The following is a 177793-nucleotide window of genomic DNA, read 5'->3' as shown; positions in this document are numbered from 1 at the left end:
ATTTAGAGAAAAAGGGCTAAAGAAAAAGGCGGCTTTCACCGCCTGATTATACGCAATTGCAAGGCAGTAGCAAGAGCAAAATCATTTCTTTATGAGAGCAATTGGCCAGCAATAATTTCCAGACAAAGTTGGATTCGTCCAGCCAGTAGCTGTGGTGATTCTTGGGTTTCTGTTTCTGGTAAAATATTATTGCTCATGGACTTATACATCAATTACTAAATCAAAATTGGCGACCAATACTTCTGTTTTGGTACTGGAAACTTTGCCGTTTACCTTAGAACCCGCCTGCAAAGCCTTGGTTTCACTTCGGGTTTTTCGGCCATTGGCTTGCACGTGTTTGTCCAACAAATCGGAGGGGTAATTGGAGAGGATAAACTTGCCTTTGAGGGTTCAGAGCAAGGTGAGTAAATTGTCATAATCTTGGACGGTATAACCCGAATAATGGCCTTGATCCACTTTGTTTTTGCCTGTTTTGCTGCCCATGCGCTCGGAAATATACGGTGGGTCGATGTAGAAAAAGGCGTTTTCGGTGTCGCGGGCGGCTATCAAATCCAGTGCGCAGATGTTTTCGATACAGGTTTGCGAAAGGCGTTCCCTGATTCGTTCACCGAAATTTTTCTTTTTGTTGCAAAAGCGTTTGGCGACGGTATTGCTGTTTCTGTCGAAGGCGAATCAGCTCCCGATACTGGAACTAAAACACATGGCACTTAATACCCGAAACGCCCACGCCTTTTTCAGGTCAGAGAAGCAATCGGCATTGCGCCAAACGTTGCGGGCTTCTGCCCATTCGCGGCGGGCGTAGGGGGTGGCCACCACCAGTTTTTGCAAAAGTGGAAACAAGTCTTCGTCTTGGGCGACTTGATAGAAGTTGGCGACCACTTCGTTTTTATCCCCAATGACCTCTATTTCAGAGGGTTCTTTGGCAAAGTACACGGCACCGCCCCCAAAAAAGGGTTCGCAATAGAGTTGGTGGGCGGGAATGGCTTTGGCGATTTTGGAGGCCATTTGTTGTTTTCCGCCATAGTAACTAATCGGGGTTTTTCTTTTCAACCATTGTAGCATTTTTTACTTGTTTAGAAAATAAACAAGGTGGGTGTAGTCATCGCTTCTCTTTTTTCTGGGTAAAGGTTAATTGAGTTTTGCCAACAGTTGGTCTTGGTATTTTTGAATCACAGCCAACTGGCCTACATAGTTATGTTTTTCGTTAAATGCCTGAACAGAAGTTAAATACCGCAAGGCATTTTCTTTGTTTTCGGTCACGGCATAACGAATGGTATTGGCTCTCAAATAAATGGACTGATGCGACAAAGGCAAGGAAAGCAATAAGTCAGGGCGATGTTCCAACCCGTCCAAAAACGCCCCTGCTTTGTCTTTATTTCCTACCAATAATTGTATTTCTGACTCTCTGATGTGGGTAAATAATGCCCATTTTTCATCAGCAAAATCATCAAAATAGCGGTTACTTTCGGCCAAAAGTTGTAACGCGAGGGTGGCGGTGTCTGGTTGTTTTAACAGGTTTTGGTCATGAGCTAAAGTGATGGCCAATTGATGTTGCATCATGGCTTTCCAATGTTCTTTTTGATTGCCCAACGAAAAAGAATCTATTTCATGGGCGATTGCTTGATAATATTTAATGGCTTCGGGGGTGGGTGAATGTTGGCGGTGAATATGCCCTTTCAGATTGCGCATTCGCATCAACAAAAGAGGGTCTTTTGGCACATAGCGATTGATTTCTAAGGCATTGTTGATGCTTTCCATTGGCTTTAAATGAAGGAAAGCCCTGCCGTGTTGCATGAGATTTTTGGCAATGCCAAAATGCAAATCACGATAGAGCAGAGGATTCTGAGCAGACAATTTTTCCATGTTCATGGTTTTGGTCAGTATCCCGTAACATTTGAGCGTAGCATCCACGTTGCCTTTCTCAAATTCCACATCCGAGACCGCTATAAATTCTTCCACATCTTTCATCGTCATGGAGATAATGGGTTCATTTTCTTTTTGTTTGCGGTATTTGGCCAGCAGTTCATCGGCCAATTGCATGGCTTCAGGAACATAGGAAGCCAAGTGTTTTTCAAAAATAGCAGGGTTTTCAACCGCATGACCAAACCAACCTTTGGCAAAAGACTTGCCTTGTACTTTCAGGCCAAACTTCAGGCTAAATTCTTGACCTGCCCTATGAAATTCACGTAGGCTTTTGAGCTTAAAACATAATTCTTCCGTCAGGTGCTGCATAAGTAAAAAAAGATTGAGTGGAACACATTTTCAACTTTAAAAAAAAGGTTGAAAATCAAAAAGAGCATTTGATTTTCTGCGGACTTTTGTCCTGTCATTACAGCAAGATACTGAGTCTTTTGTTACCAATCAATGACTTATGTGTTTTTTTGTGAGATGAGTGAGTACTCAAAATAGTATCATTTCGTACGGATTGGAGTAGCTAGCCATGAAGTAGAAAACAAAAAAATGGTACTGACAAATAATGTCAGCACCACACTGAAAACTTCCGCGCGGATACATTGGAAGTTGAACGGTTTGTTCGTTTACCTCTATACGGATTTTTCGAGCAATTGCAAGACTATTTTCAATATTAATTCAGTGTTGGTGAAAGGCGATGCTTGCCATCTTTTTTAGTGCTTCTTGATATAATTAATTGTTAAAACTAAAAATAATACAAAAATGGGCAAGTTTTTAGAGTATGCCTCCTTTACGGATGAGGGACTGCTATCCCAATGCACGAATCATTCTCGCATGATGCAACGGGCGGTGGGGTTATGTGTTTGGCTGGTGATTTTGTTGTCGGCCACGAATATGGCTTATTTGGGTTGGACGGTGTCCAATAGCTATCTTGTGGCGGCCTTTCTGTTCTTTATTTATGGGGGCATTATGCTGCAAATCGAACGCGTTATGTACGGGAGTGCAAGCAATAAAGGGGCATTGTTTCGATTGATGTTCCTGTTGGGCGTTACTTTTATGCTGCATACCGTGAACGAATACGTTGTCTATGACAAGGAAATCACGCAGACTATTGAGGAAAATTACCAGCAAAAGCGACTGGCCACCATCGAACCGATGACCAACGCGGTGGGTAATTATTTGGCCAGCAAAAAGGAGCTGCAAGACCAGCTCACAGGCTTGAGACAGCAAAAAGCGGATTTGGAAAGCAAATTGGCGCAAGAAATAGGTGGCGTGTCTTTCAGCCAAAAGGTAAGCGGCAATGCGGGTGACGGTCAGTTGGCGGGTATCATTAAGAATGATATTGCCTTGTGTGAGCAGAAAATCCAAGACCTCGAAGGGCGAATTTCTTCCACTGAAACAGGATTTAAGCGGGACAGTGTGGCAGCGGCGACCAAACAGGATATTCTGGGGCTAAGTTCCACGCCTCATTACTCCCCTGTGGAACGCAGTGCGGCCTTGGGAAAAGCCAAAGACAAGGCCGACGAATATCACCAAACGGCATTTGAGCTGTGGAGTAAGATAGTGATTGCCTTCTCGGTGTTCTTTGAAAGTTGTGTGTTAATCCTTAAACAAATGGTAAAAACAGACTACACCGATTTGGCCAAGAGCAATCAATTATTGGCGCAGAAGAATATCGCGATTCGCACGGAGATAGCGAATGCGTTTTTGGACGAAATGGTGAATCCAAGCCCTAATAGTGGAGTCATTCGACAAGACTTGGGTTATCGTCTGGTTGAGTCGAATATTGTTCGGGAGCAGATTAACGGAGACTTTGTGAATTTGGGTAAACCGAAAGAACCTGAATATGCTTGACGAATTGTTGGGTGAAAATACGGTGATGTGGTTGTTGGTAGGCGGTGTTCTGATGCTGATTGTTTCGATGAGCATGTTTAAAAGCACGGCTTACCTTCCACCCATCAACAAAGAAGCAAGGTTTGGCGAGGAGTCTGTGGCCGATGTGGTGGCAGATTTCCCGCCCCCCGCCCAAGAAGCCGAAGCGGCGCATCCAAGAGCGGAGTTTGACGAGTTGCAAAAAGCCCGAAAGGAGGTGGAAGTCAATCAACAATTGCTCAAATTGAACAAGGCTTCGATGGAGGCGCAGGCAGCAGCGGACAAGGAAGAGGCGCAACGGCGCATGAATGAATTTTTGAAACGAAACACCCCAAATTAAGATGGAAAATCCTTTTATTTCGATAATGCAAGAGTTGCAGGAACTCAAACAGATGGTCAAGTTGCTGCACGAGTCCCAAGCGGAAACGGTTGTGGGTTCTTCTGATAGTGATTTTATGCAGTTGAGTGAGGCCGCGAATTTGCTGGGCATTGCCAAAAGCACTTTGTATAAGTATTCGTGTAGTCGGAAGTCTCCGTTTACGTTTTACAAGGTAGGCAAGCGGCTGTTTTGTAAGCGTGGCGAACTGCTGCAATACATGAACGAAAGCAAGCTGTTGAGCATGGAAGACTATGCGAATCAGAAACTTGCCACACGCAGGCGTTAGGTAAATCACCCCGTCCCCGTTTTATTCCTGCTCGGAATGAGGTGGGGACGGGGTTTTTCGGGGATAATCTGTGCTACAGATTATTTGTTTTATCATTGAGTATTTGTCGCAATATTTCTATGTATCCTTTGTGAGCTATTAAATTTTTTCTAATTTCAATACATTTGTTTTCGTCAAATTCTATATCTTCTTTCCCCTTTAATTTCAACACTCCATTTTCCTCTACAGCTTTAACGTGAGCAAACTGATTACGAATTGTAATAACTTGGTCTTGGTATGTTTTGTTGTTTTCTAAAAATGTGTTGATTTCTTGCTTTTTAGATTTCAATGGCTTCAATAAATATCGCAAAATTTCCCATTTTTTTACAGCATCAATTTTTGGAAAATAGTCTTGAAAATTACTGTAATTACCCCAAAAAGTATTGACAGTTCTTTCCATTTTAGTAAACACTTTATCTGTAACGATTTGTCTCAAATCCTTATCACTTTTATTTTGCATAGAAACTAATTGCATTACAATTTCTTCTATTTCTACATCTAATTCACTTGTGGCTGCTGTAATTAAACCTCGTGTTGCATTTAATTCAAGAAGTTTTTTGAGAGTTAGATCAATGACTTTTTCAATTTTTTGAAACAATCCATCTCTTCCAACTTTAAAAGTTAATCGTTCTTTAAAAGCAAGATTTTTTATTACTTGATCGTTGTTCATATAGCTGTCTTGCGCTGTATAAAAAAGAATTTCTGTGTCTAAATGCTTTTCATCTCGGATTTGTTTAATAACAACATCTCCTGTCGTATTATTCAGATTGTAATCCGAAATAATTAAATCATAGGTGTGTTTTGTAATGAATTGGTCAAGGTTAGCTTCGTCAAACACTTTTTCAATTATTGGTTCAAAGCCTTTTTCCAATAAAAATTCTTCAATGCCTCTCACAGAGTCGTTATCAATATAACTCTGTAAATCATTGTCAATCCACAATATTTTGTATTCAAATTTCATATACTTTCAATTTTTAAAGGAAATGATAAATTCAACACCTTTACTTGTTTTGTTGTTTACAGTTATTGTTCCGTTTAGTTTTTCAATTATTTCTCTTACGTGGTAAAGTCCGATGCCCGAGCCATGTCTTGATGTTGTAAAACCAAAATCAAAGATATCATCTAAAATATCGTCTTTAATTCCTTTGCCATCATCTTTGAATAATAACTGAAAGCCTTTGGGCGTGTTACTCCAAGTTAATTCAACTTTTAATGCTCCGTGTTTTGATGAATTGCTAATCAAATTATCTAACACAATTACCATATCAATTGGATTAAATTTGATTTTATGTTCAAAATCATTTGGGGTGTTTATTGTTACATTCAGTAATTCTCGATTTATCCGCAAATCATCTCGTTTTTTGTAAACATTTTCAATGTATTCATTTGTAAATCCAACAATGTCTGTTGCCAAATTTGTGTCGTGAATACTGAAGTTAACTTTCTTGAAATACTTAGAGAATGAGGTTATTTTTTCATTGTGTCGGCTCAATCTTTTTAAGATTATTTCCAATTCACCTTTTGAGGCGTTATTGTTTACAGCCTTTACAAGTTTCTCAATTTCTGTTTTAATCAATGGTGTTGTTAAACCAATGTGGTGTAAAATACTTTCTAAATTTTTTGTATCATCGCCAATCTCAGACTGCAAAAAATTTTTTTGACTTGTAACAGCTTCAAGTTTTTGTTCAACCTGTTTTACTTTATTTTCTGCAATAGTAGCTTTTTCCTCAGCCTTTTTAGTGTCACTTCTTGAAGCCATGACCGCCTGCTCAATTTTCTTTGCCTCTCTAATTACCTCAGGGTTACCAGACTTTGTTGCAGCTTGGCGAATGTTTTTTACAATCTTATCAACACTCTGTTCCTGTTTACTTTCAATTATTCTTAGAAAGTCCTTGTTATATTGAACATCTATATAATTTTTAAGATTAATAAATCCTGATATCAGTTCAAGTATTTGAACCTTGACGTCTTTAGCCCAAAGTTCTGGTCTTTCCACTTCTCCTGTCTCTTTATTAATTCGTTCATCGCCCCATTGAATAATATTTACAACATAATTCTCTAAGCGTTTTAAAGCATATTCATGGAAAAACTCAACTAAATGAGAGTAAGTATCTGTTTTGACCAGACCACCATCTCGACTTGTAGTTTCATTTAAACCAGACTGTTCGCCGTTTATTTCAATTCTTCCTATTAATTCCCTTGTGCCAAGGTATCTACTATAACCCTGTTGCTTCCGCCTATCTATTAGTAGTAAATCTTCACCCTCTTCTCCATAGGGATAAACACGAAACCCATTCTTATACACAAAAACAGAGCCATACTCAACAGAGTGAACCCCCATCATTCTTTTGAAATTTAGTTTAGCTGTCCTATTAAGTTGAAAGAGATAAACAGAAATGTTTTTTAAATCTGGATATGGATTTTTTTCCTTTAGATGATAAATAAGGTCGCCCCTATCTTGTAAAATAGTTTCTATAACATCATTTTTTATCTGAACAAGTATGTTTGATGTTTTAATTTCAAGTGTTTCAAAAATCAGGTTTTTAACAAAACCATTTACAATATCGAAGCGATTTTGTTCTGTTTTGTCTTTAAGTTCTTCATCTTTTGCGATTATTTGAATGTCAAATTCATCGCTATCATTTTCTTGTCCAGGGTTGATGAGTTTGGCTAACGATTTTTTTAACTTTAAAATTCTGTTTCTATCCCAATTATCACGAAGTCCCGAAATTTCTAAAACAGTTCCATGTGTTAGATTATATGAAGTTGTTGCTAGTTCGCTGTGAGAAACCTTAATATTGATAAATTCCTCCTCATCAGCATTTTCAAAATCTTCCCAATTAACAATAAGATTTTCAATCTTTGTATTAATTTCGTTTTTTATTGAGACTAAATTTAAGTTTTTCCCTAATCTGTCACACGAAAAACGCCCAACACCTTTGGCTCCCGCAAAAATTCTTTGTGATTTTATTTTATCCCTGTAATCATCATTTTCTTTTCCTGTTCTTTTGGCAGAATAAGCAACAAACAACCATTTGTTTTTTAGGTCGCTATAGTTCATTCCCTTCCCGTTATCTTTGATGATGATTCGAGCCTTCGTTGGATCATTATTGTTTTCAAAAATGACGTCCACTTTTGTTGCATTTGCATCAAAAGAGTTTTTGACTAGTTCAAATACAGCAACTAACTCATCGGTAATTAACTCTTTTCCGATAAGATCTTTTAAGGCTGCACTTATTTTAAAATTTTCCGAATTAACCATTAAATAAGTTGTTTTAATATAGCCCCTGCTTGTTCGCTAAATAAAGGAGGGATTGCGTTACCTACTTGTGTATATCTTGGTACTTCTATTTTTCGTAACTCACCACCTGTTGTATATTTTCCTGTAAAGGTATACCAGTCAGGAAAACTTTGGAGCCTTGCACATTCTCGTACTGTTAAAATACGAGGTTCACAATAATGTATCATATCGTCAGGATGCGAAGTAACTGTTGGGGCCTGTTCTTTTGCTTGTAATGGCACTAGTACTTGCGTATTTAACCCAAGTTGCCGTTTTAGTTTTTCAGGGATATTTTTACATTCTGTTGAAATGGATTGTATATAACGAAAACGTTCCGTTACTATTTGAGAGTGCTTAGCAAAGCTATGACTATTTGGTATCTCAATGTTACCATTTCCTTTACGAATGTATCGCTGGTAATCCGATTTTACTTTTTGATAGATGCCACTTTTAAATCCTTTTCTGTCGGGAGTATCAATAGTATTATTACTCAATAAATCAGAAAGGGCATCTTCAATAGTTGGGCTTACAGACAATTTTTTTTCTGCTAAAAATGAGAATTTATTTTCCTCTATTAGCTTGAAAAAGCTCTTTGCTTTTTCAATGTTAGAATTGTTAATGTCTTTTCTAATACCAACAAGAATGAAGCGTGTTCGTTTTTGAGGAACACCATAATCACCAAAATTAATTAGCTGTCCATAAACGTGATAACCTACTTTCGTCAATTTATCAGCTACTATTTGTGAATATTTTTTACCCTTTTGCTTGTTGTTTTTAAATTCCATTGTAAACCCTTTTACATTTTCAAAGAAAATGAGTTTGGGTCTTACTAATGAAACAAATTTTATGTAGGAATTAATCAGTGTATTTCGTTCATCATCTTCATTTCTGCGGCCTGCGATGGAGAACCCTTGGCAAGGAGGCCCCCCTGCAATTAAGGTTACCTCTCCCTGTAGCTTGTTTAGATTATAAGAATAGTTTTTGATTACAGTATCAATATCATGTGCCTGTTGCGGCAACCATTCTGGCCATTCAAAGTGATTTATTTTTTTAATTAAATTATGTTCTAAGGTCTGAAAAGCTTGAGGGTTTTTTTCAATAGCAAATAATCCTTTCCATTCAGAAAGATTAAGTCCAAGGGAAAGCCCACCACATCCAGCAAATAAATCTATGTATGTATATATTTTTTTGTTTTTCATTGTTGCATTTAACCGTTTTTCTAATACCAACGTTTAGTACATTAGAAGTTACCTCAATAATTTTCTAAATAATTATTCTGATGCGCTTGTGTTGTTGCATAAGAAAGAAACTGTTGCCATAAATTTTACTACGTCCTAGGCAAAAATATATCTTTTTTAATAAAAAGAATGTTTGTGGTGTAAATTTGTTTATTGGGCTAATCATTTTGCATATTACTGCTCTTGTTTGTAATTGGGCAGTAGTTTTCATTTTTAAATGAATCTGTTACTATTAGGGTTAATTTGCTGTGTAAAGCAGTAGCTTAGTATTTTTGTAAAGTACAAAATCTGTGAATTTTCGGTTTAAACAAATCATTACAAATACAAGACGTTTCTCGGAGCAAAAAAGGGTGACACGGTTTGAAAAAAAGTTTTCCACATAACATGATACTATCTGATACCCATGTTATATAGTTAGGATTATTTTCTATCAAAGCAATTTTTTCTTTTTTATACTTTTGTATGTTACTGATATATAAAAGTAATTAGTTTTATTTTTATGTACCAATATATTAAGTGTAGCAAATGATGTGGCAGTGGAATTGAATATGCGAATCAATTTATTGATAATCAATGAATTGATTCGCATTTATTGAAATGAACCTCTGCTAAAGAATAAATCTCACTCATCGTATAGACGTTACTTTTATTAAGCAAATGGCACTTTAATCCAAAAAGTTCGGGACTTGAAAGTTTATTTGTCCAGTGGTTCGTGTTTTTATTCCGTATTTTTCTTTATTACTTCTTTTACGCCAGCTTTTGTAAAAATTATAGCATTGTATTTACCCGATTTGTCTTGTATAAATTCAATTGTTCTGTCGTGATTGTCGGCCCTAAAAAACTTTGTTTTAGATTCAGGAATGAGTTCAATTTCTTTACTATTATAATATAATTTTCCGTCTTTTTGTAGTATTTCAACTTGCCCATATTTTCCTACATATTTATTACAAATAGCAGTATCTATTTTTATTTGAGAGTGCTTGTATGGAATCTCAACGTCTTTTCCAAATGCAATTGCCGAAAGTCCATAGGCAATCATATAGGAGGAAGATTGGTTATTAGACAAAACAGTTACCAAAAGTTTATCGTCTGTAAATCGGTTAAAAGAAGTCTGTGCACCGAAAAAACCACCATCATGCGCAATTAGCTGATGTCCTTGATTATAAAATGGATTAATCATAAATCCATATCCAAAATGTTGGTCGTTATAGGACGTAAACATTCGTTTTTTCATGTCAGTTGCCAGAATATTTGTGCCATAAAGTGCTTTGTCCCAAATAGCCAAATCATCAACGGTAGAATAAATTCCGTCATGTCCGATGTTATATTCCCAATTGATATAGGGATTATGTATGTATTTATTGTCAATAAATATATAGTTTTTTGCTCGTTTATTTATCAGTTCATCGTTGGTAATTACTCCTGTATTATTCATTTTTACTTTCTCAAATATATTCGTTTTTAGGTATTTGGCATAGCTTTGACCAGATATTTTTTCGATGATACGAGCAAGTAAATAGTAACCGATATTGCTATAAGCAGTATTAGTTTTAGGCGAAAATAAGAGATTTTTTTGTGCAATATATTTTAATACCGAATCTTGTGTAATTGATACATTATTCAAATATAATTCATCAAAATCCATTTGTAAACCAGACATGTGGCAAAGTAATGTATGAATTGTAATGCTATCGCCTTTCGGAAAAGTTGGGAAAAATTTACTTAATTTATCGTCAAGTGATAATTGGTTGTTGTTTACTAATTGCAAAATGGCTACTGCGGTAAATTGCTTACTTACAGAAGCTAAACTATATTTTGTATCGGTAGTATTTTTTATATTCCATTCGTAGTCGGCCAAACCATACGATTTTTTCAACAAAACCGAACCTTTTTTTGTAACAAGCACTGTTCCACTAAAATTATTTATGTCCACTTGTGCTTGCATATATTTTTCAAGATTATCGGATACGTTTTTTTGTGCAAAAATTACTGTCGGTAAAAGCAGAAATATGAAGAATATTCTCATGGATTGTGTTTGATTATTTGCTGTTAAAATCTTGTCTTTAATTTCATTTTTTTAGCTTTTACAATTCGTAATTATTTTCTGGAGCATTTTGTCTAATAATGCTATTTCTTCCAAGGAAAAGCCATGCAAAGCAGTTTCCCTGTTTAGTGCAATAACAGGACTTATCAATTCAAGCGTTGCGGCTCCTTTTTGAGTTATTTCAAGATTGAATTTTCGTCTGTCTTCCGTGTGAATAGTCCTGATTAGATATTCTTTTTTGACCATCAGCTCTATCATTCTTGTGATAGAAGCCTCATCTTTAAATACAAGACGGGCCAATTCCTTTTGAGAAATAGTGGCATCCTTGTCCAGTATTATCAAAACCAAACATTGGTCTATCGTAATGTCCTTTACAATCTTAGAAATATTCTTCTGTGCGATTTTTCGATACTCTTTAATCGCTTGTTCAATGGAATAAAGGACTGTTCCTGTTGGGTTTTTAATATCCATGCGAATTTGTTTGATATAAATATAGTTGATATATCAATTACGTGACAACTTTTTGAGCATATTTATTTTTGCAAAAAAAATAATCGTAGAAAAAAAAGGTATTTTTGGGGTAGATTTTTAGGTGTAACTATATGACTACTAATCATTTATTACTACCAAATGAAGTCAATGTCTGCAAATATTTGGCTTGGACTAAAGTCCTTGTGTCGTCTTTTACACGTACTTGTAATTGTAAAGGCGGGGATTTTTTAGCACAAAGTTCCAATTTTGCACATTAGCCCGCCTTCGCAAAAACCGTGTTGGTGGCAGGTGTTTTTATTGTCTTGTAGTGTTAAGTGCTTCATTTTATTTCTTTTTGTACTTTACTTCAACACTTGGATTTAGTTCTTTAATGTCATTGATAAATTCAGACTTTTGTTTTGGTGAAATTAAAACTGATTCAAATTTTCCATAATTAATTTCAAGTCGGTCAAGCGAGGCGGCGGGTGAACTGAGTGGATTATTTGTTTCCATAATCTTTGTTATTGTTTTAATGTCAATGCTTTTATTGTACAAAAAACCACACTTTATTGTCAGTTTGTCGCTGTCTATTGTATAGTCTGTTGTCATAAGCATCTGAACAACAAAAAGAATGACAGGTAAAAGAATTACAATTCCTATCCAACTTGGTTTTTGGCTTACGGTTATCGCTAAAACTGTCCCAAATACGGACACAAGAAAAATTACTAATTCAAGTCCGATTTTTGATTTATATATTTTCTTCATTTCAAACTGTCTTTATTTTAGTGATATTTTGTTTTTCAATACCGCCTAACGGTTGGCGGCTTGGCGAAGGCGGGGTTTCGGAGCACAAAGTTCCAATTTTGCACATTAGCCCACCTTACGCAAAAACCGTGTTATCGCACGTTTATTTTTCCTCTCCTAAATATTTTTCTATTCTGTCGATTTGCGAGTATAAAAAACCTTTGCTGTCTTCTTCTTTGTCAACCTTTGCTCTCTCATAAACTATTGCCTTTATTCGTTGTCCGATTTCATTATTAAAACCAGTTATTGTCCAAGTCTCGGAATAGTCTACACGTGAGAATACGCCAAATGAAGATGCTGATGTTAAAAATCCCCTTGTATATTCCAATACAAGTAAGTCGCTAACTTCGTTGAGTGCTTTTAAAGTAAAGGTCTTTTTGTTTTTGTAATTAAGATATACTGCATACAAAGCATAAAGTCCCATTGTCGAGCTGTAAGTAAAAAAATTGTCAATAAAGGTTTGTGGCAAATTTTCATCTGGTTGAGCGTTCGGAGCTGTATTATTTCTTTCGTATTGGTTGGCAAGAAAAGCATTAGTCATGTCAACTTTTTCTTCAATTGCTTTTATTAACTGAGGTAGTTTTTCAAATTTAAGGTCAAGTTGTTTTGTGATTTCTTCTAAATTTTTTGAATTGGAAGCAATGTCATTACTTGATTTGTTTAAGGTTGAAATGGTGTCAGAAAAGGAACTGTTTGAATAATATGCATAAATAATTGCCAATAATGACAGGAACAATGATGTTACCGTCAAGGCGAATGATAGATAAGCGAGTAGGTTTTGGTTATTACCAAAGTCAAATGTTAGTAAGCATATAATAATTGCAATTAAAATGCCCACGATGTAAAAAAAATGTAGTCTGTTTATTCCGTTTTCTTTCATTGTCTATGTCTTTATAAATATGCCTGTAACATCCGCATAAACGAACATCATAGTACCAAGCAAGCACCTTGCCTGCCATTCCTTTGCAAAATCCTACATTTGCTGCGTTTTTGCAAATATTATTTCTTGCGCAAAGAAGGCACGGTGCTGCTGTTGCCGTCGCGGAAGGCCGTGTAGTGCGGCGACATGATTTCTACACCTGCCTCGTCGAAGGTGTCGTGTATGTGTTGGTGCAGTGCCGAATACACCAAATCCAGCCGAACGCTATTGTCCGAGTAGGCGTTTAGTTCGTAGCTCACATAAAAATCGTTCAGGGCTGTTTGCAAAACAAAAGGTTCGGGACTGGCCGAAATGCCTTGGGTGCGCAAGGCGGCGGCGGTGAGTAGTTCGTGTATGGTGCGCCACGATGTGTCGTAGCCAATGGTTATGCTGGTGTTGAACACATAGTTGCCCGACGACGTGTAGTTGGTGGAATTGCTGGACAAAATCGTAGAATTGGGAATGGTAATATCCTCGTTTTTGAACGAACGAATGCGTGTAACCAGCAAATCTTTGCCCATTACCACGCCGCTCACGTCCCCGACTTTGATGTAGTCGCCTATTTTGAAAGGCCGCATATACGTTATCAAAATGCCCGAAACAATATTGGAAATAGACGAAGACGAACCCACCGAAATCAGTACGCCCAAAAACACAGAAACGCCCTGGAAAACCCGCGAGTCCGACCCTGGCAAATACGGGAAAATCGCCACGAACGTAAACATAAAAATCAAGGCTCTAACCAGTTTGTACGTTGGAACTGCCCATTCGGGATAAAATCCCTGAATCTTGATGCGTTGGGAACTGATGCGTTCGCTGATGCTGCGCAGTATTTTGAGCAAATACCTTACAAAAACAAAAATAATAGTGATAGTAAAGGCATTCGGAATATAGTCCAGTACGGCGTGCGCTATGTTGCGGATGGGTTTAAGTAAATATTCTAACAACAAATCGGCGTAGGGCTGCGTGGCAGGAAACAAACTGAGCAGCACGGAAAAAACCAAGTACAAACCAATCGCCAAAATGCTTAAATTCAGGATATTGAGCAGTAGGAGCAGGGCTTCGGCCACTTGGTGCGCGTCCAGAATCTGATGTTTGCCCAAGCGCACACCTTTAGAAATTTCATAGCGATTGCTAATGACTTTTTTACGCAGCAGATTAAACAACCAATTGATAAAAAAAATAACAATGGCCGCAACGGCCAACACGCCCAACACCCAAGCCGCTTGGGTGAGCTTTTGTAAAAGTTCTTGCTGATTCATAGAAGGCCAAATTTAAAAAAACCTATCAGCATGCAAAAGTCTGATAGGTTTTGGGAGGTGATAGGATAATGCTTGAATTACGGTTGTATGTTCAGTGTGGCGGCTACGCCTTGCGCCTTGTCGTCTGCCGAATGCAAATACAAAAGCGGTTTGAGTGTGCCTTTTGCCCAAATGTCTATCATGTTGTCGTAGAATGGACTACCCACATTTCCCGACTGTCCACCGGGGTAAATGCCGAAGGCTTGCGGCTCTTTGCCCAGAGCTACCACCATGCGCCACGACGCGCCGTTGCGGGGGCCTGTGGCGTTCACGATGCCCGAACCGCCGCCAATATTCAAATCATTTCTATTAAACCCTGGTATTTTGGCAATATGCAAAATGTCAGTGCTTTTGAATTTGACCCACTGCCAATTTTCGCCAAATGCACCTTGTTTTTCGGTAATATTGGCCACAGCCTTGCGGAAAGCGGCTTGTACTTGGGTGTTCATGGTTTCGCGGGCTTTGGTGCGGCGATCGTCGAACCAGTGCGAATGGCTTTGTTCGCGCATCATAAAAAGCGTTTGGTCGCGGGACGGGTAGCGCATATTTCCGCCAAAATCATCCGCCCAAACCATGTCCATGAGTACGGTTAGCCATTCATGGAACACTGTCGCCCCGATTTCGTTGGTATTGTTCCACATATTCCAAGTGCTAACGGCCTCAAGTGCTTGTTTTTCTGTGCCTTTCGCCTGAAAATTTTTCATGTTTTCGGTAAAAATAGGCATGAAATTACGCGCTGCCACATTGAAATTGTCGTTTTGTAAATTGCGCAAACTATCGGGCGTAATGTTGCTCATGGCCGCGAGGCGTTCGTTAATACGTTTGCCGCGTTCGTAGTTGGAATATTCCCATTGCAAATAATACGGGTAAGTGCTGTCTGCCGAAACCTGATTGGCCGAGCTTACAAACTGACGTGGTGGGTTTTTGACGTGCGGAATGTGGTCGTGTGGTAAAAAGGCTTGCCATTCGTGCGCTGGATTGCTGCCATCAAGCAAAAATTTGCCTTGTTCGCGCCATTTCAGCGGATATTTGCCATTACACCAAAGCCCAATGTCATTTTGATTGGAAGCAAAAACAAAGTTTTGGGCTGGGCAACCATAAAACGAAAGTGCCGTTACATATTCATCATAGTTTTTGGCCTGATTCAATCCCAAAAAGGTTTTGAGTTCGTTGGCCTTATCGTGGGCAATCCAGCGCAAAGCATGGCCGCGCGGCGCGTAATCCTTGAATGCCTTGTCGGATTGGTGCGTGTAAGTGATTGGCCCGTGATGTGTGTAAAATACTGTATCGTAAAGCGTTGGCTTGCCTTTAATCTTAATTTCTTCAATTTTGACGGTTACTTTTTGCCAAGCGTTGTTGTACCAATATTCGCGGCGCGAATTGTCCTTAAATCGAATGTCGTACCAGTCCATCACGTCGGCGTAAACGTTGGTTACGCCCCACGCCACATCCTGATTAAAACCGCTAATCACGCAAGGCGCACCAGGAAGAGCCGCGCCGTACACGTTTACTTGCGGGCTAACTAACTGTACCTGAAACCAAATCGAAGGTAAATTTAGTTGCAAATGCGGGTCGTTGGCGAGCATGGGCAAACCTGTTGCCGTTTTTTGGCCACTTACCGCCCAGTTGTTACTGCCCAGTTCGTGGTCTGGGTTTTGTTTGCGGAAAGGCGTGGCTTCGGCTTGCCAAGCAGGATTGGGCGTGGCAGGCACTGGCAGCGGCTCAAAATCCCATTTCGTACCGCGCGGAACAATTGGCTCAGCCACGTGCGGATAATTCGGGAACAATGAATCTACAACGGCTTTTCCGTATTGGCGCACGGCGTTGGTCATGTACATATCATCCGAATAGCCCGCCAAATCGTAGGCCATGAGCTTGAGCAAAAGCGCGGTTTTGAGTGGCGTCCAAGTTTCGGGTTTATAATCCAAAATTTTGTACTCCACAGGCAACTCACCAATCGACAGGCTATTGATGTAAGCGTTCACGCCGTCGGCGTAAGCGTTGAGCACTTCGCGCGTGCTGGCTTCGGCCATCATGGCTTCGAGTGAGGCTTCCGCGCCTTTTACCATGCCGATACGTCGTTGGAAACGGTCGTATTCGAGGGCTTTGTCGCCGACTACTTCACTGATACGGCCTGCGGCTACACGCGTTAGGAACTCCATTTGCCACAAACGATTTTTAGCCGTAACATAGCCTTGTGCCCAATATAAATCATGGGTATTTTGGGCGAAAATATGCGGCACTGCATTGCTATCGAGCAGAATGCGCACAGGTTGCTGGCAACCTGTAAGGGTAATTTCTTCGCTGGAAATGGCTTGTGTTGGTGTTTCGGCATTTTGCCAAAAACCCGTAAACGGATTGAGCAATTTGCCCATAGGTGGCACCGTCCCGAACTGGGTGTTAAGTGCCACGACCAGCCCCACACAGAGGGCTGTTACTAAAAAAGCTATAATTTTTCTTTTCATTGGTTAATTGGAATATTCTGAGCGATAAGTTAGTAAAAAACAAATCAGCAGCCAAGAATACAGTGTTTTTGGAAGAATTGTAACATTGTCAGATTATTAATTTAATAAAAAAATAATCAACTATTTGTTATTATTTATAATAATAATTTTAAATTGCATCAAATTTTTAATGGAGGTAGTTGAAAATATTAAAAAAATCGGCTTCCTACTGTTTACCTTACATCTTTTAAAGGTATAAAATAATAAAATTTTAATACAATATTGTAGCTATGGAAAAGAAACACTATTATGACTTGCCTTTTGGAGCAAAAGCAGCCATGTTATTTTTGCTTTTGGGTGTCTATAAATTAAATAGCCCACAGTCTCATGTATGGCAAAAAACGGCAGAAGTCGGACGTGCAGTGCGCGTGCAACCCCTTCACAATCACGCAGAACCAATCACAGCCTCTTTGAAAAATAAACACACTGAAACTATCACAAAAGACTAAGTATCATAGCAATTGGCTTGTTGTGGATAAAAAGTAGCCTCAAATAAAGGATATTTCAATTCTTATTATAATATTGCACTCAATTTTCTGTTTTTTCAAACAGATATATTTTGATTTAAAATTGGAAGGGCTACACTCAACTATCACTTATACAACCAATGAACATACTACTGAATTTGTTTTCTCAAGTATTTGGCAATGATGCTGAAGCGGCGGGCTTTATTGTTCTGAACCTGTTTTTTATTGAAAGTCTGCTTTCCATTGATAATGCGGCTGTTTTGGCTACAATGGTCATGGATTTGCCTGAGAAAGACAGAGGGCGTGCGTTAAAATACGGTATCATTGGCGCGTATGCGTTTCGGGGTGTTTGCCTGTTTTTCGCCTCTTATATCATCCAAATTGTATGGTTAAAGGCTGTGGGCGGGATTTACTTACTGTACCTTACATACGATTATTTCCGTACCAAATCCACTCCCGAACCCGAAGACGATACCTTGAATAAAACAGAAAATCGTTTGTATAAGTCCACGATGGGGCGTTTGGGGCCGTTTTGGTCAACGGTTTTGATGGTCGAAATTATGGATTTGGCTTTTTCGATTGATAACGTACTGGCCGCCGTAGCCTATACCGATAACTTATATTTGATTTGGGCTGGCGTGTTTATTGGTATTTTGGCCATGCGTTTTGTTTCCCAAATTTTTGTAAAATTATTAGGACGCTTCCCCTTTCTGGAATCCATCGCTTTTATAGTAATTGCAGTGTTAGGTCTCAAATTGTTACTTTCATTTGCCTTTGATTTCTTAGATCCAACGCCAGTAGTGAAGTTTATCAATGGCCATGAAGCGGATTTGTATATTTCGATAGCCACCGTAACTATATTTGTAGTTCCTGTACTTTCGTCTATTTTACTTAATTTTCCCAAAAGAAAAGAAGCATAATTCTAAGAAATAAAAATATTGAATAAAATAATAAAGCCCTGATAATTAGATTTATCGGGGCTTTGTTTTTGTTAGCATTGATTAAGAATTTTTATCCCAGTTGGGAGGCGTAAGGCCATTGAGTTGTAGTTTGGCATGGGTAATAATCCAGCGCAAAGGCAAGTCGCCATGCGTGGCCTCCAAATACTCCGAGTAGCTGCACGGCAACAAATACAATTGCTCTTCCTGCGTGTCGGAAAGGTTGTAGGGCACGCCCATCCACCATTTGTCTGTGCGTGTGCATTTGTAAAACGTCAGGTGGTTGGGTGCGCTGTCGATTTGTACCAAATACCTGTAAAAAGTACTGGGTTTGTTCATCTCAAAATCTGGCTGACGGTTGTAAAACCCTTCGATAAAATACCAAATCATAGTAGCAATGATGCCAGCCGTTTGGCCGCGCATGTCCAACGACGGATTATATTCGTAAATACCCAAACTGGTTAGTTTGTTGCTTTGGCCTGCGTACCAACACAGTTGGCAAGCCTCTTCGCCCGAAAAACCAAAAGGCTGGGATTGTGCGCAACCTGGTGCATCGGCCATCCGAATCGCCGAAACATCAATAGTCATCATGTCAGCATCGCGGATAAGTGGCTCATTTTTAATTATATCCTCTCTCGCTACGCCCAAACGACGCGCCTCAAAGTGGAGCTTTTCCAGTGCCTCTAAGGTATGGCGATCGGCCAAATACGTTTGGTAGCCCAAATGAATATAATCGAGCAAATGCGTGTCCGAATGCGTCAGGATTTTGTACAGATGATGTTGACTAAAGCTCTCGCCCTCAAATTCTTCCATGTCAATAAATGCATCAATATTGACGATGCTCATACGTCTGCCGAGTACCTGATAGCCCATGTATTGCCCAAAACAAAGGTCATGCGAGCCGCCCAACACAATCGGAAAAACATTGTGTTCCAGTAACATGGCGCACACTTCCCGCAAACGAGAATGTGTATCTTCCAGCGTTTCGCCGAGACGCAAATTTCCCAAATCCACGATTTTGTAAGCTCCTGTGCCACGCTTGAGCTTGTATAATTTCTGTCGAATTACGTCTGCGGCCTGTGCTGTTCCCTCGTTGGTTTTTGTGCCGCGCTCTTCGGGTACGCCAATAATGGCAATGTGTGCGCCGCCCCAATCAGGAAACGAATTCCAATTGATTTCGATGGCTTTTTTGAACGAACAAGAATCTTTAATGCTTTCAAAATCAGATTCTTGCAGGCTATCTAAAAAAATATTCAGACTCATGGTAACGTACAGATAATTAGCGTAATGATGGCAACTACAAATGTTATGCAATGGTTTTGTAGCAAGTTGAAATTAAAATGCTAAAAAAACAAATGCAATATTATTGCATCAGGATGCGCCATTCTTTGGGGTAATAATTATTGAATCGGTTGGGCAAAGCTTTTACCCAGCCCAACGGTACATTTTCATAACAAACCACAGCCCAGCCGCGCACATTGGTATCCAGTTCGAAATTGTCGCGGCGCAAATAGGCGATGGCTTGCTCTTTGGTTAGGTCTATACGCGTACAATCTTCTGCAAGACATGTACTTACGGCCAACTCATGCGCAGGTATTAGCTCTTTGGCTGTTAGTTCGCCGAGTCGCACGCCTGCTTTACGCAAATAGAAATTATCGGCCAAACATTTAATATCCGCTTCCAAATCCGCAGGTACAGCTAAAACGGCCTCTTGCAATGGCATGAAGCTAAGTTGTTCATCACTAAGCCATTTACGCAACAATTTGGTATCCAATTTGGCGGGTTTCTGGCGGCTGCGGTGTTGTGCTTCGTCTTCGGGTTGGGTTTTGCGCAAACAAGCCACAAAAAGCCCTTCGCCGCGCACCAAATGCGGGAAAAACCGATACACGCCCGCTTGATTTTTGGGGGTTTGGGTAAAAACAATGCCCCATTCAGACGGAATCGGGACGGTTACGGGCTGCATTTCAAACTCGTCGATGAGCCAATCTACGATTTGTTCGTTTTCGGCTTCGCTGTACGAGCAAGTGGCATAAATCAGCAAGCCATTTTCTTTGAGCGTGGGCAGCACATCGGCCAAAATGCGTTGTTGGCGTTGGCTGCAAAGCGTTACGTTTTCCTCCGACCATTCGGCGATAGCATCGGTATCTTTTCGGAACATTCCAGACCCCGAACAAGGCGCGTCCACGAGCAACAAATCAAACCAACCTGTCAGCCGCCCAAAGTCTGATGGGTCGTTGCTGGTTACTACCGTGTTGCTCGCGCCCCATTTGCTGAGGTTTTCGGCCAAAATCCCTGACCGTGCTTTGATTACTTCGTTGCTGACGAGCAAACTCCCTTCGGGTAAGGCTGCTTGCAACAGCGTACTTTTGCCCCCTGGCGCGGCGCAAAGGTCTAAGGCGCGTATCGGTGTCTCTGTTTCCAGTAGATTTTTAAGCAAAAAATCTATAAACATAGAACTGGCTTCTTGCACATAATAGCAACCCGCATGAAAAAGCGGGTCGAGCGTAAAAACAGGTCGTGAAGGCAAATAAAAGCCGTTTTCGCACCATGCCACAGGCTGCGCCGCGTCTGGAAGCAGGTAGTTTTTATGGGGATTGAGGCGAATGGAAACGGGAGCTTGCGCTTGCGCATGAACCGCCAAAAAAGGTTCGGTTTCAAAATAAGGCAAATGCGCCAACGACTCAAGCAGTGCGGCAGGAACTTGTATAGAATTTTGCATCAAAAACAAAGGAAATTAAAAACAGCCCTTGCAGGCCAATTATATCATGTGCCAAAATTCAGGAAAAATACTTTCCCAATGAAATGAGAGAGGAGGAAATGAAAAATGTATGTATCGATTTTGGCAAAAATAATTTCATCTACACAAAAAAATCCTGCTCCAAACACGGGCAGGATTTTTTGTACTAAAATCTTTATGAATAAATACTTTGTTATTCTTTCACGATTTGGTGGGTAGCAAATTGCCCGTCTGCGAAATAAACCGCGAACAAATACATTCCTTTGCCCAAGCCTGAAAGATTTACTTTCGCTTCGCTGCTTTCCAGCACACGGCGACCGTCTGCGGCATATACCCATACTTTTTCGATGGCCGTAGGAGCTGAAATATACACTACGTCTTTGGTTGGGCTTGGATACACGCTTACATTTGGGTTTTGGTTGGGCTTGGCAGCCACGATTTTAGCCGAAAATACAGGGCCAACCCATTCGCTATTGGAGCCGCCATCGCATTTGGAACGTACATACATTTCGTAAAACCATGTTTTTTTGAGGCTATCACGCGAAATAACGGGTGTTCCGTTGACTGGCTGATAAAAGTCGTTGCTGGTGCTGTAAACGCCTTTGCGTCCCCAGAGCACTTCCCATTGTGTACTTTGGCCGTTTTCTGTCCAAGACAAAGAAACAGAGTCCGCCGCTTGACCAGTAATGGCTAAGTTGTAAGGTGCACGGCAAATTTCCTGACCGCTTGGGCGGTTTTGAATATACATCGAAACAGGGAAATAACCTTGCCCACCCGTGAAAACGGCAGTCGGTACGTCTAGTTTGATGCTATGCGAACCCGCCGCCAAATTGCCTAACTGAATTTCACGGTTCGGAACGGCATCACCTGGACACCAGTTGTTAAACGAAAGCCAACTTCTTACTGGTTGGACTGCAGAACCATAAATGCCATTGCCTTGCGTGTTGTATTGGCGATAAGGCTCGCAGGATTTGCCGCCAGGTTTGTAATGAAACTTTAGTTCATTGTCGAGATATACATAATGTTCGCGGCGGTTGTATTCTTCGCCGCCACTGTTCGAGCCATGATTGGAGGTAATCAGGTACAAAACGGCGTTTTCTACGGGTTGGTCGAGCGTGAAATTAACGATTCGGGTCGTTTGGCCTGCTACATCAGTGGCGTTGTAGTTGTTGAGATTTTGGCGATAGGAAATAGGCAAGAAAAATTTGTTGCTGGTCGTGTCGGGTGCGCCATCGGATACGAAGGTAAGTGTTCCGCGAAACACGTCCGTGCGATTGGCGCAGCCTGCTACCTCAGTGTTGGCGGCGGCGGAATAACCATCTGCCCGAAACTCAATCCAAGCGTCATAATTGGCCATCAGTGTGGAGTCGTGTAACAAACTGGCGATGTTGTCCACGCGGTACGTGTAAGGCACTTGCTTAATGGTGGCATTTTTGTTCATAAATGGCGTGATAAAACGGCCAATTTCGATCCGCTTGATGTTGGCTTGATCCCAAGTGTAAGTCGTGTCGCCTTTGGGGGCAAGCACTAAATTGACACCCGCTAAGCGGTCGTAGTTGTCGCAGGCTGCAATAAGCGTAACATTGACCGTCAGGCTGCTGCCCAAGGCGGAGATTTCGTTGACGGTTAGCTTGCGCGAAATCACATCAAGTTCGTAGGCGTGAATCCTAATTGCGTCTTGCGGTATTTGGGAATAAGCCTCAACAGGAAGCGTTTGGCCTGCACCCAAATAATGGTACATGCTGTAAAATGGCACATTGTTGAACACGGTTAGCGTGTCTTGGGCAAGCAGCTTAGGGCTGAACAAAAGTCCCAAGAGTGCAAAAAGTAGATTTTTTTTCATAAGGTAAATAAAAGGAAGTTATTTTGCTTTCAAAGTTAAATGAAAATCCGAAACATGAGTACACATGATTTTTTTTCTGCTAACAATAAAAAAATACGCATAATTGTACTTGACTATCAAAAGGATACAATTATGCGTATTTCATCGCCCACGGTTTAAACCGTGGGCGATGAAGATTTATTTTTTATCACTCATTATTGAGCCCATACCCATACAATTTTAAAAAATCATCATATTCCTGCTGAAATGGCTTTTGGGTATGATGTGATTTTTGGTTTTTAATGTAGTGAAACACTTTCTCCACAACTGATTCTGATACCGAAAAAGCAGCATAGCCAGTTTGCCAAGCAAACTTGTCGGCAATAAGATTATTTTGATTGATAAAATGCGAGCTGCTCCCTTTTACTTGTTTGATTACTTCTGCAATGGATTTTTGGGAACTCAACAAAAATAAACAATGAACATGGTCTGGCATTCCGTTGATAATTCTTACAGGACACCCTTGTTCACGCAACTGCTCTGACATATATTGATGTATTTGATGTTCAACCGATGAATGAATCAAAGGCATTCGTTCTTTGGTTGCCCAAACGGCATGTATCCATATTTTGTTGAATGAATGTGGCATAATTAATTTTTTTAAATTGTGGTTTTAAAATCATTCAAACGGTTTTTATGCTATTGCCCACGGTTTAAACCGTGGGCGGTTAAATTCGCATCAATGGCAAAACGGCTCACCAACGAGTTTCCGCATTTGATGTTGATGTCAATATTCGGAAGCGTTTCCAATTCCCATAATTCACGGTTCAAGCCATGAGCATTCGCATCGGTTTTGTAATAAGCGTTTTTTAAAAGCTCAATCCACAAGCGCAAACGACAAATTTTGACCGAATTGGTATTAATATCCACCCCGAAAAGGCAGTTTTCGATAATGGTTTGTTTCTCGTGAAAAAGCGTTTCTTGTATGCGTTGGCTTTCTTTGTTAGTGGGGTTGTATTCAAACAGTTCGCCTTCATCGTCTGTTACGATTAGTTCGTCATTGACCACTTCCACCTGATATTCTTTGAGTCGCTTGCCCGTGCGGTCTTGTAGAATTTTCAGGTCGTTTTTTACGGCAATCATTTCATTGAGAGCCGACACCAAAAAGTGCCCCGAACCAACGGCAGGGTCACAAATATTGAGGCTATTTACAATTTGGTTGGCTTGTTTTCGGTCTTCGATTTGGTCATAAAGTTCTTCAAGCGTTGTGCAGTTCCAGTTTTTGGTTTAGGTTATTTCTGTGTTCAGCTTCCAATCATTAATTCCCATTAAATTTAAAATAAGTATTCCACTAATTCTGTAAAGTAAAATATTTGCTTGCCTAAGTTGCTCCGCATTTACTTTGTCAATGCTTCCGTGTGTAATGTTGTCTCGAAGATTTTTTAAATCATTCAGTTTTATTGGAAATGTATTTGGGTCTAAGTTTTGACTTTCTAAAAATGATGTCAACTGATTTTTCATTGGTTTGTTTTGTAACAGTCCCTGCACGTTATTCCAACGCTTTTTAAATTCTTCATGTTCCTCCGTTTTGATTGTTTCTAGTAATATGCTTAATGCTTCATTTTGTTTTATTTTTATCTGATTTTTATTCAAAATAACTGTAAATTTTACATTGTTTTGCTTTTGTTTATCGCAAATTTCAATGATGTTATAGCGAATTAAAAACCTAGAATAGTCATCAACTATATGTGATTGGTTAAATAAATTAACTGCTTTTGAAAGTAATTCGAAGTTTTGTAAAGTACCTTTTTGCCAACTTTTTTGTAAAAACTCATTGAAATCCCAGTAAATATCGAACTCTCTAAGATTTCCACTTGTGTCAATAAAATTTTTCTGCTCAAGATTTTTTATCGTGATTGTATTTGCAGGTAAATGTATCCTACGCAGTATGTAATCAATCTTTATGTGATGATAAAATGAAATCAATATTAAAACTATATCACCATAAAAAATCGCTTTTTCTTTGGTAATTATATTGTTATATTTAAATTGAATTTTAGGCTCTTTAGTTATAGTAGCAACTCTATTTTTGCGGCTATCATTGGAAATGAAATTGAATTCTGGACGAAATTCTGAAGATTCAAGTTTGTAAAACTCGCTTGAATTGTCCATTCGTTCAATATTGAAGCTCTCTTCGTTTTTAGGCCATAAAAAAGAATAAAATGGTTCTATAACTCTAAAACCTTTGTCGTCTAAGTAAAACTCTGCTGTGTTTTTCTTTTGTTCGTTTGGTGGCCAATAAAATTTTACAGTGTTAATTTTTACACTAATGTATTTCTTGTTTTGTTCGTAGAAATTGGTATGACTTCTAACACTAATTAATTTAGATTCAGATAAATTAACTTTTTGTAACCGTTCATTTATCTTACTATTGGTTACTTTGACTTTCAAAAAAGAACCAAATTTGTTCCAATTAATTTTATTTGACCAATTCATAAAGGCCTCATCAAAATAAGTTTCTTCGTCAAATAAGATTCTCAATTCTATTTCATTCTGCTCTATGTATAAATGAGCATGATGAACCACACTGATTTTTACTCTTTTGTGAGGATAATAACTATAATTATCAAAATCAACATTATCAAATTCTACATCTAAACAATAAAAGTCGCTCATTTTTTAGTGTTATTAAATGAAATTACTGTGTTTTTTGTGAAATGTAATCTGCTTACCATTTCCTCAGCAAAATCCTACACAAAAGGACAAAATACAACTATTTTCTCTTGTAATTATACAAAATTTGGTTCAAATAAAAAACAGGGTTACAGATTCAAAATATAGTGCGTACTTCTGCCGTCGCCTTGCGGTAAAAGAATGTGAAGTTTGGCTAAGTAGTGTACTGCCAATTGTACATATTTCGTTTGTTTTGAGCCGATTAAAACCACGTAATCGGCTCAAATATACCTAAAAATGCACCTCTCACCAAGCAAAAAAGGGACTCTCTAAGCTATACAAAGAGAATCCCTTTTTGAGTAAAATGTACTTATAATTAAGCCTTTAGCGATGCCATATCCACTACGAAACGGTAGCGAACATCACTTTTTAGCATTCTTTCGTAGGCTTCATTGATGTCTTGCATCTTGATAAGCTCAATGTCGGATACGATATTGTGTTTGCCGCAGAAGTCCAAAAGTTCCTGCGTCTCGGCGATGCCACCGATAAGCGAACCCGCCACCGACTTGCGTCCCATAATCATCGGTACGGTATGCAAACTTGGTTCTAATGGCCCCAAATAGCCTACCAAAACCAATGTGCCGTTGATGCCCAACGTGGCCGTGTAAGGGTTCAGGTCGTGCGCGTAAGGTACTGTGTCGATAATCACATCAAATTTGCCGCGCACCGCCTGCATTTGCTCTTCTTTCGTAGAAATAACCACGTGGTCTGCGCCCAATAGTTTCGCATCTTCGGTTTTGCTTTCTGTGCGTGAGAATAGCGTTACTTCTGCGCCCAAGCCTTTGGCCAATTTGATGGCCATGTGCCCTAAGCCGCCCAAGCCCACTACGGCTACTTTGCTGCCTTCGCGCACGTTCCAGTGGCGCAATGGCGACCAAGTCGTAATGCCCGCGCAAAGCAATGGAGCTACTGCCGCCAAATCCAAATTTTCGGGTACTTTTAATACAAAACGCTCATCTACCACTACTTTTTCGGAATAACCGCCAAATGTCTGTGTGCCAGAATGTCTGTCTTTGCCGTTGTAAGTGCCCGTGAAACCGTTTTTGCAATATTGTTCCAAATCCTGTTGGCAACTTTCGCAAGTGCCGCAAGAGTCCACCATACAGCCGACGGCGGCCAAATCGCCAACTTTAAATTTGCTGACGGCTGCGCCGACTTTCGTTACGCGACCCACGATTTCGTGGCCCGGTACGGCGGGGTATTTCGTGCCGCCCCAATCGTTGCGAGCCGTGTGTAAGTCCGAATGGCAAACGCCGCAGTACAAAATGTCTATCTCAACATCTTGCGGCGTAGTTTCGCGGCGGTCAACGGTCATGAGTTTTAGGTCTGCATCGCGGGCAGGCGTGCCAAAGGCTTTTACTGAAAATGTTGCCATAAAATGTTGTGAAGGAAATCGTGAATATTATTCTCGTTCAACAAAAATTAGACTAAAAAGTTTTGTTTTGATAAAGTTACATATAATAGTAAGAGTTTTGTAAGAGGTGGTAAACTTTTTATAACCATAACATTAGACTAATATTTAGTTAGTGTAAAGAGCGCATTTTTGCCCATGCGTTATTTATGGCTTTTTTTTCTTTGGTGGTTTTGTGCTTGTAGCCAAAATCACCGCACTATCAAAATAAAGGGTTCGGACACGGAAGTGAATTTGGCTGTGTTATTGGCCGAAAAATATCATTTACATGACCCCGATTTGCTTATTTCGGTTTCTGGTGGCGGTTCTGGATTGGGGATTGCCTCTTTGCTCAATGGTACAGCAGATATTGCCAATTCTTCACGCGACATTAATCCCAGTGAATTGCATTTGTTTTCACAAAAAAAGATGGCGGTAAGCTCCTTTGTTTTTGCGCAAGATGCCATTGCTTTTGTGGTGTCGGACAAACTCACGCTTGATTCGATTAGCACCCAAAACTTGGGCTTATTGCTGAGTGGGGAAGTGGATAATTGGGAGATTTTTAGCCGACAAAAAATAAGCGTGAATATTTATGGCCGTCAGAGCAATTCGGGGACATATGAGTACGTGAAACATCGTTTAGGGATTCGTTTTTCGGCTTATGCCAAGCAAATGAACGGCAATGCCCAAATCTTAGAGGCCGTCAAAGCGGACAGCTCGGGGCTTGGTTATGTGGGCGCAGGCTATGTGATGAATCAGGCGCACAAGGGATTAAAAATTTTGAAAATTTATACCGAAAAAGCACCCATTGCCGTCTCGCCTTTAGATGAAAAGCGCATCATGGCAGGCCAATATTTTTTTCAAAGACCCTTGTTTCAGTTTTATAAAACAAGTGATAAGCAAAAAGTAAAGCCATTTTTGGATTATGAGCAAACCTCGGAGGGGTTGGCACTGATTCGAGCGTCTGGTTATTATCCTGTCCGATGATTTTCCCAACCCTAACGTAATGAAAGCGAATAGACGAGAACAAATAGACTGGTTGTTGAAGCAACTTTTTAAAGCAACGGGGCTTGCAACTATATTGTTGTTGGCGGGCATTTTTCTGATGCTGTTGGGCAATAGCATTTCTTTTTTTCTACAAATAAAACCCATTGACTTCCTGACAGGCTCGCAGTGGAACCCCGATACGAATTACTGTATTTGGCCGTTGGTGATTAGTACCACGTTTGTTGCTTTTGGGTCGATGTTGTTGGCCGTGCCTTTGGGGATTCTGACGGCGGCTTTTCTGTCGGAATTTGCGCCGCGCCGCCTCCATATGTTGCTCAAACCGTTGATAGAAATGTTGGCTTCCATTCCGTCGGTGGCGATTGGTTTTTTAGGAATTGTATTGGTGGGGCCAAACTTGTCCAAACTGTTTGGTATTGCCAATGGCCTGAATGCCTTGAATGGGTCTATTCTGTTGGCTATCATGTCTTTACCCACAATTATTACGATAAGTGAAGAAGCCATTAGTGCCGTGCCGCAAAGCCATCGGGAAGCCTCGTTGGCGTTGGGAGCGACGCGCTGGCAAACGCTTTATCAGGTAACGTTGCCTGCCGCGTTGCCTGGACTTATTGCCGCTGTGATGTTGGGTCTGGGGCGTGCCTTAGGCGAGACGATGACCGTGTTGATGGCGACTGGCAATGTGTCGGCTACTCCCAAAAATTTTCTGGATTCGGTGCGAACCATTACGGCAACTATCGCCATAGAAATGGGAGAAGTGCCGTACCAAACCACCCACTATTTCGCCTTGTTTGCCATTGCTATTATACTTTTTGGAATGACGCTAACCGCAAATTTGGTGGGCGAATATTTTGCTAACCGACTTAGAAAATTTCAATCATGAGGGATTCCGTTCGTTCGATATTGAATTGGCTATTGCTGTTGAGTAGTACGGCCTTAGTCTGCTTGTTTTTGGGAATAATTCTATACGATATTTTTAGTAAAGGCCTTCCCGCACTTTCTTGGGAATTTGTGAGTAGCTACCCGACGCAAGGCATGACGAAGGGAGGGATTTTGCCGACGATTGTGGGTACGGTGATGCTGACGTTTATCACGACGCTGTTTGCAGTTCCTTTCGGGATCACGTGCGCAGTTTATCTGAACGAATACGCCAAACCAAGTTTGCTGACCAATATCATTCGGGCATCTATTCGGAATTTGGCGGGTATTCCTTCGATTATTTATGGCTTGTTTGGCTTGGCCTTGTTCGTGCAGGGCTTGGGTTTGGGTACGTCGGTATTGTCGGCGGGACTAACGTTGGGTTTGTTGTCGTTGCCTTATATCATTACCACCACCGAAGAAGCACTCAAGACCATTCCCAATAGCATGCGCGAGGCAACACTGGCTTTGGGCGTAACACAGTTCGAAACGATCCGAGATGTGGTATTGCCTCAAGCCCTTTCAGGCATTTTGACGGGTGTAATCCTGACGCTTTCCAGAGCAGCAGGGGAGACGGCACCGATTCTTTTTACGGGTGTAGCGTTTTATATTAACGGAATTTCTTTTGCGCTAAATCAGGAGTTTATGTCTTTGCCCTATCACTTGTATATGCTATCTACCCAACACAGTGCCATCGAACAAGTCAGGCCATTGGCTTATGCTACCGCCGTGGTGCTCATTGTGTTAGTGTTTTTGCTCAATGCGGTGGCTTTTATTATTCGATTCAAACACAGAAATAAAAACTAAAGCCAATGCTTACGCCCGATGTTCCTAAACTTTCTTGCCAGCACCTGAATTTATATTTTGGTACAAAGCAAATTTTAAAAGATGTTTCTATCGAATTTCCCAAAAATCAAGTTGTATCCTTGATTGGGCCTTCGGGTTGTGGGAAATCTACTTTATTGCGTTCGTTTAATCGTATGCACGATTTGGTGGCAGATGCGCGTATCGAAGGCAAATTGTTTTTGGATAATCAGGATTTGTACGCGCCGCAAGTGTCGGTTACGCAGATTCGTAAGCGCGTGGGAATGGTTTTCCAAAAGCCCAATCCGTTGCCCAAAAGTATTTATGATAATTTGGCGTATGCACTTCGTATTCACCAATTTCCTAAAAATGAAATACCACAACTTATCGAAAATGCCTTGCGGGAAAGTTATCTTTGGGAAGAGGTGAAAAACGAGCTTAAAAAACCTGCGGTTAAATTGTCGGGAGGGCAACAACAACGCCTTTGCATTGCTCGAACCGTCGTGTTGCGGCCAGAAGTGATTCTGATGGACGAACCATGCTCTGCCCTCGACCCGATTAGTACCAACAAAATAGAAGAATTGATCCTGAAGTTAAAAGAACACTATACGATTGTGATCGTAACGCACAATATGCAGCAAGCGCAACGAATTTCGGATAAAGTGGCTTTTATGTATTTGGGAGAACTAATTGAGTACGATACTTGTGAGCATATTTTTCACCGTCCGCAAAAGGAGCTGACCAAAAACTATATCAGCGGTCATTTTGGATAAGCTAAAGGTTAATTGTCTTGCGAGAAACGGCGAATCATGTCGCACACATACGCGATTTGTTCGGGCGTAATTCCCGCGAACATCGGCAAACTCAGGCTTGTAGCAGCCATTTGTTCGGCTATCGGAAAAGCACCTTTGCCGAAGCCTAAATCTTTGTAAGCGGCTTGCAAATGCGGCGGTGTGGGGTAATGAATGGCTGTTTGTATGCCTTTTTGTTGTAAAAAATGTTGCAACTCATCGCGGCGCGGATGGCGCACCACGTACAAATGAAATACGTGTGTGGCTTGTGGCGCACATACTGGCAACTGCAATTCGGGTAGGCCAGCCAACTGCTCGGCGTATTGCGCGGCGGCTTGCTGCCTTAGTTGCGTCCAGTGGTCTAAATGCTTTATTTTCAGTGATAAAAAAGCCGCTTGCAAGCTGTCCAGCCGTGAGTTAAGGCCTTGCACTTCGTTTACGAAACGCTCCCGCGAACCATAATTTCGGTACAAACGCGCCTGTTCTGCCCATTGCGCCGAGCCGGTGGTGAGTGCGCCTGCATCGCCGAACGCTCCCAGATTTTTGGTCGGATAAAAACTCGTAGCGTTGAGATGTCCCCAAGAACCCGTACGCCGCTCCGCCCATGTGGCACCGTGCGCTTGTGCGTTGTCTTCTATCACCCAAAGTTGGTGTAGGGTGGCTATGTCCGTGAGCGGCTGCATGGCAGCACTTTGCCCGAACAAATGCACGGGAATAATAGCACGTGTTTGGGGTGTTATTTTCTCCTCAATACGCTGATAATCAATATTAAAAGTGTCTGAAAATGGTTCTACCAGCACAGGCCGCGCCCCAACCGCCGACACCGCCAGCAAGGCCGCGATATAGGCATTGGACGGCAAAATTACTTCGTGGCCACGCCCCACGCCCAGCACCTTGAGGGCGATAGTCAGCGCGTCGAGACCATTGCCAACGCCCACACAATGCGCCGCACCCGTGTACTGCGCAAAGGCTTGCTCAAAGTCTGCCACGCGCTGCCCCAAAACAAATACGTTTTCGTCGTAAAATTCTGAGAACAAACGCATTGCTTCTTGTTTGAGTGGCGCATGACTTGGCGCAAAATCGATAAAGGGAATGTGCATTTTTGGTAAGTAATATTATTTGTATCCGTAGATGATAAAAACGCCCTTGTCTTCTTCGTAAGGGATATGCAATTCTTGTAAAAGTTGTTCAAATGCGGCTGTCTCATCTATGATTGTTGGAGCAACCAAACGGCCATTATGCTCTGCATAACAAGGCCTTACTTTTATGTACTCAATGGCGAAAAATAAAAACATTCCCTCTTGATAAAATGGACTCCAATCGCCAAACCATCGTGGTTTATCTGAGATTTGTACTTCTTCAAAGGATTTTTCTTCGAGTACTAATTTTTCGATGTATGGAGGTGGAAATGGTAGGCTTTGAACGCCGTGTTGTAATTTCAGCCATTTGGTGTCATTCATTATAGATACTAACCCTTTTTGGTTGATGGTTTGCCTAACTTTTTCTTTTAGTTTTAATACATACTCGTCATTCTGTGTATAATACTTATATTTTTCTCTTTCAGAAATATTGGGGTCTTCAAAAATATCAATCCATGTCTTTTGCCTTTCAATATTATTCATTGTTCAATTGCATTTATGTTTTGTAATATGTCATTCTTAGCCAGTTACTAATGAGTAAATAAATGAAGTGTGTTTTGTTTTTGATAAAAAAGACTAAATGGTCATTGCCAATGTCAAATATAAACCTAATTGATGGGATATAAAACACCCACCTTGCGGCGGTTGGCAGTTTTTTTATTTACGAAAGTCATTCGATTATTAAATTCCAAAATATATCTTTGTCCCCCAAAGTTATATTTCGTAATACCTATTTAAAACATATGAACGACCAAAAACTATTGGATGCAATCCCTTCGTTGGATTTGGCAGATTTCACTTCAGGCGACGCCGCCCGCAAAGCACAATTCGTAGCAGATTTGGGCGAAGCCTACAATAATATCGGTTTCGTAGCCATTAAAAATCACGGACTTAGCGACGAGTTAGTCGAAAAATTATATGCCGCAGTAAAAGAATTTTTTGCACTTTCGGAAGACGTAAAACGCAAATACGAAGTTCCCGAATTGGCTGGCCAACGCGGATACATCAGCAAAGGCCGCGAAACGGCCAAAGGTTTTAAGGCTGCCGACCTCAAGGAATTTTACCATGTAGGCCAGTTCGTGGAAGATGGCGACCCTATCAAAAACGAATATCCTGACAATATTTTCCCTGCCGAGTTGCCAGCGTTTGCGCAACTTACCGAAGAGGCTTACAAAACCTTGGAAAAGGCTGGTGTTCAGATGCTTCGCGCCATTGCCTTGTATTTGGGCTTAGACGAATTTTATTTTGATTCGCGCGTGAAAAATGGCAACAGTATTTTGCGCCAAATCCATTATTTCCCTATAGAAAACCCTGACGCTATCGACCCGAACGCAGTGAGAGCAGCCGCACACGGCGACATTAACCTCATTACGTTGTTGATGGGGGCAAGTGCCGACGGTTTGCAAGTGTTGCGCCGCGACGGTGTTTGGATTCCGATTACGGCTTTGCCAAACCAGTTGGTTGTAAACGTGGGCGATATGCTCGACCGCCTCACCAACCACAAACTCAAATCCACGATTCACCGCGTAGTAAATCCGCCGCGCGAGCTAATGGGAACGTCTCGTTTCTCGATTCCGTTCTTTATGCACCCACGTTCGGAAATGGATTTGACTTGCTTGGACTCGTGCATTGATGCCGAAAATCCAAAACTTTACGAAGACATGACCGCAGGCGAGTTCCTCGAAGAGCGTTTGCGCGAATTGGGTTTGAAAAAATAAATTGAATTAATTTTCTGAAAAATATTGCCCCAAGCCCACAAGGTAGCTTTTGCCTTGTGGGTTTTTTGGCTCAAATCAAGACACAAAAAACAGATGGTCAGACTTCACAGCAATCTGGTGGAAGCGGTGGTTCAATCGCTTCTCAAAATATTTGCCGAACACCAATACGCCGACAAAGTAGTAGAGCAAACGCTCAAATCCGATAGCCGTTGGGGCGCACGTGACCGCGCTTTTGTGGCCGAAAATATTTACGAAATGGTGCGTTGGTGGCGGTTGCTGTGGGCTGTGTATGGCCAAGCTCCCGACCTGACCGCCGAGCAGTTGCACCAACTTTTTGGGGTGCATTGGTTGCTCAAAGGCCACACTTTGCCCGACAAACCCATTTACCAAAGCCTTAGCCAAACCGACTGGAACGCCCGCCGCGCCGCCATTACGCGCCGTGCGGATTTGGTGTCTATTCCTGATTGGCTCGACGAGTTGGGGCAAGCGGAAATCGGCCAGACGTGGGGGCAAGAAATCGCGGCCATGAACTCGGAAGCTCCTGTGGTGTTGCGTGCCAACAGCCTCAAAATTTCTTTGGAAAAATTAAAACAAGAACTTGAAAATCAAGGGATTTTGACAGAAAAAACAACGCTTGCGCCTGACGCACTGCTACTGACCAAACGCCAAAACATTGCCAATTCGCAAGCGTATCGCGACGGTTTTTTTGAAGTGCAGGATTTGGCTTCGCAGCAAGTAGCACCGTTTTTGCGCCTCAAAGCAGGCATGACCGTGATAGACGCGTGTGCGGGGGCAGGCGGCAAAACATTGCACATCGGGGCTTTGATGCAAAACAAAGGCAAAATCACGGCTTTAGACGTAGAGCCGCGCAAACTCGACGAGTTAAAACGTCGCGCACGCCGTGCGGGGCTGGACAATATCCATACTTTCCCGATAGGTAAAGGCCAGATAATCCAGCAGTTACGCGGCACTGCCGACCGTCTTTTGTTGGACGTGCCGTGTTCGGGCTTGGGCGTGCTGCGCCGCAATCCTGATGCCAAATGGAAACTTTCGCCTGATTTTCTGGACAATATTCGCCGCACGCAACAGCACATTATCCAAGAATACGCCACGATGCTCAAACCCAATGGCATGATGGTTTATGCCACGTGTAGCATTTTGCCTTCCGAAAACGAACGACAAGTTCAGACGTTTTTGGAAAATAATCCGCAGTTTGAACTGTTGGAAAGTCGCCGCCTTTCGCCTGCTTTTGATAGCACAGACGGATTTTTTATGGCCGCTTTGCAGAGAAAGAAGAAATAGTAATGAATTGATTGACTCAAAAGGACAAGAAACCGCCACCAACTTAGTGGGTTGGTGGCAGTTTCTTTCTTCAGTCAAATATCTTCCAATGAAAATAATATAAGTATCTATTGTTTAGCAAGTTGTCGTTGAACAGATTCAACAAAGTCCACTGAAACCCCTGCCAGTGTTGCAATTTTATTTATGTCAAAGTTCGTTTGCTGTAAAAGTCCAGTTACAAACTCTAATGATTTTCTCTGTTCGGCTTCTTTTATTTTTCTACTCTCCGCTTTTACTGATTCTGCATTACGAGCAATCAAAATCTCCAATGAAGCCTTTTCGTCAGGTGTCATTTTACGACTGTCCAACTCGTCAATGGCTATTTTGAGCCACTCTTCATCCCAAAATTTTGGAAATTGTGTCGGTTGAGTAACTGTATGTATCGTTTTCATTGTATAAATCAGTTTTTGTAAATCAGTCTGACAATCAAATTCTTGTAATGTAAATTTATCTAACTCTACCGTAATAAACGTCATTTGGTCATCAAAAATTTCACCTTGTTCGTTTCGCAGGTTTGCGACAGTATGAAATGGAGGATAAGGTAGAATGTCGTTAACTAAGATAGCTACACAATAGATTTTTGTCAGCGTGCCATAGTCGAATTTACCACGCTTTACCATTGCGTTAAACTTGTGCAAAGCATAAAATTTCATGCGTTGTACAAAATAGGGAGCATCGCCATACTGCATTTCAACGATGAAATGATTATTTTTTTCATCCATACAAGATAAATCGAAAATGCCACTTCTGCCGTCTTGTGTGATGCCTTCAAAGGTATTTTTGTCAAACTTGACTTCTTTTATTGGCACATCCGACTTGATAAGAGCCTGCAAAGCCCTACGCAAGAAAAGCGTATTTGCTTCATTGCCAAAAGTGGCTTTGAAACCATAGTCCGAAATTATCGGAATAAATATTTGGTCATCTGTGTATAAGGCTTCCATTAAGCAAAGTTACTCAAAATCAATATGCTTATCAAATACGCCTTGCTCGTAAATGGATTCTTTCTGCGGTTGCCGCTAACGGTTTTGGGATTGCGTTCAAGTAGAAAATCGAAAAAATTCCAAGTTTGCACGTCAGCCGCTATATTACCAAACCGATGTTAGCGGTTCAGCTTTTTATTTATTTTTTGTCAGTTCGTAAATTACTCCTTGTTGTCCTTCAAAATCAAAGTTTTCTTTAAATCTCATACCTATTTTTTCAAGAACTTTGATTGAACCAATATTTTCTTTCATTGCTCGTCCAACTACTTTTTCAATTCCAAGTTCTGTAAAACCAAAGTCAATACATTTTTTTGCAGTTTCAGTAGCAAAACCTTTATTCCAATAGTTTTTCTTAAATCTAAATCCAATATCATATTCGTTTTTATCTTGGCTATATTTTAGTCCGCACCAACCAATAAATTTTGTAGTTGCTTTGTCAATAACAGCAAGTCGTCCAACCCCATATTTTTCATATTGGTCGTAGTTGGTTAAAAAGTCAATTGAAGCCTGTATGTTTTCAAAAGGTTTGTCTCCTGTGTATTTTAATACTTCTTCGTCAAGATTTAAGTTATAGAAATCGGATGCGTCTTCTTTTGTCAGTTTACGCATTATCGTTCTTTCAGTTTCTATATTTTGAATTTCGTTCATTTCTTTCTGTATCGCTTGCTTTTAAGCTTGTCGCCAACGGTTTGCGGCTTGCGGAAGGCGGGTTGATGTGGAGCACGAAACCGCCACTTTTGCCAATACGATGTTATATGCCGTTTTTCTATTGGATGTCATATGCGAATACTTTAATCCATGTAGATATATTGCCTTTAAATTGTTTGTATCCCTCTGAAATGGAGTTGCCTTGTCCAAAACCAAATTCGGTTAACTTTTTATCTAAGGCCTCAATAGAAGGTATATCATGTAACATCATTTCTATTATCATTCTTGAAGCCAAAATTTGAGCATATTCAAAAAACAATTCGAATTTAGCGAAATCTTTACTGTTCATACCTGAATGGACCAATTTTGATCTGTAATTATAAAGTAAATTGGCATTCTTATAAATCTTCTTACCTCTTTCATCAGATTCTGCACATAGGACTGCAAGATTCCTTCTAAATCTGTATGATAGTTGCTCATTGCCAGGAACAATTGTCTCTAGACAAATACATAAACAGATAAAAGACATTTCAGCACTATTTATGTTGAATGAATCCAAATAATATCTTATTGCATTTTTAATATAACTGTGCTTTTTATAGTTATTCTTGTAAAAATTCAAAAAATTATTTGTTTCCTGAATATGTTCTTTTGGGCAAACAAAATAGTGGTCTTGAGGTTTTTTGTATTTATACCAATGATTGTAGGTGCTCCATTCGCTAAAATAAATTCCTTTTCCTTCAGAGTATTGAGCACTTAAAATGTTCTGTATATACAACTCTGAAGGATGAATTACTTTAATTGCTCCTATTGCTTCAAAATAGTCTTCTTCTGTTGGTGGGTTGTTAAAGTCTACAGGCCATAATAAATTCATATATTCCCAATCTCCATGCCTACCTGAACCTCCTAACCCGTCAGAACTTTGAGAAACATTTTTTACATGCTTCCAATTTCTTTCAGACATGTCAGACATAGAACTGGCTCGAATAAACTCTTCTGTGTCCTTGCTTTCTACAAGTCCTCCTCGGATTCCCCAAGGAGTCAAGTCTAGGTGTTTAAAGTCAATGTATGTCCCACCGATAGTTGCGAAATTTATCCACGATTCTTTTGTTTCCATGTAAGTCTTTTATAAAATGGCATATAATATCCGTATAAACAAACCTTATTGCGTTTATTACTCACTAAACGAGTAACCGCAATTTTATCAATCCAAATTGTACTTGCAAGTGTTTTTGTGTTTTATTTTAAAATAGTTGTATGAAATTGCAAAAAGGCTGTTTTGCAGAAGAAAAAGGCTTAATTCGGAACAGAATGTCTATATTGCTTACCAAATATTAGAACGTATGAACACATCGGCTTTAATCATGGCTTTGGCCACACAACTCACCATCACGGGACTGACGGCGTATTTCTTTTGGCGCGTACTGACGGCCAAGCCAAAACCCGAACCAGATTCGTATTCGGAAAACGACAACGAATTGAGATAAATCATTTATTTTCAATAAAATAGCGTATGGCACTGTTTGGATTGTTTGGTTATACAGACGAACAAATTTTGTCGGGGTTGGCTGCACAAGACAACGCTGTGGTACGCTATGTTTATAAAAAATACTTTGGCTACGTGGCCAATATGGTTCGCAAAAATTCGGGGACGGAGCAAGACGCGCAAGACGTGTTTCAGGAAGGTATTATTTTGTTGATAAAATCGGCGCAAAATCCTGATTTTAAGTTAGTTGATACCGCCGTAAAAACCTATCTTTACAGGGTTTGCCAAAATATGTGGCTCAAGCGTTTGCAGCGCACCGACCGCCAAAAGTCGCGCGAGTCCGTGTACGCGTATTGGCTCGAAACTGACGAGACGCAAGAGACCGACCCGCAACAACGCGAAATGTTGGAAGGTGTGATGGAACAAATCCCCGACTTGCTCGCGGGACTTGGTTCGCCTTGCCAAAACATTCTGTCGGATTATTATTTTGCCCAAAAATCCATGAACGACATTGCGCAGGCCTACGGTTACAAAGATGCCAGCAGCGCGAAAAATCAGAAATATAAGTGCCTGAACAGGCTCAAAACGAAGGTGGCTCACTTGCTGCCGCAGCTACAAAATACACTAACAAAAGGCGTTTAAGCGATTGGTTATGCAGAATTTAGAACTTACCGAGCAAATAGAAGCATACTTGGAAGGGCAACTTTCTCAGGCCGAACGCCATGCCTTCGAGCTGGAAATGGCGCAAAACGCCGACCTCAAAAATGAAGTGCATTTGCAAGAGCAAGCCGCGCGGTTGGTGCGTGCGGGTGCGGCCATGCAGCTCAAAACGGAGTTGGGGCAGATGCACGAGGCACTTTTTGGACAGGCCGCCATGCAAAAAGCGCGTCAGCAGTTTTGGGCTAAAATCGTGGGTGGAGGTTTGTTGTTGTCGGCGGTAGCAATTTGGTATTTTTGGCCAAAATCAGAACCAAACATTCTCCCAGAGCCACTAAAAAAGCCTGTGCCTGTGGTGGTGCAGCCGCCAAAAACGGAGTTGCCTTTGGTGGCCGAAACGCCGGTAAAAAATACTGAAAATGAAATAGTTACAGAAAATAAAAAGCCTGTAACCATCCCGAATATTCATAAAAAATCAGAAAGAAAAACTGCTAAACGCAAGCCGATGGCGGTGGTGAACGACAATGCGAAATATGCGTTTCATTATCGTTTCCACGAAGGACAACTCACGTTGTTTGGGAAATTTGACCAACAGCAAGCCGATTTCCGTTACGACCGACAAGGTCAGCAATATTTGGCGCATGGGCATGAGTTTTATAAACTCTCGGAAACGGGCGGCAAAGTGCTGCCACTCAAACCCGTAACCGACGCGAGCATTTTGGCGCAACTGCTGCCACAACAAAACACCGAAACACAGCACATCGACAAAGGATTTTTGGGTACCACCTCACAATTGGGCGAAGGCTTGGAAGAGCGTTTTGTAAACAAAAACACTGCAAATAATGCGTTGAAATTGGCCAGTGGAGTAGTGGAAGTTACGCCGCAAACATTGCTGAACACGCACAACCCGAACTACGATTTTCATTATCAGTTTGATGATACGTTCCTGACGCTTTACGGAGCTTTTGGCGGGGTAAATAAGAAGGTTGTGCGCAATGCCGAAGACCAGTATTTTTTGATTCTAACAGATAGAAATGAAATTTACGAACTGGAGAAAACCGATAGCGTGCGGCCATTGCGCAAGCTCAAGAAAAAGTATTGGAAAAAAGTGGTGCTTGTGCCCGAAGAAGAAGAGTTGTGATGAGATAAAATAAAAAAAATCCCCTTACGAATGTAAAGGGATTTTTTTTATTAATAAACGGTCAGAGACGTGTCTATTTGTTGCGCGTAAGCTGTAATGCCTCCCGCCAAGCTATACACATTGTCAAAGCCTTGTGCCATGAGCCAACGGACAATGTTACCGCTGCGTCCGCCACTTTTACAATGGATAATTACTTGTTTGTTGCGGGCAATTTCGGCGAGACGGTCGGGCACTTCTGCCAGCGGAATGAGCACCGCGTAACTAATGTTGGCGATGTCGTGTTCCAATGGTTCTCTTACGTCAATTAGCTGAAAATCTGCGCCATTTTGGTGTAGTTCGTGCAATTGCACAACGCTTATTTCTTTCATTTTTATAGAAAATTAAATCAATGATTCGCCAGTCATTTCGGCAGGCTTGCCCACTTGCAACAAACTCAAAATAGTAGGGGCTATATCGCCCAACTTTCCGTCTTTGATGGTGTGGTGTTTGCCCAATTCAAAATCAGAATCCACCAAAATACAAGGCACAAGATTAGTAGTGTGTGCTGTGTTTGGCGTGCCGTCTTCGTTTATCATGCAATCCGAATTGCCGTGATCGGCGATAACAATGGTGCTGTATCCGTGTGCTAAAGCCGTCGTGATTACTTGCTGTGCGCAAGCGTCCACCGTTTCGCAGGCTTTGACGGCAGCTTCAAATACGCCCGTGTGCCCAACCATGTCGGGGTTGGCAAAATTCAAACAAACAAAATCGGCTTGCTCTTTTTCCAATTCGGGTACGATGGCGTTGGTAATGTCCCACGCGCTCATTTCGGGTTGCAAATCGTAAGTAGCCACCTTCGGCGACGGGCAAAGCAAACGGCTTTCGCCTTCGAAAGGCACTTCGCGACCGCCATTAAAGAAGAATGTTACGTGCGGATATTTTTCGGTTTCAGCAATACGAATTTGTTTCTTGCCTGCGCCTTCTAACACTTCGCCCAACGTATTGTTAAGGTTGTCTTTGTCATAAACTACTTTCACATGACGGAACGTGTCGTCGTAGTTGGTAAGCGTAACGTAATACAGCGGCAAAGGACGCATTTCTTGCTCAGGGAAAGCCTCTTGCGTGAGTGCCATCGTGATTTCGCGGCCTCTGTCGGTGCGGAAATTGAAGCAAATTACTACGTCGTTGGCCTCGATGTGATGCGCACCTTCCACAAAAATAGGTTTCACAAACTCATCTGTTACGCCTGCGTCATAGCTTTTTTGTAGGGCTTCAATGGCGTTTTTGGTGTGCTCGCCTTTGCCGTGAATAAGCAAATCGTACGCGAGTTTTACACGTTCCCAACGTTTATCTCTGTCCATGGCGTAGTAACGACCAACCACCGACGCAATTTTGCCTGTTGTTTTATTGATATGTTCCTGTAATTCTGTGAGATAAGCTACGCCGCCTTTGGGGTCAGTGTCGCGGCCATCGGTGAACGCATGCACATATACCTCTTTGAGATGTTGTGCCGCCGCCGCCGAAAGCAAACCTTTCAGGTGATTGATGTGCGAGTGAACGCCGCCATCAGACACCAAACCAATGAGGTGTACGCGTTTGTCGTTGGCTTTGGCGTACAAAAATGCGTCTTGCAATACTTGTTCTTTAGCCAAAGAACCATCTTCTACCGCCAAATTGATTTTTACTAAATCTTGGTACACGATGCGGCCTGCGCCTAAGTTCATGTGTCCCACTTCCGAATTTCCCATCTGGCCATCTGGCAGACCTACGGCTAACCCGCTGGCTTGCAGTTTGCTATGGCTATATTTTTTGTACAAAGAATCAATAAAAGGTGTTTTGGCGGCATCTATGGCCGAAACTTTCGGGTTGGTGGCAATGCCCCAGCCGTCCAAAATCATTAAAATAGCTTTTTTCATTGTATATAAAAGAAAAACAAAAATGGCTGTTGTAAGGGACTTCCCTCAAGGGCGAAGGTACAAATATTTTTGGAAGCAATAGCCTAAAAAATACACAATTGGGAAGGCATTCGATTGCACGTATAAACATGAAAATACATGCGTTTTACGTAAATAATCCTTATTTGTGTATTGTTATTACATGAATTATTTTTATCTAATATGAATTATTTGAACTCCCGAACATAAAATATTAACTTGTTTGCCATTAGGGTATAATTTCTACTGTTATAAACTCAATGCTATGCGTAAGACCACTTTGATTTTGATGATATTGTTGCTCGTACAGACAGTGTATGGGGCAGAAAACTACATAAAAGGCGTGATTTGGCTCAAAGTAAAATCCGAATATCGAGGCGCAGAAACAGACAAAAACTCCGCTTTGTTTGTAAGCCTGAGCGGGTTAAAAGTCAAATCGTTTGGGCGGAAATTTCCTAAACACGAGCCGCCCCGCGAAAAACTGTCGGCAGACGGGCAGCCGCTCGCAGACCTTTCGCTAATGTTTGAATTGGTGTTGGAAGAGGGCGCAGACGAAAACGAGGCAATTACCAAACTTTTGCGTACGCAACAACTTGAATACGCCGAACGCAAGCGGTATTATAGCCCGTTGTATATGCCCAACGACCCAGCGGCTCAAACGTCAGGGGATTTATATACGATTTTAAATCTTATTAAAGCCTATCAGGCTTGGGACGTACATCAGGGCGATTCTACGGTAAGTGTGGCTGTGCTGGATACTGGAGTGGAGTGGGCCATTCCCGAATTAGGAAAAAATATTAAATATAATTTGGCTGACCCTATCAATGGAATAGATGACGATGGAAATGGCTATGCCGATGATTATAGGGGTTGGGACATGGCCAATAATGACAACGACCCTACACCTACCAATCCGCACGGAACGAATGTATCGGGTATTTCATCTGCCAGAGGTAATAACGGCATTGGAGTAGTAGGTACGGGGCTTAGGTGCAAACTGTTGCCGATTAAAGTATATGCCAACGATAATACGGGTTCGTTTGGTGGCTTTGAAGGAATTGTTTATGCGGCAGATATGGGCTGTAAAGCCATTAATATGTCGTGGGGAAATCCATATGTTCCGTTGCTCTCCGAACAAGAAATTATCAATTACGCAACCTTAAATAAAAATGTAGTAGTGGTGGCAGCGGGAGGAAACACGCCCGCCGAACTTGATTTTTATCCTGCTTCGTATCGAAATATTTTGTCGGTGGTGCACACAGACGTGGCCGACCAACGTAATTATTATGCCACTTATAGCCGATACATAGACATGACGGCTCCAGGCGCGAGTGTGTACGGAGTTACGGCGGGTGGAGCTTTTGGAAATATTGGTGGCGGTTCGTCGTTTGCAGCTCCTATGGTGGCGGGAGCGGCGGCTTTGGTATATTCCGCGTATCCGAGCCTTACTGCCCAACAAGTAACTGAACTGTTGCGCGTTAATTCGGATAATATTGACCAAATTCCTGCCAATGTGCCGTATGCGGGCAAAATGGGAACAGGGCGACTCAATATGCAAAAGGCGATGAATAAAACATTTAATACAGCCGTAAGAGTTACCAATCAAAAATTGACGGGAAAAAATGGAGCAGTTATTCTTAGCCCTGACACGGCCAAATTGGTGCTTACTTTTACTAATTATTTAAGCCCTGTCGCTAATCTCAATGTATCTATTAGCACAGAATCTTCTTATATATCGCTATTGAATAATAGCTGTACCGTCAATTCATTAGCTACACTCGCCAGCTACTCGAACACGGCTACTCCTTTCAAATTTTTGGTCGTAAATGATACGCTCACAAACTTAGATGTGTGGTTTACGGTTAAATTTCAGGGGGCTAATTACAGCGATTATCAACATGTTAAAGTAACCATAAATAATGGATATGCGAATCTTGACCTCAACCAAATTGCTACAAGCGTTGGCGCAAATGGCCGATTGGGATATGTTGATGATAATTCCCAAAAAGGAAAAGGAATGAAGTGGGGCAATTTTAATTTTATTTATGAATCGGGCTTGGTGCTGGGCTACTCACAAACAAGGGTTTCTGATTGTTTGCGCGGGGTGCTCTCCGAACAAGAAAAGGATTTTGTACCCCTCAAACCCGTACGATATGATATTAATACTTCCAGTAAACAACAAGTTTCGGCGGTGATGGCCGATTCTGCGGCGGTATTGCCACTTCGTATTCGTATCAAACAAACTGCCTACGAATACAAGCAAGCTCCTCAGGATAAGAACTTTGTTGTAGAATATGAGTTGCAGAACCTTTCGGGGCAAACCTATGATAGTTTGCACGTTGGCGTATTTACGGATTTTGATATTATGATTCCGACGCATAACCGTACAGAGTGGAACAGTGAGTTGAATTTGGGGTATAGCTATGCGTTGGCGGCGAACACGCCTTACGTGGGCGTGCAATTGCTCTCGCCACAAGAGCCTTCTTTTTATGCCATCGACAATGCCAATGCGGTAGATAGCAATAATATTTATATGGTAGATGGATTCTCTGACCAAGAAAAATACATTACACTTTCGCGCGGCGTGTATCGCCAGCACGCAGGTTTTTTGAAACCGACTGGCTCTGATGTGCTGCAAGTTAATGGCGCAAAACTTCGTAACTTTTTGCCAAACGAAAAACGAAAAGTAGCGTTTTCTTTTGTGGTTGGAAATAATTATAATGATTTGAAAAGTAGTGCGTTACAAATAAAAGCCAATTTTAAAATACGCAATATGAGTCCTGTGCCGTCGGTGGCTAATATGGCAGTTTGTCAGCCGTATAATGTAACGGTGCTGCCCACGAATGGTTCTAAATTTCGATTTTATTCGGATGCTTCACTCAATACGCTTATACACGAAGGCTCGTTTTATAACATCGCATTTACGGGAGATAGCACCAAGCTGTACATTACTTGCGCCGATTCGTTGTTTGAGAGCTATGCGCAGCCGATTACCGTGCGCTGGGACAAAGCCAACGGCCAAATTGGAACAAACCCGTCCACACTAAATTTGGCTTTTCATACTACGGCTACTTTCACAGACCTAACCGCACAAACTAATTCGCGTACTTGGGATTTGGGGACGGGTTTTGCGCAAACTCAAACGCAAGTAACGCGCACTTTCACCCAAACGGGGACTTACCCAATTCGTTTGGCTGTCCAAAATACAACGGGTTGTATAGATACGGTAACGCTGAATTATCAAGTAATTAACGACATTACAGCGACCGATTCACCTTTTGAAAATTCTCTTAAAATTTATCCAAATCCCAATACGGGCATTTTTACATTGGTGCTTCCGCCCAATGTGATGCCGTTCCGCTGGACAATTTACGATTTGCAGGGCAAAGAACTGGCTGTTGGGGCAACCAAACAGGAGCAAGAACAAATTATATTGCCTGCTTTGCCTGATGGCTGTTATTATATGCGGGTTTGGGGAGACAAAACCCAAAAAACACTGCCGCTTTACATTCAACACTAAACTAAAACGCAAATATTTTTTTGGTTAAAATCAAATTGGTAAGTTGCTGAAAAATAGATTTTTAGTGGACAATAACATTTGAAATATGCTTTCTTTTGGGGCGAATTTTGTACAAAATCTTTCGTTATTAGTTGAAGGTTTTGTTTTTTTGAGCCAATTTTAGAGGTTTAAAAAAGTAAAATTAGCTTCTTAGAGAAAGCATATTTTTATTGGATAAAAGTATTACGAGAAAAAGTATTGTTATGCAATTGTGGGACAAATTTGTGGCTTACCGAAAAAGTAAGCGTGAAAAATATAAGCAGATGTCTAAACCTCAACGTAACGCAAGACGTTTGTGGAAAGCAGCAATATTTTTAATGATTGGAGTAGTGGGCTATATCAAGGCTGTCGAACATAATTTTTTGTGGTTGTTTGGAGGCTCGCCGAGCATGGAGAGTTTGCAACGCCCCAAATTTGACATTCCTTCAGAAGTTTATACCGCCGACGGCAAGTTGGTAGGCAAATATTTCAAAGAAAACCGCACACCTGTCGAATACAACAAAATTTCTCCATTTGTCGTAAAAGCATTGTTAGCTACCGAAGATATTCGTTTCTACGAACATACGGGCATAGACCCCGAAGCTTTAGTTTCTGTGCTGTATTCGGCTCTCAGAGGCGACAATCGCGGAGGAAGTACCATTACGCAACAGTTAGCCAAAAACTTGTATAAAATTCGTACGGAAGCCTCGCAAGGTATGCTGGCCAATATCAAAGGTTTGAGTACAATTATTGCCAAAACAAAAGAGTGGATTACGTCCGTAAAGCTCGAAAATACCTACACGAAAGAAGAAGTAATGACCATGTACCTTAATACGGTGGACTTCGGAAGTAATTCGTTTGGGATAAAAGCTGCCGCCAAAACTTTTTTCAATACATCGCCCGACAGCTTGCGCGTGGAAGAAGCCGCCATGCTCGTGGGTATGCTCAAAGCCACCACTTCTTACAACCCACGCAAAAACTATGAAAATGCCATGCGCCGCCGCAATACCGTATTGGGGCAAATGCTCAAATACAATTTTGTAAGCCAGAAAAGTTATGATTCGCTGACCAAATTGCCGATTACGCTCAAAATCACGGAGTCTGGCCACTTTGACGGTCCTCTTGACTATTATGGCAACTATCTGACGGGTGTTTTGAAAACTTGGGGCGAAGGTAATAACGCGGATATTTATACCGATGGCCTCAAAATTTACTTAACAGTGGATTCGCGTATGCAACAGCACGCTCAAGAAGCCATTGCCGAACACATGAAGGACTTGCAAAAGAAGTTTGACCGCCATTGGAAAGGCCGCAACCCGTGGGTAAGTCCGAAAGGTAATTCTTGGGAAGAAATCCCGCACTTTATAGAAGACCAAATGGCCAAAACGCCGTATTACAAAATGTTGGTCAAACGCTATGATAACAATTTAGATTCGGTCAATGCTGTACTGAATCGCCCGCATAAAATGGTGGTATTCAATTGGTCTAAGCCCGAAGGCGATACCGTAGAAATGAGTGCTATGGATTCTTTGCGCTATTACAAACGGATTTTGCACGCAGGTCTGATGACCATCGACCCATTCACGGGACATATTAAAGCGTGGCAAGGTGGCATTGACTACCATTTTTTCAAATATGACCACGTGAAGCAATCGCGCCGCCAACCTGGTTCTACTTTTAAACCATTTGTGTATGCTGCTGCCATTGACCAAGGCCAGTCGCCTTGTTTTAAGATTCAGGACGTAAGACGTTCGTATCAATACCGCGAAAAGAGCCACAAAACAGGCGCAGATACAACCATAGACTGGTCGCCACAAAACGCAGCGCGTAGTAATTCGGGAGGAATGATGACCTTGCGCTATGCGATGGGGCGTTCGATTAACTCTATTGCCGTACAACTGACCGAAATGTTAGGGGCTAAATTCCCAACAGATTTGAACCATGACACCATTACGAAGGAGCTACATAAATTAGAATATTTAGAGCCATTCCCTGAGATTTTGTACGGTGCGTCAGTGGTGCGCCATTATGCCCAAAAGCTAGGTATTAGTAGCCCATTGCGTATTACGCCTTCTATTGGCTTGGGCTCTAATGACGTAACTTTGTACGAAATGGTAGGGGCTTACGCTTCGTTTGTGAACAATGGCATGTGGACGCGCCCAATGATGGTGAGCCGCATCGAAGACCGCAACGGTAACGTAATCAAGCAGTTTAACGCCTATACCAAGCAAGCAGTTTCGCCCGAAACGGCCTTTTTGATGGTGTATATGCTCAAAGGTACTTTGCAAGAACCGGGCGGCACTGCACAAGGTTTGTGGGGCTATCACATCACGCGCGGCAACGAGTTGGCAGGCAAAACGGGTACTTCTTCCAATCAGTCTGATGGTTGGTTTATGGGTGTAACGCACAATTTGGTTACGGGCGTGTGGGTAGGAGCGGACGAGCGCAGTATTCACTTCCGTGAGTTGCGCCAAGGCGAAGGCTCAAAAACAGCTTTGCCGATTTATGGGCTTTTCATGGAAAGAATTTATGAAGATAAATCGTTGGGTATCAAGCCAGGCTTTTTCCCGACAGAGAAAAAAGCAGGCATTGTAATCAGACAGAAATATAAATGCCCGACACCATATCCTAAAAAAGTAGTGGATACGACAAGCACGGATTCTGCGACTACTCCTGCGGTTACCACCGAAATCGCAGTACCCTAAAAGATGTCGCAAGTATCAAAAGAAAACGGCAATCTCTCGTGAGAAAGATTGCCGTTTTTGGTTAGCGAAGGGACTCACTAACGCGGTAAAATTATTTTGCTTCAGTAGCTTTTTCGGCTGGCTTAGCTTCAGTAGCTTTAGCTTCGCCTTCTTTTTTAGCGTGGCAAGCTTTTGATTTTTCACCAGAGCAAGCTTTAGCTTCTTTAGAAGCACAACAAGCTTTTTTAGTTTCTTTTTTCTTGTCGTCACCGCCAAGTGCATAAGCAGAAGCTACAGTAGCAACCAAAGCAAGCATTAAAACAACTTTTTTCATGGTTCTCAGAAATTTTAGATATTGAAAATTAGTTTGTAGTGGCCACCAACATTCTGATGTCCGCCTCAAATATAACGGATTTTAGTATGAAATAGTGCCCGCGTAGTAGTTTTATTCCAAAATCGTGCCATAAAACAAAATTCAGAAGCAATTCAAATAGGAGAGAAGTGGTCTGTATGATTTTTTTATTTGTATGCTATAAAACAACGACATGAGTCCATTATAATGGACTCATGTCGTTGTTTTATAGCTTTATATTGATTGTAATAGATTGAGCGGATTAGTTGGCCTCTGTAGATTCAGCAGGCTTTTGCTCTCCATCTTTTGGTTTTTCACCATCTTTTTTGCTTGGACGTTTGCTGTCTTTCGGTTTCTCGCCATTTTTAGGGGCTTTACCGTCTTTTGGTTTCTCTCCGTCTTTGGGGGCTTTGCCATCTTTCGGTTTTTCGCCATCTTTTTTAGCGTGTTCTTTTTTCGGACGGTCTTCTTGTTTTTTTTCGTCGTTTTGTGCGTAAGCGATAGAAGAAGAGCAAGCCACAGCAAGGGCAAGCATTAAAACAAATTTTTTCATTGTTTCTTTAAATTTTAAGGTTGAAAATTGCTTTATTAAAAATATCATACGCAGTAAACTATCTCTAGAACGTGTCTTGTATGCTGAAAGTATTTTGGTAGGTTTGTTTTTTTCAAAATAAGTCGTGGCTCAAATACTTTCTACAAAAATTTTTTCTCAAAAAATCGCGATTTAATGAGATTAGTCATTTCAGGCCAAACAATTTATTTGGAAAATTTGTGAAGCAAACACACAAATATATTTTATATAAATTCCTTATCTTTCCCAACCCGACAAGGAGGTTTGCATTTGAGAGAGCGTGTCTCTTTTTTGTCTTGGGATATGGTAGCGTTGGCGTGTAATGTAGTTTGTGTGTGGCATAGATTTCAACTTATAGCACTAAATTACAACGTACAGTAAATAATTTTTATCTTACCAAACAACAATATAAATGTCAGATAAACGTAAAATTACGGTGGCCTATGGTGATGGCATTGGCCCCGAAATCATGGAGGCAACTCTTAGAATCTTAGAAGCGGCAGGCGCACGTATTGAAACAGAAGTAATCGAAATTGGTGAAAAAGTTTATAAAAGTGGTGTTTCCTCTGGTATCAGACCTGAAGCTTGGGATTCACTCCGCACCAACAAAGTGTTTTTGAAAGCTCCGATTACAACGCCACAAGGCGGCGGTTATAAAAGTTTGAACGTTACGGCTCGCAAAGCACTTGGTCTTTATGCCAACGTTCGCCCAGTACAGACCCTTACGCCTTACGTTGCTTCTAAGCACCACATGGACTTGGTAATTGTCCGCGAAAACGAAGAAGACCTTTACGCTGGTATCGAACACCAACAAACACCAGATGTAGTACAATGTCTTAAATTGATTAGCCGCCCAGGCTGCGAACGCATCGTACGCTACGCTTTTGAATACGCTCGCGCTTATGGCCGCAAAAAAGTAACTTGCTTCTCCAAAGACAATATTATGAAAATGACCGATGGTCTTTTCCATAGAGTGTTCAACGAAATTGGCGAAGAATATCCAGAAATCGAAAAAGACCACCGCATTATTGATATTGGCTCGGCTCTTTTGGCAGATACTCCCGAAAAATTTGACGTAATCGTAACGCTTAACCTATACGGCGACATTATTTCTGACATTGCAGCGCAAGTGGCTGGCTCTGTTGGTTTGTGTGGCTCATCAAACATCGGCGATCAATGCGCTATGTTTGAAGCGATTCACGGTTCTGCGCCAGACATCGCGGGTAAAGGCATCGCTAACCCTTCGGGCTTGCTTAACGGCGCGATTATGATGCTTGTGCATATCAATCAGCCAGACGTTGCCGAAAAAATTCAAAATGCGTGGCTTAAAACCCTTGAAGACGGTATCCATACAGGCGACGTTTACACAGAAGGTTTTAGCAAAGAAAAAGTGGGTTGTGCTGCTTTCGCCGATGCAGTTATCGCACGCTTAGGCCAACGCCCAACTACCCTTAAAGCTGCTGATTACTCGGCTTCTGTGGAGGCGGAACACGCTTTTAAACTTACACCTCCGAAAGAAGTGGATGCGAAAAAAGAATTGATGGGTGTGGACGTGTTCTTGGACTATAAAGGTTCTCCTAACGATTTGGGTAACGCTTTATCTAAATTGAATGGCGACGGCATTACGCTTACGCTTGTGAGCAACAGAGGTGTGAAGGTATGGCCTGACGGCTTGCCAGAAACATTCTGTACTCGCCACTGGCGCGCACGCTACAAAGCAGAAGTAAATCCTGGTGTTGCACCTGTGAAACATTCTGAAATTGTGGCTTTGCTCGACAGAATCCAAAAAGCTGGTTTCGATTTTATCAAAACGGAAAACTTGTATATGTTCGATGGCGTAAAAGGCTATTCACTCGGACAAGGTGAGTAATTGAGAATTTGTTTTTAGTGAAAATAAAACAGGCGAGGCGAAAAACTTAAAAAATTTTTCGCCTCGCCTGTTTTATCGAAATAAACTTTATTTTTTTGAGAAAAAAAACTTTTAAAGCCTTTGTGATATTGTCCTGAAAATTAAATCCGTTAGGATTGTAATCTTTGTGGGTAAAGGCGATATCAGCTATTTCCAACGCCTGTGGGCGTGGCATCTTTATAAATTTTAGAAAAGAGTAGATAACTACCAATGTCGGCGGCATCTACTCTCTCAATACAATAATTATTTTACGGCGTAAATATGGCCATCATTTGAGCCAAAGAACACCACGCCATTAGATACCATTGGCGAAGACCAAACTTGTCCGCCTACTTTTACGCGGCCTTTTTCTTGGCCAGAAGTTGCGTCCAGTGCATACACAAACGACGGCTCATCAGCTAAGTTATAAGCATTGCCTTCCCCGAAATAAATCACACCTTCGCTGTAAACCATCGAAGAGAATACATTTTTCTCGGTTTTGAACATCCATTTCTCTTTGCCTGATGCCGCATCAATGGCTACCACTTTGCTGGCATCTGCTGAGCCTACGATTACCAAGTCGTGGTTGATGATAGGCGTGGAAACAATCCAAGATTCTGGGCTGCTGTAAATCCAAACGAATTTGCCTGTTTCGGCTTCGAGGGCATAAACGTTGTGGTCGCGGCTACCGAAATATACGTTACCGCCATGGAATGCCGCCGACGATTGGATTTCGCCTTTGGTCTTGAATTTCCATTTTTCTTTACCTGTTTTGGCATCTACGGCGTAGAATGTGCCATCAAACCCACCAAAGAAAATGGCGTTGTTGTGCAATTTTGGAGACGAACGCACTACGCTACCTGTTTTGAATTTCCATTTTTCCTTGCCTGTGGTGGCCTCAAATGCGTACAAATGGCCATCGCCACTGCCCACATATACTAAGCCGTCGTGTACGAGCGGTGAAGAATGATAAAAGTCCCAATAGTCATAATAATGCAAATGGCCTTTTTCGCCGATACGCGATTTCCATTTTTGTTTTCCCGCTTTGTCGAGGGCATACAAATACCCGTCGTTGCTTTCTACGAAAACAACGCCATTTAAAACAGCTGGTTTAGAGTAAATCGCGCCAGCTGTGCGGAATTTGAACACTTCGCGGCCTGCTGTATCCACAGCATACAAAGTGCTATCCAAGCCGCCGACATATACCACTCCTTCAGCCACCAATGGCGAAGCGTGAATAGCGGCTTTGGTTTTGTATTTCCACAAAACTCTACTAAGGTTGGAAGGTGGTGTAGCCATGGCCGTGCCTGCCAATACTACCGAGCAAGCCAACGACAACAAGGACTTATAGGTCTTTTTCATAAGTATTTATATATGGTTTGGTAATTTTGCTGTAATTATATAAAAAATACCAAACCTATACTATGATACAGCCCATTTTTTTATGAAAGCTAAATCATTTTTATCAAAAACAATACTCACAAAAAATAACATTCTTTACAATCGTAACTTTCCTAAATACAAAAGCCGCATTACCCAACGGCAACGCGGCTTTTGTGGTGGCTTCTGGTGTAGTCCATATTTTATTGCTAATACGTCTTTATTTTTAATATTGCCTTACCAGCGTTGGTCGTATCGCCGAACTGAATCGCACCAAATACCATGAGTACCTGTACAAGTGCTTTGGTTGTATCGGTTCCCGAAACCGAAACAACCTCCAAAACAAACGAGCCATTTCCCGAGGATAGAAGTGTCTGATGTTTGTCTTGCGATGGTTTTAACTTGCGGAGATAATTGGTCGAAACGTTATTAAACTGCTTAGCGGTGAGTTTGCTTAAGTTGAAGTATGTGGCTGTATTGTTATTAAATCGTGAATCAAGCGAAACAAAATACGGGAATCCATAACCATCAGTATCAAAGCATAAATTTACTTTATTCTCAACGAAACTGGTCGAATCGGCTGCTTTATAAGCAATCCCGTTCTTAATAGACAAAAAATTCCCTGTTTGGGGTGCTTTTTTACCCAAAGTGATGTCGTAACTAATCCTTCCTAAAGTATCAGCAGGATTGAGTGTTGGTTCGGGAGTAGCATCATCACCGCAGGAGGTGGCAGCCAAGCCCATCGTACAGAAAAGGGCGTACAGTAATGTTTTTTTCATTGTTTTATATTAGGATTAAACATTGCAATTATAATAAAAAAAGCCGCGCTACCCAACGGCAACGCGGCTTTTTTATATGTCATAACTGAAATTTAATTCAGATTATTTTACAGTCTTAACATCAACAGTAACAGAACCTGTAGTGTTAGAACTTGTTGTAGTCAAGTTAGATACATAAAGCAATGCTTTTGTAGTAGTACCACCTACACTAGAAACTACTTCATATACTTTACCTTGTGCTACTGACTGAGTTTTAGAAGCAGATGAAGTAATGCCTTTGATATAAGCAGCAGCTGTATCAAATTGAGCTTTAGTCAAAGTACTTTCACGGAAATAAGTAGTAGCTGTGTTAGTTACAACTTTAGTCAAGCCTTTTCCTGCTCTTGAATCAAGAGAAATAAAAGTAGGAGTAAAGTCTCCGCCGATTTGTGCAAAGCTAACATCTACTTTGTTTGCAGTGAAGTTTGCCGAATCGCTTGTCAAATATACTTCTCCTTTTGATGTAGAAAGGAATGAGCCTGCTGTTGCTGTTTGTGCACCTACGATTTTAGCTGTGTAAAGGTTGGTAGCTACTTTTGGTGTAGTTTCATCGTCATCGCCGCAGCTTGTAAGAGTTGTTGCAGAAGCGAAAAGAGCGAAGGCATAAATTGCGAACTTTTTCATTGTTTTTTTAACGTTTTTAGTGTGAAAGAAAAATTTTCTAAATGCTTGGCAAAGATATGAAAACTATTGAATAAGCAAGTTTTTTTTGCTTTATTGGTAATATAACTCATGTACCAGTACAAATGTTGTGTAATGTTTTATTCTTTCCTTTGTACACTGCAACTTCTACATAATAAATTGTATGATTTTCAATGCGTTGTGTTTGGTTGAAAGATAAAATATTTTTGCTTAACAATACATTGTTTCTATGTATTGCAGGCGTATTTTTGGGTCGCTACACGTAATTTTAATATTGAATTTTATTGGTTTTCTCTGTCCATTGCCTGAACACATCCATAGCAAATTCCCTGCCAATTTGTGCAAACGGAATGCGGCGGCCACTCATCGGCACATTGAGTTCTTCATAAATCATGTTGTCATCAAAACCAATGTCGGCGGCGTCTTCGCGCGTGTTGGCGTAATATACTTTGTCGGGTCTGGCCCAATAAATCGCGCCCAAACACATGGGGCAAGGTTCGCAGGACGTATAAAGTACACAGCCGTCGAGCTGAAAGGTGTTGAGGTTACGGCATGCGTCCCGAATCGCCTCTACTTCAGCGTGTGCGGTGGGGTCGTTGCTGGAGGTTACGCGGTTGTTGCCACGCCCCACGATTTGGCCATCTTTTACCACCACTGCCCCAAACGGGCCGCCTTCGCCTGCCAACATTCCCTTCAGGGATTGGGCGACGGCTTCATTCATAAATGCTAAGTCTTTTTTCATTCTAAATTATTGATAATTAGAAGTTTATTTCAATAAAATTAAACCTTAGAGATGAGGTTTGGTCATTTGCCCAACCGATGTTTCAGATGTCACGCCTAACAGCGTTCCAAACGCATCGTATCGGGCTTGCTGCTACCAATATTTCAATCCTAAAGGATTTTTTATAGCTCAAAATCTTTTTGCCTCGTTAGTGTTGCTAATATTCCGATACTGGCGGTTTTGCGCAACTCAAAGCCTTTAGCCTTTTTGTTACGTTAATTTTTGCCAATATTTCAATCCTAACGGATTTTTATAGCTCAAAATCTTTTTGCCTCGTTAGTGTTGCTAATATTCCGATACTGGCGGTTTTGCGCAACTCAAAGCCTTTAGCCTTTTTGTTACGTTAATTTTTGCCAATATTTCAATCCTAACGGATTTTTATAGCTCAAAATCTTTTTGCCTCGTTAGTGTTGCTAATATTCCGATACTGGCGGTTTTGCGCAACTCAAAGCCTTTAGCCTTTTTGTTACGTTAATTTTTGCCAATATTCCAATCCTAATGGATTTTTTATAGCTCAAAAATATTTCCGCCGTTAATTTTTGCCAAAATTTCAATACTGGCAGTTTTGTGCAACTCAAAGCCTTTAGGCTTGTCATCTTTGTAGAATGTTATTTTAGCATCAAGAAGAACGCCGTAGGCGTGATATCTCTTTTTCACTAACATAATGCCTCTTTCAGATTCAATTTATTACAAAACTATAATCCTTTTATTTCTTTTACAAAAGTCTTGATAGCCTCGGCAGATGCGCCATGTTTTTGCAAAAGTTTGATAAACGCACTCCCAATAATCGCGCCGTTGGCATGGCGGCTGGCTGTCGCGAAAGTTTCGTGATTAGAAATCCCGAAACCAATCAAACGCGGGTTGCGCAACTGCATGACCTCAATACGTTCAAAATAATGTTCTTGTTCGTGGCTAATGCCTGTTTTTGTGCCTGTTACGCTCGCCGACGAAACCATATAGACGAACGAATCAGACAATTGGTCGATGAGCTGAATACGCTGCTCGGAGGTTTGGGGCGTAATCAAAAACACATTGCAAAGGCCGTATTTTTCAAAAATAGCCTTGTATTCTTCTTCGTACACCTGCAACGGCAAATCGGGCAAAATGAGTCCGTCCACCCCGACGGCTTGGCATTGCGCACAAAATTTTTCTATCCCAAATTGCAATACAGGATTGATATAACCCATCAGCAACACGGGCAGCGTCACAGTTTGGCGCATGGCGGCCAATTGCTCAAAAAGCAAGGCTACACTCATGCCGTTGTCTAAAGCCGTGCCGTTGCTTTGCTGAATGGTTTCGCCGTCTGCTACGGGGTCAGAATAAGGCATTCCTATTTCCACGATGTCTGCGCCTGCCGCTTCCAGTGCTTCCAAAATGGGCAGTGTGTCAGTGAGTTGTGGGAACCCAGCCGTAAAATATACGGAAAGGAGATTGTTTTTTTTATCGGAAAAAAGCGATTTTAATCGTGTCGTTGTGAGCATGGCAAAGGGTTAGTCTTGATTGGGTAAATGAGCCGAATAAGTCGCCAAATCTTTGTCGCCGCGCCCCGAAAGATTCACGACAACGGTTTGGTTGGCTGTCGCGCCGAGCATCGGCAAAGCGGCCAGCGCGTGCGCCGATTCTAACGCTGGAATAATGCCTTCGAGTTTGCAAAGCTCAAAGCCTGCGGCCAAGGCCTGCGCATCGGTTGCCGACAAAAACGTTCCGCGCCCAGAGGCGAACAAATGCGCGTGCATGGGGCCAATGCCGGGGTAGTCGAGGCCTGCCGAAATAGAATAAGGCTCAATTACTTGTCCGTCAGCTGTTTGCATCAAAATGGATTTGCTGCCATGCAACACGCCCACTTTGCCCAGTGCCGTGGTAGCGGCAGAATGGCCAGAGCTTACGCCTTGTCCTGCGGCTTCTACGGCCACTAATTTTACGCTGACATCGTCCACGAAATGATAAAACGCACCTGCCGCATTGCTACCGCCGCCCACACAAGCGACTACGTAGTCGGGGAGGGGCGAACCTGTTTTTTCGGAGAGTTGCTGGCGTATTTCGGCAGAAATAACCGACTGAAAACGCGCCACCATGTCGGGGTACGGGTGCGGCCCGACCACCGACCCAATAATATAATGCGTGTCTGTGGGGTTGTTAATCCAATGGCGCATGGCCTCGTTGGTGGCATCTTTGAGCGTGCGGCTGCCCGATGTAGCGGGTACAACTTTCGCGCCTAACATCTTCATTCTGTCCACATTAGGCTTTTGGCGTGCAATATCCAACTCACCCATATACACAATACATTCCATACCCATCAGTGCGCAGACGGTGGCCGTTGCCACGCCGTGTTGTCCTGCGCCTGTTTCGGCTACGATGCGTTGTTTGCCCAGTTTGCGAGCTACCAATATTTGCCCAATCGTGTTGTTTACTTTATGTGCGCCTGTGTGGCAAAGGTCTTCGCGCTTGAGATAAATCTGTGCGCCATATTTTTCGGAAAGACGTTTGGCAAAATACAAAGGCGTAGGCCGGCCCACGTAGTCGGTAAGTAACGCCTCAAATTCGGCTTTAAAACTCGGCTCAGCGATGATGCTCAGGTAGTTTTGGCGCAACTCTTCCACGTTAGGGAAAAGCATTTCGGGAATAAATGCGCCGCCAAACTCGCCGTAATAGCCTCTTTTATCTACCAAATAATCAGATGATGGGTTCATAATACTTGTATGTAAATGACGTAAATAAAAGTTTTAGTATTTCAATTGAAAATATAACAAACAAAGCTCTGTTGAGCCATTAGGTTTTGAAAATATTGGTCAATGTTTTGGCAATATGGCTAAAGCTGCCGCAAAAATCAATGTGCAGGGCAAAAATAAAAGCCGCTTGATGGGCGGCTAAAAGTTTATGATGAAAAAGATTTCTAACCACTACACTGTTTTCCCAAACGAAAATATCGCAGGAATTTTGTCAATGTTTAGCGTTGTTTTGCGCCATTGCGCTACGGTTTTGGTCTGAATAATTTCTTGTTCGGACGTAATGCCCGCCGCCACCGACAACAACGTATTCGGGCTGGCCTGCTGTAACACGTCTTCCAACAATTTTTTGTTGCGGTAAGGCGTTTCCATAAACAATTGCGTGCGGCCTGTCTGTACCATTTCTTTTTCCATTTGCTTAATGAATTTGGCGCGCGCCTGCGCTTCGATGGGTAAATAGCCATGAAAACAAAACGATTGGCCATTAAAACCCGAACCCATCAAAGCTAACAAAATAGACGAAGGCCCCACCAAAGGCACTACGCGCAGGCCGTTGCGATGCGCCCACGCCACCGCCTTCGCGCCTGGGTCGGCCACACCGGGGCAACCAGCTTCGGAAATTATGCCAATATTTTGGCCTTCTTGCAACATTTTTTGGTGTGCAAAGGGTTGCCAATCTTCGTCGGGCGTGTCTTTATGTAGCTCCTGAAAATGCAGGCTGTCAATTACTTTTCCCAGCTTGAGGCCTGAAATAAAGCGACGCGCCGTGCGCAAATTTTCCACCAAAAAACAATCGGTATTGGCCACTACGTCCAGCACCTGCGGGGAAAGTACTTGCGCGGCGGTTTGGTCGGCCAGCGTGGTGGGAATCAGATATAAAATAGCTTCAGACATTTCGGTTTATCAAATCAAAGAAATAAAATTAATGTGGCAGACGGTCGCGAAAATAACCGTACGTCCAAGTGCCCAGTATCGCGCTAAGCAGTGTTACAATCGTAGCCACCGAACCCGCGCCAATTTGTGCGTACAAAGGGCCAGGGCACGCTCCCGTAATAGCCCAGCCGCAACCAAAAAACAAGCCGCCATACACTTGGCCAATGCTCCATTCTTTGGGCGCAACCGTGATTTTTTCGCCGCTCATGCTCCGAATATCAAATTTACGAATCAGCCACAGCGAAAGCATCGCAACGGCCACCGCACTACCAATCACGCCGTACATGTGAAACGATTGGAAACGAAACATTTCTTGGATTCTGTACCAAGAGGCGATTTCGGCTTTAATGAAAACAATCCCGAATAGCATCCCGACCACCACATAACGCAATTGGCCAAGCCAAATGGAAGAAGATTTAGTTTTTTGAGTTTCAGACATCAGTGTCTTGTTGAATTAAAAAATACAAAGATAAGGAGGATGCAAAATTATTTATAGTGCTATAGGAAATTAAGATTTCACGCCTATGGCGTTTTTGGGAAAGAAGCCGTTCTAAAAACTACCAAGATGCCAAGCCGAATGGCTTTGTGTAGTGAAAAATCCGTTAGGATTGAAATATTAGTAGTATAAGACGGTGCCACAAAAATTGCAACACCGTAGGTGTGGTATCTTAGGTAAACTTTTTCTAATAGCCTTTAAATAATATCACTTGTATAATGTTTTGTAAATCAATTATTTGGCTCTTAATAGTCGGCTGCGCATGGTGCTGAAAAATTCGGGCGTAACGCCAATATAAGCCGCAATATATTTTTGGGGCAAATGGTCGATGAGCATCGGGTAACGCTGACAAAAACGCGCATAACGCTCTTCGGCGTTCAGGCTGAGGCTGTCCAACAAACGTTGCTGATGTGCCGCCAACGATTTTTCGGCGATAATTCTAAAAAAACGCTCAAATGCGGGCACTTTCAGGTACAAATGTTCTTTGTCTTGAATGCTCAAAAGCAACACTTGCGTTTCCTCGATGGCCTCAATGTACAAAGAGGCTGGTTGGTGCATAATGTTACTGTAAAGGTCGGCAATCCACCAATTAGGCGGAGCAAAAGCCAGAATATGTTCAAAACCATTTTTGTTGGCACTGAACCCCCGCAAACAACCGCTACAAACGAAAATAGAATCGTTGGACATTTCGCCAGCTTCCAGAATAAACTGCTTTTTACGCACCTTTTTTTCGCGAAGCAACGACACAAAAAACTGCTTTTCGTCTTCGCTCAGCAAGATGTGTCGCATCACGTTGTCAAGAATTATTTGCTGGTTTGGGGTAAACATACAACAATAATTAGTGGCTAATAATCAATTTATTACAAAGATAACTGTAAGCCGTCGTAAGCTAATTTGATAAACGAAGGCAAGTGTTTTTCTACGTCGGCATGGCGGCCTAATCGGTGGCTAATGTGTGTGAGATAGGCCACTTTGGGCTGAAGTTCTTCCAGTACCTCGATGGCCTGCGCCAACGTAAAATGCGAAATATGTGGCTCGGCCTGCAAACCATTGAGCACGACCACTTCCGAACCCCTGATTTTGTCCATTTCGGCAGGGGCGATATAGTTCGCGTCGGTGATGTAAGTAAAATTCTCGACCCGAAACCCAAACACAGGCAAACGGTAGTGCATTACTTGTATGGGCATAAACGGCACGCCTTCCGCCAAAAATGGCTGATTGTCAATTTCTTGAACAGTAATTTTAGGAATACCAGGGTATTTTTCTTCCGCAAAAATGTAGGCAAATTCGCGTTTGAGCTGCGCCACTACGCGCGGGTGCGCATAAACGGGCATGTCCATTTGTTGTTTGAAATTATAGGCACGCACCTCGTCGAGGCCTGCGGTATGGTCTTTGTGTTCGTGCGTAAAAAGCACGGCATCAAGCTGCCCGACACGTTCGCGCAACATTTGTTGGCGAAAATCTGGGCCGGTATCTATCACAAAATTTTTGCCTTGCGTCTCTATCATGACCGACGTGCGAAGGCGTTTATCTCTGAAATCCAGCGAAGTACAAACAGGACAGTGGCAAGCAATCACGGGTACGCCTTGCGAAGTGCCTGTTCCTAAAAAAGTAATTTTCATGGCGCATTACATGGCAGCTTTATGACGGCTACCGCAACAAAGATGAATAAAAGCGTTTTTACAAAAAAATAGAATTTCAATATTTAGGTTCTTATGGATTGATTAATTCACCAAGATTGAATATTTGATTGATTTATTGTTAAAATTCAATACTCTGACAAAACACTAAACACACATAGAATAATTCCCGCAACTTTCTTTGACCTGATTTTTACCACAATTTGTTTAATATTGAGGTCTGGAACGGAAATAGTGATTTTGCAGGGCTAATATTTTTGATAAAAATCAATGTTTTTGTTTGATTAACTAATTGATAATTACATTATTTGAAAGTAAATTATCTTGTTTCTGTTCTTTTATTTTTGTACTGTTTTCTCAAACGATATTTTAAATATTCTATTATTTCAGCTATGAATCAATCGCAACGTATCGCCGTCATTACGGGAGCAACTTCGGGCATTGGCTTGGCTACGGCGCAAGCATTTGCCGCGCAGGGCATCAACCTTATTTTGTGTGGCCGTCGCGCCAACCGTCTGCAAAGCATCAAACAAGAGCTTTCGCAGCAAGTGCAAGTACAAACGCTTTGTTTTGATGTGCGCGACCGTGCCGAAGTAACAAAAGCCTTTGAATCGCTTCCAGAGGCTTGGCAAAACATTGATATTCTGATAAATAATGCAGGAAATGCACACGGACTTTCGCCTATTCAGGACGGCGACTTGGACGACTGGGACGCGATGTTAGATATTAACGTGCGAGGATTGTTATACGTGAGCAAATCCATCATTCCGACAATGGTAAACCGCCAAAGCGGACATATTGTCAATATTGGTTCGATTGCGGGGCGTGCAGCCTACCCGAACGGCAACGTGTATTGTGCTTCCAAAAGTGCGGTAGCTTCGCTTACGGAAGGAATGCGCCAAGACCTCAACCCTTACGGCATCAAAGTAACGGCCATAGACCCTGGTATGGTCGAAACGGAATTTTCGTTGGTGCGCTTCAAAGGCGATGAGGCACGCGCCGACGCTGTTTATAAAGGACTTACGCCGCTTTCGGCTGCCGATGTAGCCGACGCGATTTTGTATGCCGTAACCAGACCCGCGCACGTGGTGGTTGCCGATATGTTGCTGTTGCCGACGGCGCAAGCCAGTGCGACCATCGTGAAGCGTCAGTAAATAACAATTCCTTTTTGGGGTAAATGATTGATACTGAATCTAAATTATAAGATTAATTCTAAAAAAAATGCCGCTAAAAATACTCCACACTGCCGACTGGCACATAGGCCAGATGTTTTACGATTATGACCGTACCGCCGAACACGCACATTTTTTGCAATGGCTCACGGCAACCATTGAGGCGCAGGGCGTGGACGTGCTCTTGGTCAGTGGCGATGTGTTCGACGTGGCCAATCCGTCGGCGGTGGCGATGGGGCTTTTTTATGATTTTCTGGATAAATGTACGCTTCAAAATCCTGATTTACAGATAGTCATCACGGCAGGAAATCACGATTCGGCTTCACGATTGCAAGCTCCGCACGCGCTTTTGTCGCGCTTCCGCACAAGTATTGTGGGGCACGTGGTGCGCGATGCTGACGGCCATATTGATTTTGATAAACTCCTGATTCCTTTGCAAGACCGCAGCCGCCGCACGCAGGCTTGGTGTTTGGCTGTGCCGTATTTGCGTGTGGGCGACTATCCGAGCCATTCCACCAAATCCACTGACTACGCCGCCGACGTGGCCGACGTATATACGCAAGCCTATCAATTTGCGCTTTCGCGCCGCGCGTCTGGGCAGGCCATTGTGGCGATGGGACATTTGCATACGGCTGACGCGCAGGTACTTACCGACGACAAAAGCGAACGGCTCATCATGGGAGGCGTGGAATGTGTTTCCGCCGCCGCCTTTGATACGGGACTGGCTTACACGGCATTAGGCCATATCCACAAAGCCCAAAAAGTGGCTGGCCGCGACAATGTACGTTATTCGGGAAGCCCTTTGCCTATGTCTTTTTCCGAAATAAATTACAAACATCAGGTCGTAATACTGGAGCTGGACGGGGAAAAATGCACGCGCATTGAGCCGCTCGAAATACCTGTGTTGGTGGAACTAAAACGCGTGCCGCAGCAATATGAGCCACTGGCCGATGTGTTGGAAAAATTGGCCGATTTGCCCGAAAAAACAGACGAAAATACGGCGTTGCCGTACTTGGAAATACGCGTGCGTTTGGATGCGCCAGAACCTGCTTTACGCCACAAAATAGAAACCGTTTTGGAAAATAAAGCCGTGCGATTGGCGCGAATTGATGCCCGTACTCAAAGTATTTCCGAACAAAACAATCTGGCAATCAGTAGTTTTGATGAGCTAAAGAATTTGCAACCGCACATCCTTTTTGAAAAAGTGTATCAGAAACAATACGACCAGTTGCCGCCTGCCGAAATCGCCGAACTTTTTGAGCAAGTTTGCAGAGAAATTAACGAAACCCAAGCCTAACACACCATGAAAATACTCGCCATTCGCCTCCACAATTTGGCCTCTTTGGAAGGCACAACCACCATAGATTTTACGCAAGAACCGCTACAATCAGCGGGCATTTTTGCCATTACGGGACAGACGGGCGCGGGCAAATCCACGATATTGGATGCGCTGTGCCTGGCACTGTTCGGCAAAACGCCGCGCCACGACAAAGCCCGCGAAACAGGCGTAACATTGCCTGACGGCACTGGGCAAGGCGACGCACGCAATATTTTGCGCAAAGGCACAAGCGAATGTTTTGCGGAAGTGGATTTTGTGGGCGTAGAAGGCGGCCAATACAGGGCGCGTTGGGCGGCTCGCCGTGCCAAAACGGGGACGTTGCAAGCCGATACCATGTTGCTTACCAACTTGGCCGATGGCGTGCATTTTCCCGAAAAAAAGAAAGAAACACAAAAGCGAATCGAACAACTGGTAGGCCTTAGTTTTGAGCAATTTACGCGCTCGGTACTGTTGGCGCAGGGCGATTTTACGGCTTTCCTGAAGGCGGACAAAGACGAGAAATCCGCGTTGCTCGAAAAGCTCACGGGTACGGATATTTATTCGCAGGTTTCTATCAAAATATATAAACATCATACGCAACATAGTGACCAATTAGACCTACTTAAAGCCCGCAGCCAAGAAATCCAGTTGCTGGATTCGGAGCAAAAACAGGTGTTGGAGGCGCAAAAAACGCAGCTTTTGGCGCAAATAAAAGAACTGGAACAGCAAAAAACACAGCTTGAAAGCCAACAAATTTGGTACAAAACCGCCCACGAACTCGAAAACGGTTTGACGCAAGCCACCCAAAAACTCGAATTGGCGCAGGCGCAATGGCAGGCGATGGCCTCCGAAACGCAACTTTTGGCGTTGGTGGAATCGGTACAAACGGCCAAGCCGCTTTTGGATAATCGCCTGAAAGCCAACCAACAAGCCGAACGAATCGGCCAAGCGTTAAGTCAAGCGCAAAGCAAAGCCGCGACGTTGGCCGCGCAAGCGCAAGCCCTCCAAACACAGCAGCAAGCCGCGCAAGCGCATTATACCCAAGCGCAAAAGGAACAGCAGGCTGCCGCCGAGCCACTTGGCGAAGCACGCGCTTTGGATGCGCTGCTCACCGAACACGAAAATACGCTTTCGCAAGCCAAAGCAGCCCAAGAAACATTGCTTACGGAGCAAGAAAATAACGCAAAAACCATTGCGGCAGCAGAAGAAAAAGTAAAAATGATGCTGCAAAAAATAGAAGAAAAAAATGCGTGGATTGTGGGGAATAAAAACCGCGAAAATGTAGCCGATAACGACGGACTTATTACGTCCAAATTGGAACAGGTGGGCAAACTACACCAGCAACAAATCACGCAAAATAATGAATTATTAAGGCTGAAAAAAAACTTAGAAAATGTACCTAATTTATCACAATTACAAGCAGAAATACAAAAATATGAATCCGAAATTAAGGAAAAACAAAAAGAAATAAATGCGTTAGAAAAACAGGTTAAAAATATTGATTTTCAGCAATTAAAAGCGGAAGAGAAAGCCAAAAATCAAACCAAAGAATTGTTGATTAAGGCGGAAAATATTTGGCAAAAACGTTATTCTTTCCAGAAAAATAAACAAGAAATAGCCGACAAAGTAGCCGAAAATGCGCAGGCAATTGCCCAAGCACAAAAGCAGTTGGCCGCCACGATGCCAGCCTACGAGCAAGCGCAAGCCGCCGAAGCGCAAGCCCAAAAGATTTTGGAAGCGGCACGCCTTGCCGCCAGCCCCACCACTGAGCAGTTACGCGCACACCTGACCGACGGCACGCCTTGCCTTGTGTGCGGAAGCGTGCATCATCCTTACGCGGAAAGTAGTCCCGTAGTTTTGCAAATATTTGATACATTGGAAGTTGAGTTGAAAAAATGCAAAACGGCTGTGCTGAATTTGCAACAACAAAAGGCCGATTGCGAAGCACGACTCAAAACCCTTGTCCCCGAACAAGAAAGCCTACAAACGCGTCTTGCGACATTGGAACAAGAAGCGGTACAACTTCAAACGCAGTGGCTGCCGCTGGCGCAAGCCTTGGCCGTGCAAGAAGCTGACCTTTCGGAAAACTACTGGCAAACCCAAACACTTGTCGTCAGTTCAGATTTGGAAAAAATAGAAAATCAGCTACAATTTTTCTTAGAAAAACAAGAAAAATTAACGCAAGCAAAAGAGGATTTGAGGCAAACCGAAAAGCAATTACAAACCACACAATTAAGAGCGCAAAACGTAGAGAGTGAAATCGAAAATTTGAATCTACAAATCAATAATGCAACCGAAAAAATTGCGGGTTTTGAGGAAGAAATAGAAGGCATACAAAGAGCTTTATCAAAATATTTTGTGTCGGAAACTTGGTTTGATAATTTTATTCAAAATCCTACAAATTTTATTGAGCAAATAAAACAATTTGCCAAAAAATGGAAAGATGCCAAGCGAGAAGTAGAAGACTTGGAAAAACAACTTGAACAGCAAGAATTTGAGCTAACGCAATACAAACTCAACACCGAAAGCATAGCCAAAAAATACAACGAGGCCGTAACGCATACGTTTAAGTGCCAGAAAAAACTATCTGATGCACTAGAACAACGCCAAAATTTGTTTGGTGGGCAGCCTGTGGCACAAGTGGAAGCCGATTTGCGGCAGCGCGTGAGCCAAGCCAAAACCGCTTGGGAGCAAGCCCAAAACCGCTACGATGCGGCGCATTTGGAGCAGGTGCAAGCCGACCAAAATACGCACAATTGGCAGCAGCAACAGGCGCAAATCGTGGCCGAAATTGCCGACCTCGAAACTCAAATTACGGGCTGGTGCGCTGATTATCAGTCCAAAAATACAACTGAAATGAATGCCGAAAAATTGGCCGAGTTGCTGGGACATTCCGAGCAATGGCAGCAGCAGACGCGCCAACGCCAGCAGCAGGCCAGTGAGCAGTTGCGCGATGCCCAAACCGTCCTGACCGAACGCCAGCAGCAACAGGAAAAGCATTTGCAAGCCAAAAACACCGCATACACAGAAGAAGAACTCCAAGTGTTACATGCGGAAAAAGTGGCAGAAATCGGGCAAGTACAGACCCAACGCACAGAAACCGAATTGCTTTTGCGCCAAAACGAAGAAGCCGAAAAACGCGCAGGTGATTTGAGGCAAAAAATTGATAACCAGATGATTGTATCCGAAAAATGGGCAAAACTTAACAGCTTGTTGGGGAGTGCAGACGGTAAACGCTTCCGACAAATTGCCCAAGAATATACACTGGATATTTTGCTGGGCTACGCCAATGTGCACCTGAATGAACTGACGAGCCGTTACAGACTTTCGCGCACGAAAGAGGCTTTGGGCTTGCAGGTACACGACCAAGACATGGGCGACGAGGTGCGTTCGGTGCATTCGTTGTCGGGTGGCGAGTCGTTTTTGGTGTCGTTGGCTTTGGCGTTGGGGCTGGCTTCGCTCTCGTCCAATCGCATGAAAGTGGAGTCGTTGTTTATAGACGAGGGTTTTGGTTCGCTCGACCCCGTTACGTTGGCTGTGGCGGTGGACGCGCTGGAACGTTTGCACAATCAGGGGCGAAAAGTGGGTATTATTTCGCACGTGCAGGAGCTTACCGAACGCTTCCCCACGCGCATACACGTCTCCAAGCAGCGCAACGGCAGAAGCCGCGTAGAGGTGCTTTCGTACTAAAATACGGCCTTAACATTGCAAATTGCGGGCTTTTATCAAGAATTTAGCGCAATGGCAGCGTTTTTCCCTTAGCTTTGCCCATTGATTCGCAGAAAAAATATGATGTCAAAAGATAGAGCGTATTGGATAAGTCAGGCAGGCGGCTGGGGCGCGTATGGCCTGATTGTGGCCACTTATTATATGTATGTTTTGGGCGATAGCCTCCATTTTGGATTGCGCGAATTGGTGTCTATTTTGCTAATGTGCGTTTTTGGATTTGTGATTACGCACTTGTTTCGGGCGGTGGTCAAATATTGGAATTGGGTAAAATTGCCGTTAATACGCCTCATTCCGCAAGTGCTGATAGCCAATATCGTGATGGGGGCGGCGTATGTTACACTGTCTTCAATTTCTGAACGCGTTATCGGGATTAGTGAGCAATTAGACTTTCAATGGAATATTATTTTTGTGGCCATGTCCAATGCTTCACTGATATTTTTGCTGTGGTCGTTGGCGTATTTTTCTATGTATTTTTTTAGAAATTATAAACAAGAAGAAATAGAACGCTTGAAATGGGAAGGTGCTATTAAAGACTTTGAACTCAATAAGTTACGCTCACAACTTAATCCGCATTTTATGTTTAATGCGCTCAATGGAATTCGGTCTTTGGTGGACGAAGACCCCAATCGTGCCAAAACCGCCATTACCCAAATGTCTAATATTTTGCGTAATTCGTTGCTGGCCGACCGCGCCAAAACTGTTACGCTGGGCGAAGAATTACGCACCGTAAACGACTACCTAAATCTTGAAAAATTGCGCTATGAGGAGCGTATGTGCGTGGCCACACACATCGACGAGGGCACGTTGGGCGTGCAAGTACCGCCCATGATGATACAAACCATCGTAGAAAATGCCATTAAACATGGCGTTTCCAAGCAAGTAAGCGACGGTTTCATTGACCTGACCACTTACACGGATAAAAATATGTTGGTGATAGAGATACGCAATTCGGGGAATTTGGGGCAACCCGACTCCAACTCGACGGGCTTCGGGATACTGAACACGCGCCAACGTTTGGAGCTTATTTACGGCGTGCGTCAGGCAACGTTTGATATTTTGCAAGAAAAAGAAGGCGTAGTATTGGCAAAACTGCAAATCCCGACAAAATTGCAATAAACCGCACATTTTCAATTTTTTAGCAAAAAAAATTTATCTGTAAAAAATATGCTTTTTGAGCAAATAACAGGTTTTGAGGATTTGAAACAAACGCTTACGCAAGCCATTTCGCGTGGGCAAGTGGCGCATGCGCAGTTGTTTGTGGGAGCAGAAGGAACGCCCGTTTTGCCGTTGGCGTTGGCTTATGCCACGTACCTGAATTGCCAAAACCGCCAGCCGCAGGACGCTTGCGGCGTGTGTGCTTCGTGCCAGAAATACGCCAAACTCGTACACCCAGACTTGCATTTGGTGTTTCCAGTGGCGGGCACAGCCAAAATAACCAAAGACGTAACTTCCGAGAAATTCTTGGCCGATTTTCGCCGCTTCGTGGCCGAGCAGCCTTACGGCAATATGCAGGACTGGGCGAGCTTTTTTGGGGCAGAAAATAAGCAATTAAATATTGGGGTAGAAGAAAGTCGCAACATTGTACGCGTGCTCTCGCTGAAGGCTTACGAGTCGCCATATAAAGTCCTAATCATTTGGTTACCAGAACTAATGAATATGCAGGCTTCTAATGCCATTCTGAAGATTTTGGAAGAACCACCCGAAAAAACCTTGTTTTTGTTGGCCAGCAACAGCCGCGAAAAACTCATGGCCACGATTTTGTCGCGCACCCAAATTGTGGGCGTGCGGCCTTTCGACAACGACGAAATTGCCGTGTATTTGGAACAAAAAGCAGGTGCAAGCCATACGCAAGCCCAGCAGTTGGCCGCGCTGTCGGAAGGCAGTATGCAAAGGGCTTTGCGGCTGCTCAACGAACCGACTTCCGACCATTTTGTGGCGTTTCGGGACTGGGTAAGGCTGTGTTATGGTCGTCGTATTCAGCAGGTAGTCGAGCAAACCGACGAGTTTCAGAAGTTGGGGCGCGAAGGCCAAAAATCATTTTTCTTGTACGCGTTGCATTTGGTGCGCGAAGCGTTGGTTTGGCGTTTGGCAGGCGATGCGCTGATACGTTTGCCCGAAGCGGAAGCTGAATTTATCCGTAATTTTTCGCCTTTCGTGGCCGACGACAACGTACAAGAAATGGTGCGTTTGCTTTCCGATGCTTGTTTTCATATAGAGCGCAACGCCGCCGCCAAAATCGTGTACTTGGACACTTCTCTGAAAATGATGGGCTGTTTGGAGGCCGTCAAGCAGCGAAAAGAATAGCGTTTTTAGGTGGTATTGTGTTTGTGGTCTGTGTCTTCACAGACCACAATAATATTCCTTTGCGTTTCTGTGCCAGAAATGATATATTGCTTTTTGTATCTCATTCTATTTTTATGAAAAACCTACTACAACGCTACGGCCTACTTTTGGGCGCGGTGGCCGCCGCCATTATTTTTCACCTTTTTTGGGAAAAACAAATCAATAACATACTGGTAAACAATGTATTGATGTTAGTGCAGTCGTCTGCAACCAACGATTTTATTTTTATCGGGGTAATCTTGCTGGCTACTGGTGTGTTGGTATCGCGGGTTGTTCGCCGCTATGTTCCTTCCGACCGTCAGAGCTTTGTGGCTTTGGTGTTGCTGTGTTTTTATGTGTATTATCGCTTGGACGGAACAGTTTGGAAATTTCAACATTTTACTTTTGCCGAAAACATTAAATACGCTGATGCGCTGGCTGGCGTGTTGTGGTTACAAGTGCTTTTATGGATATTGTCGTATAATTATCAATCATTTTTGGGTGTAAAAATAATTTTACTGTTTAAAAATATAAAAACATTTTTAAACAAATCTTTACATGTAATTTATGTCTATTATAGATTTATACGCCGTAAAATAAATAAAAAAATTAGAAGAAATCATATTCCTACATTACCTAATCAGTTTCCGAATGTCGCGCCGATTTTAGATGATTTGCCGCTGGAAGATGGAGGCGATACGTTGGGCTATGGTACTTATGCTCAGCAAATTGCCCAGAAAATACACGTTACGACGGCCTCCAAACGCGCCATTGCCATCGGCGTACATGGGCAATGGGGTTCGGGCAAAACCTCGTTTATGAATTTGCTCAGAACCGAGCTTAAAAAAGAGAATTATATACTCTTGGATTTTGCGGCTTGGAACAGCCAAACACCGCAAGCCATTGTGCAGGATTTTTTCCAGACTTTGCAGGCCGAAATGAGCCAATACCACGACCAAACAGCCTCTTTGCTGACCAATTACGCCAACCAATTGGTAAAGCTCAAAGACAATCCCACCACCCAAATCATACAAAGTGTGTCGGCGGCTTTTACGGGCTTTGAGTCCACGCAACAGCTACACGAGCGCATCAACGATTCCATAGCGCGTATTGGCCGCAAAATCATGATTTTTATAGACGATTTGGACAGGCTCGACAAAGCCGAAATCGTGGAAGTATTGCGCCTGATTCGCAATACCGCCAACTTCCAAAATACCTTTTTTGTGGTGGCCTACGACCGCGATTATATCGTCAATGCTTTAGAAAAAAGTGATTTTCATGGTGCCGCTCAATACCTCGAAAAAATATTTCAATTAGAAATTAATTTGCCCGCGTATGAGAGAGATGTGTTGGTAAATGTTTTTTTTGAAAAATTAAAACATAGTTTTAGTTATAATGAATATTATATTGAGAATGATTTATTGATTTTATCTAAAAATATAAATATTAGAAGTAAGCTTAAGCAATATCTAAATTCACTTAGAGATGTTACAAGAGTTGTCAATAGTATATCATTAAATATAGCGAATATTTACAATGATGTTAATTTAAAAGAATTTATATTTATTGAATTTTTGCGTATGAAAGATATTGTTTTATATAAAAGTATTTTTTGGAATATATCAGAGCATTTAAAAGAAGATAATGATAGTAATGGCCGTCCATATTATTCAATTAAATTACAAGAAAATAATAGATATGATATTGTTGCGTATGCAATATTTAAAGAATTATTCAGTAAAAATGAAACGCACATAATATTTAACTATAATCCTAATTCTATTATATATCCAAGTAAATTTCATAGATACTTTGGGTATCGAGTATTAAAAGGAGAATCAATATTTGAAGTAAATAAAATGAGAGATTTTTCTGTTGATATTTATTTGCAGAATATAGAAGATTTATTAAATAAGTATGGACGTATAGCTCACAATACTCTTTGTGAATATTTTGAAATTATAGATAATATCCAAAACATTGATGATTTAGAAAAGATAATTCGTGCTGTTTTATTAATTGCACGAAAAAATAACGATGGTTTTAGTAAAATATGGGAGTATGATAATATAAATAATATACTCTACAAATACGCAAAAAGTAATAATATTGATAAATTAAAAGATTTATTTTTAGAAATATTTAGTAATACAGAATATGATGGTATTGTAGAATCTGGTTATATTCGGCATATTTTTAAATATAAATATTTTTTACTTATTGAAAAAGATATTTTTTCTAAAGAAGAATTGTTAAATATAATAGTCAAACATCTGCAAAGATACTTAGAAAGTGTAGCAGAGCATAAGCGTCATGATGATACAATTGTATCGTTGTTTTATTCTTGTTTTTATTATAATGAAACTAACACGAAAGTTATTTATGAGCCTGCCAAGAAAATCTTACAGGATTATATTATCAATAAAAATCTTGACAATTTTATCTTAGATTCTATTGAAAAAAATAGAAAACATGCTGGTACTATTTTTTATAATTATGGGAATTGTGGATATGATGGAGTAATACATGAAGAAGAATTCTTATCAAGGATTTTTGCTCAAAAAGATAAAGGGTGGAAATATATAGAAGAGTTTGAAAAATTTTATAATGCGATAAAAGCAAATAATTTTGAACCTATTGCATTTAGATTTGATACTATTCCTACTAATCAAATTCTCAAAAATCACGCGACTTATTTAGATACAGAATAATTCCTATTTTATTAAGCAATAATTTATCCGAATGAATAAAAAAAGGTCTGCATGATTTTAAACCTTATAGGTTTTCAAAACCTATAAGGTTTGGCTAAAAAAGATAGTTGTAAATAATAAAAACAGCTATTTACACCGACAAACGTATCAGGTTGAGCATAGACATGGCCGTCAGGTGGCGGTTAAGGCCGCGCTCGGCAGTGAGTTGCAATTTTTTGGTAATGGTGCGGTGCTGGTCGGCGTAGGCAATCCAGATAGTCCCGACGGGGGCTTCGTCGTGGGGCGTGGCAGGTCCCGCAATCCCCGTACAGGCTACACCAATATCCGTTTGGGCAAGGCGACGTGCATTTTCGGCCATTTCTTTTACTACCTGCTCGCTCACTACGCCGTGCGCCTGTATTACTTCGGGTTTTATTCCCAAAACACTGCTTTTCAGCTCTGTGACATAGCACACAAAACTCCCTTTGAAATAACTGCTACTGCCCGCCACATTCGTAATCATGGTGGCAAACTGTCCGCCTGTGCAGCTTTCGGCGGCGGCCAGCGTCAGGCCTTTTTGTTTGAGCAAACGCCCTACGGCTTCTTCTATTTCCACATCGTCGGCGGCGTAGGCGTGCTGTTCGAGTAGCGGCAAAAGCGCGTCTATTTGCGCCTGCATTTCCGTTTCTAAAACTTGCGCATCTGCTCCCGTACCCGTTAGGCGGAGTTTTACTGCGCCCGCCGATGGCAAATAGGCCAGTTTCAGGTAGGGCGGCAGGGCATCTTCCCACGTTTCTATTTTCTGGGCGATGGCCGACTCCGCGTAGGCGATCGTCCGAACTATTTTGTGTTGAATGGCAGGGAGTTGGAAGGTTTCTTTGAGCTTCGGCAACACGCCCGTATTCATGATTTGTTTCATCTCGTAAGGCACGCCCGGCATCGAAACAAACACTTTTCCGTGTTCGGCAAACCACATGGCTGGGGCTGTTCCTACGGGATTTTTGACGTAAATCACCCGCGACGGCAACATAGATTGTAGGCGTGTCAGTTCGTTGAGGGTGCGGCCTCTGCTGGCCATGAGTGCGGCCAAATCGGCTTCGGCTTGTGGGTTGAGCAGGAGTGTATCGCCAAAATATTCGGCCAGTGTTTTCTTGGTAATATCGTCTTTGGTGGGGCCGAGTCCGCCCGTAATCAGGATTACATCGGCGCGTTGCTCTGCAAGGCGCAAGGCTTGGACAATGTGTTGGGCATCGTCTCCGACGGCAGTCCGGTGTACCACACGCACGCCAATAGCCGCCAAGCTGGCACTCATCCATTGCGAATTGGTATCGGTGATTTGTCCGAGAAGAATCTCGTCGCCGATGGTGATTATTTCTGCAAAGATACTTTTCATGTAGCTTGATGTTTGGTAATCAATATGTTGTTTTTGATTTGCGTGCCAAATGCCAATGTTATGACATTTGGCACGCCCAAACCTACAAATATTTTATGGCTTTGCAAGCACTTCTTGCGGCTTGAAATTGGGTTGCTGCTGTAGCCACCAGTTCAGGTGTACGGCTGGCCAAAACGCCCACGCTTCCGCCCAAGATTGGTTGTCGGTGGCCACGAAATCTTCAAAACGTTGCTTTAGGTCTTTGCCATCAAAATACGGATTGGCAAGGAAAGACGACGTACTCATTTGCGAGAGCATCCAATCTTTAAGGCCGCCTCTGAACCAATCCACGATAGGGGCATTAAACCCGATTTTAGTACGATTCAGGCGAATGAAGTCAGGCAAAATGCCGTTCATGGCTTCGCGCAGTACGAGTTTTGTATAACCTTTGCCGATTTTGGATTGAGCAGGAAGCGAAAAGATAAATTCCACAATTCTATAATCCATAAACGGCATACGGCATTCGATACCGTGCGCCATAGAGCAGCGGTCGTATTGCTGCAAAATAGCAGGCAACGGATTGAAAAAAAATTGGTTAAAAAGTGATTTGTCTATGGGTGTGCTAATAAACGCAGGTCGGTCTATGGCAGGTTTTAGTACGTTAGATAAATTATTTTCGGCCAGATCTTGTACTTTCAAAATGCCCATATTGCGCAGAATCTTGCCTGCTTGTAGGCGCGGCCAAAGCAGTATTTGTCGGAAATGCTGGCGCAAAATGCGTTGTTTCGCTTTCTTGACGTTGCGCTTTGAGCTAACTTGCTTGCTTTCGCCCTGATGCTGATAGGCCTCGATTATTTCATCAAACCAATGCCAATCATGTTGGGCAAGGGCAGTGCTAAGAGCTTCGTGTATAGGCTGATAGCCACCAAGCATTTCGTCGGGGCCTTGCCCATCGAGGGTTACGGTAATGCCTTTGCTACGAATATGTTTGTAGAGTTTCCAGATAGGGAAAAAGGCCAGTGCATGCATGGGACCATCGCAAGAGTGCATGGCTTCTTCTAACTCGGCAATAGTAGGTTCGGTAACATTGCATACTTCTAAGCTCAAATCGAGTGTTTCGGTCAGGCGCAAGGCTTGGTCTTTTTCATCTAACGGCGTGCCTTCAAAACTGGCACAAAAACCGATGTGCTTGTAATTTTGGGCGTATTGTGCATCTAAAGTCCCGCTGGCGGTATTGAGTTGATTGATGACTGCCGTAATACTGCCACTGTCCACGCCCCCCGAAAGGCACGTAGCTACGGGTACATCGCTGCGCAAGCGCAATTTGCAGGCATCAAAAATAAGTTCGCGTAAGTGCAGTGCTTGCGCCTCCAAAGTGGCAGGTACGTGAACCTGACGCAAAAAATACCATTGTTCGATGGTCATTTGGCCTTGTGGATCAAGCTTGATGCAATGGCCTGCGGGTAAGGTATAGATTTTTTCTAAATATGTCTTGCCTGAGCCATGCGCATCAAAACCACCTTTGGCCAAATTTTCTACGGCCTCTTTGCAAGGGCTGATGCTTGGTTGAAGTTTGGCGATGGCTTGTACTTCTGATGCCCAGATAAATTCTTGATTTTCAAAGCTATAATACAAAGGTTTGATGCCGAAGCGGTCGCGTGCCAAGAAAAGCTCGTCGGTGTGTGTGTCGTAAATAGCCAAAGCCCACATACCGTTGAAGCGGTGTAGCATTTCTTTGCCCCACACCTCATAGGCACGAAGTATTACCTCTGTGTCCGAGTCTGTTACAAATTCAAGATTATATTTTTTATTAAGCTCTTCTCTTATTTCTATGAAATTAAAAACTTCGCCATTGAATACAATATGAAAACGTTGCTCCGCTGTGGTCATGGGCTGTGAGCCAGCCTCACTAAGGTCTAAAATAGCTAATCGTCTGTGCCCTAAAGCAATAGTGTTGTTGTTGTTAAACCAAATGCCTTGTCCGTTCGGCCCGCGATGAGCAATGGCATTTGTAAGTGTTTGTATTGCTTCTGTTGGGACAGCCAGTCCGTTATAATGGGCAATACCTGAAATTCCGCACATAAAGAAGTATTGGTAGTGTAAATGTGTGTGATGTAATTAATTACAAATTTGGAGAGCTTGTTTTCAAAAAAAGAACCACAGCCTTGAGATATATTAACTGTGGTTCTTTTGGGGAGTTTGTATTATTTTTTAACTTTTAGTTTGTCATTAATTTTGGCTAATAATGCCTCTGTTTCAGCTGTGTCTTCGCCTGCTTTTTTGCCTTTAGCGATGGCTTCTTGTGCTGTTTTCTTTGCTAGTGCAGATTTACCATTTTTGAATAGAATGCAAGCATAAGTGTCCAAATTGGCATATTCTGGTGAAATTTTGCAAGAAGATGCTGCCCATTGTTCGGCTTTCGCCATTACTTTCGCATCACTAATGTGTTCGTATGCGTCCCAAGCGATACTATTGAGTGCATAAGCATTTTTAGAAATGTATTTACTTACCAAATTGCTCGCTACTTCGTCGTATTTAGCCCAATTCTGTTTGTGTTTTAGCACTACTAATTCGAGCTGAATTAGGGTCATATCTGTTTCTTTATCTTTGGCAAGATTCAGCGCAGAATATTCAGCAAATAATTTGTCGTAAGCTTCGGGAGTGCGTTCTACGGTACGCTCCAAAGCTTGCAAATACACTTGATTGATGCGTTTTTCTACTGATTCTTTGCCGTACAAGCTGGCGTATTTATCTCTGTTTTTGATAAAATACTGGAATACTTTTGAATTTAAATTTTCTTCCAAGTTCTTGATAATCTCCCAGTTGCTTGGTGTCGTGAATTCTGTTTCGGTAATGCTATTAAAGTAGTTTTCCGAAACTTTTTCGTAAGGAAGAGCAGCATCTGCCAAAGCCAACATATAAGCACTTGCTTTGGCGGCTTCGTTAGAAGCGGCCTCATATTGCTTCTTAATGGCTTCAAAACGCGCATCTGGATTCAGTGCCGTTTGGCCGAGTTTTACAAAATCTGAGGCATTACGAAAACCTGCCACACGGTGCAAAATATTTCCTTCTGCGCTGATGTACAGTAAGTTCGGGTATGCGCGTACTTCGTACTTTTTAGCAAGATCAAGGCCTTCGCCTTTTTCCATGTCCGATTTATAGCACACAAAGTTTTTGTTGTAATAAGCGGCCACCGTGTCATTGGTAAATACGCTTCTGGCCATGGCTTTGCACGGGCCGCACCAAGTCGTATAAGCGTCCATGAAAATGGGCTTGCCTGTTTGCTTAGACTTTTCTAGCACTTGTGCAAACGTACCTGTTTCAAACGCAATGCCTTTTTGAGCAAAACTGCTGATACTCAGCAATAAACCTGCTCCTAATACAAAACCTTTTCTTAATGTTTCTTGAATCATCTTGAGTGCAATTTGTAATAAAAATAAACTCAAATATATGTACGATAATCGCAAAAACAAATAGCCAATATTACACTTTTGCAAATAAAAAAGCTGTGATTACATTTTTGGTAGTAAGCACAGCTTTTTTATAGAAAATTTAATCCGAATTAGCGATAATCGTCGCTGAGCTTAAAGCGCAACAAACGGCCATTGCCCGCGTCGGCTACGTATAAAGTTCTGTTAAAATACGCCACCGACTTGGCATGACGGAACTGTAACACGCTGTTGCCCGTCCCACCAAATGACACTTTTTGCAACTTAGTGTAAGTACCAAACGGTACACCTTCGTAACCCGTGTTCGTGAATTGGTACAAGCTGTCGCGGTCTATTACAAAAATATAGTTTTTGCTGTCGCCGCTATAGGTTACGCCATACGGTTTGCTAAAGCGTTTGGGCATATAGAAGAATCCACTTGCTTTGGTCGTATCGCCATAATCGAAGTATTTAACCGAATAATCCGTTCCGTTTTCGGTGGCATTTACCTCAATGTATTGCACTTGTAGCGTGCGGCTCGTGTCCAGAGACGTAACGATAAAATCTTCTTTCGTACCGCTCGGCAGTGAGTAAGACTGTGGCGGTTTGGCCAGCGTCGTGATGTCGAAAGGCGAAGTAAAGAAGTTGGTTACACTCGAACCGCCCAATCCTTGCATCGAAATTGGCGAAACGAAATTATCATTTTTGTCAAACAACAAAACGGCATCGTCTGGCCCTCCGATTTTTTGCGGATTGTTATCCGAACCCGTGCGCGTAACGTAATAACGATTGTCGTACAAAACCGCAATGCCATTCAAGCTAACACCATTCAAATACGTTGGGTTGGTAGGAGAGCTTTTGTTATAGTAAAACGGGTGACGAATTTGGCGCGTAATACGAGCCGTATTCAGGTCTAAAACCGTATTATTATTCTCTCCGCTTTTCTTCATATCAATACGATAGATGGAGCTAAGCGAATAGCTTTGCCCGTTAATCACGGTATCGAATCGGCCAATAGCCAACAAATCCAAACGGCGGTCTTGGGTTACATAAGTAACGTTAGGCACGCCCGTAAAACGGCCTACTTGGTTGCCTGCCTCATCGAAAGCCACGATAGCCTGCGCCGAATCGACCACATAAATCAGGTTGTCGAAACCCGTAGCCACTTGCACAGGACGCGTAAAGCCTTTTATTTCAGGCAAAACAGGCACATACGCCACGCGGCTGGCACTTTGGTCGGGAATGTCAATGAACGAAAGGTCTGTTTTTTTGCCAAAAAAGCCATCACAAGCCGAAAGCGCAGCCATCGAACCGCCCATTAGCAAAGCCAAATATTTATTTTTTATAAAATTCATCTTCTTCTAAATCAAAATTGTTTGGTCAAATTATTGTGCTGCTGGGGCAGGAGTGGGGTCGGTGGCTGGTTTGCCAAGCGTAAACGAAACACCCACGCTGTGCATAAAGCCCAAGTAATCCGTAGGGTTGGCACCGTAATCAATGCGCAACAAATGATAACCCACACGCTGACGGTAACCTACGCCAAAACTAGGCCATTTTTCGCCTTTTACGTTGATTTTCGCGCCAGTGCGTGCAAAAAATAGATCATTCCACGAATATTCTACGCCCAAACGGATGTTTTCGGCGTTGTCGTTCGGGTGATTGAGTTGCACAGATGTAAGCAAAGAATGCGCACCATCTTGGTAAGGACGCATCGAAACTCCCATCTTGAAAAGCGTTGGTGCTGGGTACGATTCCAACGAAACACCGTTGCGGTTGTAGCTGTTGGGCAAGGTACTTCCTGCCAATTTAGAATCAGAACCAAAGTGTTGTAATACTGCTGAGAAGCGCAAGTCCTTGTAGTCGGTGCGATACATGAAACCCATGTCCACGGCGATGGTATTGGCTTTGTATTCGGCCAATTGCTCATGAATATATTTTCCGTAAATCCCGAAGCTAAACATCTGGGAAAGCGCACGCGCATAACCAAAACCTAACGCAGTGTTGGTGGCATAAAATTTCTCGCCAGTTCCGTCGGGTTGAAATTCGGTGCGCACGTCCATTGCTCCCGAACTCAGTACATTAGCCGACACCAAAAAGGCGTTGTATTCATTTTGAGCAATAATACCTGAAGCCAGCGAATGCGTAATGCCCGCGCCATAGCGCAAGCCCGACACGGCAAACGAAGTTGCTTTCAAATCGACGGCTGCGGCAGGGTTGTTGTAAATGCTGTATGCGTCGCCGTTGATGGCTGCACTTGCCCCCGACATACCCACAGAACGCGGATTTAAGTCGTTTTTCAGAAACGTAAGCCCCGAAATACCAGCACGTTGGCCACCCAAATTTGGAAAAATTTGTGCCTGACTTGCCGCTATTGTTCCCAGCGACAAACAAACCGAAAGTGTTAAAATTTTATAGTTCATTTCGTGTAAAATCTTCTGTTAAATCAATGAATCAGCCCTTAGAATGAGAAGCTCACACCGTACAAAATTTGGCGAGGCTGCATATAACGCGCAGGGTTGGTTGGAGGCAAACCGCTGCTTTGTGGGTTGGCATAAACTGGGTCGCGTTGCGTGTATGGCAATGCGTCGCCGTAGCTGTATGCTGTGCCTGTTACTGGGTTGATAATCTGTGCGTTTTTGTTATTGAAAATGTTATTAATTTCCACAGAAAGCGAAATAAATTGTTTTTTGCCAAAACGGAAATCACGTGTAATTTTCAAATCACTCCAGAACCATGCGCTACCAATTTTGCTATAAGGGTCTGTGTCAATAGATTCATATTTCGGACGACCTTGCAAATCGTAGCCAGCAAAACGTTGAGGCGTGTAGCGCAAACCAGATTTGTAAGTTGCACTCAAGAAGAAACGGAAACCTTTGAGCGGCACACCGAAAAATATTGCTGAAGTATCTGGCGTATAAATCAATGAACCTTTGAGGTCGAAAGGTCTGTCCCAAGCCAAATATTGTTCTTTGGTCGTGTTTACCGAACCGTTTTTCTCGATTTGTAAACGAGATTCTGCTGCCGTGTTCGATTTGCCCGTGGCCACTTGATAAGCCGCGTTGAAAGTAGCACGCAAGTTTTTGTTCAAACGGTAGTTTAACATTACTTCTAAACCTCTGATACGCGCGTAATCTTGGTTGATGGCAAAGGCGCGGCGCGTAGGGTCGCCCGTGAAAGTAAGGGTTCTATTTACGATAAAATCGAAATAATCTTTGTAGAAGGCCGTAAACGTAACGCCAAAATCGCGTGTGATTTGTGATTTGATACCCAATTCGTAAGACACGGCTACTTCTGGGTTCAGGTTCGGGTTACCCAAATCCGAGAGAGCCGAACGCGATTGGTATTTAGGATCAAGACCCGCATACACGAAGCGAGGGTGCGGCAAACGCATTGAGTGACCGTAATTGAAATACAATACATTGTTTTCGGTTACAGGGAACGAAACGCGCAATTTTGGTAGCAAACGCGCTTTCCAACGCAAGCCGAAAAGTTTAGTCGTTTGCTTTTTGTAATCATCTCTAACCGACTGAAGTACAAGGGCATCTGGATTATCTACGGCATCATCTGCAAATTTGCCAGGTGCCCAATATTCCAAACGCGTACCGATTACTGCCGAAATACCTTTGTAACGAATTTCGTCTTGTACGAAGAAACCGCCCGACGATGGTTTTACGTGCCACAAATCGCTGCTCGTACCGATGCTGCGCGAAGCAATGTAAGTACCATCAGGCAATTTGATAGGCGCACCCACCCAAGGGCTGCTCACGTCTGCCCATTGCAAATCTTGGTGTTTGTGCTCTTGGCCGAAGGTTACGAAATGGCGTTTGTTTGGCGAAAAATAATTGAATTTGTATTTAAGTGTAAGCTCATTTACATAGTGATCGTGCCACACGGTAGAAATACCGCCGTTGTTGTAAAGCCCGTCGCCAGGAAGAACGAATGAAGTATCTGAACCTGGGTTATAAACTACCACAGGGTTTGTAACGATAGAGGCAGGGTCATAAATTTTGTTGATTGTTTCGTCGCGGAACGCACGGCCATTGGCATCGGCGCGAAGGTTAGTAAACAAACGACCTACGGCCACATCAAGCGTTAAATTTTTATTGAGCAATTGTTGAAAATTCAAAACGCTCAAATTGCTGCGGTGCGTGTAAGTAGTGGCGTTGTCGAGGCTATTGGCAAAGCCGTATTGCAAACCTGGAGCCATGATATTACTAAAACCAACTACTTGCAGGGTGCGTGAGTTTTGGTTTACCAAAATACTGTGTTGGTTGGTAAACGAGATTTTAGAACCTCTGGCAATCTCGTAGCTCAACTTGAGTGTATGCGACCATTTGTTGTCTTGGCGCGGCGAGAATAATGTACTATCTGGCAGGATAGAACTTTTTAACTGATTGGCTGTAAGGCGATAATATTGGTCGCTTAGGCCTACGTTAAGGCTGGTAAAGAATTTAAGCTTTTTGTTGGTGAAAGGCACTGGACCACCAATCGCTAATTCCGCAATGTCAGTATTCCAAGCACTGCCTTTCATTTTATTGAAACCTAAATTGTCGCGTTGCCAGTTGCCATATACTTTGAGTTGGTCGCCGCCTTCTTTGATTTTGGTAACGATAATACCTGAAGTGCCGTTGTATTCGGCATCCGAACCGCCCGTAATCACGGCCAAATCTTGTACCGAACCGCTGGAAACTTCCGTACCGAAACCCGTACCCGCCAATGGATCTTGCGCGTTTACGCCGTCCACTACGAATTGGGTTTCATAGACACGACCGCCGCGAATTTGCAGACCGTCTGGCGACTGCGAAACACCCGCTTGCATGGCCACAACGCCTTGCACGTTGCGCACGTTCATTTCTTTGATGTCGGCAGAAGTGATACGAACTTCGCTTTTGCCACTTTCCAAATCTACGACGTTTTTCTCGCCCACAACTTCCACAGCGTCAAGCGTTTTGCCTTGTTCGCTTAGCTCAATGTTGAGTTGCGTCGTTTGGTCTTTGGTAATACGAATACCGTTGTAGAGCTTTTCGGTATAGCCCACAAACGAAACTTTTACCGTATAGTCGCCGTGTTTGATGTCTTTTATTTCATAATTACCGTCGAAGTCGGTGGCTGCACCTTTGTACGTGCCGACGATAAAAATGGTTGCCCCGATAAGAGGCTCTTTGGTTGTTTTGTCTTTAACTGTCCCTTTGAGCGTGCCATTCTGTGCCAATCCCCAAACAGGCGCACACAACAACAACAGTAAGTAGGTGAAGTAATGTAGGTATTTTGTCATAAAATCATTGATAAAAATAACAAACGCATCTTTCATTATTCCTTTCAAAAATGGCGAAAGAGAACGATTGCGCTAAACTCGACAAAATTAGTGCTTTCCATCGGATTCTAAGTTAAGCCAACTTTATTTTTTTTGGTAATGAATCCTAATAAGTTGATTTCAAATAAAAATGCCTTTAAATATCTTTTCAGATACCTAAAGGCAAAAAGGATGGAATTTTTAATTAAATTATTTCCAACGCCATTGTCCGTGTATTTCAAGCTTTTCGCGGAGTTTATTTTTTGTAAGAAATGCTCCGATTTCGGCTTCTGTTTGGCGCGAGGCTGGCAAATCTTTTGCATTGGCCAACGCGTACAACATCATGGACGCAAACTTTGCCGTATTGTTGATGTGTTTTTTTTCTACCAATTTAAAGTCATCACAATCAGCATGATAGCAATTATAAATGCTGCGCGGAAGATTGGCAATCGGCGAGGCGGTCGGGATACCTTCGAGCATAAAGGCTTGGTGGTCGCTGTGCAGCCCTGCGCCACTGCTCACGCGATTCTGGAACGCCGTATCCGTTGCGGCAATGAGTTTGCCTGTCGTTTCAAAGAATTTTAGGGCTTCGTCGCGGCCTCCCGCATCAAAACCAATGGCGTTGCCTGCCATGTCGATATTCATCATGTATTTGATTTTGGCTAATTTTTTTGGGCGTTTGTGTAAGGCGGCTACATAGCTTTCTGAGCCGTGCAAACCTTGTTCTTCTCCCATAAAAAATACAAATTCAATGCTGCGTTTTGGTTTTATTTTCAGGGCTTTGAGCGTGCGAGCAATTTCCAACACCGAAAAACTGCCGATGCCGTTGTCTATCGCACCCGTTGCTAAGTCCCAGCAGTCGAGGTGGCCGCCCACTACGATTTTTTCGCGCGTTTCGCCTTTGAGTGTCGCCACTACGTTGCGTGCGGTTACGGTCTGGAAATGGTTGGTCATTTGCACGGACGCAATTAGCTTTTCTTCTTTCATCCACTGACGAATGGCTTTGCCGCTGTTGGCCGACACGCACACGGCGGGAATCGGGATAAGTTCGCCCGTAACCGAAGCCGTTCCCGTAAGTAAAATATCGCCAGGTGCTTGATTGACCATAATGACGGCTATCGCGCCGCTTTTAATCGCCAACGCCACTTTTTCGGAACGATGCAAATTGACAGCACCCGCTGCCGCACTGGCATCTAAACCAATGTTACACAAAGCGGTTTTGCCTTTTACTTTTGTTCCAACTTTCTCAAAATCAACGGCAAGTCCATTGCCAACGTCCACGATAGCCGCACTCACATCGGCACTAATGGGCGAATGGGCAAGGGCTACGGCCTTGAATGGCTCAAAATTGTCGCTGTCTTCAGGCACAATTTCCAAGTCCATTGTGTCGCGTTGCCACGTTTTCATTTGGAACGATTCAAAATGTACGTTGCTCAGGCCATAACTTTTGAGAAGGTCGTACACGAATTGTTCGGCTTTTGCGCCATTTTCTGTGCCGCTCAGGCGGTGGCCAATGGTGCTCGTTGCTTTTTGGAGTTGCTCGTAACCTTCGGCATGTGTATTGATTTCTGTGTTAATTCTTTGAAATACAGCTTCTAAATTTTTGGCGTTTTGGGCTTGCAGTGCCACACTCGAAAAAGTGGTAGCCGCCAAGCAAGCACAAGCCAGCGTGAAATTGCGTAGTGGAAGCATAAACGGTTAGGGAATTGAAGTTGAATAGCGCACAATCGTTGTTAAAAACTAAATCATGGCCATATAGACCACTTTTTTCGTTTCAAAAAATTCTTCTTCAAAAAAAGAATTAAGCGGAAATACACGAGATTTTTTGCCCGTAGCGGCCAACTCTTCGGCAAGGTCGCCACCTTTCAAACAAATAATGCCGTTTTTGAGCTTATTATTGTAATGTTTGTTGAATTTATTGTGCGTCCAGCGTTGCAAATCCGTCATGGGAGCTACGGCACGGCTCACCACAAAGTCATAATGATCGCGCAAACTTTCCACACGTGCTTGCTCTGCTTTTACGTTGGGCAGGGCGAGGGCTTCGGCTATGGCTTGCACCACCGTAATTTTTTTGCCAATAGAATCTACCAAATGAAATTGTACTTTCGGATACATAATCGCGAGCGGAATACCTGGAAAGCCGCCGCCCGTGCCTAAGTCTAATACGTGGGTATCTTCTTTAAAGTCCATTACTTTGGCTATGCCCAACGAATGCAATACGTGGCGTTCGTAAAAATGCTCCATGTCTTTGCGAGAAATAACATTGATTTTGCTATTCCATTCTTCGTAAAGAGGCTGCAAACGAGCAAATTGCGCTTGCTGCGCTGCCGTTAGCTCAGGAAAATATTTGAGTAGAATTTCCAAGTGTTATATTGTGTTTTGTTATTTTTAAATACTAAAGAATTAAAAGCCTTTGTCGTGGAGTGTTTTCATGCTGCGCATCATTTTGCTGGCAAAAATAAAGTCTTGCAGCGAAGTAACATCACTGTTCAGAATAGACTGATTATCGCCTTCCCACACTTTGCGGCCTTGATACAAGAACATGATGTATTCGCCGATGCCTACCACCGAGTTCATGTCGTGGGTTACGACGATGGTCGTCATTTTGTATTCGTCCGTAATTTCAGAAATTAGTTCGTCGATTTTGATGGAAGTTTGCGGGTCGAGGCCAGAGTTCGGTTCGTCGCAAAACAAATACTTGGGATTCAGGACGATAGCCCGCGCAATGCCCACACGTTTTTGCATACCACCACTAATTTCTGATGGTTTTTTGGTGGCGGCAGCTTCCAAGCCTACACGTTTGAGACAAAAATGTACGCGGTCGGCTTTTTCTTCTGGTGTCATTTCCGTCATCATGTCCAGCGGAAAACGTACGTTTTCTTCTACGGTTTTGGAGTCGAAAAGCGCACTTCCTTGAAATAACATTCCGATTTCGCGGCGAATGGCTTTGCGTTCCTGAATCGTGCCGTTGATAAGGTCGCGGCCATCGTACAGAATTTGGCCTTCGTCGGGTTTGATAAGCCCCACGATACATTTGAGCAAAACGCTTTTGCCCGTACCGCTCGAACCAATGATAAGGCTATTGTTTCCGTTCTCGAAACGGCCAGAAATGCCATCAAGTACGGTTTTGCCGTTGAACGACTTTTTTATATTTTTTATTTCAATCATTTTTCTAACTCTAATTAAAGGCTTACAGTAGCAGTTGAGCCAATGCGTAGTCGGCTAATAACACAGCAATACAGCTATTTGTTACAGCTTCCGTACTGGCACGTCCTACTTCCAAAGCTCCACCGCGCGTAAAATAACCTTTATAGGCTGATATAGAGGAAATTAGGAAGGCAAAAACAAAACTTTTGATAAGTGCAAAAGTAATGTTGTAGGGATCGAACGTGGAGCGAATACCATAAATATACTCGGTTTCGGTAAGCAAACCCGATAACGTACCCGCCAAATAACCGCCCATCAGGGACAAAAATCCAGCCATTACCACCAACATCGGGAAAGTAATCAAAGCCGCAATTACTTTTGGCAAAACCAAATAAGAAGCTGAATTTACGCCCATAACTTCCAGTGCGTCAATTTGTTCTGTAATGCGCATCGTGCCCAAACCGCCCGCAATGCTCGAACCCACTTTGCCCGAAAGAATCACGCAAGTAAAGGTCGTGGCCAGTTCCAACAAAGTCATGTCGCGCACGATAGTGCCAATCACGTAGTTAGGAATAAGCGGACTCACCATATTATGTGCCGTTTGGACGGCAGTAACCGCCCCGATAAAACTCGATACGATGGCTACCAACACAAAAGATTCTGTGCCAATGGTTACCATCTCGTCGAGGATGAGTTTGGGATACACGCGCAACGGCTCACGGTTGCGAAAAAGACTTCCCAAAAAAATAAAATAATGCCCTAAGCTGGTCATGTTTTTGAAGGTACAATAAACAAAATATCAAGCCGCTAAATTAGTACAAAATCTTACGACTTACAGCATTTTTATATTGCTAACAAAGCGAATCGCTCAAAAGTAAAATGTTTGATACCGCATTAGAGCCGCATCAAACATTTTATAATTCACTGAAAATAAATCTATTATTCTGCTTTTTTTCGCTTAAAGCCTCGCCAAATGCCCCAAGCGATAAGACCAAGAATCACCCAAACCCACCATGTAGTTACAAAGCCAATAATAAAGTTAAGTAAGCTATCAATACTTTCTCCCAAGGCATCGCTCACGCGCGAGAAGAAACTTGGCTGATAAGCCTTGATATTATTTTCATTGGCTTTGAGGTAGCGTTGTATGCTTTGTTCTTGGTACAAATTCAGGTTAATGGTGGCCAATTCGATTTGATTTTTGAGACGCAAGGCATTGATCTGATTTTGGTCTTGGCTTTGGCCTGCACTAAGGTTACTTTCTTCGGCTGCTGTAATGTCTGCTACGTTCGTCCTGTCTTTTTGGTTGGCCTTGTCCACTGCGCTACTGATGCGCTTGGAATATTTCGCTAATCGTTTGCTGCTCAATTGGGTAGCTAACAAATCCAAACTGGCATCGTCGGCGGTGATGTTGCGGCTATCAATGAAAAAATACAGCTTGTCGAGGCTTGCCATGATTGTATCGAAATGCTGGACGGGCACGCGAATCGTAATGTTTAGTTCGGATTGGAAATGCTTGGTAACCAGCAAAGAATCAGCACTTACGGGCGTTTCGTCCTGATACAGTACATTGCTGGTCAGGTTAGAAACCGTGAGGTAGCCGCCAAGCTGATGCGTTAGGCGTTCGATTTGTGTGTTGGTTTGGCGCAGGTTTTTGACTTGTGCGCGGGTATTCGACTGCAAAATAAAAGGCTTTCCTTTAATGCCTTCTTGACCTGCTATACCAGAGGCTTCTGGCTGATTGGCTGCTACTGCACTGGCGGAATCGGTGGCACTGGCGGCGGATTCTGCACGTTGTTCGTCAAGAGCCGGTGCCCCTGATTTGTGAGCTTGGCCGCAAGAGGTTACCAAAAAGAGCATAGTTATCCATGCGAAAAAATGTATTTTTTTCATTGTAATTGTGATTTTAGTAATTCGTTGTGCTTAATAATTTATTTGGCCTAAAGTAACCTTTGCCCTGAAAAATTTTGATGTGTGGAGTGTTAAGTAAAAGAATGGTGTGTGGGATTTGCTGGCTGTAATAAAAAGACATAACTACTAACCGAATTATTTTATTGGAATTTTAATATTTGTGGCCTTTTAAGTTAAACAATTAGTTTAGTAAGATAAAAACGTATTTTGATAAAGTTGAAATGGCTTTTGGTTAAGACGCTATAATATACGGTGTGCATGTAAGATACTTTTGTGAAAATCAATGAAGTGATATTTCATATACTATTCAATTTTCTTACAACAAAAGTCAAATACTCCATGAAAAAGAAAACTTTATCGTTCTGGCTTGTTGCTCTGGCTGTTACTTCGATTGCCTACGCTAGGCCATTAAGTAATTCTACGGGCTCTAAGCAAAATAACAATGCTAGCGGAAATGGACATACAAAGCCAAACGCAAGTAGTTTGAATACTGTTGCGCAAACCGCCGCTATTAATATTGTGGACATTGGACAACCTATTCCTATGCCTTCTAATGATAGTTTGACACTTTATTTGCCATTTGATGGTAACGTAACAGATGCAAGCGGTAATGGTCGAAATGGAATGACCTTTGGCGATCCTGTCTATACAACGAACCGTTTGGGACAGGCAAATAAAGCCATCAATTTTGATGGAGGAGATGATTATGTTTCTGTGCCTGTGGCTGGTAACTATTTCGGTACAGGATTTACGATTAATGGCTGGGTGAAATTAGCCAAACGCCGTCCTTATGCTCGTTTCATGCAATTTGGGGCTGGCTCAACTTCCGAAACCATTATTTTGGCTCTAAACAATGGAGCTGGCACACTAAACACCCCTAATGGTACGATTGTGAATGGTACAACTACTACGGCGAACATGGCATCTTCTACCGTAGGTTTTGCCCTAAACGAATGGGCCATGCTTACTATGCAGGTAGATGGCAATGTGGATGGCATCGGTCGTGTGTACCTGAATGGCGTACAAGTGGCATTCGACGAAAGCGTTACTTACGCCAATGTGGTTCGTAATTTTAACCTTATTGGTAAAAGTACCTATGGCGATTCTATCGCAAAAGGAGCGTTTGATGATATTCGTATTTACCGTCGCGTATTGAGCATAAGTGAAATCAATGCGCTGCACAAAGAAGGAAAAGTATTGTCTGCTTATGTGCAATCTTCCTTGCTTTGTGGAGGAGGCTCGACTAATATCATCGTTAAAAACCCACAAAATCAAGTAACGTATCAGTTGCGCAATGGCTCTACGATTGTGGCAAGTGCCACTGCTGCCGTTGAGGATAGTTTGGTGTTGAATACTGGTAACGTAACGGCAAACACTACTTTTACGCTGTATGCGGTACAGGGCACTACAACGCAACAATTGACGGGTTCTTACAGTGTGAGCATGGCTCCTGCCGCTGCATTACCAACAATCGCTGTATCTTCATCTAATTGTGCAAAGAGTACGTTGGTTGCTTCTGCGGCAAATGCTGTAAGTTATGTTTGGTATAAAGATGGTGTGTTACAGTCGGGTAATGGAGCTACTTTTGCTGCCAATTATTCAGGTAGTTATACGGTAAAAGCGGTTACTTCGGCGGGTTGTACCTCGGCAGTATCGCAGGCAGTACCTGTTACGGTAGAAGGCATTGTGGATATTGGTCAGCCTATTCCCATGCCTGCTACTGACAGTTTGGCTCTTTACTTGCCTTTTGATGGCGATGTAACAGACGCAAGCGGAAATGGTCGCAATGGTACGGCCTTCGGTAATCCGATTTATACTACCAATCGTTTGGGACAAGCGAATAAAGCCATCAATTTTGATGGAGGAGATGATTATGTATCCCTTCCTTCGGCTAATTATTTCGGTAAAGCCTTTACCGTAAATGCTTGGGTGAAGTTGAGCGAAAGACGTAATTATTCACGTTTGATTGATTTTGGAGTTGGCCCATCTAATGGAATTATTTTTGCATTGAACAATGGAGCTGGCACACTCAACACCCCTAATGGTACGATTGTGAATGGCAATGTTACTACTGGTGCGATGGCTTCTACTGCCACAGGTTTTGCCCTGAATGAATGGGCAATGCTTACGCTACAAGTAGATAATAACTCCAATGGAATGGGTAAAGTGTATTTGAATGGAGTACAAGTGGCATTTGATGAAAGTGTTACTTATGCTGATATTGCTCGTACAAGCAATTATATCGCCAAGAGTAATTATTCAGACCCATTGTCTAAAGGAGTATTTGACGATATTCGTATTTATCGCAGAGCTTTGAATATCAGTGAAATTAATGCGCTACTCAAAGAAGGAAAAGTATTGTCGGCATACGCGCAAACGACAGCCGTTTGTGGGTCAGGTTCTACAAACATTGTCGTAAAAAATCCTCAAAATCAAGTAACTTATCAGTTGCGCAATGGTTCAACAGTTGTGGCTAGCGCAACAGCAAGTGTCGAAGATAGCCTGATTTTGAGTACAGGTAATATTACGGCTACTTCCACTTTTGATGTATATGCGGTGAAAGGTTCTTGTTCAATGAAATTGACAGGCGCATCATATACTATAATCTCTGCTTCTGCTGCTGCTCCTGTTATTTCGACTTCTTCAGGCTCGATATGCGGTAATTCAACCACACTGTCAGTGAGCAATCCTGTGGAGGGAGTTACGTATTTGTGGAGCAATAATGCAACTGGTTCCAGTATAACTATTACTCAGTCTGGCAATTATACCGTAAGAACGATTGTGGGTAGTTGTACCTCGGCAGTATCGCAGGCGGTGTCTATTTCTGTAAATTCTGTGCCAAGTGTAAACGTAATTTCCTCAGCCACAGAAGTTTGTCAGGGACAAGGCATTGTGTTTTCTGCTACGGGTGGTTCGAGTTATCTTTGGAAAAAAGACGGTGTAGTACAAGCGGGCAGCGATTGGGCATACACTGCCTATACTTCAGGTAGCTATACTGTGCAAGCCATTAGCGCAGCGGGTTGTACGTCGGCAGTATCGCAGGCCATCGCCATTACGGTAAAGCCAATGCCCGCAACGACCGTTTCCGTTAATGGTTTGGTCTTGAGTGTTACGCCAACGCCAAATGCGATTTACCAATGGTATTTGAATAATAACCCAATTATTGGTGCAACACAAGCGACTTATACCGCTGTGGCCAATGGTGTTTATATGGTACGAATTACTTTAAATGGCTGTGCTGCAATGTCTTTTGACAAAATGATTACGACTGTTTCTATAAAAGATGTGATAGATTCACAAGTGAAAGTATATCCGAATCCGAGTGCAGGCCGTGTCATGGTCGAAACATCGGAGTTATCGGAAGTAAGTGTGATAGTGTTAGACCAGTTAGGTCGCCAGATTCAGGCGCATACTGCCACCGACAACATCACCGAAATAAACTTAACACGAGGCCTTTACTTTGTACAAGTTCGTAGTAAAGAAGGGGTGAGTATTAAGAAGATTGTAATAGAATAAATAATTGCTTCTTTGCTAACAAAATGCCATGGGATTTTCCTGTGGCATTTTTTATGAGAAAAAAGACCCCAATATGGCCACGCAAGCCAAACAAATGGGGCTTTCCGTTGCTGATATTATCACGCTAACGGGACTCTCCGAACAAGAGATTGAAAAGCTCTAAAAAAGCAAAAATACCTTGATAATCCGTAAGTTCTGCCCTTTTATGGCGGCAGCATTTACGGATTTTTTGATTTAAAAGCCCTAAATTTTAGGCAAATACGCAGAATCCCTTATTTTTGGAAACTTTTGGCAAATTCTTATCATTCAACTTTCGGAATATTTGCGAATGAAAAATATACGTTACTTTTTATTGGCCAGCCTGTTTGCAGGGTTTGCCCACGTTGCTCAAGCCCAGTTGCCTGTTCCCGAAAATGGCGTACAGGACAAACGCCCCAACGCGTACGCTTTCACCAACGCCACTTTGTACTTGGACTACAAAACCAGCCTTACCAACGCTACTATTATTGTGCGTAATGGCCGCGTGGAAGCCGCAGGGCAAGGCATTTCTGTTCCCAACGGACTCAAAACCATTGATTTAAAAGGGAAATTTATTTATCCTTCGTTCATAGATTTGGTCAGCGAATACGGTATGCCAGCCGTCAAACGCACCGAGCAACATTCCTTTGCCCCACAATTCAATTCCAACAAAGAAGGTGCGTATTACTGGAATGAGGCCATCAGAGCCGAAAATAACGCCGCCGACCAGTTCAACCCCAACGGCCAAGCCGCCGACGAGTTGCGCCGCTTAGGATTCGGGACAGTGCTTACGCAGCAAGCCAACGGCATCGCGCGAGGCACATCGGCACTGGTGAGTTTGGCCGACCAAAAACCACAACAAAGTTTGCTCCGCGCCAAAGCCGCCACAGGTTACAGTTTCAGCAAAGGCACAAGCGGCCAAGAATATCCTTCGTCGCTGATGGGCAGCATCGCACTTTTGCGCCAAACGTTTTTGGACGCGCAGTATTACAAGCAAAATCCGAGCGTTGAGCGCAATTTGTCGTTGGAAGCTCTTAATCAAAACGCGGCCTTGCCTGCCATTTTTGAGGCTGGCGACAAATACAATGTGTTGCGTGCCGACCGCGTGGGCGATGAGTTTGGGGTACAATTTGTAATAAAAGGCAAAGGCAATGAATATCAGCGAATTGAGGAAATAAAAGCCACACAAGCAACGCTTATTTTGCCTATCAATTTTCCTGATGCTTACGATGTAGAAAATCCATTTGAGGCGCAATCCGTTGGCCTTGCCGAAATGTTGCATTGGGAAAACGCACCCAAAAATCCCGCGCTTTTAGCCCAAAAACAAGTGCCGTTTTGCCTGACTGCCGCAGGGTTGAAAGATAAAAAAGCATTTTTGGCGCAATTGCGTAAAGCAGTCAGCAGCGGACTTTCGGAAGCCGACGCACTCAAAGCCCTGACACTTACACCCGCCAACATCCTGAAATACAACGAATTGGGCAACCTAAATAAAGGTTCTTTTGCCAACTTTTTCATTGCTTCAGGCAATATTTTTAAAGACGAAACCAGTATTTTGGAAAATGTGGTGCAAGGCGAGCGTTACACGTTCACGGACGTAGAAACGCCTGATATGCGCGGCATTTACGAACTGACTTTGGGGCAATTGCCAACGCTCAAACTCGAAGTTTCGGGCAAGTTGGAGCAACCTAATTTTAAAATAACACAGCCTTCGGACACCATGCCCGTGCGCGTAAAAGCCAACGTAAAGCAAAAAGATGTAACACTTTCTTTTGACCTTACGCCCAAAGACAGCAGCGGCGATATTCGCCTGTCGGGTTGGTTTGCAGCCAGTTCCTTCAAAGGCGATGGACAGTTGCCAGACGGATCTTGGGTAAAATGGCAAGCACGCTATAAAGAGGCTGCACCCGCCAAACCGCAAGCCCCCAAGCCCGAACAAAAAAGCGAGCCGCTTACGTCCTCTTACTTTTTGCCTTACGTCCAAAAAGATTTGAGCAATAACGTATTGATTACCAATGCAACAGTCTGGACAAACGAGGCCGACGGCAAACTGGAAAATACAGATGTGTTGGTAGAAAACGGCAAGATTAGCAAAATCGGAAAAGGCCTTTCGGCTGGTTCGGGCGTGCGCGTAATCAATGCACAAGGCAAACACTTGACGGCTGGCATTATAGACGAACACTCGCACATTGCCATTAGCGGCGGCGTAAACGAAGGCTCAAACGCCGTAACCGCCGAAGTGCGCATCGGTGATGTGTTGGACGGCGATGACATGGACATTTATCGCCAATTGGCGGGCGGCGTGGTAGCCTCGCAACTTTTGCACGGTTCGGCCAATCCTGTGGGCGGCCAATCGGCTCTTATCAAATTGCGTTGGGGCAACGCTCCCGAACAACTCAAAATTGAGGGCGCAGACGGTTTTATCAAATTTGCGTTGGGCGAAAACGTAAAACAATCCAATTGGGGCGATTTCAATACGGTTCGTTTTCCGCAAACACGCATGGGCGTAGAACAAGTTTATCTGGACGCTTTTGGCCGCGCCAAAGAATACAATGCCACTTGGCAAAAATTTGCGCAAGCCAAAAACAAAAAAGCCCCTGCCCCGTACAGAAGTTTGCAATTAGAAACGCTGGCCGAGATTTTGAATAGCAAACGTTTCATTACGTGTCACTCTTACGTGCAATCCGAAATTAATATGCTCATGCACGTGGCCGACTCGATGGGCTTCAAAGTCAATACGTTTACGCATATTTTGGAAGGCTATAAAGTGGCCGACAAAATGAAAAAACACAACGTGGGCGGCTCAACTTTCGCCGATTGGTGGGCCTACAAAATGGAAGTAAAAGATGCCATTCCGTACAATGCGGCCATTATGCACAAAGTCGGTATCACGACGGCCATCAACTCCGACGATGCCGAAATGGCGCGTCGCCTCAACCAAGAAGCAGGCAAAACCATGAAATATGGCGGCGTAAGCGAAGAAGATGCCCTCAAAATGGTAACGCTCAATCCCGCCAAATTGCTGCACTTAGACAAGCGCATGGGCAGCATTGCCGTTGGGAAAGATGCGGATTTGGTGGTGTGGAATAACTCACCCGTTTCGATTTATGCACGTCCCGAACAGACTTTCGTAGAAGGCAAATGTTTGTTTGACCAAGAAAAAGATAAAGAAGGTCAAGCACTTATTGCCAAAGAACGCCAACGACTCATACAAAAAATGCTCAAAGCCAAGCAACAAGGCGGCGCAACGCAAGCCCCTGCCTCATCGCCTAAGCATCGTTGGCACTGCGAAGACCTCGACCATTACGAAGGCGAATAATTCAGCCTCCCGAACCGATAAGGAACATAAAACCTTATCGGTTTTTTATTGTGTATTGAATAAATATATTTTATATAATTCCACAAACAAATCTGCTATTTTGAGCATTGGTAAAAACTTTCAATAAACCATTTTGGAAATGAAAAAAATAAAAACGGCGTTGCTTTCCTACGGAATGTCGGGCAAAGTGTTTCATGCGCCTTTCCTGACGCTGCATCAGGGTTTTGAGCTAATGGGGGCGTGGGAGAGGAGCAAAAAACTTATTCAACAAGATTATCCAACCGTAAAAAGTTATGATTCTTTAGACGAATTGTTGGCCGACGAAGTGGATTTGGTGGTGGTAAATACGCCCATCGACACGCATTTTGATTATACCAAACAAGTGCTGTTGGCGGGCAAACATGCTTTGGTAGAAAAGGCTTTTACCACGACAGCCGCACAAGCCGAAGCGTTGCAGCAACTTGCCCAAGAAAAAGGCTTGAAATTAACGGTTTATCAAAATAGGCGTTGGGACAGCGACCTGAAAACCGTCAAGAAAGTGTTGGAAGATGGTGTTTTGGGTGAAATTGTAGAAGCCGAAATCCGATTTGACCGTTATAATCCTGCGTTGAGTCCGAAGCTCTGGAAAGAGTCCGACAACGCGGGGGCGGGTGTGCTCATGGATTTGGGTTCGCACCTAATAGACCAAGCCTTGTATTTGTTTGGTTATCCGCAAGCCGTGTTTGCGGACATTCGCCGCCTGCGCGAAAACTCTCAAATTGATGATAATATTGATATTTTGCTGTACTACACCGACAAACGTGTACGACTACACGCAGGATTTTTTAACAGAGAAATGACCCCTTCGTATGTGTTGCAAGGTCGGAAAGGTACGTTTTTGAAACACCGCGCCGACGTGCAGGAAGATACGCTCAAAACGGGTGCAAAACCCAACCTAACGGACTGGGGAACAGAGCCGCCAGAAAAAGCAGGTTTGCTGTATACGGAAATAAACGGGCAGGTGCTGCGCCAAACCGTCCCGACCCAGCAAGGCAACTATTACGATTTGTTTGAGGGTGTTTATCAATCCATTACCCAAAACGTACCCGAACCCGTAACCGCCGCCGAAGGCCTGCAAGTGATGCACGTGATAGAAGCGGCCATGCGCAGCAGCCAAACCAAACAAGTGGTTCAGTTGTAGCTTAAATAGCTGAAAATTAAAGTTTTAAACCTTGTAAATTTGGCAACAAAAAAGCCGCCTTGTTGGGGCGGCTTTGGTTTTTTATAAGTTGGCAGTTGCCTGTGTTTTGGGAGCTTCTCTAAACTCTTCGTCTTGGTATTTGGACGGGCATTTCATCAAAATTTTGTCGGCGATAAACACGTTTTTTTCGTTATAACCGCCAATAATTACGATTTGCTCGCTACGCTCAAAATCCTGTGGTTTTGGGTTGGCGTACACTACTTTTTGCGTCAGGCCGTTTTGGTCGGTCAGGTCAAACGAAAAATAGTTGGGGTCGAGTTGCGGGTCATAAACCATGCCTGCAATTTTACCATCGCCACTTTTAGGCAACTTGCCTACTACGTGGATTTTGGAGTTGTTGCCGTTGGCGGCCATTTCTTTGGCTTGCCCAAACGACACATACGAACTGGCATTGCCTGTGGTCGAGATGATTACGCCAATGGCAATAGCAATAACAACGATACCTATGATATGGGTTATTTTCATAACAATGAATAAAATATAACTAACAAAAGAACTTGCGATGCAACCAATTAGTTCTGCTGTCCGATTTCTTTTTCCAATTTGCTAATCTTGCGGTCGAGGGTGGCCATGTAAGCAGCCATTCCCAAAATAATGATAGATGCCACCGTAATTACGACATAAATTTTGCCATCGGCACGGAATTTATCGGCCATTTCTACCTGAGCATTTGGCATTTGCGCCCACACGTTTTGCCCGAACACTACCAGATTGAGCAGCAACAGTAAGAATACTTTTTTCATACACTAAGATTTTAATTTTTGTTCCAAACGACGCACCCGAATGCGCAACGAAGCAATCCAAACGCCCAAGAGCGTCCAGCCCAACACGGCAGGATAAAACACTTTACGCAACTGACTGTCAAGGTCGTAGCTGTTAAAGCCAGGGTTTCCGCCATTGCCTGGGTGCAGCGAGTCGGTTAGGCGCGGCAAAATGAAAATAAGCGGAATGAAGACCGCAAACGCAAAAATATTATAAACCGCCGCAATGCGTGCGCGTTGTTGTTCGTCTTCTAAAGAGTTGCGCAGCACCAAATACGCCAAATAAATCAGCATTCCGATGGCTGCCGCATTGAGTTTTGGATCGTTGGTCCACCAGTCGCCCCACGTAAAACGCGCCCAAACACTGCCTGTCGTCAGTCCCAGCACACCGCACAAAATGCCCATGTTGGCCATTTCGACGGCTACCGTATCGTGGTCTAAAATATTGGAACGCAAATATTTAACAGAATAAACGACCGAAACCGTAAGCAAAATCATCATCGCAAACCACATGGCCACGTGAAAATATAGGTTGCGAATCGTTTCGTTCAGGATTGGTAAATGTGGCACATTGCCCAAAAAACCCATTGTTACTGTATAGAGCAAAAGCACGATGGCCAAAGCCTTCCACCAATGTTGTTTCATCATCAAAAAAATAAAGTAAAGCCTGAAATGCGGCCATTTATTGTACAAGAATAAAACCCAGACTTTGTGGGCGGTAAGGCCTGTAAAAGTCTGGGTAAGAATGAATTACTCTTCGTCCTCGTCGTCGTGGCGGAACGAATAATAAGTTGGGTCTAATTTCAAGTTGCCCGACGTGTAGTCTTTCACGAACTCATCAATTACTTCTTCCGTAATTTCGTCCACGTTCAAGCTGGCTTCAAGACCGATGCCGTATTCAAAATCCGTATCAAGTACCACTTCTTCGCGCACTTTCACAGATTCTTCTTCCTCCAACTCGTCCATTATTTCAGCTTTGAAAAGCTCTACTTCTTCGTTTACTTCGGCAGGTTCAATGATGTTTCCGTCTTCATCTTCCTCATAATCAAAAGGTTTGTAGCTTGGAAACTGCTTCATGGCTTTTTCTTCGGCTATTTCATAAAGTTTGCTGCTGTGCGCCAATTGTAGCGTATAAATCACGGCATCAAAAATTACGTCTTTGCCATTGTGTTGGCCTACAAAGAGAACGTGCGCAAATTCCAGTTCTTCGCTCTGAATTTCGTCGTCATTATAAATAAAAGAATAGCCCGTGTGTTTAATTTGCTCACGAACCAGTGCAATTTCTTGGGGGTCAAAGCCTTTGTTTTGCATTTTTTTGGCTAAAGAAATAAGATATTGGATTGTTTCTTGAAGTAAAATCTTCAATTCGGCACAAATATAAGCAGAGATTTGATAGGACAAGCATTTGAAATGCCAACCTGTCAAAATACAAATAACCGATTGGTAAATTTAAAAACAATCGCTTGGTTTTTAGGGATTTTCGGCACGCAATTGCGCTATTTGTTCAGGGCTTAGGCCAGTGTGTTTGGCAATTTCTGCATCTGCCAGATGCGTAGAAAAAAGGCTTTTGGCAAATTTGATTCTTTCGTCTTTTCTCACACGTTCTTCTGCTTCCAGCTTGAGTGTCAGGGCTTCACTGGCTTTCACGTGCAGATAATCCAAATAGCGATTGTAACCGTAATAATCCTCTTTATCCAAACGCATTACGTCCAAAACCTCTTTGGCTTCGGCCAGCCCTTTGGCCTGAAACTCGTCTTTTACTTCGCTATTTTTCAAGAAATAAATCCATTCGTCGAGTCGGTCTTTGGCCACGTCGTCAAACTGATTTACTTTGATAATGTAGTATTCGGGGAAAATGTCCGAGATGTTTTGTTTAGAAAAAGTCTCTTTCTGTTTGCCCGAAAGTTGCAAAATATCTTTTTGGTGCAAGCCCTCAAAATTGGTCGTGCCTCTGTAAACGTAGTCTTTGCCTTGTCCCAAATCAAAATAGACAATGTTTACGGAAATCACTTTTTTGATGTCGGAGTAGGGCTGTCCTAACGTTAGATTTTCGGTCAAAACTTTAGATGCGCCATAAGCCATACGATGAAAATAGTCAATTTCGTAGGTGTTCTGAATTTCAATAATGACTAATTCGTTTTTGGAATTTTGGGTCAGAAGGTCCACGCGGTTGTATTTGTCGTCGTCAAATTCCTGATTTCCTTCGCTTTCCAGAATTTCTTGGATTTTAATATCATCAAAAAGCAGCTCAGACAAAAAGCCTTCCAGCACCACAAAATTAGCTTTGTTGCGAAGCAATTTCTTCACTGCCCAATCAAAATGAATTAGTTTTTTGCTCATCAGCTTTGTAGATTTTCGGCCTCAAAGATACGAAAATACGTGTAATTGGTTTTCTTTTTAGTCCGAGCGTTTGCCAAAATACGCTTTGTAAGTCAGCAAGATACCAATGGCGATGAGCAGCAATTCTACGGCCAGTGCGGAATTGTCGTTGTGAAACTGGCGTTGGTAGGTTTGTGGAAAAAACATTCTGGCTATGCCCAATAACATTCCTAACCAGCCCGTCATGGTGATAAGCACTGGCCATTTCCAAACCCAAACCGAATGCTGCCGAACGATGGCCAACCCCGCGATAAAAAGCAGTGTACCAGACATATACACTAAAGGCGTGATTTGGGTGTCATAAAGGCTTGGATTCCAAAAACGTGTTTCTGACCCTACCATCACAAGGAGCGAAGGGCCAATGATGCCAGCCAAAGAAATAGATTTGTTCATACAGAATTGCTTGACAATGAATGACTTTTGTTTGAATTATAATGTTCAAAGGTAAGTTATTCCAGCGGTTCAATCTTGAAAAGTACGTTATAAATTTGATTGGAAGGGTTAATAAAATACATTTTTTTGCTTCTGTACAAAACCCATCGGGTGGAGGTTTTGCCGTCAGTGGTTCTGGATTCTTCGCGCTTGGTGTTGGCTTCGTAGATATAAATTTCTCCGCCGTTTTCGTCGGGAGCTTTCCAACTTGGCGGCCCTTCGGCCAAAATTAAGGATTGTTTGGTTTGGCCTTGCCATGTTTTTAAAAGCGATTTGCGAACGTTACAGCTCAAGCATAACAACACGAAAAGCAGGTATATTTTATTCATGCGAGTAGGAGAGGAGATTGTTATTTTATTGCTTCAAGACAATTATGATGCCAAAAATAATTGTAAAAAATCCTGATTGTCCTATAAACTAAAACTCGTTATTTTGGAGTTTTATAGAAAAAACACTGCCTTTATGAAATACTGGTTTACGACTGCTTTTCTTTTTTTGTTGGGAATAAAAACAATGGCGCAAGGCGTTTCATTTCGTCCCGAAAACGCCCCAAACTTAGTTGATGCCAACAACAACGCGTTGCCGTTGGCGTGGCTTGGCGGCCTAAACTCGCCCCAATTTTCGACCATCAAACTCAACGCCGACGACTGGGAAGACTTAGTCGTTTTTGACCGCAGCAACTCCAAACTCTACACGCTCATCACGCACCAGAACACAGACGGAACATTTTCGTACACCTATCACCCTGAATATGAGGTATGTTTTCCATCCATGCAACATTGGATGGCACTGCGCGACTACGACGGCGACGGCAAAAAAGATATTTTCATGTGGGGAACACTTGGGATAAAAGTGTATAGAAATACCACACTTACGACAGGGCAACCCTCTTTCACGCAGGTATCTAACGGCCTGATGTCCACGTCATTTTCGGGCAACCCGCTGTTGCTCACCGTGGACGGCACGGACTACCCGTCCATTATTGACATAGACAACGACGGCGATTTGGATTTTATCAATTTTGAATTTGCGGGTTCTACGCTCGAATGGCACAAAAATACGTCCATCGAAACCACAGGCACAGCGGGACTGACTTACCAGAAAAATGGTTGTTGGGGCGAAACTGCCAAATCCACTGACTGCGGCGACTACATGACGGGCATCGTGTGCAAAAGCGACGGCGGTGGCCGCTTGGCCGCGCCTCAAAACATCAACCACAACGGCGCGACGGCGTTGGTACTAAACCTCGACGGCGACAACGATTATGACGTATTGGCGGGTGAATTTCATTGTCAAAAGCTGACGGCTTTAATCAATGGCGGCGGCGCAAATCCCGCAAATGCAGCCATCGAAACTGTAACTTACGGCTATCCTGCGGCCAATCCAGTAGATTATTATGTTTTCCCGACAGCTTATTATCAGGACATTAACGCCGATGGCAAGCGTGATTTGCTCGTAAGCCCCAGTACCTACACCAACGACGAAAACCTAATGGATTTGTCGGCTTCCGTATGGCTCTACGAAAATACGGGAACAGATGCCGCGCCTAATTTCGTGTGGCAACGCAACAATTTTTTGCAGCATTTGGGCATTGATCTGGGCGAAGAAGCCGCGCCAGCGTTCGCGGACATGGACGCAGACGGCGACCTTGACCTTTTCGTGGGACACAGAGGCACGCTTTCTAACAATGTTTTTGCAGGAACGGTAGTGGTGTATGAAAATATTGGCAGCAGCACGCAACCCATTTTCAGATTATACAACGATAATTTTTTGACAATCAGAAGTTTAGGTCTGCGAAACATCAAACCGCTTTTTGGTTATTTGAACGACGATGCGGCACTGGATTTTGCTTTTATAGGCTCAACGGCCAGCGGCACAACCCAAATTTTTTATTACCAAAACACCGCCGCAGCGAGTGCTCCATTAGCTTACACGGCCAGCACTTCGCCGAGTGTGCTACCAGTAACCTGTTCGGCGGGTGATGCACCTAATTTTACGCACCTAAATGGCGATGCGCTTTCTGATTTGTTGATTGGCAAGGCCAACGGCTCTATTTATTCCATTATAAATCAAAGTGTTGGCAATAATTTAGCTTTTACACAAACCTCTACCAACTTCGGGAATTTGCAAGGGACTTTGGCGTACAGTGCTACGACTGCCGTTGCGGATTTTGACCAAAACGGCCAACAAGATTTGTTGGTTTGCGATGCGGACGGCTACCTAAAACTATATGCCGACTTCCTGAATGTGCCTGCACTAGTGGCCGATACAACCTTGTTTGAGACGACTCTCAGCCCTGCGTACACGCAAGAATATTTCGGGACGTTGGCCTACCCTGCGGCGGCAGATCTCGACGGCGACTCTTTCCCCGACTTGTTTTTGGGTTTGAAAACGGGCGGTTTGGCGTATCGCCGCAATACCACGAATGTCCCGCTTTCGGCCAACAATCAGTTACCCAAAACCGTATGGCAAATTGCCCCCAATCCGAGCTACGATAATATTCGGGTGGCAGGTATTACGCGCCCGACCACGTACCAACTCACCGATGCGCAAGGCCGCGTATTGAAGCAAGATACGCTGATGCCCGACGCGCAACTACCCATCAGCGATTTGGCCGAAGGAATATATTTTCTGCGACTCACGGACGCGGCGCAACACAGCGTTTTGAAGTTTATGAAGCAGTAGGTCAGTACGGAAATAGACGATACAAAAACTTGCAAATAATTTCATATTTTATTTGCAAGTTTTTGCTATGTTTCGGATTTTGCAGAAGAATGACAAACAAGGTGTTTGCCTGAGTAACTATGATTATATTTATCTTGAGTTTGAAAAATAAATAAAATCATATAAAATCTAAAAATAAATACAAAATGCCAGCCAATATCAATTATTTATATAATTTCAAAAATCCAATACGATACTTCATTCAGATAGATAATCTACAATATCCTCGTAATATAGAAAATATGCCAATAGATTATTTAGCATGGAGTGAGCCTTTTAAATTTAGAATAAAAAAAACAAATGATAGTAAAAGAACACTAAAAATACCTAACATATTAAATTTTAATGCTGCGTATTATAAGTTTAAAAATTACCCTCATTTTGACAATATACAAGAATCTGATGATAAGCATAAAAGATTATCTGCCGATTTGGAAATAGGTGAATTTAAAACAGGTGAATTTGAACGACAATTAGCTTTAGATTTTAACAATCTATCTACTTTTGATACTTTATTAAAAGTAGATATAAAAGAATATTACGGAAGGATATACACACATAAATTAGACTTTGCCCATAGTGATGATGAAAGATTTTTATCAAACTTAAATATAGGGGCTACTAATGGTCTATTAATGGGCAATTATTTATCATTATATTTTGCTGAAAAATATTTAAGTAAAATAAGCAAAGAAATAGAAAAAAATATAGAAGAAAAAGGTATTAACTGCAAATTTTCTTACTTTTCTGATGATTTTTATTTCTTTTGTAATAAGAGAGACCATAAAGACATAATATCATTGTACGAAAAAATACTAGATAATTATGAATTAGAAAGAAATGATTTGAAAGTAGAAATTTGGACATATGAAACGTTCAATAGTTACAATATTATCGAACGATATTGGAGAAAAATTGTATCGTATTGTAATGAAAAAATAAAAGCTGAATCGAGTAAAAATAAATTAGTTTTTATAAATCAAATTATCTATAGAATTGCAAATATTCAAGATGATAAAATGAAAAAAACTTTTATTAATAATTTTTTTAAAAATATTTATTTTGTACAATTAGACTTGTCAAAATTTATGGTAACAGATTATAATAATCATCAATTGTTGTATCTATATAAGCTATCTCCAGAGGCATTACTTTATTCTATTTCTAAATTTAGACAAATGAATAAATTTGATTACAATAAATTTAAATTATTTTTTGAGATAAGGTATGAAGAATCACTAAAAGATTTATATCATGACGAACAATTATATTATTATTTTGCAATTAAAATTTATGGTTTTGATGACCTATTACAGCCAATGAAAGAATTAGTTATTAAATCTGAAAATCAAGTTTTAATATCTTACTATCTAAAAGAGAACCTATTTTCAGAGGAAGATTTAAGTTTTTTACAAAGCTTTAAAGATGAAAAATTCTGGTTTCAAAACTATCATTTAATTATATTTAAGAATGATTTACGTAATAATTTAACAGAAAGTATAACGAAATATCTAGTGCCAAAATCATGTAAAAAAGAAAAACAAAAAGAAAATTATATAAATTTTTATAAAGATAATATCGTCTCTAATAATACTTTAATTAGGGATATTAATAACGTAGATACAACCATAAAGAGTTATCTAGAAAAAAAGATAAATAAGGAAGCTGACGAATGATAGCAATACTTATAACACATATTTCTGTGAAATAATGCTGCAATTTCCATTTCTGATTTAACAACAATATGAAAGCTAAATATTTGAATCCATTTACGGACTTCGGATTTAAAAAAATCTTTGGTGAGGAAGCCAGTAAGCCACTGCTTATTGATTTCTTAAATGCCCTATTGCCTAACACATATAAAATAGTTGATTTAACCTTCAAAAATAACGAACAACTTGGCCAAACAGACCTTGACAGAAAAGCTATTTATGATATTTATTGCGAAAACGAAAAAGGTGAAAAATTTATCGTAGAGCTTCAGAAAGCCAAGCAAAATTATTTTAAAGAAAGAACTGTTTATTATTCAACGTTTCCGATTAGAGAACAAGCCGAAAAAGGAGAATGGAATTATAATTTAAAAGCTGTTTATTGCATTGGTATTTTAGATTTTACTTTTGACGACTACGAAACAGAACCAGAAAAAAATGAAGTGGTTCACACCATCAAACTAAAAAATCAGCACGGCAAAATATTTTATGATAAACTTACTTTTATTTACATTGAAGTTCCCAATTTTCTGAAGACAGACAGCGAACTTAACACACGCTTAGACAAGTGGTTGTATTTTATCAAGCACTTGGAAGATTTCCAGACAATGCCCAATATATTTTCAGATGAAGTGTTTAGTCAGGCATTTGAAAAAGCAGAATTGGCAAAGTTTGGGCAAACAGAGCTGGCAAATTATGAAAATAGCCTGAAGGTTTACAGGGATTTGAAAAGTGTGATTGAGTCTGCTTTTGACGAAGGAAAACTTGAAATGATTAGGGCATTCAAAAAGGCAGGGGCTTCTATTGATACCATTATTCAAGCAACTGGCCTCACGAAAGAAGAAATCGAAAGGCTTTAACCGCAACTATTGCACTGCGATACCAATCCAACGGTATCGCTTTTTGTTTTTCGGGGTTTCACCCTTTTTGTACCAAAAGTTTGAATACCTTTGTCGGTGTATTATTTTTCAAACTTTTTAGCGTATATGTCTGACATTCTGATTCTTAATGCTTTGATGGTAAACGAAGGCGAAGTAAAACCCGCCGACGTTTTGGTAAAAAATGGCCGCATTGAACAAATAGGCCGCAATCTTTCGCATTTGTCTGCCCGCAAAGTCATAGACGCGACAGGCTTGCATTTGTTGGCGGGTTGCATCGACGACCAAGTGCATTTTCGGGAACCTGGCCTTACGCACAAAGCCACCATCGCCAGCGAAGCACGCGCGGCAGTAGCTGGCGGCGTTACTTCTTTCATGGAAATGCCCAACACACAGCCCGCAACGCTTACGCAAGAGCTTTTGGAACAAAAATACCAAACGGCGGCGGCGGGTTCTCTGGCCAATTATTCGTTTTTTATGGGGGCTTCCAACGACAATTTGGAGGAAGTTTTGAAAACCAATACCGAAAATGTATGCGGAATTAAAGTGTTTATGGGTTCTTCTACGGGCAATATGCTCGTGGACAATGCCCAGACTTTAGAGCAACTTTTTGCCGCTTCGCCCATGCTCATCGCCACACACTGCGAAGACGAAGCCACTATCCGCAGACATCTACAACATTACCAAGATACAGCCACTGAGCCACTGACCGCCAAATTTCACCCCATTATCCGCGATACAGAAGCCTGTTGGTTGTCTTCGTCGCTGGCCGTGGACTTGGCCAAAAAACACGGCACAAGGTTGCACATTTTGCATATCAGCACGGCCAAAGAATTGACTTTGTTCGACAACAAACTGCCACTTTCGGAAAAGAAAATCACGGCGGAAGTCTGCGTGCATCACTTGTGGTTTTCGTCGGAAGATTACGACACGCTCGGCAACCTGATTAAATGCAATCCTGCTATCAAAGAGGCCTTTAACCGCGAAGCACTTTGGCAAGCATTGACCGACGACCGCCTCGACATCGTGGCCACCGACCACGCGCCACACACACTCGCCGAAAAACAACAACCCTATTTGCAAGCTCCGTCGGGGCTGCCTTTGGTGCAACATTCGTTGCTAATGATGCTCGAAGCCGCCCAACAAGGCCGCATTAGTTTGCCGCGTGTAGTTGAGAAAATGGCACATGCTCCAGCGCAATGTTTTCAGGTGCGCGAACGTGGCTTTATTCGCGAAGGTTATTGGGCAGATTTGGTGTTGGTGGACTTGAACAAACCTTATACCGTTGGCGCAGACAATATTTATTATCAATGTGGTTGGTCGCCGCTGCAAGGTCATACCTTCTCTTCGAGCGTGCGCCACACGATTGTTTCGGGACATTTGGCGTACTCTGATGGCGCATTCGACATGAGCCAAACAGGCAAACGACTTCTTTTTGATAGAGCCTAAAACGTTTTTTTAACAATAAAAAACGCCTGATAGAAATACGAATCTGTCAGGCGTTTTTGGTTGAGATTTTATGTGATTTAACTACAAAGATACCAAGCCTAAAGGCTTTGTGATTGATACGACTAATTTCAAATCCGTTAGGATTGAAATATTTGTAGTAAAGAAATTGAAATAAAAACACTAATTCAGATTCAGGCTGCGAAATTCGTTGGGCGTAGAACCTGTTTTTTGCTTGAATAGCCGCGTGAAATGTTGCTGATATTTGAACCCCAACTCGGTGGCCACATCGTTGAGGCTTTTGGACGAGTCGAATATCTTTACTTTGGCCTCGTCGATGAGCTTGTTTTGAATATATTCTAAGGCCGTCGTGCCTGTTTCTTTCTTGATAAGGTCACCAAAATAATTGGACGACAGGCAAAGTTGTTCGGCGCACCACGTCACCGTAGGCAAACCCAAATCACCTGATTTGCCCGACTGAAAATAATCGTTCAGGAGATTTTCAAAACGTACCAAAATATCTTTGTTGACGTTGCTGCGCGTGATGAATTGGCGGTCATAAAAACGCATACTGTAATTTAAAAGCAATTCAATATTTGAAACAATCAGCGTTTTGCTGTGCTTGTCAATGTTCTGACTCATTTCAAAGGCGATTTTCTTAAAGCAATCTTCCACCATTTTTCTTTCCTTTTTGGACATGTGGAGGGCTTCTTTTACCTCATACGAAAAAAACGAATACGATTTGATGCCCTTGTTTAAAGCCGTGCCCGCCAACAAATCTGGGTGAAAAATCAAGGCCATACCCGACGGTTTGGCTTTCAGTCCGTTGCTATCCACGCCGTACAATTGCCCTGGCGAAATGAATACCAACGTGCCGTCTTCGTAGTCGTAATAACTGTTGCCGTATATCATATTGCCGCACTTGACATTTTTCAGAAAAATGGCATATACGCCCATGTACAACCGATAACTCTGTATTTCGGGGAGCTTGTCAAAATCCACGATACTTACCAGCGGATGCAGCGTGTCCACACCCAAACGGCTGTTATAATCTTTTACGCTATCAATTCTTATTACTTGCTGTTCCATGTCCGTATTAGTTACAGCACAAAGGTAGCAATACGGATTTTCTTAATAATTACAATCCGTAAAACTGGTAAATAATACTGTATTCTGTATAAAAGTACTCTAACAGTTAATAAAGAACTTTGTGATATAGAAAATCAACGCATTATTTCTTTTCAAAAAGGAAATAGCATAACCAGTACTTGCTTGAATATCAATGAGTAATAAAAGCATTTTTGAAAGGGATAAATTAGGGGAAATGATTCGGCTCGACGACGCTCAATATCCTGAATTGTTGCAGGTAATTAAAAAAGCGATGCGCACAATAGCCAAATTAAACACACTGGTTACTGATGACGCAACTCAAATCAACCAAGTGTTTGAAGAGCTTATTGGCCAAAAAGTAGATGAGGCGTTTTTTCTAATTCCACCATTTTACACTGATTTTGGAGAGAATATTCGTATTGGAAAAAATGTGTTTGTAAATCACGCTTGTACGTTTATGGACAGAGGCGGCATTACGCTGGAAGACAATGTTTTAATTGGGCCAAAAGTGAATTTAATCACCACGAATCATCCATTAAACCCCGCCGACCGTAAAGCCACGATTTCTACGCCAATTATCATCAAAAAAGGGGCATGGATTGGCGCAGGTGCAACTGTATTGGGCGGTGTTACGGTGGGCGAAAATGCCGTGGTGGCAGCTGGTGCTGTGGTATCTAAGGATGTGCCAGACAATGTAGTCGTGGCGGGAATACCCGCTAAAATCATAAAAACCATATCAGATGAGCGTCTTTCGAAATGATTTATTCCGTTACAAAGCAAGACTTTGGTACGCATTAATGTTTTTGTTCGGCCTTGTGGCCTGCAAAGAAAATAACTCTGCGGCCTTTCCCAGCAATCATTTGACCAATAACAATGAAATGAAAATTAAAATCACGGTCGGGAATGCGGTAGCTACTGCCGTTTTGTACGACAATCCCACCAGCAGGGATTTTGCCGCAAGGCTTCCGCTTACCTTACACATGGAAGACTACAACAAAACCGAAAAAATCGTGGTCTTGGCCTCGCCGCTTACCTCTGAAAGTGCGGCTTCTGGTTTTGATCCTTCCGCTGGAGACCTCACGTATTATGAGCCATGGGGAAATATAGCCTTGTTTTATAAAGATTTTGGCTATTCCAACGGCTTGATTTCGTTGGGAAAAATCGTGTCAGGCCTCTCTATTTTTGAAGGCAAAGACACGATAACCGTAACATTTGAATTAGACAAATAAGTAATTACTTTTATATAAAAAAATGATAACCAGCAATTTATTATTTTCAGCAGAAGAATTGGCAGCCATCATCCAAGCCGATGATTTGAAAATATCACCTTTCCGAACCGATGGTGTTTCTTATGGCACACCTACTTGGATTTGGGCCGTAGCCGTCGAAGGTCAGTTGTATGTACGGGCCTATCATGGCAAAAATAGTCGTTGGTATCAGGCCGCCATTGCGCAGAAAGCAGGCCGTATTCATGCAGCCCAAATGGTTAAAAATGTAGCGTTTGAGCCTGTCGCGGATTCGTCTCTCAACGACAGGATAAATGAGGCATACAAACAAAAATATAGTGGTAGCCCGTATTTGCCGCCCATGATCAGTGGCCGCGCCAATGAAGCTACCATTCGCATCATTCCGATAGCATCTTAACTAATCCCTTTTCATACAACTATTATGGCAGAAGAAAAAAACAACGCGTCGTCTCGGCGCAAATTTATTCAACAAACGGCACTGGTTGGCGCAGGTGCGATGCTGGCCAGTCCTCTACAACTTTTTTCACAAAATAACGAATTGACTATGAGCAAAAACATCAAATCAAGAGGCTACGCCGCCAAAGACAATTCGGGCAAACTGAGTGCTTGGGAATTCGAACGCCGTCCCGTAGGCGACAACGACATTTTGATAGACATCAAATACGCCAGCATTTGCCATTCGGACATTCACCAAATGAAAGGCGATTGGGGGCCGCAACAATACCCGCAAGTGCCAGGCCACGAGATTGTGGGCGTGGTGTCGGCAGTCGGAAAAAACGTTACGAAATTCAAGGTAGGCGACCGTGCGGGCGTGGGCTGCATGGTGGATAGCTGTATGCAATGCGACAGTTGCAAGCACGGCGAAGAGCATTATTGCGAAAAAGGCCAAACACTTTTTACCTATGGCAACCCCGACAAAACCGCCCCAACAGGCATTACGCAAGGCGGATATTCCAATAACATTGTGGTAAGAGACCATTTTGCCGTACATATTCCTGCGCATATCAGTTTCCAAGAAGCCGCGCCGTTGCTTTGTGCAGGCATCACGACGTACTCGCCGCTCATGCAAGCCAACTTTAAGGTAGGCGACAAAGTGGGCGTTGCGGGCGTGGGCGGTTTGGGGCATTTGGCCGTAAAACTTGCTGTTTCCAAAGGGGCGGAAGTTTATGCGTTCACGACCTCAGCCGACAAAGTGAAAGATATTTTGGCGTGGGGCGCGAAAGAAGTCGTTGTGGTAGATAATCTTGCCAAATTAACTCCGTACAAAGCCAAGTTGGATTATATGATTTCCACGATTCCCGCGCAATTTGATGTAGCCGCGTATGCTTCTACCGTGAAACCTTACGGGCATTTTACGCAAGTGGGAATGCCCGTAGGCTTCCAGCTTAATCTTAGTAACATTGGTTTGGCGATGTCGCGCGTAAACTTCAACGCCTCCCTGATTGGCGGCATTCCAGAGACGCAAGAAGTGATACACTATTGCGCTGACAACAACGTATTGCCTCAAATTCAGGTGATTAAAGCCAACGAAATAAACGACGCTTGGACAAAAGTATTGAACAAACAAGCGCGTTACAGATATGTGATAGATGCATCTTCATTTTAGTGTTATTCCTGTTTAGGTAATTAAAAAATATAGCGAATAAAAAAAGCCACCTACGTTTGTAAGTGGCTTTTTTTGTGGTGTTAAAATATTGATTTAGAATCGTTTCATCACAATTACGCCGCCAATGATAAGCAACATCCCGAGTATGCGCCCAAGACTGATGGGCTGGAATGGCGTACCCATGATTTGAAAATGTTCCATGAGCAAGGAAAGCAACAGTTGCCCCGCCACCACCAAACCAAACGTAAGCCCCGGACCGATGCGCGGAAAAACCAAAACGATGACCGTTACATAAAACGCGCCCAGCAAACCGCCCGCCCAAGCGTAAGAAGGTGCTTCTTTTAATCCTTTCCACGAAACATTTTGGGAGGTAAACAAAATGTACAAAATAAGCGTACAAACGCCCACCGCAAACGAAATCATAGACGCGTGAACGGGACTGCCGCCAGCTTTGGCCATTTTGCCGTTCATGCTGGCCTGTATTGGCAAAAAAGCACCTGCCACGAAAGCCAATATTATCCAAAGGATTCTTTCCATTATATTTTTAGAATAGTAAACTAATTGAATTTGGAGGCAAAGGTATACAGAAGGCGCATTTGTTTATGCTAAACCATATAAAATTAGACCTGATGTTTGGAGGGATAAGACTTTAGTTCAAAAAAGTGAAAACCCCACCTTCTGATTGTTAGTAAAGGTGGGGTTTTCGCTTTTATATCAGTAGAAGATTAGCGATTACGAAGCGTAGAGGCACGTACTTTCAAATGGTCGCTGATTAGTTCTGTTTTAGGTTCGAAATTGTCGGGCGACTCTATTTGATTGATGAGCAAGCGTGCAGCCGTGCGACCAATTTCAAAACTTGGCTGTACGAAAGAGGTAAGTGCAGGCTCGATTACTTCTGCGATAGGTTCGTCGCAGAAGCCCGCCACGCCTATTTCGTTTGGAATATGCAAGCCCGCTTTCTTGATTTCGAGCATGGCACCAATGGCAACCAAGTCATTGACACCAAAAATAGCGTCTGGGCGGTTGGCTGGGTCGGCCAATAATTGCAGAGCCGCTTCTTTACCATCTTCGATGTTAAAACCTTGTTGTATGGTCCATTCTTCTACCACAGGCAAACCATGTTTTTTGAGCGCGGCCACATAACCCGAATGGCGCAACTGACTCAAAAGGAGTGGGGCTGGGCCTCCGATGTGGGCAATGCGTTTATAGCCCATTTCGATAAGATGCTCGACAGTGGCAAAAGCTGCTTCGTAATCGTCAAAAATTACTTTGCTGGCCTCAATTTCTTCGCAAACGCGGTCAAAAAAGACCAAAGGTACTTCGCGACGTTTTAGTACGTTAAAGTGTTCTGTTTGAGAAGTTTGCTTTGATACTGAAACCAAAATGCCATCTACTTTGCTGGAAAGAAGTGTTTTGGTATTGACTACTTCGCGTTCGTAGCTTTCGTTGGACTGGCATACAATTACGTTATAGCCCGCTTTGTAGGCAATGTCTTCTATCCCGCTAATGGCATCAGCAAAAAAGTGATGTGCAATTTCTGGTACAATGACACCAATGGTAAACGTGCGGCTTTGGCGCAGGCTCTGGGCTATGGTGTTCGGGCGGTAGTCGAGGCGTTCGGCTAAGGCCTGCACTTGTTCAATGGTTGCTTTACTTATTTGCGGATTATTCTTCAGTGCACGCGAAACGGTAGAAGGTGAAATGTTTAGTTCGCGAGCTATATCTTTAATAGTGATGGGATCTTTCATTTTTTTGGTCGAATTAAGATTGATGGCCTAAAATGTATTAGTGCTAAAAATTAAACGTAACTACAAAGTTATAAAAAGCGTTTTGCATTTGCGTTGCGTTCTTTGAAAAAAAGCAATCAAAAATTTAAGCCTTGTACATTAGGTGGTTTTAATATTGTGTTTGTTGGCTAATAGCTTTTGGGGGAGCATCATTGTGCTTTATACTAAGCAATGTTTTTATGCAATTTTTTTCAAAAAAACGCAATTTTATTGGGAGACATAGTGTCAAACAGCCGAATTTCCATAACTTTGCACTGTGGTAATATCCACTAAGATATTTCTAATTAAATATTTTTTTGATTCAATAAGATGGCAACCAACAGAACATTCACCATGGTAAAGCCCGACGCTTTCGGCGACGGTAACACAGGCGCGATTACTCAAATGATTGAAGCGGCTGGCTTCAAAATCGTAGCTATGAAATTAACTCGTCTTTCTGCTGAGGCGGCTGGCAAATTCTACAAAGTACACAATGAGCGTCCTTTCTACAAAGATTTGTGTGCTTATATGTCGTCTGGCCCAATCGTGGCGATGATTCTTGAAAAAGACAACGCAGTGTCAGATTTCCGCAAACTTATCGGTGCTACCAACCCTGCAAACGCTGAAGAAGGAACTATCCGTAAACGTTTCGCGAAATCTATCGAAGCCAACGCCGTACACGGTTCTGACTCAGACGAAAATGCCGAAATCGAAGGTAGCTTCTTTTTCTCAGGCTTGGAGCGCGTAAGCTAATCCGCTGACTTTTAGGTTTTTCCTAAAACAAAAATCCTTCTTATAGCTGCTGGCCGTAAGAAGGATTTTTGTTTTGGCACTAAATATTTTTATTCAAAATTGAGGTAGAAGGTTACCGCATGCGTCGTGAGTTTGTTCACGCTGCGTGAATACATATTGCTGTCTTGCTCCTTGATGTCTTGCATGCCATGCGAGAAACGAATTTCGGGCGAAAATTTAAACATCGGATAGTACAAATCAAATCCGAAGCCATATTCCAGCGAAAAATCCGAAGAAGTAGTACGCATAAAGGCCGTTGGGTCAAGCTCTTCGCGTTTTACGCCAATCTCAAAGGCTGGTTTGATGCCGCCGATGATGTACATACGCGTGTTGCCGCGACGCACGGATTTGTATTTGACCAACAACGGAAATTCCATGTAACTATACGTGGACTGGTTCAGGTGTGCCGCTTCGTGGCCGTCTCTGAATCTAAAATCGATTTGGCGTTGGTAAAATGAAACCGTCGGCAGCAAACGGAAGTCAAATTGGTCGTGCAAACGCACGTTCAGAATAAAGCCCGTCGTAAAACCCATGAATTTGCGGGGTTCGATGCCCAACATCACCGAATCGTCTGGCAATTTGGTGTTGTTGAGTTGGTCAATGAAATAAGGCGAGTGTTTTACATTAAGCGAAGTGTTATTGATAGCCACAAAAAAGCCGTAATGCAGCGGCTTTAAGTCATAATTGGGCAAATTGTTGCCTTTACGGCCTGCGCCATAGCTTTTGTGTTTTCTTTTTTGCTTCTCCTCCGATTTGTTTTGAGCTTGTGCGGCCACTGTTAGCAAGCAAGCGGCTAACAAAATACACGAATTTCTCCAAAATTTACGCACGATATTATTAGTAGTGATAAGTAAAATCCTATAAACCTGTTCTTGTGCTTGGTTTCGCAACCAAAACGCTAAAGTAGTGAATGAAAACGGTTTTTAACAAAAAAAAGTATTTGGTGGGCTTCGTGTATTTTATGTTTTTGTGTAAAAGGTTGGTTGTTAAGCGTTGTTTTGGGTCGCTATGGGCTTTAGAGCACAAAGTTCTGTGCCGCACATCAGCCTGCCTTTCATGAATACCTTGTTGGCGGCAATTTTTATTTGTTTTTTGATTTTTTTATAGCATTTTCAGTAGAATTGTCATTGTCGAAATATTCGGCTATAATTTGCTGAATTTTCTTTTCATTATTTAAAGTGTTTCTCAATGTCGAAACTAAAAAATCATAGTTTGTAAAATTAGTATTTGTATTAAGGATTTTATTAATCCAAGCCCACATTTTTTTATTTCCAATTTCTTTTTCAATTGCAATAAAAACTATTGGAGCATAATCATAAACAAAAGTCTGTCTATCTTCAATGACTTTTATTGATTTTATTTTGGAAATGGGTAAGGTTTTGAAGTCTTGTAAATTTTTAAATTTTTCTTCTAATTTTTTGTTATATAATTCTTTACCTAAAATTTCTTCAGTCAGTTTTAGGGATAAATATTCGGCAAATCCTTCCGAAATCATATCGCCAAGTTCTGAATTTGAAACTTTGTAAGTACCAAAATAGTAGTGTCCAAGTTCGTGCGCGATAAATTGTTTATACCATTTTTGATTTTCTTTTTCAAAAAGTGCTCCTAAACCATCATTTCCCCAACCAATTCCCATAATTGTTGGATATGAAACAAATAACCAACCATTATTTTTGGAAGTTGGTGTTGTATTTACAAAAATTGGCGGTTCTGTGAATTTTACTTTTATTTTATTTTCGTAAAACTGCTTAAACTGAGATATTGTGTTTGAAAAATCTTGAATGTCTTGTTTTGAAAATTTAGGGTTTAACAGAATTAAATCACCGTTATCTACATAATCATATTTACCACAAAATAATGTTAGTTCATAAGGTTGTTCACTCTTTAATATAGTTTTTGGGCTTTTTACAGGTTTATTTCCATTGATATAAATGGTAGCGCAATCAACGCATTCAAAGTCAATATCATAATACATTTTTTCATACGAAATGTCTTTTTCTGCATCGTAAATATATGGATACCATGCACTTTGTGAGCCATCTGTTCTTACAGAAAATCCATTAAATGCAATATTTCCTTTCCAATCTTGTCTTGAATAATTTTCAATAGTGTCATTTGCAATTGGAAATTTGCCAACATATCTAAATTGTAATTCATGTGGTAAAAACTTTCCTTTTCCAGTATTGTCTGCGAAATAATAGGCAGAACTTTCTCCCGTTGAAGTTGAATCTTTGTCTGATTTATTGAATACTAAAATAAATTCGTTCGGCTTTTTACTTTTAATATGCAGTAAATTCATTCCTGAATTTAATCGAATTAAATAGTCTTTAATTTTAGGAATATTACTAATAGTTAAATCACAATCAAAAGTCCCTTCATTTATAGAAATTTTCACTTTCCCTTTTATAGTTGGAGCAATTTCTTGGGAATACGAAAGGATTGAAATGCCTAAGCTCAATATAATGGATAATATTCGTTTCATTTTGTATAAATATAATTTTAATGGAGGTTTTAGATGAAATTGCCGCCAACGTTTTGCAGCTTTGTGTTCGGGCTGAATTTTTAGCACTAAACTTGATACGAAGCAAATATATGCAAAAAGCGTCAAACGAAGCATAAAACCTCGCTTGACGCTTTTTGGCAGTTACCTACTGTCGTTTCTGTTACTGCTCCCACTCAGGCATTAATTGTCTTGTCGCTACATTTAGCCGAGTAAACATATTCATTACTGAAATGAAAAGCACCAAAGCTGCTTTTTCTTTTTCACCGAAATGCGTTTCAACTTTAAGCCAAAGTTCGTCTGAAACAGATTCATACTTATTCTCTAATCTGGTAATTGCTTCGGTTAGTTCGAGTGCAGCCTGTTCAGATTCATTAAATAGTTTAGAATCTCTCCAAGATAATACATGTTCAATTCGGTCTCTTGTTACTGGATTGTCTTTAGCTTTTACAATTGCTTCACCAATACACAGTTCACAATTATTTATTTGTCCTACTCGTAGTCCAACATATTCAAGTAGTTCAAAAGATATACCGCTTTGGTATATTGAGCCCATCATTGTTTGAATGGCTGAATTTACGCCTAATACTAAGGCTGGATTTTTCATTCTTGATACCATATTCGTTTTATATTTTCGTTATGGCACAAAGGTATTTTGGGAATAAAAAATTTCTTTTTACAAATGATAAATAATTACTTTATAGCTCTAATTCTACTCAATGAAACTTGCGTTATGCCTAAATAGTTAGCAAGGTCGCCAAGGCTTATTCGTTGAAGTAAACTATTGTTTTCACAAATGAAGTTTTTGTAACGTTCTGTTGCATTCTCTTCAAGCATTTCGCTAATGCGTTTCATCATATTTATAGCGGTAAACGAATGTAATTTACTAAACAAGGTTTCAATACTATGATGCTTTTTACAAAGCGCAACTATTTGTTTTTTACTGATAGAATAAATTTCCGTATCCTCTAAAGCCAAAATCATATATTTAGACGGTTGCTCGGTGAGATAACTGCTAAATTCGGTAAACAACATATTTTCTTTAAAAAAGGTCATAATAAATTCCTTATCGTCTTTAAAAAAATGAGATTTTGTAAGTCCTGATTTTATGAAATAGTAATATTTACATGCTTGGTCTGCTTTTAAAATGAAGTCTCCTTTTGCAAAAGACATGAGTTCAAATGCACTTATAAGGTCTTCGCTTGCGGTGGTGTCAAGTGGCGTAATCTTATTTGTATATTCTAAAATTTCTTTCATATTGTTCTGTTTCTCCCCAATGTTTTAAGAGCCTTTCTTTACGTGTGTGGTAACTCTATATAAACGAAACTTATTGCGTTTATTACTCCTAAAATTAAGATAAACGGCAATGTTTCTGCAAGCATCTTGCTCGCTATTCCTCTGCAAAATCCAAAATATACCAAAAACATGCAAATAAGACATAGATTTATTTGCATGTTTTTGCTGTCTTTCCAAGAAGAAATATGATGTTATTTTAGCCCGAAATACAGCAACGCCACAGGCAACACAAAGAAAATGAGTAGCAAATACAAAAATGCGTTGCTGCGATTGGTGGTCAGTTTGCTGGCCGAACGCTTCACCAACCACACAAATTTTTGGCGCAAATTTGGAAACGGGAACAGTACCAACACACCGATAAGATTAAACAAAAGGTGCGTAATGGCAATACTAATGGCTGTTTCGCTGCGCGACACAGAGGCAAGCAAAGCCGTGATAGTCGTCCCGACGTTAGCGCCCATAATGAAAGGCAAAGACTTTTTGAGGGAAATACGTTCGCCTGCCACCAACGGAACCGTAAGCGAGGTAGTAGCCGCACTCGAACGCACCAAAGCCGTCAGGCCGATGCCCCAAAACAAGGCGATAAGGGGTTCTCCAAATACCTTATCTTCAATTAGTTGTTGTGCGCTACCAATCACCAAACCTTTCAGCACCGCCGAAAAACCAAACACCGAAGCTGGCAACAAAGCCACCGCCGTAAATAACGGAATTAGCACAGAGCCGCCCGTCTGTTGTTCGAACCAAGCCAGTAAAGGTTTGATGGCAAAAGATAAGAATGATTGCCCGTCAGTGCTGCCCGTTGAGAAAAGTTCTGCCAAATGTGTGGCCGTCCCCGAAAGTAACCCGAAGGCGTATTCCATCGGAAACAACAAAATCAGTGTCAGGATATTAAAAAAATGATGCCCCAGCGCAGCGGCAAAGGCTTTGCGGAACTGGCGTTTGTTATAGACGTGCGTAAAAGCCACGAGCATCGCCGTAATGGTTGTCCCGACGTTTGCACCCATCACCATGGGCACGGCTTGCGAGAGTTGCAACGTGCCTGATGCCACAGTAGCCACGATTAAAGCCGTAGTGGTGCTGCTACTCTGTACGGTAGCGGTAGCCAAAAGCCCTAAGCACAAACCTAATAGCGGATTGGAAAATGCTTGTCCAAATTGGTTGGTAAACATTTCGCTGTGCCCGCGAAATAGGGATTCTATCAGCTGTAACGAAAATAAAAAACCAAAAAGGCAAAATATTAATAAAAAGATTCTGACCACCACTTCTTGCCAACTAAGCTGGTGTTGCAGTGCATAGGATTTACTCAAAGCATTATTGTTTACAGAAAGAGCCAACGTTTTTTTATGCTAAAAAATTCTCTGAATCAATTTAAAATGGAGGCCTTTGAGAAAGGCTTACAAGATTTGGAATGTAAAAGAAGGGATCAATACTTTGAATATCAATAGGGCAGGAATGATTTAATTAAGATTTCATACAAACTTAACACAATCGCACCATTATTGGGCGAAGGGCTTGCAAATTATATTCGGAATGCTGATGTGAAATATTTGCTTATAAGTAAATATTTTGATGCAAAATTTAATAACGTAAATTGCTGATATTCTTGGTTTTGTAATTATTAAATTCTCCTTTTTGCGAAATTTTTTAGAAAAACATCAAACAATTGCTTAAATAATTTTATTTGGCAAAATTTCTTATTTTTGAAATAAAATATGTTTGGGGACGCGTGCTTCCCAACACAAAAACGGCGATTTTGGCGCACCTCAACAAATCTAAAAATACGGCCTGATGGCTACTGTTTGCGTGGGGTTTCATTTTTACAAACTTTAACTAACTTTGCGAGTGCCGAAGTGGGAAATCTACTCGGACGAACACCGACCAATACACCCAAAAAAATTTAATCAGGAAAACAAAAATAATATTTTCAAATGGCTCTTATTCAAATGGTTATGCCCAAAATGGGCGAAAGTATCATGGAAGGCACAGTGCTTTCTTGGCTCAAAAAAGTAGGCGATAAAATCGAACAAGACGAGGCAGTTTTGGAAGTGGCCACCGACAAAGTGGACACGGAAGTTCCTGCTACGCACGCTGGTTTTTTGAAAGAGATTTTGGTAAAAGAAGGAGACGTAGTGCCTGTGGGTAGCCCTATCGCTGTGATAGATACCGAAGCCAACGGAACAGCCTCTGCGCCAGCACCAACGCCAGCCGCCACTGTGGCAACTCCTGCTGCCGCTGCACCTGTTGCGGTAGCCAATCATAACCCTGTGGCCGAAGATGCTAACCGTTTTTACTCGCCTCTGGTGATGAGCATTGCTCGCGAAGAAAAAATTTCGATGCAGGAATTAGAAGCCATCGCAGGCACAGGAAAAGACAATCGCGTAACCAAAAAAGATATATTGGCTTATGTTGCTGACCGCACCGCAACTCCTGCCGTAGCCGCTGCGCCAGTGGTTGCCGCACCTGTGGCCGCTGCCGCACCTGTTGTGCAACCAACAGAAGTACAGCCAGTTAGTCAGCCTGCCGTTTCGTATAGCGGTGCTGCCGACATTATCGAAATGGACAGAATGCGCAAAATGATTTCGCAACGAATGGTGGATTCAAAACGTATTTCCCCACACGTAACCTCATTTGTGGAAGCGGACGTAACCAATGTGGTTTACTGGCGTAACCGCGTGAAAAACGAGTTCAAAAGCAAAGAAGGTGATGCCATTACGTTCACGCCAATATTTATTGAGGCGGTGGCGCGTGCCATCAAAGATTACCCGATGATAAACGCATCGGTGGAAGGCGATAAAATTATTGTGAAAAAAGACATCAATATCGGAATGGCGGTGGCTTTGCCAAGCGGAAACCTGATTGTGCCCGTGATTCGCAACGCCGACCAACTCAATATTGTTGGCCTGACCAAACGAGTAAATGATTTGGCACGCCGTGCACGCGAAAACAAACTGACTCCAGACGATTTGTCGGGTGGAACGTTCACGGTTTCTAACGTGGGTTCTTTTGGCAATGTAATGGGTACGCCGATTATCATGCAGCCGCAAATCGCGATTTTGGCTTTGGGTGCGATTCAGAAAAAACCAGCCGTAATCGAAACGCCGTTGGGCGATACGATTGGCATTCGTCACCTGATGTTCTTGTCGCATTCTTACGATCACCGCGTAGTAGATGGTTCGTTGGGCGGAATGTTCGTGCGCCGCGTGGCCGACTATTTGGAAGCCTTCGACCTGAACAGAAAATTATTCTAAGAGTTATATTTAGGCTATAAACACTACAAAATCTCCGTATCTGCATTGTTTTCAGGTACGGAGATTTTTTTGTTCAATAAAATTTAAAAAAAACTTTGAAGTATTACATAATGATATTATGTTTGCAATAAATATTCATTTATTGATTTAAAATTTACTTTTTTATGCAAAAGCTAAAACTCTTTACTTTCGTGGCTATACTGATGGCTGCGTTTTCGGCCTCAGGGCAAGTGCCATATTTTGAATGGGCGCGGAAAATTAGTTGTGATACCTGCCAAACAGGAAATAACACCATTATTTATTACGGTAAAATTACCTATAAAGATAATGTCGGTAATATGTATATTGTAGGTAGTTTATCTGATAGTATTGATTTTACAGATCCAGTCTTTCCATCTCATGATGATGTGGGAGCTTATATTGCTAAATATGATGTGAATGGCAATAAACTATGGGAACAGATGTTTTATTCAGGTTCGAGTATTACTGATATTTCCCACTTTAAAGTAGATGACCAAGGTAATATTTATATCGGGGGGCGTTTTTGGGAGTATATATCATTGGGTAATACTACATTAGAAGGAGGTGCTAATTCAACCTTTATCGCTAAACTGAATGCTAATAATGGCCAAGTCTTTTGGGCTAAGAAATTAGCTGAAGGGTATTTTATGGAGAATATTTCTATCGAAAATATGGTGATTGATAATCAAGGTAATACCTATATTCTTGAGTCGTTTGCCGATACAATTATTTATCAAAATCAAGTTTATGGTACAACTCCGCTTGATTCTTCAGGTTATATGTATGAAGACAATCGCTTGTTGATTAAATGTAATGCAGTAGGTGAGGTGGATTGGGTAAAACATATTGATTTTCATAATGAGAATGAGGTTCGTTCTGGTTTAGCATTAGATGCAGCAGGTAATATTTGGTTGGCAGGCTCATTTGATGATACATTGAATGTAGCGGGGGAAAGTTTGGTGAGTGCAGGACTAAGGGATATGGTTTTGTTGAAATATGCGCCTGATGGAACACTTTTGCTGAAGAAAAGAGCAGGAGGCACAGGGAACGATAATATAACGGGGATAGGAAAAAGTGGTAACGGAATTAGAGTAAGTTTTCAGGTATATTCCAGTACAGCGGATATTTGGGGTATGAGTGTTACGGGTGCAGCTTATGTAGGTTCTGAGTTTATTGCAGAATTAAATACTTCAGCCACAGCCACAGCTGTCAATCCTTTTAAAAGAGGGATTCGTGATTCGGAAGGTAATTACTATGTGTTAGAGTATGGCCAATATATAGCCAAAACAGATAGCTTAGGTAACTTACTTTGGAAAAAGAGCGGGAATTTTGCAAATATAATTGTTAATGCACCTAACGATCTAAATGCTATTATATATGGTGGCGGTTATGCGGATGGTTTGCAGACCCAAGTTGGCAGGATATATTTTACAAAATTAAGCATTGGCCATGAGATAAATGGCACGTTGAGTAGAGTTGCTTCTGCGTCAAGTTGTGCGGATACAAGTGGCCAAAAATTAGCTAATTGGGTAGTAAAGTCCGCAGAAGGCAATTACGCACTCACTGACGAAAATGGTCTTTATCGAATGGGTGTAGTCAAACAAGCGGCTACGACGTATCATGTACAACCCGTAATCCCTGCGTATTTAGAAAACATGGCGGTTCAGGTATGTCCGACAGGAGCGCAGGCCGTTAGTGTGGCGGAAAGCAATACACCGTTGGTGGTTTCAGATAAAAACTTTGGTTTTCAGATAGCCGATTGTCATAAGCTAATGGTTGGTATTAACGAAGGTCGTTTAAGACCTTGCTCTAAAACTCAAACAATTGTTTGGTATCGTAATGTGGGAACAGTTGCCGCACCGAATGCTTATGTTTTGGTAAAATTCCCAGCGTATTTAGTTCCGAAGCAAAGTGCCTTGTCATGGAGCTTGGTAGATGCCGCTACGCATACCTATCGTTTTGAGTTGGGCAGTGTTGCCGCAGGTACTAATACCTATTTTACGGTTCAAGATTCGGTTTTGTGTAATGCACCGATGGGTTATACGTTGTGTGCGCAAGCGAGTATTTATCCAGTGTCGGATTGTCCGTTGCCGAGCAACTGGAACGGCGCGGCGGTAAGTGTGAAAGGTTCTTGCGTAGGCAATGGCATGGTTCGTTTGGGAATTTATAACCCAACAGCCAACAATATGAGCGATTCGGTGAATTATAAAGTGTATTACGATTCGTTGCTGATAGCGCAGAAAAAAGTGAAATTGGCGGCTTCCGATTCTCTTAATTTTCAAGTGTTAGCCAATGGCCATACGATTCGCTTGGAAGCCGAGCAAGTAGCCAACCACCCAACCGAGCAGCAAGTAAGCGTAGTAGTAGAAGGTTGCGTACAGGCGGGCGGCACCGTTACGACAGGTTTTGTAGATGCGTTTTCGGCGAATAATACGGTGAATACAGCGACGAGTTGCGACCAAGTGCGCAATAGCTATGACCCCAACGACAAACAAGTATTTCCGCGTGGTTTGACATCTGAAAACATTGTAGCACCGAACACGGAATTAGAATACCTAATTCGTTTCCAAAATACAGGCAACGACACGGCGTATGTGGTAACGGTTGTAGATACTTTGTCGGAGAAATTGGATATAGAAAGCTTGCGTTTGGGCGTGATGTCGCATAAAGGCAAAATTGATTTACAGACGTTGAACGGTAAAACGTATTTGCGTTGGACGTTTGCCAACATCATGTTGCCAGACAGCGGCGCAAATCAGTTGGGAAGCAATGGTTTTGTACAATTCTATATCAAACCCTTGTCGAGCAATGCTTTAGGAACAAAAGTGCGCAACAAGGCCGCTATTTATTTCGACTATAACGCGCCAGTGATAACGAACGAGACGGTAACAACGTTTGACAATATCGTGTATAGCAATCCGAGTTTGGGTGGCAACGTGATAACAGGCAGCAAACAAAATGTGGTTAACGGTTCATGGTTGTTGTGGCCAAACCCAGCGAAAGGGGAGTTTCATGTGAGTTTGTCTGAGCGTTCGGAAGTAACGGTAACAGACGTAACAGGCAAGGTTTATTATACCCAAAAACAAGAGGCTGGCGCGAATACAGTTCGTTTGTCGGACTATGCTTCAGGCCTTTACTTCGTGAAAGTATCGGACAGCAAAGGTGTAAGTATGAAGAAAATCGTGTTGGAGTAATCATTAAAATAAAAGCAGAATGCCCACGACAATATCGTGGGCATTCTGCTTTTATACGTATCTAGTTCAAACTATTTTCCTCTAATAATATCCACGGGGTCAATGCGTGAGGCCTTGCGAGCAGGAATATAACCCGCCAAAGCTGTCGAAATGATGGCAAAGGCAAAACCTGCTACATAAAACATCGGATCAAAGTTAATATTAAGGTGGTCGAGGGTTACAAGCCCTTTGATTTTTACCTCTACCATTGCCGCAATACGACAAACTACATAGCCAAATATTAAGCCCAACACGCCACCAGCAAACCCAATGACGAGGGCTTCTATCATAAACAAATTACGAATATCGCGGTTTTTGAAGCCAATTGATTTGAGAATGGCGATGTCGGTCATTTTTTCGTAAATCATCATCATCAGGATATTGAAAATCCCGAAACCCGCCACAATCAGAATGGAAACAATTACCATGTAGGTCGCAAGGTTTTGAATTTTAAATACGCCAAAAATACCTGCATTGGCATCTTTCCACGTTTGAGCACGATAACCAAACATTTTTTCATATTCTGTCGAAAGAATATCCGCGTGGTCAGGATTTTTGAGTTTGATATTAATATCTGTTACATAATAAGAGTCCGCATTCATGAGTTTTTGGGCACTGCGCAAATTCATCATGGCACGCACATCGTCGATGGCCGTAATACCCGTCTGTGTGATGCCGACTACTTTCATGTCCACTACCGCAAACGTGGTGCTGACCGTGATAATGTCATCAACTTTCGCGCCCAGCTTTTCGGCTACGCCTTTGCCCAAAATAATGCCGTTATTGATGGTTTTTAGGCGCATGACATCACCCGCAATTTGGTCGCGGTGCACATTAAACAACCGATTTTCTTTGTCGATGTCTACGCCCGCAATAGTGGCGGGAAGCTCTTTAAAACCAGCCTTAAAGATGGCTTGTGTACCCACAAAAGGAGCAGCACCTTGTATTTCGGGATTACGTTCTATAATTTCAATAATACCATTGCTATTATGAATGCGTTTGTCCACATCTTTTTGCTTTTGATTGCGTAGCACTGTCCAGTGATTAGGGTCTGGCGACATTTTCTCGACAATGCTGGGTGGATATTTTTCGGGGTCGTTGAAAATGTGCAGGTGAGGCGAATTATTAATGATTTTGTCAATCATATAGTTTTGTAAACCCGTAATAATACCAGCCTGAAAGATAAAAACGGTAATGCCGAACATTACACCCAGCATGGCTACAATTGTTTGGCGATGTTTGGACACCAAATGCACAAAGGCGATGCGCAGAATCGTATTTTTTTTGAATATATTCATTTAAGAAAAGAAAACAATGCTAATATTCCCCAATAATCACCTTTGATAGTCAGTTGTTTGGGCTTTTAGGTAAAAATGACTAGTGATTTAAGATGCGAAAATCATATAACTAATCTACAATCGCAAACTCCAAATTCATAAAACAGTACATTATCGGTGTTGCCATCTACAAAAAATACGTACCACAAACCCAAAATATTTGCATCTTGCGGCAGCACTATCAAATCTTATTCTAATGTCTAAACTAATTCTTAAAAATCTGGACGAGGCACTAGCTGAGTTGGATAAAATCGCAGCAAAACACAATGTTCAGACCGTCAATTGGTCGGCGTATCGTATTTTTCAGCACTGCGCCCAAACCATAGCATATTCCATGACGGGCTACCCCGCCCAGAAACCCAAGTGGCTGCAATGGACGATTGGCAAACTCGCTATTTTTAAATTCTTACGTCAGGGCTATATGAGCCACGATTTGGCCGCGCCTGTGCCAGGTTCGCCCGCTTTGCAGACAGAAGGTACAACCGCCGAAGGTATCGCACTTTTACGCGAAACGATTCAGCAGTTTAAGGCTTTTGAAAAACCCCTGCAACCACATTTGTTTTTTGGAACATTGTCCAAACAAGAATACGATCAATATTTTGCCATGCACCTAGCCGACCACCTGTCGGAAGTGAAGTATTAAATTTTTCTTAATGGAAACAATGTAATAATCGAGGTTTGTTATTGGTATTAATCAAGTAAACGAATTACTACAACGTTTGCATTTGAGCCAAAATACAAGTTGATTATGCGCTATCTTGTTTTTTTATCAAAAAAAACTTTGCTTTGAATCGTATTATACGATATAAACCAATTTAACGGAAACAAATAATTTTTTAGGTGTATGGATATTCCTCAACAAGAAGGCGAACCTTTATTGCTCAGTTATAAAGAAACTGGCAAAGGTTTACCTGTCGTGCTTTTACATGGGTTTTGCGAAACAAAAGAGATTTGGAAAAACTTTGTCCCTGTTTTGTCCAAAAACTATCGTGTCATTACGGTAGATCTGGCAGGTTTTGGGAAAAATCCGCCACTTACGCACGCGCTTACTATCGGCGATATGGCCGAAGATGTATATCATTTGCTCAAGCATCTGAACGTAGAACAATGCGTAATGATTGGCCATTCGATGGGCGGTTATGTGGCATTGGCTTTTGCAGAGAAGTTTTCTCAACGCCTCAAAGGATTGGGTTTATTTCATTCCACAGCGCACGCCGACAGCCTCGAAAAACGCCAAGGCCGCACCAAAACGCTGGATTATATAGACCGCTACGGAGTAGCCGAATTTGTGGAAGAGTTCGTAACGCCTTTGTTTTTTGAAGGCCGCCGCAAAGAACTCAAAGACGAAATCAAGTTTGTAACAGATATGGGCAAGGCTACGCCAAAATCGACAGTAGTAGAAGCAATTAAGGCTATGCGCGACCGCAAAGACCGCACAAAGGTTCTGGAAAAAGCTAATTTCCCGATTTTGTTCATTGTTGGCCGCAACGACTCGGCTATCAATTTTGTGCATACCAGCGCACAATTTATTATCCCCGAAAATGCCACGGTGCATATTTTGAACAATACAGGACACATGGGAATGTTTGAGCGCGAAAAAGAGACATTGCGCATGGTCAAGCACTTTTTGGAAGATGTAGAGGTGCACGCGTAATCTCATTTTTATTACTAATGTATGAAAAAGGCTATGTTGCGATAGGTGTTAGCAACGTAGCCTTTTGGTATTTTTAGTAGAAAAGAAATTTCTATAAAATTGACTTTCTCATAAAATACGCACAACTTGGACTTTACTTTTCAGTAAAAACCAATTAAAGTAGATTTTCAAAATAATTTATTACACACATTAAAGACTAAACGTACTTTTATGGCAAACCTTTTCGCAACCAAATCATTAACAAAGCTATTATCCGAATCTTCGGACGAGCATAACTCGCTCAAGCGCACGCTTGGCCGTTGGAATCTCGTTTCGTTGGGTATCGGTGCTATTATTGGGGCGGGTATTTTCGTTCTTACAGGACAAGCAGCCGCCAACTATTCGGGGCCTGCGGTAGTTCTTTCATTTATGGTCGCGGCGATTGCCTGCGCTTTTGCGGGGCTTTGTTATGCCGAATTTGCCTCTATGATTCCGATTGCGGGAAGTGCTTACACGTATGCGTATGCGACTTTGGGCGAGTTTATCGCTTGGATTATTGGCTGGGATTTGATTTTGGAATATTTGTTCGGAGCTTCTACGGTGGCCGTTGGTTGGTCGGGCTATGTGGTCAGTTTCCTCAAAGACTGGGGCGTTACTGTTCCGCAAGCCATTTCGAGTGCCCCTTTTGCTTACGACACCGCTACTGGACAATGGTCTTCTACGGGTGCGATTGTTAATTTCCCTGCCGTGTTCATTATTTTGGTAATGACTGCACTTTTGGTAACGGGTATCAAAGAATCGGCAAACTTTAACAATGTTATTGTATTCGTGAAAGTTGTCGTGATTTTGCTTTTCATTGCTTTTGGTATCAGTTACGTAGTGCCCGAAAACTGGCATCCGTTTATTCCTGAAAATCAAGGCGAATTTGGCCATTTCGGTTGGAGCGGTGTGTTCCGTGCCGCTGGCGTTATTTTCTTTGCGTATGTGGGCTTCGATGCCGTTTCGACTGCTGCGCAAGAAGCCAAAAACCCTCAAAAAGATATGCCTTGGGCTATTTTAGGTTCGTTGGCCGTGTGTACGGTTATTTATGTGTTGGTTGGTTTGGTAATGACGGGTATTGTTTCTTATCCGAAATTGAATGATGCTGCCCCTGTGGCCGTAGCCGTAAACACAGCAGGCGAGGGCATGAATTGGCTTCGTACACCAATCAAAATTGGTGCGATTGCAGGTCTTAGCTCTGTAGTTTTGGTAATGTTGATGGGTCAGCCTCGTATTTTCTTTGCTATGTCTCGCGATGGTTTGTTGCCTGCCTCTTTCAGCAAAGTGCATCCAAAATACCAAACGCCTTATGTTACAACCATTATTTCGGGTAGCGTAGCGGCTTTGGTGGCTGGTCTTTTCCCCATCAATATTTTGGGTGAGTTGGTATCTATCGGTACGTTGCTTGCCTTCGTGATTGTATGCGGCGGTATTTTGGTACTTCGCTACAAACGCCCAGACATTAACCGTCCGTTCAAAACACCACTATTCCCAGTGCTTCCAATCTTGGGTATTTTGTCTTCGTTGGGCGTAATGGCTACGCTGCCTGGTGATACTTGGTTACGTTTGATTATTTGGATGGTGTTGGGTATCGTGATTTACTTTGCGTATGGCCGCAAGCACAGCAAAGTAAGCAACCAACCTGCCGAATAGTTCTTGGTAGAAAAATATACACAAAGAAGTCCGCTAAAGCATTGATTTTAGCGGACTTCTTTTGTTTTTGGGGAAGATGCCACACCTAATGGCTTTTGTTCCTGATTTTTAAATAAATCCGTTAGGATTAGAATCTTTGTAGAAGTTTATACATCAATTATTTTCTAAGAAGTTGGCGTAATCAAAATTTTAAATTTTAATGAACACAAAAACGCCTCTCAAATCACTGCTTGAGAGGCGTTTTTGTTGGTATTCGTAATGGTAAATTCTTATTTGAATGCTGGAATACCTGTAATTTCATTACCCAAAATGAGCAAGTGAATATCGTGTGTTCCTTCGTAAGTAATCACCGATTCGAGGTTGGCCATGTGGCGCATGATTGGGTATTCGCCCGTAATGCCCATGCCGCCATGAATTTGGCGTGCTTCGCGTGCGATGTGCAAAGCCATGTCCACGTTATTGCGTTTGGCTGTTGAGATTTGCGCAGTTGTGGCACGGCCTTCGTTTTTGAGTTGTCCCAGACGCAAAGCCAACAATTGTGCTTTGGTGATTTCGGTTAAAAATTCAGCTAACTTCTTCTGTACCAATTGGAAAGAAGCGATAGGTTTGCCAAATTGGATACGTTCTGCCGCGTATTTGCGAGCCGACTCGTAGCAGTCCATTGCTGCGCCAATAGCTCCCCACGCGATGCCATAACGTGCCGAATCCAAGCACATAAGCGGCGCACCCAAGCCCGATTTGTTTGGCAAAAGGTTTTCTTTTGGCACTTTTACGTTATCAAATACCAACTCGCCTGTGCAGCTTGCACGCAAAGACCATTTGTTATGTGTTTCTGGCGTGGTGAAACCTTCCATGCCGCGTTCCACGATAAGCCCATGAATACGACCTTCTTCGTTTTTCGCCCAAACTACGGCCACATCTGCACGCGGTGCGTTAGAAATCCACATTTTAGCCCCGTTCAGCAAATAATGGTCGCCCATGTCTTTGAAGTTGGTTACCATGCCCGCAGGATTTGAGCCGTGGTCGGGTTCGGTAAGGCCAAAACTGCCCAGCCATTCGCCAGATGCCAATTTTGGTAAATATTTTTTGCGTTGCGCCTCGTTGCCGAAAGCATAAATAGGATACATCACCAACGAACTTTGCACGGAAACCGTCGAGCGCATACCAGAATCGCCGCGTTCAATTTCTTGCATGATAAGGCCGTAAGAAATGTAATCAAGACCGCCGCCGCCGTATTCGGTCGGGATAGTTGGGCCAAACGCGCCCACGTCACCGAATTTGCGTACCAAATCGTAAGGGAAATATGCTTTTTGACAACAATCTTCGATGATTGGCGAAATTTCTTTTTTCACGAACTCGCGCACCGTGCCACGAATAAGTTTGTGTTCTTCGGTGAGCAAGTCGTCAATGTTATAAAAATCTGGCGACTCGAATGTGTCCGTAGCCGTGCGGCGTTGAATTTGTTCTTCTGTAGAATACATTGTTTTGAAATAATGTTTTTTGATGGGTACGAACCCGATGTATTGATAGATTGTTTGGCGGCAAATATAGAGAAATACCGCAAATTTTTAGAATGGAACTTTAATTGTACAGATTTCCTAAAATAAAATGTAAAAATACTTGCAAGTTTTGTTTGTTTTGGGGACTTTGCAACAGAAAACGGCGGGCAAATAGCTTGCTAAAGTGCTCATTTTAAATCTTAAACATACTTTATGGATTTCATGATTAGTTCGCCGCTCGGTAATTCCGTAATTTCGGCAGGTCTGGGATTATTTTTATTTTCGCTCATGGCCTTAATTGCCGTAGAGCTCAAAAATTCAAACTCTAAAGTGCAATCTTTTCTCTGGATTTTCTTTTCGTTCTTTTTGCCATTTTTGCCAATCGTGTATTTTGTGCGTTTGGGAATGAATAGTTTGAAAAGAAAACAAGCATCGGTTTAGGTAAATATAGTGAGCTTAATGTATTTAACCCTTAACCAGATTTATTATGAATGAAAACACAAAACTAGGTATATTTGTACTTGTTACTTCGTTTTTAGGTAGTTATGCAAGTATATTAATGGGAATTTCTCATGATTACCTAAAGAGCATTCCGTTTTCAATCGTTTTTATGTTTACGTCTTTTATAATATATTATAGGCTAAACAAAAAATTGAAAAGCAGGTAAATATTATGAGTAAGGTTTCCCCCCTTGTACAGACACTATAACCATTAAATCAAATATTATGAATATAAATGAAAGAATAAAACTACTGTTAGTTGTTGTATTTTCTTCATTTGCGTGCAATTATATCAGTAAGAGAATAGGCATTTATGATGATTACGTAAAGTTTATCCCTTTTTCGTTGGTTTTTATGCTTACGTCGGTTATCGCATACTATAGCATACTCAAAATGCTGAAAAAAAGGCAATAGGGTATAAATCTCGTATTCTTTATCGTTTTTTCTCACAGGCTTCGGAACGCTCCGAGGCCTGTTTTTTTTTATGCAAAATGCGGATGTGGCGGGGCGCGTTTGTGTGTGTAATTATGCTACAAAGATACGAAGCCTAAAGGCTTTGTGTTGGCGGCAATAAATGCCATTAACCCGTTAGGGTTGGAATCTTGGTAGTAAATTGAAGGCGATAGGCTTTGAACGCCGTAGGTGTGGCATCTTGCCTGCACGTTGCCAGAAATTTTAAAAGAATTGTTTTGATTATCAGTAAATTATTAGGTGTGGAAAACTTTTTGTTGGAGGCTTGTCACCCTTTTTATCTTCGAGAAACGTCTTGTATGCGTACAGATTTATTTAAACCGAAAATAACCTAAAAGTGCCAAAATTTTGGGTAGGGGACATTATGTGTTTTAGTGTGATTATTTTTAAAAAAAATACGAAAATATTTTGATACAATTAACGTGTGTGTTATGTTTGCACTCACAACGTTGTTAATAATATTAAGCACCATAACCTGTTTGATTATGGTTACTTGTGGGAAAATAAGCCGAACAGATACTAAAATAAGATAGTAGGCATGAAAATTAAATCTAAATTTTGTACAATGAAAAAAAAGTATTTATTATGTTTTTGCGCTTGTCGCATTCGTTTTTGCTTGTAATAAGTCTGATTTGCCCAAGGCTTCTTCTGGAGATGGTAGTGCGGAGATTGGTGCTGTTATACTAACTCCTGAGTTAATAGGTAAATCTCACAATGAAATCATAGAATATATAGACCATAATGTTGTTTTAGGTAAGGGAGATTCTCTTGATTTAAAAGCAATTGATGAGGCATGCTTAACGCAATTATTACAATATAATTCTGAGACTCATTTATTGCAATTAAGTGATGATGAGATTAAGGCATCTTACTATAAAAGGGATGAACTTTATACTCCAGAAAATTATTCATCTTTAAACCTTAAAGATGCTTATGTTGATAATGCTAAACGACTGGTTTCTATCCCGAACGTTCTGAGCCAGCAGGAGTTTGCTATTGTAGAGGAATTGTTTATAGCCATTGAGGATAGTAAGAAACTAACCAATAGAAGTGATGCTTACAAGGCGGTGAAGTCATCAATTCAAAAGGCAAGTAGTTCTATTGATAATTTGAAGTTAGATTATTCGGTACATCAAGGTTATGTTTCTAGACTCACAATTGCAGTTGCAGCAAATTCTTTAGAATATTGGTATCAGTATCATCAAAATACTCAAAATCCGCCATCATTGCCTATTTGGGTTGGAATGGATGCTATGGGTGCGTTGGTAGGTGCTGGGGTTTCAATAGGAAATGATTGGATAGATGGTCATCCAATAAATTGGGGACATGCTGGAATGGGTGCTTTGGGAGGAGCAATTGGAGGTTCTGTTCCAAGCACTAGATGGTTCAAAGCTGTTTTTGTCTAATGTTTAATTGATGCTAGTACTTAAATTTATAAAATAAAATACTTAACCCTTAATTATAGTTTTATGAGTATAGCAGAAAGAATAAAACTACTGTTAGTTGTTGTATTTTCTTCATTTGCGTGCAATTATATCAGTAAGAGAATAGGCATTTATGATGATTACGTAAAGTTTATCCCTTTTTCGTTGGTTTTTATGCTTACGTCGGTTATCGCATACTATAGCATACTCAAAATGCTGAAAAAAAGGCAATAGGGTATAAATCTCGTATTCTTTATCGTTTTTTCTCACAGGCTTCGGAACGCTCCGAGGCCTGTTTTTTTTTATGCAAAATGCGGATGTGGCGGGGCGCGTTTGTGTGTGTAATTATGCTACAAAGCCTAAAGGCTTTGTGGTGTTGGTGGCGATAAATGCCATTAAACCCGTTAGGGTTGGAATCTTGGTAGAAAAAGAGAAGGCGATAGGCTTTGAACGCCGTAGGTGTGGCATCTTGTCTGCACGTTGCCAGAAATTTTAAATTGATTGTGTCGATTATCAGTAAATTATTAGGTGTGGAAAACTTTTTGCTGGAGGCTTGTCACCCTTTTTGTCTTCGAGAAACGTCTTGTATGTGTACAGATTTATTTAAACCGAAAATAACCTAAAAGTGCCGAAATTTTGGGTAGGGGAGATTTTGCACTTTGGTGTGGTTATTTAAAAATTAAATATAAAAATATTTGCAATTATTCGCTGTGTTTCGGATTTTAGTGGGGGATGGTATATAAAGTATTTGTAGTTTATTCCTGCTTTATAGCTAATGCTATCATGTGAAGTTAGTGGCAATTTATATAAACAATTTTTATTTAAAATTTAAATATTATAATTATGAAAAATTTACAAGGTTTTTTATTGTTTTTTTTCTCGGTTTTTTCTTTTTGAGTTCTAAAGCTGAAGAGGTTGTTAAGGATAAAATCAGCACATCTTCCATGAGAGTTGGTGAAATTACTTCAAGAAAAGATATGGAGGCTCTCAACTTAGATAAAAAGTTTGGATTAAGCGAGAAAGTTTATAATGAGTTTTTAAATAGTCTTACTTTTGAAAATGGGGTATTTGTTGGAGCTATATATGATGGAGTAGAAAGAGAATTATTAGATACGAAATCTAGTGATGCTTTTTGGGCGTATTTTGGTATTTCCCTCAGATCTCCGCAGCCATCAAAAAAATGCTACAATATTCGATAGGCTAGCCTAAACGAGGTCATTGCAAATCAAATAACCGATGGATTTGTGTGATTAGATGCGATGACAACATCAAGTTAGAGAATTAAGACGTTAGATTGCCACTAACGTTTTTTGTTATTATATATAGTAGATTTTGGTAAACAAAGTAAAATAGAAAATCTGAGTAATTTATATAAAAATATACTTTTGTTAATTATATAAACATAAAAGGTTTGAAAAATTACGATGAATTTCCAATACTTTATTTATATGATACAAGAAAAAAACTCATCTGGCAGAAATCAGGCTGGTTTAGTAAGAACCTAAAAATTATAGATAGAAAAATAAAAAAATATAATTAAAATAGTTGCATGGCTTCTTTTATTTTTCTCCCATTTCATTCATCAAATTGAGGGTAAAGCAAGCGGCAAGGCCAGCCGTTTCGGTGCGAAGGCGGCTTTCGCCCAGCGTAACTGCCCCAAAACCCGCTTCTTTGGCCATGTCTATTTCTTCGGGCGCAAAATCTCCTTCAGGACCAATCAGGATACAGTATTTTTGCTGTGGGCGAATGGCTTTGTGCAGCGGCAAGCGTTCGCCTTCCTCTAAATGCGCAATCCATTTTTGGTCGGCGGTGCATTGTTTCAGAAATTGTTTGTAAGAAATCATCTCGTGAAGCACAGGCACATACATTTTCAGGGATTGTTTGGCGGCACTGATGGCCACTTTTTCCAAACGCTCCAAATTGATTTGTTTGCGCTCTGAGTGTGCAGTGTTTAGGAAAGTAATTTCCTCAATGCCCATTTCTACGGCTTTTTCCAACATCCATTCGATGCGGTCAATGTTTTTGGTCGGCGCAATGGCCAAATGAATGGCAAAAGGTCGCGGCGGCGTGTAGCTGCGTTCTTGTATGCGAAACTGGCATTTTTTGGGGTGTGCGTCGGTGATGATGGCCGTGTACAAATAGCCTTTGCCGTCGGTTAGGTGCAGCGTATCGCCTACTTCTTTGCGCAGCACGCGCACGATGTGTTTGGACTCGTCTTCGTCGAAATGCGTAACGTTTTGGCAGTCGGCCAAATAAAATAATTGCATAAATTCACTAAATCTATTTCATAAAAAAACAACCGCCTGTCGGTCAGTGAGTTGTCCAACAAGCGGTTTGGGTTTTAATCTGCTAAAAGCAAATGAGTCTTAGCGATTTGTATATTTTTTTACCAATTCAACTACTGAATCAAAGTTAAGTGGCTTTGGCAAATATTCATTGAATCCCACTTCTTTAAAATCGTGCATGGTGTAGCCTTTAGCATTGCCCGAAATGGCAATAATAGGCACATTGGCTTTTTCTGGATTAGAAAGGTGGCGGATTTCGCGCGCGCACTCCATTCCGTCCATTATCGGCATATTTATATCCATCAGGATAACATCAATCGTGTTATCGTTGAGGAGCTCTAATACTGCTTGTCCGTTTTTGGCCGACAAAATCTCGAAATTTTGGAATTGTAAGATTTTTTTTGCCAAATTCTGAATAACCGAACTGTCTTCGGCTATAAGCACCGTCTTTGTCATTGGTAGATAGATTTACTGCTTAATTATTTTAAAATAGTTACTTGATGAGTCGGGCAGTAGCTGTCTGCCAGCAACTGCGCCACAAAGTTAGCTTTTCGCTTGCAATATGTTTGCATAGTTAGCCAAAAAATCTTCAAAAGCCATAGAAAGTTCTGTCAAATTTTCTAATAATTTAGCTTTTTTCCCATTTTTTAAATCTGTTTCGATGTCTTTGGCTTTGCGTGCGACCTGTTCGACTCCCATCGTTCCCGAATTGCCTTTGAGAGTATGTAGAGCCGACAGTACACCTTTGTCATTGCCTTCTTGGGCTTCTTTTTTGGAGATTTCGATGAGTTCGGCGGCCTCTATTTCAAATTCTTTGAATGTTTCTACCAAAAACTCCTCGCCCAAATGTTTACGCAATTGTCCCACTACTTCCAAATTCAAAATTTCATTGACAGTAGTTGCAGAGGCTTTTGCCTCAGCAGTACGAGTGTTGGCTTGAGGTAGCCAATGTTTTATTACGCTTGTAAGTTTTTCGGCATTGATTGGCTTTGGGATGTAGTCGTCCATGCCTGCTTGCAAAAACTTTTCGCGGTCGTCTTGCATGGAATAAGCCGTCATGGCAATAATGGTTGGCGTGTGTGGTAAATGCAAATCCTTGATGTGTTGCGTAGCGGTTACACCGTCCATTTCTGGCATTTGTATATCCATGAGTACCAACGAATAAGCATTGTTTTTGACCATTTCGATGGCCTCCAAACCGTTGCTGGCTACTTCTACACGGCAGCCGATTTTTTTCAAAATTTCGGACGCTACTTTCTGGTTAATATGATTGTCGTCCACTACTAGCAGGTAAGGAGCCGATTCGGCATCAAAAACAATGTCTAATTTTTTGCTTTTTCGAGGTTCTAAAAAAGTTTCGGGCTTGGCCTCTTTCACCTGAAATGTAAACCAAAATGTAGAACCTTCGCCTTCAACGGATGCTATGCCTATATCGCCTTTCATTAGTTGTGTGAGTTGCTTGGAAATGGCTAGTCCCAAGCCCGTACCGCCATAGGATTTGGTAGAAGAAATGTCTATTTGCTCGAAATATCCGAACAAGATTTTTTGATTTTCTTCCGAAATGCCTATGCCCGTATCTTTTACCTCGCAGCGAATCGTATAAACATTGTTTTTCTTTTCTGTTAAAGAAAAATTGACTTTAATGCTGCCCTCATCCGTAAACTTGATGGCGTTGGAGGTGAGGTTTGAAAGGATTTGCAAAAGCCGCGTTTCGTCGGCGCGAATAAATTGCGGCACTTCGGGTGCTATCGTATAGCCCAATACCAAACCTTTTGTGTTGGCTTGTGGTCTGTACAGCGAAATGAGTTTTTCGGCTGTGTGCGAAAGACTTACAGTTGTTTTACGGAGCTCCATTTTGCCCGCTTCAATTTTAGAAATATCCAAAATATCGTTCAAAATGTTGAGCAGTGTTTCCGACGATTTTTTGATGGTCTGGACGTATTCTTGTTGTTGTGGCTGCAAATCCGTATCCGAAAGCAAATCAATCACGCCGATAATTCCGTTCATGGGTGTTCGGATTTCGTGGCTCATGTTGGCCAAGAACTTTTCTTTTACTTTCAGTGAGCGTTCCGCGAGTTCTTTGGCTTTTTCTGACGCTTCTGACGCTTTTTTCAATTCCGTAATGTCGCGGGCAACGCCTTCCGTACCAATCACGCGGTTATTATTGTCATAAATAATCCGAATATTGGTAATGAAATTTTGCACGTCGCCATTTTCAGCCACAATGGGCACTTCAAAGTTTTTGATACGTCCTTTGCGATACAAACTTCTGATGGCTTGTTTGCGCCGAACGTTGTAGATATAAAAGGCATTGATGTTTTTTCCGATGATTTCTTCGGGTGTGTAGCCGCAAATTTCTTTCACCGAAGGGCTGATAATCAAGAAATTGCCATTGGCATCGGTACGGAAATAAATGTCTTGGAACGACTCAAAAATATTGCGGAATTTTTCCTCTTTTTCTTGTAGTGCGATTTCGTTGTTTTTCTTTTCGGTAATATCGTGCGCAATGCCCGAAACTTCCGCAATATAATCTTTGTGCCAGTGTATCGGGTTTAGGAAAATTTCGAGCCAACGCGTTGTACTATCGGGATTAAGTGCATGTATTTCAAAATGTTGTGCCTTTCCCTCAAAAGCGGACTCATAGCGTTTTTGTAGTTGGTCGGCTGGCCAATTGCAAAGTTTATCAATCGGATGACTTGGCAAAAGGCGCGTATGTTGGCTGGTCGTCTGGTAGTTTTTATTGAAAGAAGTGAGTTGATTTTGCCTGTCCACCGACCACATCAAGTGCGAACTACTTTCAAAAATGGCGTTGAGCCGTGCGCTTTGTTCTTGTATTTTTTCTTCTTGCGCTTTACGCTGAATGGCCAAAGCCATTTGCCCCGAAATAAAATGCAGTAGTTCCAAGTCTTGCGGCGTGTAGGTACTGGCACTTACAAACGACTGTATGGCAATTAGGCCAATGACCGAATCATTGATTTTGAGCGGAACGCCGAGCCATACTTTGGGCATACGTCCATGTACCGTGATAATTTTTTGTTCTATTAACTGCGCTAAAATTTCTTCGTGCAAAAAAAGCGGCTTGCCCTGATCCATGGCGTATTCGGTCAGGCCATTACTTTTGGGGCGTGCGCCACGATCCACTTTTCCGCCAAAATTTTCGTCCACATAATACACAAACCGAATGTCTTTTCCGTCGGCTTCCTCCAAGGCTATATAGAAGTTGTCCGCATCAATTACTTTTTTTAGTTCGTTGTGAATATTTTCGTAAAGCGTTGATAGATTCGTGCTTTCTACTATCAAATTAGCCATCAGATAGTAGAGATTTTGTGCGTTTTGGGTGCGGCGTTGGGTGGTAATATCTTCCCCGATAAGTATGTAGGTGTTGGAACTTCCCAAGAAAATAGAATTAAACTTGAGTAGTTTTACTTGCCCGTACTGATTGACTATTTCGTACTCGGTGTTATTGATTAAATCCGTTTCGGGTGAAAGTTCAGGCGTTGTATTGTAGGTGTTTTTGTACCAAAAATTTTGCCATTTTTTGCCAATCAGGGTGCAGAGAGGCTGCTCCATCACTTTTTCAAAGGCATTGTTACTGTGTAAAATCGTTCCTTCTTTGTCCAGGGAAACCGATAAAAGATGGGCGTTTTGCATGGAATGGAGTAGTTGGTTTTCGGTGGCTTGTGCCGCCAATTGCCGACTGAGGTGCTCTTCGGCTTGCTGGCGTTCGGTAATGTCGAGGATAGAAGAAATATAGCCCTTAAAATCCCCCGTTTTGTCTGTGTAAGGCACTCCGCTGTCGAGCATCAGGCGGAACTCTCCGTCGTGGCGGCGCATGCGGTATTGCATTTCGTATTTTTTTCTTCGCTTAAAGGCCATGTCCATCGTGGCCAACATCAACCCCAAATCGTCGGGGTGAATGTGGGTGAGCCAACCGTTATTTTGCTCGCCTTCGGGTGTGCTTTTGGTGAAGTCCAGCCATTGTTTGCTGAAGTAGTAATAATAGTTGTTGGCATTGGCCAGCTTGAGCAACGTGGGCGCGTTATTGGCCAGTATCTCAAATTTTCGCTCATTTTCGTCGATTACTTTTTCGGCTTGCTTACGCGCCGTAATGTCCCGAACCACCGACTGAATGTAGCTTTTGTCTCCAAAAGTAAGCGGCTGTAACATTACTTCAGTCTCAATAATATTGCCGTTTTTGTGCTGGTGCTGCCACTCAAAAAATTGTGGCTTTCCGCCAAAGGCTTGCTCAATGTAATAAATTGCTTTTTCTATTGAAGAACTGCCGTCTGCTTGTTTGGCGGGCGAAATGGAAGTAGGCGAAGCCCCTACAATTTCTTCTCGACGCACGCCAAACATGGTAAGTGTACGTTCGTTGCATTCGATAAACAAATAATCTTCGTTGAGCAACAAAATGGCATCGTGGCTCGTATTTAAGAGCTGTCTGTATAAGGCAACTTCTATTTCGGCAGGGTATAGCATAGTAATCAAAACAACCAATTATGTTTAACAAAAATGCTGTTTTCTCTTTTAAATAAAAAACTAAATCTTATGTAGGTACAATAATTGCTTGGTTTTTAGTGGTTTTATCTGTAAGAAATTTTGCAAAAAACTTTACTTTTCTTTGGCATACCGCAGTGGGCTTGTGCCTGTTTTCTTCTTAAAAAAACGGCTAAACTCTTCAATGTTATCGTAATACAACAAGCTGGCCACTTCCGAAACATTGTACTTGCCCGCTTTGAGTAAGTGCTTGGCTTGCATGAGTCGTAGCTCGTCGATGTGTTCTTTGGCCGTGCGGCCTGTCGTGTCGGTGAGTAGTTTGCTCAGTTGCGCGATGGACGTGTTCAGGGCGTTGGCATAAAACGTTACTTTGCGTTCTTTGTAAAAATGTTTTACCAGTAATTGTTGAAAGTCAGCCAAGCGTTTTTCTTTCCCGATGTGTTTGGCGTTGGCTGTTTGGCCATTGTCGCGGCTGAGCAAGATATTTTCTATTTCATACAAAAAAATAATAATCTCGCTTCGGATAATTTCCTTCTGAAACGCGTGCGCGTCTTCGCCAATAATGCGTTTGATGCGATGAATCAGTCCCCAAATAAGTTCGTGCTCTTCGGCGGTAAGTTGCACATAGCCAATGCCTTTGTTGCGCAAAAGCTGAAATCTTTCCAAAAAATAAATGTTGTTGAGCGTCTCGGTCAGGAAACTTTTCTGGAACATGACCAACGTACACCGAAAATCTTCGGATGCATCGGAGACTTCCAGCGTGTTGAACGGGCTAAAAATGGCAAAACTACCTTGTTCGTATCGGATTTCTTGGTCAGAAACTTTCATGGTAATGTGCCCCGACAAACAAAATGCCAATTGGTAGCCACTCATGCGCACCGCCGAGCGGCGTAACAGGTTGTGGCTGTGCACTTCGGCCACGTAATAATCTCGTATTTTGGTTTTGGTGTTGCGCTCTGCCATACGCGAGTAACAAATATTTGGGGTATAAAGGAGGTGAAAATAGTCAAAAAATAGAAAAATAATGTCAAATATACGGCTTTCTTGTTCCATACATTTGTTAAATCGTAAGGTCGGTAAAAAGAACTACTAATTTAATTTTTTTGAGATGTGCCAAGCATAAATATCTTTTGGTTAATATTACTGGCCTATCCGAGTAGGATATTTTTTAGCAAACAAAATTATATACCAAACATTTAACAAGTAAAAAAAGACATGACAGTACAAGACTTAAAATCAAAACTTACGTTGCCCGTAATCGTATCGCCGATGTTCATTATTTCGGGGACAAAGTTGGTAATCGAATGTTGTAAAAATGGCATTGTGGGCACGTTTCCAGCCCTCAATGGCCGCACCAGCGAAGCGTTTGAAGCAATGTTGCAGGAAGTAACGACGGAATTGGCCAAGTTTGAGCAAGAGACAGGCCGCAAAGCTGCGCCGTTTGGCGTGAACATTATCGTAAACAAAACCAATCCGCGCGTAATGCCTGATTTGCAATTGTGTATGAAATACAAAGTACCGTTGGTTATCACTTCGTTGGGTGCTGTAAAAGAATTGGTGGACGCGGTGCATAGCTATGGCGGTTTGGTTTTTCACGACATCGTGAAGAAACGCCACGCCGAAAAAGCTGCCGAAGCAGGTGTCGATGGACTTATTTGCGTGTCGGCGGGTGCGGGTGGCCACGCGGGTACGGCCAATCCGTTCGCGCTTATTTCCGAAATTAAAAATTTTTATAAAGGTGCGGTGTTGTTGGCGGGCAGCCTCGACACGGGCGCGGACGTTTTGGCGGCTCAAACCATTGGCGCGGATTTCGCTTACATGGGGACGCGTTTTATTGCTACGCAAGAATGTTTGGCACAAGACGAATACAAAGCGATGGTTGTGAGTTCGGGCATCGACGACATTATTTACACAGACGGCGTGTCGGGTGTGAATGCCAACTTCCTCAAACAAAGCATCGTGAAAGCGGGCATTAACATTGAAGAGAAAAAAGAAGAGGATTTCTCGAAACTCTCTGGCGATGAGGCCAAAGCGTGGAAAGATATTTGGTCGGCGGGACATGGTTGCGCGGGCATCACGGAGGTGGTGAGTGTGCACGCGTTAGTAGAAAAACTTAAATCGGAGTACAAATCTGCTTTGGACAAAAACGCCGCCATTAGCGCACAACTTAGTTTTTAGTCAAAAATCCCTTGTTTGAGTAAATTAGCTATGGAAACTTCTTGGGCAACCCACTCGGTCAGTAACCAATACACCGAGTTGGCCGACTATAATTTGTTTAGCACAGACCTTGTGCTTAAAGAATATTTTGAACAAAAAAACGCCCAATGGGCAACGGATATCTTGCAGCAAACAGGCCATGATATTGGCACGGCGTGGGCATATCATCAGGCCACATTAGCCAACAAACACACGCCTGTTTTGCATACGTTTGATAACAGAGGCAACCGCCGCGACGTGGTGGAATTTCATCCTGCTTGGCATTGGTTTATGAAATATGCCAAAAATTCGGGAATGATTTCCGCACCGTTTGAAAGTGAACAGCCGCACCGTTGGGCATTTTTTGGCGCAAGTTTTATGCTCATGTCGCAGGTGGAAGACGGTTCTATGTGCCCGACTACCATGACGCAAGGAGCTATTCCATTGATTGCCAGAGAATCAGAACTCTGGCAATTACTCAAAGATAAATTGCTCAGCCACGAATACGACGAAAGAGATTTGCCGATTGCCGACAAAAAATCGGTTTGGATTGGCATGGGCATGACCGAAAAACAAGGCGGCTCCGACGTAAGAGCCAACCAGACGATTGCCACGCCTGTCGGCAAGTCGGGGCGAGGCCAAGCCTATTTGCTCAAAGGGCACAAATGGTTTTTTTCGGCTCCCATGTGCGATGCGCATTTGGTGGTGGCACGTACAAGCGATACCGATGCGCTGGGTTGCTTTTTTGTACCAAGATGGAAATTTGATGGCACAAAAAACGCCGTACAAGTGCAACGCCTGAAAGACAAAGTCGGCAACAAAAGTAATTCGAGTAGTGAAGTAGAATTTCAGGACGCGTGGGGCATTTTGATGGGCGAAGAGGGAAGAGGTATCCCGACCATTATCGAAATGGCCAATTATACGCGTTTGGCTTGTGTGTTGGGCAGCGCGGGGATTATTCGCCAAGCTACCGTACAAGCCATTGCTTATACCAGACAAAGAACTGCTTTTGGTGAAAAATTGTATCAACAACCGCTCATGCGCAATGTTTTGGTGGATTTTGCGCTGGAAAGCGAAGCCGCCCAACATTTAGGTTTGAGACTTTCCGAAGCGTTCGAAGCCGACGAAAACGACCTTTCGGCCAAAGCGTGGAAAAGATTGGTAACGCCTGCGGCCAAATACTGGACGTGCAAGCGTGCCGAAAGCCTGACGGCGGAAGCAATGGAAGTTTTCGGTGGAAATGGTTACGTGGACGATGGCATAATGGCAAGGCTTTTCCGCGAAGCTCCCGTCAATTCGATTTGGGAAGGTTCGGGTAATGTCATGTGTTTGGATGTACTCAGAGCCGTTCACAAAGAGCCAGCATTAGTAAAAGTTTTGTTGGGAGAATTGAGCCAAATGGCTGGCGGCGAGGCACAAATCTTAAAAGCAATAGCGGCTTTGGGGCAATTGTTTGCGGCAGAACCTGCGCTTTTGGAAGCGAGAGCCCGATTATTAACCGAAAAACTGGCACTTATCGTACAGGCTTGCCTGATGAAACAACGTGCACCCGAATTGATGAGTGCCGCATTCATAGACATCAGACTTGGCCAGCCATTAGCCGCCAATTATGGCGCATTTATTTCGGATAACATACACCACGAAAGCATATTGGAAAGAAGTTTTCCGTCTGTTTTCTAAAACAAACAACCTGTTAGTACAGCAATCAAATTAACCTATACAAAACCATGAATCTACTATCGGTATTCGATTCGAATGTTCGAAAATTTGCTCAAAAAGACTTTATCCGTTACAACGGCGCAGGCCAAACCTACCAGCAAGTACAAGCCAAAACGCTTCGTGTGGCGGCTTTTCTTCAACAAAACGGCATTGGACAAGACGATAAAGTAGCTTTGTTTTGCTATAACTCGCCTTCATTTGTTTGGTTTTTGTTGGGAGCTTGGCGGCTTGGCGCGGTGGTTGTGCCTGTCAATCACAAACTTAAAGCGCGTGAGCTGGAATATATTCTCACTGATTCGGACGCGAAATTTTTGCTTTTTGATGCGCAGCTTAACAGCGTGGTAGAAGAACTCTCGTTGTCTATTCCCAAAGCCAGCACGCAAGGACAAGTGTCGGGCACAATTGAAATCGAATCGCATCTGGACACGGTCTCGCCATTGAATTTGGCGTATACAGCGGTGTTGTCGTTGGAATCGGTCGGCGAAATTTTATATACTTCTGGTACGACGGGTTTCCCGAAAGGTTGTGTGATGCCGCACCGTAGTATTTATGTGGCGGCGCAAATTGCGGCAGTTGGCGTTTCGATGAAAAAAGATGAACGCCTACTAATGGCCATGCCGATTTGGCACGCTTCGCCCCTGAACAACTGGTTTGGCGGTACGCTGTACGTAGGCGGCACGGTGGTATTGTTGCGAGAATATCATCCGTTACATTTCTTGCAAACGATTCAAAACGAGAAGATTACCTTGTATTTTGGTGCGCCTATCTCGTATTCGATGCCTATGAATATGCTTCAAAATTTCTTTGATTTTGATTTGAGTAGCGTAAGGGTTTGGGCGTATGGCGCAGGGCCAATCGGCGAAGATTTGAGCAGAAAAATTAGTGCGCATTATAAGCACGGCGACTTTTTTCAGGTGTTCGGCATGACGGAAACAGGCCCTACGGGCATTGTTTTGTATCCAGAAGAACAGTTGCGGAAGGCGGGTTCTATCGGGAAATATCCGTTGCCAACCGTAAGTATTAAGGTGGTGGACGAAAATGGCCACGAGGTCGGTAACGGCGGCGTGGGCGAAATTCTGATGAAAGCCGATAGTTGCATGAGTGGTTATTACAAAAAGCCTGAAGCCACGCAAGAAGCCTTTACGGCAGATGGTTGGTACATCACAGGCGACATCGTCCGAATAGACGAAGAAGGCTATATGTACGTGATAGACAGGAAGAAAGACATTATTATTTCGGGTGGAGAAAATGTTTATTCCAAAGAAGTTGAAGATGCTTTGCTCGCGCACCACGAGGTAATAGATGTGGCCGTGATTGGGACGGAACATCCCGAATGGGGCGAAACTGTAACGGCGGTTTTGGTGGTGAAAAATCCTGAATCGGTTACAGATGACATGATCAAAGACTTTCTGAAACCTGTGATTGCGGGGTATAAAATCCCCAAGATTTATCATTTCGCGGAAGTGCTGCCGCGCACGCCATCTGGCAAAATCCAGAAGTTTATTTTGAAAAAACAGTTAGTTTAAAAAGCACTCTAATCAGCTATGCAAACCACAACGGAATTACTGGAAATTATAGAACTGGAGCAACAATCCGAAAGGGTTTTTGTGGGAAAAAGTCGCTTCATGGGTAGCCCCAATATTTTTGGAGGGCAAGTGGTGGCGCAAGCACTGAACGCCGCCACTCGAACCGTCACGAAGGAACGCGTTTGTCATTCGTTGCATTGCTATTTTGTATTGCCTGGCAACCTCAAACTTCCTGTAAGTTATGAAGTGGCAGCAGTCAGAGATGGTGGCAGTTTCACGACTCGTTTTGTAACAGCCAAACAAAATGACGTGCCTATTTTTGTGATGGCAGCATCGTTTCAGGGCGAAGAAGTCGGTGTGGCGCATCAGGTAACTATGCCGCAAGTGCCTGCTCCCGAAACGCTTTCAGGTTGGATAGATTTATCGTTTATGGAAGATGCTCATGAACAGGCGCGAATGAGTTTGTTTGTGAATGCGGAACGACCACTTGAGATGCGTTCGTGTTTTCAGCCCGATTATTCGGATTCGGCACAGTTGCAGAACAAAAGCCAAGTTTGGTTTCGATTTAAAGATGTACCCGAAAATATCAGTCTGCCGCATATTCAACAGCTCATTGCTTACGCTTCGGATTATAATATTCTGGGAACGGCCTTGCTTGCGCATGGCAACAAGTACAATTATATCAATACGCAAATGGCGAGTTTAGACCATGCCATTTGGTTTCATAAGCCCGTTACAGACCTGACGGATTGGCTTTTGTTCGATATGGTTTCGCCTGCTGCGGCTGGGGCGCGTGGCTTCGCTTCGGGTCATATATTCAGCAGGGCGGGAGAGTTGGTGGCTACCGTAGCGCAAGAAGGTTTGCTCAGGCCGATGACATTGCGCGAACCCGTACATTCCAATAATGCCCAAACAGTAGCCCGCGCAGAAAAGTAAAAGATATTTAACCCTGATAAGTGTCAAGCATTTATCAGGGTTTTTTGTTTGAAAGAAGTGGCTGAGAAAAGAAATACATTGCAAAAAGTTTTACTTTAGGAAATGTTAAAAACTGCTAAAAAGCGTTAAAAAACATAAAATAGTTTTGAGGTGATTGTAAAATAAACGCAATTTGCCAAACAATTTTTATTTAACCCCTATCTAATTCCCACATGAAAAACCTTTTAAAAACCGCTATTCTATGCCTTTTGTTCTGTCACTTATCAGTTGTGCAAGCGCAACCATTACAAATGGGCGATTGGCAAAAAATAAAAACACCTTCTATTGGAGGATATGTAGCACTTGGGGCTATATACAAAGGCAATATGTATGCTTACGCTAATGATTCTAATTATATTTCCGCTAATCAGGCAAATACTTGGAGTAGTTATGATCCCCTATATGGATATTTTTATCCTGCGCGCTATCTGAAACAAGTAGGAGGGCGATTGGTTTGGGTCGGAGGCAACCAAATAAAACTAAAAGATTATACGACAGAATCTTGGACAGATACACTCATCCCAATGACTCCTAATATTAATAATATAAGGAATTGGGCAGATGTCTTTTTGTTACATCAAGATTCAGTTTTAGCAATTGGTGAAATGGGGACACTACATCAGGATAGTCTTTTTATACTAAAAGCAGATACTATTACATGGCAGTTTAAACCAATCACTTTCAATGCCCCTGATAATATTAAAATAAAATCGCCTTATAGTGGAAAAAGCACAGGCAATGCTTTATATTTAAGTTACGCAAAACCAGAAAATTCAGGTTTTTATGGTTATCGTTTAGTTAAATCCATAGATAATGGACATAACTGGTTAAGGGTTTGTATGGGAAGCGTATCTAATTTTGAAATACTAAATAATGAGCTTTATACCATTAATCAATTAGCGGATTCTCTCACCATCTTGCGACGCGTCTTGCCAGATACCACCACCCAAGTGATAGGGGCAGGGCTGCATAAAAAATCACTTAATGGTGAATCTAAACTTTATGCACACCAAAATACTCTTTACCTTACAGGCCAAGATGGGGTCTATAAACTCAATGGCTTGGCTTGGGAAAAAGTGGGGGCATGGCAACCTTACACATTAGGCAATATCTCAGGCCTGGTATTTCAGCAGGATACGATTTGGGCAAGCACTTCCAGAGGCTTGTTTCGTTATGACCCACAAACATTGTTTTGGGAAGCGCGTAACAATGGCATTAATAGTGCAGATGACCGAATTACATTATTAGATGTTCAGGAGAATAAGGTATTATTTAGCAGAACAGATAACTCCAAAAGTCTGTATGCACTTTCGGAAGATAATCTACAAAGTTCTTCTTTTATTTTAGAAGCCGATTGGAACTACTACAGTAGTTATCATTTGCAAGACAATGACAATATTTTGGCTTATGATAAATTGCTGAAACATGGCTACGCCAATGGTTTGGCTTGGGATACAGACAATCTGAGTTTGCCTCCTAATCAGACAAGTTATGGCATTGTACAAAAAGACCCTTATGTTTTTATTTCATTGGGTTTGGGTGGCTTGGTTTATCGCAGTGAAGATGGTGGCTATAGTTGGACGCTGAAAAATACAGGCAAACCTACTACTGACTATGGTGGTAATTACTTGTTTTTGGTCAATAATATCTTGTACCAGTACAGAGGCTGGGATTTATATCGCAGTACAGACAATGCCGAGACATGGATTAAATGTAATTTCACGAACAATGTAGCAGAATTTAGTCAAGCAGGCCCAGCGCATCATGGGAATGAGGTGTTTGTTGCTTTAAATTACGACAGCACCTATTTCCATTCAGTTGATAATGGCCTTACTTGGACAAAGAAAACTTTCCCTGCTTATTTGCACCAAGGTGGTGCATTTAACATAGGAGAACAAATGTATTTTATTGCACGTAGTGACTATTGGCAGGGCTATGGCAAAATCTATCGCTACGAAGGAGACATAAATGCGGCTGTTTTTGTGGCAGATTTTCCTCTTGTTCTACAGTTGCAAAAGGCCATGTCCAATGATAGTTTACTATTTATAAAAGCGAATGATAATGTGTATTATGCCGCTTATGAGCCAATGCTTCCGACAGGTATTCGCAGTCCGAAATATTCCTCTATTGCAGTGAATCTGTACCCCAATCCCGCCAAACAGGCTTTTTCCTTAGAACTTCCAGTAGCCACGCAAGAGGCAGACATTCGTATTTTGGATATGCTTGGAAAAGAGTATTTACATCATGCACATCAAGGCGATAATCGCCTCTCTATTTCGCTCAAGGATATGCCCGCAGGTATGTATTTGGTTCGCATTCAGACGGATAAGGGAAGCACTACCCAAAAATTGATGGTGCAGCAATAAACTAAAATAAACCTCGCCGCCTGATTCTGGGTTATAAGCAATCAGGCGGCGAGGTTTATTTTTATTAAAAATGAACTACTTTGGTTACTCGCAAATTTCGCGGATTGCTTGCAAAATCACTTCGCAAGACTCGCGAATTTGCTCGTCGGTGATGGTAAGTGGCGGCGCAATGCGCATCGAATTATCACAAAACAAAAACCAGTCCGTAATGACACCCAACTCAATGGCGCGGTCTATCACAGCTTTGAGCACCTCGAACGACTGCATTTCTACGGCCATCATTAGTCCTTTGTTGCGGATTTGGTGTATGGCGGAGTGTTGTAAATATTCTTTGAATAAATTGGCTTTGCGTTCTACGTCTGCCACTAAGTTCTCATTTTGAAGTACTTGCAGCGTAGCCAACGAAGCCGCCGCACTCACGGGGTGGCCGCCAAAAGTCGTGATATGTCCTAAAAGTGGGTTGTTTTTAAAACTCCCCATTATTTTTTGAGAAGAAATAAACGCCCCAATCGGCATACCGCCGCCCATGCCTTTGGCGCAAACCAAAATGTCGGGCGCAATGCCGTAATGTTCAAATCCCCAAAACTTGCCCGTACGTCCGAAACCTGCTTGTATTTCGTCCAAAATCAAGAGCGTACCCGTTCGTGTGCAACGCTCGCGCAAAGCCTGCATGTATTCGGCACTTGCCACGCGTACGCCTGCTTCGCCTTGCACGGTTTCCAGTATTACGGCGGCTGTTTCGGTGCTAATCTGTTCTAAATCTGCCATTTCTCCAAATCGAATATTATACATTTCGGGTAGCAGAGGGCGGTAATTTTGTTTGAAAATCTCGTTGCCACCTGCCGAAAGTGCGCCATGCGACGAACCGTGATAGGCATTGACGGCACTCAAAAAACGCCTGCGGCCAGTGTAGCGTTTGGCCAATTTAATCGCGCCTTCTACGGCTTCGCTTCCCGAATTGACCAAATACACATTGTCCAGATTGGGCGGCAAAGTCTGCACCAAGGCAGCGGCCAATTGCGTTTGCGGCGACTGTACATATTCGCCGTACACCATCAAGTGCAAATAGCGGTCTGTTTGGGCATGAATCGCCTCGATTACGCGCGGGTGTCGGTGGCCTACGTTGCTTACCCCGATGCCCGAAATTAGGTCGGTATAGCGTTTTCCGTCGGGTGCGTACATATAAACGCCTTCGGCGCGTTCTATCTCGATAAGTAACGGAAAATCAGTAGTTTGTGCTAAATTTTGTAAAAAAAGCTGGCGGTTAGATAACACTATTTTTTCTTTGTTTTGGTCTTCGTTGATTTGGAATTGCTTTTGCCCGAATTGCTGCTTGCCGCAGTTTTTTTGCTTTGCTTTTTTGGTTCGGGTTCTGGCGTGTAATACACTCCCGTTACGCTCTTTTTGGTTGGGCGTTCTTCTACGCGCCACTTGAATCCCTTGAAGCGTTTTTCGGGTTCTTGCAACTCGTGCGGCGGAATGAAAGCTGCGTCGGGTTTGGTGAGGAAAGTGATATTATTGAGTTTGTTTTTTTCTTTAAACCGAACAATCATGTTGCTGCAATTCACGCGGTTCATGCCCGTCAGTGCCGTGTCGCCTTCGAGTGCAAAGTAAATACTTTGGCCGTTGCCGTTTACGTTGATGCGCTGAATTTGGTTTTTATTAAAAAACGCCAACATATTTTTGCCTTTTACTTGGTTAAAGTTTTTGAGGCTGTCGCGGCTGATAATGAAGGCGTTGCCGCGCATATACATTTTGTCGGGCGTGTTGTTTTTTTGCAAAAGCCAAACCGAATCGGCAGTTAGTTGGCTGCCCGCGTTCCAAAGGACGGGGTCTTGATAAAAATAAATAGTTGAGTCGGCAAAATTATATACCAACGAATCGCAAATGGCCTGAATGTCAGATTTGAAAATTCGTACATGGTTGTAAGCCAATAATTTACTTGGTTTTGCGCGACCAGTTTTGGGGTCGGGGCTGCCCACCGAAAGTAGCGTGTCGGCTGTCAGAAACATGGTATCTTTTTCGGCTGGTGTTTTCATCAGCACATGGCCATATACTTTGGAATAGCCGCTATTTTTGGAGTAAATCGCCTCGTCGCCAAAAATGGTAATGCTGTCTTTTTTAGAAAACATCACGACTTTTCCTTTCGCAAAACCTCTGTCTTGTGCTTTGTTGTAAGTCGAATAATCACTGGTAAGTTTGTATTCGGGCGTGTTTACGTTGGAACGGCCTTCAAACGAAGCAGTTTCGGTGTTGGTGTCGTATTCGCCTTTGTTGGATTTGAGTACGCCTTCGGCGGTCGTGATGGTGGTTGGCCCCGAAAAATACGCCACTTTGGTTTCGGTATTGTAACGCAACGTATCGGTTTCGAGCGTATAATTTTCGCTTACCAAACGAACTTTCTTTTTGAAAATCATCGTTTTAGAATTACGATTATATTCGCCAATGGTACTGGTCAGCGTGTTTTTGCCGTCCACGATTTTGCCGCCCGAATAGTAGTAGGCCGAACCTTCGTTCATGTGATAATCCAGCGAACGGGTAGTCAGGATTTTGCCTTTGTCGTTGAGTGTAACATTGCCGCGCAGCTTGGCCAATTGGTTGCTTTCAAAGAAATGAAGCGTGTCGCTGGTGGCCGTCGAGCCGTCGTCTTGCACGATACGCACATTGCCGAAGGCTTCAAATTTTTTGGATTGAACAAAACTATTGAGCAAATCGCAATACAACATTTTACCAGGTTGATTGACTTGCACATTGCCCCTAAATTGGCGTACATCTTCGCCTCTAATCTTAAAGCCTTCTAAAGATTCGCTTTTAATCCCTGTTTGTTGGGCATATAATGCTGTGGGCAAGCTGCCGAGCCAAAGCAAAAGTACAATTAGTTTGTTTCGCATTTAAAATATTGGTCTGTTGGAAATGCTGTGAATCACAGCGTTGTGTTTGCGGCTGCAAATCTCGCGCCAAAATTAGGAAAACCAGCGCAATGTTTGCCAACCAAAACAAAGATGCAGCCGCAAAAATAAGAATCTTGTGCGGCTGCATTTCTTCAAAATTTTTTATTCAAACAAAAATTAGTTGCTTCTGAGTTTTTGGCGTTCCACGTAGGCCGACACAAAAATACTAAGCTCGTAAAGCAAATAAATCGGGATAGCCACGATTAACTGACTCATTACGTCGGGGCTTGGCGTAAGAATAGCCGCAATCAACAGAATCACGACAGCCGCATGACGACGGAAATGGCGCATCAAATGCGGCGTAACAATGCCCGCTTTGGAAAGTGCGTACACCACCATCGGCAATTGGAACATCAGGCCACAGGCCAAAACCATCATTGTAAGTACCTCTATGTAAGAGAGTAAGTCAAATTCGTTGATGATGCTTTCGTCTATTTGGTAGTTGGCCAAAAAGTTGATGGAAAGCGGAGCTACGATATAATAGCCAAACAAAATACCCGTCAGGAATAAAGTACTCACCGACAGCACCGCCCAGCGCGTAATTTTGCGTTCCTCGTGATACAAACCTGGCGCAATAAAACGCCATAATTCCCAAAACACATACGGAAAGGCAATGACAAAACCCGCCAAAATCGAAATGGAAAGGTGCGTCGTAAACTGGCCTGTCATGTTGCGGCTCTGAATCGTAAAATTAAGCTGCTCCACACACAAAAACGGTTGATCTACAATTTGTGCGAGTTGGCACATCATTTTATATGTCCAGAAGTCGGGGCGGGAAGGGCCTAATATTATTTCATGGAATAAAATTCGTTTTTCCACAAAGGCAACCACCGCCAACACCACAATGGCAATTACCGAGCGGATCACGTGCCAGCGCAGCTCCTCCAAGTGGTCTATGAAGGTCATTTCTTTTAAATCATCGTTTTTCATGGTTGCAAAAATAATAGCTCGCCGCAAATACACTACAATTCTGTTTCTAAAAAATAAAACATAGTTTTTGCGAAAAGAACTTTTATGTGAAAACCCCAAGAAATATGTTTACCTTCGCCCGTCTTTTCGATATAAAGAAATATAGTTAAGGCTTCTCTCTACACAAGGCGGGGTGTCGTTGATGCTCCCGCCGATTTTAATGTAGTTCGCTTTTGAAATAGAAATATTTATTCACAAATATATTTTTTATTCTGCTAAAACCCTGCTTGCTTCGAGTGGGGTTTTTTATTGAAAATATCAATTAGTAACTTGCACTTGTATTTTTGTCGCTTTGCCCTCATACAACGCAAGAAAAATATATCAATCCTTTCACAGATTTTGGTTTTAAGAAATGGTTTTGATTGAGTACTAAAAAATCAGCATAAAGAGAGATTTAAAATTTAAGCAATAAAATGACAATTATATTTCATAAATATCAGGGAACAGGCAACGATTTTGTAATGATAGACAATCGTTCGGGAGTTTTTGACCGCCAAAATAACCAGCTTGTTGCCTTGCTTTGTCATCGACGCTTTGGAGTGGGTGCGGACGGCCTTATCCTGATTCAGAAGCGTCAAGACTTTGATTTTGAGATGATTTACTTCAATGCCGACGGCTACGAAGGTTCGATGTGCGGCAACGGTGGCCGTTGTGCTGTTGCGTTTGCGCACACGCTGGGGCTATTCGACACGCACACTACTTTTATGGCAACCGATGGTTTGCACGAGGCCACCATTACCCCCGAAAACGAAATTCGCCTCAAAATGCAAGACGTAAGCAGCGTAGAACGCAACCCCGAATTTGCGTATATGAACACAGGTTCGCCGCATTATGTTACTTTCAGTCAGGGACTTACCAACAAAGATGTGTTTGCAGAAGGTCGCGCCATTCGCTATAACGACCGATTCGCGGCGGTAGGCACAAACGTTAATTTTGTAGAAAAACAGGCCGACAATACGCTGTTTGTGCGCACTTACGAGCGTGGTGTAGAAGACGAAACTTATTCGTGCGGCACAGGCGTAACGGCGGCAGCCCTGACCGCTTCGGTGGATTTGCCTTCTCCTATTCGCATCAAAACATTAGGCGGAAACCTACAAGTTGCTTTTGAAGCCATTGACAGCGAGCATTTTAAGAATATTTTCTTGATTGGGCCAGCCCAAAAAGTTTTTGAAGGAACATTTGAATACTCAGCCCAAGCATGAGTTTGCACATCGTAAGGCATGAGCCTTTTGCCTGGAAAAACACGCGGCTTTCTTATGTGCAATACGGCGACGGACAGCGCGTACTTTTGGCTTTTCATGGTTTTGGGCAGAATAAAAATGCGTGGCTTTCTGTGGCGCAAGCCTTAGGAAATGAGTATTGTATTTATAGCTTTGATTTGTTTTTTCATGGAGAAAGCATTTGGCCAAATAGCGACGAACCCATTGAAAAACAAGACGTTAAAAATATTTTTGAGGCATTTTTACAAGAAAAACAGATTCAACAATTTGGTGTAATGGGCTTTAGTTTGGGCGCAAAAATAGCTTTGTGTCTGGCAGAATTATTTCCCACACGCCTGAATCAACTTATATTGGCGGCTCCCGACGGGCTGCATATTAATTTTTGGTATCGGCTGGCAACAGGCAGCCAACTAATGCGTTATATATTTAAGTCGCTGATTTCAAATCCTGATTTCTTTTTGAATATGGTGCATTGGTTGGGAAAAGCAAGGCTCGTGAATAAAAAACTGCTGCAATTTGCCTTAAGTCAAATGCACAATCCCGAAAAACGTAGGCAAGTGTATTATAGTTGGTGTGCGTTTCGAAAATTAACACCGAACGTCGAACTTATTGCCGCAAATTGTAACCAACGCAAGATAATGACTGTACTTTTTGTGGGTATTGCAGACAACGTAATTCCTCACAAGAAAATAAAAAACAAATTAAAATCTATTGAATACAAAAAAATAAATATATTGGAGGCAAACCATGTAAATTTACTACAAAAGGTATCCGAATATTACAAGCATAATTTAATACAAAGTCTATAAGAATGCTAGCATAAAAGCAAATAAAATGAAAGTGTTTTGTTAAAAATAATCTTTAAAACTTTATTTTTTAAATGTTTTTTGATAAATAGGATGAATTAACGTACATTGTAATTGGTAATTTCATACTTTTGCACGCGAATTTTTAGATATATTCATTTTTGAAGTATTTTATTGGCCTTTAGTAAGGCTTTTCGTCAGAACATAATACTCGATAGCTTCTTTATAATCAATGAGTTACAACGAAATAGTATTTTTCTCTATATTTTTAATATTTGTGGGCGGAATGCTTGCCTTAGATTTAGGCGTATTCAGCAAAAAAAACCACATTATTACATTCAAGGAAGCGGGTATTTGGAGTATGGTGTGGGTGGCAGCCGCGCTTGTTTTTTATACGATTCTTTACACGCATGGCGACTTAATACATGGTATAGAGGACTTTAGCCGCTTGCGTGAGATTGTTTATCGTTTTGGCGATGAGCAGCAAGTACACATCAACGATCACGATTTTGCAGAAAGTGTACAAAACTATCGCCATAATCTTTCCATCGAATTTATGACTGGTTATCTGACCGAATATGCGCTTTCGGTTGATAATATTTTTGTCATTATTATGATTTTTACCTCTTTCGGTGTGCGTGAAAAATACTTCAAAAAAGTGCTTTTTTGGGGAATTTTAGGTGCCATTATTATGCGTTTTGGTTTTATATTTTTGGGCGCAGCTCTGATCCAAAAATTTGCTTGGATATTATATCTTTTTGGTGGTTTTTTGATTTTTACAGGTGCAAAAATGTTCTTAGAACAAAGCGGCGATGATGATGAGAAAATAGAACCAGAAAAGCATTTTATTGTGCGCTTGGCCTCTAGATATTTCTCCGTATTTCCGCGTTATGTTGGCGAATATTTTTTCATTAAAAAGAATGGCCACGTAATGCTTACGCCACTATTTATGGTGTTGCTTATCATTGAATTTACGGACCTTATTTTTGCGGTGGACTCTGTACCTGCGGTGTTCTCTATTACTCAAGATCCGTATGTAGTTTTTTTCTCTAACATATTTGCTATCATGGGGTTGCGTTCTATGTTTTTCTTCCTGACCAACATCATGCACTTGTTCCACTACCTAAAAACAGGTTTGGCGGTGCTACTTATTTTTATTGGCGGAAAAATGATTGCGCATCATTGGCTTGAGCCGCTCGGTTTCAAAACAGAATATTCACTTTATATCATTATTGGCATTTTGGGAGTTAGTGTAATTGCTTCTTTGGCCTTCCCTAAAAAGAAACATCACGCGCATTAATTTTTTTATTGAATTTCCTAAAAAATTAACTTTTTTTATTGCGTTTTTATGTTTCAGATTATTCCAGCCATCGACATTATTGATGGCAAATGTGTACGCCTAACACAAGGCGATTTTTCTCAAAAAACAGAATACAATACAGACCCTTTGGCCGTTGCCAAATCATTTGAAAATGCAGGATTAAAGCGTCTGCATTTAGTGGATTTGGATGGCGCAAAACAGAAAAAAATAATCAATATTTCGGTACTGGAAAGCATTGCCAAAAACACCAATTTACACATAGATTTTGGTGGCGGCATACAATCCGATACGGACATAGCCAAAGCCTTCGACCACGGTGCAGCGCAAGTTACAGGCGGCAGTATTGCCATCAAAAACGCAACATTATTCGAAAAATGGATTAGTGTTTATGGTGCAGAAAAGCTCATTTTGGGCGCAGATGCCAAAAACGAAAAAATAGCCATATCAGGCTGGGAAGAAAGCACGGAAGTTTCCATTTTTGATTTTGTGGGTCAATGGGCAGCCAAAGGCATTCGGTACGTGATTAGTACGGATGTGGCGCGCGACGGACTTTTGCAAGGTGCGGCAGTGGAGCTTTACAAAAAAATGAAACTACAATTCCCTGATTTACAAATAATTGCCAGTGGAGGAGTAAGCAGCCTTGCCGATTTGCAGGAGCTTGCCAACTTGGGAATTTATGGCGTAATCACGGGCAAAGCCTTGTACGAAAAACGCTTTACGTTGGAAGAACTGAAACGATTTTTATAAAATATTTCTCCCAAAAAGAAAATCCCTTACCACTCAATGCGGCAAGGGATTTTTTTATTCATTTCAATACAAAAACAAAGATTATACGTTGAAACGGAAGTGCATCACGTCACCATCTTGTACGATGTATTCTTTGCCTTCTATGCCGATTTTACCAGCATCGCGGCAAGCCGCTTCCGTTTTAAACTGCTGATAATCTGCAATTTTAATTACTTCTGCTTTGATAAAACCACGTTCAAAATCCGTGTGAATTACGCCAGCTGCTTGCGGTGCTTTCCAACCTTTGCGGATAGTCCATGCGCGAACTTCTTGCACGCCAGCCGTGAAGTAAGTAATCAGGTTCAAAAGCGAATAAGACGCACGAATCAAGCGATTAAGACCCGATTCCGTAAGGCCATATTCTTCCAAAAACATCGCACGTTCGTCTAAGTCAGTAAGTTCCGCGATTTGCGCTTCAATAGCCGCCGACACCAAAATAACCAATGCATTTTCAGATTTTACGGCTTCTTGGAGCTTTTGGCTGTATTCGTTGCCTGTAAGCACGGCGGTTTCTTCCACGTTGGCCACATAAATTACGGGCTTGGCCGTGAGCAATTGCAAATCTTCTACGGCTGCTTTGTCTTCTTCGGCTACGTCGATGCTACGCGCACTTTGTCCCGCTTCCAGATGCGCCTTGTATTGCAAAAGCACCGCCAAATCTTTTTTGGATTTGGCATCGCCAGACTTGGCCGCACGCTCAATTTTCGATATTTTTTTATCTACCGACTCAAGGTCTTTGAGTTGTAGCTCATTATCAATTACTTCTTTGTCAAAAACTGGGTCAACACCGCCCGCTACGTGAACAATGTTATCATCTTTAAAGCAACGCACCACGTGAATAATGGCATCTACTTCGCGAATATTAGACAAAAATTTGTTGCCGAGTCCCTCGCCTTTGCTTGCGCCTTTTACCAAACCCGCAATGTCCACAAACTCAATCACGGCAGGCAATACGCGTTGCGGCGTAACCAAACCTTCAAGAATTTGCAAACGCTCATCTGGCACCGTGATTACGCCAACATTTGGCTCGATAGTACAGAAAGGATAATTAGCGGCTTCCGCTTTTGCGTTAGATAGTGCATTAAAAAGGGTGGACTTGCCCACGTTAGGCAGTCCGACAATACCACATTGAAGACCCATTGGGAAAATTTCGGATTATTGAATTAATATTTTGAGCCGTAAAAATAACAGATACGATTCGGTATTTACAAACTATATGTGTGCCTTCAGCATTTTTATTCCAAATGATAAGGCAAAAAAGCATCTACATTTTGGCCGTGTCGGTGCAAATCGCGTACGATGGTCGAGCTAATGGCCGCCAACGCGGGCGAAGTAATCAAAAACACGGTTTCTAATTGGTCAAAAACATAGCGGTTGGCTTGCGCGATGGTATTTTCATACTCAAAATCAGTAGTGTTACGCAAACCACGCACCAAAAAACTCGCATCGTTTTGTTTAGCAAAAATGGCCGTTAGCCCCGAAAAAGTCGCCACGCGCACTTGCGGATAATCCCTGAAAGTATATTCGATACGCTCCACCATTATTTCTACGGGCAGATAACGCACTTTGCTGCTGTTGATGCCAATGGCCACAATTACTTCATCAAATAAAGCCAACGAACGCAACACAATATCTTCGTGTCCTTTGGTGAACGGGTCGAAAGAGCCAGGGAAAATGGCAATTTTTTTCATGCTAAAAAGCCGTTTAAACTTTTGTTTTTCAATCAATTAGACTACAACAACATCGGACTGCGGTTGGCGGTGCAAAATAGCGGCGGCGTAATTGTCCCAGCTAAATTTCTTAGCCATTGCGTCCACATTTTCGCGATTAATAGGCTCTTGGATAGACAATAACATTTGTTTGGCCATATCTTCCGCATTTTCCGCTTCGGCCAAATAGCCATTAAAACCATGTTTAATCGTTTCGGGGAAATGCCCTACTTTGGTAGCCAACACAGGAATTTTGAAGTTATAGGCCATCGATTCCACCCCCGACGGCGTGGCGTATTCATAAAACAACAAAATCGAGTCGCTTACCTGAAAATATTTGTGTACGTCTTCGTTCGGAACAAAATCGTTGATTACCGTCGTGCAATCCTGCAAACCGTACTTTTCTATCAAAGCCAACGGGTTGTAATCTTGCTCATTATCAGTCTTTTTCAAGAAAACAGATTTTGCCATTCCAAACAACGCGGTTTTTACTTTGGTAGAAACTTTGCTCGTGTCCAGCGTCTGCCAAAACGATTCGCCCACAATCAACAACGACACATCATCGCGCTGCTTGGCCACTTTCGCAAACGCCTCAATGCAATGATGCAGGCCTTTGTATTTGCGAATAAATCCAAAGAACAAAAACACGTGTTTCTTGAGTTTTAGGGCTTGTTTTTGTGCTTCTACGTCAAAATTAGCGTCAATTTTGAACATATCGTACACGGGGTGATACAACTTAATAACCGTCGCTTGGGCTTTTTGCTTGCTGCGCACGCCTGTTTCGTTTACCAAAAAAGTTTTTTTAGGGTAAAGTGTTTCGAGTTCTTGAGCCGTTTTGTAAGCGTGTACAACGTAAGTGTCGGCTACCGCCAAACCGTATTTGCTCAACATCATATCCAAACTGCTTTGTTCTTTTTGAATCACAAAATGCAAATCAAAAATCACTTCAATATTCGTTTCGGACTTGATGCGGCGGGCAATGTAGCCCAACGGCAAGCCTTGCACCGCCACCGACCACTGAAACACCACCATATCAGGATTTATTTCCTTGATGGCATTGACAGTAGCACCCCACGAAAGCGGATTGTTATAGTTAGTAATGTAATGAACTTTAATGTTTGTACCCGCCAATACGTCGGTTTTGGAAGCGCGGTCGATGAAATCGCGCGGAATAATAGCGGGATATTGCTGCGTCCATGAAACGATATGCGTTTCGGTGTTGCCTGTGCGGTCAAAAGCGCGAGCCAACGAAGAAGTATAATTGGCCATACCGCCCTTAAACATAGGACCTGGCCCAAAAACAACCACCTTTTTTTTATTAATCACGAGCCTTCTTATTGTTTTTGTAAAATATTAAATTATACTATTCTAAGCCGAAATGTTTTTTGCACTTGGCTCAGACAAAAGGCAGGCAATTTATAAAATTTCCGTTAAAATAGTCGAAAACAAAGCATTTTTTTCTGAAAAGTGCTAAATATCACCATTTTATTCGGTTGGAAATTCCGTCCAAAGTAATTTTGCGGTATTAGCTCCAATCATCGCCCATTGTTCCACCTGAATTTGTATCGCCACAACGCCAGCGGTCGGCAATGTGCCTACTTCGTCGTGCGTAAGCGATTCGGGCAAGTAGCTAATGGCAGGATTATGACCAACGAGCAAAATCGTATTATATTTTTCGTCTAAAGCATTGATATACTGCAATAATACGCGCATAGAAGCATTGTGCAAAGCTACTTCCGACATGATGTTTTGGGTTTCAAAATGCAGTTGTTCGGCCACAAGCTGGGCAGTTTGGGCGGTGCGGGCTGCTGCACTGCACAAAATGGCCTCTACGGACAGATTTTTGGCGGCCAATGTTGCACCCATGCGCGTGGCTTGCTGCAAGCCTTGAAATGTAAGTTCGCGTTCGAAATCAGTTTGGCCAAAAGAAGCTTCTTCGGCGCGTGCGTGACGCATAATGAGTAGAGTTTTCATCGTTTTTTGAGTAAGGAGAATGAATATTATCAATTAAAAACGGCTTTGGCAATTAACACCAAAGCCGCATATGAAACTATGATTAGTAGGCTTTTGCAAACAAAACACGGCCTTTAGAAGGCTTGCCTGTTAGGACGCATTGGCCGTCTTCGAGCACTTGCGTAAGCGGAATACAACGAATCGTTGCTTTGGTTTCTTCTTTGATTCGCTCTTCGGTTTCTGGCGTGCCGTCCCAGTGCGCCGACACAAAACCTGTTTTGTTTTCCAATACGTCTTTAAACTCTTCGTAAGAATTTACTTCCGTAATGTGTGATTCGCGGAACGCAAAGGCACGTTGGTAAATGTTGGCCTGAATTTCGTCGAGCAAATCTGCTACTACGTTTTCGAGATTTTCGAGTGAATATACCTTTTTCTCTTTCGTGTCGCGGCGAGCCACTTCCGCCGTTCCGTTTTGGATGTCGCGCTGACCGATGGCGATGCGCACAGGCACGCCTTTGAGTTCGTATTGCGCAAATTTCCAACCTGGAGATTGGGTGTCGGCGTTGTCGTATTTTACGGAAATACCTTTGGCTAATAGCTTTTTACGCAAATCGTTGGCTTTTTCGGACACAATATCCAATTGTTCTTGGCCTTTGTAAATCGGCACGATTACCACTTGGATAGGAGCTAATTTTGGTGGTAAAACCAAACCTTCGTCGTCGGAGTGAGCCATAATCAGCGCACCCATTAGGCGCGTACTCACGCCCCACGACGTACCCCAAACGTGTTCCAAACCGCCTTCTTTCGTGGCAAACTTTACATCAAAAGCCTTGGCAAAATTCTGACCCAAAAAGTGTGAAGTACCTGCTTGTAAGGCTTTTCCGTCTTGCATCAAAGCCTCAATACAATACGTGTCATCAGCTCCCGCAAAACGTTCGTTAGGCGTTTTTACGCCTTTCACCACTGGCAAAGCCAAAAACTCTTCGGCAAACGTGGCGTACACTTCCAACATTTGTTTGGTTTCGGCGATGGCTTCTTCCTTGCTGGCGTGCGCGGTGTGTCCTTCTTGCCACAAAAATTCGGCAGTACGCAAAAACAAACGCGTGCGCATTTCCCAACGCACTACGTTTGCCCATTGGTTGATAAGCAAAGGCAAATCGCGGTAAGACTGCACCCAGTTTTTGTAAGTGCTCCAGATAATCGCCTCACTGGTAGGGCGCACGATAAGTTCTTCTTCCAACTTAGAGTCGGGGTCTGCCATAAGTGAACCTTTTTTGTCGGGGTTGGCGCGTAGGCGATAGTGCGTAACTACGGCACATTCTTTGGCAAACCCTTCTGCGTTGGTTTCTTCTGCTTCAAAAAGGCTTTTGGGTACGAAAAGCGGGAAGTACGCGTTGGTGTGGCCAGTATCTTTGAACATTTTGTCCAAAGTCTGTTGCATTTTTTCCCAAATCGCATAACCGTACGGTTTGATGACCATACAGCCACGCACCGCCGAGTTTTCGGCAAGGTCGGCACGCTTCACTAACTCATTGTACCACAGCGAATAATCTTCGCTTCTCTTAGGCAAACTTTTGCTCATGGTGTTGTTATCAAATTTATTTTTATTAAAAGGAAATCAATTGTACCTGCTACAGTGTTATTATACTGAAAATAATACTAAATGTATCGGTCGTATTTTTTGGTACGAGATTTGCAGCATATCGGGTAGCTGTTCTAACTGAGCAGCAAATATAATTTTTTTAGCCTGATTCGCGTTTGGATTATGAGATTATGCGTAAATTTATTGCAATAAGTCTTTCTCCAGTAAAATGAAGGTTGAAATCATAATATCAGATAAATATTTGATTTACAATATTTTGCAATAAAACAGTATTTAGCGTTATTTGATTTAAAATAATTACGATATGAAAGTACCTTCTGTCATCTCCGCACTTCTTTGGGCTTCGGGCGCACTGCTTCCGATGTCTTGCGCCACACAGCAAGCCGCCCAAAGTTCCTCTGCCGCCGACTACGACGACGTTTATTTTAATTCTGCTGACCGCCAAAAGCAAATCAGCCAAGAACAGCAATATAAAGTAGAGCGCACGAACACCAACACTGCCGCTCCCGTGACGCAATACCGTGCCGCCAGCGACGACAAAACGCAGCAGCAAGGCCAAAATTTGAATAATAACCCCGACAGCTATTCGACAAACAGTAATGCCGACCAAGCTGCCGAGTATTATCGTTCGTCCACTACGCCCAACAGCTACCAAAGCCAAACGAATAGTGGCAGTTATACCAATACCGACAATTCGAGTATTTATTATTCGCCATCTACAGGCACTAATAGCAACAGCAATTACAGCAGCTACAATAATAATTCGTCGGATACTTACTATTCAGGTTCGTCGAGTTATAACAGTGGCAGCAGCTATTCTAACAATTACTCTAATTCAGGCTATTATTATGACTCGTATTCGTCTTATCAGCCAAGCAGTTGGGTATATGATGTAAATCCGTTTTATGGTGCAACTTACATTGCGCCTGTGCGCCCAGTTGTAACGGTTGGTTTTGGTTGGGGAATGGGTGCCACTTGGGGCATGAATGTGGGTTGGCGTTGGAATCACGGTTGCTGGAACAGTTGGTATAATAACTGGTACGGCGGCTGGAATCGTCCTGCTTATTATTATGGCTGGAACTCGCCTTACTATTATGGTGCATGGGGCGGAATGTATTACGACCCTTGGGGTTGGAACAGTCCATATTATTATTATGGCTACAATAATTATGCGTGGGGATATTATAACGGTTACTATAATGGATATTACAGCCCGTATTATTACGATGGCGGCTATTATGGCGGTGGTCGTAGAGGCAGACAAGTTTCGTACAATCCACGTCCGCGCAACGGCAGCGACTTAGGTGGTGGTCGTTTGGCTACAAATCCCGCTTATAATAATGGCGGTGTTCGTCCGCGTAGCAGCGATGTGGTAAACGGTGGCGGAAGAACTGGCGAACCTAATTCAACTGGTGGCCGCCCGACGGGAGTTCGTCCGCGTGATAGCCAAGTAGCAGGTAATCCTAACAACCCAAGCGGAGGCCGTAACGGTGAGATTTCAACTAATCCGACGAATGGAAATAATGCGGGTACTTCGCAAGGCCGTCCGCGTGGTGTAGAAACTGGTAACAATAACGCAAGACCAGATAACAACACTAACCCGACAAGAGACAACACAAACAACGGCTATGCGCAACCACGTCGTTTTGATGAGACTACAGTGCAGCCAAGAGATAATAACTCTACAGTTAATCCGACGTATAGCCAACCGCGCACTATTCCCGACCAATATAAATCAAATACCAATCCGTCGGATTATTCGCAACCGCGCCGCAATGACAATGTAGTACAGCCACAACGCAACGATAATATTTCGCAACCGCGTCAAGATTATTCGCAACCGCAGCGTAACGATAATGTTTATTCTCAACCAAGAAACGATAATTTCTCGCAGCCGCGCCAAGAGTATTCTCAATCAAGAAATAACAATACTTATACGCAGCCTCGTCAGGAGTATTCGCAGCCACAGAGAAATGACAATTTTTCTCAACCAAGAAACGATAACTTCTCACAGCCACGCCAACAAGATTCAAGACCTCAACGCTCTGAAAGTTTTTCTTCGCCTTCATTTGGCGGCGGAAATAGTGGGGGAGGAAGTAGAGGTTCTTTCGGTGGTGGAGGAAACAGTGGCGGAGGAGGCGGAAGAAGCCGACCACGTTAATGAATTAAGTTCCATTATTTATAATAAAAGCAAAAGGCTACGTTCAATCTATGACGTAGCCTTTTTATTTGCCCAAAGCAAAAAACATTTGAATTATGCTACCAAATGAATTTTACCAAATTTTGATTTACTAATTTTTTGTTCTGCGTACTCGCGTGTAATTTCAAAAGAGGTTACGCCTTCTTGTGAAGGTAGCTCGTACATAGCATCAGTGATAATACTCTCACAAATAGAACGCAAACCGCGCGCGCCTAAATTGAAAACCAAAGCACGTTCTACGATTAAATCCAATGCATCATCACTGAATGTCAACGCAATACCTTCCATTTCAAACAGTTTTTGGTATTGTTTAATAATGGCATTTTTGGGCTGGGTCAGAATGTTACGCAAAGCAACTTTATCCAACGGATTCAAGTAACTCACCACAGGCAAACGGCCAATAAGTTCAGGTATAAGGCCAAAGGATTTAAGGTCTTGCGCTGTCACGTACTGCAACATATTTTCCTGATTGATGTCTTCTGTCTGGTCGGCTTGTCCCACAAAACCAATAGGGCGTTTGTTGAGTCGTGCGCCAATAAGTCTGGCGATACCGTCAAAGGCTCCTCCGCAAATAAACAGGATATTTTCTGTGTTTACGGACACCATTTTTTGTTCGGGGTGTTTGCGCCCACCTTGTGGTGGCACGTTCACTATAGAACCTTCCAAGAGTTTGAGCAAAGCCTGTTGTACGCCTTCGCCACTTACGTCGCGGGTAATAGACGGATTGTCGCTTTTGCGAGCAATTTTATCTATTTCATCAATATAAACAATGCCACGTTCGGCGGCTTGTACGTCATAGTCAGCAGCTTGCAGCAAACGTGTAAGGATTGTTTCTACATCTTCGCCCACATAGCCAGCCTCTGTGATAACGGTAGCATCTGCAATACAAAACGGAACTTGTAGTTTTTGTGCTAATGTTTTAGCCAAATAGGTTTTCCCTGTACCTGTTTCACCCACCATAATAATATTAGATTTTTCAATCATAATTTCATTATCTGGGTGTAATTGTCTTTGTTGCAGGCGTTTGTAGTGATTATAAACTGCCACAGAAAGTACTTTTTTCGCTTCATCTTGGCCAATAACAAATTGGTCTAAATGCGCTTTCATTTCTGTTGGTTTTACAAGTTTGAGTTTTTCCGAAGAAGACTGCATGCTGGTGTTTGCCTTCGCGGATGTTGAATTTTTTTCTTTTTTGGGTTGCGCCCCCAATTCATCTTCTAAAATATTGTATGCCTGAGTGATACAATAGTTACAAATGTGTGTATCAGTGCTTGATACCATAAGTGCAACTTCTTTTTTACTTCGTCCGCAAAACGAACAATTTATGGCTGATTTCAATGGTTATGAAATTATAATTGAGGAACTCTAAATTGACTATCGAATAATCGTTGTTTAAACGTAGTAACTTGCGCGAAGTTAATTCTTTTTTGCGAGAAAGACACTTTATGCGTACGAAAAGTAATATTTGTTTCATTTTTTAATGCTAAAATTTTTTTTCTTAAAGAAAATAGTGCTTTCTTTGTGGAATGGTTAAAAAGGCGTACTCAGATATGCTCTTTTTATCATTACTTAAAACCTTAGTTTATAGCTTTGTCTGTAAAAACAGATAAGCATTGTATCTCATACATTTTGTAACAAAAGCGACTAACAAGGAATAATAAAAGCAGGAAATATGAATAAATATGTATTATTTTTGGTTGGGGCGTTTTTCGTTGGTGTAACAACAACCGTTGCGCAAACAAAAATGCTTATAAAGAGAGGCCACACCAAATCAAAAAAATTTTATGGGGCATCTCATGACAAGAGCAAGGGGATTACTTTTTCCGCGGGATTGGGGATTGCTTCTTATTTTGGCGAATTATGCGAAACAGGAGATTGCTTTCAAGAGTCCCGTCCTCAGCTAAGTTTGGGTGCACGCTATCGTTTCAATTCTAATATTAGTGCGCGTGGCGAAGTGCAATGGTATCGCATTGGAGGTCGTGACCGCCGTTATAAAAATGGCGAATTGGTTAAAACGGATCGCACAAATAGGAATTTATCTTTCAGATCTGATAATTATGAGGTTACGGCAGCTTTCCAAATAGATGTTCTGCCAAATACGTCGTTTTATGAATCTTATGACAAACGCCGCCCTTTTAATATCTATGGTATTTTTGGTGTGGGTGTTTCTGCCTATTTTCCAGAAACCTATTATATGGATAAAACAGGCAATAACGAAGCTCGTTGGTATTATTTACGTGAGTTACAAACGGAGGGTAAGAAATACAGTGTTTTTACACCAATTCTTCTCACTGGTATTGGAGCAAGAGCTAAAGTTTCGCCAAGCATAGACGTTGCCGTAGAAGTAGCTTATCGTTTTACCAATACAGACTATTTGGATGATGTGAGTGGTAAAAATATCGATAAATCATATTTTGAAACCGCTAATATTCCGAACGATAAACGTCATATTGCCGCTGCTCTTTCAGATCGCCGTCCAGAGATTGGATTGCCGGCATTGAATCCAGGTACGATACGTGGCGATAATTCTACAAAAGATGGCTATTATATTATTGGTGCTAAAGTAGAATATTCAATGCCCCACAAAAAATATATGGGTATAAAAAAGCAACGTATGCTTAAAAAATATCGTCGTAAAGTTCCAAGATATAGATAGTCTATTTGATATAATAAAAAAGGCCGCCTTCAAAGCGGCCTTTTTTATTTAAAGCTATTTTATAATAATAAAAAATGTATATTGCCTGCTTTCTTTTTTTGAGAGACAGTTTAAAAAAATATTATGACTACCATGAACGCCATAGCACCATCAGAGCTAATTGTAAATAAAAATGGGACGATTTATCATCTGAATTTGCGCCCAGAAGATATTGCTGATAATATTATTGCAGTCGGAGACCCAGAAAGAGTGGCTAAAGTGAGCTGTCATTTTGATAGCATAGAGCGTGAAGTACATAAACGTGAGTTTATTACGCATACGGGTTTTTATAAAGGCAAACGCATCACGGTTATTTCTACGGGTATGGGCACGGACAATATCGAGATTTTTATGACCGAACTCGATGCACTTGCCAACATTGATTTGGAAACGCGTATTCCGAAATCAGAGCACAAAACGTTGAATATTGTCCGTATCGGAACTTCGGGCGGTTTGCAGGAAAATGTGGCTTTAGATTCGGAATTGGCCTCTGCTACAGGAATTGGCTTGGATACACTCATGTGTTTTTATGCGTTTGAAGCCAACGAACAAGAAACTAATATTGGCTCAAAACTACAACAAGATTTAGGCTTGCCATTCAGACCGTATGTGGCGGCTGCTTCTAGCGAACTTCTGGAAAAAATAGCCTTTGATATGTACAAAGGTAATACGCTTACGTGTCCAGGCTTTTATGCGCCACAAGGTCGCGAACTTCGTCTGAAAACGGCTATTCCTAATTTGGTATCTAAATATCAAGGTTTTGATTATGAAGGCTTTAAGATGACTAATTTTGAGATGGAAACAGCGGCTTATTATGCGATGGGGCGTATGCTTGGCCATAATATGCTGTCGCTTAATGCCATTGTAGCGCAAAGAGTGCAAAATTTGTTTTCTACCCAAGCTGAAAAAGTAATAGATAGCTTGATTGTAAAAACATTGGACAGACTTTAATTTTAGAGTCATAATAGGTTTTTAAGAGAAACGTGCTATTTAAAAATGGCGCGTTTTTTTTATACTCTTGCGTATTGTTATGCAATCGTTTTCTATTGGAAATGTGTTAAAATTAACGTCAATTATTTGTTAAATAAAGCTTCATTCAATATATATTTTTGAAAAATATTTTATTTGCTTATTTTGGTAAATCCAATATTTTATACTGATAATAGGAATTTTATCAAATTCTTTCTTTTTTTTCTTGATCTGACTAATATTTTATTCTAATTTTACATCTGAAAGGAAAACCTATTTTCACTCAACAACATATTTCCAAACTGTTAACATTTATTCTATTATGAAAAGAAAACTACTATCGTTAGCTGCCCTAACTCTTGCTTTCGGTGCTCAGGCGCAAATTGCAGGTATAACCGTTACTCCTGTTGGTGCTACAGCAGGTGATGCTGTTACTATCACTGTAAATACTACCCAAACTTGTCCATTAGGTGCAGGTAATTCACTTTCTGGTGGTGGTACAGTTCGTATGCACGGCGGTATTACTTTGAACGGTGCTGCTTGGTCTAACCTCATCTCAGGCGATTTGGGTACAGAAGCTACAACAGGTTTTACTTTGGTGAGCGGTACTACTAACGTATGGCAAAAAACATTTGTGCCATCTACTCATTTCAATGCAGATCCATTCGCTATTACTGCTCTTGACTTTGTATTGAACAGTGGTGTAAACGGCCAATGGGATAATGAAGGTAAAGATGCAAATGCTGATGGCGGCTGCAAAGACTTCAAAGTTGAGTTCCCTATTACGGCGGCTGTTGCTGGCACAAAAGGCAACTTGACTAAAGCTACTTTGCTTTCAAGAGTTACAAACCCTGTACAAAAAGGGACTTCTACTGAAATTCTTTATAGCCTTCCTAAAGCTGACCAAGTAACTGTAAAAGTTACTAATATGCTTGGCCAAGAAGTAGCTACGCTTGTAAACGAATTCCAATCGGCTGGCGAACAATCTGTTCGTTTCAATGCTGCTGGTTTGCAATCAGGCATGTACTTCTACACCGTACAAGCTGGCAAATTGGTTGATACTAAAAAAGTAGTAATTGCTGAATAATTGTAGCGTTACTTACTGAAATATTAAACAAAAGCCTCAGTTTATACTGGGGCTTTTTTGTTGTGTGGATATTTTTTATATTTGTATAATTTTTATTTTAAATAAATAAAATACATTCATTATCAGATAACTATAAAAATACTATTTGCATTGAATCGAGGTTTTTTGTTGCAGCTTTATCGTGTTTGGGCGGTTGGTACATTCGGAATTTTTATGTTGGTGCTTACGCCGCTTATTGTTTTGTCATTTGTTTTTGGAGAAAAATGGGGCGGAAAACTTGCCTACAAATTTCTTAATTTCTGGGCAATTGGTTGGGCGAGTATTGCGGCTATTCGCTACGAGATCAATGGGTTAGAAAATATTTCCCCAAATCAATCGTACATTTTTGCAGCCAATCATAACTCTTTCTTGGACTCGCCTGCGCTTGTGTGGGCAATCCCCAACGACTTTAGGCCGCTTGGCAAAATCGAAATGAGCCGCGTGCCCGTGTTCGGGCTGATGTACCGCTACGTGGTCATTATGATAGACCGCAGCAATGGCCGCAGCCGTTTGGCCAGCCTCGTGGAGATGAAACGCCGATTAGATGGCGGTACGTCAATTCTTATTTTTCCAGAAGGTACGATGAACAAAACCCCCGAAATAACCAATCTGCAACCGTTTCAAGATGGCGCATTTCGGTTGGCCATCGAAACACAAACACCGATTGCGCCGATTGTAGTCGAAAATTCGGGTAAATTGCTGCATCCACTCGAAGGCCTGCGTGTGCGCAGAGGCACTATTAAAATGACTTTTTTGCCGCCGATTAACACGGCTCATTTGGATAAAAAAGATACGGCTGCGCTCAAACAACAGGTTTTTGACCTGATGAAAAGTCATTTGGATAAAAAACAAGACATTTTGTCTGTATAGATTTCTTTACAAAACCAAAAAACAGGACAATTTGTCTGTGTTTGGGCAGTAAAAACGAATTGGTACGAGTGTTGTAAATAGACTTTATGTAAGCGAAAATAAACGAGTAGCTTATAGTAATTAAAGATTTTATTTACAACACAACATAAAAACATAGGAGGACACAAATTATGTCTATCGTAAAATTCAAACCAACACAAGTTCCAGCTCCATTTGCTCATTTATTTGATGGCTTCGATTTCATTGGCCGCGACCAACACGCCAGCGTGCCAGCCGTAAACGTGGCCGAAACACCAGAAGCGTTTCGCGTGGAAGTAGCCGCCCCAGGTTTGCGTAAAGAATTATTCACGCTGAATGTAAATAACAATGTATTGACCATTGGTTATAAACAAGAGGAAAGCAAAGAAGAAACCAGCGAAAAATATACGCGCAAAGAGTTTCATTATAGCACTTTCCAACGCTCGTTCACGTTGCCAAACACGGTAGAGCAAGACAAAATCGAAGCAAAATACACGGATGGCGTGCTCAATATTTTGATTCCTAAGCGCGACGAAGCGAAAGTAAAAGCGGTTCGCAGCATCGAAATTGCTTAATTGAAGTAACAAAATACCCCCTTGAAGTCCAAACAAAAATCCTCGTTTCCGCAAGATTCGGGGATTTTTGTTGTTATTTTTTTGCAACAATATTTGTTTTGTAATAGGAAAATATTAGTTTTGCGCCCTTATCTAACAACAGAGATTTTCAAATTATTTCAACAATACGTTTTAAACATGATTATCATTCAAGTAAAAGAAAACGAGTCTATCGACAAAGCTCTCAAACGCTTCAAGAAAAAATTTGAGCGTACAGGCGTTCTTAAAGAACTTCGCGCACGTAACTTCTTCGAGAAGAAGTCTATCACGCAAAGAACTATCAAATTGAAAGCGGCTTACCGTCAAAAACTTTACGCTACCGAAAATTACTAAGATTTTCATAGCTTTTTCAATACAAATCAACCATATTGGCATAAGTAAACACTATTAGTTGGCTTATTCTGATATGGTTGATTCTTTTTTAGATTATTTGCAATACCAAAAACGGTACAGTAATCATACGCTTGTTTCCTACAAAAACGATTTGACGCAGTTTGAGCAGTTCTTGAACCGCACAGACAATAATCCTACGCCTATTGCTCAAGCCTCTTTTTATGAGATACGGCATTGGCTGGCGCATCTTTCTGATGGAGGCCTTAATCCCAGTTCGCTCACGCGCAAAATGGCGTGTTTGCGGTCGTTTTATAAATATCTTATACAAAATGAGGTAATTACCCAAAATCCGATGCAGAAAATCAAAGGCCCGCGATTGCCAAAACGCAATCCTGTCTTTGTGCCCGAAAATAAAATTGCAAATTTGTTGGACGGAAACTTGGAAATAGAAAATCCATCACTTAAATTTTCAGAAGATTTTGGAGGTGCTCGGGACAGACTCTTACTGGAGCTGTTATACGGCACAGGCATACGTTTATCGGAAGTAATTGGGCTGTCCGAAGAAGATGTAGATATCTATAATCAGACTATCAAGGTGTTAGGAAAACGCAACAAGGAACGTCTTGTGCCGATTCACGAAACACTCGTACATCTTGTAGAGCAGTACAGAGCCATTAAAAAAGCAACGTTCCCAGTTTCGCCCGACGATAGCTTTGTGCTAACCGACAACGGTGAGAAATGCTACCCAATGTTTATTTATAGGCGCGTGAAGTTTTATTTGGGGCAGTTAGACCTTGCCAAGCAAAGTCCGCACGTGTTGCGGCACACTTTCGCCACCCATTTGCTCAACAAAGGCGCGGACATCAACGCCATCAAAGATTTGTTAGGGCATACGAGTTTGGCCGCTACGCAAGTTTATACGCATAACTCACTGGAGAAAATGAAACAAGCCTTTAAGCAAGCGCACCCCAAAGCAGGAAATAATTAACCAAATTATCCAGACTTGCCACTTTATTTTGCGGATAATAGGCTATCAAAACGTTGATAATCAAAAGCAAAAGGCTTTTTTGGATGTTGCATTTTCCTTTTGTTTAACCTTTTAAATTTTAAAAGCCATGAAACTCCAAATTCACTCAGTGCACTTCGATGCTGACAAAAAATTACTAGACTTTATCCAAAAGAAATTGGACAAACTCGAAACGTTTTATGACAGTATTACGAGTGGGGAAGTTTACTTGCGATTGCAAAAAGACGGCGACAGCAAAGAGAATAAAGTAGTAGAGGTAAAACTTTTTGTACCAGGAGGCTCTATTTTCACCAAAGAACAATCTACATCGTTTGAGGCCGCGACAGATTTGGCGACGGAGGCACTCAAAACCCAAATTAAAAAACATAAGGAAAAATTGGTAGAAAGACAGCAAGCATAATCGCCCTTTCATTCAAATAAAAAATAACAAACGCCTCGTAATGAGGCGTTTTGCATTTATACTCAACCCAAATTAAGATTTGTTTCCCACATGACTATACAGGAGTTAAAAGACAAAAATCTGATAGTTTTTGAAGCCATTACAGGCTCGAAGGCTTACGGCACGAATTTACCCACGTCGGATACGGATATTCGCGGCATTTTCATTTTGCCCGAAACTGACATTATGGGCATGAATTATACAGAACAAGTGAACGACCAGAAAAACGACATTGTGTATTATGAAATCAAACGCTTTGTGCAATTGCTGCGCTCGAATAACCCGACGATTTTGGAACTGCTTTTTACGCCGCAAGATTGCATACTCCAGCAACATCCCGTTTTGGAAGAGCTTTTTGCGAATAAAATGCAGTTTCTGACGCAAAAATGCCGCTATTCATTCGGCGGCTATGCCGTTGAGCAAATCAAAAAAGCGCGAGGGCTAAACAAGAAAATTGTAAAACCCATGGAGGAAGCGCGAAAAGGTCTTTCGGATTTTTGTTGGATTCCGTACGAACAAGGTAGTATTTCGTTGGCCGAATGGCTCAAAATCAAGGGGATAGAAGCAAAAGATTGCGGACTTTCGGACATTGACCACGCCAAAAATTGCTATCATTTGTTTGTAGAAAAAGACCGCTACAAAGGCATTACCGACAAGGACGACGTGCAAATTTTGCTTTCCGAAATTGCGCCAGCGGCTGCGCCCGAAGCCGTTTTATACGCCAATATTGAAGGTTTTCAGAGCTATTGCAAAGAATACAGGCAGTATTGGGATTGGGTGGAAAAACGCAACGACACGCGCTATAACGAAACCCTTGCGCACGGCAAAAATTATGATGGCAAAAACATGATGCACTGCCATCGGCTGTTGGATATGTGCGTAGAAATCGCGGAAGGGCAGGGCATCCGTGTGCGCCGACCCAACCGCGAACAGTTGCTTGCTATTCGGCGAGGAGATTACGATTATGATTTGCTTTTGGCCGAAGCCGAAGAAAAAATCACGAATCTGGACGCGCTATTTGCGGCCTGCGCACTCCCCGCCGACCTTTCGGACGATTACCTGAACGCCTTGCTCATCAGGATTCGGCAAGCATTTTACCGCCAAACCAAAGCCTAATTATTTTTTAGGTAAACTGCTTGTTTTCAGGATTTTAAATTCGATACGGCGATTCAATTGGCGTTCGCCTTCGCCTGTATTGGTGTTGAGCGGACGTGTTTCGCCGTAGCCTTTGGCTTGCAAACGCTTGGCCGTGATACCGTTTTGGGTCAAATATTTTACCACGCTGGCTGCACGTTTTTGGCTCAATTCAATGTTGGCTGTTTTAGAGCCTACGTCGTCGGTATGGCCTGCAATTTCAATTTCAATACTCGGATTTTCCTTCATAAAAGCCTGAATCTTTTTTAGTTCGGCCACCGACGAAGGCAACAATTCATATTTACCAGATTCAAACGAAATATTGTTGAGCACCGTAAGACTTCCTGCCTGAATTTTTTCCAAAGGAATATCCATTTCTATTGGCTGGTTGGTTGTTTTTGGTTGTAAATAATTGAATGTAAGGCTTTTGAATAAATAACCTTTTTGGTTTACATACAACGCATAATTTTTACCTTCCGTAATTACCATCAAATATTCGCCTGTTTTGGGGTCGGCTTCCACCGAATACATTTTTTGCCCTGAAGCCAAATCTATCAGCTCAACGGTTGCTCCAATTTTTTCTTTGGTTTGGTTGTCAAACACCGTGCCTTTCAGGTAATTACTCTTGTGTACGATGTTCCAAGTGTTCGGTACTTCAAACCACGCCAACACGCTTCCTTCCGCACTGGTTTGGCGCGTTGCGCGTTGTTCGCGACTAAAAAAGGCTGTTTTGCCGTCGGCTGTAATGCTAATGGCGGTTTCGTCTTTGGCGGTGTTGAGCGGGTAGCCCAAATTTTCGGGGGTTTGCCATTGGCCATTGATATTATTACTCAAATACAAATCCAGTTTGCCCATGCCCGCGTAGCCCGAGGAACTGAAAAACAATGTTTGGCCGTTGGCGTGAATAAATGGCGCAAGTTCATCGGCAGGCGTATTTATTTTATCTCCCAGATTTACAGGTGTTTGCCATTGTCCTTGTTCGTTTTGATGGCTTCCCCAAATGTCGTGTTTGCCAATGCCGCCTGCGCGGTTGGAACTGAAATAAATGGTTTTGCCGTCGGCAGAAAGTGAGGGTTGCGAATCCCAATATTCGGAGTTGATGGCCTCAATGTTTTGGGGTTTGGTCCATTGGTTGCCGATTTTGTAGGAAATATAAATGTCACAACCGCCTTTGCTGTCGGCTGTGCCGCACGAACTGAACACAAGGCTGCGGCCATCGCCCGAAATACAAGCCGTTCCTTCGTTTTGGTCGGTGTTGATGTTCGGAATAGGCGTAGAACGTTGCCATTCGTTATTTTTGAGCGTGGCCACATACAAATCCTCGTCGTAGGCCGAAGTAAAGCCTTTGCGCCCCACATAAACCAGCGTTTGTTTGTCGGCGGTGATGGTCGGGAAATATTGTAGCGGAAAATGGTTTACGGCTGGCGGCAAAGCCTGTATCGTGATGGGCAGCGGCTTGAGTACGGCTTCTTTGGCAAATTTGGCATCGGCAAGCAACTGCTCGGCGTTATCGGTTTGTTCCAAATTACGTTTCGGGTGTGCAATGCTCCATTCCAGCCATTTGATAGCCTGTTCGTATTTTCCGTAATCCATGTAGAGCGAAGCTAAAAAATGAGCCACTTCCGAGGATTCGCGTTGTTGGGGTGCATATTGCAAATAAGCCTCAAAATGCCCAAAAATTACGGCCATATTTTTTTCATTTTTTGGCATCAGGAACATATACAAATGCCCTAAAGCCAAATGTGCATCGGCAAAATTGGGGTCTCGGTTCACGGCTTTTTCCATTAGCTCAATGCCTTTGTCGTACTCGCGTTTCTGGAGCAAAACGTTCGCCTCGTCGTAAGCGGATTGGGCTTTTTTGTTGGAACTGGTGAGTGGTTGCGCCCACGCAACCGAAGCGGCGCAGGTCAGCACAAACATAGACATCAGGAAACGAGACTTCATTTTTTATTTAATAAGGTTAATAATCGTAAGCAAGGTAAAGGTTTTAGTATAAAACCAAACGCAAACAGCCCAAAATTTATAGGAGAGACGTTAGTAAGGGCCTAAATGTTGTGTCTGTTGGTTTTAAAAAATGTAAAAAAGCAAGCAGCGTTTTGGGCAAAATATTCGTATAGGATTGTAAGGCGTGTTATTTTGATAAATCAAACAAAATAGGCTGAAAATAAGAAAGTTATAGAAAAGACAATATAATCTTTTGTGTTTAATCTCTCCCAAAAACAATTTTTTATTTCTCACTTTTTAAACAACCTAACACGATGAAAAAGCTCATTTTTTTACTCGGAAGCCTCATGATTGGCACGGCTGCTTATGCTCAAAATTTTCAATGGACTAAAGAGTTTAAACAAATAAATGAGGAATCCCTCAATTATCAAGAATATCTCCCGAAAGGTGTTGGGGTGAAAGTAGATGCCGCAGGTAATGTGATTAATGTAGGTTCTTTTTTTAGTAAAACAGACTTTGACCCGCAGATTAGTAGTAGCTATGTGTTAAATGCGAATAACGGTGCTAATGAGGGTTCTGTAGCTACTTACATTACAAAACTCACTGCTGATGGCGCACTGCTTTGGGCTAATGCGATGCAAGTGGATTCGCTCAGCGATCTGAATGGGGTTGTGGTAGCTTCTGGCTTTACGACAGATGCGGCAGGCAATATGTATATTGTCGGTACATTTAGAGGAAAAGTAGATGTCAATCCTGCCGCTGGACAAACATTTATAAATACAACATTTTTTCAAAACATTAACAGAGTAGAGTCTGATATTTTTATCTGTAAACTAACGCCTGATGCAGAGTTGGTTTGGGTAAAAACGCTGGGAAGTACGTCGAGCGACGAAACGGGTGGTTCTATCTCTTTGGATAATCAGAACAATGTATATGTGTCAGGCCATTTTAATCATTCCATGGATCTTGACCCTTCGGCTGGCACACTTTATGCTGCTTTTAATACTGGTGATTTTATTTTGAAGCTGACCAACAGCGGCGATTTCGCTTGGGCTAAAGCCAGTCAGAATATTTCAGATTTCAAGATGGCCTTTGATAATCAGAATGATTTGTATGTAATTGCCAATTTTAAAAACACTGCTGATGCCAATTTTACAACCAGCCCTGTTACTGCGCTTAATTCAGTGCGCAATATTTTTTTAGGGAAATATACTGGTGCAAACGGTACGCCTGTGTGGGCCAAACGCATCGGCGGCGAAAGTGAAAGTTTCGCGGCTGGTATCAAAACTGGCCTGAATAACAAAATAGCCATTGCAGGTAATTTTTATTATGGAAATGGAATTGATTGGACAAATACAACCATAGATTCTACTTCTGGTGGCTTTTTCTTTGGTGAAATTAATGCAGATGGTTCTTGGGCTTGGAATCAACCCGTTAGCACAACGGCTTATTGGGGCGGTAGTGCCACCATTAATGATTTTCAGATGAATGCCAATGGCGTATATGTAACAGGCATGGGCAATGAATTTACAGATTTTGATCCTTCCGACACTGCTTCTTTCTCTATTCCAACAGACCTTCTATTGTTTGCTGCAAAATATAATTTGGACGGGACATTTGTTTATGCGACTGAAATAGACATAATGCCCGAAAGTATAGCGGCTTCTATGGATGATATAGACGTGTTTGTTACGGGTACGGACGGCTCATTGGCGGCTGTTTCTAAAATTAACCGTATTGTTTGCCCGTCTGTTCCCGAAATTGTGAAAGAATCGACTGATTGCCATGTAAAATTGAGCATTAGTAATCCGCCTGCCAATGTAACGTATCTGTGGAATGAAAGCATTGTTTCTGATAGTCTGCTCACTACTAATCCTGGTGTTTTCCTTGTACAAGCTATTTCAGGAACTTGTACTTCTGCAATTGCCGCAATTGCCGTAAATTCTTATGAGACACAGAATGTTTCACCAACTGTCCAAACATCTTATTCGTTTTGCGATTCGGGTACAGTTTCTGTCTTATATCCACAAGCAGGTGCTACTTATGTGTGGAGTAATGGTATGGTTGGTAGTTCTGTAACAATCAGTACCGCTGGCACATATACCGTTCAGCAAATAAAAGGTTCTTGTGTTTCAGAACCTTCTAATCCTGTTCTTGTGCATATCAGACAATCTCCTCCAACGTCTGGTTTTAGCGTAATCGGAAACGGCATTCTTTTGGCGGACTCTGTGCCAAATGCCACTTATTTTGTTTGGAATGATGGTCAGTTTGTTGCGCCATTGCCCAATCATCCACGAAAATTTCATATAAATCAAAGTGGAAATTGTTCTATAGTAACCGTTGGTAATAATGGATGTACACGGCAGTCGGCTGCACAATATGTTACTTATACTTATGTGGTCGGTACAAAACCGAATATTAATGCTATACGCAGTCTTTCGCCTAACCCTTCGGCTGGCTCAGTTACTTTGGAAAGTAGCGCAAGTGGCACGGTTTCCGTGCATGATTTGGTTGGCCACAGCCTTTGGAGTGCCGATGCGGTAGAAGGTAAAAACGACTTGGATTTGAGCATTTTAAGTACAGGAATGTATTTACTTCGACTCCAAACCAAAGACAGGATTTCTACACAGAAATTGGTAATTGAAAGATAGTTAAATTCATTTTTTGTATTAAAAGTAAAAACCAGACAGTCGCTTGATTGTCTGGTTTTTTTATGTTCAAATTCTAATAAAAAAAACCGTTGGGCGAGAAGCTCTCCCAACGGTTTGGTATCAAAACTGTATCAATGAAAGGCGTTTTTATTCAAAACAATGATTACATTCAGTTTAAATACTATCTACAATAAATACACAAAAAACTGCTAAAACATATAAAACCAAAATGCAATGGTTAGATACAACAACGTTTTGCCAAACCCGTCAGAAAAAGCGTAGCCTTGTTGGCCAATCACCTCTAAAGCCGCCATTCCTCGCACTGATTTGACATGACAAATAAAGAGACTATTTAGATTTATTCCAAATAATTTCGTTAATTTATTTGTATTAAGTCTAAATAAGGATAAATTTGCAGCATCATTATTACTTTTACCTTCATTCTAAATATTGTGTAAACAATGAAAAAGACAATTAGAGGAATTTTTGCATTGATGCTGGCCGCCACTGTAAGCCAAGCCCAAAACCCACAAGATGCCGTAGCTATCAAGAGTATGTGCGGCTGTTATGAGGTTGATTTTCAGTTTGGAGAGACGTTTTCGCCAGATAAAAATTACAAATTTTATGAAAACGAACACTCTAAGGGCTTGGAATGGGTGCAGCTCGTAGAAGATGCCAAAGGCAAAATTGTACTACAACATTTACTGATCGTAAATGACTCTGCTTCAACTGAAAAATACATTGTAAAGCACTGGCGACAAGATTGGTTGTACCAAAACAAAAATGTGTTGGCTTACGACCGCGACAACGCATGGAACAACAAAACCTATTCAGATAAAGACGTAAAAGGCCAATGGACGCAAAAAGTATTTCAGGTGGACGATAGCCCGCGCTACGAAGCAACAGCCACTTGGATACACGCTGATGGCAAACATTATTGGGAAAGTACAGCAGACAGCCCGCTGCCGCGCCGCGAACATACCATTCGCAACGATTACAACGTATTGCGCCGTACCAACCGTCACGAAATCACGACTTATGGCTGGGTACACGACCAAGACAACGACAAAATCAATCGTAGCGAAGCAGGCGACCGCCTTATCGCACAAGAAAAAGGCATTAATACTTACAAAAAAGTAGAAAATAGCCGCTGCGAAGCTGCTCAAAAATGGTGGAAAGAAAACGAAAAATTCTGGGCGGCGGTGCGCAAAGAATGGGATGTGGTGCTTTCTAAAAATCAAGGTTTGAGAATGGAAGCTGCCGTAGATAATAAGCCTCTATACAGACACTTATCTAAGCTGAAGCCAGAGCAAACGGCTGAAGTAAAGCCAATAATTGAAAAGTTTGTGAAAAAATAATAACTAACTAACACCTATTATTGCAAACAACGTTGCCAGTTTCTGGCAGCGTTGTTTTTTTTGTATCAAAATGAACTATTGAGCTTGCTTACTAGTTAGTAAGCAGGTAGATTTGCTTATACTATGTCAGATACCAAAACGCAAATTTTAAATATCGCTGAAGACCTGCTGCAAGACAACGGATACAATGGTTTTAGTTATCAGCACATAGCTAAAGTATTGAATGTCAAAAATGCAGCTATTCATTACTATTATCCTATGAAGGAAGATTTGGGTTGCGACATTATTCGCAGAGCAAGAGGGCGTTTTCGCAAGTGGATAAATTTGCCCGAAACGCAAGCCCTCAATGCTTGGGAACGTTTGGACTTGTTCTTGACTTTATATTACAGCTACTTAGAAAATAATAGCAAGGTTTGTTTGGTGGGGTCGTTGGCGGCGGCTTACAAGACACTGCCTGTTTCCATGCAGCAGGAAACGCAATTGTTGATAGAAGATATTATGCAATGGCTTTGCAACTTACTGATAGAAAGCCAAAAGGCTGGCGTTTGGACGTTTAAAGGCCAAGCAGAAAGCCGCGCAACCGTGATTTTGTCGTCGTTGATGGGTGGCTTGCAAATGGCGCGTGTTACTGGCCGACAACGTTTTTTTGAGGTTGTGGCTCAGATAAAATTAGAACTAAGCAATTAACGTAATTTTTTACCTAGAAACTTACTTATTAGTAAGTAAATATTAATTGATTCGTTTGCAATAAAAAATATTTTAGACCACCATACTATTTTCATTGTTATGGAAGAAAAAATCAGAACTATCGTTGGACCAGCTCCCAGCCCCAAAACAGGAAAAGGATTTACTTTGCCGTTTAATGTGCGGCTCATGCGTTTGGGATTCAGGCATTTGGGGGCGATTGCGCCGCGTTTGGTGAGCAAAGTAGCCTCTAAACTATTTTTTACGCCTGTCATTCGGAAACGTCCAGAATGGCCAGCCGATTTGTTGTCCAGTGGGCAAGCGGTTAGGGTTCCGTTTAATGGCCACGCTTTGCACGGCTACCGTTGGGGAGGGGAGGGTCAACCGCTGGTGCTTTTTGTGCATGGCTGGGAAAATGAAGCCGCTCATTTTCAGTTTTTTATTCAAGAAATATTAAAACAAGGTTTTGCGGTGGCAGCTTTTGATGCACCAGCACACGGCAACTCGCGCGGCCAGCAACAAACCAATATGTTTGAATACAGCTTGGCGGTAGG

General features: G+C 42.1%; 147 protein-coding genes and 2 pseudogenes (1 of these 149 running past the window's edge). 67 read left to right on the top strand and 82 right to left on the bottom strand.

The features are described from left to right. Nucleotides 1-201: 201 nt before the first annotated feature. The 3 genes and pseudogenes from BM090_RS18385 to BM090_RS10390 form a co-directional block, all read right to left on the bottom strand. On the bottom strand, nt 202-348 hold the full coding sequence (locus BM090_RS18385) for a hypothetical protein (protein WP_177199906.1): 147 nt from the start codon (nt 346-348) through the stop codon (nt 202-204). A gap of 42 nt (nt 349-390) precedes the next feature. Continuing rightward, nucleotides 391-1050 (bottom strand): annotated as a pseudogene (locus BM090_RS18755) (DNA adenine methylase). A 78-nt stretch (nt 1051-1128) separates the two neighbouring features. Beyond that, entirely contained in the window at nt 1129-2232 is a 1104-nt protein-coding gene (locus BM090_RS10390) for a hypothetical protein (protein ID WP_091512066.1), read from the bottom strand. 441 nt (nt 2233-2673) lie between these two features. Here BM090_RS10390 and BM090_RS10385 point away from each other — a divergent pair, with 441 nt between their 5' ends. The 3 genes from BM090_RS10385 to BM090_RS10375 are packed head-to-tail and all read left to right on the top strand — an operon-like array spanning nt 2674 to nt 4448. Beyond that, nucleotides 2674-3765 carry a DUF4407 domain-containing protein gene (locus BM090_RS10385; protein WP_091512064.1) on the top strand — a complete coding sequence of 364 codons (1092 nt, stop codon included), beginning with the start codon at nt 2674-2676 and terminating at the stop codon, nt 3763-3765. After that, nucleotides 3758-4123, top strand: coding sequence for a hypothetical protein (locus BM090_RS10380; RefSeq protein WP_091512060.1), 366 nt, complete (start codon nt 3758-3760; stop codon nt 4121-4123). The genes BM090_RS10385 and BM090_RS10380 overlap by 8 nt, the downstream gene beginning before the upstream one ends. Nucleotide 4124: 1 nt before the next feature. Beyond that, nucleotides 4125-4448: a helix-turn-helix domain-containing protein gene (locus BM090_RS10375; protein WP_091512058.1), complete on the top strand. Its 324-nt coding sequence runs from the start codon at nt 4125-4127 to the stop codon at nt 4446-4448. A 73-nt stretch (nt 4449-4521) separates the two neighbouring features. On the opposite strand, the gene BM090_RS10370 is transcribed toward BM090_RS10375, so the two are convergent. From BM090_RS10370 to BM090_RS10330, 9 genes are all read right to left on the bottom strand, one after another. After that, nucleotides 4522-5448 carry a response regulator gene (locus BM090_RS10370; RefSeq protein WP_091512054.1) on the bottom strand — a complete coding sequence of 309 codons (927 nt, stop codon included), beginning with the start codon at nt 5446-5448 and terminating at the stop codon, nt 4522-4524. 6 nt (nt 5449-5454) lie between these two features. Next, nucleotides 5455-7749 (bottom strand): sensor histidine kinase, encoded by a 2295-nt coding sequence (locus BM090_RS10365; RefSeq protein WP_091512051.1) that lies wholly within the window; start codon nt 7747-7749, stop codon nt 5455-5457. Then, nucleotides 7749-8966, bottom strand: a complete 1218-nt coding sequence (locus BM090_RS10360) for a DNA cytosine methyltransferase (protein ID WP_091512048.1) — start codon at nt 8964-8966, stop codon at nt 7749-7751. Before BM090_RS10360 ends, BM090_RS10365 begins: the two co-directional genes overlap by 1 nt. Nucleotides 8967-9723: 757 nt before the next feature. After that, nucleotides 9724-11031: a serine hydrolase domain-containing protein gene (locus tag BM090_RS10355; RefSeq protein WP_091512044.1), complete on the bottom strand. Its 1308-nt coding sequence runs from the start codon at nt 11029-11031 to the stop codon at nt 9724-9726. Between the two features lie 51 nt (nt 11032-11082). Then, nucleotides 11083-11520 (bottom strand): MarR family winged helix-turn-helix transcriptional regulator, encoded by a 438-nt coding sequence (locus BM090_RS10350; protein ID WP_091512041.1) that lies wholly within the window; start codon nt 11518-11520, stop codon nt 11083-11085. A 345-nt stretch (nt 11521-11865) separates the two neighbouring features. Continuing rightward, on the bottom strand, nt 11866-12285 hold the full coding sequence (locus BM090_RS10345) for a PH domain-containing protein (RefSeq protein WP_091512038.1): 420 nt from the start codon (nt 12283-12285) through the stop codon (nt 11866-11868). Nucleotides 12286-12427: 142 nt separating this feature from the next. Further along, the gene (locus BM090_RS10340) at nt 12428-13204 is read right to left on the bottom strand and encodes a hypothetical protein (RefSeq protein WP_091512034.1); all 777 of its coding nucleotides are present in this window, start codon (nt 13202-13204) and stop codon (nt 12428-12430) included. Between the two features lie 119 nt (nt 13205-13323). Beyond that, the gene (locus tag BM090_RS10335; protein ID WP_091512030.1) at nt 13324-14505 is read right to left on the bottom strand and encodes a mechanosensitive ion channel family protein; all 1182 of its coding nucleotides are present in this window, start codon (nt 14503-14505) and stop codon (nt 13324-13326) included. Between the two features lie 77 nt (nt 14506-14582). After that, the gene (locus BM090_RS10330) at nt 14583-17009 is read right to left on the bottom strand and encodes a penicillin acylase family protein (protein ID WP_091512027.1); all 2427 of its coding nucleotides are present in this window, start codon (nt 17007-17009) and stop codon (nt 14583-14585) included. Between the two features lie 269 nt (nt 17010-17278). Here BM090_RS10330 and BM090_RS10325 point away from each other — a divergent pair, with 269 nt between their 5' ends. Further along, entirely contained in the window at nt 17279-17497 is a 219-nt protein-coding gene (locus tag BM090_RS10325; RefSeq protein ID WP_091512023.1) for a hypothetical protein, read from the top strand. A 158-nt stretch (nt 17498-17655) separates the two neighbouring features. Beyond that, the gene (locus BM090_RS10320; protein WP_091512020.1) at nt 17656-18435 is read left to right on the top strand and encodes a DUF475 domain-containing protein; all 780 of its coding nucleotides are present in this window, start codon (nt 17656-17658) and stop codon (nt 18433-18435) included. A gap of 81 nt (nt 18436-18516) precedes the next feature. Here the strand turns inward: BM090_RS10320 and BM090_RS10315 are convergent, their stop codons facing one another. From BM090_RS10315 to BM090_RS10285, 7 genes and pseudogenes are all read right to left on the bottom strand, one after another. Beyond that, entirely contained in the window at nt 18517-19716 is a 1200-nt protein-coding gene (locus BM090_RS10315) for a formimidoylglutamase (protein WP_091512016.1), read from the bottom strand. Nucleotides 19717-19816: 100 nt separating this feature from the next. Beyond that, nucleotides 19817-21172, bottom strand: a complete 1356-nt coding sequence (locus tag BM090_RS10310; RefSeq protein ID WP_091512013.1) for a methyltransferase RsmF C-terminal domain-like protein — start codon at nt 21170-21172, stop codon at nt 19817-19819. A 211-nt stretch (nt 21173-21383) separates the two neighbouring features. Further along, nucleotides 21384-23033, bottom strand: a complete 1650-nt coding sequence (locus tag BM090_RS10305; RefSeq protein WP_091512010.1) for a peptide-N-glycosidase F-related protein — start codon at nt 23031-23033, stop codon at nt 21384-21386. 187 nt (nt 23034-23220) lie between these two features. Beyond that, entirely contained in the window at nt 23221-23661 is a 441-nt protein-coding gene (gene tnpA / locus BM090_RS10300; RefSeq protein WP_091512007.1) for an IS200/IS605 family transposase, read from the bottom strand. 77 nt (nt 23662-23738) lie between these two features. After that, nucleotides 23739-24296, bottom strand: a pseudogene (locus BM090_RS10295) (DNA methyltransferase); the annotation flags it as partial. Nucleotides 24297-24299: 3 nt separating this feature from the next. Further along, nucleotides 24300-25688 (bottom strand): hypothetical protein, encoded by a 1389-nt coding sequence (locus tag BM090_RS10290; protein WP_091512004.1) that lies wholly within the window; start codon nt 25686-25688, stop codon nt 24300-24302. A gap of 373 nt (nt 25689-26061) precedes the next feature. Next, nucleotides 26062-27120: an NAD(P)-dependent alcohol dehydrogenase gene (locus tag BM090_RS10285; RefSeq protein WP_091512000.1), complete on the bottom strand. Its 1059-nt coding sequence runs from the start codon at nt 27118-27120 to the stop codon at nt 26062-26064. 174 nt (nt 27121-27294) lie between these two features. Here BM090_RS10285 and BM090_RS10280 point away from each other — a divergent pair, with 174 nt between their 5' ends. The 4 genes from BM090_RS10280 to pstB are packed head-to-tail and all read left to right on the top strand — an operon-like array spanning nt 27295 to nt 30632. Then, nucleotides 27295-28122 (top strand): substrate-binding domain-containing protein, encoded by an 828-nt coding sequence (locus tag BM090_RS10280; protein WP_177199905.1) that lies wholly within the window; start codon nt 27295-27297, stop codon nt 28120-28122. A 19-nt stretch (nt 28123-28141) separates the two neighbouring features. Further along, entirely contained in the window at nt 28142-29020 is an 879-nt protein-coding gene (pstC, locus tag BM090_RS10275; protein ID WP_091511992.1) for a phosphate ABC transporter permease subunit PstC, read from the top strand. Continuing rightward, entirely contained in the window at nt 29017-29862 is an 846-nt protein-coding gene (pstA, locus tag BM090_RS10270; RefSeq protein ID WP_091511989.1) for a phosphate ABC transporter permease PstA, read from the top strand. Before pstC ends, pstA begins: the two co-directional genes overlap by 4 nt. A gap of 5 nt (nt 29863-29867) precedes the next feature. Then, nucleotides 29868-30632: a phosphate ABC transporter ATP-binding protein PstB gene (gene pstB, locus BM090_RS10265; RefSeq protein WP_091511985.1), complete on the top strand. Its 765-nt coding sequence runs from the start codon at nt 29868-29870 to the stop codon at nt 30630-30632. A gap of 8 nt (nt 30633-30640) precedes the next feature. Here pstB and BM090_RS10260 read toward each other — a convergent pair whose 3' ends face one another. Then, complete coding sequence (locus BM090_RS10260; RefSeq protein ID WP_091511982.1) at nt 30641-31750, bottom strand: DegT/DnrJ/EryC1/StrS family aminotransferase; 1110 nt, start codon at nt 31748-31750, stop codon at nt 30641-30643. 15 nt (nt 31751-31765) lie between these two features. Further along, a complete protein-coding gene (locus tag BM090_RS10255) occupies nt 31766-32272 on the bottom strand; it encodes a DUF6678 family protein (protein WP_091511978.1) in 507 nt (168 codons plus the stop codon). A gap of 260 nt (nt 32273-32532) precedes the next feature. On the opposite strand from BM090_RS10255, the gene BM090_RS10250 reads away from it, so the two are divergent. Together BM090_RS10250 and BM090_RS10245 are read left to right on the top strand one after the other, a co-directional pair. After that, the gene (locus tag BM090_RS10250) at nt 32533-33507 is read left to right on the top strand and encodes an isopenicillin N synthase family dioxygenase (RefSeq protein WP_091511975.1); all 975 of its coding nucleotides are present in this window, start codon (nt 32533-32535) and stop codon (nt 33505-33507) included. Between the two features lie 93 nt (nt 33508-33600). Further along, nucleotides 33601-34809: an RsmB/NOP family class I SAM-dependent RNA methyltransferase gene (locus BM090_RS10245; RefSeq protein WP_091512114.1), complete on the top strand. Its 1209-nt coding sequence runs from the start codon at nt 33601-33603 to the stop codon at nt 34807-34809. Nucleotides 34810-34916: 107 nt separating this feature from the next. On the opposite strand, the gene BM090_RS10240 is transcribed toward BM090_RS10245, so the two are convergent. The 4 genes from BM090_RS10240 to BM090_RS18375 form a co-directional block, all read right to left on the bottom strand. After that, the gene (locus tag BM090_RS10240; protein WP_091511969.1) at nt 34917-35789 is read right to left on the bottom strand and encodes an Rpn family recombination-promoting nuclease/putative transposase; all 873 of its coding nucleotides are present in this window, start codon (nt 35787-35789) and stop codon (nt 34917-34919) included. Between the two features lie 174 nt (nt 35790-35963). Beyond that, nucleotides 35964-36476, bottom strand: coding sequence for a GNAT family N-acetyltransferase (locus BM090_RS10235; protein WP_091511967.1), 513 nt, complete (start codon nt 36474-36476; stop codon nt 35964-35966). 118 nt (nt 36477-36594) lie between these two features. After that, nucleotides 36595-37593: a HEPN domain-containing protein gene (locus tag BM090_RS10230; protein ID WP_091511964.1), complete on the bottom strand. Its 999-nt coding sequence runs from the start codon at nt 37591-37593 to the stop codon at nt 36595-36597. A gap of 207 nt (nt 37594-37800) precedes the next feature. Then, on the bottom strand, nt 37801-37968 hold the full coding sequence (locus BM090_RS18375) for a hypothetical protein (RefSeq protein WP_177199904.1): 168 nt from the start codon (nt 37966-37968) through the stop codon (nt 37801-37803). Nucleotides 37969-37989: 21 nt separating this feature from the next. On the opposite strand from BM090_RS18375, the gene BM090_RS10225 reads away from it, so the two are divergent. Continuing rightward, a complete protein-coding gene (locus BM090_RS10225; protein WP_091511961.1) occupies nt 37990-38604 on the top strand; it encodes an RNA polymerase sigma factor in 615 nt (204 codons plus the stop codon). Between the two features lie 10 nt (nt 38605-38614). Beyond that, entirely contained in the window at nt 38615-39760 is a 1146-nt protein-coding gene (locus BM090_RS10220) for a hypothetical protein (RefSeq protein WP_091511958.1), read from the top strand. A gap of 50 nt (nt 39761-39810) precedes the next feature. Here BM090_RS10220 and BM090_RS10215 read toward each other — a convergent pair whose 3' ends face one another. Both BM090_RS10215 and gpmI read right to left on the bottom strand, forming a co-directional pair. Beyond that, nucleotides 39811-40128, bottom strand: coding sequence for a rhodanese-like domain-containing protein (locus tag BM090_RS10215; RefSeq protein ID WP_091511955.1), 318 nt, complete (start codon nt 40126-40128; stop codon nt 39811-39813). Between the two features lie 12 nt (nt 40129-40140). Further along, entirely contained in the window at nt 40141-41655 is a 1515-nt protein-coding gene (gene gpmI / locus BM090_RS10210; RefSeq protein WP_091511951.1) for a 2,3-bisphosphoglycerate-independent phosphoglycerate mutase, read from the bottom strand. 283 nt (nt 41656-41938) lie between these two features. Here gpmI and BM090_RS10205 point away from each other — a divergent pair, with 283 nt between their 5' ends. Further along, the gene (locus tag BM090_RS10205; protein WP_091511947.1) at nt 41939-45193 is read left to right on the top strand and encodes a S8 family serine peptidase; all 3255 of its coding nucleotides are present in this window, start codon (nt 41939-41941) and stop codon (nt 45191-45193) included. Nucleotides 45194-45495: 302 nt separating this feature from the next. Then, nucleotides 45496-47916, top strand: a complete 2421-nt coding sequence (locus tag BM090_RS10200) for a penicillin-binding protein 1A (RefSeq protein ID WP_221405377.1) — start codon at nt 45496-45498, stop codon at nt 47914-47916. Between the two features lie 91 nt (nt 47917-48007). Here BM090_RS10200 and BM090_RS10195 read toward each other — a convergent pair whose 3' ends face one another. Both BM090_RS10195 and BM090_RS10190 read right to left on the bottom strand, forming a co-directional pair. Beyond that, nucleotides 48008-48229 carry a hypothetical protein gene (locus BM090_RS10195; RefSeq protein WP_091511943.1) on the bottom strand — a complete coding sequence of 74 codons (222 nt, stop codon included), beginning with the start codon at nt 48227-48229 and terminating at the stop codon, nt 48008-48010. Nucleotides 48230-48509: 280 nt separating this feature from the next. After that, complete coding sequence (locus tag BM090_RS10190) at nt 48510-48848, bottom strand: hypothetical protein (protein WP_143083942.1); 339 nt, start codon at nt 48846-48848, stop codon at nt 48510-48512. Nucleotides 48849-49230: 382 nt separating this feature from the next. On the opposite strand from BM090_RS10190, the gene BM090_RS10185 reads away from it, so the two are divergent. Further along, entirely contained in the window at nt 49231-50688 is a 1458-nt protein-coding gene (locus tag BM090_RS10185) for an NADP-dependent isocitrate dehydrogenase (protein ID WP_091511935.1), read from the top strand. A gap of 282 nt (nt 50689-50970) precedes the next feature. On the opposite strand, the gene BM090_RS10175 is transcribed toward BM090_RS10185, so the two are convergent. The 11 genes from BM090_RS10175 to BM090_RS10130 form a co-directional block, all read right to left on the bottom strand. Next, a complete protein-coding gene (locus BM090_RS10175; RefSeq protein ID WP_091511929.1) occupies nt 50971-52068 on the bottom strand; it encodes a beta-alanine-activating enzyme beta-propeller domain-containing protein in 1098 nt (365 codons plus the stop codon). Between the two features lie 227 nt (nt 52069-52295). After that, complete coding sequence (locus BM090_RS10170) at nt 52296-52865, bottom strand: hypothetical protein (protein ID WP_091511925.1); 570 nt, start codon at nt 52863-52865, stop codon at nt 52296-52298. 102 nt (nt 52866-52967) lie between these two features. Next, nucleotides 52968-53528, bottom strand: coding sequence for a hypothetical protein (locus BM090_RS10165; protein WP_091511922.1), 561 nt, complete (start codon nt 53526-53528; stop codon nt 52968-52970). A 286-nt stretch (nt 53529-53814) separates the two neighbouring features. Then, nucleotides 53815-54288, bottom strand: a complete 474-nt coding sequence (locus BM090_RS10160) for a nucleoside deaminase (protein ID WP_091511918.1) — start codon at nt 54286-54288, stop codon at nt 53815-53817. Between the two features lie 546 nt (nt 54289-54834). Beyond that, a complete protein-coding gene (locus BM090_RS18370; RefSeq protein WP_177199903.1) occupies nt 54835-54984 on the bottom strand; it encodes a hypothetical protein in 150 nt (49 codons plus the stop codon). 38 nt (nt 54985-55022) lie between these two features. Next, the gene (gene trpA / locus BM090_RS10155; RefSeq protein WP_091511912.1) at nt 55023-55808 is read right to left on the bottom strand and encodes a tryptophan synthase subunit alpha; all 786 of its coding nucleotides are present in this window, start codon (nt 55806-55808) and stop codon (nt 55023-55025) included. A gap of 9 nt (nt 55809-55817) precedes the next feature. Then, nucleotides 55818-57017, bottom strand: a complete 1200-nt coding sequence (trpB, locus tag BM090_RS10150; RefSeq protein ID WP_091511909.1) for a tryptophan synthase subunit beta — start codon at nt 57015-57017, stop codon at nt 55818-55820. Nucleotides 57018-57227: 210 nt separating this feature from the next. After that, complete coding sequence (locus BM090_RS10145) at nt 57228-57947, bottom strand: SAM-dependent methyltransferase (RefSeq protein WP_091511905.1); 720 nt, start codon at nt 57945-57947, stop codon at nt 57228-57230. A gap of 28 nt (nt 57948-57975) precedes the next feature. Continuing rightward, a complete protein-coding gene (locus tag BM090_RS10140) occupies nt 57976-58425 on the bottom strand; it encodes a DUF6691 family protein (protein ID WP_091511901.1) in 450 nt (149 codons plus the stop codon). A gap of 291 nt (nt 58426-58716) precedes the next feature. Next, complete coding sequence (locus tag BM090_RS10135) at nt 58717-59310, bottom strand: Crp/Fnr family transcriptional regulator (RefSeq protein WP_091511898.1); 594 nt, start codon at nt 59308-59310, stop codon at nt 58717-58719. Between the two features lie 32 nt (nt 59311-59342). After that, nucleotides 59343-60104 carry an MBL fold metallo-hydrolase gene (locus BM090_RS10130; protein WP_091511894.1) on the bottom strand — a complete coding sequence of 254 codons (762 nt, stop codon included), beginning with the start codon at nt 60102-60104 and terminating at the stop codon, nt 59343-59345. Between the two features lie 410 nt (nt 60105-60514). Between BM090_RS10130 and BM090_RS10125 the strand changes: the two genes are divergently transcribed. From BM090_RS10125 to BM090_RS10100, 6 genes are all read left to right on the top strand, one after another. After that, nucleotides 60515-61276 carry an SDR family NAD(P)-dependent oxidoreductase gene (locus BM090_RS10125; RefSeq protein ID WP_091511890.1) on the top strand — a complete coding sequence of 254 codons (762 nt, stop codon included), beginning with the start codon at nt 60515-60517 and terminating at the stop codon, nt 61274-61276. A 67-nt stretch (nt 61277-61343) separates the two neighbouring features. Further along, nucleotides 61344-62591, top strand: coding sequence for an exonuclease SbcCD subunit D C-terminal domain-containing protein (locus BM090_RS10120; protein ID WP_091511887.1), 1248 nt, complete (start codon nt 61344-61346; stop codon nt 62589-62591). A gap of 6 nt (nt 62592-62597) precedes the next feature. Continuing rightward, complete coding sequence (locus BM090_RS10115; protein WP_091511884.1) at nt 62598-66302, top strand: AAA family ATPase; 3705 nt, start codon at nt 62598-62600, stop codon at nt 66300-66302. Nucleotides 66303-66401: 99 nt separating this feature from the next. After that, the gene (locus BM090_RS10110; RefSeq protein WP_091511881.1) at nt 66402-67457 is read left to right on the top strand and encodes a sensor histidine kinase; all 1056 of its coding nucleotides are present in this window, start codon (nt 66402-66404) and stop codon (nt 67455-67457) included. A 48-nt stretch (nt 67458-67505) separates the two neighbouring features. After that, nucleotides 67506-68645: a DNA polymerase III subunit delta' gene (holB, locus tag BM090_RS10105; RefSeq protein ID WP_091511879.1), complete on the top strand. Its 1140-nt coding sequence runs from the start codon at nt 67506-67508 to the stop codon at nt 68643-68645. Nucleotides 68646-68800: 155 nt separating this feature from the next. Then, the gene (locus BM090_RS10100; RefSeq protein ID WP_177199902.1) at nt 68801-71374 is read left to right on the top strand and encodes a KAP family P-loop NTPase fold protein; all 2574 of its coding nucleotides are present in this window, start codon (nt 68801-68803) and stop codon (nt 71372-71374) included. 130 nt (nt 71375-71504) lie between these two features. On the opposite strand, the gene BM090_RS10095 is transcribed toward BM090_RS10100, so the two are convergent. The 11 genes from BM090_RS10095 to BM090_RS10045 all read right to left on the bottom strand — a co-directional run bounded on the left by BM090_RS10095 (nt 71505) and on the right by BM090_RS10045 (nt 86483). Then, nucleotides 71505-72746: a competence/damage-inducible protein A gene (locus tag BM090_RS10095; RefSeq protein WP_091511873.1), complete on the bottom strand. Its 1242-nt coding sequence runs from the start codon at nt 72744-72746 to the stop codon at nt 71505-71507. A 93-nt stretch (nt 72747-72839) separates the two neighbouring features. Next, nucleotides 72840-74807 carry an asparagine synthase (glutamine-hydrolyzing) gene (asnB, locus tag BM090_RS10090; RefSeq protein WP_091511870.1) on the bottom strand — a complete coding sequence of 656 codons (1968 nt, stop codon included), beginning with the start codon at nt 74805-74807 and terminating at the stop codon, nt 72840-72842. 122 nt (nt 74808-74929) lie between these two features. After that, nucleotides 74930-76138, bottom strand: a complete 1209-nt coding sequence (locus BM090_RS10085) for a thioredoxin family protein (RefSeq protein WP_091511866.1) — start codon at nt 76136-76138, stop codon at nt 74930-74932. Between the two features lie 149 nt (nt 76139-76287). Further along, nucleotides 76288-77508 (bottom strand): NHL repeat-containing protein, encoded by a 1221-nt coding sequence (locus tag BM090_RS10080; protein WP_091511863.1) that lies wholly within the window; start codon nt 77506-77508, stop codon nt 76288-76290. A 30-nt stretch (nt 77509-77538) separates the two neighbouring features. Beyond that, entirely contained in the window at nt 77539-78573 is a 1035-nt protein-coding gene (locus tag BM090_RS10075) for a PorV/PorQ family protein (protein WP_091511860.1), read from the bottom strand. Between the two features lie 38 nt (nt 78574-78611). Then, a complete protein-coding gene (locus BM090_RS10070) occupies nt 78612-81428 on the bottom strand; it encodes a TonB-dependent receptor (RefSeq protein WP_177199901.1) in 2817 nt (938 codons plus the stop codon). 228 nt (nt 81429-81656) lie between these two features. Next, the gene (locus BM090_RS10065) at nt 81657-83138 is read right to left on the bottom strand and encodes a M20/M25/M40 family metallo-hydrolase (RefSeq protein WP_091511852.1); all 1482 of its coding nucleotides are present in this window, start codon (nt 83136-83138) and stop codon (nt 81657-81659) included. Between the two features lie 48 nt (nt 83139-83186). Then, nucleotides 83187-83810 (bottom strand): 16S rRNA (guanine(527)-N(7))-methyltransferase RsmG, encoded by a 624-nt coding sequence (rsmG, locus tag BM090_RS10060; RefSeq protein ID WP_091511848.1) that lies wholly within the window; start codon nt 83808-83810, stop codon nt 83187-83189. Nucleotides 83811-83849: 39 nt separating this feature from the next. Continuing rightward, a complete protein-coding gene (locus tag BM090_RS10055; RefSeq protein WP_091511845.1) occupies nt 83850-84614 on the bottom strand; it encodes an ABC transporter ATP-binding protein in 765 nt (254 codons plus the stop codon). A 22-nt stretch (nt 84615-84636) separates the two neighbouring features. Beyond that, nucleotides 84637-85365: an MlaE family ABC transporter permease gene (locus tag BM090_RS10050; protein ID WP_091511843.1), complete on the bottom strand. Its 729-nt coding sequence runs from the start codon at nt 85363-85365 to the stop codon at nt 84637-84639. Nucleotides 85366-85532: 167 nt separating this feature from the next. Continuing rightward, nucleotides 85533-86483, bottom strand: a complete 951-nt coding sequence (locus BM090_RS10045) for a DUF4349 domain-containing protein (RefSeq protein WP_091511840.1) — start codon at nt 86481-86483, stop codon at nt 85533-85535. A 357-nt stretch (nt 86484-86840) separates the two neighbouring features. Here BM090_RS10045 and BM090_RS10040 point away from each other — a divergent pair, with 357 nt between their 5' ends. The 4 genes from BM090_RS10040 to BM090_RS10030 all read left to right on the top strand — a co-directional run bounded on the left by BM090_RS10040 (nt 86841) and on the right by BM090_RS10030 (nt 94531). Continuing rightward, nucleotides 86841-90017 carry a LamG-like jellyroll fold domain-containing protein gene (locus BM090_RS10040; RefSeq protein ID WP_091511838.1) on the top strand — a complete coding sequence of 1059 codons (3177 nt, stop codon included), beginning with the start codon at nt 86841-86843 and terminating at the stop codon, nt 90015-90017. A gap of 28 nt (nt 90018-90045) precedes the next feature. Beyond that, on the top strand, nt 90046-90180 hold the full coding sequence (locus BM090_RS18830; protein ID WP_262487661.1) for a hypothetical protein: 135 nt from the start codon (nt 90046-90048) through the stop codon (nt 90178-90180). 165 nt (nt 90181-90345) lie between these two features. Next, the gene (locus tag BM090_RS10035; protein ID WP_091511837.1) at nt 90346-93351 is read left to right on the top strand and encodes an amidohydrolase family protein; all 3006 of its coding nucleotides are present in this window, start codon (nt 90346-90348) and stop codon (nt 93349-93351) included. A 139-nt stretch (nt 93352-93490) separates the two neighbouring features. Further along, nucleotides 93491-94531: a Gfo/Idh/MocA family oxidoreductase gene (locus BM090_RS10030; protein WP_091511834.1), complete on the top strand. Its 1041-nt coding sequence runs from the start codon at nt 93491-93493 to the stop codon at nt 94529-94531. A gap of 81 nt (nt 94532-94612) precedes the next feature. Here BM090_RS10030 and BM090_RS10025 read toward each other — a convergent pair whose 3' ends face one another. The 7 genes from BM090_RS10025 to BM090_RS09995 form a co-directional block, all read right to left on the bottom strand. Next, nucleotides 94613-95056, bottom strand: a complete 444-nt coding sequence (locus BM090_RS10025) for a cytochrome c maturation protein CcmE domain-containing protein (protein WP_091511831.1) — start codon at nt 95054-95056, stop codon at nt 94613-94615. Between the two features lie 47 nt (nt 95057-95103). Beyond that, a complete protein-coding gene (locus BM090_RS10020) occupies nt 95104-95334 on the bottom strand; it encodes a CcmD family protein (protein WP_091511828.1) in 231 nt (76 codons plus the stop codon). Between the two features lie 3 nt (nt 95335-95337). Then, nucleotides 95338-95997 (bottom strand): cytochrome c biogenesis protein CcsA, encoded by a 660-nt coding sequence (ccsA, locus tag BM090_RS10015; protein ID WP_091511824.1) that lies wholly within the window; start codon nt 95995-95997, stop codon nt 95338-95340. A gap of 105 nt (nt 95998-96102) precedes the next feature. Beyond that, on the bottom strand, nt 96103-96663 hold the full coding sequence (locus BM090_RS10010) for a hypothetical protein (RefSeq protein WP_143083941.1): 561 nt from the start codon (nt 96661-96663) through the stop codon (nt 96103-96105). Between the two features lie 159 nt (nt 96664-96822). Beyond that, the gene (locus BM090_RS10005) at nt 96823-97692 is read right to left on the bottom strand and encodes an Rpn family recombination-promoting nuclease/putative transposase (protein ID WP_091511817.1); all 870 of its coding nucleotides are present in this window, start codon (nt 97690-97692) and stop codon (nt 96823-96825) included. Between the two features lie 57 nt (nt 97693-97749). Then, complete coding sequence (locus BM090_RS10000) at nt 97750-98124, bottom strand: hypothetical protein (RefSeq protein ID WP_091511813.1); 375 nt, start codon at nt 98122-98124, stop codon at nt 97750-97752. A gap of 56 nt (nt 98125-98180) precedes the next feature. Beyond that, on the bottom strand, nt 98181-98492 hold the full coding sequence (locus BM090_RS09995) for a hypothetical protein (protein WP_143083940.1): 312 nt from the start codon (nt 98490-98492) through the stop codon (nt 98181-98183). 133 nt (nt 98493-98625) lie between these two features. Here BM090_RS09995 and BM090_RS09990 point away from each other — a divergent pair, with 133 nt between their 5' ends. The 4 genes from BM090_RS09990 (at nt 98626) to BM090_RS09975 (ending at nt 104923) form a co-directional block, all read left to right on the top strand. Then, nucleotides 98626-100848 (top strand): T9SS type A sorting domain-containing protein, encoded by a 2223-nt coding sequence (locus tag BM090_RS09990; protein ID WP_091511806.1) that lies wholly within the window; start codon nt 98626-98628, stop codon nt 100846-100848. Between the two features lie 185 nt (nt 100849-101033). Next, a complete protein-coding gene (locus tag BM090_RS09985) occupies nt 101034-102563 on the top strand; it encodes a reverse transcriptase family protein (RefSeq protein WP_091511802.1) in 1530 nt (509 codons plus the stop codon). A gap of 68 nt (nt 102564-102631) precedes the next feature. Continuing rightward, nucleotides 102632-103456: an Rpn family recombination-promoting nuclease/putative transposase gene (locus BM090_RS09980; RefSeq protein WP_091511798.1), complete on the top strand. Its 825-nt coding sequence runs from the start codon at nt 102632-102634 to the stop codon at nt 103454-103456. Between the two features lie 126 nt (nt 103457-103582). Beyond that, nucleotides 103583-104923 carry a dihydroorotase gene (locus BM090_RS09975; RefSeq protein WP_091511795.1) on the top strand — a complete coding sequence of 447 codons (1341 nt, stop codon included), beginning with the start codon at nt 103583-103585 and terminating at the stop codon, nt 104921-104923. A 180-nt stretch (nt 104924-105103) separates the two neighbouring features. On the opposite strand, the gene BM090_RS09970 is transcribed toward BM090_RS09975, so the two are convergent. Further along, entirely contained in the window at nt 105104-106009 is a 906-nt protein-coding gene (locus tag BM090_RS09970) for a helix-turn-helix domain-containing protein (RefSeq protein WP_091511791.1), read from the bottom strand. Between the two features lie 193 nt (nt 106010-106202). Here BM090_RS09970 and BM090_RS09965 point away from each other — a divergent pair, with 193 nt between their 5' ends. The 4 genes from BM090_RS09965 to BM090_RS09950 are packed head-to-tail and all read left to right on the top strand — an operon-like array spanning nt 106203 to nt 108883. Beyond that, nucleotides 106203-106790, top strand: a complete 588-nt coding sequence (locus tag BM090_RS09965; RefSeq protein WP_091511788.1) for a DapH/DapD/GlmU-related protein — start codon at nt 106203-106205, stop codon at nt 106788-106790. Beyond that, nucleotides 106771-107259: a cyclophilin-like fold protein gene (locus BM090_RS09960; RefSeq protein ID WP_221405375.1), complete on the top strand. Its 489-nt coding sequence runs from the start codon at nt 106771-106773 to the stop codon at nt 107257-107259. The genes BM090_RS09965 and BM090_RS09960 overlap by 20 nt, the downstream gene beginning before the upstream one ends. 22 nt (nt 107260-107281) lie before the next feature. After that, nucleotides 107282-107674 (top strand): DUF2255 family protein, encoded by a 393-nt coding sequence (locus BM090_RS09955; protein ID WP_091511784.1) that lies wholly within the window; start codon nt 107282-107284, stop codon nt 107672-107674. Nucleotides 107675-107698: 24 nt separating this feature from the next. Then, entirely contained in the window at nt 107699-108883 is a 1185-nt protein-coding gene (locus BM090_RS09950; protein ID WP_091511780.1) for an NAD(P)-dependent alcohol dehydrogenase, read from the top strand. Nucleotides 108884-108976: 93 nt separating this feature from the next. Here BM090_RS09950 and BM090_RS09945 read toward each other — a convergent pair whose 3' ends face one another. Beyond that, on the bottom strand, nt 108977-109420 hold the full coding sequence (locus BM090_RS09945) for a DMT family transporter (protein WP_091511776.1): 444 nt from the start codon (nt 109418-109420) through the stop codon (nt 108977-108979). A gap of 188 nt (nt 109421-109608) precedes the next feature. Continuing rightward, nucleotides 109609-110631, bottom strand: a complete 1023-nt coding sequence (locus tag BM090_RS09940) for a LacI family DNA-binding transcriptional regulator (protein WP_091511773.1) — start codon at nt 110629-110631, stop codon at nt 109609-109611. Between the two features lie 348 nt (nt 110632-110979). Here BM090_RS09940 and BM090_RS09935 point away from each other — a divergent pair, with 348 nt between their 5' ends. After that, entirely contained in the window at nt 110980-111402 is a 423-nt protein-coding gene (locus tag BM090_RS09935) for a nucleoside-diphosphate kinase (protein WP_091511770.1), read from the top strand. 89 nt (nt 111403-111491) lie between these two features. Here the strand turns inward: BM090_RS09935 and porT are convergent, their stop codons facing one another. The 5 genes from porT to BM090_RS09910 all read right to left on the bottom strand — a co-directional run bounded on the left by porT (nt 111492) and on the right by BM090_RS09910 (nt 116496). Then, nucleotides 111492-112271 carry a type IX secretion/gliding motility protein PorT/SprT gene (porT, locus tag BM090_RS09930; protein ID WP_177199900.1) on the bottom strand — a complete coding sequence of 260 codons (780 nt, stop codon included), beginning with the start codon at nt 112269-112271 and terminating at the stop codon, nt 111492-111494. Nucleotides 112272-112522: 251 nt separating this feature from the next. Then, nucleotides 112523-113923, bottom strand: a complete 1401-nt coding sequence (locus tag BM090_RS09925; RefSeq protein ID WP_091512104.1) for a gluzincin family metallopeptidase — start codon at nt 113921-113923, stop codon at nt 112523-112525. 181 nt (nt 113924-114104) lie between these two features. After that, nucleotides 114105-114548, bottom strand: a complete 444-nt coding sequence (locus BM090_RS09920) for a carboxymuconolactone decarboxylase family protein (RefSeq protein ID WP_177199899.1) — start codon at nt 114546-114548, stop codon at nt 114105-114107. 86 nt (nt 114549-114634) lie between these two features. After that, entirely contained in the window at nt 114635-115198 is a 564-nt protein-coding gene (locus BM090_RS09915; protein WP_091511760.1) for a Crp/Fnr family transcriptional regulator, read from the bottom strand. 230 nt (nt 115199-115428) lie between these two features. Further along, nucleotides 115429-116496, bottom strand: a complete 1068-nt coding sequence (locus tag BM090_RS09910) for a Na/Pi symporter (RefSeq protein ID WP_262487662.1) — start codon at nt 116494-116496, stop codon at nt 115429-115431. Between the two features lie 669 nt (nt 116497-117165). Here BM090_RS09910 and BM090_RS09905 point away from each other — a divergent pair. Beyond that, entirely contained in the window at nt 117166-118485 is a 1320-nt protein-coding gene (locus BM090_RS09905) for a dihydrolipoamide acetyltransferase family protein (protein ID WP_091511755.1), read from the top strand. Between the two features lie 164 nt (nt 118486-118649). Continuing rightward, the gene (locus BM090_RS09900) at nt 118650-121700 is read left to right on the top strand and encodes a T9SS type A sorting domain-containing protein (protein WP_091511751.1); all 3051 of its coding nucleotides are present in this window, start codon (nt 118650-118652) and stop codon (nt 121698-121700) included. 71 nt (nt 121701-121771) lie between these two features. Here BM090_RS09900 and BM090_RS09895 read toward each other — a convergent pair whose 3' ends face one another. Further along, nucleotides 121772-123037, bottom strand: coding sequence for an ABC transporter permease (locus BM090_RS09895; RefSeq protein ID WP_091511748.1), 1266 nt, complete (start codon nt 123035-123037; stop codon nt 121772-121774). Nucleotides 123038-123272: 235 nt separating this feature from the next. Between BM090_RS09895 and BM090_RS09890 the strand changes: the two genes are divergently transcribed. The 3 genes from BM090_RS09890 to BM090_RS09880 all read left to right on the top strand — a co-directional run bounded on the left by BM090_RS09890 (nt 123273) and on the right by BM090_RS09880 (nt 126401). Then, on the top strand, nt 123273-123719 hold the full coding sequence (locus tag BM090_RS09890; protein WP_091511744.1) for a DUF1569 domain-containing protein: 447 nt from the start codon (nt 123273-123275) through the stop codon (nt 123717-123719). A 201-nt stretch (nt 123720-123920) separates the two neighbouring features. After that, the gene (locus tag BM090_RS09885) at nt 123921-124730 is read left to right on the top strand and encodes an alpha/beta fold hydrolase (RefSeq protein WP_091511740.1); all 810 of its coding nucleotides are present in this window, start codon (nt 123921-123923) and stop codon (nt 124728-124730) included. Between the two features lie 210 nt (nt 124731-124940). Then, the gene (locus BM090_RS09880) at nt 124941-126401 is read left to right on the top strand and encodes an amino acid permease (protein WP_091511737.1); all 1461 of its coding nucleotides are present in this window, start codon (nt 124941-124943) and stop codon (nt 126399-126401) included. 269 nt (nt 126402-126670) lie between these two features. On the opposite strand, the gene BM090_RS09875 is transcribed toward BM090_RS09880, so the two are convergent. After that, the gene (locus tag BM090_RS09875) at nt 126671-127882 is read right to left on the bottom strand and encodes an acyl-CoA dehydrogenase family protein (RefSeq protein WP_091511733.1); all 1212 of its coding nucleotides are present in this window, start codon (nt 127880-127882) and stop codon (nt 126671-126673) included. A 231-nt stretch (nt 127883-128113) separates the two neighbouring features. Between BM090_RS09875 and BM090_RS09870 the strand changes: the two genes are divergently transcribed. The 4 genes from BM090_RS09870 to BM090_RS09855 all read left to right on the top strand — a co-directional run bounded on the left by BM090_RS09870 (nt 128114) and on the right by BM090_RS09855 (nt 131494). Next, complete coding sequence (locus tag BM090_RS09870; protein ID WP_091511730.1) at nt 128114-128341, top strand: hypothetical protein; 228 nt, start codon at nt 128114-128116, stop codon at nt 128339-128341. A 1162-nt stretch (nt 128342-129503) separates the two neighbouring features. Continuing rightward, nucleotides 129504-130277, top strand: coding sequence for a hypothetical protein (locus tag BM090_RS09865; protein ID WP_091511726.1), 774 nt, complete (start codon nt 129504-129506; stop codon nt 130275-130277). 322 nt (nt 130278-130599) lie between these two features. After that, nucleotides 130600-130791 (top strand): hypothetical protein, encoded by a 192-nt coding sequence (locus tag BM090_RS09860; protein ID WP_091511723.1) that lies wholly within the window; start codon nt 130600-130602, stop codon nt 130789-130791. Nucleotides 130792-131080: 289 nt separating this feature from the next. Next, complete coding sequence (locus BM090_RS09855) at nt 131081-131494, top strand: hypothetical protein (RefSeq protein WP_091511720.1); 414 nt, start codon at nt 131081-131083, stop codon at nt 131492-131494. A 360-nt stretch (nt 131495-131854) separates the two neighbouring features. Here BM090_RS09855 and BM090_RS09850 read toward each other — a convergent pair whose 3' ends face one another. The 4 genes from BM090_RS09850 to BM090_RS09835 all read right to left on the bottom strand — a co-directional run bounded on the left by BM090_RS09850 (nt 131855) and on the right by BM090_RS09835 (nt 138040). Beyond that, nucleotides 131855-132562: a 16S rRNA (uracil(1498)-N(3))-methyltransferase gene (locus BM090_RS09850; RefSeq protein WP_091511718.1), complete on the bottom strand. Its 708-nt coding sequence runs from the start codon at nt 132560-132562 to the stop codon at nt 131855-131857. Nucleotides 132563-132661: 99 nt separating this feature from the next. Beyond that, the gene (locus BM090_RS09845) at nt 132662-133036 is read right to left on the bottom strand and encodes a response regulator (RefSeq protein WP_091511715.1); all 375 of its coding nucleotides are present in this window, start codon (nt 133034-133036) and stop codon (nt 132662-132664) included. Nucleotides 133037-133123: 87 nt separating this feature from the next. Continuing rightward, on the bottom strand, nt 133124-137059 hold the full coding sequence (locus BM090_RS09840; RefSeq protein ID WP_091511713.1) for a PAS domain S-box protein: 3936 nt from the start codon (nt 137057-137059) through the stop codon (nt 133124-133126). Between the two features lie 132 nt (nt 137060-137191). Then, a complete protein-coding gene (locus tag BM090_RS09835; RefSeq protein ID WP_177199897.1) occupies nt 137192-138040 on the bottom strand; it encodes a helix-turn-helix domain-containing protein in 849 nt (282 codons plus the stop codon). A gap of 252 nt (nt 138041-138292) precedes the next feature. On the opposite strand from BM090_RS09835, the gene BM090_RS09830 reads away from it, so the two are divergent. The 5 genes from BM090_RS09830 to BM090_RS09810 all read left to right on the top strand — a co-directional run bounded on the left by BM090_RS09830 (nt 138293) and on the right by BM090_RS09810 (nt 145859). Then, nucleotides 138293-139255, top strand: a complete 963-nt coding sequence (locus tag BM090_RS09830; protein WP_091511708.1) for an NAD(P)H-dependent flavin oxidoreductase — start codon at nt 138293-138295, stop codon at nt 139253-139255. 15 nt (nt 139256-139270) lie between these two features. Continuing rightward, entirely contained in the window at nt 139271-140953 is a 1683-nt protein-coding gene (locus BM090_RS09825) for an acyl-CoA dehydrogenase family protein (protein WP_221405374.1), read from the top strand. Between the two features lie 47 nt (nt 140954-141000). After that, complete coding sequence (locus tag BM090_RS09820; RefSeq protein ID WP_091511703.1) at nt 141001-142518, top strand: class I adenylate-forming enzyme family protein; 1518 nt, start codon at nt 141001-141003, stop codon at nt 142516-142518. An 18-nt stretch (nt 142519-142536) separates the two neighbouring features. After that, entirely contained in the window at nt 142537-143454 is a 918-nt protein-coding gene (locus tag BM090_RS09815; protein ID WP_091511701.1) for an acyl-CoA thioesterase, read from the top strand. Between the two features lie 212 nt (nt 143455-143666). Then, nucleotides 143667-145859, top strand: coding sequence for a T9SS type A sorting domain-containing protein (locus tag BM090_RS09810; protein WP_091511698.1), 2193 nt, complete (start codon nt 143667-143669; stop codon nt 145857-145859). A gap of 84 nt (nt 145860-145943) precedes the next feature. Here BM090_RS09810 and BM090_RS09805 read toward each other — a convergent pair whose 3' ends face one another. The 3 genes from BM090_RS09805 to tatC all read right to left on the bottom strand — a co-directional run bounded on the left by BM090_RS09805 (nt 145944) and on the right by tatC (nt 149740). Then, entirely contained in the window at nt 145944-147134 is a 1191-nt protein-coding gene (locus BM090_RS09805; RefSeq protein ID WP_245756712.1) for an aspartate aminotransferase family protein, read from the bottom strand. Beyond that, nucleotides 147134-148750, bottom strand: coding sequence for an OstA-like protein (locus BM090_RS09800; RefSeq protein WP_091511696.1), 1617 nt, complete (start codon nt 148748-148750; stop codon nt 147134-147136). Before BM090_RS09800 ends, BM090_RS09805 begins: the two co-directional genes overlap by 1 nt. A gap of 177 nt (nt 148751-148927) precedes the next feature. After that, nucleotides 148928-149740: a twin-arginine translocase subunit TatC gene (tatC, locus tag BM090_RS09795; RefSeq protein ID WP_091511693.1), complete on the bottom strand. Its 813-nt coding sequence runs from the start codon at nt 149738-149740 to the stop codon at nt 148928-148930. A 452-nt stretch (nt 149741-150192) separates the two neighbouring features. Between tatC and dapF the strand changes: the two genes are divergently transcribed. The 4 genes from dapF to hisA all read left to right on the top strand — a co-directional run bounded on the left by dapF (nt 150193) and on the right by hisA (nt 153873). Next, on the top strand, nt 150193-150981 hold the full coding sequence (dapF, locus tag BM090_RS09790) for a diaminopimelate epimerase (RefSeq protein ID WP_091511690.1): 789 nt from the start codon (nt 150193-150195) through the stop codon (nt 150979-150981). Continuing rightward, nucleotides 150978-151808: an alpha/beta hydrolase gene (locus BM090_RS09785; protein WP_091511686.1), complete on the top strand. Its 831-nt coding sequence runs from the start codon at nt 150978-150980 to the stop codon at nt 151806-151808. The genes dapF and BM090_RS09785 overlap by 4 nt, the downstream gene beginning before the upstream one ends. A gap of 229 nt (nt 151809-152037) precedes the next feature. After that, nucleotides 152038-153105, top strand: a complete 1068-nt coding sequence (locus BM090_RS09780; protein WP_091511680.1) for a TerC family protein — start codon at nt 152038-152040, stop codon at nt 153103-153105. Between the two features lie 48 nt (nt 153106-153153). Beyond that, nucleotides 153154-153873 (top strand): 1-(5-phosphoribosyl)-5-[(5-phosphoribosylamino)methylideneamino]imidazole-4-carboxamide isomerase, encoded by a 720-nt coding sequence (hisA, locus tag BM090_RS09775; RefSeq protein WP_091511673.1) that lies wholly within the window; start codon nt 153154-153156, stop codon nt 153871-153873. A gap of 81 nt (nt 153874-153954) precedes the next feature. Here hisA and ychF read toward each other — a convergent pair whose 3' ends face one another. The 5 genes from ychF to proS form a co-directional block, all read right to left on the bottom strand. Continuing rightward, entirely contained in the window at nt 153955-155052 is a 1098-nt protein-coding gene (ychF, locus tag BM090_RS09770) for a redox-regulated ATPase YchF (protein WP_091511671.1), read from the bottom strand. Between the two features lie 95 nt (nt 155053-155147). Next, complete coding sequence (coaD, locus tag BM090_RS09765) at nt 155148-155603, bottom strand: pantetheine-phosphate adenylyltransferase (protein WP_091512097.1); 456 nt, start codon at nt 155601-155603, stop codon at nt 155148-155150. Nucleotides 155604-155639: 36 nt separating this feature from the next. After that, nucleotides 155640-156947: a glycosyltransferase gene (locus BM090_RS09760; protein ID WP_143083938.1), complete on the bottom strand. Its 1308-nt coding sequence runs from the start codon at nt 156945-156947 to the stop codon at nt 155640-155642. Nucleotides 156948-157106: 159 nt separating this feature from the next. Beyond that, nucleotides 157107-157595, bottom strand: a complete 489-nt coding sequence (locus tag BM090_RS09755) for a SixA phosphatase family protein (RefSeq protein ID WP_091511664.1) — start codon at nt 157593-157595, stop codon at nt 157107-157109. 82 nt (nt 157596-157677) lie between these two features. Beyond that, nucleotides 157678-159156 (bottom strand): proline--tRNA ligase, encoded by a 1479-nt coding sequence (proS, locus tag BM090_RS09750; protein WP_091511662.1) that lies wholly within the window; start codon nt 159154-159156, stop codon nt 157678-157680. Nucleotides 159157-159481: 325 nt separating this feature from the next. Between proS and BM090_RS09745 the strand changes: the two genes are divergently transcribed. Next, nucleotides 159482-161338 carry a hypothetical protein gene (locus BM090_RS09745; protein ID WP_091511659.1) on the top strand — a complete coding sequence of 619 codons (1857 nt, stop codon included), beginning with the start codon at nt 159482-159484 and terminating at the stop codon, nt 161336-161338. A 93-nt stretch (nt 161339-161431) separates the two neighbouring features. On the opposite strand, the gene clpX is transcribed toward BM090_RS09745, so the two are convergent. Next, on the bottom strand, nt 161432-162715 hold the full coding sequence (clpX, locus tag BM090_RS09740; RefSeq protein WP_091511657.1) for an ATP-dependent Clp protease ATP-binding subunit ClpX: 1284 nt from the start codon (nt 162713-162715) through the stop codon (nt 161432-161434). 334 nt (nt 162716-163049) lie between these two features. Here clpX and BM090_RS09735 point away from each other — a divergent pair, with 334 nt between their 5' ends. The 9 genes from BM090_RS09735 (at nt 163050) to BM090_RS09695 (ending at nt 170584) form a co-directional block, all read left to right on the top strand. Next, nucleotides 163050-164033, top strand: coding sequence for an outer membrane beta-barrel protein (locus tag BM090_RS09735; protein WP_091511653.1), 984 nt, complete (start codon nt 163050-163052; stop codon nt 164031-164033). 132 nt (nt 164034-164165) lie between these two features. Further along, the gene (locus tag BM090_RS09730) at nt 164166-165023 is read left to right on the top strand and encodes a nucleoside phosphorylase (protein WP_091511650.1); all 858 of its coding nucleotides are present in this window, start codon (nt 164166-164168) and stop codon (nt 165021-165023) included. Between the two features lie 340 nt (nt 165024-165363). After that, entirely contained in the window at nt 165364-166128 is a 765-nt protein-coding gene (locus BM090_RS09725) for a T9SS type A sorting domain-containing protein (RefSeq protein ID WP_091511648.1), read from the top strand. Between the two features lie 150 nt (nt 166129-166278). Further along, nucleotides 166279-167037: a lysophospholipid acyltransferase family protein gene (locus tag BM090_RS09720; protein ID WP_091511646.1), complete on the top strand. Its 759-nt coding sequence runs from the start codon at nt 166279-166281 to the stop codon at nt 167035-167037. A 170-nt stretch (nt 167038-167207) separates the two neighbouring features. Then, on the top strand, nt 167208-167630 hold the full coding sequence (locus BM090_RS09715; protein ID WP_091511642.1) for an Hsp20/alpha crystallin family protein: 423 nt from the start codon (nt 167208-167210) through the stop codon (nt 167628-167630). A 177-nt stretch (nt 167631-167807) separates the two neighbouring features. Further along, nucleotides 167808-168002 (top strand): 30S ribosomal protein S21, encoded by a 195-nt coding sequence (gene rpsU / locus BM090_RS09710; RefSeq protein WP_091512094.1) that lies wholly within the window; start codon nt 167808-167810, stop codon nt 168000-168002. A gap of 73 nt (nt 168003-168075) precedes the next feature. Continuing rightward, nucleotides 168076-168990, top strand: coding sequence for a tyrosine-type recombinase/integrase (locus BM090_RS09705; RefSeq protein ID WP_091511639.1), 915 nt, complete (start codon nt 168076-168078; stop codon nt 168988-168990). A 127-nt stretch (nt 168991-169117) separates the two neighbouring features. Next, nucleotides 169118-169429, top strand: coding sequence for a ribosome hibernation-promoting factor, HPF/YfiA family (hpf, locus tag BM090_RS09700; RefSeq protein ID WP_091511636.1), 312 nt, complete (start codon nt 169118-169120; stop codon nt 169427-169429). A 90-nt stretch (nt 169430-169519) separates the two neighbouring features. Then, nucleotides 169520-170584, top strand: a complete 1065-nt coding sequence (locus BM090_RS09695; RefSeq protein WP_091511632.1) for a DNA polymerase beta superfamily protein — start codon at nt 169520-169522, stop codon at nt 170582-170584. Here BM090_RS09695 and BM090_RS09690 read toward each other — a convergent pair whose 3' ends face one another. Next, a complete protein-coding gene (locus tag BM090_RS09690) occupies nt 170585-172546 on the bottom strand; it encodes an OmpA family protein (protein ID WP_091511629.1) in 1962 nt (653 codons plus the stop codon). It lies immediately after the preceding gene. Between the two features lie 314 nt (nt 172547-172860). On the opposite strand from BM090_RS09690, the gene BM090_RS09685 reads away from it, so the two are divergent. The 4 genes from BM090_RS09685 to BM090_RS09670 all read left to right on the top strand — a co-directional run. After that, nucleotides 172861-175197, top strand: a complete 2337-nt coding sequence (locus tag BM090_RS09685) for a T9SS type A sorting domain-containing protein (protein WP_091511626.1) — start codon at nt 172861-172863, stop codon at nt 175195-175197. A 461-nt stretch (nt 175198-175658) separates the two neighbouring features. Beyond that, on the top strand, nt 175659-176555 hold the full coding sequence (locus BM090_RS09680; RefSeq protein ID WP_091511623.1) for a DUF6607 family protein: 897 nt from the start codon (nt 175659-175661) through the stop codon (nt 176553-176555). A gap of 123 nt (nt 176556-176678) precedes the next feature. Further along, entirely contained in the window at nt 176679-177242 is a 564-nt protein-coding gene (locus tag BM090_RS09675; RefSeq protein WP_091511619.1) for a TetR/AcrR family transcriptional regulator, read from the top strand. Nucleotides 177243-177341: 99 nt separating this feature from the next. Then, nucleotides 177342-177793, top strand: the 5' end (the start) of a protein-coding gene (locus BM090_RS09670; protein WP_091511615.1) for an alpha/beta fold hydrolase. 460 nt of this gene lie beyond the right edge of the window; the window shows 452 of its 912 coding nt (coding positions 1-452); the start codon lies at nt 177342-177344; its stop codon lies beyond the right edge, outside the window.

The sequence above is a fragment of the Flexibacter flexilis DSM 6793 genome (assembly GCF_900112255.1).
Classification (GTDB): Bacteria; Bacteroidota; Bacteroidia; order Cytophagales; family Flexibacteraceae; genus Flexibacter; species Flexibacter flexilis.
Note: the sequence above shows the minus strand (reverse complement) of the source record. Positions and strands in the feature narration are given on the sequence as shown.

Bases quoted from the DNA above. Each gene is read 5' to 3' on its own strand.
- BM090_RS10010 (WP_143083941.1), bottom strand. From the start codon at position 96,663: ATGCAAAACAAAGGCTTTGACCCCCAAGAAATTGCACTGGTTCGTGAG.
- BM090_RS10165 (WP_091511922.1), bottom strand. From the start codon at position 53,528: ATGAAAAAGTTCGCAATTTATGCCTTCGCTCTTTTCGCTTCTGCAACA.
- gpmI (WP_091511951.1), bottom strand. From the start codon at position 41,655: ATGAAAAAAGCTATTTTAATGATTTTGGACGGCTGGGGCATTGCCACC.
- BM090_RS09940 (WP_091511773.1), bottom strand. From the start codon at position 110,631: ATGAAAGATCCCATCACTATTAAAGATATAGCTCGCGAACTAAACATT.
- BM090_RS09915 (WP_091511760.1), bottom strand. From the start codon at position 115,198: ATGAAAGAAATTTTAGAATATACAAATAAGATTACGCCACTTGACACC.
- BM090_RS09975 (WP_091511795.1), top strand. From the start codon at position 103,583: ATGTCTGACATTCTGATTCTTAATGCTTTGATGGTAAACGAAGGCGAA.
- BM090_RS09860 (WP_091511723.1), top strand. From the start codon at position 130,600: ATGCAAAATGCGGATGTGGCGGGGCGCGTTTGTGTGTGTAATTATGCT.
- BM090_RS09970 (WP_091511791.1), bottom strand. From the start codon at position 106,009: ATGGAACAGCAAGTAATAAGAATTGATAGCGTAAAAGATTATAACAGC.
- BM090_RS10120 (WP_091511887.1), top strand. From the start codon at position 61,344: ATGCCGCTAAAAATACTCCACACTGCCGACTGGCACATAGGCCAGATG.
- BM090_RS18830 (WP_262487661.1), top strand. From the start codon at position 90,046: ATGGGATTTTCCTGTGGCATTTTTTATGAGAAAAAAGACCCCAATATG.
- BM090_RS10095 (WP_091511873.1), bottom strand. From the start codon at position 72,746: ATGAAAAGTATCTTTGCAGAAATAATCACCATCGGCGACGAGATTCTT.
- proS (WP_091511662.1), bottom strand. From the start codon at position 159,156: ATGAGCAAAAGTTTGCCTAAGAGAAGCGAAGATTATTCGCTGTGGTAC.
- BM090_RS09730 (WP_091511650.1), top strand. From the start codon at position 164,166: ATGAACGCCATAGCACCATCAGAGCTAATTGTAAATAAAAATGGGACG.
- BM090_RS10285 (WP_091512000.1), bottom strand. From the start codon at position 27,120: ATGGCAACATTTTCAGTAAAAGCCTTTGGCACGCCTGCCCGCGATGCA.
- BM090_RS09685 (WP_091511626.1), top strand. From the start codon at position 172,861: ATGAAAAAGCTCATTTTTTTACTCGGAAGCCTCATGATTGGCACGGCT.
- BM090_RS18375 (WP_177199904.1), bottom strand. From the start codon at position 37,968: ATGATTTATCTCAATTCGTTGTCGTTTTCCGAATACGAATCTGGTTCG.
- BM090_RS10390 (WP_091512066.1), bottom strand. From the start codon at position 2,232: ATGCAGCACCTGACGGAAGAATTATGTTTTAAGCTCAAAAGCCTACGT.
- BM090_RS10040 (WP_091511838.1), top strand. From the start codon at position 86,841: ATGAAAAAGAAAACTTTATCGTTCTGGCTTGTTGCTCTGGCTGTTACT.
- BM090_RS09905 (WP_091511755.1), top strand. From the start codon at position 117,166: ATGGCTCTTATTCAAATGGTTATGCCCAAAATGGGCGAAAGTATCATG.
- BM090_RS09835 (WP_177199897.1), bottom strand. From the start codon at position 138,040: ATGGCAGAGCGCAACACCAAAACCAAAATACGAGATTATTACGTGGCC.
- pstB (WP_091511985.1), top strand. From the start codon at position 29,868: ATGCTTACGCCCGATGTTCCTAAACTTTCTTGCCAGCACCTGAATTTA.
- BM090_RS10235 (WP_091511967.1), bottom strand. From the start codon at position 36,476: ATGAACGAAATTCAAAATATAGAAACTGAAAGAACGATAATGCGTAAA.
- BM090_RS10345 (WP_091512038.1), bottom strand. From the start codon at position 12,285: ATGAAGAAAATATATAAATCAAAAATCGGACTTGAATTAGTAATTTTT.
- BM090_RS09800 (WP_091511696.1), bottom strand. From the start codon at position 148,750: ATGCGAAACAAACTAATTGTACTTTTGCTTTGGCTCGGCAGCTTGCCC.
- BM090_RS09745 (WP_091511659.1), top strand. From the start codon at position 159,482: ATGAAAGTACCTTCTGTCATCTCCGCACTTCTTTGGGCTTCGGGCGCA.
- BM090_RS09850 (WP_091511718.1), bottom strand. From the start codon at position 132,562: ATGCAATTATTTTATTTGGCCGACTGCCAAAACGTTACGCATTTCGAC.
- BM090_RS09755 (WP_091511664.1), bottom strand. From the start codon at position 157,595: ATGAAAACTCTACTCATTATGCGTCACGCACGCGCCGAAGAAGCTTCT.
- BM090_RS09675 (WP_091511619.1), top strand. From the start codon at position 176,679: ATGTCAGATACCAAAACGCAAATTTTAAATATCGCTGAAGACCTGCTG.
- BM090_RS10065 (WP_091511852.1), bottom strand. From the start codon at position 83,138: ATGCTTCCACTACGCAATTTCACGCTGGCTTGTGCTTGCTTGGCGGCT.
- BM090_RS10205 (WP_091511947.1), top strand. From the start codon at position 41,939: ATGCGTAAGACCACTTTGATTTTGATGATATTGTTGCTCGTACAGACA.
- BM090_RS10080 (WP_091511863.1), bottom strand. From the start codon at position 77,508: ATGAATTTTATAAAAAATAAATATTTGGCTTTGCTAATGGGCGGTTCG.
- hpf (WP_091511636.1), top strand. From the start codon at position 169,118: ATGAAACTCCAAATTCACTCAGTGCACTTCGATGCTGACAAAAAATTA.
- BM090_RS10255 (WP_091511978.1), bottom strand. From the start codon at position 32,272: ATGAATAATATTGAAAGGCAAAAGACATGGATTGATATTTTTGAAGAC.
- BM090_RS10130 (WP_091511894.1), bottom strand. From the start codon at position 60,104: ATGAAAATTACTTTTTTAGGAACAGGCACTTCGCAAGGCGTACCCGTG.
- BM090_RS10005 (WP_091511817.1), bottom strand. From the start codon at position 97,692: ATGAGCAAAAAACTAATTCATTTTGATTGGGCAGTGAAGAAATTGCTT.
- BM090_RS09815 (WP_091511701.1), top strand. From the start codon at position 142,537: ATGCAAACCACAACGGAATTACTGGAAATTATAGAACTGGAGCAACAA.
- trpA (WP_091511912.1), bottom strand. From the start codon at position 55,808: ATGCTCACAACGACACGATTAAAATCGCTTTTTTCCGATAAAAAAAAC.
- BM090_RS10025 (WP_091511831.1), bottom strand. From the start codon at position 95,056: ATGAAAATAACCCATATCATAGGTATCGTTGTTATTGCTATTGCCATT.
- BM090_RS10055 (WP_091511845.1), bottom strand. From the start codon at position 84,614: ATGATTGAAATAAAAAATATAAAAAAGTCGTTCAACGGCAAAACCGTA.
- BM090_RS10035 (WP_091511837.1), top strand. From the start codon at position 90,346: ATGAAAAATATACGTTACTTTTTATTGGCCAGCCTGTTTGCAGGGTTT.
- BM090_RS10380 (WP_091512060.1), top strand. From the start codon at position 3,758: ATGCTTGACGAATTGTTGGGTGAAAATACGGTGATGTGGTTGTTGGTA.
- BM090_RS10175 (WP_091511929.1), bottom strand. From the start codon at position 52,068: ATGAAAAAGACCTATAAGTCCTTGTTGTCGTTGGCTTGCTCGGTAGTA.
- BM090_RS09830 (WP_091511708.1), top strand. From the start codon at position 138,293: ATGACAGTACAAGACTTAAAATCAAAACTTACGTTGCCCGTAATCGTA.
- BM090_RS09880 (WP_091511737.1), top strand. From the start codon at position 124,941: ATGGCAAACCTTTTCGCAACCAAATCATTAACAAAGCTATTATCCGAA.
- BM090_RS10170 (WP_091511925.1), bottom strand. From the start codon at position 52,865: ATGAAAAAAACATTACTGTACGCCCTTTTCTGTACGATGGGCTTGGCT.
- BM090_RS09870 (WP_091511730.1), top strand. From the start codon at position 128,114: ATGGATTTCATGATTAGTTCGCCGCTCGGTAATTCCGTAATTTCGGCA.
- BM090_RS09715 (WP_091511642.1), top strand. From the start codon at position 167,208: ATGTCTATCGTAAAATTCAAACCAACACAAGTTCCAGCTCCATTTGCT.
- BM090_RS09965 (WP_091511788.1), top strand. From the start codon at position 106,203: ATGAGTAATAAAAGCATTTTTGAAAGGGATAAATTAGGGGAAATGATT.
- BM090_RS09735 (WP_091511653.1), top strand. From the start codon at position 163,050: ATGAATAAATATGTATTATTTTTGGTTGGGGCGTTTTTCGTTGGTGTA.
- BM090_RS09785 (WP_091511686.1), top strand. From the start codon at position 150,978: ATGAGTTTGCACATCGTAAGGCATGAGCCTTTTGCCTGGAAAAACACG.
- BM090_RS10190 (WP_143083942.1), bottom strand. From the start codon at position 48,848: ATGATATTTTTAATAAAGCAATTTTCAACCTTAAAATTTAAAGAAACA.
- BM090_RS10340 (WP_091512034.1), bottom strand. From the start codon at position 13,204: ATGAAAGAAAACGGAATAAACAGACTACATTTTTTTTACATCGTGGGC.
- BM090_RS10245 (WP_091512114.1), top strand. From the start codon at position 33,601: ATGGTCAGACTTCACAGCAATCTGGTGGAAGCGGTGGTTCAATCGCTT.
- BM090_RS09985 (WP_091511802.1), top strand. From the start codon at position 101,034: ATGCCAGCCAATATCAATTATTTATATAATTTCAAAAATCCAATACGA.
- BM090_RS09890 (WP_091511744.1), top strand. From the start codon at position 123,273: ATGTCTAAACTAATTCTTAAAAATCTGGACGAGGCACTAGCTGAGTTG.
- tatC (WP_091511693.1), bottom strand. From the start codon at position 149,740: ATGAAAAACGATGATTTAAAAGAAATGACCTTCATAGACCACTTGGAG.
- BM090_RS10045 (WP_091511840.1), bottom strand. From the start codon at position 86,483: ATGAAAAAAATACATTTTTTCGCATGGATAACTATGCTCTTTTTGGTA.
- BM090_RS09925 (WP_091512104.1), bottom strand. From the start codon at position 113,923: ATGAAACGAATATTATCCATTATATTGAGCTTAGGCATTTCAATCCTT.
- BM090_RS09995 (WP_143083940.1), bottom strand. From the start codon at position 98,492: ATGAATAAAATATACCTGCTTTTCGTGTTGTTATGCTTGAGCTGTAAC.
- BM090_RS09895 (WP_091511748.1), bottom strand. From the start codon at position 123,037: ATGAATATATTCAAAAAAAATACGATTCTGCGCATCGCCTTTGTGCAT.
- BM090_RS10355 (WP_091512044.1), bottom strand. From the start codon at position 11,031: ATGAGAATATTCTTCATATTTCTGCTTTTACCGACAGTAATTTTTGCA.
- BM090_RS09945 (WP_091511776.1), bottom strand. From the start codon at position 109,420: ATGGAAAGAATCCTTTGGATAATATTGGCTTTCGTGGCAGGTGCTTTT.
- trpB (WP_091511909.1), bottom strand. From the start codon at position 57,017: ATGAACCCATCATCTGATTATTTGGTAGATAAAAGAGGCTATTACGGC.
- BM090_RS09810 (WP_091511698.1), top strand. From the start codon at position 143,667: ATGAAAAACCTTTTAAAAACCGCTATTCTATGCCTTTTGTTCTGTCAC.
- BM090_RS10140 (WP_091511901.1), bottom strand. From the start codon at position 58,425: ATGTCTGAAACTCAAAAAACTAAATCTTCTTCCATTTGGCTTGGCCAA.
- BM090_RS10280 (WP_177199905.1), top strand. From the start codon at position 27,295: ATGCGTTATTTATGGCTTTTTTTTCTTTGGTGGTTTTGTGCTTGTAGC.
- BM090_RS10135 (WP_091511898.1), bottom strand. From the start codon at position 59,310: ATGTTTACCCCAAACCAGCAAATAATTCTTGACAACGTGATGCGACAC.
- BM090_RS10250 (WP_091511975.1), top strand. From the start codon at position 32,533: ATGAACGACCAAAAACTATTGGATGCAATCCCTTCGTTGGATTTGGCA.
- BM090_RS10145 (WP_091511905.1), bottom strand. From the start codon at position 57,947: ATGTCTGAAGCTATTTTATATCTGATTCCCACCACGCTGGCCGACCAA.
- BM090_RS09820 (WP_091511703.1), top strand. From the start codon at position 141,001: ATGAATCTACTATCGGTATTCGATTCGAATGTTCGAAAATTTGCTCAA.
- BM090_RS09680 (WP_091511623.1), top strand. From the start codon at position 175,659: ATGAAAAAGACAATTAGAGGAATTTTTGCATTGATGCTGGCCGCCACT.
- BM090_RS10240 (WP_091511969.1), bottom strand. From the start codon at position 35,789: ATGGAAGCCTTATACACAGATGACCAAATATTTATTCCGATAATTTCG.
- BM090_RS10310 (WP_091512013.1), bottom strand. From the start codon at position 21,172: ATGCAAAATTCTATACAAGTTCCTGCCGCACTGCTTGAGTCGTTGGCG.
- BM090_RS10020 (WP_091511828.1), bottom strand. From the start codon at position 95,334: ATGAAAAAAGTATTCTTACTGTTGCTGCTCAATCTGGTAGTGTTCGGG.
- BM090_RS09840 (WP_091511713.1), bottom strand. From the start codon at position 137,059: ATGCTATACCCTGCCGAAATAGAAGTTGCCTTATACAGACAGCTCTTA.
- BM090_RS10115 (WP_091511884.1), top strand. From the start codon at position 62,598: ATGAAAATACTCGCCATTCGCCTCCACAATTTGGCCTCTTTGGAAGGC.
- rpsU (WP_091512094.1), top strand. From the start codon at position 167,808: ATGATTATCATTCAAGTAAAAGAAAACGAGTCTATCGACAAAGCTCTC.
- BM090_RS09690 (WP_091511629.1), bottom strand. From the start codon at position 172,546: ATGAAGTCTCGTTTCCTGATGTCTATGTTTGTGCTGACCTGCGCCGCT.
- BM090_RS09900 (WP_091511751.1), top strand. From the start codon at position 118,650: ATGCAAAAGCTAAAACTCTTTACTTTCGTGGCTATACTGATGGCTGCG.
- BM090_RS10075 (WP_091511860.1), bottom strand. From the start codon at position 78,573: ATGAACTATAAAATTTTAACACTTTCGGTTTGTTTGTCGCTGGGAACA.
- BM090_RS09875 (WP_091511733.1), bottom strand. From the start codon at position 127,882: ATGTATTCTACAGAAGAACAAATTCAACGCCGCACGGCTACGGACACA.
- BM090_RS10200 (WP_221405377.1), top strand. From the start codon at position 45,496: ATGTCTAAACCTCAACGTAACGCAAGACGTTTGTGGAAAGCAGCAATA.
- BM090_RS10320 (WP_091512020.1), top strand. From the start codon at position 17,656: ATGAACATACTACTGAATTTGTTTTCTCAAGTATTTGGCAATGATGCT.
- BM090_RS10085 (WP_091511866.1), bottom strand. From the start codon at position 76,138: ATGATTCAAGAAACATTAAGAAAAGGTTTTGTATTAGGAGCAGGTTTA.
- BM090_RS09980 (WP_091511798.1), top strand. From the start codon at position 102,632: ATGAAAGCTAAATATTTGAATCCATTTACGGACTTCGGATTTAAAAAA.
- BM090_RS09935 (WP_091511770.1), top strand. From the start codon at position 110,980: ATGGCAACCAACAGAACATTCACCATGGTAAAGCCCGACGCTTTCGGC.
- BM090_RS10365 (WP_091512051.1), bottom strand. From the start codon at position 7,749: ATGGTTAATTCGGAAAATTTTAAAATAAGTGCAGCCTTAAAAGATCTT.
- BM090_RS10260 (WP_091511982.1), bottom strand. From the start codon at position 31,750: ATGCACATTCCCTTTATCGATTTTGCGCCAAGTCATGCGCCACTCAAA.
- BM090_RS10050 (WP_091511843.1), bottom strand. From the start codon at position 85,365: ATGACCAGCTTAGGGCATTATTTTATTTTTTTGGGAAGTCTTTTTCGC.
- BM090_RS10110 (WP_091511881.1), top strand. From the start codon at position 66,402: ATGATGTCAAAAGATAGAGCGTATTGGATAAGTCAGGCAGGCGGCTGG.
- BM090_RS10215 (WP_091511955.1), bottom strand. From the start codon at position 40,128: ATGAAAGAAATAAGCGTTGTGCAATTGCACGAACTACACCAAAATGGC.
- BM090_RS09695 (WP_091511632.1), top strand. From the start codon at position 169,520: ATGACTATACAGGAGTTAAAAGACAAAAATCTGATAGTTTTTGAAGCC.
- tnpA (WP_091512007.1), bottom strand. From the start codon at position 23,661: ATGCCACATTCATTCAACAAAATATGGATACATGCCGTTTGGGCAACC.
- pstA (WP_091511989.1), top strand. From the start codon at position 29,017: ATGAGGGATTCCGTTCGTTCGATATTGAATTGGCTATTGCTGTTGAGT.
- BM090_RS09950 (WP_091511780.1), top strand. From the start codon at position 107,699: ATGGCAGAAGAAAAAAACAACGCGTCGTCTCGGCGCAAATTTATTCAA.
- BM090_RS09725 (WP_091511648.1), top strand. From the start codon at position 165,364: ATGAAAAGAAAACTACTATCGTTAGCTGCCCTAACTCTTGCTTTCGGT.
- BM090_RS09955 (WP_091511784.1), top strand. From the start codon at position 107,282: ATGATAACCAGCAATTTATTATTTTCAGCAGAAGAATTGGCAGCCATC.
- coaD (WP_091512097.1), bottom strand. From the start codon at position 155,603: ATGAAAAAAATTGCCATTTTCCCTGGCTCTTTCGACCCGTTCACCAAA.
- BM090_RS10230 (WP_091511964.1), bottom strand. From the start codon at position 37,593: ATGGAAACAAAAGAATCGTGGATAAATTTCGCAACTATCGGTGGGACA.
- BM090_RS10315 (WP_091512016.1), bottom strand. From the start codon at position 19,716: ATGAGTCTGAATATTTTTTTAGATAGCCTGCAAGAATCTGATTTTGAA.
- BM090_RS10375 (WP_091512058.1), top strand. From the start codon at position 4,125: ATGGAAAATCCTTTTATTTCGATAATGCAAGAGTTGCAGGAACTCAAA.
- BM090_RS10000 (WP_091511813.1), bottom strand. From the start codon at position 98,124: ATGAACAAATCTATTTCTTTGGCTGGCATCATTGGCCCTTCGCTCCTT.
- asnB (WP_091511870.1), bottom strand. From the start codon at position 74,807: ATGTGCGGAATTTCAGGTATTGCCCATTATAACGGACTGGCTGTCCCA.
- BM090_RS10195 (WP_091511943.1), bottom strand. From the start codon at position 48,229: ATGAAAAAAGTTGTTTTAATGCTTGCTTTGGTTGCTACTGTAGCTTCT.
- BM090_RS09920 (WP_177199899.1), bottom strand. From the start codon at position 114,548: ATGAAAAATCCAGCCTTAGTATTAGGCGTAAATTCAGCCATTCAAACA.
- BM090_RS10325 (WP_091512023.1), top strand. From the start codon at position 17,279: ATGGAAAAGAAACACTATTATGACTTGCCTTTTGGAGCAAAAGCAGCC.
- BM090_RS10330 (WP_091512027.1), bottom strand. From the start codon at position 17,009: ATGAAAAGAAAAATTATAGCTTTTTTAGTAACAGCCCTCTGTGTGGGG.
- BM090_RS10185 (WP_091511935.1), top strand. From the start codon at position 49,231: ATGTCAGATAAACGTAAAATTACGGTGGCCTATGGTGATGGCATTGGC.
- BM090_RS10225 (WP_091511961.1), top strand. From the start codon at position 37,990: ATGGCACTGTTTGGATTGTTTGGTTATACAGACGAACAAATTTTGTCG.
- BM090_RS09960 (WP_221405375.1), top strand. From the start codon at position 106,771: ATGAGCGTCTTTCGAAATGATTTATTCCGTTACAAAGCAAGACTTTGG.
- holB (WP_091511879.1), top strand. From the start codon at position 67,506: ATGCTTTTTGAGCAAATAACAGGTTTTGAGGATTTGAAACAAACGCTT.
- ccsA (WP_091511824.1), bottom strand. From the start codon at position 95,997: ATGAAACAACATTGGTGGAAGGCTTTGGCCATCGTGCTTTTGCTCTAT.
- dapF (WP_091511690.1), top strand. From the start codon at position 150,193: ATGACAATTATATTTCATAAATATCAGGGAACAGGCAACGATTTTGTA.
- BM090_RS10290 (WP_091512004.1), bottom strand. From the start codon at position 25,688: ATGAGCGACTTTTATTGTTTAGATGTAGAATTTGATAATGTTGATTTT.
- BM090_RS10160 (WP_091511918.1), bottom strand. From the start codon at position 54,288: ATGAAAAAAGACTTAGCATTTATGAATGAAGCCGTCGCCCAATCCCTG.
- BM090_RS10385 (WP_091512064.1), top strand. From the start codon at position 2,674: ATGGGCAAGTTTTTAGAGTATGCCTCCTTTACGGATGAGGGACTGCTA.
- BM090_RS10030 (WP_091511834.1), top strand. From the start codon at position 93,491: ATGAAAAAAATAAAAACGGCGTTGCTTTCCTACGGAATGTCGGGCAAA.
- BM090_RS10220 (WP_091511958.1), top strand. From the start codon at position 38,615: ATGCAGAATTTAGAACTTACCGAGCAAATAGAAGCATACTTGGAAGGG.
- BM090_RS10335 (WP_091512030.1), bottom strand. From the start codon at position 14,505: ATGAATCAGCAAGAACTTTTACAAAAGCTCACCCAAGCGGCTTGGGTG.
- BM090_RS09845 (WP_091511715.1), bottom strand. From the start codon at position 133,036: ATGACAAAGACGGTGCTTATAGCCGAAGACAGTTCGGTTATTCAGAAT.
- BM090_RS10370 (WP_091512054.1), bottom strand. From the start codon at position 5,448: ATGAAATTTGAATACAAAATATTGTGGATTGACAATGATTTACAGAGT.
- BM090_RS10125 (WP_091511890.1), top strand. From the start codon at position 60,515: ATGAATCAATCGCAACGTATCGCCGTCATTACGGGAGCAACTTCGGGC.
- BM090_RS09885 (WP_091511740.1), top strand. From the start codon at position 123,921: ATGGATATTCCTCAACAAGAAGGCGAACCTTTATTGCTCAGTTATAAA.
- hisA (WP_091511673.1), top strand. From the start codon at position 153,154: ATGTTTCAGATTATTCCAGCCATCGACATTATTGATGGCAAATGTGTA.
- BM090_RS10350 (WP_091512041.1), bottom strand. From the start codon at position 11,520: ATGGATATTAAAAACCCAACAGGAACAGTCCTTTATTCCATTGAACAA.
- ychF (WP_091511671.1), bottom strand. From the start codon at position 155,052: ATGGGTCTTCAATGTGGTATTGTCGGACTGCCTAACGTGGGCAAGTCC.
- BM090_RS10305 (WP_091512010.1), bottom strand. From the start codon at position 23,033: ATGAAAAAAAATCTACTTTTTGCACTCTTGGGACTTTTGTTCAGCCCT.
- pstC (WP_091511992.1), top strand. From the start codon at position 28,142: ATGAAAGCGAATAGACGAGAACAAATAGACTGGTTGTTGAAGCAACTT.
- BM090_RS10070 (WP_177199901.1), bottom strand. From the start codon at position 81,428: ATGACAAAATACCTACATTACTTCACCTACTTACTGTTGTTGTTGTGT.
- BM090_RS10360 (WP_091512048.1), bottom strand. From the start codon at position 8,966: ATGAAAAACAAAAAAATATATACATACATAGATTTATTTGCTGGATGT.
- BM090_RS09780 (WP_091511680.1), top strand. From the start codon at position 152,038: ATGAGTTACAACGAAATAGTATTTTTCTCTATATTTTTAATATTTGTG.
- BM090_RS09990 (WP_091511806.1), top strand. From the start codon at position 98,626: ATGAAATACTGGTTTACGACTGCTTTTCTTTTTTTGTTGGGAATAAAA.
- BM090_RS09705 (WP_091511639.1), top strand. From the start codon at position 168,076: ATGGTTGATTCTTTTTTAGATTATTTGCAATACCAAAAACGGTACAGT.